This window comes from Sphingopyxis sp. HIX, from assembly GCF_001468285.1.
In the GTDB taxonomy this organism is placed as follows: domain Bacteria; phylum Pseudomonadota; class Alphaproteobacteria; order Sphingomonadales; family Sphingomonadaceae; genus Sphingopyxis.
In genome coordinates this window covers 115,344-304,085 of the sequence record NZ_LNSB01000001.1, presented here as the reverse complement: position 1 = coordinate 304,085, position 188,742 = coordinate 115,344, and the positions used below count along the sequence as shown (strand labels likewise).

The following is a 188,742-nucleotide window of genomic DNA, read 5'->3' as shown; positions in this document are numbered from 1 at the left end:
ACCCTATAGAATAATGTGAAGGACGTGGCGAAATGTTCCGCAGCTTTGCAGGACTACGCCGCGTTCCTCCGCATTACCGCTTCCTCGCGATAAAGCATCTTATGGCGAGCTGCGCATAAGATCGCGAAGGCGCCGGCGTACGCATCGTAGATGCGGGTTTGCGCGGGCGTAAGCTGGTGCTCGACCAGTTCGTATTCAACACCGTCATAGGAGAGCGACCGGGCCGTGTAGAGGCCGAGGGCGCGCAGGTCGCGGGCAAGCACCTCCATGGCCGCGACACCGCCATTGTCGACGGCCTCCACGAACTCGGCGCGGTTAGCGAAGGGAAAATCGTCACCGCCCCACAGGCCGAGCCGCTGGGCATAGGCGAGATTGTGGACGGTTGTCGCGCCCGTGGCAGAGACGTAGACAACGCGCGCATTTGGCAGCGCGTGCTGGAGCCGGAGCCCGGCACGGCCCTGCTGTGAGGGCGCAACATCGCCCCGTTCTCCCTTGCCGCCGCCGGCGTTCTGCATTGCGTGCGACTCGTCGAAAATAATGACTCCATCGAAGTCGGAGCCCAACCATTCGACGATCTGTTTGACCCGCGAAAGCTTCTCGCCACGGTCGTCGGACCGTAGCGTGGAATAGGTGGTGAAAAGGACGCCTTCGTTGAGACGGATCCGCGTGCCCTGAGGGAAACGCGATAGCGGCGTGACCAGCAAACGCTCCATACCGAGCGCCGACCAGTCGCGTTGCGCGTCTTCCAGCAGCTTGTCGGACTTCGAGATCCATACTGCCTTGCGGCGACCCTGCAGCCAGTTGTCGAGGATGATGCCAGCGGATTGACGGCCCTTGCCGGCGCCGGTCCCGTCGCCGAGCATAAAGCCCCGCCGGAAGCGGACGGCGTTTGGCGCGTCGTCCGGCGCGGCGGTGACGAGATCGCCGGTCTCGTCCACGGTCCAGGCGCCTGCGAGGTGTTCGCCATGAGCTTCGCCGGCGTAGATCACCGTCTCGAGCTGGGCGTCGGACAGAACGCCCTCGGTGACGACCGCGGCTGGAAGCGTCGGGCGATAGCTCGGCTTCGGCGGCGCGACCGACGCCATGGCGGCCGACTGTACCAATTTCGTGGGATGAGGCTGCGCCTCCGGGATGCGGACCGACTGGAGCGCATAGGCCTCATAGATCGAGTCAGACAGTCGGCATTCTTCTGGAGGCATCCGCTCGACGGTCTCATAGTCAAGCGGCATGCCTTTGATCTCAGCCGTCGGCCGGGCGGGGGTGGATGCTGCGGCCTTGGCGAGATAGCCGCGAACGGTGCGCGGCGCCGTGTCCGGGGAAATCTTGGGCAGCGCGACCGCCATGCGCGGGGGCAAGTCGCGTTCGATCCAAGCGAGGAGCGTCGCCACGTCGGGCGCGATGCCGGGGGATGCCGGGAAGCGTGCAAAATCCTCGGCCGGCGCCTTGTCGATGACGGTCAGGCGGGTTTCGATGGTCGTGCCGTGCTTGGCATAGACAGAGCCCGCGATCGCCGCACTGAACACGACGCGGCCGCGCTCCTGCAGCCGGGCGAAGCGGTCCCGCCAGGCCGGCAGCTCGGGCGAGAAATTTGCGCCGGTGATCGCGACCAACCGGCCGCCCGGCGCGAGCCGCGCCAGAGCGGAAGCGATATGGCGATAGGCGGCGTCGGCGACGCGTCCTGAGACGGCCGCCATGACCGAGAACGGCGGGTTCATGATGATGACACTGGGAATGGCGGCGCGGTCGAGATGATCATCGATCTGCGCGGCGTCGAAACGCGTGACCGAATGAGCTGGAAAGAGAGCGGCAAGAAGATCGGCGCGGGTCTCGGCCAGCTCATTGAGGATGAGATCGGAGCCTTCGATCTCGGCAAGGATCGCAAGCAGGCCCGTGCCGGCCGAGGGCTCCAGTACCCGGTCAGCGGACGTGAGCGCTGCGGCGGTCAAGGCCGCGAGACCAAGCGGCGTCGGCGTCGAGAACTGCTGACGGGCCTGAGCCTCCTCGGACCGGCGCGTGTGCGTCGGCAGCAGCCCGGCGATCTTGCTCAGCGCTGCGAGCCGTGCTTCCGGAGACGCGGCTTTGCGGAAAAGCGGCTTTCCGTATTTGCGCATGAAGAGGATGGTTGCCGCTTCGCAGGCGTCATAGGCCGTCTTCCAGTCCCAGGCGCCGCTAGCGTCGGACGCGCCGAAGGCCTGTTCCATGGCCGAGCGCAGTATCGCGGCATCGATCGCGCGGCCCTGTTCGAGATGAGGAAGGAGATGGCCGGCGGCGGCGAGAATGGCGGCGGCCGGCGGCGCGTTGGGCGCGAGCGGAAGCGAGGCCGCCGGGGCGGCTCCGGAGACGGGAGCGTAAAGCATGGAGGGAACCTCGAGAGAGCAAGAACGGACGAGCCGGCCCGGCGCTCTCTCTCGACCGGACGGGCTCAACCCCGTCCCGGCCGACCTCTCACTCTGACGCGGTCAGCGACCATCGCTCCGGCTTGCGGGAAGCACGTCTTCGGCAGTTGCGCGTGCCGGCGGGCGATGCGCCGTTCCCGGCGAAGGATCGCACTATTGTCGCGAATCCGTCCGAGCGCCCGCCTCAGGGCGAGGCATCGGGTGGACGGTAGAGCTCGAAGGGGTTGCCGTCGGCCAGATGGCCGAAGGGCGTAAAAACGTAGTCGCCGTCGTCACGTCCAACGGCGCAGATGACGTAGCGAACCTCGCCCGTTGCGATCTCGGTGCATTCAATTAGCGCCAGGTCGCCGCTGGTCGCGGCGTGCAGCAGCGTCTCGAAATTGGCACGGGCATGATCGGGAATGCTCATCGCGCGGCTCCCTGAGGAAGTCGATCGGCGAGCCAGCGTCCGGTGCTGATCCATTCGAGCGTCCGGCCGGTCGAAAGATCGAGCAGATGGGCGCCGCCAGAGAAGCCGTCGATTACGGGGTCCGAGGCAATATTCGCCCACTGGAAGCCCCAATGTCCGGTCAGGCCGAAGGCCGCGGCGCAGCGGGTAACGAAGGTGATCACCAGTTGCTGGTCAGCGCTGCCAGGATCGCGCAGCCACAGGCGAGCCGATCCGAATTCGGGCGAAAGGGTGAGCAGGAACGGCTCGGCCGGGGGATCCTCGCGGGAGTTTTCGGCCATCAGCGTGGTGTAGATGTCGAAGGCGCGCGTCGCGTTGGCGGCAGTGCCGACGTCGAGCAGGCAGGAAAAGCGGGTGAGAAAATCGGTCATGGCGGACTCCTGAAACGAAAAAAGCCCGGCGCTGGGCCGGGCTTGGGAGGGATCGAAAGACTGTCCGGCTAGTAGCCGAACCGCCAGGACGGCCAGTCTTGACCGTCGTCGGCGGCCTGCACTGCCTCGCCGAGATAGGCGGGATCGCCTTCGACGATGGTGGGATCGCGGACTGGCGTCTCATCGATGACGGTGACGCAGGCAACTAGCCCGTCCTCGACCTCGACATGCACGGGAACGAGATACTGGAAAACGACGCGCCGGGGCGCCGGGCTGGATTGCGACATGGCGTAGCTCCTCGATTGGGGGAATAGACGGAGCGGCCAAAGCCGCCCCGCCAGAGCGATCATTCGGCCGCGACGAGGTGGCGTTCATCGTCTTCGCCAGCGGCCTCCTCGTCATCGCTCGCGAGAAAGTCGGGCAACGCCGCCCCATCATCCTCGCCTCCGGTCTGGGTTTCCGCCGTCGACACCTCACCCTCGGCGACCACGCGCAGCGGCTCCGGCAGCCAGCCGGTGTCCGCCAGCAGGCGCTCGGCCTCCTTCGCCATGTCGCCCTTCTTCAGATGGTCGATGAGTTGTGCGGCTTGCTCGCCGGCGCCCTCGCGGACCGCCTGCAAGATGCGGGGCTTGGTCACCCGGTTGAGGTAGTTGCCGAAGGTCGGTCGCCAGCCGGCCTCGACCAGATCGAGGCCTGTCGCCTTCGTCAGTCGGTCGGCCTGCGAAAGCCTCATGTCGAGGGTATGCTGGGATACACCGCTGCCACTATGCGGGTTCGGCCGCTCATAGAGCGCGTTCACGCCATAGCTGACGCAATGCGCGAGGAGAGCCATGCGGCTGGGCTCATCCAGGTCGGCGAGCCAGTCCCACAAGGCTGCATCGTCCTTCGGGATATCGCCAGCCCAGGCGGCGTGGCGGTCCTGCACCGCACGGGCGGACGGGCTGTCCTTCAGCGCATCGTCCTGGGCCGGGAAGAAGACGTGCTTCACCCCGGCTTCCATGGTGCCCGTATACATGCGGGTCATGAAGGTGTCCGAGACGAGCTTGTGGAGGAGCGCCGTCATAGCTACGTGCGGGTTCTCCGCGACGGCGTTGCGCAGCGCGAGCGTGCGATAGGCCGTCAGCTCGATCACCAGGCGCTCCGGCAGCGGCTTGATGACGCCGTCATCCTCGTCGTCCTCGGGCTCGGCAGGCTGGCCGCCGATGGTGATGACCGCCCTCTGCACCGACGGCTCGGCCAAATCGCCGTCGGCGTCCACGCCGTTCTCGACCTCTGGATCGATCGGTGCTTCATCCTCCGCCCGCACGTAGCCACGGTCGATGGCGAGGGTGCCGTCATGGGCGACGCTGATGAAGACGCCCGCGCGCGGGATGTCGTCCGCCTCGTAGCGCATCGGCCGGGTCTCGAAGGCTGCGAGCGCCGTCTCGATCTCGCTGAGGCGCTGGTCTACCTCGTCCGGCAGTTCGTCGGCGCCTTCATACTCGGCTTCGAGCTTCTGATACTCGGCATTGAGCGCCTCGATGGTCGCCTGTTCCTCGGCCGAAAGGTCGAGCGGCTCGCCCTGCAATTCCCGCAGGCCGCGCGTCGTGTCGTAGGGAAAGCTGACCGCGACCTCGATCCACTTCCAGCCTTCGGCGGCGATCGACTCGGCGGTGGCCTTGAGCTTTTCGGCGACCAGGCGGTCGAGCAGGCTCGCGTCCTGCAGCCAGCCGCCATCATCGGACTGGAAGAGATCGCGCATGACGATGCCTCCCGCCTGTTCATAGGTCTCGATTCCCACGAAAACCGCGCGCTTGTCCGCGGCGCGAACGGTTGTCTCGGTCAGCATGCGCCTGATCTGGTAAGGCTCCTTCGACCAGGCGTCCTTGATCGCGTCCCAGACCTGCTGCTGACGGGCGTGGTCGCCCGACACGGTGAAGGCCATGAGCTGCTCCAGCGTCATGCCGTCTTCGGCATAAACCTCGAGCAGCGCTGGCGACGCCGAAGCAAGCCGCAGCCGCTGTTTGACGACTTGGGCCTGCACGAAGAAGGCCGCGGCGATCTCCTCCTCGGTCATGCCCTTGTCGCGCATGTCCTGAAAGGCGCGAAACTGGTCGAGGGGATGGAGCGGCGCGCGCTCGATATTCTCGGCGAGCGAGACTTCTTCCGCGAGGATCGCGCTGTCGCGCTCGCGCACCACGCACGGCACCGGCGACACCTTGGCGAGGCGCTTCTGCTTCACCAGCAGCTCCAGCGCACGGAACCGGCGTCCGCCGGCTGGGACCTCGAACATGCCGGTCTCGTTGCCTTCGGCATCGACGACCGGGAAAACGCTGATGCTCTGGATCAGGCCGCGCCGGGCGATCGAGGCCGCCAGGTCCTCGATCGAGACACCAGCCTTGATGCGCCGGACGTTCGACTGACTCAGGACCAGCTTGTTGAAGGGGATGTCGCGCGAGGGCGACAGGACGATCTTTTGAGCTGCAACAGCCATCGGGATGTACTCCGCGACGGGCGGCCAAGAGACTCTCTCTCGACCTCCAACCCGTCACGAAAAACCCGTCCTCCCTCTCACTCTCCTCCTGGGCGCGCCCGGCGAGACCCCGGAAGGGCATCGGCGCGACCAAGGAATCTGGCAAGCGCCTCATCCTCAGGCGCATCCCGGTCGAACAGGATGTATTCCGCGCCGAGGCGCCGCGCGTATTCGGCAATCCCCACCAGATCGGCGGGGAGATTATCGCGGTCGCCTTCTCCGACCCAGATGAACCAGCCGTAGGGTGTCGCCGCGACAAGCTCGTCGCCCTGATCGACGTGAACATTCAGATAGGTGCTCGACGCTTCCGAGAGGTGAGCGGTCGAGCAATCGAAGAAGACCCGGAGCGGGTACGTGATCATGCTCATGCCGCCCTCCTTTCAAGTGCATCGGCGGCAACGTCGCGGGCAGCGGCCTCCGGCGCATGCGCCAGCAGCCAGTCGGCCGCCTTGCTCGCCTGACTTGCGGCCCGAACGATGGCGCGGTTGTCCTCGCGCAGGACCTGCAGCCACGAGCCGATATAGTCGGCGTGGCGGACGGTGGGCACGATGCCGAGTGAAGCGCAGCAGAAGGCTGCGTTCATTTCGGCGACCAATTCCTCGAACGCGTATTTCTTGGTGCCGAAGCCGCCGGTCAGGTCGCGGCCCACTCGGCTCGAGTGACCCGTCGCGTGTCCGAGTTCATGCAGGGCCGTGCGGTGCCAGTTGATCGGCTCGAAATAGGCTTGTGGCGGAGGGACCTGCACATAGTCGAGCGCAGGCACGTAGAACGCCCGATCACCGGCGATGCGAAAGTCTATGCCTGAGGCGCGGATCAGCGATTCGACCTGTGGTTCGATCATCCCCTGCGGCGGCGGCGGCGCATTGACCGTGACGTCCTCCGGCAGGCCCTCGCACTGGGCTGCGTTGAAGACGGTGAAGCGCTTCAGGAACGGGATCGCCTGCGCGTCCTCACCGCTCTCGCGGGCGCGGCGTTTCTCGTCTTCTGGCGTGAAGCGGTCCGCATAGACGACGGTCGTACCGCGCGCGCCCTTGCGGACATTGCCGCCGAGCGAGAGTGCTTGACGGAAGGTGAGCCAGCTCTGGCCCGGAAAGCCGTGTTCGACCACGGCGCCCCAGAGGATCAGGATGTTGATGCCCGAATAGTGCCGGCCCGTGGAAGCGTTTTTCGGCATGGCAAGCGGGGCCTTTGCGGCCGTCGTTCCCCACGGTTGGACCCAAGGCACGCGACCGGCCTCCAGCTCGGCGACGATCTTATCGGTAATCTCGTCGTAAAGGTTCGCCCGGTCCTGGCCTGGGCGTGGCGAAGCAGTTCGTCTGGACATCGCGGATCTCCGCGACGGGCGCCGGAAGCTTCTCTCCCAGCCCTAAACCCGTCACGGCAATCCGGTCCGCACTCTCACTCTCGGGGGGCGTTGCGGGGTCTCCCCGCAGAAGGGGTCGGCAGAGACCTTGGGCTCGGCCGAAGGGGAAGGCCTTCCCCCCGCGTAGGATAATGAAATGTTTATCGTGTTCAGAGGTCAGCCGTTAAGCGAACAGCGATTACCATCAGCGTTGGCGAAGTGTGTTCCTGGGTGACCCGTCGTTGCTGCGCTTTCAGAACGAAATTCTACGAATGATCGCGAACGGTGAGCCGCTCTTCGACACGATGCGGCAACTTTGCTTGCGGGTCGAAAAGACGTGGCCCGGTGTGCTCTGTTCGGTGTTCGCCATCGATCGAACGGGCGCAATGCGGCCGTTAGCGGCACCGAGCTTCCCGGAAGCCTATAGCCAGGCGCATGACGGGGTTGCGATCGGCCCCAACACCGATGCACCCGGGAGAGCCGCGTCTTCGCGCAAGCCAGTGCTGCTGGAGGATCTAGCGTCCGACCCTCGCGCCTCCCATAGTGCGGCGATCATTCATGGACTTGGCGTATCGGCGTGTTGGTCACTGCCTGTGCTTGGGGCGGCAGGCGACACGCTAGCGGTGCTGAACCTCTATTTTCACGGTGCGCGCCAGGTCGCAGATGTCGAGCGAGACGTGGCTGAAGCTTGCGTAGAACTCTGCGAGACAGCCTTCCGCAGACACGAGAGTACGCTCGATCGGGATCGTCGAGCGAATGTCGATGCGTTGACCGGTTTGGCCAACAGGGCAGCCTATAACGGCGCGATGGCTCAGCTTCGCTGCGACGATGTCGGGTCGTGGGCACTGTTCATCATCGACCTCGACAACCTCAAGATCGTCAACGACACGTTCGGCCATCTGGCGGGCGACGCTCTGATCCGTGCCGCGTCGGCGCGTATCGCTCGCGCGATGGCGCCGGACGTCACCTATCGGATAGGAGGCGACGAATTCGCGGTCATCCTCCAGCAGCCGACAAATGTCGCCGACCTGAATGCTGCGGCCGAACGCGTCTTCGACGAGCTTGAGGTGGCGGCGGACTGCGACGGACACACCGTCGTACCTCGCGCGACCATCGGCGGCGCGACGTTGAGCAAGACCGAACGCACAGCGACGAGCGTCGGAGAAGCGGCCGACTTCGCGCTCTACCATGCGAAGGAGACGGGCCGTGGCGGCTTCGTTCGCTACTGGCCCGGCATCGGCTCGCGGATCTCAAGCCGGCGCGCCGCGATCCGTGATGTCTCGGAAGCCTTGACCGAAAATCGTATCGAGGCGCACTACCAGCCGATCCTGAGGCTGGACACCGGCCTCATCGTGGGACTCGAAGCCCTGTGCCGACTGCGATCGCGAAGCGGCGATCTTCTTCCTGCCGGCTCTTTCCAGGAAGCAACGACTGACGCTCATGTCGCCTCCGAGTTGACGGCCCGCATGATGGCAATCGTCGCTTCCGACATAGGTCATTGGCAAAACGCGGGACTGCTCGTCGAGCAGGTCAGCCTGAACGTATCGACAGCGGATTTCTACACGGGCAGCCTCGCCAAGAAGGTCTCCGAGACCTTCTCCAAAGGTGGCATCGACCTGAACAAGATCGTGTTGGAGATAAGCGAGGACGTCTATCTCGGTCGGAATGATCGGGTCGTAGCGCGGGAGATCGAAGTGTTGCGTGCGGCCGGGGTGCGCGTCGCCCTCGACGACTTCGGCACGGGCTACGCCTCGCTGACGCATCTGGTGAATGTGCCGGTCGATATCATCAAGATCGACCGGGCATTTGTCGCCCGGCTGTGGCCTGACGATCCGAGCACCATCATTGTGGAAGGGCTAATCGAGATCGCCCGCCGTCTTGGCGTCGCCGTGGTCGCGGTCGGCATCGAGACCGAGGTTCAGGCGAGTCAGCTCTGGGCGATGGGCTGTGCGCTTGGACAGGGCTACGCGTTCGCGTATCCCGGCGACCGAGACGCGACCGGCACGCTACTCCATCGGCATGAAGCGGGCGGCATCGGAACGATGCCGCTTTACGCTGCTCGGCAATCGGCCGGCCAGGGTGACCGTATCTCTAGGCGCCGCGTTTCAACGAGATAAGCGGTGCGCCGTAAATGCGTATCCGTGCACAAGCGTAACTCCGCAGCGCGGGCAGGATTGTAAGTTCGCACTATGGTCGCCGATGTTGGAGACGACGCTCTCCGCAGCTTCTGTAACTTTTAACGGAAATCTCTCGTCTTCACCTTGATCGTGTCCAGGTGGAGGTCCGGAATGAAAATGTCGCGCGGCCGAACAGTCCGAGGCGGCAAGCCGCGTGGATCGGGCATAGGCGAGCCATGGTGAAACTCGTCGCCCCGACCATGCGGTAAGGGGAAGGCTGTCTCCCGATCGCCGACGCTCGCCAGGGCAGCGGAGAGGTCTGTGAGCCGCTGGGCGACGAGATGGACCACTTCCCCCTCGCGCTGCACGCGACCGCGCACCGCGATCATGCCCGCTGAAAGGATTATGCGACGGTTCTGCTCGAAGACCTTCGGCCAGACCACGAGGTTCGCGATGCCGCTTTCGTCTTCCAGCGTTATGAACATGACGCCCTTGGCAGACCCCGGACGCTGTCGGACCAGCACGATGCCGGCCGCTTCGAGCCACCGGCCGTCACGCGCTTCCATAGCTTCGAGGCAGGTGACCATTCGGCGCCGCCGCAAGTCCTGCCGCAGGAAGGATACGGGGTGATCCCGTAGAGAGAGGCTGACGTGGCGGTAGTCTTCGACGACATCGCCACCGGCCGTCATGGGTCGGAGAACGATGGCCGGTTCGGCAATCTCGGGCACGATTTCCGCTTCGCGGGCCGAGGCCGCAGCAAAGAGCGGCAATGGTTCATCCCGAAGCGCCTTGATTGCCCAGAGCGCTTCCCGACGAGCGAGACCAAAGGGCGGCCGGAAACCGTCTGCCTCAGCGATCTGCGTCAATGCGCCCACGGGCACGCCAGCTCGGCGCCAGAGGTCGTCCACCGACATGAAGGGATGACCCGCCTGGGCAGCGACGATCGCCGCGCCATGGGCGTTTGCCAGACCCTTGACCATGCGCAGGCCCAGCCGGACAGCAAATCGGCCGTCATCATCGATCGGCTCAAGCGTGCAGTCCCAACGGGACGCATTGGCGCACACCGGTCGCACTTCGACGCCATGATCTCGTGCATCGCGTACGATCTGGGCCGGCGCGTAGAACCCCATGGGCTGGCTGTTCAGGAGCGCCGCGCAGAAAACGTCGGGGTGCCAGCATTTCAGCCAAGCGGACGCGTAGGCGATAAGCGCAAAAGAGGCTGCGTGGCTTTCCGGAAAGCCGTAAGAACCGAAGCCTTCGAGTTGCTTGAAGGTCTGCTCGGCGAAGGCAGCGTCGTAGCCATTGGCCACCATGCCGGCGATCAGCTTGTCCCGGAAATGCGATACACCCCCGGTGAACTTGAAGGTCGCCATCGACTTGCGCAGCATGTCGGCTTCCCCGGGCGTGAACCCGGCGCATTCGATCGCGACGCGCATCGCCTGCTCCTGGAACAGGGGAACGCCGAGCGTCTTGCCCAGAACCTTCTCGAGCTCCGGCTTTGGATAGTGGACGGGCTCCAGCCCCTCCCGGCGACGAAGATAGGGGTGAACCATGTCGCCTTGGATCGGCCCAGGCCGGACGATGGCGACCTGAACGACGAGGTCGTAATAGGTACGCGGTTTCAGGCGCGGCAGCATGGACATCTGCGCGCGGCTTTCGATCTGGAAGGTGCCGAGCGTATCGGCCCTCCGGATCATCGCATAGGTGCGTGGATCCTCCGCAGGGATGGTCGCCAGATCGAGGTTTACGCCCTTGTGCTCGGCGAGTAGATCGAGCCCCTTCTTCATGCAGGTCAACATGCCGAGCGCCAGGACGTCGACCTTCATGAACTTGAGAGCGTCGATATCGTCCTTGTCCCATTCGATGACCTGACGATCGACCATCGACGCGGGCTCGATCGGCACGAGATCGTCGAGGCGGTCATGGGTGAGCACGAAGCCGCCAGGGTGCTGGCTGAGGTGGCGCGGAGCGCCCATCAGTTGCCGGGCAAGATCGAGCGTCATCCGAAGGCGCCGGTCTGCGAGGTTGAGATTCAACTCCTCGACGTGGCGCTTCTCAACGCCTTCCTCTGACCACGCCCACACCTGCGACGACAGCGTGCCGATCAGGTCTTCGGGCAGTCCGAGCGCCTTGCCGACGTCCCGCAACGCACCCTTGGTGCGATACCGGATGACGGTCGAGCACAGCGCGGCATGCTCCCGGCCATAGGTCTCGAACACCCATTGCATGACGATTTCGCGCCGCTCATGTTCGAAATCGACGTCGATGTCGGGCGGCTCGCGCCGTTCCTCGGAGATGAAACGCTCGAACAGCAGGTCGTTGCGGCCAGGATCGATCGAAGTGATGCCAAGAACGTAACAGACGGCGGAGTTGGCGGCCGACCCACGACCCTGACACAGAATGTCCTTTGACCGCGCGAAGCGAACGATGGAGTTCACGGTCAGGAAATAAGGCGCGTAGTCCAGCTTCTCGATCAACCGCAACTCATGCTGGAGGGCGGCGGTCACGCTCTCGGGTACGCCCTCGGGATAGCGTTCAGCCGCGCCCTCCCAGGTGAGCTTTGCCAACGTCTGCTGGGGTGTGAGTGCGGGATCGTCGCGCTCTTCCGGATACTGGTAGGCAAGCTCGTCGAGGCTGAAGCGGCAGCGGTCCGCGATCTGCAGCGTCCGGGCAAGGGCCTCGGGATAGCGGCTGAACAGACGATGCATTTCGTCCGGCGGCTTGATGTAGCGATCGGCATGTCGCTCTCGCCGATCGCCAAGCGTATCGATCGTGACGTTGTGCCGGATGCATGTGACTACGTCCTGCAGGATCCGCCGGGCCGGCTCGTGGAAGAGGACGTCGTTCGTCACCACGGTGGGCACGCGCATCTGTGTGGCCATGTTCGAAAGCTCATGCAGTCGGAGCTGATCGTTTGGCCGGCGGCGCAAGGTGAGCGCGAGATAGGCTCTGTCGCCGAAAGCGTCCCGCAATCGCCGCAGCCGGAACTCGCACTCGTCATCCGCCAGGTCGGGTACGAGCGCGACGATCAGGCCTTCGCCATACGCGACGAGATCAGGCCATTCGAGGACGCACCGGGCCTTGCCCCCTCGCTTTTTGCCCAGGGACAGAAGACGGCAGAGGCGCGAATAAGCGGGTCGATCCGTTGGATAGACGAGCACGGATGTCCCGTCAGAGAGGTCGAGCCGGCAACCGACAATCAGGCGAACGCCGGTCGTCTTGGCCGCTTCATGAGCACGGACGACGCCGGCGAGCGAATTCCGATCGACGATGGCGACGGCCTCGATCCCAGCCAAGGCCGCTTGCGCAAACAGTTCCTCGCAGGAGGACGCGCCGCGCAGGAAGCTGAAGTGTGAGGTGACCTGCAGTTCGACGTAGCGAGGTGAGCTCATCCGAAGACCCCGTGGATGAACCAGCGGTGCGACCCCGTCGCCGTGTCTTCGCCGTCACCGGCACGATAAAGCCAGTAGCGTTCGCCGGCGTCGTCCTCGACCCGAAAATAGTCTCGGACGGCGACCAATTCGGCGTCGCGCTTCCACCACTCTCCGAACACGCGCTCCGGTCCATCACCCCGGCGCAGTCGGCGACGCACGCCGCGCCAGGTGAATGAAACGGGCGGATGATCAGGCAAGAGCGCTACAGTCTCGACCTGCTCCGGATGGGCCAGCAGACGCGAGGGCCGCGGCCAATGGCCGGGCCATGCTGCGCCCGTATCGGCGGCCATCGCCGGAATGCGGGCAACGGAGCGTTCCGGGACGTCGCTCGCAACCGGCGCCAGCCGATAGAGCGCCTGCTCGCCCACCCGGTTCATGAGCGTATCGATCAGGTCCGAGACGTCCGGCACACTCTCCTCGATAAGCGAACTAACGGTTTGCCGGCGCTCGATCGGCTCGGCGACGCTGGCTGCAAGCGTCATCACCTCGATTCCAAAGCCGGGCTCGATCGTCTCGATCTTGTCGCATAGGAGGCGCGTCAGGCGCTTTGCATCCCGGACCGGCGTTGCCATTCCAACCCGGACCGCCTGTGAGCGACTGTCGACACGGTGGCAGATAAGGTCGAGGCGTCGTGCGCCGAGACCCGCTGCCTCGAGGCGGTCGCAGAGCTGATCGACGAGCTTGGCGATGTAGCGGGCGATGGTCTCCGCCGCGCCAATCGGTTCCGCGAACGACCTGCGCACTTCGATCAGGTCGGCGGGTCGAATCGGATCGATCGGCTCTGACAGATCGCCAAGCGCCTGATCGATACGGCGGCCGATCGCTGGACCGAAGCGCAGGGTGAGCGGCGCGCGCGGCTGCGCGAGGATATCGCCGATGGTTTCAAAGCCAAGCGTCCGCAGCGCCGCGACTATCGAAGCGTCGATGCGCAGCGCGGCCAGCGGAAGCGGTTCCAACAGCGATGCATCATGACGTTCAGGAGCGATTATCGTCGCGCGGGCTGCAAACCGGGCCAAGGCGTGGGCCGCGCCCCAGCTGTCGGCGATCGCACCGCGAGCGGCGATACCGGACATGGCCAGCCTACCGATCAGGCCCTCCAGCATGACAGCTTCGCCGCCGTGAAGGTGATCGGCTCCGGTCGAGTCGATGATGATCCCGTCTGGAGGATCAGGGGCCACGACAGGCGCGTAGCGCAGGAGCCAGGTGGCGAGCCGATCAAGTGCCTCCACATCGGCTGCCGGCTCGGCATCTTGCACGATGAGGTCTGGCACCAGGACCTGAGCCTTGGTCACAGGCATGCCGGGGCGAAGGCCGGCGGCCACGGCAGCAGCATTCGCCGCCAGCACCACCCGCCTGTTTCCTTCCCGGCCAATCAGGACGAGCGGCGCCTCAGCCGGAGGCGCCGCGTCGCCAGCCTTCCGCCGAAGCCGGTCGGTGGACCAGCTCGGCAGGAAGAGCGAGACGACCCGTGTCATCGCACGCCTCCAACTCGAAATCTGCACTCTCGCCCGCGCGTGCGCGGATCAGTTCGACCAGCCAGCGGGCACGCCCTACGCCCGGAACAGGCAGAGGTGTCGATGGCACCATAGACACGCGCCAGCGTGTCATCGCGGCGGTGGGTTGGCCGAAATCAGTGGCTTCGGTCTGTCGTCGCCAACGCCGCAGCGCGATACCGATCGATCCGCTGCCCTCGGCTGCCAACTGCAGGCGGCGCGAGGCTGTCATGGAAAGCCGGGCCACCTCACCGAGAACCGCCCCTAGACCACCATGGCGCAACCCTTCCTCCATGCAGGCCAGCACGGTCTTGTCATCGCCGGCTTCGAGATAGATTACGCGATCTGACGCAAGACCTGCCTGGGCGATCGCCGGCGCGAACAGGTCCGGACGGGTGATACACCAGAGGATCTTGCCCTTGGTTCGAGCCGCGACGCCCGCGCTGAACAAGGCTGCTGCAGCACCATCGACCGCGCCATTCCCACCGCCTGCAATCTCATGCAGCGCGCCAAGCGCCAACCCGCCACCGGGGAGTCGTGAGTCGACGTCGGCAATCCCAAACGGGAGAACCGATTTGGCGCGCCGACTCCGGCCTTCGATCTTCTCGATCTGCGCGCGCAAAGACTCTATGGCGGGTTCGGGCCGCACGCTTCCAGTTGACCTCCGGATAAGGGTTCGTCATCATGTTCTCTATTTGTTCTATCTTGCGCGTGTGAGAGTCAAGCCGGTTTTCCGGACAGGAAGAGTTTTAGCCAATCTTGAAAGAGGACGCGCGTAGCCGGTCCGGTGAAAAAGACGTGGACCGCTACGGCGGCGAGATATCTGCCGGTCCTAGATAGGCGATGTCGATCTTGCCGACATCCGTGGCTACCACAGCCCGGAGCAAACCGATCCGGTCTGGATTAAGCGCAGCCTGGAGGGTGCCAAGCGGCGCGGCGTCGGCAGAAAGTACGCGGGGTTGCCCGCCCCAGTAATGAACTTGGACCGGTGTGCCCGGAGGCGGCGGCGCTCCAAGCCAGTTAACTGACGCCCAATAACGCCGATCAGCCCAGGTGCGGTTGTCAGCGGGCATGAAGCTGTTTGTGAACTCCGTCCAGATCGCCTTCGTCTCTGCGGTAGGCCAGTCGGGCAGAGCGCTCCAGGCGGCGACGGCGTCCGAATTGAGCCATTCCCGCAGCTCCTGTCCCGTCGTGAAGGTCGCTGCGGTGTCGGTGACTGCCTTGATCGCGGCAAGCCGCGAGTTGAAGCCGGCTTGGATCAGGATCGAGGCTGACCGATTGAGCGTGCCGGTCTCCACCGCAGGAACTGCTGCGCCAAGTTCGTGATCCTCCAGTAGAAGATCGAAAACGCCGACCGTGTCACCGTTGGCGGCCGCCCGAACGCGGATCGCCTCCATCGCCCAAGGCAGGCGATAGACGAGGCCACCCTCTACAAATTGCAGGGTCTCAGAGGCCTGCGCTGCGCCCAGCGCCGCGAGCGGTTGGCCAAGCAGCCATGCGCGCAGGATGTCGCGCCAGTTCGCCGGCAGGGGATCGGGGGTGAAGGGATAGAAGGCGAAAACCCGTTCGGCGAGGCCGGCGATCGCAGTGATCGCCCCCTCGGTGTCTCCTTCGAGGATCGCGCCATTAGCTTGGATCAGGAGAAGATTGGCGTCGGCGGCGATGGCATCGAGCGCATGGCCTGTCGTCAGCCCAACCCCCGCGAGGAAGTAGCCGCGTCGTCCGGCGGCCGTCGACTGACTCCAAATGAGTCGGCTGCGGGACACGAGGCCGGCCTTCAGCACCTGTCGAACCTGCAGGTCCTGGCGCTGCAGACGGCGGTGCCACAGTGAGGATTGGAGGATGTCGTGGAGGGCCGTCTCGATGCCCTCATCGGGAATGTCGTTTTCCCCGATGAGGCTCAAGATCGCCGTATCGAGCGTTGCGACATGTCGTTCCCAATCGGCGAGCGCGCGTTCGCGTTCTTCGGGCTTCTCGTTTGCGACTTCCGGGAAAGTCCAGGCGGCCGCGTTGTTGACGACGTACTCGACCAGCTGATTGAGGTCGCCGCCGATGCGCGAGCGCATTCGCGTCAACAGCATCGCGACAAGCCGCACGAGGCCGCTTTCCATCTCGCGCGCGCCGAGGTCGGTGATGAGGGCTTCCCAGTTGCGCCGCTTCTTGGCGATCTCGTCGAACATGGGGAAGAGAACGATGCCCTCGACATCGACATAAGCGCGGCCCGCGCGGCCGATGACGTTCTTGAACTCGCTGATCTCAATGCGCTCGCCAGCCCGGTGAAGGGAATACATGACGACGGCGGTGGCGGAGAGGTTGAGGCCCTGCGCCAAGGTCGGAGATGAGATCGTGACCTTGAGAACATTCTCGCGTAGCAGGCGCTCGACCTCCTTTCGATAGGCGGTGGGGAGTGCGCCATGGTGAAGGGCGACACCGAGGCGAAGGCATTTCAGGATTGCGCTATCGGCGCCCAGCCATTCCTCACCAAGCGCAATCGCCGTGTTCAGAAGGTTCGGGTCGGCCTCGAGCAAAGAGCGCAGGGCGCCGCGCTCATGCAAATCGACGATGACGTCCGCAAACGGCTCGACGCTGCGCCGCTCGGGGCAGAAGATCAGGACCGTCTGACCATCATCGACTAGCCGCCAGGCCGTCGCAAGGCAGAGTTCGCGCTGGTCGTCGGGAAAGAGACGGGTGCGCCGGCGCTTCGGCGGAATCCAGTTGGGTGGGGCCGCACCGGTGAGAAACCGCTGGACCCAGGGCCGCTCGTCGCCAACCCGCAGGTTGAGCCGCGCCGTTGGCGACGTCCAAACCACTTCACCGAACCGCAGCCGGGTCGGCCGCCAATCGTTCTTGATCAGCCCGCCCGGGTGATCGCGCCGCAACCAGGCGGCAAAGTCGTCGAGCTGGTCGCCATCTGGCAGGATCGCCGAAAGGCAGACGATCCGTCGCTCCTGCGCGTCCGGGCGACGAAGAAGCCGCTGGATCTGTACCTCGTAACGGACCTCACGCTCGTTGGGGCCGATCATATGCCCTTCGTCGAAGACCAGCAGACCGACATCGTCAAGGAGCGAGGGGTCGTTGCGCAGGGCGAAGTCGAGCTTCTCCGGCGTCGCGACCACGATGTTGCGCTCGCGGATGGCGTCCTCGTCGAAGCCGCTGACGCCGATGCTGCCATATAGGGCCGAGATGGTCTTGCCGAGCGGGCCGAAGGTCCGCTGCAACGTGGTCTCGGTCTGTGCCGACAGCGCGCGCAGCGGGGTGACGAAGACCACCCGCTTGCCGCCCGCTAGGCACCTTAGAATGCAGAGTTCGGCGATGCGGGTCTTGCCGGCGCTTGTCGGCAGCGACACGACCAGGTCGTCGGACTGGTCGGCCGCCCGAGCGGCCGCCTCCGTCTGCGACGGCCAGAGGTCGATTTCCGCTTTCGGGCGACGCTGCAGTAATGCGATGAACAGCTCGCGCAGCGGCTGCCAGTCGGCTGCGGCACCACCGGCCGGCTGAAGCGGAACCCTCTCGTGAAAGGTGCTTGACCAGAGATCCGAGAGGAGGTGGATCGCGACGCGATGCGCCCACCATTGCGGCAGCATGTTCATCTCGCTGCAGATCGCGAGGCTGGTGCGAAGCCGTTCGAGCGCTTGGTCGATCAGCGGCCGCTCGCCCCGTTCGAGAGCGAGCAGGAAGAGCGACATGGCGGCCATGAAGGCATCGGTGAGCGCGATATCGAGACCGTCGAAAAGGAAGTCGTTGCCGTCCTCGGGCGGGGCGGCAACGGCTTCGGCCTGATCGAGCTGAGCTTGGATGCCTGCGGCGATGCGTGCGTCGCTGCCTTGGCCGGAGGCGCGATAGTCGAGGACGCTGGAGCGCAGGGCGCCGAAATTGCGGCGCATCAACTGCGCGAGGGCCCGCTCGACCGGCGAAAAGTTCTCGTCGGTCTCGACGATGGCGAGCAGCGAATATGCGCGTGCCGACAGATGGGCGAGGTGATAGGCCCCAGCGGCCATGACGAAATGGAAGTCGCGATCGACCTCCTGGCGGTCGCCCTTGGCCATCACGGCTTCAAGCGCCGTGGCCGCCTGCTCGAAGGCGGTGCGCGCCTGGGCAGCGTCGCCGCCAAAGTCGCGAAGGCGCAAGCCAAGGCCCAGCAAGGCATAAGCGTAAGAATGAAGATCGTAGCTCAGTTGGGGCGCGAAGGCCGGTGCGTCGGCCGGAAGAGCGCCATCGCGCCAGATGATCGCGCGGGCCTGGCCGCGTGCGATCAGCCGCCCCCGGAAGCCGGCGGTCGCCGCTTCGGCGATGTCGGCCGCGATCGCTTCAGGGGTTGTTGGCATCGGCGATCACTCGATCATAAACCGCGCCGATGAAGGCGGCGTGCCCGTCGATGTATAGCCCAATGCCCCATTGGTTGATGGCGCCGGGATAGGCTTGAAGGGAAGCGGTCAGCAGCGCCTCGGGCGCGTTGCCGGAAAATGTGAATAGCAAATGCTTGACGCTCTGCGGCGGAATACCGTGCTTGAGTAGCGCGTCGTCGATCGCATCCGCCAGCGGCAGATTATCGAGTTCAAGCAAGCGGGCCGAGATAAAGGACAGGGCGTGCGCCGAAGGCAGTCCGCCGTCCTTGTCTAGGCCAGCACGCGCGTCGGTCAGGACCTGGCCGGTGAGCGTGGCACGGCTCTTCGCTTCGGTCTTTAGGAAATGCAGGCGCTGCGACTGGGCGTCCTGCAGGATTCCGATCACGTCGTCGCCGCGCATCGCCATGTTCCGATGGTCCTTCCAACGCAGGCGCTTGATCGGAGCTCGGTAGCCGCCGCTATGCGCGTCGATCCATTCGGTCGCGTAGATCTCGCCAAGGTCGCCAGACCGGATTTGCTTGGTCGTCGGCAGTTTGCCTTCGATCAGCGCCGCAGCGGCGGGCTTGCCGAGCCTGGCGAGCGCGCGCGCCAATTGTTCTTCCGAGGCGTAGTGCGCGGGTACGATGGCGGCAGTCGCTTGAATGCCGGTGGCGAGGCTCGCCGCCTGTCCGGTCATCACCCGGCGATGGTGTGTCCCTACCGGCCCATCGACAGAGACGCACCAGTCATTGAACTGCGCCATCCTCGTCCCTCCCGGTCATTGAGGAAAGAGGTCGCGGACGCGCATGAACGGCGAGCCGGTTTCAGCGGCACGGCGCACCTTGCGTTCGAGAACTTGGGTGAGTGGGAGTTCACGGTCGAGCATCTCGTAGAGATCGAGCCCGTCCATGCAGATGACGCGCTTGCCGCGCCCGAAGGCCGAAAGGCCCTCTTCAGTGAAGCCGCTGTTGCTGACGAACAGGCCGCGGGTCCAGGCGGCCTTTTGCTCGATCTTGCCATGGAAGGTGTGCAGCTCGGCGACGCCCATCGGCTGGCCGTGCCACTTTGCCTCGACAAGGTAGGTCTCGCTTCCGAGTTGGAAGCTCCCGTCGATCTGCTCTCCCCGCAGCCGAAAAGGCTCTTGGGCCGCGAGGCCAAAGGCGTCGAACAGGCCTTTCAGGAATCCTTCGAAGGCATAGCCGCGCGCATGAGGTGCGAGCGTGGTGACGCGAAGGAGGTCGGACTTAATCTTCGCGACCGCTTGCCGATCGACAGGGGGAGGCGACGGGCTCGCCGCAGGACGTTGGGGTGAGGCGCCGCCAGAAAGGCGGTTTATCAGTCCCTGATACCGCGCCTCCGCATTCGCGACGGGGTCAGCTCCGCCCGACCGGGCAAGATATTCGGAGCGATGCTCCCAGAGCGCGGTCAAGGCGCGGACGGCTGTCGAATCGTCGCAGGTCTGCAAGAAATAGCGCAGGCGCTTGCCCTTTGACCCTCCATTGGCCGAGTATTTCGGATCGTCTATGTTGACCTTGAGCTCTGAGGCAAAGAAGTCCGAGAAGCTGGGATCGGAGAAATCCAGCACGAAGCCGGGACCCCGGACGAAGTCGACGAGGTCGTCAATGAGGCGCAGGTCTATTGATCTAATCGAACTGATGTCCTTTCTCCCCAGCGGACAGCTTTGAGTTAGCTGTTGATCGTTTTTTCAAGCGCGGCAATTCTCGCGAGTACGTCGTCGAATGAAAGCGGTGTCTGGTCAAACATCATCGGCATCATCGCCCGATAATCGGCTCGCAGATCTTTGGCCCGAGCGCCGTCCGGCATGAGCTGGAGCGTGCCTGGCCGTGCCGTTTCGTAATTGGCCCAACCCGAACGAAAGAACGTGGCTTTGTGGCGCGCCACCTGCACCAGCAAACCGAGATCGGCAGCGGCGGCTTGGCCGTCGTCCGTCTCGAGAAGCATGGCGAGGTCATAAAAGTGCCGCGAGAAATACAGCGGCGTGGGTGACCCGGCGGGGCGATGCGCCTCCGCATGGAGCGCGGTCGCCTTCTCCCAGAAGGTCCGCCTCGCTGACAGCACGGTCACGCTGGTGTCGGGATCGGTGAAGAAGTCTGGATAGTCGTCGGCCGCGTAGGGGCGGATGACTTTCTCCTCTGTCGGCCAGGGATCGCCGCGCGCGCCGAGCTCGAATTTCACGCGCGGCGTGATGTAGGCCATGCCTTCGTATTCGGCGGTAGGCAGCGCGGTCGGATAGTGGAAGTTGACGGTCTGCGCGTCACCGGCGTCTATCTCTAGCGACCACTCGCTTTCGGTCGGCTCACCGAGTTGTTCGACGATCGCGGCGCGAAGCGCTGGCAGAAGTCGCTCGGCGATGTGCTGCTCGACATCGCTGACTAGGTCGTCGATCAGCCGAGCCGCCTGCTTCTTGCTGATCCCCTCCTTATCGGGGTCGCGCTCGCCGGTGTATCCGAGTTCGGCACGGTCGAACGACAAGTCGATGTCCTCGGAGAATCGGCGAATAGCGTTGAACGCTTTGGAGAGCGACGTGCCGCCCTTAAAAACGAGGGTTGCCGTGGTGCCCTTCGGTAGACCGAACAGGCGCTTCAGGCTCCAACATACCCAGAAGTCCTTTTCGATGATCGTATTGGCGACGCCCCGCCCGGCGCCGGTCTCCCCGAAAAGAGCTGCACGATCGTCGGTGGGAAGGCGGGCGACATCATCCATCGATATCGGCCACCGCTGCGTGGGCAATCGAGACGAGCGTGGGTCGCATCCAGGCGGGCGCTTGAACGGCGGTTGAGGCCAACGTCTTCTTGTCGTTGGCCGAAAGCCGGCGCGCCGCGACCTGCGCGACGTCAGCCGCCCGAACGGGGCCGACATGACGAAGCGCCTGAACCACCGTCCCGGCGGGGCTGCCCGGTGCGATCAGATGCTTGGGCGAGGCGTGACGAAGGTCGACGACGCGCTTTCCCAGCACGACGCGCCGCGACGGGCCGTCGGTCAGATAAGTGCTTTGTGCCGGGACCTGGGTCGAAAGGCCGAGCGCGTTCGCTGCGCGCGCTCCGGAGATCTGCACCTGCGAGCCGGTCTCCCGCGCAAGAGCGTGGGCGACATCGTCCGGCGCGGGTGACAACGCCCCAAGTTTCGGGTGCAGCTTGGGAAAGTCGTAAAGCCCACGCGCAAGCCGCCGGAGCTGTCCGCCCTTCACTAATCGGGAGAGTGCCTGATCGACAGAAGAGCGGGCGGCAACTGTGAGGAAGTCGCTAGGCGTGAAGACGCTGCCACGTCCGCTGGCGCGGACGCGTTTCATGAGCCGGTCGGGGACTGAGGCGTTTAGCGTCTTCATATGTCAGAAAATAAGGCAAGTTTTTCTGACATGCAAGTGGCGGCATTCCTCGTCTAGAGTGCGACCGCCACTTGCTAAGCATTACGCCGCGGCGCGTTGCTCGTCATTCGCCGCGCCGGCAGCGTCCGGTGCCGCAGCCTGCTGCAAGAAGCGAGCGAGTGCTGCGCGCCGAGAATCCCGATCCACGGCATAGGCAGTTTGTTTGAATTCAATGCCGTCTAGGAGGCCTTGGATGTAGCCGGAGATGGTATCAGCGGCCATGATCAGCGCCGTGTCGAGCGTGTGTATGTAGTTGCTGGTGACGGAGCCCTTCGAATGGCCGACCAGAGCAGCGATAGTGACCTCGGTAAAGCCGAGATCGTTTGCAATGCTGGCAAAGCTGTGCCGCAAGACGTGTGGTGTGATGTCGGCTAGCGGCGTTGCTTTGAAGATCTGGTCCCAGTGGTTAGGAAGGCTTCCGAACGCGTTGTCGTCGCCGTGTCCAGGAAACACGTAGGTTCCTGAGCGAGTTCTCCGGCTAGCTTCCAGGTATTCAACGACCGGTAGGCCGATCGGACGGATTGAGCCTCCTTCCTTGCTGTCAACGAGGCGGAGGCAGCTCGCGCTCGTGTCGGCTTCAGACCAAGCAAGCGTGACCATCTCCGTGCGGCGGCATCCTGTCAGCGCAAGCTGGCGGATGATGTCGACCGATAGCTCATACTTCTCATTTTCAGCAGCCTGCGTGAGAATTTCGCCGAGCAACCGATATTCGGCCTCGCTCAGCCGTCGTGCGCGCACGTTGTCCTTCGGCCGCCTCACACCGTGCGCTGGATTGGTATCGATGATGCCAGCCTCGACTGCATAGGTCAGTATTCCACCAAAAAGTCCGATGGTGCGCGTTGCCGTGCCCGCTCCACCTCGCACGATAGCGCGACCGCGAAGCTTCCTCGTCTTGACGCTGCAGCGGGTCTTGCCGGCCATGATGTCCTTCAGGGCCTTCGTGATGTCCGCTTTCACCAGATCCTTGACCCTATGCGTACCAAGCAGAGGAATGATGTGGCGCTCGATGCGCCCCGTGTCGGAGAGAATGGTGCTGGCTTTCTTGGGGCGCCCGCCCTTTCCAAGAATGAGGCCGGCTTTAAGATCGGCGACGTAAAGGTCACACAGTTCCTTAACGGTAATCGCTTTGCTGTCGAGCTGCTTCTCTTCGGCCGGGTCGTCGCCTTGAGCGATCCTGCCCAACTGGACCTTCGCCTCTTGGCGAGCGCGCTCTGGTGTCCAGACGCCGTGCAATCCGATTGTGAAGCGACGCGACCGCTTGCCGAGCCTGTACTGGATGACATAGCTGCGCTTGCCGGATGCGAATACTCGGAGGCCAAAGCCGGGCAGTTCGTCGTCCCAAATGACGTAATCTTTCGCGCGACTGTCCGCGGCGTCGACGACCCGTTTCGTGAGCTTAGGCATGGGCTTCCTCCGACCCTAGCGTTTCCTCTCGCGTAAGCACCACGTAAGCACGCGGGCGAAAACAGTGGCGGGGAGAAGAGTAGCTTTGGCGGAGAAGAAATGCAAATTGTTTAGCGTTTACAGGGAGATAGGCGGACATCGGCGGCTCCTTGCGCTTATTGGCGGAGCTAGCCATATTCCCTCCGAAGGCAGAGGCCAGGGGTTCGAATCCCTTCGGGTGCGCCATTTTCCCAATGATTTTGGGCAATCCTTACCATTTTATAGGGCATGAGAGTGGCCCCCCCCGGGGCGGGTGGCATGTGCCGGCGGCCGGCGGCATCCCTCGCGGTCGCAAACTCCTCCCATTCTACGATCCCGCTGCTAAGGAAGGTCCGGAGCCGGCGGGCGTGCGGCGCGGGCGGCTGCTGGCGCTGGGACAGGAAACGCTCGAGGGGATCGCCAGCGAGCATGGCAAGACGGTGTCGGCGGCGCGGCGCGAGCCGACCGTCGGGGGAGATGGTTGATGAGCCTGAAGGGTCAGTCCCTCGAACTATTCTATGTCGATGGTCATCCCGACGGCATGGTTACGGCGGAACTCTACAATTGGACTGGTCATGTTCTGATGGTCCCGCGCACCCAGCTGGGCGATGCGCTGAAGCGGTCGGAGCCAAAATGCACGGGCGTCTATATCCTCATCGGTGACCGCGACGGCACGCCCTTCGCCTATATCGGCGAAAGCGACGATGTCGGCGGTCGGCTGAAGAACCACGACGTGAAGAAGGACTGGTGGAACAGCGTAATTTTCATCACTACCGCGGGGGACAAGTTGAACAAGGCCCATGTCCGGTATCTGGAGGCCCGCTTGATTGCGGAGGCTCGGGGGATTCGGCGGGTCGAACTTGAAAACGGCACGGCGCCTCCCGTGCCGAAGCTCGCCGAAGCCGACGCGGCCAAGATGGAAGCGTTCATCGAAAATCTGCTGATCGTGCTTCCCGCCGTGCGCGTCGACATGTTTATCGAGCGCACGAGGCCGGCGACGAAGGGTGCCGGTGCCGGAGTCATTCGGATCGCCGGGCCTTCGGGCCAGGTTCCACAATTTTTTCTGGAAACGAAGAAGCATGGTCTGCGCGCGAAGGCGTTTCTGGAGGCGGGGGAATTTGTCGTGGAGGCGGGCTCATTGGCGCGCCTCGACTGGGAAGGGGTCGGCTCGGAAGCGACGAGCTACGGCCAGCTCCACGCGGAGCTGAAGCGCTCGGGCGTGCTCAGGCCGGACGGCGCGCGCAGCGTCTTCGCCGAAAATTACGCGTTCAAAAGCCCCAGCGCTGCCGCGGCGGTGGTGAACGGTCGTCCTGCCAATGGCACGATCGAATGGAAGAATGAACAGACGGGACAGACCTATAAGGAGTGGGAAGCCCGAAACCTCGCCGCGGGTGAGCAAGGCGCGCCCGCGCAGGACGCCGCCGGCGCCTGAATGGCTGGTGCGATAGGCCGCGCGCGTCCCGATAGGCCAGCCCTGCGGCGAGCGGTGGATCGGTGTCGAGCCGTTGCCCGGGACGTCGTCGAGGGCGAAGCGGCCCCCGATCCGTTCGCCATGCTAGCGGCGGGCGATTCTCAGCGGCACTTGCCATATCCCGCGCCGCGCACCGCGCGGCCGGGGGTGGCGCCGGTGGGTTCGCCGTCCTTGAGCGCCGCCACGCCGTTGACGAAGACCTCGCGCACCCCGACCGAATATTGGTGCGGGCTTTCGAAAGTCGCGCGGTCGGCGATTTTCGCGGGGTCGAACACCACGACATCGGCATAATAGCCGGGTTTGAGCGCGCCGCGTTCCTTGATGCCCAGGTTCGCCGCGGGCATCGCGGTCAGCCGGTGCACCGCTTCCTCGAGCGAAATGAGCTTCTCGTCGCGGACGTAGCGGCCGAGCAGGCGGGCAAAATTGCCGTAGGTGCGCGGATGCGCGCCCGATTTCAGGAACACGCCTTCGGTGGCCTGCGACGCCGCATCCGAACCGAAGCTCATCCACGGCAGCTGGACCTGCTTGCGCACATTATCCTCGGACATCAGGAAATAGACGGTGCCGACGCGCGAGCCGTCTTCGACGACGAGGTCCATCGCGGTCTCCTCGGGCGACTTGCCGCGCATCGCCGCGACCTCGGCGAGCGTCTTGCCGGTGAGCGGCTTGAGCTTCTCGTTCTTGAAGCCCGACAGGATCATCTTGTCGGCGCCCGCGCCGATATAGAGATTTTCCCAGTCGCTCCCCGGCTTCTGCATCTCGGCGGCGACGCGCACGCGGATTTCGGGATCCTTCAGCCGCTCGATCCACGCCTCGAGCCCGCCCGCCTGCACCCAGGTCGGCATCGCGGCGTCGAGCCCCGTCGCCCCCGCGGTGTAGAGATACATGTCGGTGGTGATGCGCTGCCCCGCGGCGCGCGCAGCCTCGATCTTCTGCACGACCGAATCCAATTTTCCCCAATTGGCGCGGCCCGCCATTTTGAGATGATAGATTTCGGCGGGCGCGCCCGAGCGGCGCGAGATGTCGATCAGCTCGTCGACCGCTTCCTCGAGCCGGTCGCCCTCCGAGCGCATATGGCTGATATACATGCCGCCGCATTGCGCCGCCTCGCTGGTCAGCGCGACGAGCTCGTCGGTCTCGGCATAGGAGCCGGGGGCGTAGATCAGCGAGCTGCCGACGCCGAGCGCGCCCTCGTCCATCGCCTGCCGCACCAGCGCGCGCATCTTGCCGAGCTGCTCGGGGGTCGGGTCGACATCGCCTTCGCCGAGCTCGTGCACGCGCACCGTCGCGGCGCCGACGAAGCTCGCGACATTGGTCGCGACCCCGCGCTTCTCGAGCCAGGAGAGATAATCGCCGAGGCTGGTCCAGCCGATGGCATATTTGATATCGCCCTGCCGCTCGGTCTCCTGCCGCTTCATTTCCGCGTTCATCGGCCCCATCGACCAGCCCTCGCCCATCACCTCGAGCGTGACGCCCTGGCGGATGTCGCTCTGGCTCCTGGGGTCGGCGATCAAGGATTCGGTCGCCCAGCTCAGCATGTTGATGAAGCCCGGCGCCACCGCCATGCCCGCAGCCGCGACCTCGCTGCGACCCTTGCCCGCGACGGTACCGACCGCGACGATACGGTCGTCCTTGATCGCGACGTCGCCCGTCACCGGCGCCTTGCCCGACCCGTCATAGATCGTGCCGCCGCGGATGACGACGTCATAGGCGGCGTCCTCGGCCGCCTGCGCCGCGGTCAGCGCGAACAGGCTCGCCACCAGCGCCAGCGACCCCGCGATCCGCCGTCTGTACGCCATGTCTCTATCTCCCTGCTGCCGTGACCGAAATCTCATCCTGCCCCAAGCCCGTGCGGCTGGCCATAGGCGCGTGCGATTATCAGGCTTGATCACGCTGCGCCGCCGCGCCAAGGGCCTTGCGACGAAACGACGGGAGGAAGCCTTGATCAAGACGCGCATTACCGAGAAGTTCGGCATCGAAACCCCGATCCTGATGGGCGGGATGACCGGCGTGGGATACGGCCCGCTCGTCGCCGCGGTCGCCAATGCCGGCGCGCTCGGCTTCATCACCGCGCATATGTATCCGACGGGGCAGGCCTTGTTCGACGAGATCGAGGCGACGCGCAAGCTGACCGACAAGCCCTTCGGCGTGAACCTCACGCTGCTGCCGTCGATCAACCCCATTCCCTATGACGAATATCGCGAGGCGATCATCGCGAGCGGGATCAAGATCGTCGAGACCGCAGGCCGCGCCCCGACCGATCACCTGCCGCGCTTCAAGGAAGCCGATGTCACGGTGATCCACAAATGCACCTCGGTGCGCCACTCGGTGTCGGCGGTGAAGAAGGGCGTCGACATGATCAGCATCGACGGCTTCGAATGCGCAGGACACCCCGGCGAGGACGATGTTGGGCTGGTCGTGCTGCTGCCCGCGACGGTCGACGCCTTGCCCGACGTGCCGATCGTCGCCTCGGGCGGCATGGCCGACGGGCGCAGCCTGGTCGCTGCGCTCGCATTGGGCGCCGATGCGGTGAACATGGGCACGCGCTTCTGCGCGACGGTCGAGGCGCAGATCCATCAGAATGTGAAGCAGCGCATCGTCGATGCGACCGAGACCGACACGGTGCTCGTTGGCCGCACGCTGCGCAACACGGCGCGCGTCGCGAAGAATGCGGTGTCGGACGAGGTTGCTGCGATCCAGCGCGACCCGACCAAGACCTTCGACGATGTCCGCCATCTGATGGCGGGCGTGCGCGGGCGCGAGAATGTTCTGCGCGACGGTGACGTCGATGGCGGCATCTGGACCAGCGGCCAGAGCCAGGCGCTGATCCACGACATCCCGACCTGCGCCGAGCTGGTCGCGAATATCATGCGCCAGGCGGAGGAAGTGCGCGCGAAGATCGCGGGCTAGCCACTCAGGCGGCTGGTTCCTGCCAGCCGCCGCCCAGCGCGAGGAAGAGCGACACGAGGTTGGTCGCGCGCTGTTGCTCCGACTGCGCGATGCTCGCGTTGATCGCCGCGAGCGAGCGCTCGGCGTCGAGCACGACCTGGAAATTCTCGCGCCCCGCCTGATAGCGCAGCCGCGCGATGCGCGCCGCCTCGCCGGCCTCGGCCGCCGCGCGGCGCAGCGCCGCCAAGCGGTCGAGCTCGCCGGCATAATTGGCGAGCGCGCTTTCGCTTTCCTGCAAGGCGCTGAGCCATGCGCCATCGAAGGTGGCGAGCGCGGCGTCGGCGCCGGCCTCGGCCTGCTTCAGCCGCGCGCGCGCGACCTCCATATTGGGGAAGTTCCACGAGATCAGCGGCCCGAGCGAGAAACGGAAGCCGTCCGACGAACCCAATCCCGAGATCGAGTTCGCGGTCGAACCGATCGACCCGCCGAGGCTGATGCTGGGGTAAAGGTCGGCGGTCGCGACATTGACGCGCGCGGCGGCGGCGGCGAGCTGGCGCTCGGCGCGGCGGATGTCGGGGCGGCGCGCAAGTAGTGAGGCGCCGTCGCCCACCGGGATTGCGCGGTTCAGCTCGGGCGGCGCCTGGCACGCGAGCACCGCCTGCGGCGCCTCGGCGGGCGGCTTGCCGGTGAGCACCGCGAGGCGGTAGAGCGCCGCCGAGCGCTGCGCGGTGAGCGACGGGATCGCCGCGCGCGTCTGTTCGAGCAAGGCGCCCGCCTGGCCGGTCTCGAGCCGCGTCGCGCGCCCGCCTTCGAACAGGCGGCGCGTGAGGTCGAAAGTCTGCTCCTGGATGCGCAAAGTTTCTTCGGCGACCGCGATCTGGCGGTTGAACGAACAGACGTCGGTATAGGCGCGCGTCGTCTCGGCGGCGACGGTGATGCGCGTGAGGTCGAACGCCGCCTGCACCGCCTCGGCGTCGGCGCGGCTGGCGCGGATCGCGCTTTCGACGCGCCCGAACAGGTCGACCTGATAGCCGACGTCGAGCCCGACGTCATAGGTCTCGCCCTCGACCGACCCTGCCCCCAACGGATTGCGCTGGCGGGCATAGGTGCCGCTGGCGCTGACGCTGGTCGTCGGCAGGCGCCCGGCGCGCGATTCGCGCAGCACCGCGCGTGCCTGCGCCAGATTGGCGGCGGCGACGCGCAGGTCGGTGTTCGCGGCCAGCGCTTCGGTCACCAGCTGGTCGAGCAGCGGATCGCCGAACAGGCTCCACCACGGCCCCGGCGGCTGCTCGCCGCTGAACGCGGGCGACTTGCCCGCCTCGAGGAAGGGCGTCTGCGACGGCGCCGCGGGCACGGGCGAGACATAGCGCGGGCCGACGGTGCACGCCGACAGCGCGAGCGCGCTGGTGGCGGCGATCAGGATCGTACGGGTCATCAGATAGTCTCCACCGGCGCGTCGCTGTTCTTGTTCCGGTTGCGCCGGAACCAGCGGTTCGCCCGGTCGCCGAGGCGGCGGCAGAGGACGTAGAAGAGCGGGGTGAAGATCAGCCCGAAGATCGTCACGCCGATCATGCCGAAGGTCACCGCGGTGCCCAGCGACTGGCGCATCTCCTGCCCCGGCCCCGACGCGGTGGCGAGCGGGATCACGCCGAAGATGAAGGCGAAGCTGGTCATCAGGATCGGGCGCAGGCGCGAGCGCGCCGCATGAACGGCAGCGTCATACTTGTTCATCCCGTCCTCTTCCTCGGCCTGCTTGGCGAATTCGACGATCAGGATCGCATTCTTCGCGGCGAGCGCGATCAGCACGACGAGGCCGACCTGCGTCAGGATATTATTGTCCATGCCGCGCAGGTTCACGCCGATCATCGCCGCGAGAATGCACATCGGCACGATCAGGATCACCGCGAGCGGCAGCGGCAGCGATTCATATTGCGCCGCGAGCACGAGGAAGACGAAGACGACCGCGAGCAGGAAGATCAGCACCGAACTGCTCCCCGCCGCCTTCTGTTGATAGGCGAGGCCGGTCCATTCATAGGCGAAGCCGTTCGACAAAGTCTTGTCGGCGAGCCCCTCCATCGCGGTCAGCGCGGTGCCCGATGACACGCCTTGCGCCGCCTGTCCCTGCAGTTCGACCGCGGGGAAGAGGTTGTAGCGAACGACGCGCGTCGGGCCGCTGTCGTTGCGGAAGGTCGCGACCGACGACAGCGGGACCATCTCGCCCGAGGTCGAGCGCACCTGCAGCCGCCCGACATCCTCGATATTGGCGCGCGAGGTCGGTTCGGCCTGCGCGGTGACGCGGAAGGTGCGACCGAGGAAGTTGAAGTCGTTGACGTAGGTCGAGGCGAGATAGGTGCCGAGCGCCGAATAGACCTGGCTCGGGTCGACGCCCAATATCTGCGCCTTGTCGCGGTCGACATCGGCGAAGATGCGCGGGGAGCCGGTGTTGAACAGGGAGAAGACCTGCTGCACGTCCTGCATTTGCGCCGCGCCGCCCATCATCGCGCCGGTGACCTGCTCGAGCTCCTTGTAGCTCTGCCCGCCGGTTGCCTGGAGCATCATCGTGAAGCCGTTGCCGTTGCCGAGGCCCTGGACGGCGGGCGGCGCGATGACGAAGGCCTGCGCCTCGGGCAGCGCGTTCGCGAGCACGCCCGACAATTGCTGCGACAGCGCCGCGGCGGATAGCTTGCTGCCGCGTTCGTCCCAGTCGGTGAGCTTGACGAACATCGTGCCGGCGTTCGAGGCGCTTGAGAAGCTGGCGCCGTCGAGCCCCGCGAAGGTCGCTATGTTTCTTACGCCCTCGATCTTGGTGACTTCCTTCTGCGCGCGCTCGAGCACTTCGCTGGTGCGGTCGAGCGAGGCACCGGGGGGCAGCTGGACGACGCCGATCAAAATGCCCTGATCCTGGTCGGGGATGAAACCCGTCGGGGTGTCGACGAGCCGCCATCCGGTCGCCGCGAGCAGCACCGCGTAGATGGCGAGCATCACACTCGTCTTGCGCACCAGCGACGCGGTGGTGCGGCCGTAACGGTCGGATAGCTTGTCGAAGCCGCTGTTGAACTTGTCGGCGGCGGTGCGGAAGAAGCGCGCGACGCGGTTCTTCGGCGCTTCGTGATGCGCCTCGTGCGGCTTCAGCAGCAGCGCCGCCATCGCGGGCGACAGCGTCAGCGAGGTGAGCAGCGAGAAGACCGTCGCCGCGGCGATCGTCACCGCGAACTGCTGGTAGAAGATGCCCGGGATGCCGGGGACGAAGGCGGTCGGCACGAACACCGCGACGAGCACGAGGCCGATCGCGATCAGCGCGCCCGACACCTCGTCCATCGTCCGGTGCGCGGCTTCGCGTGGGGACAGGCCTTCGCGGATATGCTTCTCGACCGCCTCGACGACGACGATCGCGTCGTCGACGACGATGCCCACCGCGAGGACCAAGGCAAAGAGCGAGAGCGAGTTGATCGAGAAACCGAGCGCAAGCTGCACCGCGAAAGTGCCGACGAGCGCGACCGGAATCGCGACGATCGGGATGATCGCCGCGCGCCAGGTCTGCAGGAAGACGAGCACGACGAGCACGACGAGGAAGATCGCCTCGACCAGCGTTTCCTGTACCGCGGTGACCGACGCCTCGACATATTCGGTCGGGTTGTAGGGGATCGAATAGGCGACCCCCGGCGGGAAGTCCTTCGACGCCGCCTCGACCTCCTGCAGCACCAGGTTCGCCGCGTTGAGCGCATTGGCGCCGGGCTGCTGGATCACCGCCATGCCGACGCCCTTCTGGCCGTCGAAGGTGCCGCGGATGCCATAATCCTGCGCGCCGAGTTCGACGCGGCCGATGTCCTTGATCCGCGTGATCGCGCCGTTGGTGGTGTCGGTCTTGATCACGACATTGGCGAATTCCTCGGGCGTGACGAGGCGCCCGGGGACCTGCACCGGCAGTTCGAAGGCGGGATTGCCCTTGCCATAGGGCGGCGCGCCGACCGAGCCGCCGGCGACCTGAACGTTCTGGCTCTGCAGCGCGGCGACGATTTCGGGTGCGGTCAGATTGCGCGCGGCCGCCTTGTCGGGATCGATCCAGATCCGCATCGAATAGAAGCCGCCGCCGAAAATCTGCACCCCGCCGACGCCTTCGAGGCGCAGCAGCCGGTCGCGCAGCGTCGAGTTGGCGTAATTGCCGACATAATCGACGTCAATCGCGGGATCGGTCGAGGTCAGCGCGACGATCATCAGGAAGCCCGATTCCTGCTTGTTCACCTGCACGCCGATCTGGCGCACCTGTTCGGGCAGCCGCGGTTCGGCGAGCGCGACACGGTTCTGCACCAGCACCTGCGCGGCATCGAGGTCGGTGCCCGGCTGGAAGGTGACGGTGATCTGCGCCTGCCCCTGCGTCGACGAGGATTGCAGGTACAGCATGTCCTCGACGCCGTTGATCTCCTGCTCCAGCGTCGCGGCGACGGTCTCGGCGATCGTCTCGGACGAAGCGCCGGGATAGGCGGCAGTGACGCTGATCGTCGGCGGCGCGATCTCGGGATATTGCGCGAGCGGAAGCTGCGGATAGGCGAAGGCGCCGATCAGCGTGATGAAGATCGCGATGACCGCCGCGAAGATCGGGCGGTCGACGAAGAAGCGGCTGAAATTCACTTCGCCGCTCCCGCCTTTGCCTCACCTTTCGCGGGCGGCGGGCCCTTGGGCATGATCACCTTGCCGTCGGCGCCGATGCGGCCGGCCTGCACCTTGGCGGGCTTGCCCGGCATCGCGCGCTGGATGCCGCCGACGATGATGCGGTCCTTCGCGGTCACGCCCGAGCGGATCACCTGCAGATTGCCGATCACCGGGCCGAGCTGGACCGGGCGCGCCTGCACCACGTCCTTGGGTCCGATGACGTAAACGACGCGGCGCGGGCCGTCGGTGACGATCGCGGTGTCGGGCAGCAGGAAGGCGGCGCGCGGCGCCGAGGCGGCGAGCTGGAGCTGGCCGAAGAGGCCGGGGCGCAGCGCGCCGTCGGGGTTCTGGACGACCGCGCGCACGGTGATCGTGCCCGACCCGTTCGACAGCGCATTGTCGACGAAGTCGATGCGCCCGCCGATGCTGTAGTCGGCCGCGCCCTGCAGCTTGATGCGCACCGGCGATCCGACGAGCGTGTCGCCGCGGCGCTCATATTCGAGCAGGCTCGCCTCCGATCCCTGGAAGCTGAAATGGATGGGGCTGGTCGACACCACCGTGGTCAGGATCGTCTGGTCGGCGGTCACCGCATTGCCCGGGTCGACCAGCCGCTGCGACACGCGGCCCGAAATCGGTGCGACGACCCGGGTAAAGCCGACGTTGAGCTCCGCGGCGCGGATCGCGGCGCTCGCGGCGGCGACGTCGGCCTCGCTCGTGCGCACCGCGGCGCGGCGCTGCTCGACCTCTTCCTGGCTCGCGGCCTGCGACTTGGCGAGCGTCTCGCTGCGCGCGAGCTCGGTCTTTGCATTGGCGAGCGTCGCCAGCGCGCGGGCGCGCTGCGCGCGGGCCTGGTCGAGCGCGGCCTGTGCCGGGCGCGCGTCGATGGTGAAGAGCAATTGCCCCGCGCGGACGTACTGGCCGTCGGTGAAATGCGCGCGCTGGAGATAGCCCGAGGCGCGCGGGCGCACCTCGACGCTGTCGACCGCCTCGAAGCGGCCGACATAATCGTCCCATTCGGTGATTTCGCGGACCAGCGGCGGCGCGACCGTCACCGGCAACTGCGGCGGACCGCCCTGCTCCTCGCCGCCCGAACAGGCGGCGAGCGTCAGCAAACAGAGAATCGAAAGCGCAAGAAGGTGGCGCAAGGTCATGGGGCTGGTCTTTTCTTTTTTCAGGGCGGTCCGACACCGCGCGGCAGGGAGGGGGGAGGCGCCGCGCGATGCCAGATCTTGCCGACTAATCTGCATCAGCGCCTAAGTCAACAGGTGTTGATTTAATTCTCAGCCGCGATAATAGGGTGGAATGGAGAGAGACATTGTCATCAAGAAGCGTGACGCGGTCGCGACACGCGCCGCGATCCTTGCCGCGGCGCACCAGCGTTTCCTGCGTGAAAGCTACGACGGCGTCGGACTGCGCGACATCGCGGGCGACGCCGGGGTCGATGTCGCGCTGATCAGCCGCTATTTCGGCGGCAAGGAAGGGCTGTTCCGCGCGGTCGTGATCGACGAGAAGGACCCCGACCTGTTCCGCGAGCCCAAGACCGTCGCCGAACTCCCTGGCTTCTTCGCCCAGCTCGTCGTCGAGGACGAGGATGAAGAGCGGCAGCACCGCATGGAGATGTTCATCATCATGCTGCGCTCGGCCTCGTCGGCGAAGGCGGGGGAGATCATCCGCGATTTCGTGCACCGCGACGTGCTCGGCCCGCTCACCGAACTCATCGGCGGCGACCAAGCCGACCTGCGCGCGAACATGCTGCTGTCGATCTTGATGGGGATCGGCGTGCTGCGCACGATCATGAAGATCGACGGCTTCAGCGGTAACGACGAAGAAGTCGCCGAATGCGCCGAACGCTTCCGCTGCCTGTTTGAGGCGGCGCTGACCTGCTGATGGCATAGCTCCACACATCAATGAAAGTCGCGCGACTTGGGCAGGATGCGGACATTGCGCGGATGGCCGTGCCGCTGCGCATATCCCCGCGGCTGCTGCGGATGCGCGACCTCGTCGGCGCGGCATAGCTCGGGCTCGAATTGCCGGTCGCTGCCCAGCGTGTCGAGCAGTGCGGTGCGGTCGACGATGCGGTTCGCCATCAGATGGACGACGCCCTCCTTGCTCCGCTGCACCTCGCCCGCGACCTCCATCAGCCGCGACGCCATGACGGCGCGGCGGTAGCGTTCGAACTGGCGCGCCCACAGCAGGACGTTGACGATCCCGCCCTCGTCCTCGAGCGTGATGAAGATCGCATTGCCCTTGCCCGGGCGCTGGCGGATCAGCACCACCCCCGCGGTGCGGACGAGCGCGCCGTTCTTGGCGGCGCCGACCTGGTTGCAGCTCAATAGGCCTTCGCCGTCGAGGCGGCGGCGCAGGAAGGCCATGGGATGGCCTTTGAGCGACAGTCTTGTCGTCTGGTAGTCGGTCAGCACATGCTCGACCAGCGGCGTCGGCGGCAGCCTGGCGTCATCTTCGGCGCCGAGTTCGTTCGCCTCGGCCGCCCCGAACAACGGCAGCACGCCCTGCCGCACCCGCCGTGCGTCCCAAAGCGCGGGCCGCCGCTCGAGCCCCATCGAATTGCACGCATCGGCCTCGGCGAGCAGCCGCAACGCGCGCGAGGGCAGGTTTGCGCGCCGCGCGAGTTCCTCGACCGAAGCGAAAGGGGCAGTGCGGGCAAGGGCGATCTGCCCCGCCCACTCCTCGCGAAACCCGTCGACCTGCCGGAAGCCGAGCCGCAGCGCGAGCGCGCCGTCATCGCGCCGTTCGAGGCTGTTGTCCCACATGCTGAAATTGACGTCGACTTCGCGCACCTCGACCCCATGCCCCTGCGCATCGCGCACCAGCTGCGCGGGGGCGTAAAAGCCCATCGGCTGAGCGTTCAAGATCCCGCACGCAAAGACGGCGGGATGGTGGCATTTCAGCCACGACGAGACATAGACCAGCTTGGCAAACGACTGAGCATGGCTCTCGGGAAAGCCATAGCTGCCGAAACCCTCGATCTGCTTGAAGCAGCGCGCGGCGAAATCGGGTTCATAGCCGCGGCGGACCATGCCGCCGATCATCTTTTCCTTATATTGGTGAATCGTCCCGGCATTGCGGAAGGTCGCCATCGCGCGGCGCAAGCCGTTCGCCTCGTCCGGTGTAAACTCGGCGGCGACGATGGCGAGCTTCATCGCCTGTTCCTGAAACAGCGGGACGCCGCATGTCCTGTTGAGCAGGTGGTAGAGTTCCTCGGGATCGTGCGGCGGCGCAGGCGAAGGATAGTCCACCGCTTCTTCGCCGCTACGGCGCTTCAGATAGGGGTGGACCATATCGCCCTCGATGGGGCCGGGACGGACGATCGCCACCTGAATGACCAAGTCGTAGAGTTCCCTCGGGCGCAGCCGCGGCAGCATGTTGATCTGCGCGCGGCTTTCGACCTGAAAGACACCGATGCTGTCGCCTTCACACAGCATGTCGTAGACGACCATATCCTCCTCCGGGACGGTCCTGAGATCATGATCCCCCAGCCCATGCAGCCGCATCAGGTCGAAACATTTGCGGATGCAGGTGAGCATGCCGAGCGCGAGCACATCGACCTTCATCAGCGCCAGTTCGTCGATATCGTCCTTGTCCCATTCGATGAAGGTACGATCCTCCATCGCCGCATTGTGGATCGGCACCGTCTCGTCGAGCCGGTCCTCGGTCAGCACATAGCCGCCGACATGCTGCGACAGGTGGCGCGGGAAGGTCAGTAGCTGCGAAACCATCCATTGCAGCCGCGCGATATCGTCCTGTTCGGGATCCAGCCCAGCTTCGACGAAACGCTCGATCGGCATTTCGGCGCCCCAGCTGCCCCAGGTCGTGTCGGCGAGCCGCTGCGTCACATCCTCGCTGAGTCCCAGCGCCTTGCCGACCTCGCGTACCGCGCTGCGCGGGCGGTAGTGGATGACGGTCGCGGCGATGCCTGCGCGTCGCCGCGTGTAGCGGCGATAGACATATTGCATCACCTCCTCGCGCCGTTCGTGCTCGAAATCGACATCGATATCGGGTGGCTCGCGCCGCTCCTCGGACAGGAAGCGCGTGAAGAGCAGGTTGTTCGCGACCGGATCGATCGAGGTGATTTCGAGCAGATAACAGACGAGCGAATTGGCCGCCGATCCGCGTCCCTGGCACAGGATCGGCGGATCCCGTGTGCGCGCGAACTTCACGATGTCGTGGACGGTCAGGAAATAGCAGGCAAAACCGCATTTGCGGATGAGGCTGAGTTCCTCGTCGAGCACCTCCTGCCAGCGCTGCGGTAGCCCATCGGGGTGCAGCTTGTTGGCCGCCTCCTTCACCATATGTTCGAGCCAGCCTTGCGGCTCCCATCCTTCGGGCACCGGCTCGTGCGGATATTCATATTCGAGGTCGCGAAGCGAGAAGCTGATGCGGTCGAGAATTCTCATGCTCTCGTCGACTGCTTCCGGGCAGGTGCGGAACAGGCGGCGCATCTCGTGCGGCGATTTCAGATGGCGTTCGCCATTGGCGCGGAGCAGGCGGCCGGCGTCGTCCAGGTTGGTGCCTTCGCGGATGCAGGTCACGACATCGTGCAGCGGCCGCTGTTCGCGCGTCGCATAGAGCGCATCATTGGTCGCGAGCAGCGGAATGCCGATGCGGTCGGCCAGCGCTTTTAATCGGGCAAGCCGCCGCCGGTCCGCGCCGCCGTACGGCATCGTCGCGCCGAGCCACAGCGCGTCCGGCGCAGCGCGGGCGAGGCGGCGCAGCAGAAACTCGTCCTTCTCCGATGCCATCGCGATCAGCAGCATGTCCTCGTTATGGATCAACAGATCCTTGAACTTGAGGAGGCAACTGCCTTTCTCGGTGCGGCGATTGCCGATGGTGAGCATGCGGGTCAGGCGACCCCAGCCGTGGCGCGTGGTCGGATAGGCGATGATGTCGGGCGTGCCGTCGTCGAACACCAGCCGTGCCCCGACGACGAGCTTGAACGGCGGAAGCTCGACCCCCTCTTCGGCGGCCTCCTCGCCCAGCTTGCGCAACCCGGTTAGCGCCCGCACCACCCCGGCAACGCTATTGCGGTCGGCGATGCCGATGCCGGGCATGCCGAGTGCGATCGCCTCGGCGACCATATCGATGGCGTGCGAGGCACCGCGCAGGAAGCTGTAGTTGGTCGCCGCGACCAGCTCGGCAAAGGCGGGAGCGTCGCTCATGCAAACACCCCGTGGATATACCAGAGCGGCCGTTCCTGCTCCTCATAGAGCCCGTGGCGGAACGGCCAGAAGCGGCGGCCCTGCGCATCCTCGACGCGGTAATAGTCGCGCGTCAGCCCGGCATTGTCGCGGCGGCGCCACCATTCGGCGGCGATGCGTTCGGGGCCTTCGTAGCGGCGCACCGCATGTGCTTGCCGACGCCAGCGGAACTGGTGCGGCGGGCCGTCGGGGACCTCGGCGATCACCTCGATCGGCTGCGGCGGGTCGAAGAGGTGGAAGGGGCGCGTCGGCGGCTCGCCGGGTTCGGGCGCCTGCCAGGGCGCGGGCGGCGGCGCGTCGATCGCGGGCAGCGCGAGCTGCGCCTGTTCGGGGATATGCGTGTCGGCGGCGAGCAGGCGGCGCACCCGCCCCCGCCCGAGCCGCGTCGTCATCCGGTCGACGAGTTCGTCCATTTTCGCATCGCGCACCGCGCCGCCTTCGAGCTTGAGCTGCGTCGCACCGAGCATTTCGAGCCGCGGCACCGCGAGGCGGATCATGTCGAAGCCGAAACCGGGGTCGAGCGGGTCGGCGAGGCTATCCATCCGCTCGGCGAAGAGGCGCATCACCAGCGCGGTGTCGCGCGTCGGATGACCGGTCTCGATCTCGATGCTCCGCGCGAGCCCGTCGCTGCGGAAGAAGGTCGCGCGGAAATGGCGCCCGCCCTTGCCGCGCTCGCGGAGCTCTATGGCGGCTTGGTCGAGAAGTTCGGCCAGCACCTTGGTCGCATGCGCGCTGCTGCCGAGCGGTTCGGCGAAGCGGCGTTCGGTCGCGACCGGCGGCGGCGCGACGCGCGGGTCGAGCGGGCTCGGCGCATCGCCGAGGATGCGGCGCAGCGCCGTCGCGGCCGCGGCGCCGAAACGCGCGGCGATATTCGCCATCGGCCGGCTCGCGAGGTCGCCGATCGTCTTCAATCCCGCGCGCACCAGCGCGGTCGTCGCTTCGGCTTCGAGTTCGAGCGCCGCGACGGGCAGGCGGCGCACCGCCTGATCCTCGTCGGGGGCGGGGCGCGTCTGGTAGCGCGCGAGCGCGCGCGCCGCGTCGGCGGTCGGGCCGAGCGCGACGCGCACGCTCATCCCGAGCCGGCTCAGTCGCATCTCGACATCGTCGATCAGCCCCGCCTCGCCGCCCAGCAGATGCTCGGCCCCCGCGATGTCGAGGATCAGCCCGTCGGGGGCGTCGATTGCTACTAAGGGCGTGTAGCGGTTGCATCCGAGCGCGAGCCGGTCGAGCCAGGCGGCATCGGCGACCGGGTCGTGCTGGACCACCAGCAGTTCGGGCACCCGCGCGCGCGCGTCGGCGAGCGGCATGCCGGGGGCGAGTCCGACCGCCTGCGCGGCGCGGTCGACGCCCCTGAGGCGGAGTGCGCCCCGCTGCTTTTCGGCGAAGACGAGCGGGGCGTCAGGCGGCCGCGGCGCCGTGCGGCAAAACCGCTCGGCGGGCAGCCATGGGAAGAACAGCGCCAGGTAGCGCCGCTTCGCCGACCTTTGGCCCGAAGACATGTTCGTCATGGTTCCATTCCAATTGCCAGCGCCCGCCCGCGGCGCCGCCGCGCCGGCGCAGCAGCTCGAGGTCGAAGGCGGGCGCGCCCGGGGCATTGGCTTCGAGCGCGCGCGACGGCGCCGCCGCGACGCTCCAGCGCGTTTCGGCGACGCTGGGCGATGGCGCCGCACCCAGCCGCAGCATCAGCAGGCTGGTGCCCGCATCGCGCGCGCCGAGCGCGAGGCGGCGCCCGGCGGTGAGGTCGAGCGCCGGCCAGCGGCCCCAGCTTTCGACGATCACCGCCGCCGACCCGGCGCAGCGGATCGCGTCATTGGCGCAGGCGAGCAGCAGTCTGGGATCGGGCGCTTCGATCAGCAGCAGCCGGTCGGGGTCGCCGCCGAGTTCGGCGATGCCGGGCGCATAGAGTTGCCCGCTGCGCCGCCCCGCATCGGCGGTGCGCAGCCACACCAAGGGCGCGTCCTCCGAGCAGCGCAGCGCGAGCAGCGCGGCGAAGGCGGCGGCGCTCGTCGCATCGAGCGCGTCGGCGGCGAAAAATTCGTGCAGGCGCCCCGTCGCGAGCCCACCCCCGAGCGCGGCGTCGAACCCCGCATGGCCGCTCGCCAGCCGCCCCGTGCTTTGCCCACGCGGTTCGGCCTCGCCGGTGATCCGGGCGAGACGCCGGCGCAGGCCGGCGATATTAGGGTGCGACTCGTGAGGCATGATGTTCCTGATTTGTTCCATTAGCGCTTTCGTCTGGGCGCTTGTCAAGACGAGTCAGGGACGGCCCACATCCGTCATTCCCGCGAAGGCGGGAATCCAGCTTCCTTCTTCCGCTCTTTTCTTCGTGCCTTTGCGCCTTTGCGTGAAATCAGAAAAATCTCACGCGAAGGCGCAAAGGCACGAAGAAGGAAAAAGCTGGATCCCCGCCTGCGCGGGGATGACGAAAAGGGAGGGCGAGGAACGGCTAGCCCGGCACGAACAACCCCCGGCTCTCGCGCACTTCGCCGTCGAGCCAGTCGATGAAGGCGCGGATGCGCGGTTGCGGGGCGACGTCGCGGTGGAGCGCGAGCCAGAAGGCGCGCGCGATCACCTGCTCGGGGCGCACGCGCACCAGTGCGGGATCGCCCGCCGCGAGGAAGCAGGGCAGCACGCCGACCCCCGCGCCGCCCGCGATCATCCGCCTTTGCGCGAGGATCGAGGACGAGCGCACCCCGGCGCGCAGCCCCGGCTCGATCTCGCCCAGATAGTCGAGCTCGGGCGCGTAGAGGATGTCGGGAACATAGCCGATCACCGGCACCCCGGCGCGCGACAGCGGCGTCGCGGCGACCGCTTCCTGCCAGTCGATGCGGTTCGCGGGGGCGTAGAGACCAAGGCTGTAGTCGGACAATTTGCGCGTGATCAGCGGGCCCTTGCGCGGCCGCGCGAGCAGCACCGCCATATCGGCCTCGCGCCGCGACGGGTTCAGGAAGCCCGACGAGGCGACGAGATCGATCTCGAGTTCGGGATGCGCGGCGACGAAACCCGCCAATCTCGGCGCGATGAAGCTGTTGCCGAAGCCTTCGGACACGCTCACCCGCAATTGCCCCGACAGCGCCGTGCCGCTGCCCTCGACCGAGCGGATGCGCGCCGCCGCCGCCGCCATCGCCTCGGCATGCGGGACGAGCGCGCGGCCGGCCGCCGTCAAAAGGAAACCGCCCGGCGCGCGTTCGAACAATGTCTGTTGCAGCATCGCCTCGAGCGCGCTCAGCTGACGGCTGACCGTCGTCGCATCGACCTGCAGCGCCTGCCCGGCGCGCGCGAGCGTGCCCTGCTGCGCGACGGTCAGGAAATATTGCAGCTTGTCCCAGTCCATGGCCTGCAAATATGCAGCATCGTCCTGCAAGTCTATCCCTTGCAATCGCCTCGCAACTCGGCTGTGGCAGCGGCAACATATGCGGGAGACTCAAGCATGCGACAGATCGACCATCTCATCGTCGGCGGTGCCGGTGGCGGCGGGCGTAGCAGCCCGGTGTTCGACCCCAACAGCGGCGGCGTGCAGGCCGAGGTCGCCTTGGGCGACGCCGCGCTCCTCGAAAAGGCGGTCGCCGCGGCGAAGGCCGCGCAGCCCGCCTGGGCCGCGACCAACCCGCAGCGCCGCGCGCGCGTGATGTTCGAATTCAAGCGCCTCGTCGAAGCCAATATGGACGAACTGGCGCATCTGCTCTCGTCCGAGCACGGCAAGGTCATCGCCGATTCGAAGGGCGACATCCAGCGCGGCCTCGAAGTCATCGAATTCTGCTGCGGCATCCCGCATGTGCTGAAGGGCGAATATACGCAGGGCGCCGGGCCGGGCATCGACGTCTATTCGATGCGCCAGCCGATCGGCATCGGCGCCGGCATCACCCCGTTCAACTTCCCGGCGATGATCCCGCTGTGGATGAGCGGCGTTGCGATCGCGACCGGCAACGCCTTCCTGATCAAGCCCAGCGAGCGCGACCCCAGCGTTCCGGTGCGCCTCGCCGAACTCTTCCTCGAAGCCGGGCTGCCCGAGGGCATCTGCCAGGTCGTCCATGGCGACAAGGAAATGGTCGACGCGATCCTCGACCATCCCGATATCGGCGCGGTCAGCTTCGTCGGTTCGTCGGATATCGCGCATTATGTCTACAACCGCGGCGTCGCCAACGGGAAGCGCGTGCAGGCGATGGGCGGCGCGAAGAATCACGGCATCGTCATGCCCGACGCCGACCTCGACCAGGTGGTGAACGACCTCGCCGGCGCCGCCTTCGGCTCGGCGGGCGAACGCTGCATGGCGCTGCCCGTGGTCGTCCCCGTCGGCGACGAGACCGCCGAGCGGCTGAAGGCCAAGCTGATCCCCGCGATCGAGGCTCTCAGGGTGGGCGTGTCGACCGATGCCGAGGCGCATTACGGCCCCGTCGTGACGCAGGCGCACAAGGAAAAGGTCGAGGGCTGGATCCAGAAATGCGCCGACGAGGGCGCCGAACTGGTGATCGACGGCCGCGGCTTCACGCTGCAGGGGCATGAAAAGGGCTTCTTCATCGGCCCGACCCTGTTCGACCATGTCACCACCGACATGGAATCGTACAAGGAAGAGATTTTCGGCCCCGTGCTGCAGATCGTCCGCGCGCCCGATTTCGAAACCGCGCTGTCGCTGCCCTCGAAGCACCAATACGGTAACGGCGTCGCGATCTTTACCCGCAACGGCCACGCCGCGCGCGAATTCGCCGCGCGGGTCAATGTCGGCATGGTCGGCATCAACGTGCCGATCCCGGTGCCGGTCGCCTATCATAGCTTCGGCGGCTGGAAGCGCTCGGCCTTCGGCGACACCAACCAGCACGGCATGGAAGGCGTCAAATTCTGGACCAAGGTCAAGACCATCACCGCGCGCTGGCCCGACGGGTCGCCCGACGGCGGCAACGCCTTCGTCATCCCGACGATGGGCTGACGCCGCCTTGTTGCGGCGGCTGTTCCTTCCCTTGCTAATCCTGCTGCTGCTGCCGGTCCCGGCGGCGGCGCAGAAGCTGATCGCGCTGTCCTTCGACGACGCGCCGCGCGGGCGCGGGGCCTTTTTCACCCCCGACGAGCGCAGCGCGCGGATCATCGCCGAGCTGAAGGCGGCCGAGGCGCCGCAGGCGGTGTTCTTCGTCAACCCCGGCGCGCTCGGGCGCGGTGACGGCACGGGCGGCGAAGAAAGGCTCGCCGCCTATGTCGCGGCGGGGCACGTCATCGCCAACCACAGCTTCAGCCACCCGCACCTGAACGCGACGAGCGCCGAGGCCTATCTCGCCGACATCGACAAGGCCGAGGCCTGGCTCCAGGGCCGCCCCGGCTATCGCCCCTGGTTCCGCTTCCCCTTCCTCGACGAGGGCGGCAAGGACAAGGTGAAGCGCGACGCGCTGCGTGCCGGGCTCGCAGCACGCGGCCTCCGCAACGGCTATGTCACCGCCGAATCGTCCGACTGGCATCTCGAAACGCTGGCGATCCAGGCGGCGAAGGCGGGCAAGGCGATCGACCGCGACGCGCTCGGGCGGCTCTACGTGACCTGGCATGTCGAGGCCGCCGATCATGCGGACGGCCTGATGCGACAGGTCATCGGGCGCCAGCCGGTGCAGATGATGCTGCTCCACGAAACCGACCTCGCCGCGCTTTACGTGGGCGACCTCGTCCGCGCGTTGCGGGGGGCGGGCTGGACCGTGGTCAGCGCCGACACCGCCTATGCCGACCCGATCGGCGCGCTGATGCCCGACGTGCCCTCGGCGAACGGCACGCTGACCGAGGCGCTCGCGTGGCAGGCGGGCGTGCCCGCGCCGCGCTGGTACCGCTACAACGACACCGCGCTCGCGACCGCCGAATTCAACGCCCAAGTGCTCCACGAAGGCGAGGGCGAATGAAACCCGTCCCGACCCTGCGCATTTCTCCCGGCAAAGGAGAAAGACGATGACCCGCTATCTGCTCCCGCTGTGCCTGTCCGGGGGATTGCTGCTGCTCTCCGCCTGCGGCGACACGACCGACAAGGCCGCGCCCGAGGAAAAGGCCAGCGTCGCGCCCGCGGCGACCGAAGCTCCTGCTGCTCCATCGGCCGAAACCCCCGAACCCGCTCCGGCCGAAGACTATAAGCCCGATCCGGCGGTCAAACCGCCGGCCGCCGTCGAGGCGGGCATCGGCAGCGGCGACAAGGCGATCCCCGCCGCGATCCAGGGGCGGTGGGCGCTCAATGCTGCCGACTGCCCGAAAAAGCCCGGCACCGACCTCACCGCGCTCGTCATCGACGCCGCAAACCTGCGCTTCCACGAATCGCACGGTGAGCTCGCGCGCGTCCGCGAACGCAGCGCGAATCGCATCGCCGCCGACTATAAATTCAGCGGCGAAGGCATGGATTGGGACCGGCTGATGGTGCTCAGCATCGCCGATGGCGGCAAGACGCTCGTCCGCCGCGACTATGGCGAGGGTGCCGCCGCCAATGCGATGCGCTATACGCGCTGCAGCGCCTGATTGGGACGAAGGAGAGAGACGATGGAAATTCGCTGGATCGCCGCCGCAGCCCTGCTGCCGCTCGCCGCCTGCTCGACGATGGGTGGCGGAACCGAACCCGCCCCGCTGCCCCCGCCCGCCGAGGCGGCCTGCAACGGCGATGCCGGACAAAGCTTCGTCGGCCAGACCGCGAGCGCCGAAACCGGGGCCGCCTTGCTCCGCGCGACCGGCGCGCGCACCCTGCGCTGGGTCGCGCCGGGCATGGCGGTGACCATGGATTATCGCGCCGACCGCCTCACCGTCTCCTATGACGGCGCGATGAAGATCGAACGGGTCAGCTGTGGCTGACGCGGGCGCGGCGACGGGGGGACGTCGCAACCATGGTTCGGCCTCGCCGTTCGAGCCAATTTATGGCTATAGCCGCGCCGTGCGCGTCGGCGACCGCATCGACGTCGCCGGCTGCGCGCCGATCGAGCCCGACGGCAGCTCGACCTCCGGCGATGCGGGCGTGCAGGCTGCACGCTGCCTGACGATCATCAAGGAGGCGCTCGAAGCGCTCGGCGGCTCGCCCGCCGATGTCGTGCGCACGCGCATGTACATCACCGACCCCGCCGACGCCGACCTCGTCGGGCGCGCGCATGGCGCGATGTTCGGCGCCATCCGTCCCGCCTCGACGATGCTCGTCATCCCCGCGCTGATCCGCCCCGAGTGGAAAGTCGAAATCGAAGCCGAAGCCATCCTCATCGAGAAATGACCATGACCGACCAGTTCCAGCTTACCGACGACCAGCTCGCCATCCAGGATATGGCGCGCAAGTTCACCGCCGACCGCATCACGCCCTTCGCCGCCGAATGGGACGAGAAAAGCCATTATCCCGTCGAGGTGTGGAAGGCCGCGGGCGAGCTCGGCTTCGGCGCGATCTATGTGGCCGAGGAATCGGGCGGCATCGGGCTCGGCCGATTGGAGGCGGCGCTGATCATGGAGGCGATGGCCTATGGCTGCCCCGCGACCAGCGCCTATGTTTCGATCCACAATATGGCGACGTGGATGATCGACCGCTTCGGCGGCACCGGGGTCAAGGAACGTTTCCTGCCATCGCTCGTCAGCATGGAGAAGATCGCCAGCTATTGCCTCACCGAACCCGGTTCGGGGTCCGACGCCGCGGCGCTCAAGACGACGGCGAAAAAGGACGGCGACCATTATGTGCTGAACGGCACCAAGCAGTTCATCTCGGGCGCGGGTTATAACGACATCTATGTCTGCATGGTCCGCACCAGCGAAGAGAAGTCGAAAGGCATTTCCTGCCTTGTCATTGAAAAGGACACGCCCGGTTTGAGCTTCGGCGCGCCCGAGAAGAAGCTCGGCTGGAACGCTTCGCCCACCGCGCAGGTGATCTTCGAGGATTGCCGCGTGCCGGTCGAAAATCTCGTCGGCGCCGAGGGGGACGGCTTCCGCTTCGCGATGGCGGGGCTCGACGGCGGCCGCCTCAACATCGGCGCCTGCTCGCTGGGCGGCGCGCAGCGCTGCCTCGACGAGGCGATCGCCTATAGCAAGGACCGCCAGCAGTTCGGCCAGCCGATCGCCGATTTCCAGAATACGCAATTCACCTTGGCCGACATGGCGACCGATCTCGAAGCCTCGCGCGCCCTGCTCTATCTCGCGGCGGCGAAGGTCAGCGCCAACGCCCCCGACAAGTCGCGCTTCTCGGCGATGGCGAAGCGCCTCGCGACCGACAATGGCAGCAAGATCGTCAACGACGCGCTGCAATTGTTCGGCGGCTATGGCTATCTGCGCGACTATCCGATCGAGCGTTTCTGGCGCGACCTCCGCGTCCATTCGATCCTCGAAGGCACCAACCAGGTGATGCGGATGATCGTCGGACGGGACCTGCTGCGCCAATGACCGAAGATGTTTTGATCAGCGTCGACGGTGCCGTCGGACGCCTGTCGCTCAACCGCCCCAAGGCGATCCATGCGCTCAACCTCGACATGGTGCACGCGATGATCGCGGCGCTCGTCGCGTGGAAAGACGATGCCGCGGTGCAGGCGGTGCTGCTCGACCATAGCGAGGGCCGCGGCTTCTGCGCCGGGGGCGATATCGCCTTCCTCCGCAATTCGGCACTCACCGACGACGGCGCCTCGGGCCGCCGCTTCTTCCACGACGAATATCAGCTCAACCACCTGCTCTTCACCTATGCCAAGCCGGTGGTCGCCTTCATGGACGGCATCACCATGGGCGGCGGGGTCGGCATTTCGCTGCCGGCGAAATATCGCGTCGCGACCGAAAATACCCGCCTCGCCATGCCCGAAACCGGGATCGGACTGTTCCCCGACGTCGGCGGCGGCTGGTATCTCTCGCGGCTCGAAGGCCGCGTCGGTCCCTTCCTCGCGCTCACCGGCGCGCGGCTCGACGGCGCCGAATGTTTGGCGCTCGGCCTCGCGACCCATTATCTTCCGGCCGAGAAGCTCGCCGAGGCCAAGGCGCGCATCGCCGAGCACCCCGATCGGATCGGCGGCATCCTCGGCGAATTGTCGGCGGCCCCGCCCGAGGCGAAGATCCTGGCGCATATCGCCGACATCAACCGGCTCTTCGCGTCGGACAGGCTCGAGGATATCCTCGCCGCGCTCGAAGCCGATCCCGGCGAATGGGCGGCGAAGGAACTGGCCGCGCTGCGCACCAAGTCGCCCCAGACGTGCAAGGTTGCGCTCCGCCAGCTCGCCGACAGCCTGGGCTTGCCCGATTTCGCCGCGAACATGGCGATGGAGTATCGCATCGGCAGCCGCGTGCTCACCCGCCCCGACTTCGCCGAGGGCGTGCGCGCGGTGATCGTCGAAAAGGACAATAGGCCGCAATGGAACCCCGCGACGGCCGAAGGCGTGAGCGACGATCTGATCGCCGCGATCTTCGCGCCGCTGCCCGCCGAAGAAGAATGGAAACCGCTTTAATCCTCCCCGGAACGGGGAGGGGGACCGCCAAAGGCGGTGGAGGGGGCCATCGGCCTTGCACAGGGCTGCGAACCCCCTCCGTCATCCCCTCCGCTTCGCTCCGGGTCTGCCACCTCCCCGCCAGCGGGGAGGATTTTTGGAGATAGAAATGACCTACGAAACCCTCCTCGTCGAACAGCGCGGCGCCGTCACGCTCGTCACCCTCAACCGCCCGCAGGCGCTCAATGCACTCAACTCGGGCGTGCTCGACGATCTGATCGCGGCTTTCGCCGCCTTCGAAACCGATGACAGCCAGCGCTGCGCCGTGCTTACCGGCTCGGGTGACAAGGCTTTCGCCGCGGGCGCCGACATCAAGGAAATGGCCGACAAGCCGGCGGCCGATTTCTACCTCGAGGATTTCTTCTCGAAATGGACGAGCGACTTCGTGAAGAAGGTGAGGAAGCCATGGATCGCCGCGGTCAACGGCTTCGCATTGGGCGGTGGCTGCGAGCTGGCGATGATGGCCGACTTCATCATCGCCTCGGACAAGGCGAAATTCGGCCAGCCCGAAATCAAGCTCGGCGTCGCGCCGGGCATGGGCGGGTCGCAGCGGCTGACCCGCGCGATCGGCAAGGCGAAGGCGATGGAAATGTGCCTCACCGGCCGGATGATGGACGCCGCCGAGGCCGAACGCTCGGGCCTCGTCGCACGCGTCGTCGCGCATGAAACGCTGGTCGACGAGGCGGTGAAGACCGCCACGACCATCGCGTCGATGCCGCCGATGGCCGCGATGGTGAACAAGGACATGGTCAACGCCGCCTTCGAAACCACGCTCGACCAGGGACTGATCTACGAACGCCGCTTGTTCCAGATCCTCGCCGCGACCGAGGACAAGGCCGAAGGCATGGCCGCCTTCATCGAGAAGCGCGAAGGCGTGTGGAAAGGTCGCTGACATGAAAATCGCCTTCATCGGACTCGGCAATATGGGCGGCGGCATGGCCGCGAACCTCGCCAAGGCGGGCCATGAGGTCCGCGCCTTCGACCTCAGCGAGGACGCCCTAACCCGCGCGGTCGAGGCAGGCTGCACGCGCGCTGCATCGACCGCCGAGGCGGTCACGGGCGCCGAGGCGGTCGTCACCATGCTCCCCGCGGGCAAGCATGTCGCGGGCGTCTATGAAGGCGATGTCTTCCCGAACGCGGCGCCGGGCACCTTGCTGCTCGACTGCTCGACGATCGACGTCGCGACCGCGCGGTCGAACATCGAAGCCGCCACTGCCAAGGGCCTCGTCGCGGTCGACGCGCCGGTATCGGGCGGCATCGCGGCGGCCAATGCGGGCACGCTGACCTTCATGGTCGGCGGCACCGACGAGGGCTTCGCGCGCGCCGAACCGATCCTGGCGAAAATGGGCAAGGCGGTGATCCACGCGGGCGATGCGGGCGCGGGGCAGGGCGCGAAGATCTGCAACAACATGCTGCTTGGCGCCTCGATGATCGCGACCTGCGAAACGCTCGCGCTCGCGCAGAAATTGGGGCTCGATCCGCAGAAATTCTTCGACATCGCCAGCGTGTCGTCGGGGCAATGCTGGTCGCTGACCAGCTACGCGCCGCTTCCAGGCGTCGGCCCGGTGACGCCGGCCGACAATGGCTATGCGGGCGGTTTCGCGGCGGCGCTGATGCTCAAGGATTTGCGCCTCGCGATGGAGGCGGCGGCGAGCGTCGACGCCGATGTCCCGATGGGAGCCAAGGCGCGCGCGCTTTATGAGGCGTTCGTCGAAGCCGACAAGGACGGCCGCGACTTTTCGGCGATCATCCAGACGCTGCAGAAATAATCCGTCGCTCCCGCGAAGGCGGGGGCCGCTATCAGCGTAGCGCTATCCTGCCAGCGGCCCCCGCCTTCGCGGGGGCGACGGAGGTTAGTAGAAATCCGCCGTTTCGCCGCCGTCCTTGCGGTCGGTGCGATGCACCTGCGTCGGCGCCTTGCGATCGCCGGTGCGCACTTCCAGCCGTCCGTCGACGCGCCGCACCTCGGCCGGCGCGATGATCCGCGCGCGGGCGATGCCCACAGCGCTCGCCTGCGGCGCCGCGACCGGCGCCGAGGCGGCGGTGCTTCCGGTGAGCAACAGGATGGCGAGCAAGGACATGGCGTTCATGCTCTGCCCTAACGGCAGCGGTTGCCACGGCTTTAACCTTGAATCGCATCATGGTCGCCGCCGCCGACCGGCATGCGGAGCAAAGAAAAGGCCGCTCGCCCCAGCATGGGACAGGCGGCCTTCTCATCCTTTCCGAAGCGCGGTTTAGAACCCGCTCTTCGCCTCGGCCTTTTCCTTCAGCAGCGGCGCCACCGCAAAACCGTGCTTCTCCAGCGCCGCGACGATCTTGTCGGTGCCCTCCAGCCCCGCCCAGAACATCGGGCCGCCGCGATAGACCGGCCAGCCATAGCCATAGATCCACACGACATCGATGTCCGACGCGCGCTGCGCCTTGCCTTCCGCCAGGATCAGCGCGCCTTCGTTGACCATCGGGTACAGCGTGCGCTCGATGATTTCCTGGTCGCTGATCTCGCGCTTCGCCTTGTTCGAGTGCTGGCGAAAATCCTCGATGATCTCGGCGACCTCGGCGCTCGGGCTCGGATTGCGCTTCTCGTCATAGTCGTAGAAGCCCTTGCCGGTCTTCTGCCCCCAGCGGCCCTTGGCGGCGAGCGCGTCGCGGATCGATTCGATGCGCGTCGGGTCGCGGTGCCAGCCGATATCGACGCCGGCGAGGTCGCTCATCTGGAACGGGCCCATCGGCATGCCGAAATCGACATGGACCTTGTCGATCTGCTGCGGCGTCGCGCCTTCCATCAGCAGGTTCATCGCCTCGACCTGACGCGGTTTCAGCATGCGGTTGCCGATGAAGCCGTCGCATACGCCCGCGACCACGGCGACCTTGCCGATTTTCTTGCCGATCGCCATCGCCGTCGCCAGCGCGTCGGGTGCGGTCTTGTCGCCGCGCACCACCTCAAGCAGCTTCATGACGTTGGCGGGCGAGAAGAAATGCATGCCGAGCACGTCGCCGGGGCGGCTCGTCGCGGTCGCGATCTCGTCGATGTCGAGGTAGGAGGTGTTCGACGCCAGGATCGCGCCGGGCTTGGCGATGCCGTCCAGCTTCGCGAAGATTTCCTTCTTCACGTCCATATTCTCATAAACCGCCTCGATGATCAGGTCGCAGTCGGCCAGATCCTCGATATTGAGCGTCGGGGTGAGCAGCCCCATCATCGCCTCGACCTGCTCGGGCTTGAAGCGGCCCTTGGCGGCCGACGCTTCGTAATTCTTCCGGATCACGCCGGTGCCGCGGTCGAGCGCTTCCTGCTGCATCTCGACGATGGTGACGGGGATGCCCTTCTGGAGGAAGTTCATGCTGATGCCGCCGCCCATCGTGCCGGCGCCGATCACGCCGACCTTCTTCACGTCGCGCAGCGCGGTATCCTTGGGCAGCCCGTCGATCTTCGCGGCCTGGCGCTCGGCGAAAAAGATGTGGCGCTGCGCCGCCGACTGGCTGCCGAACATCAGCTTGGTGAATTCCTGGCGCTCGAAGGCGAGGCCTTCGTCGAAGGGCAGCCGCGTTGCGGCCTCGACGCAGGCGAGATTCGCATAAGGCGCGTCGAACCCGCGCCACTTCTTGGCGTTGGCGGCTTTCAGCTGTTCGATGATCGCGACGTCGCCGAACACCGGACGCTCGCGCGTCGGGCGCGGGCCGTCGGCGATCTTTTCGCGGGCAAAGGCGATCGCATCGGCGGCGAGGCTGTCCTCGCCCGCGAGCGCGTCGACGAGGCCGAGCTCCTTGGCTTTCGATGCGGGCAGCGGATCGCCCGACGACACCATCGTCGCCGCGGCTTCGACCCCGACGACGCGGGGAAGGCGCTGGGTGCCCCCCGCGCCGGGCAGCAGGCCGAGCTTGACCTCGGGCACGCCGAGCTTCGCCGAGGGGACGGCGACGCGATAATGGCAGACGAGCGCGGTCTCGAGCCCGCCCCCAAGGGCTGTTCCGTGGATCGCGGCGACGACCGGCTTGGTCGCGGCTTCGATGCTGTTGAGCACCGCGTTGAAATCGGGACCGCGCGGGGCCTTGCCGAATTCGCTGATGTCGGCGCCCGCGATGAAGGTGCTGCCGTCGCAGCGAAGCACGATCGCCTTGACGCTGTCGTCGGCGAGCGCCGCGGCGAAGTGATTGGCGAGGCCCTCGCGGACGTGCCAGCTCAGCGCGTTGACCGGCGGGTTGTTGACGATGACGACGGCGACTTCGCCGTCCTTCTCCATCGTGACGCTGTTCGGGGTTTCTTCGGACATCATAGGCTCCTTGAAAGGGTCAATCGTTGAGCGCGGCGTGGACAAAAGTCTTGACCTCGCGCCGCACGGGATAGGTGGAGGAGGGCATCAGCTGGGTCATGAAGACCGAGCAGATTTGCTCGACCGGATCGACGAAGAAACCGGTCGAGAACATGCCGCCCCAATAATAATCGCCGACCGACCCGGGGGTCAGCGTCTGCGCCGGCTGTTCGGTCACCGCGAAACCGAGCCCGAAGCCGACCCCGGCGTTTTCGGCTTCCGAAAAGATGCCGACGCTATGCTGGACGAGGTCGCCGCCGCCGACGAGATGGTTCGCGGTCATCAGCGCGAGCGTCTTGCGGCTGACGATGCGGGTGCCATCCAACTGCCCGCCGCCGAGCAGCATCAGGCAGAAGCGGTGATAATCGGCGAGCGTCGAGACGAGCCCGCCGCCCCCCGAATGGAAGCTGCGGTCCTTCGCCCAGCGGCTCGTCGCGCCATTGTCGAAGATCTTCATCTTCTCGGCCGGGTCGAAGACATAGCAGTCGGTCAGCCTGTGCTGCCGCGCCGCGGGCACCTTGAAGCCGGTATCGACCATGCCCAGCGGGCCGAAGATGCGCTCGTGCAGCACCTCGGCAAAGGGCTTGCCCTCGATGCGCTCGACCACCGCGCCTAGCACGTCGGTCGCCATCGAATAATTCCAGTGCGCGCCGGGGTCGAACTGCAGCGGGATTTTCGACAGCCCTTCGATGAAGCTGTCCATCGTATAGGCCGCATCGAAATCGTCGATCCGCGCCTTGCGGTAGGCGGCGTCCACCGGGGTGCGCTCCTGGAAACCATAGGTCAGCCCCGACGTATGGCGCAGCAGGTCGACCATGCGGATCGGCGTCGCGGGCGGGCGCGTCACGAAGGGGATGTTGCCGCCGCCCGCGACGAACACGCCAGTGTCGCGAAACTCGGGGCAGAACTTCACCAGCGGATCGCCGAGCGCGACCTTGCCTTCCTCGACCAGCATCATGAAGGCGATGCTGGTGATCGGCTTGGTCATGCTCGCGATGCGGAAGATCGCGTCGGATTTCAGCGCCTCGCCCGGGCGGGCGTCGCCGACGCAGGACTGGTGCACCACCTCGCCGTGCCGCGACACCAGGGTCGCGGCGTGCGGCAGGCGGCCGGGGCCGACATATTTGGCCTGCAGGAAGGCCGGGATGCGGTCGAGCCGCGCCGTGTCGAAACCCTGACTCACGAAATACGGACTCCTTCGAGGATGGCGGCCGCCTCGGCGAGCAACGCGGGGTCGATCGCCAGGTCGGCGGCCTTGGCGGTCTCGCGCAGCTGCTCGGGGCGGCTCGCGCCGACGATCGCGCTGGTGATCCCCGGCTGCGCGAGCACCCACGCGATCGCGAGCTGCGCCATCGAACAGCCCGCCTTTTCGGCGACCGGCTTCAAACGCTGCACCGCTTCGAGCACGGGGTCGGTCATATAGAGCTTCATGAAGGCCGCATCGTCGCCCGCCGCGCGCGTGCCCGCGGGCGGGGTCGCGCCCGGCGCATATTTGCCGCTGAGCACCCCCATCGCGAGCGGCGACCAGACGATCTGGCCGATGCCGTTGGCGATGCTGAGCGGGATCACCTTCGCCTCGGCGCGGCGATAGAGCAGGCTGTACTGCGGCTGGCTCGACACGAATTTGACGTGCGGCGGCGCGAGCGCGACCGCGGCCTCGATCTGTTCGGGCGACCATTCGGAAAAGCCGATCGCGCGCGCCTTGCCGCTGCGCACGACCTCGCTCAGCGCCTCCATCGTCTCCTCGAGCGGGGTATCGGGGTCGTAGCGGTGGCATTGGTAGAGGTCGACATAGTCGGTCCGGAGCCGCGCCAGGCTCGCATCGATCTGCTTCGCGACCTGTGCCGCCGACAGCCCCTTGTCGGTCTCGGTCATCGGAAAGAAGAGCTTGGTCGCGAGCACGTAGGAATCGCGCCGCCGGTCCTTGAGCACGTCGCCGAGGAAGCTCTCCGCCGCGCCGCGGCCATAGATGTTCGACGTGTCGATGAAGTTGATGCCGACATCGAAGGCCGCATCGACGCACGCGCGCCCTGCGCTATCGTCGACCCCGACCCCGTAAGTCAGCCAGCTGCCGAGGCAGATCGCCGAAACCTCGATGCCGCTGTCGCCAAGCTGCCGATACTGCATGTCGTCTCTCCTCAGTGCGAGGTCTGGCCCAATAGCTGGCGCGTCACCGGGTGCGAGCTGGTGAGCCCGCCGTCGACCGCGATCGCCTGTCCGTTGACATAGCTCGCCTGATCGCTCGCAAGGAAGAGCGCGACATTGGCGAGCTCCTCGGGCTGCGCCGCGCGCTTCAGCGGGTTGAGCTGACCGAGCTTGTGGGTGACCTCCTTGGCCTTGGCATAGTCGAAGGTCGGCTTGGTCATGCCGGTTTCGGTGAGGCCGGGGCAGATCGCGTTGACGCGCACGCCGCTGGTGGTCAGCTGCTGCGCCGCGGTCTTGGCGAGGTTGATCACCCCCGCCTTCGACGCCGAATAAGCGCCCGGGCCCGCGCCCGAATTGATCCCCGCGACACTCGCGGTCAGCACGATCGCGCCGCCGCGCCCCTGGTCGACCATCGCCTTGCCGGCGTGCTTCACCATCAGCGCGGGGCCGATCAGGTTGACGCGCAGCGTCTCGGCCCAGGCGGCGGGGTCGAAATCGAAGATGCCCCCCATGTCGCCGATGATCCCGGCGTTGGCGAAAGCGACGTCGAGCGCGCCATAGGTTTCGTTCGCGGTTGCGACGAGCAAAGCGACGTCGCTTTCGACCCCGGCGTCGATCTCCAGCGCGACGGCCTCGCCGCCCGCGTCCTGCACCGCCTTGGCGGTGTCGTGCACCGCGGCGGTCTTGTCGCCGAGCACCAGCTTCGCGCCCTCGGCGGCGAAGCGCAGCGCGCTCGCGCGGCCGATGCCGCTGCCCGCGCCGGTGATGATCGCGACCTTGCCGTCCAATGCTCCGCTCATACCACCACACCTCCATCCAGCACGACCGTCTGCCCGGTCATGAAACTCGCCGCCTCGGATCCCAGGAACACCGCCGCGCCCGCGATCTCGCGCGGCTCGCCGATGCGGCCGAGGCAGGCGTTCGACACCGACGCCTTCAGATTGTCGGGATTTTCCCACAGCGCTTTCGCGAAATCGGTCTTCACCAGCCCCGGCGCGATCGCGTTGATGCGGATGTTCGACGGCCCGAACTCGCGCGCCAGATTCTTGACCATCTGGATGTCGGCGGCCTTGGTGATCGCATAGGTGCCGATGATCGGCGTGCCGCGCAGCCCCCCGATCGACGAGACGAGGATGATCGATCCTGCTTTGCGCTCGCGCATGCCCGGCACCACCATCGTGATCAGCCAGTGCTGCGCGACGATATTATGGTCGAGCGTCTTGCGCAGCGCCTCGTCGCTGATCGTCTCCATCGGGCCGTAATGCGGGTTCGACGCGGCGTTGCAGACGAGGATGTCGATCGGACCGAAGGCGGCGCGCCCGGCGTCGACCATCGCCTGCAGCGATTCCTTCGAAGACAGGCTCGACGATATCGCGATGGCATGGCCGGGGTGTTTGGCGTTGATCGCCGCGGCGACCTCTTCGCAGGGTTCGAGGTTGCGGCTGGTGATCACCACCTTGGCGCCATGATCGGCATATTCCTCGGCGATCGCGCGCCCGATGCCGCGCGACGATCCGGTGACGATCGCCACCTTGCCGTTCAGGTCGAACAGGCTCATGCGCCCGCCTTCTTCGCAAAGGCCCATGCCTTTTCGGCGAGCGGGCGGACGCGTTCGGACATGTCGCGCGCATGCTGCGACGAGGCGGTGCCGTCGATCACGCGCTTCTTGATCCCCTGGATGATCCCCGCGAGGCGGAAGAAATTATAGGCGAAATACCAGTTCATGTCGGGCACGCCGGTGCGCCCGGTGGCGGCGCAATAACGCGCGACCATCTCGTCGAGCTCGGGAATGCCCAGCGCCTTGCGATCGAGATCCTCGACCCCCGAACGCCCGCCATTTTCGGTCACCCACGCCATTGCCACGTAAGTGAAATCGGCGAGCGGATCGCCCAGCGTCGACAATTCCCAGTCGAGCACCGCGAGCACTTGCGGCCGGTCTTTCGCAAAGATCATATTGTCGATGCGGTAATCGCCGTGGACGACGCTGGTGCGCGTCTGCTCGGGCAAGGTCGCGGGCAACCAGGCGATCAGCTGTTCCATCTCGTCCATCGTCTCGGTTTCGGAGAGGCGGTACTGCTTGGTCCAGCGGTCGACCTGGCGACCGAAATAATTGCCGGGCTTGCCATAGTCCGAAAGCCCCGCGGCCTCGACATCGACATTGTGCAGCGCCGCCAGCGTATCGATCATCGCTTCATAGGTTGCGCGGCGATTCTCGGGGGTCGATCCCGGCATCGCGCCGTCCCAGATCGTCTGCCCGTCGACCATGCCCATGACATAGAACCAGCTGCCGACGACGCTGTCGTCGGTGCAGAGGCCGTACTGGCGCGCGACGGGAAAGCCCGTCTTATACAGACCCGCCTGCACCTTATATTCGCGGTCGACCGCATGCGCCGAGGGAAGCAACGGGCCGAAGGGCTTGCGGCGGAGGACATAATGGCCCGACGGCGCCGAGATCTTGTAGGTCGGGTTCGACTGGCCGCCGGCGAACTTGCCCTGCGTCAGCGGTCCCTCGAACCCCTCGACATTGGCTTCCATCCACGCGGTCAGCTTCGCCTCGTCGAGCACGTCGGCGCCCTCGGGCGCGACGGTGCCGCTGAAGGCCTTTTGCGCGTCCAAGGTCATAAGCCCCTCCCCTTCAGGGGAGGGGTTGGGGTGGGGGCCATCGGCCTTGCGCGAGGCCGACGGCCCCCACCCGCTGCGACTAGGGAACAAGTTCCCAAGTCTCGCTGCCCTCCCCTGAAGGGGAGGGTGTGAATGATCATCGCGCGCGTCACTGGTCGAACACGATCACCGACCGCGCGGCATCGCCCTTCTTCATGGCTTCGAACCCTTCGTTGACCTTTTCGAGCGGGATCGTCTCGGCGACGATGCTGTCGAGGTCGAGCAGCCCGCGCAGGTAAAAATCGACGAGCCGCGGGATATCGACGGGGAAGCGGTTGCCCCCCATGATCGCGCCCTGCAATTTCTTGCCGCTGAGCAGGTCCATCGCCGACAGGCCGACCTTTTCGGACAAAGGCATCATGCCCAGGATCGTCGCGGTGCCGCCGCGGCGCAGCGACGCAACCGCGAGGCTCGCCGAGGCGGGACGTCCCACGGCCTCGATCGCATGATCGACCCCGCCCTTCGAGATTTCGAGGATTTGCTTCGCGGCATCGTCGGACAGCGCATCGACGACGTCGGTCGCGCCGAGCTTCTTCGCGAGTTCGCGCTTCTCGGGCACCGGGTCGGCGGCGATGATGCGCCCCGCGCCGGCGATCTTCGCGGCGTTGATCGTCGCGAGGCCCACGCCGCCGCAGCCGACCACCGCGACGGTCTCGCCCGGGGTCACCTTGCACGCGTTGAAGATCGTTCCCGCGCCGGTGGTCACCGCGCAGCCGATCACCGCGGCGCGGTCGAGCGGCATGTCGGGGTCGATGCGCACGCAGGCATGTTCGTGCACCAGCATCGTCTCGGCAAAGGCGCTGAGGTTGAGCATCTGGTTGACCACGCTGCCGTCGGGGCGCGTGATGCGCGGCGGCTGGCCGGGCGCGCGGCGCGTGTCGCCGCCCATGCACAAGGACATGCGGCCCGAAACGCAGAATTCGCAGTGGCCGCAGAAGGCGCTGAGGCAGGTCACCACCGCGTCGCCGACCTTGACCATACGCACCTCGCTGCCCACCGCCTCGACGATCCCCGCCGCCTCATGGCCCGGGATCGCCGGAAGGGGATGCGGATAGGCGCCGTCGATGAAATGCAGGTCCGAATGGCACAGGCCGCAGGCCGCGGTGCGGATGCGCACCTCGTGCGGGCCGCAATCGGCGATCTGGACGGTCTCGATCGACAGCGGCTGGCCGGCTTCGATCAGGATGGCGGCTTTGGTCATGAACTGTCCTCTCAGGCCGTTCGCCCTGAGCCTGTCGAAGGGCCGTTCTTTCTTCGGGACAAGGAAGGACGGTGCTTCGACAAGCTCGGCACGAACGGATTATGCTTTAGCGCGAAACGCCGATGTCGCCCGACGAAAAGCCCGGCTCGCTCGCTTCGCTGTGCTTGGCGAATTCGATCCGCGCGATCGCGCGTTCGTGGACCTCGTCGGGACCGTCGGCCAGGCGCAGCGTGCGCTGGTGCGCATAGGCCTTGGCCAGCCCGAAATCCTCCGACACGCCGCCGGCGCCGTGCGCCTGGATCGCGTCGTCGATGATCGACAGCGCCATGTTCGGCGCCTGTACCTTGATCATCGCGATTTCGGCCGCGGCCGACTTGTTGCCGACCTTGTCCATCATGTCGGCGGCCTTGAGGCACAGCAGGCGCGTCATCTCGATATCGATGCGCGCGCGCGCGATGCGATGCTCCCAGATGCTGTATTCGGCGATCTTCTTGCCGAAGGCGACGCGCGACTGCAGCCGCTTCGCCATCTTCGAAATCGCCTCTTCCGCAACACCGATCGTGCGCATGCAGTGATGGATGCGGCCCGGCCCGAGGCGTCCCTGCGCGATCTCGAAGCCGCGGCCTTCGCCCAGCAGCATCGCTTCCTCGGCGTTGACGCGCACGTCCTTCAGCTCGATTTCCATATGGCCGTGCGGCGCGTCGTCATAGCCGAAGACGGGCAGGTGGCGCTTGATGTTCACCCCCGGCGAATTCAGCGGCATCAGCACCATCGACTGCTGCTGGTGGCGCTTGGCGCCGAAGTCGGTCTTGCCCATCACGATCGCGATCTCGCAGCGCGGGTCGCCCGCGCCCGACGACCACCATTTGGTGCCGTTGATGACATAGTCGTCGCCGTCGCGCTCGATCCGCGTCTCGATGTTGGTCGCGTCGGACGAAGCGACCGCGGGCTCGGTCATCAGGAAGGCCGAGCGGATCTCGCCATTCATCAGGCGGCCGAGATATTTTTCCTTCTGCGCGCGCGTGCCGTAACGATGGAACACTTCCATATTGCCGGTATCGGGCGCCGAGCAGTTGAACACTTCGCTCGCGAAGCCGACGCGCCCCATCTCCTCGGCGCAGAGCGCATATTCGAGGTTGGTGAGGCCGGGCCCCTCGAACTCGAAGGTCTCGTCGACATGGTGGTGCGCGGCGCTCCGCGGCGGCATGAACAGGTTCCAGATGCCCGCGGCCTTCGCCTCGGCCTTCAGATCCTCGACGATCTGGATCACTTTCCAGCGGTCGCCGGCGGCGTCCTGCTCATAATAGGTCGGCACCGCGGGGCGGATCTTGCGATCGATGAATTCGCGCACGCGGCCCTGCCAATATTGCTGCCGTTCGGTGAGGTCGAAATCCATCTGTGTTCCTTTCCCTTTACGTTCACGTAAGCCCTTGGACCGATTCGTCCGCGCTGCCAAGCCTTGCAGCCCTAAAATTACACCCTTTCGCCGCGCGGCGCATTTTTCCGTTACGGATGCGCGCCGCTCGCGTCGGGCTCGGCGCGCGCCGCATCGTCGAGCAACGCCAGCCGCGCCTCGTGATCGGCGCGCGAGATCGGGAATTGCCGCGTCACGATCAGCCCCATCAGCCCGATCACCAGCACCGCGAGCATATAGCCCCAGGCGAGGTCGGTGAGCACCGCATCGCCGACCTCGCCGGGCTTCGCCGCGGCGGGGAAGGCGGCGTAGGACAATATCTGCCCCGCGATGAAGATGCCGATGCCCGTCGCGCATTTCTGCATGAAGAAATAGCCCGCGAAGAACAGCCCCTCGGACCGCCGCCCGGTCTCGCTCTGCGAGGCTTCGACGACGTCGGCCATCATCGACGAGGACAGGATCATCAGGATGATCGCGAAGGTGTTCGAGACGAAGACCAGCGCGAACATCGCCTCGACCGCGGGCTTGCCGGGCAGGCCGGGGAAGACCCCCTGGATCCAGGTGAAATACATCGCCGTGTTGACGGTCAGCGTGATCGCCCCCGCGGCGATCGCCCCCTCGCGCTTGCCGAGCGCCCGCGACAGCGGGGCGACGAGCAGAAAGGCCGCGATCATCGTCCCGAACAGCAGGAAGACGTATGTGATCATCTCGCCCTGATCGAGCTTCCAGAAAAATCCGAGCATATAATTGGTCATCGAGAAGGTGATGCCCTGGTTGATGAAGCCGAACAGCGCGGCGAAGATCAGCCACAGGAAGGCGCGGTTCGACAGCGTCTTCTTCATCTCGCGCAATATATCGCCGATGCTGCCCGCCGGCTTCGCATCGGCCAGGTTCGACACCGCGATCCGCTTGTGCTGTCCCGCGGCGGAGATCATCACCGCGCCCGCCATCATCAGCGCCCCGGTCAGCGCATAGGGGAAATAGCCGTCGGGATCGACGAGCCCCTTCGGCCCGCCGAAGAACACGCCATAAGCGAGCAGCAGGATCAGGAGGCCGCCGCCCCAGCCGAACAGGAAGCGATAGCGCATCACTACCGTGCGCTCGTCATAATCGGCGGTCAGCTCGGGCACGATCGCGACCGACGGCACCTCGCACATCGACACCAGCGCGCGCACGATGATCGCAAAGGCGATCAGCCAGCCGATCGTCGCGGCGTCGCTCATCTCGGGCGGGCTCCACAGCAGCATCCACATGATCGCGAGCGGAATCGGCGCGCCGTAAAGCCAGGGCAGGCGGCGCCCCCAGCGGCTGCGCGTGCGGTCGGTCAGCTCGCCGATGATCGGATCGACCAGCGCGTCGGCAAACAGCGCGACCATGATCGCGGCGCCGACGACGCCCGCGTCGAGCCCGATGACCTGGTTGTAGAACAGCAGCAGGAAGGTCGCGAAACCATTGTCCTTGACGCCATAGGCGATGCTGCCCAGCCCGTGGGTGGCCTTGAGCCAGACGGGCAGCCGCCGCGCGTCGGGCACGGCCTTGGCGGCGGCGGTCACGCCGCGGCTCCCGCCTTCGCCGCCTCCTCCATCTGGGTCAGCGCGTCGAACATGCCCGGGCTCTCCTTGTCCCAGGCGTGGCGCTGGCCGATCGTCAGCCCGCCGTCGACCAGCAGGTGCGTGCCGGTCATGAAGCTCGACTCCTCGCTCGCGAGATAGGCGACCGCATTGGCGATATCCTCGGGCTGGCCGCCGCGCGCGACGGGCTGCGCCTGCGCGCTCATGCCGGCAATGATCTCGTTCGCCTGCGCCTTCATCGCGTCGGGCACCTCGAGCGACGCGGTGAAGATATTGGTGTTGATGAAGCCAGGGCAGATCGCGTTCACGCGGATGCCGTATTGCGCGAGGTCGGTCGCGGCGACCTTCGACAGGTGCAGCACCCCTGCCTTGGCGACGGCATAGGCGATCGGCGAATAGCCCGCGCCGAGCGCCGCGACGCTCGCGGTGTTGACGATGCTCGCGCCCGGCCGATGCTTCATATGCGGTGCGGCGTAGCGGATGCCCATCGCCACGGACTTCAGCACCAGGTCCATCGTCCGGTCCCATCCCTCGGGGCTGATCTCGTCGATCGGCGCGCGGTCGCCGCCCGCGGCGGCATTGTTGAACAGGATGTCGATCCCGCCGCCCTTCGCCGCGGCGGTGTCCATCAATATCTCGATATCGGCGGGGCGCGTCACGTCGCACGGGACGAAGTCGATCTTGCCGTTCGACGAAGCGGCGAGCGCCTGCCCGCCCGCGAGGTCGATGTCGGCGGCGAAGACATGCGCGCCCTCGCTCGCCAGTTTCAAGACCGTCGCCTTGCCGATGCCCGATGCCGCGCCGGTGACCACGGCGACCTTGCCTGCGAATCGCATATCCTCTGCTCCCGTTTTCTTTTGCGACCTAGCTTAGGCGCGCCGGAAGCCGCGTCAACGGCCCGCAATCCGACGCTACGGCGCCGTAACGGCAGGTCGGCCTTCCCAAGTTGACGCTTGCGTAAAGCAGCCGACTCCCCCTAATTTGCCCGCCGGAAGAGGAGCCCCTGCGATGAGCGATCTGGACGCTTTCCGCGCCGAAGTGCGCGCCTGGTTGGAAGAAAATTGCCCCCCCGAAATGCGCGAACCCGTCCGCGACGAGGACGATGTCTGCTGGGGCGGGCGCAAGATGGTCTTCAAGAACGACGCGCAGAAGCTGTGGCTCGAACGCTGCGTCGCCAAGGGCTATACCGTGCCCGACTGGCCCAAGGCCTATGGCGGCGCGGGCCTCAACCCCGAACAGGCCAAGGTTTTCCGCCAAGAAATGGCGCGCATCAATGCCCGCCCGCCGCTCCAGAGTTTCGGCATCTGGATGCTCGGCCCCGCGCTGCTGCAATTCGGCACCGAAGAGCAGAAGGTCCATTATCTGGGCGAAATCGCGCGCGGCGAGATCCGCTGGTGCCAAGGCTATAGCGAGCCCGGTTCGGGCAGCGACCTCGTCTCGCTCCAGACCTTCGGCGAGGACAAGGGCGACCATTGGGTCGTCAACGGCTCGAAGATCTGGACCAGCTACGCCGACAAGGCCGACTGGATCTTCTGCCTCGTCCGCACCGACAAGACGAACAAATATCAGGGCATCACCTTCATGCTCTTCGACATGGAGAGCAAGGGCGTCACGACCAAGCCGATCCTGCTGATCAGCGGCAACTCGCCCTTCTGCGAAACCTTCTTCGACGATGTCGCGGTGCCGAAGACGCAGTTCATCGGAGAGATCAATCGCGGCTGGGACGTCGCCAAATATCTGCTCGGCCACGAGCGCGAGATGATCTCGGGCGGCGGCGCGGGCGGCGATATGGTCAGCATCGGCGGCGCCTTCGCCAAGGCCTTCGGCAAGAACGCCGCGGGCGAACTCGACGACCCGATCCTGCGCGCCGAAATGGCGGCCTTCGACGTCGATGTGTTTGCCTATCGCGCGATGGGCGAGCGCTTCATGGACATGTGGAAGACCGGGCGTGCGCATCCGGCCAGCTCGAACATGATGAAATATGTCGGGACCGAGCTCAACAAGCGCCGCCACGAGCTCGTCATGTCGGGCGGCGGCAGCGAAGCGCTCGAATGGGACAGCGAAGAGACCAAGGGCGGCGCCCGCGCGCGCGGCTGGCTCCGCACCAAGGCCAATTCGATCGAAGGCGGGACGAGCGAAGTCATGCTCAACGTCATCGCCAAGCGTATCCTCGACCTGCCCGGAGCCTGACCCATGCCGCTCTATCACAATGACGACCAGGCGATGCTCAAGGACAGCGTCGCGCCCTTCGTGGCCGAACAGGCCCCTGTCTCGCACCTCCGCAAGCTGCGCGACAGTGCCGACGCCACCGGCTTCTCGCGCGACCTCTGGGCGCAGTTCACCGAAATGGGGCTGCCCGGCATGCTCGTGCCGGAGGCGCATGGCGGGCTCGGCATGGGGCATATGGAGGCGGGCATCGTGCTCGAGGAAATTGGCCGCAACCTGACCCCGTCGCCCTTCCTCGCGACCAGCGTCGGCGCCGTCGCCGCGCTCGCGAAGGCGGGCGGCACGCAGGCGGGTCGCTGGCTCCCCGCGATCGCATCGGGCGAAGCGATCGTCGCGCTCGCGATCGACGAGGGCGCGAAGCACCGCCCCGACCGCATCGCGGCGACCGCGACGCGTAGCGGCAACGGCTTCCGCCTCGACGGCAAGAAGAGCTTCGTGCTCCACGGCCATGTCGCCGACATGAGCATCGTCGCGGCGAAGACCGACGGCGGGATCACCCTGTTCGCGGTGCCCAAGGACGCGAAGGGCGTCACCGCCGACCCGCGGCGCCTCGTCGATTCCAGCCTCGCGAGCCATGTCACCCTCGACGGTGTCGAACTCGACGCCGACGCCGTGATCGGCGAGGTCGATGCCGGCGGCGAGATCCTCGACGCGCTGCTCGCCGCCACCCGCACCGGTGCCGCCGCCGAAATGGTCGGCGTCGGGCAGGGCGCGATGGACATGACCGTCACCTACCTCAAGGAACGCAAGCAGTTCGGCAAGCTGATCGGCGAGTTCCAGGGCCTCCAGCACCGCGCCGCGCATCTCTATGGCGAGATGGAAGTCGCGCGTGCGACCGTGATGAAGGCGCAGCAATTGCTCGACGAGGGCAATCCGGGCGCCAAGCTGATGGTCTCGGTCGCCAAGGCCAAGGCCGGCCGCGCCGCCAACCTCGCCGTGCGCGAGGGCGTGCAGATGCACGGCGGCATCGGCATGACCGACGAATATGACATCGGCCTCTATATGAAGCGCGACCGCGCGCTCGCCGAATATATGGGCGACGTGCATTATCACATCGACCAGGTCGCGCGGATGAACGGCTACTGAGGCCGAGCGAATAAATAGGGACAGTCCCTATTTTTCCGGACGGGCCCGGACGCCGCAAACAACGTGAACGAAAAATAGGGACTGTCCCTATTTATTGGAGTCCAACCAATGAACCTCACTGACATGTTCGGCCTCGACGGCCGCATCGCGCTCGTCACCGGCGGCTCGCGCGGCATCGGCCAGATGATCGTCGAGGGCTATCTCGCCGCGGGCTGCGCGCGCGTCTATATCTCGGCGCGCAAGTCGGCGCAGATCGAGGCCGCGGTTGCCGATTTCGAGACGCGCTACCCGGGCAAGGTCATCGGCCTGCCCGTCGATCTCGCGACGGTCGAGGGCTGCCGCGCGCTCGCCAAGGAGCTCGAAGCGCGCGAAGAACGCCTCGACATCCTCGTCAATAATGCCGGCGCCGCATGGGGCGAACCCTTCGAGGGTTTCCCCGAGGCGGGCTGGGACAAGGTGATGGACATCAACGTCAAATCGCCCTTCTTCCTGACGCAGGCGCTCCACGGGCTGCTCAAGGCCGGCGGCTCCGCCGCGCGCCCGGCAAAGGTGATCAACATCGGCTCGATCGACGGCATGCGCCTCAACCCGTGGGAAACCTACAGCTACCACGCGTCGAAGGCCGCGATCCTCTACCTTACCAAGCGCATGGCGGCGCGGCTGGTCAGCGATAACATCATCGTCACCGCGATCGCCCCGGGCGCTTTCCAGTCGGACATGAACAAGGCCGCGCGCGACCATGGCGATGCGGTCGCGCTCAGCATTCCCACGAAGCGCATCGGCGTCCCCGAGGACATGGCCGGCGCCGCGATCTTCCTCGCGTCGAAGGCGGGCGACTATGTCGTCGGCGACACGATCACCGTCGACGGCGGGCTCGTCCACGGCGATCTGAAGACCAGCATCGACGCCTGACCTAAGCTCCTCCCCTTCAGGGAGGGCGGACAGGATTTGACTCGGCTCTCTCCAAGGTGTATTATCAAACTAATGCACCAAGGAGAAAGCCCATGCGCTTCGCTTATCTGCTCCCCCCGATCCTCCTCCTCGCCGCCTGCGGACAGGAGGAAGAGAAAAAGGCCGGCCCCGAAATCTCGATCAACGCCGGCGACGAGCATGGCGGCGTCCAGATCAGCTCGAGCAAGGACGGCGGCGGCAAGGTCAAGATCGGCGGCGACGGGGTCGATATCGACATCGAAGTCCCCGACTTCGTCGATTTCGACGTCACCGGCGATTTCGACATCGACGGGGTCAAGCTCTATCCGGGCAGCCAGGTGACGACGGTCAATGTCGACGCGACCGACAAGAACGGCGCCGACAAGGCGGTGGTCAAACTCGGCTTCATCTCGCCCGCCGCGCCCGCCAAGGCCGCCGACTGGATGGCGGGCGAATTCGCCAAAAAATCGATCAAGGTCACCCGTACCGGCGACACGCTCGCGGGCAAGGACAAGGACGGCGCAGACTTCACGATCAAATTCGGGCCGCATGGCGCCAACAGCAAGGGCGAGGTGCTGATTACCAAGAGCTGATCGTCGCCCCCGCGAAGGCGGGGGCCGTAAGAGGGGTCGCGCAAGGCTGCCAGCGGCCCCCGCCTTCGCGGGGGTGACGGGATCAGCCGCTATTCCGCAGTGCCGTCGCGATCGCGTTGATCGTCAGCTGGATGCCCTCGGCGATGCGTGCGTCGGTCTCGCCCGCGCGGTGGCGCTTCATCAGCTCGATCTGCAGCAGGTTGAGCGGTTCGATATAGGGCAGCCGCAGCCGGATCGACGCCTCGAGCGCGGGGTTGTTCTCGAGCAATCTTGTTTGTCCGCTGATCTCGAGCAGCCCGTCGTGCGCGCGGTTCCAGCCGTCCTTGATCCGCCCGAAGATCGCGTCATGCCCCTCGACCTGCCCCGCGAGCCCCGCATAGCGCGCCGCGATCCCCATGTCCGACTTGGCGAGCACCATCTCCATATTGCCGAGCAGCGCGGCAAAGAAGGGCCAGCTCGCGGCCATGTCCGCCAGCAAGGCCTTATCGGCGAACCCGGCAAAAGCTTCGCCCGTGCCGTACCAGCCGGGCAGCATCGTGCGCGACTGCGCCCAGCTGAACACCCAGGGGATCGCGCGCAGATCCTCGATCGCGGTCGACTTGGTGCGGCTCGACGGCCGCGACCCGATCTTCAGCGTCGCGATCTCGGCGATCGGCGTCATCGCGCGGAAGAAGTCCTTGAACGCCGGCGTGTCGTAGACCAGCCCGCGATAGGCCGCGAAGGCGCGGTCCGACAGCGCGTCCATCGCCGCCGTGAAGCGCACGCAGTCGGCCGCGCCCAGCGCCTCGGGCTCGAGGCTCGCGAGCAGGCTCGCCGATACCATCGCCTCGAGGTTGGTCGCCGCACTGTCCGCGGTGCCGTATTTCGCGCCGATCACCTCGCCCTGTTCGGTGATGCGGATGCGCCCCTGCACGGTGCCCGCGGGCTGCGCACGGATCGCGGCAAAGGCGCTGCCGCCGCCGCGCCCGACCGCGCCGCCGCGGCCGTGGAACAATTGCATCGACGGCCCCGCCGCGGCGAACACCGGGGTCAAGGCCTGCGACGCCTGGTGCAGCCCCCAGGTCGAGGTCAGATAGCCGCCGTCCTTGTTCGAATCCGAATAGCCGATCATCACTTCCTGATGTCCGCGCAAGGCCACCTGCGGGCCGATCGCGGGCATCGCGAAATAACGCGCCATGATCGCGGGCGCCTTGTCGAGGTCGGCGATCGTCTCGAACAGCGGCACGACCATCAGGTTCGATCGGCCCGCGGCATCGCCGCTCCGCCACAGCCCCGCCTCGCGCGCGAGTATATGCACTTCGAGCAGGTCGGACAGCGTCTGCGCCATGCTGATGATCCACTGGCAGATCGCATCGGGCCCCAGCCGCGCGCGGACGTCGGCGGCGGCGCGGACGATCGCGAGCTCGCCCGCCGTCTCTTCGCTCCACGCGTGCCACGCCACCGCGAGCGGCCGGTCGCTCGCCAGCTCGCGCGTCAGCAGCGCGATGCGTTCCTCCTCGCCCAGCGCGGCATAATCGTCGCACACCCCCGCGACGCGCAGCACCTCGGCGATCACGCGCTCGTGTACCGCGCTGTTCTGGCGCATGTCCAATGTCGCGAGATGGAAGCCGAACACTTCCACGGCGCGGATCAGCCGCCCGAGCGCGCCGACCCCGGCCAGCTGGCCCTCGCCGCTCGCCGCCAACCCGTCGGCCAGCGTCACCAGGTCGCGCCGGAATTCGGCCGGCGTCTTATAGGGCGCGCCCTTCAGCGCCGACGGCCGCGGCGCCGCTTTGCCGGTGATCGCCGCATAGGTCGCGGTCAGCCGCGCATAGAGGCCCGACAAGGCGCGGCGATAGGGTTCGTCGCGGCGGCTCGGCGCATTGTCGCCGCTCGCCTCGGCCAGCGCCTCGACCGCCTCGGGGACCGGCGCGAGCCCCGCCGACACCGACAGCTCGGCGCCCAGCGCGTGCACCGCGTCGATATAATGGCCGAGCACCGCCGCGGCGTTGCGGCTGGTGGCCATCGTCAGCGTCTCGGCGGTGACGAAGGGATTGCCGTCGCGGTCGCCGCCGATCCAGCTGCCGACGCGCAGGAAGCTCGCGGGGCGCCGCCCCAACTCCTTTTCCCAGCGCGCATAGAGCTTGGGCACCACGGGCAGGAAGACGTCGCGCAGGTATGTCAGCGCATTGTCGATCTCGTCGGCGACGAAGAGCTTCTCCATGCGCAGCGGCCGCGTCTGCCACAACAGCACGATCTGCCGCCGGATCGCATCCTCGACCACATCGCCCTCGGGGGTTTCCTCGGCCCCCGCGTCGCGCAGCAGCATCAGCTCGGCGATGCGGTTCTTGTGGTCGAGCATCGACTTGCGCCGCACCTCGGTCGGGTGCGCGGTCAGCACCGGCGCGACCAGCGCCGCGCTCATCAGCGACGCCACCGCATCGCCGTCGATCCCGTCGCTTTTCAGCCGCGCCAGCGCCGCCGCGACCGTCGCCTCGGGCTCGGCCGCCACCCCCTGCCGGTCTTCGGCGAGGTTGGCGAGCATCGAAAACAGCATGAACCCGCGCACGAAGGCGATGGTGTCGTCGAGGCTCAGCGCATCGAGCCCGGTGTCGATTGCTTCCGCCCCGTCGATCCCGCGGTGCCGGTCGACGCTGACCGAGCGGATATATTCGGTCTGGCGATAGAGCTTCTCGCCGCCATAGGCACGGATGACATCGCCCAGGATCCGCCCGAGATAGCGGATGTCGGGATTTTGCGAGATCTGGATCGGTGGGCCCATGAGCCGGCTTGCTGCACCTGCGAAGGCGCAGCGTCAAGCGGCGCATAGCTATGCCTTCCTCCACCCGCGTCATCCCGGGCTTGACCCGGGACCCGCCTTTTTTCTTCAAGACAAGGCAGGCCCCGGGTCAAGCCCGGGGTGACGGAGGGAATTCAGCGCGTCTTGACGAGGTTCAGCGTCCCCATGTCGACCTCCGGCGCCGCGCCCAGCGTCAGGCTGTGCCGGGTGTCGGTGATGAACATCAGCCGCCCGTCGGCGCCGGCGATCCGCGCCGCGACGGCATAGCTGTGGAGGGGTTCGATCGCGGCGCGGTCGAAGCGGATCAGGAAGGCGATCGGCACCTGCTGCCCGTCGGCGGCAAAGGCCTGCCGCGCGATCGTCTTCGACGGCGCGTCGGCCAGGCTGACGTCGTCGACGCGCACCTCGATCTCGGCATCGGGCGGCAGCGCGATCCGCTCGCGATAGGCGATGCTGCCGCTGACCGTCACCCACTGGTTCGCGGCTTCGCCGCTGTCCTCACCGGGCGCCTCCATCGGTGCGCAGGACGCGAGGGGCAGGGCGATCAACAACGCCGCAGCGAAACGAAGCATGGTCATCTCCTACGCTCGTCGTTCCCGCGCATGCGGGAATCCAGCGTCTTTCTGCCCCCTATCTTTGCGCCTTTGCGTCTTTGCGCGAAACAAAAAAGAAGGGTCTCACGCAAAGGCGCAAAGGCACGAAGAAGAAAGCAGGATTGCTTGGAAAGTCGCGTGCCTTTCCGCGCCCTACGCGAGAAGGGCGAAGGGGTAGGAGGGGCTTTACGTCTACCCCTCCAGCTCGACGTCCCAGTACAGCCAGTCGATCCAGCTTTCGTGCAGATAGCCGGGCGGGAAACAACGGCCATTGTCCTGCAACTGCCACGACGTCGGCCGCCACGGCTGGCGGTGGATCGGCATATGCGCCTGCTGCGGCGTGCGCCCGCCCTTCTTGAGGTTGCACGGCGCGCAGGCGGTGGTGACATTCTCCCACGTCGTGCGCCCGCCGAGCCGGCGCGGCACCACATGATCGAAAGTCAGGTCCTTGCCCGACCCGCAATATTGGCACGAAAAACGGTCGCGAAGGAACAGGTTGAAGCGCGTGAAGGCCGGATATTGCGACGGCTTCACATATTGGCGCAGCGCAATGACGCTCGGGATCGGCATCGTGCGCGTCGGCGAATGGATTTCGCGCTCGTAATTCTCGACGATCGTCACGCGGTCGAGGAACACCGCCTTGACCGCGGTCTGCCAAGGCCACAGGCTGAGCGGGTAATAGCTGAGCGGCGTATAGTCGGCGTTGAGGACGAGGGCCGGACAGGAATCGGGATGCCGGGCAAGATCGGGATGGAACATGGCTTTTGGACGCTGCCCCCTATGCTGCGCGGGTTGGCGCGCCACTGCCTTACCCAAGTGACAGGGTCATTACATGACGCATCAGAATCTGGCGTCAAGGGGGCATCTGCCGCAATATGTGGGAAGATTCGCGAGCGACTCCCACAGCATGTGGATTCGAAATCGCGCTCATGCTGACCCGCTTCGCGCCCAGCCCGACCGGCGAGCTCCACCTCGGCCACGCCTATAGCGCCTTGCTCGCGCACGACGCCGCGCGCCGCGCGGGCGGGCGCTTCGTGCTGCGCATCGACGATATCGACGGCAGCCGCTCGCGCGAGGAGTATCTCGCGGCATCGCTGACCGACCTCGCCTGGCTCGGCATCGACTGGGAGGGCGCCCCCGTGCGTCAGTCGCAAAGGCTGGGCAGCTACCAGGCCGCGCTCGACGACCTCGACGCCCGCGGGCTCGTCTATCCCTGCTTCTGCACTCGCGCCGACATCGCCGCGAGCCTCGCCGCGCCGCACGGCCCATCCGGCGGGATCTACCCCGGCACCTGCCGCCACCTGAGCGAAGCCGAACGCCGGCGCCGCATCGCCACCGAACCGCATTGCTGGCGCCTCGACATGGCACAGGCGACCGCGATCGCCGGCGATCTCGACTGGGAGGAGCAGGGGCAGGGGCTTCGCCGCGCCGATCCCGCCGCGCATGGCGACGTCGTGCTCGCGCGCAAGGACGCGCCCGCCTCCTACCATCTCGCGAGCACGCTCGACGACGCCGCGATGGGGGTGACGCATGTCATCCGCGGCGCCGACCTCACCGCCTCGACCGACGTCCACCGCCTGCTCCAGGCCCTGCTCGGCCTGCCCGTGCCGCTCTACCGCCACCACGCGCTCGTCTGCGGCCCCGACGGCAAGCGGCTGGCGAAGCGCGATGCCGCGGCCTCGCTCGCGTCGCTGCGCGCGGCCGGAACCGACGGGGCCGCGCTCGCCGCCGATCTGCTCGCGAACCGGCTTCCCACTGGATATTCGCTAAAAATGCCCTAAATAGGGGGCATGGAAATCCTGCTTGTCCTTGGCGTCGTGGTCGCCGCCGGCTTCGTCCTCTTCTCGCTCGCGCGGGGTCTCTTCTACTTCTCGCAGGGACACCGCGCGCAGGTCGAGGGCACGGTCCAGGAAAATCAGGTGATGCAGAACAAGATGATGATGGCGCGCGTCAAATGGCAGGCGATCACGATCATCCTGCTCGTGCTGATCGGCTTCGTCGCCGCCGGCAAATAAGCGGCCGCGCATTTCCGTGGTCAAACTCAACAAGATCTACACGCGCACCGGCGACGACGGCACGACCGGGCTCGTCGACGGCTCGCGCATTGCGAAGTCCGCGCCGCTGATGGCGGCGATCGGCGACGTCGACGAAGCGAACAGCGCGATCGGCGTCGCGGTCGTGTCGCTCGCCGCCGGCAGCGATCCCGCGGCGATGCTGTCGCGCATCCAGAACGAGCTGTTCGACCTCGGCGCCGACCTCGCGACCCCGCCCGACATCCAGTTCGGTTTCGGCCCGCACGACATGGCGCTGCGCATCGTGCCGAGCCAGGTGTCGCGGCTCGAGGACGAGATCGACGCGATGAACGCGGGGCTCGAGCCGCTCAAGAGCTTCATCCTCCCCGGCGGCACCGAAGCCGCGGCGCAGCTCCATATCGCGCGCGCGGTGACGCGCCGCGCCGAACGCGCCGCGGTGACCGCTGCGGCGGAGCGTGAGCTCAACCCGATCGCGCTCGCCTACCTCAATCGCCTGTCGGACCATCTCTTCGTGCTGACGCGCCACCTCAACGCCGCGGCGGACGGCGACATCCTCTGGAAACCCGGCGCGACGCGCTGACGGCGAAAAAGAATATGCGCGCAGAGGGGCAGAGATTGCAGAGAAAGAAAAGGATCGGCGGCGAAGCCGCTCATCTTATCGCTCCGCGTCTCCGCGCCTCCGCGTGAACCAAAAAAATCTCTGCGCTCTCTGCGCCTCTGCGCGAATCCCTTCCACGCCGCTGGGCAAGCCTGCTTCGAACGACAACGCTTCGTTCCCGAAATGTTCTGGACAAGCCCCCGCGCCGTAACCATAATCCCCTCGACCGCGAAACCGAATCGGACCTCGGGGGATTATCCTTTTATGGCCAGCCAGACTGATGCTTCGCCCCTCACCGCCGGCACCGACGACGCGCTCGCGCTGGCCAGCCGCTTCGCCGCGACGCGCCGCCTGACGCTCGATCTCGTCGCGACCCTGTCGGACGCCGACGCCAGCGCGCAGTCGATGCCCGATGCCTCGCCCGCCAAATGGCATCTCGCGCACACCACCTGGTTCTTCGAAACCTTCGTGCTGCGCGACCATGTGCCGGGCTACCAGCTGTTCGACGCGCGCTACCCCTTCCTCTTCAACAGCTATTACGAGGCCGAGGGGCCGCGCCACGCGCGCCCGCAGCGCGGGTTGCTCACGCGTCCTTCGCTGGGCGAAGTGTGTGTCTGGCGCGCCCATGTCGACGCCGCGGTGCAGAGCGCGATCCCCGACCTGCCGCGCGCCGCGCGCGCACTCGTCACCCTCGGCATCCATCACGAGCAGCAGCATCAGGAATTGTTGCTCACCGATTTGAAGCATCTTTTCGCGCAGAACCCGCTCGGCCCCGCGGTGTGGGAAAAAACTGCAATCGCGAATGAAGTTGCGCAGATTTCCGCGGTTTCGGCCGATGCCGGCCCGATGTGCTGGATCCGCGGCGCCGAGGGCGTCGTACAGATCGGCCATGCGGGCGAGGATTTCGCATTCGACTGTGAACTTCCGCGGTTTTCCGCGCTTCTCGCCCCGCACGCGCTCGCCAGCCGCCCGGTGACCAACGGCGAATGGCAGCAATTCATCGCCGACGGCGGCTATCACACCCCCTCGCTCTGGCTCAGCGACGGATGGGCGTGGGTGCAGGATCAGGACGTACAGGCGCCTGCCTATTGGCGCGAGGGTCGGCAGTTCACCCTCGCGGGCTGGCAGGATATCGACTTGGCTGCGCCGGTGACGCATATCAGCTTCTTCGAGGCCGACGCCTTCGCCAGCTGGGCCGGCGCGCGGCTGCCGACCGAGTTCGAATGGGAATCGGCCGCGGCATCGCTCGACCCGCACGGCGGCGCCCAGCTCGACGCCGCCGGCCCCGTTCAGCCCGCCGCGCTCGCTGGCGACACCGAACCGCAACAGATGTTCGGCAGCGTGTGGGAATGGACCGGCAGCGCCTATCGCCCCTATCCCGGCTTCCGCGCCGCGCCCGGCGCGGTCGGCGAATATAATGGCAAGTTCATGAGCGGCCAGTTCGTCCTGCGCGGCGGCAGCGTCGCGACCCCGCGCGGCCATATGCGCGCCTCCTACCGCAATTTCTTCTACCCCCACCAGCGCTGGCAATTCACCGGCGTCCGCCTCGCAAAGGATCTGTGACCATGGGTGTTGTGCGCAACCTTCGCCAAGTTTCGGCGGACGATAGCGGCGTCGACATCGCCTTCCGCGCCGACGTCCACGCCGGGCTGTCGCAGCGGCAAAAGGCCATTCCCGCGCGCTGGTTCTACGACGCGACCGGCTCGGCGCTGTTCGAGGATATCACCGCGCTCCCCGAATATTATCCGACGCGCAGCGAAACCGACCTGCTGAAGCGCCACGCCGCCGATATCGCCGCCGCGATCGGCCCCGGCCGCGCGGTCGTCGAACTCGGCTCGGGCAGCTCGACCAAGACGCCGTTGCTGCTGGGGGCGATCGCGCCCGCCGCCTATGTCCCTGTCGATATCTCGGGCGATTTCCTCCGCGACAGCGCGCTCGCGCTCTCGGCGCGCTTTCCCGATCTCGCCATCTATCCGGTCGAGGCCGACTTCACCCAGCGCGTCGCGCTGCCGCGCGAGATCTGTCCTTTGCCCAAGCTCGGCTTCTTCCCCGGCTCGACGATCGGCAATATGGTCGCGCGCACCGCGGTCGACCTCTTGCGCAACTGGCGCGAGGCGCTCGGCGACGGCTCGCTGCTCTTGATCGGCATCGACCGGATCAAGGATATCGGCACCCTCGAGCTCGCCTATGACGATCCCGCCGGGGTCACCGCGGCGTTCAATCTCAACCTCCTCGCCCGCATCAACCGCGAGCTCGGCGGCACGATCCCCGTCGACAATTTCGAGCACGAGGCGGTGTGGGACGACGTCCATGCGCGCATCGAAATGCATCTCGTCGCGGCGTGCGACATGGACTTCACCGTCGACGGCCGCAGCTATCATATGGCGAAGGGCGAGACGATCCACAGCGAGAACAGCCACAAATATGGCCCGCGCGACGCCAATCTGCTGCTCCGTGCGGGCGGCTGGACCCCGCTCGCGACCTGGGACGACGCCGACCCCGAATTCGCGCTGATCCTCGCGCAGGCGACCGAGTTCCGCTCGGCCCCCTGACGCGCACCCTTGATGCTGACCCTTGACGCTTTGGCCCCAAGCCGTAGGGGCACGGGCAGGCTATAGCGAAAGGGCAGCATATGATCGTCGGCGTCATCGGGGCAGGGCAAATGGGCGCGGGCATCGCGCAGGTCTCGGCGGGCGCGGGCCACGACGTCCTCCTCTCCGACATCGACCTCGCCCGCGCCGAAGCGGGCAAGGCCGGCATCGCCAAGGCGCTCGGCCGCCTCGTCGCCAAGGAAAAGATGAGCCAGGAGGGCGCCGACGCGCTGCTCGGCCGCATCACCCCCGTCGCCGACCACAGCGCCTTCGCCCCCGCCGACCTCGTCATCGAGGCCGCGACCGAGCGCGAGGAGATCAAGCGCGCGATCTTCGCCAGCGTCGGCCGGCATCTCTCAGGCACCGCGATCCTCGCGTCGAACACCAGCTCGATCCCGATCACCCGCCTGGCGCAGGCCGCGCCCGATCCGGCGCGCTTCATCGGCGTGCATTTCTTCAATCCCGTGCCGGTGATGGGGCTCATCGAACTGATCCGCGGCCTCGCGACCAGCGACGACACATTGGCAACGGTGGAGGCCTATGGCCGCGGGCTCGGCAAGGAAATCGTCCACGCCAACGACGCCCCCGGCTTCATCGTCAACCGCGTGCTGATGCCGCTGATCAACGAAGCGATCTTTGCCTTGGGCGAGGGCGTCGCGACGATGCAGGACATCGACGCCGGCTGCCGCCTCGGGCTCAACCATCCGATGGGCCCGATCACCCTCGCCGACTTCATCGGGCTCGACACCTGCCTCGAAATCATCCGCGTGCTGCAGTCGGGCACCGGCGATCCCAAATTCCGCCCCGCGCCGCTTCTGGTCAAATATGTCGAGGCGGGCTGGGTCGGCAAGAAGGCCGGCCGCGGCTTCTACGACTGGACGGGCGAGGCGCCCGTGCCGACACGGTGAGCGAGCCGGTCGACCTCGAGCGCGAGCAGCGCGGCGTCGTCCGCGGCGCGGCGCTTGCGGCCGCCACCTGCCTGATCGTCGTCCTCGCCGGCTGGCTTTCGGCCGACACGATCGTCGCACGCAGCGACGATCCACTGGCGCGGCTGCTGCTCGCGCTGCGCCTCGATCTCGCTTTGCTCTTCTGCCTCGTCGTCGCGATCGGCCGCGTCGCCAACGGCCGTTTCGCCTCGGCCGAGGATATCGGCGCGGGTGCCGCGCCGACCGAAAGCGCCTTCATCCGCGAACGCCGCGCGCAGCTCCAGAACACGCTCGAACAGGTCGTGCTCGCGCTGCCGGTGCATCTGGCGCTCGCGACGCTGCTGCCGCCCGACCGCATGGGCGTGATCGCGGCACTCGTCCTGCTGTTCGTCGCCGGCCGCATCGCCTTCACGCTCGGCTATGCGCGCGGCGGGCCGGCGCGCGCCTTCGGCTTCGGCCTGACCTTCTATCCCACCGCCGCCGCGCTGCTCGCGGCAATCCTGCTCGCGCTAGGCAATTACGGGGGAGCCTAAATCGCCGAACGACGTTAGCAAGATGAAGGCGCCATCGCCGCCGCAACAGGAGCCCGCCATGAATCGCAAATTCGCCGGTCTGTTTTCGCTTCTTCTGCTCGCGTCCGCCCCGCCGCTTCACGCGCAGCAGGGATCGCCCGAGGAATCGACGATCAAGGAAACCGCCAATTCGGTGACCGAACCCTTCGACGGCAAGGAGGTCCCGCCCAAATTGCTCGCGATCCAGGACGATCCCTATTCGCTCGCCGGGCTCGGCAAATGTTCGGCGATCATCGCGGAGGTGAACGAGCTCGACACGGTGCTCGGCCCCGACATCAACCAGCGCGTCGAGGCGAGCGAGGCCAAGAAGCGCGAAAAGACCGCGGGCCGCGTCGCGGGCACGATCGCTGGCTCGTTCATCCCCTTCGGCGGGCTGATCGGCGAGGTCACCGGTGCCAACGCCGAACGCCGCCGCTACGCCGTCGCGGTCTACGCCGGCACGGTACGCCGCGGTTTCCTGAAGGGCGTCGGGCTCGAACGCGGCTGCAAGGCGCCCGCGCGGCCGTAGACGATAGAAGGGGAGGGGCATGCAGATCGACAATATCCGCGCCTTCGAAATCGCGGTGCCGCAGGTGGCGCTCGATGACTTGAAGGCCCGCCTCGCGAACGCGCGCTGGCCCGAAAAGGAAACCGTCGACGACTGGGACCAGGGCGTCCCGCTCGCCTATGCACAGGAACTCGCGGCTTATTGGCACGATCATTACGACTGGCGCCGCATCGAGGCGCGGCTCAACGCCCACCCCAATTTCCTCGCGGCCATCGACGGCCTCGACATCCATTTCCTCCACATCCGCTCACCCAATCCTGACGCGCGGCCGCTGATACTGACCCACGGCTGGCCGGGGTCGGTGCTCGAATTCCTCGATGTGATCGAGCCCCTTTCGGCCGACTATCATCTCGTGATCCCCTCGCTCCCCGGCTACGGCTTTTCGGGCAAGCCCACCGAGGCCAAGTGGAGCGTCGAGCATATCGCCGCGGCATGGGACGCGCTGATGGCCGTGCTTGGCTATCCGCGCTATTTTGCGCAGGGCGGCGACTGGGGCAGCGCCGTCACCTGCGCGATCGGCGGCAACCACGCCGATCGCTGCGCGGGAATCCACGTCAACATGATCGTCGGCCAGCCCGACCCCGCGACGATGTCCGACCTCACCGACGATGAAAAAGCCTATCTCGCGCGCTTCGGCTGGTACCGCGCCAAGGACAATGGCTATTCGACGCAGCAGGCGACGCGGCCGCAGACGATCGGTTACGCGCTCGCCGACTCGCCCGTCGGGCAGATGTGCTGGATCGTCGAGAAATGCCACGGCTGGACCGATTGCGGCCACCAGCCCGGCGGCCAGTCGATCGGCGGCCACCCCGAAAAGGCGCTGAGCCGCGACGCGATGCTCGACACCGTCAGCCTCTACTGGCTCACCAACAGCGCGGCCTCCTCGGCGCGGCTCTACTGGCACAGTTTCGCGCAATTCGGTTTCGGCGAAGTCCATGTGCCGACGGGGTGCAGCCTCTTCCCGAACGAGATCATGCGCCTGTCGCGCCGCTGGGCCGAGGGGCGCTACAAGAATATCGTCTACTGGAACACCCTCGACAAAGGCGGCCATTTCGCCGCGTGGGAACAGCCCGAGCTGTTCGCCCGCGAGGTCCGTGCCGCCTTCGCCGCGATGACGCTCTAGCGCTGCCTCAATAGCCCGACCGGACGCAGAGAACGTCGGCGAGATAGACGCGGCCGTTGACCGTTTCCATATGCTCGCGCGCCGACCCGTTCCAGCCGGCGGCGCGGCACCAGCTGTCGGCACTGCGCGCCGCGCAGGCGGCGGTCGCCGACCCGCCAGTGCAGGCGGTAGCGGCTCGTGCTTGGCTGGGTGTGGAATTCGGCGAAATTGCCGCGTGCGACCTGGTCGTTGGCGATCGGCGGCTGCCATCCGCCGCCCCCGCCGCCGCCGACGGGGCGCATCGACTGGACGGTCATGCCGCGCAGCACGCTGCCCAGCATCGGCGTATCGCGGTCGACGGTGCGGCACTGGCCGCGATAGCGCGTCCGTTCGCACAGTTCCCAGCGGCCGCTCGCGACGCGGACCGAATTGACCGGCCAGGCGAGTCCGAGGTTGGTCTTGGCCTCGCCGACGAAGACCGCGGGACCGCGATATCCCGCGTCGCGATAGATGGTCGCCTCGGGCGGGCGGTACAGCCGGTCTTCGGGGGTTTGCGCGGCCGAGACGGCGAGCAGCCCCCCGGTCAGCGACGCCGCGAGGGCGCCGGCGATGGACAGACGATGGACGGCTTTCATAACGCTCTCCCTGTTGCTGCGACCCGGAGACTCGTTGCTGGAGCCGAGTTTACCGCATGCGGGGAAAGCGCGCAAATTGCATCGGCCCAGGCGGCCGTGGATTAGGGCTGTTTCGGCGCGACCGGAGCGGCATCCGCGGGGGCGGCTGGTGCCGGTTCGACCGCAGGCGGAGCGGCGGCAGGCGCGGCCGCGGGGGCCGCGACCGGCGCCTTGTCCTCCGGCGTCGTCAGCGGCGGCGTCACGCTCAGGATCAGCCCCGCGAGCGCCGCCGACATCAGGTTCGACAGGCTGCCCGCGAGCAGCGCCTTCAGCCCCAGCTTGGCGATCATCGGCCGCTGGTTCGGCGCGAGGCTGCCGGTGACCGCCATCTGGATCGCGATCGAGCTGAAATTGGCGAAACCGCAGAGCGCGAAGGTGCCGATAGCGATCGACGCCGGCGACAGCCCGCCCGCCTTCTGCATATTGCCGAGGTCGATGAAGGCGACGAATTCGTTGAGCACGATCTTGCTGCCGAACAGTGCGCCGACCGCGTCCGATTCCGACCAGGGCACCCCCATCAGCCACATCACCGGGCGGAAGATCTGGCCGATGATCGACTGGAACGACAGCCCCTCGATATCGAACCAGCCGCCGATCCCGGCGAGCAGGCCGTTGGCGAGCGCGACCAGTGCGACGAAGGCCAGCACCATGGCGCCGACTGCGACCGCCAGCTTGACGCCGGTCTGGGCGCCCTGCGCCGCCGCCATGATGATGTTCGCGGGCTTTTCCTCGTCGTGGCTCGCCTCGGGCATGACGATCGGCTCGATGCCGATATCCTTGGGATCGTCGGGCATCATGATCTTGGCCATCAGGATGCCGCCCGGCGCCGACATGAAGCTCGCGGCGAGCAGATAGGGGAGCAGGTGCTCGCCGATCATCCCCGCATAAGCGCCGAGGATGGTGCCCGCGACCCCCGCCATGCCGACGGTCATGATCGTGAAGAGCTGTGACGGGGTCAGCCCCGCCAGATAGGGTCGGATGACCAGCGGGCTTTCGCTCTGCCCGACGAAGATGTTCGCCGCGGCGCCCAGGCTTTCGACCTTGGTCACCCCGGTGATCTTCTGGATGCCGCCGCCGACCCATTTGATGATCTGCTGCATCACGCCCAGATAATAGAGGACCGAGATCAGCGACGCGAAGAAGACGATCACCGGCAGCGCGCCGATCGCGAACACCGCCTTGCCATAGGGCGGCTGGGTCAGCACTTCGCCGAACAGGAATTTCGTGCCTTCGTCGGCATAGCTCAAAAGGTTCGAGACGCCGGTCGACATCGCCCCGATGACGACGCGGCCCCATGGCGTGCCGAGCACCAGGATGGCGAACCCCGCCTGCAGCAGGAAGGCGGGCACGACGACGCGCGGGCGTATCCAGCGGCGGTTCGACGAAAACAGCACGGCGATCGCAAGCAATGCGACGATGCCGAGCAGACCGATCAGGCTTTCCATAATTTCTGTGCGTCCCCCGCAAATATATTGCGCCTGTCTAGCGGGCTTTGGCGGCGGGGCAAGGGGCGGTCGCCCAGGCGTGCGGTGGAACGAAGCGGCTTGGCGGAGGCCATTTTCCTTTATAGACAAGGGCGTTGCTTTTGGGGGTCGCATGTTTCGCATTTTTCTGGTGGGCGTCTTGCTCGCCTTTTCGCGGCCCGCGCTTGCCCAGGAAGCGGGCGGCGCTCCGGCCGCACCGGCGGCGTCCGACCGGCTTCCGACCGCCGCTTTCGCCCGGCTGCCCTTCATGGAAAGGCCCGAGCTGTCGCCCGACGGCGAGCATGTCGCGGGGCTGTTCGGCATCCAGGGACAGCAGGCCATCGCGATGATCGCGGTGCGCGGCGGCGCCAAGCCGACGATCATCGCGGTGCCCGACCAGACCGAGATCGACTGGCTGCAATGGGTCGGCGACGACAATATCATCGTCGGGCTGCGCGCGCTGCTGCCCGTCGAGACCGACAATTGGTACATCCAGCGGCTGATCGCCATCAACCGCTCGACGGGCAAGGTGACGCGGCTGCTCTGGGACCTCGGGGGCCAGGATACCGCGGACGTCGTCTGGGTCCCGACCGACGGCAGTACCGAGATTCTCGTCGCCGGGCAGAATTCGATCTATTCGGGGGTGGATTTCTGGCCCGCCGTCTACCGCGTCAACGTCGTGACGGGGCGCAAGCGGACCGAGGTCAACGGCCGCGACAGCATCATGGACTGGGGCGCCGACCATCTCGGCCGGGTGCGCTATGGCATCGGCTACCGCGACCAGGCGATGAAATCGACCTTGATCTATCGCAGCGACGGCAAATCCTCCTTCCGCTCGATCAACAGCGCCTCGCTCCGCGACGACGAAAGCCTTTCGATCCCCTTCGTCTTCACCCCCGACACCGACCATGGGCTGGTCTATGACGAGACCGACGACGGGCGGACGGTGATCGCCGAGATCGACCTGCCGACGGGGCGCAAGGTGCGGATCGCGCACGAACTGGAAAAGGCCGATATCGAGGGCGCGATCCGCTCGCTCGACAAGTCGCGCCTGCTCGGCTTCCACACCTCCGACGATGCCCAGCCGGTCCGCTGGATCGACCCCGTCATGGCCGGACATCAGGCGACGCTCGACGCGACGTCGCCCAAATCGCGGGTCCGGATCGTCAGCTTCAGCCAGGATCTTTCGAAGCTGCTGGTGCTGGTCAGCACGCCCGACAATCCGGGGCTCTATTTCCATTATGATGCCGGCACGGGCACCTTGTCGAAGCTGGCGTCGGCCAATGAGGCGATCGGCAGCAAACGGCTGTCGCGCGCGAAACTGGTCCAGTACAAGGCGCGCGACGGGCTCGAGATCGAGGGCGTGCTCACCTTGCCGCGCGGGCGCGACCCCAGGAATCTGCCCTTCATCGTCATGCCGCACGGCGGCCCTTGGGGCCACGACACGCTCACCTATGATTATTGGACGCAGTTGCTCGCCGAGCGCGGCTATGCGGTGCTCCAGCCCAATTTCCGCGGTTCGACCGGCTATGGCGAGGCATTCCTGAAGGCGGGGCAGGGCCAGATGGGCTTCGCGATGCAGGACGATGTCACCGACGGGGTGAAGTGGGCCGTGGCCGAGGGGATCGCCGATCCGAAGCGCGTGTGCATCGTCGGCGCCTCCTACGGCGGCTATGCGGCCATGTGGGGGATCGCGAAGGACCCCGATCTCTATCGCTGCGCGATATCGATCAACGGCGTGTCGAACCTGCGCCGCGAGGTCAATGATTTCGGGAACAGCTTCCGCTCGCGCCTCTACCGCGACCAGTGGCAGAAGATGACGCCGGACTTCGCCGCGGTGTCGCCGATCAACGCGGTGGATCGCATCAAGACGCCGCTGCTGCTCGTCCACGGCAAGAAGGACGTCACCGTCGACCATGTCCAGTCGGCGAAGATGTACAGTGCGATGACCAAAGCGGGCAAAAAAACCGAATTCGTCTCGATCCCGCTCGCCGACCATTATTTCACGCGCGAGGCCGACCGGTTGACGCTGCTGACGTCGATCGAGAGCTTTCTCGCCAGGCACAACCCGCCCGATTGACCACCATCTTTCCTATCCCCGCAAAAGCGACTATCGCGCGTCGATGACCGACACCTCATCGACGGCGCTGCCGCGCACGCTCTCGCCCTCGCTCTTCCTGTTCACGATCATCTATGGCGGCATGGTCGTGCTCGCCGGGGTGCTCGGCAACAAGCAGGTCGCGCTCGGCGGCTGGCTCGCGGTCGAGGCGGGGATCTTTCCTTTCCTGCTGCTCGTCGCGCTGTCGAGCAGCGTGTCCGAACTCCATGGGCAGGGGACGGCGAACCGGCTGGTGCTCTGGGGATTCGTGCCGCTGATCCTGTCGATCCTGCTGATCTCGCTCGTGCTCGCGCTGCCCGCCTCGCCCGAGATGCAGCCCGACCGGCTGGCGGCGTTCGACCTGATCCTGGGGCAGGGGCCGCGGCTGATGGCGGCGGGCATCGTGGCTTACGGCACGTCGCAATTCCTCAACGTCACGATCTTTTCGAAGCTGCGCGGGCGCGAAGGCAGCGGCACGGGGTCGACCTGGCTCGCGATCCGCGGCGCGATCGCCAGTGCGCTCAGCCAGATCGTCGACACGCTGCTCTTCGTCACCATCGCCTTCTACGGCGTCTTCCCCATCGCCAATCTGATGGGCGGGCAGATGCTGGCGAAGGTCGTGCTTTCGATCCTCGTCATTCCCTTCGTGATCACCGGGCTCGTCGCGCTCGGCCGCAGCCTCGACGCGAAGGAAAAGGCCGCATGAGCCACGCCCCCGATCCCGCGATGCTGGCGAAGGCCGAGACGCTCGTCGAGGCCTTGCCCTATCTGCAGCGCTATGCCGGCCAGACCTTCGTGATCAAATATGGCGGCCATGCGATGGGCGACCCCGAGGCGCAGCGCGATTTCGCCGAGGATGTCGTGCTCTTGAAGGCGGTCGGCATCAACCCGGTGGTCGTCCATGGCGGCGGGCCGCAGATCGGCGCGATGCTGAAGCAGCTCGGGATCGAATCGACCTTCGTCGGGGGGCTCCGCGTCACCGACGCCGCGACCGCCGAGGTCGCCGAAATGGTTTTGGCGGGCAAGATCAACAAGGAAATCGTCAGCTGGATCGCGGCGCTCGGCGGCCGCGCGGTGGGCATTTCGGGCAAGGACGCCAACCTCGTCCTCGCCGAAAAGGTCGCCCGCACCGAGCCCGACCCCAATTCGGGGATCGAGCGCCACGTCGACCTGGGTTTCGTCGGCGAACCCGTCGCGGTCGACCCGACGATCCTCAAGAATCTCACCGACGACAATTTTATCCCCGTCGTCGCGCCGGTCGCGCTCGGCGCCGACGGCGCGACCTACAATATCAACGCCGACACGATGGCCGGGGCGATCGCGGGCGCGCTGGGGGCGAAGCGCTTCTTCCTGCTCACCGACGTCGCGGGGGTGCTCGACAAGGACAAGAATCTCCTGACCGACCTCGACCGCGCGGCGATCGACGCGCTCAAGGCCGACGAGACGATCACCGGTGGCATGATCCCCAAGGTCGAGACCTGCGTCGCCGCGGTCGATGCCGGGGTCGAGGCCGCGGTCATCCTCGACGGGCGTATCCCGCATGCCATGCTGCTCGAAATTTTCACCGCACGGGGTGCGGGCACGCTCATTCATCGCTAAGCTATCCCTCGACCTTTCGGCCGGAGTTCCCAATGTATTTGATGGTCCTGCAGATCCTCTCGATGCTCCTCAACATCCTGTGGTGGATCATCATCGTCCAGGCGGTGATGTCGTGGCTGCTTGCGTTCAACGTGATCAACACCCACAATGAATTCGTCCGCCAGCTGTGGTTCGTGCTCGAACGCATCACCGAACCGCTCTATCGCCCGATCCGGCGCATCATGCCCGACTTCGGCGGTATCGACCTGACCCCGATCGTCGTGCTGATCCTGATCGCGATCCTCCAGGGCCCGGTGCTGCGCTACCTCTACACCCTCGGCCTCAATTCGGGGATGCTCTGATCCGATGAGCGATGCGCATGTCATCGACGGCAAGGCCTTCGCCGCGGGGCTGCGCGAACGAATCGCCGGCGCGGTCCCCGCCTTCGGGGCCGTGACCGGGCGGGTGCCCGGGCTCGCGGTGGTGCTCGTCGGCGACGATCCGGCGAGCGCGGTCTATGTCGGCTCGAAGGGCAAGGCGACCGTGGCCGCCGGCATGGCGAGCTTCGAGCACCGCCTGCCCGCCAGCGCGACGCAGGACGAGGTCGAGAGCCTGCTCGCCACGCTCAACGCCGACGAGGCGGTCGACGGCATATTGCTCCAGCTTCCGCTCCCCGGCCATCTCGACGAGCAGGCGGCGGTCGCGACGATCGATCCCGACAAGGATGTCGACGGGCTGACCCCGGTCAGCGCCGGGCGCCTCGCGCTCGGCATTGCGGGCATGGTGCCCTGCACCCCCTATGGCTGCCTGCTGCTGCTCCAGGACCGGCTCGGCGACCTGTCGGGCAAGGAGGCGGTGGTGATCGGCCGCTCGATCCTCGTCGGCAAGCCGATGGCGGCGCTGCTGCTCGGCGCCAATGCGACCGTCACCATGGCGCACAGCCGGACGAGGGATCTCCCTGATCTCGTCCGCCGCGCCGATATCGTCGTCGCCGCGGTCGGGCGTGCCGAGATGGTCAAGGGCGACTGGATCAAGCCGGGCGCGGTCGTCATCGATGTCGGCATCAACCGGCTCGCGCCCGCCGACGGCGAAGCGAAGGGCCGGCTGGTCGGCGACGTCGATTATGCGTCGGTGCTGCCGCTCGCCTCGGCGATCACGCCGGTGCCGGGCGGGGTCGGGCCGATGACCATCGCCTGCCTGCTGCGTAATACGCTCGTCGCCGCGCATCGCCGCGCCGGGCTTGCCGATCCGGAGGGTTTCTGATGCGCCTGCTGCTCGCCGCCCCGCTCGTTCTCGCACTGGCGGGCTGTGCGGGCCAACCCGACGATATCCGCAACCGCCCGCTCGGCCCCAATCCCAGCGGCTTCGTCGCCGCCGAGATCGGCTTCGCGCGGCTCGCGCAGGAAAAGGGACAGTGGACGGCGTTCCGCGAGACGTCGGCGCCCGACGCCGTGATGTTCGTGCCGCAGCGCGTGAAGGCGCGCGACTGGCTGCGGTCGCAAAAGGACCCCGCCGAAGCGGTCAAGTGGCAGCCGCACGCGGTCTATGTCAGCTGCGACGGCAATGTCGGCGTCACCACCGGCGCGTGGCAGAAGGGCCCGGCGAACGGCTATTTTACCACCGTGTGGCTGCGCGATCCCAAGAGCGGCAAGACGCTCTGGACGCTCGACCATGGCGACGAACTGACGACACCGCGCGAAGCGCCCGACTTCATCGATTCGAAGCAGGCGGTCTGCGGCACGCGGCCCGGCGTCGCGCTCGACGCGGGCGCCGAGGGCGAGGACCGCGCGGTCGGCCTGTCGCCCGACCAGAGTTTGAGCTGGACCTCGGTCGTCCAGCCCGATGGCGCACGGCGGATCACCATCCGCCTCTGGGACGGCAGCGCGATGCAGCCGGTGATCGACGACCGGGTCGCGGCGCCCAAAAAGCCGTGATCGACCTGTTCATCTCGGCCTTCGTCACGCTCTTCGTGGTGATCGACCCGCCGGGCTGCGCGCCGATCTATGCCAGCCTGACGACGGGCGCCAGCGCGGCGCAGCGGCGATCGATGGCGATCCGCGCGACGATCATCGCGGGCGGCATCCTCGTCTTTTTCGCGATGTTCGGCGAAGCCCTGCTCAGCTTCCTCCACATCGACCTCGACAGCTTCCGCATCGCGGGCGGGCTGATGCTGTTCATCATCGCGATCGACATGGTGTTCGAAAAGCGCACCGAGCGCCGCGAACAGCGCGCCGAAAAGGTCAAGGCGACCCCCGAGGTCGAGGATGTCTCGGTGTTTCCGATGGCGATGCCGATGCTGGCGGGTCCGGGTTCGATCGCGTCGGTGATGCTGCTCGTGTCGCAGAACAATGGGCTCGACCGCGCCTTCGTGATCTTCGGCGCATTGCTGCTCGTGCTGCTCCTCACGCTCGCCGCGCTGCTCGCCGCCGGGCCGCTGATGCGGCTGATCGGCAACAAGGGCGAAGCGGTCATCACCCGCCTGCTCGGCGTGCTGCTCGCCGCGCTCGCGGCGCAATTCGTCATCGACGGGATCAAGGCGAGTTTCAACCTGGCTTGATCGGCTTTCCGCTTTGCGGAAAGCGGCGGCACCGGCCCGCTCCCCAATCCGGCCTCCCGAACATAGTACCCTATGGGAGGCCGGGTGGGGGAGCGGGCCGGTGCCGCTTCCGGCGTCAGCCGGAAAATAGCTTTACCGCGCGGCGTTGACGTCGTTCTGCGTCACCGGCGCGATGCGGATCTCGACGCGGCGGTTGCATTGGTAATCGGCTTCGCCGCGCTCGGGCGAGCATTTGAGCTGCGATTCGCCGAAGCCCATCGTCGCGACGCGCGCGCGCTGGATGCCGCGGCCCGCGAGATAGTCGGCGACCGACGAGGCGCGGCGCTCGGACAGTCCCTGGTTATAGCTGTCGCTGCCCGTCGAATCGGTGTGGCCGTAAACGTCGATATAGGTGCTGGGATATTCGGCGAGCGTCGCGGCGACATTGTCGAGCGCGCTGCGGAACTGCGATTTCACCAGCGCGCTGTTATAGTCGAAGGTCACGTCGCCGGGCATGTTGAGCACCAGCTGGTCGCCCTGGCGCTCGACGTCGATGCCGGTGCCCGCGGTGCGTTCGCGCAGTTTCTTTTCCTGCTGGTCCATATAATAGCCGACGCCCGCGCCCGCGACCGCGCCGATGCCCGCGCCGACGATCTCCTCGGTGCGGCTGTTCTTGCCGCCGATCAGGTCGCCGAGCAGATAGCCGCCGAGCGCGCCGCCGACGCCGCCGATCGCGGCCTTCGAAATCTTCTTCTCGCCGGTCACTGGATCGGTGACGCAGGCCGACAGGCCCAAAGCGGCGATGCCCGCCAGCGCGGCGATTTTGATCGATGCGGTCTTCATGGTGCGCTCCCTTTTTGTTTCGGCCGGCTGGTCCCGGCCGCGCATGCAATGTGCCGATAACATCCGGCTGCCGCTCTGGTTCCATCCATTGCCTGAACGCCTCCTGAGCGATCCCCCGTCCTTTCGTCCGTCGTCGCCATTGTGCGGCGCACGATCTTTCGCTTATAGGAAGGCATGACCCAGACCGACAGGGGCCGGGCGCCGATGCGCCGTCCAACCGCCCGATGAGCCCTTTCCCATGGGGCGACGTCGTGATCATCGCGATCCTCGTCCTTCTCAACGGCGTTTTCGCCATGTCCGAACTGGCCATCGTCTCGTCGCGCGACCCGCGGCTGCAGGCGGCCGAGAAGCGCGGCAGCCGCGGCGCCGCGATCGCGCGCCAGCTCGCCGCCGACCCCGGCCGCTTCCTCTCGACCGTGCAGGTCGGCATCACGCTGATCGGCGTGCTCACCGGCGCCTATTCGGGCGCGAGCCTTGGTGGCCCGGTCGCGCAGCGGCTCGAGGCCTATGTCGGGCTCGACCCCGAAAACGCCGAAAATTTCGGCTTTGCGATCGTGATCGCGGTGACCACCTATTTCTCGCTGATCGCGGGCGAGCTGGTGCCCAAGCAGTTCGCGCTGCGCGCGCCCGAACGCATCGCGATCGTCATGGCGGTGCCGATGCTGTGGCTGTCGCGCATCGCAGCGCCGCTCGTCTGGCTGCTCGACGCGAGCTCGGGGCTCGTCTTCCGCCTGCTCGGTCTCAGTCGCGAATCGGAGGACCGGGTGACCGCCGAGGAGCTCCACCTGATCGTCGCCGAGGCGTCGAAATCGGGGGTGATTGAGGAAAGCGAGCGCGCAATCATCTCGGGCGTCGTGCGCCTCGCCGACCGTCCGGTGCGCGAGGTGATGACCCCGCGGATCGAAGTCGACTGGATCGACATCGCGTCGGACGCCGACGCGGTGCGCGCCAAATTGCTCGAAAGCCCGCACACGCGCCTGCCCGTCGCGCGCGGCTCGGTCGACGACATTATCGGCGTGGTGCAGGCGCGCGACATCGCGGGCGCGCTGTTCCGCGGCGAGACGCTCGACCTCGAACAGCTCACCCGCCGCGCGGCGGTGATCCACGACCAGATCGACGCGATGGACGCGCTCGAAAGCCTGCGCGCCGCCGAGGTGCCGGTGCTGCTCGTCCACGACGAATATGGCCATTTCGAAGGGCTGGTGACGCCCGCCGACCTCTTGTCGGCGATTGCCGGCGAATTCGCGTCGGACCAGGATATCGGCAGCGAGCCCTTCGTCGTTGAGCGCGAGGACGGCAGCCTGCTGATCGCGGGGTCGATGCCGGCCGACCAGATGGCCGAACGGCTGGGCATCGAGCTCGGCGAAGATCGCGACTATGCGACCGCCGCGGGCCATGCGCTGGCGATCCTGAAGCATCTGCCCAAGGAGGGCGAGGTGTTCCGCGACCGCGGCTGGCGCTTCGAAATCGTCGACATGGACGGGCGCAAGATCGACAAATTGCTGGTGAGCGAGATGAGCAGGCCGGGCGGCGAGGGCGAAGAGGAATAGCCGTCAACTTTGGGGTGGGGAGCGGACGTTGCCTAAATCGTCGCCCCCGCCTTCGCGGGGGGCGACGGCTTGTTTCGCCCGAAAGCGGCCGCGCGTCACCCGTCGCGCAGCGGCCGCCGCGCGACGTCGTTTTCGATGATGTTGCGGATCGCGATCATCGTCGTGAAGCTGTGCACGCCCTTGTCCTCGCCCAGCACGCGGCGGGTGAAGCGGTCGTAATCCTCCATCGTGCCGACCTGCACCTTGAGCAGGAAATCATCTTCGCCGGTGACGTCCCAGGCGCCGGTGATTTCGGGATGGCGGACGATCTCGCGCGCGAAATGGTCCATCGTCTGCGGTCCCGCTTGCTGCATGCGGACCAGCACATGCATGGTCAGCGCCGATCCGGTCAGCGCCGGATGGACCACCGCGATGTCGGCGACGATCACCTTCTCGTCGCGCAGCCGCCGCAGGCGGCGCAGCACCGCCGAGAGCGACAGCCCGACCTTGTCGGCGAGCACCCGCGCGGGCTGCTGATTATCCTCGCGCACCAGCGCGAGCAGGCGGCGGTCGAAGTCGTCGAGGTCGGGTATTTTTCGCATAAAGGCGAATATAACGCGAAAATTATTCGTTCATATGGCGATTATAGGCGCCAATCGCCGGATGCGCGGACGTAGAAGGATCGCGTCCGGGCCGCTCTCCCCCGTCCCTTGCCGGCCCGGACACAGGAGATGTCCCATGACCCATGCCCGTAGCGAAACGACCTGGATCGGCCGGCTCTATGCCGCACTGATCGAAGCCTCGGCGGCCGCCGTCGCGGTCCACTATAACGCGCCGTGGCAGCGCGTCCCGAGCGGGCGCGCCAACCGTCGCGCCTGATTGCAGATTGGTCTGGCCGGCCGGTTTGGGGTGGGGAGCTGCTCTTCGTGATCCCCGGCGAAAGCCGGGGCCCATGGGAACGAGGCCGCGCTAGCCATCAGGGCCAACTCAAACTTCGCGTTTCTCAAGCTGCGTCACCCCGGGCTTGACCCGGGGTCCCGCTATTCACCGCCGTCAAGCGGGACCCCGGGTCAAGCCCGGGGTGACGATCGGGGAATGGCCGCTCCCGCCCGAAAACCGCCCCAGCAAAAACCGCTTTCCTAATAAATCGCGCCATGGTCTACCCTGCCGGATGAGGCTTATGTCCATCCGTAGCGTCACGCGCTCACTGCGATTGCCGCTAACCCCTTGTTCCCGCGCGCGATGGGGCGTCAACTTAGTCAACTTCCGCCCGAAACCCGCCATTCAACGACCGGCAGCATGGCCGCTCATCGAGCAACGGCACACCTCAGGCAAAAGCCCCGACGCTCTCGATGAACTTGATCACCGAAATCGGTTTCGAGACATAGGCCTCGGCCCCGGCGGCGCGGATCTGGTCCTCGTCGCCCTTGCCGGCATAGGCGGTGACCGCCATGATCGGCACCTCGCGCAGCATCGGGTCGGCCTTCATCTGGCCGATCAGCTCGAGCCCGCTGACGTGCGGCAGCTGGATGTCCATGATGATCAGGTCGGGGGTCAGCTCGCGCGCCTTGTCCAGCGCGTCCCGCCCGTCGCGCACCGGATGCGCGCTATAGCCATGGGCGTTGAGCAGGTCGCAGAACAGGCGCAGGTTGAGTTCATTATCCTCGACCACCAATATGGTCTTGCCCATGATTAATCGCTTCCCCACCTTGTATCTGCGGCCCGTTTAGGCGAAGCGGCCCGCGGAAACAATCGCCTCGCGGGAAGAAGGACGCGCCCTTGCACGATGCCGACGAAGCGCTGGCGCTGAACGCGCTGGGCTGGATCCTGACCGACGAGCCGCGCGCCGAACGGCTGCTCGCGCTCACCGGGCTCGCGCCCGAGACCCTGCGCGAATCGCTCGGCGAGCGCGGGACGCTCGCGGCGATTCTCGCCTTCCTGACCGCGCATGAAGCCGACTTGGTCGCCTGCGCGGTGGGGCTCGACATCAAACCCGAAGATATCGCTGCCGCCGCCCATCGCCTGTCCGGCGACGAAAGGATCGAGACATGAACCGACCGCTCGTCATCACCGATTGCGACGAGGTGCTGATGCACATGGTCGTGCCCTTTGCCGAGTGGGTCGACGCCGAACATGGCGTGCTGTTCCGCATCGAGGATGCGAGTTTCGCGGGTGCCTTGAAGCGCAAGGAATGCGGCACGCCCTTGGAGGCGGCCGAGGTCTGGCCGTTGCTCGACGGCTTCTTCACCAGCCAGATGACGCGCCAATATCCGATCCCCGGCGCGCTCGCGGCGATGGCCGAGATCGCGAAGCACGCCGACATCGTCGTGCTCACCAATGTCGGGCCCGAGCATCAGCAGCGCCGGATCGAGCAGCTCGCACTCCATGATTTCCACGCGCCGGTGATCGGCAGCCGCGGCGGCAAGGGCGAGCCGGTGCGCCGGCTGATCGAAGAGTATCGGCCCTCGGTCGCGGTGTTCATCGACGACCTGGCGGGCCACCACACATCGGTTGCGCAGGAAGCGCCCGAGGTCTGGCGGCTCCACCTCGTCGGCGAACCCGCGATCGCCGAAAAGATCGCGCCGTCGAAGCATGCGCATGCGCGGATCGACACCTGGGCCGAGGCGCAGGACTGGATATTGGCGCGCCTCACCGAAAACATCCCCGCGCCCTTGCCTGTTTTGGGCTAACCCGTCACCGTATAAGGAAACCCTCATGGATATCGCCGCCAAGCTCGCCGATCTCGGCCTCGAACTGCCCAAGGCCGCGGCGCCCGTCGCCGCTTATGTGCCCGTCGTCGAACAGGGCGGCATGCTCTATGTCAGCGGCCAGCTGCCCTTCCGTGACGGCCAAGTCGTCACCGGCCGGCTCGGCGCCGATGTCGATGTCGCGGGCGGCTACGACGCCGCGCGCCGCTGCGCGCTGATGCTGCTCGCACAGATCGGCAACGCGCTGGACGGCGACTGGTCGCGGGTCGCGAAAGTCGTGAAGCTGGGCGTCTTCGTGAACAGCACGCCCGATTTCACCGACCAGGCCAAGGTCGCCAACGGCGCGTCCGAATTGTTCGAATCGCTGTTCGGCGATGCGGGGCGCCACGCGCGCGCCGCGGTCGGCGTCGCGGTGCTGCCGCTCGGCGCCGCGGTCGAAGCCGACGCGATCGTCGCGGTGCGGCCGGCCTAGGACGCTGGTGGCCGAGGCCGACCCGCCCGCGCGCAGTATTTCGCTCGGCACCGGCGTCGATGCGATCGACGCGGCGGCGTGGGACGCGCTGCACGACGGCGGCAATCCCTTCGTCTCGCACCGCTTCCTGTCGCTGCTCGAACGATCGGGCAGCGTGGGGCCGGGGACCGGCTGGCAGGCCGCGCCGCTGCTAATCGAGGACGAGGCGGGGACGCTCGTCGCCGCGGCGCCCGCTTACCTCAAATCGCACAGCCAGGGTGAATATGTCTTCGACCACGCCTGGGCCGATGCCTGGGCGCGCGCGGGCGGCGATTATTATCCCAAGCTGCAGATTGCCGCTCCTTTTACTCCCGTGCCGGGGCCGCGGCTCCTCGCGAACAGCCACGACGACGCGATCCTGCTGCTCCGCGCCGCGGAGGCGGTGGTGCGCCAGAACGGGCTGTCGTCGGCGCACGCGACTTTCGTCGCGCCCGAGCAGATGCCGCTGTTTGAGGAGGCGGGCTGGCTCGTCCGGCGCGACATCCAGTTCCATTTCGCCAATGCGGGTTATCAAAGCTTCGACGATTTCCTCGCCACCCTGACCTCGATGAAGCGCAAGCAGCTGCGCAAGGAGCGCGCGCGCGCCGTCGAAGGGCTCCGGATCGAGGAGCTAAGCGGTGCGGCGATCAAGCCCGAGCATTGGGACGCGATGTGGCTCTTCTATCAGGACACCGGCGCGCGCAAATGGGGGCAGCCGTATCTGACGCGCGAGGCGTTCGACCTGATGGGGCAGACGATGGCGGAGGATATCATCCTCGTCCTCGCCTTCGATGGCGACGGGCGCGCGGTCGCGGGCGCGATGCATTTCGTCGGGGCCGACACGCTCTACGGGCGCTACTGGGGTTGCCTGATCGACATCCCCTATCTGCATTTCGAATTATGCTATTACCGCGCGATCGATATCGCGATCGCGCGCGGCCTGGGGCGGGTCGAGGCGGGCGCGCAGGGCGGGCACAAGCTCGCGCGCGGCTATGGCCCCGTCGCGACTTGGTCGGCGCATTTCATCGCCGACCCGGGTTTCCGGCGCGCGGTCGCCGACTATCTGGAAACCGAACGCCGCGCCGAGGAAGCCGAAATGGACTGGCTCGAAGGGCATATGCCCTTCCGGCGGGCGGATTAAACCGCAGCCGGATAAAGAATTTCACGCGAAGACGCGAAGGCGCGAAGAGGTCGTGTTCGCCGCGAAGCGGCTTTCTTCCTTCAGCGTCGCGACAAATTGCGCGGTGATGGAGAAATGGGCCTATCGGCCCCGAGCCAACTTCTTCGCGCCTTCGCGTCTTCGCGTGAAACAAAATTCACACCGCTGCCGGAAATGCTCCGTTCAGGCTGCAAACCGCCGCGCGGCCGGGCGGCGCGCGGTTTCGTCGAGCCAGGCGCGCGCCTGGCGCTGCGCTTCGGCGATTTCCTCGCGGGTCATTTCGTCGGACAGGTCGGCGCGGCATTGCTGGCCTTCCTTGTTGCCGCCGAGCGCCGCGAGATTGAACCATTTATGCGCCTGGATCAGGTCGACATCGACCCCGCCGCTCCCGGTCGAAAAGGCGATGCCGAGATCGAAATAGGCATTGGCGTCGCCGCGCGCGGCATCGAGCAGCCGGCTTTCGATCAGATATTGAGCGGACTTCAAACTGTTGGCCATGATAACCCCCTGTCGCCTCTCCCCACCGAGAAGCTTCGGGTTCGAACCTTGCGGATCATGGTCAACAAAGCGTTAACGGCGATGCGACTTTTTCGGGGATAAACGTTGGAACGCGCGAAAATCCGCGACTTCGCCCATTAATCAGCCGACCGGATAATTGTCGATCAGCCGCGTTTTTCCGATTCGCGCCGCCGCGAGCAGGCGGGCCGGGGCGCGAAATTCCTGCAACCGTTCGAGGCTGTCGGCATCGGCCAGCGCGACATAATCGACGCTGTCGAAGCCGCCGGCCATGATCGCCTTTTCAGCCGCCGTCAGCGTTTCGGTAACGTCGCCGCCGCTGGCGATCGCCGCGGCCGCAGCCTTCAGTGCGTCGGGAAAGGCGGTGGCGGCGGCGCGCTCTGCCTCCGTCAGATAGGCGTTGCGCGACGACAGCGCGAGGCCGTCGCCGTCGCGCGCGATCGGCGCGCCCAATATGTCGAGCGCGAAGTCGAGGTCGCGCGCCATGCGGCGGATGATCGCGAGCTGCTGCCAGTCCTTCTCGCCGAAGATCGCGACGTCGGGCCGCACCTGGTTGAACAATTTGGCGACGACGGTCGCAACCCCGTCGAAATGGCCGGGCCGCGCGGCGCCGCAATAGTCGCTGCCGAGCTCGGCGACTTCGATATGCGTGCTGTGGCCGCCGGGGTACATCGTCGAAACATCGGGTGCCCAAAGCAAGGCGACGCCCTCCTGCGCAAGCAGCGCGGCGTCGCGCGCCTCGTCCCGGGGATAGGAGGCGAAATCCTCGTTGGGGCCGAACTGCGTCGGGTTGACGAAGATCGACACGATCACATGGTCGGCGACGCGCTTTCCCATCTGGACCAGCGACATATGCCCGTCGTGCAGCGCGCCCATCGTCGGGACCAGCGCGACGCTCTTGCCGCCCTGTTGCAGTGCCGAAACGGCACGGCGGAGCATCGCGATGTCACGGATGATTTGCACGGCTGCCCCGCCTCCGATAATGGCGGCTGAAACGCCACCCACGCGGCTCCCATGCGCCGCCGACAGGAAAATCGCAACGCCCATGACGACCCCCGCGCCGCACCGCATCATCTTTGCCAATGAAAAGGGCGGGACCGGGAAATCGACCTGCGCCGTGCATTTTGCGGTCGCGCTGGCGGCGCAGGGCTGGAAGGTGGCGGGGCTCGATCTCGACCCGCGCCAGCGCACCTTTCACCGCTATCTCGAGAACCGCCTGGCGACCGAAAAGCGCCGCGGCATCGACCTGCCGACCCCCGAATTCGAGGTGTTCACCGGCTCTACGATCGCGGAGCTCGACGAGCAGGTCGCGCGCCTTTCCGCGGGCGCCGATTATTTCGTCGCCGACACCCCGGGCCGCGACGATGTTTTCGCGCGCCACCTCGCGACCGGCGCCGACACGCTCATCACCCCGATCAACGACAGCTTCATCGATTTCGACCTGATCGGCCAAGTCGATCCTGAGACGTTCCAGGTCACGCGCCCCAGCTTCTATTCGGAACTCATCTGGGACGCACGCAAGGCGCGCGCCAAGACCGATGGGCGTACCATCGACTGGATCATCCTGCGCAATCGCCTCCAGCATGTCGACGCGCACAATATGCGCCGCGTCGGCGAGGCGCTGACCCAGTTGTCGCGCCGCGTCGGTTTCCGCGTCATCCCGGGACTGGGCGAGCGCGTGATCTATCGCGAGCTCTTTCCCGCCGGGCTGACCCTGCTCGACAAGGCGCATCTCGGCGGCATGGGCATCGGCCATGTCGTCGCGCGGCAGGAATTGCGCGAAGCGATGGCGGGATTGAACCTTCCCGTGCGCCAGCGGTTGCACCCCGACGGCGACCTGTTCGCCGCCGCCTGACCTCTCTTCTCTCCCCAAGAGGATCGATCATGACCCGGACTCACGTCTTCCACCCGACGATGCTGCGCGAATATGACATCCGCGGCGTCGTCGGCGACACGCTGTCGGACGCCGACGCCTATGCCATCGGGCGCAGCTTCGCGACGATGATCGCCCGCGCGGGCGGCAAGTCGGTCGCGGTCGGCTACGACGGGCGGCTGTCGTCGCCGATGCTCGCCGAGGCGCTGATCCGCGGGATCAACGAGGCGGGGGTCGACGCGCTCAACGTCGGGCTGGGGCCGACCCCGATGCTCTATTATGCCGCGTCAACTGAGGAGGTGGACGGCGGCATACAGATAACCGGCAGCCACAATCCCCCCGACTATAACGGCTTCAAGATGGTGTTTCAGGGGCGTCCGTTCTTCGGCGCCGACATCCAGGCGATCGGCGCGATGGCGACCGCGGGCGACTGGGACAGCGGTCAGGGATCGGCTGAGACCATCGACATCGTCGATGCCTATGTCGACCGGCTGGTCGAGGGTTTCGCCGGCAGCGCCTTCCGCATCGGCTGGGACGCCGGCAACGGCGCCGCGGGCACCGTCATCGAAAAACTCACCGCGAAGCTGCCGGGCGAGCATTTCCTGTTGTTTACCGACATCGACGGCCATTTCCCGAACCACCATCCCGATCCGACCGAAGAGAAGAATCTGGCGGATCTGCGCAAGCTCGTCGCCGAGAGGAACCTCGATTTCGGCGTCGCTTTCGATGGAGACGGCGACCGCATCGGCGCGATCGACGGTGAAGGGCGGGTGATCTGGGGCGACCAGCTGCTGCAGATCTACGCCGCCGCGGTGCTCGAGGACCGGCCCGGCGCGACGGTGATCGCCGATGTGAAGGCGAGCCAGGCGCTGTTCGACCGCGTCGCCGAGCTGGGCGGCCAGCCCTTGATGTGGAAGACCGGGCACAGCCTGATCAAGGCGAAGATGAAGGAAACCGGCAGCCCCCTCGCGGGCGAGATGAGCGGCCATATCTTCTTCGCCGACCGCTATTATGGTTATGACGATGCGCCTTATGCCGCGATCCGGCTGATCGAGGCGGCGACGAAGCTCGGGCAGAGCGTCACCGACCTGCGCAGCGGCATGGCGCCGATGGTCAACACCCCCGAGCTGCGCTTCCAGGTCGACGAGGTCCGCAAATTCGCCATTGTGGACGAGGTTCTGGCGCGGCTCGCCGCCACCGGGGCCAAAGTCGACCGCACCGACGGCGCGCGCGTGCTGACCGACGACGGCTGGTGGCTGCTCCGCGCGTCGAACACGCAGGACGTCCTCGTCGCGCGCGCCGAGGCGAAGGACGAAGCGGCGCTCGGCCGGCTGATGGCGGCGATCGACGAGCAGCTGGCGCTGTCGGGAGTTGTGCGTGGGCCGCAAGCCGGGCACTGATTGCCCCTGCAAAAATCTTGCCAGATTGACCTCGGCCGCGCCGTTAGGTTAGTGCCGGGCCATAGTTTGAAGGCGACGACCGCGACATGACCGACGACTCTTCCCTCGCGACCCCCCCTGCCGCAGGCGACCATGGCGTCGCCGACCATGTCGCGCACGTCCAGGAGGACGCCGCGGCGGGCAACGGGCTCGCGGTCATTTCGATCGCCAAAAGCTACGACAAGCGCGTCGTCCTCTCCGACGTGTCGCTGTCGGTGGGCAAGGGCGAGGTCGTCGGGCTGCTCGGCCCGAACGGCGCGGGCAAGACGACCTGCTTCTATTCGATCATGGGGCTGGTGAAGCCCGACGCCGGGCGCATCATGCTCGACGGCGCCGACATCACCGCGCTGCCGATGTACCGCCGCGCGATCCTGGGCCTCGGTTACCTGCCGCAGGAAACCTCGATCTTCCGCGGCATGACCGTCGAGCAGAATATCAGCGCGGTGCTCGAACTCGCCGAGCCCGACCGCATATCGCGCGAGCGGCGGCTCGAGGAACTGCTCGACGAATTCGGCCTGACGCGGCTGCGCGCGTCGGCGGCGATGGCGCTGTCGGGCGGCGAACGCCGCCGCGCGGAGATCGCTCGCGCGCTCGCCGCCAACCCGTCGATCATGCTGCTCGACGAGCCCTTTGCGGGCATCGACCCCTTGTCGATTTCGGATATCCGCGACCTCGTCGCGGACCTCAAGACGCGCGGCATCGGGGTGCTGATCACCGACCATAATGTCCGCGAGACGCTCGACCTCGTCGACCGCGCGTGCATCATCTATGACGGCAAGGTGTTGCTCGCGGGCTCGCCGGCCGAACTCGTCGCCGACCCCGAGGTGCGCCGCCTCTACCTCGGCGAGGGTTTCTCCTTGTAATGGCATGAGCCGCTGATGGCGTTGGGTCCGCGCCTCGATCTCCGCCAGTCGCAATCGCTGGTGATGACGCCGCAGCTGCAGCAGGCGATCAAGCTGCTCGCGCTGTCGAACCTCGAACTCGACGCCTATCTGGCCGAGGCGCTCGAGGGCAATCCGCTGCTCGATACCGCGTCGGGCGACAGCGACGCCGGTCCCGAAGACCCCGCGCCCGAAGCCCCCGCCGCCGAGGCGGCGAGCCTCGACGCAGACCAGGCGCTCGCGGCCGACGGCGGCGCCAGCGATGACCTCGACGTCGACCTCGGCGCCGAAAGCTTCCACCACGACAGCGCGAGCGACAGCGTCGGGCTGTCGGGTGACAGCGAAGGCATCGATTTCGACAGCTTCGCCGAGGAATCGGACAGCCTCTACGAACATCTGCTGGCGCAGGTCGGCGAGCGTTTCTCGGGGCTCGAGGCGTTGATCGCCGAGCAGCTCATCGCGATGATCGACGAGGCGGGCTATCTCCGCGCCGACCTCTCCGAACTCGCGCAACGGCTCGGCGTGCCGCTTGCACTCGTCGAGAACGTGCTCGCGGGGGTGCAATGTTTCGACCCCTCGGGGGTCGGCGGGCGCGACCTCGCCGAATGTATCGCGATCCAGGCGCGCGAGGCCGACCGCTACGACCCCGCGATGGCGACGATGATCGCGCACCTCGACCTCGTCGCCAAAGGCGCCTTCCCGCAGCTGAAACGCATCTGCGGGGTCGACGACGAGGATCTCGCCGACATGATCCGCGAGCTGCGTGGTTACGATCCCAAGCCCGGGCTGCGCTTCGGCGGCGGCACGACGCAGGCGGTCGTGCCCGACCTCTATGTGCGTCAGACCGCGAAGGGCTGGGCGGTCGAGATCAACAGCGGCACGCTGCCGCGGCTGCTTGTCAACCGGCGCTATTATAGCGAGCTTGCGCAGGGCGCGGCGGCGAAGAGCAAGGCGTGGCTCTCCGAACAGCTCGCGGGCGCGAATTGGCTGGTACGCGCGCTCGACCAGCGCCAGCGCACGATCGTCAAGGTCGCGAGCGCGATCGTCAAGCAGCAGGAGGGCTTCTTCCTCCACGGCGTCGCGCATATGCGCCCGCTGACGCTGCGCCAGGTCGCCGAGGAAATCGGCATGCACGAATCGACCGTCAGCCGCGTGACGAGCAACAAATATTTGAGCTGCGCGCGCGGGCTGTTCGAGCTCAAATATTTCTTCTCGAGCGGCATTTCGGCGGTCGAGGGCGACGGCGCGGTGTCGGCCGAGGCGGTGAAGAGCCGGATCAAGGCGATGATCGAGGGCGAGGATGCCAAGGCGATCCTGTCCGACGAGACGATCGCGCAGAAGCTCTCGGCCGAGGGGCACGACATCGCGCGGCGCACGGTGGTGAAATATCGCGAGGCGATGGGCTATGGCTCGTCGGTGCAGAGGCGGCGGCAGAAGGCGCTGGCGGGTTAGTTTCCGGCGTCCGCTAACCATTTCCTAACCACGTCGCGTCTAGCGTTTCGGCCAAAGGAGCCGACCGCGTGACCGCACAGCCGCATCCCTTCACCGTCCTCGTGACCGGCGGCGCCGGCTATATCGGCAGCCATGCGGTGCTCGCATTGCTCGACGCCGGATGGCGCGTCGCGGTGCTCGATAACCTCGTCACCGGCTTTCGCTGGGCAGTGCCGAAGGGCGCGGCCTTCTACGAGGGCGATATCGCCGACGCGGCGCTCGTCACGCGGATCGTCGCCGAGCAGGACGTCGGTGCGATCATGCATTTCGCGGGGTCGGTCGTGGTCCCCGAATCGGTGACCAACCCGCTCAAATATTACGACAATAATTCGTCGCGCAGCCGGTCGTTGATCGACACCGCGGTGCACGCCGGGGTACGCCACTTCATCTTTTCCTCGACCGCCGCCACTTACGGGATCCCCGAGGCGATCCCGGTGCGCGAGGATGCGCCGCAGCGGCCGATCAATCCCTATGGCATGTCGAAGCTGATGACCGAAGCGATGCTGGGCGACGTCGCCGCGGCGCACGACTTCAACTATTGCGCGCTGCGCTATTTCAATGTCGCGGGCGCCGATCCCGAGGCGCGCAGCGGCCAGTCGACCGCGGGCGCGACGCATCTGATCAAGGTCGCGGTCGAGGCCGCGCTCGGCCGCCGCCCCCATGTCGACGTCTTCGGCACCGACTTCGCCACCGCCGATGGCACCGGGGTGCGCGACTATATCCATGTCAGCGACTTGGCCGCGGCGCACCTGCTCGCGCTCGATGCGCTGATCGCCGCGCCCGATGTCAGCCACAAACTCAACTGCGGTTACGGCCGCGGCTTTTCGGTGCTCGAAGTGCTCGATGCGGTCGACCGCGCGACGAATCGCAAGATCGAGCGTCGCCTCGGCGAGCGCCGCCTCGGCGATCCCGACGCGCTGATCGCCGATAATGGCGCGATTCGCGCAGCCTTCGGCTGGCAGCCGCGCTACGCCGATCTCGACACGATCGTCGCGCACGCGCTGGCGTGGGAACGTGCGCTGGTCGAACGCCGCCTCGCGGCCTGATTCAGGATTCGCGCAGAGGCGCAGAGGACGCGGAGATTTTTTGTTCACGCGGAGACGCTGAAAAGGAAGAAGCCTGGCGGCTTTGCCGCCCTCTTTCTTTCTCCTCTGCGATCTCTGCGCCTCTGCGCGCATTTTTTCTCTCCCCGTCTCCGCGCCTTCGCGTGAACCCATTCAACGGCGCGGCATATCGGCATCAAGCCCCGCCAATCGCGGTTGACTTTCAGGCCGCTTGGCCATAGGTGCGCCGCTTCGCGTGCAACGCCAGAATTTTACGGAACAAAGCAATGAAGATTCGCAACAGCCTGAAGTCGCTGAAGGACCGCCACCGGGACAACCGCGTGATCCGCCGTCGCGGCCGGACCTATGTGATCAACAAGACCAACCGCCGCTTCAAGGCGCGCCAGGGCTGATGCCCCTGCGCGGGGCAAATCTGCCCCGTTTGCTTTTGCTGAATAGCACAGCGCCGTCGGACCCTTCCGGCGGCGCTTTCGCGTGTCCGGGGGCCGCATGATCGACCGGTGCGTGATCTTCGACGTCGGCAAGGTGCTGTTCGACTGGGACCTGCGGTACCTGTTCGGCAAGCTGATCGCGGATCCGGGCGAGCTCGAATGGTTCGTCGGGAACGTCATCACCCCGCAGTGGCATTTCCAGCACGATGCGGGTCGCCCCGCCGCCGAGATGATCGCCGAGCGCAAGGCCGAATTTCCGGAACATGCCGCGCTGATCGACGCCTATGGCACGCGCTTCAACGAGACGATCCCCGGACCGGTGCCGGGCAGCCTCGAACTCGTCGAGCGGCTCGACGCCGCGGGCGTGCCGCTTTTCGCGATCACCAATTTCGGCCATGATTTCTGGGAGGCGTTTCGCCCGACCCAGCCGGTGTTCGAGCGGTTCCGCGACGTGATCGTCTCGGGCACCGAGAAATTGATGAAACCCGACCCCGCGATCTACGCCCTCGCGATCGCGCGATTCGGCATCGATCCCGCGGGGGCGCTGTTCATCGACGATGTCGCCAAAAATGTCGCGGGCGCCGAATCGGCGGGAATCGGGGGCCATCAGTTCGTCGATGCGGAGACGCTGGAGCGCGAACTGGTCGTGCGCGGCTATCTGGCCGGCTGATCGAAGCGTAGCTCGATCTTTAGCGCCGTCGTGATGGCGGCGGCAAAGCTGCCGTCGGTTTTGGCGCGCAGGTCGGCGATGCCATAGGGGTTCACCAGCCCAGCGCGGGCCAGCCCGCCGGCCGAATCGAGCCCCACCAATGTCAGCGGCGCGTCGCTGCGCTGCATCGCCGTCCCGAAGGTCGCGCGCATCGCTTCGTGCTGGACCAGCGTACCGATGCACAGGCCCCTTTCGAAACGAAAGGTGGCGGCACCCTCGACCGGCTTGTCGCCGAAGCGGCCGGTGTAGCGCGATGCACCGACGGGGCACGCCGCGGGCACCAGCCCGGCGGGCGCCGCGCGGAAGGGCGCGGCGAGCATCTGCGCGGTCGGTTCGATGCGCGACACCCATTCGGCGTTCGAGAGCAGGCTGACCGCGATGCGCTCTTCGCGCCACAGCCCCAGCGTGCTGCGCGCGCCCGCGGTGATGCCGCTGTGGTGCACATAGGCGGCACCGTCGGCGTCGGTCCCGCTGCGCCAGCCGAAACCGACGCGATAGTCGCGCTCGCCCGCGGGGCTGCCGTCGCCGAGCTTCGTCGGCACGAGCATCGCGTCGAAAGTCGCGGGCGCGACGATCGCGCCTTCGATCATCCGCCCGCCGAAGCTGGCGACCGCGCCGGGGGTGCCGCCGAGGCCGCCGCCGCCCCATGTGTAGCTGAAGTCGTTGGCGGGGGCCTCGACGAGGGCGCCGCCCGCGAAGGCATAAGCGCGCGACGCATTCGTGTCGCCGCTGTGCGTTGCATCGGCGCGGATCGCGAGGCCGGGGACCATGCGCACGACATGGTCGGTGAAGGGCTCGCCCGTGCGCTCCTCGACGAGCGTGCCGAGCAAAGTGTAACCCCAGCTGCTGTAGCGATAGGCCGTGCCCGGCGGCGCGAGCAGCGGGCGGTCGGCGAAGATCGCGACCGCGTCGCGTCCGGTGGCATAGTGGCGCTGCCCGAGCGTTTCGTCGCCCGGCCGGTAATGCGGCAGCCCCGAGCTGTGCGCGGCGAGCTGGCGCGGGGTGATCGCGGGCCAGCGATTGCCGAGCCAGGGGAGTTGCGCCTGTACCGGCGCATCGAGGTCGAGCTTGCCCTGCTCAGCAAGCTTCGCGGCCGCGGTGGCGGTGAAGAGCTTCGATACGCTCGCGAGGCGGAACAGGGTGTCGGGGGTGACCGGCAGCCCGCGCTCGACATCGCGCATTCCGCTCGATCCTTCCCAGACGATGTGCCCGTCGCGCCACACCGCGGCGCCCATGCCGGGCACGGCGGTGGTCTCGCGCAGCGTGTCGAGCAGGCGCTGCGCGATCGCGGGCGCGTCGGGTGCGGGCTCTGCTGCGGCGGGCTGGGCAAGGCACAATGCGGTGGCGCCAAACAGGCGCGCGGTCGGGCGAAAGGTCATTTTGTCTCCCCTGTCGGTCTGGGGAGCGGCGCTAGCGCCGCTTTGTCGCGCGGCTTTGCCGGATTGTCGTGCGTGTGTCGCAAGGCGTATCGGCGCTGGTATCGGGCGAATCTCGCCGCTCCCCGGCGAAAGCCGGGGTCCAGAGGGCAAGCACCGCCCCCGCATCCTGGACACCGGCCTTCGCCTGGGATCACATAGGGGCTGCTCCCCACCCCAACATCGCCATTCCGTCCGTCGCATCGCTATGATCCAGATCATTGCCGCATCTTTTCATCGTCGATACATGTGGCGGGTCGCAGACACGGTGCCGGTCGCCGCGATGCGTCCGAACAACCGGGGAAAATCCATGCGCCGTAACTTGCGAAAATCCGTCGCCCTGCTGACGATGTCGGCGTTCGTCCTCGCCGGCTGCGGCGGCGGGGGTGGCGGTGGAGGCGGCGGCGGCCCGGTGGTGGTAGCGCCGACACCGACGCCCACCCCGACCCCCACGGCGAACTGCGGCCTGTCGGCGCGGCAGGATTTTGCGAAGGCGGTGATCGACGAATGGTATCTGTTCCCCGCCGACGTCGCGACGGGGGCCAACAAGGCGGCGCATAGCGACGTGCAATCCTATATCGACGCGCTCGTCGCGCCCGCGCGCCTCGCGCGAAAGGATCGCTTCTTCACCTACATCACCTCGATCGCCGAGGAGAATGCCTTTTTCTCGAGCGGGTCGAGCGCGGGGCTCGGCGTGCGGCTGACCTATAATAGCGGCACGCAGCGCGTGGTGATCGCCGAAGCCTATGAAGGCGCACCGGCGCTGGCCGCAGGGATCGACCGCGGCACGCAGATTACCGGCATCGGGACCAGCGCCGCGAACATCCGCCCGGTCGCCGACATCGTCGCGACGAGCGGCGTCAACGGCATCATCAGCGCGCTCGGGCCCGACGATCCGGGCGTCACGCGCATCCTGCGCATCGTCGACGGCGGGAGCACGCGCGACGTCACCGTGACCAAGGCCAATTACGACATCGACCCGGTGTCGGACCGCTATGGCGCCAAGATCATCACCGAGGGCGGGAAGAGCTACGGCTACCTCAACCTGCGCACCTTCATCAGCTCGGCGAACCCGCAGCTGCGCGCCGCCTTCGCCAATTTCCGCGCGCAGGGGGTGACCGATATCGTCATCGACTTCCGCTACAATGGCGGCGGCCTCGTCAGCACCGCCGAACTGATGGGCGATCTGCTCGGCCGCAACCGGACGTCGAGCGAACTTTTTTCGCGCACCGATTTCCGCCCGTCGAAAGCCGCCGAGAACGACCGGCATTTCTTCACCAGCCAGCCCGAATCGATCGCCCCGACGCGCATCGCCTTCATCGCCACCGGATCGACCGCCTCGGCGAGCGAGCTCGTGATCAACGGCATGCTGCCCTATCTCGGCACCAACATGACGCTCGTCGGCAGCGACACCTTCGGCAAGCCCGTCGGCCAGATCGCGCTCGACAAGGCCGAATGTGACGACCGCATGCGCGTCGTCGCCTTCGCGACGGGCAATGCGGCGGGACAGAGCGACTATTATGACGGCCTCGCGCCCAAGATCGCCAACAGCTGCGCGGCGGGCGACAGCCTATCGTTCCAGCTCGGCGACCCGAACGAGCCGTCGCTGCGCGCCGCGCTCGACTTCCTCGCCGGGCGCAGCTGCGGGGCGCAGATCACCAGCGCCGCCAAGCGTATCGCGCCAGCGCTCGCCGCCGAAGGCGAGATGCTCGCGACCCCGACGCCGAGCGCGGCGCAGCGTGAGCTGCCAGGGCTGTTCTGAGGCGGCGCCCCCCCCTTGCAAGCCGCGGGCGGGGCGCCCATATTCCTCCTATCGTCAACAAGCGAAAGGAGGTGGTCGAATGTCTCATTGTCCCATGCCGCACGCGGCAGAATCGAGCCCGACCGTCCGCGTGGAGGCCGCGCTCGGCTAAGGCCGCAAACGCCAAGACAATGGAAGGGCCGTCCCGAAAGGGTCGGCCCTTTGTCGTTGCGGGCCGCCGCCGATCACAAAAGCCGGCGGGCCGTGCCGACCGGCGCGTCACAAGATTCGGTTTTCTTTGGAAAAACTGGAGCGGGCGAAGGGATTCGAACCCTCGACCCCAACCTTGGCAAGAAATTACTGCAAATACCCCAGAGCTTCTTTTTCTACGCCAAGGTACGAAAATCCAAGCATTTGTTGACTTCGGCCTACGATAATTTATCCTAGCCCTACCCTGCGAAGCGGTGATTTTCTATTACGTCCTCATTACTTTTCGAATCGGCCACCCTCGCGTAATATGATGGAGGAACTTGTGGCGCTTGCGAAGCTCAATAAGCGGACGGTCGATGCGCTGGCTGCACCAGCGACAGGCCAGGCATTTCTTTGGGATACCGAGATCAAAGGTTTCGGTGTCCGTGTCGGCGCAACCGGGACGAAAACCTTCGTCATCCAGTATATGAATGAGGAAGGCCGGGTTCGGCGAGTGAAGATCGGGCGCTTCGGCGTGATGACGGTCGAGCAAGCCCGCGAGCTCGCGAAGATTCAGTTGGGCAAGGTCGCCTCTGGCGAAGATCCCGCAGAGGAGTCGCGCCGGGTCCGGAAGGATCTCAATGTCGCCGAGATGTGCGAATGGTATCTCGTCGAAGCGCGAGCCGGCCGCATTCTTGGACGGAAGAACCGCCCGATCAAGGACACCTCGCTCAACATGGATGAGAGCCGCATCCTGACGCATATCATCCCGCTGATGGGCAAACGCCTCGTGCGGAAGCTGACGATCGCCGACGTCGAGGCAATGCAAAATGACATTGCAACCGGTCAGACCCGAAAGCCTCCTTCGGGCGGGCGCGGCGGCCGCCCGACGGGCGGTGCCGGCGTTGCCGGGAGGAGCCTCGGCACCCTCCAGGCCATCCTAGGCCATGCAAAGCACAAGGGACTGATTGCGGAACATCCTACGAAGGGCGCGAAGAAGCTCGCGACCAAGAAAAGGACCCGGCGTCTCAGCATCGCCGAGATCGAGCTGCTGGGTCGGGCGATCGGCCGGGCCGAACTGGGTTCCGAGAACCCCGTTGCGCTCGCAATTGTCAGGACGCTCCTTCTGACCGGCTATCGGCGCGAAGAGGCGCAGGCGCTGCAGCGGCAGTGGGTTAACCCCATGGGCGGCTACGTCGCGTTCCCCGACACGAAGAGCGATGCACAATTTCGGGCGATCGGACCCGAGGCGATCAAGATCGTCGTCGCTCAACCCGAAATAGCCGGCTGCCCCTACGTCTTTCCCGCGTCGAATGGCGAAGGCCCGTTTACCGCCGTCAGCGACTGCTTGGCCCGACTATGCCGCTCGGCCGGCATTGAGGGCGTAACGCCGCATACGCTGCGCCACACCTTCGGCAGCATGGCGGGCGAACTCGGCTTCTCCGAGCTCACGATCCGCGCGATGCTAGGCCACGCGTCGCAAAGTGTGACGCAGGACTATGTTCATATCGATGAAGCCGTGAAGCTGGCGGTCAGCCGCACTTCGGACGAGATCGCAAAACATCTTGAGACTGGCGTGCGGAAGGCGGCAAAGATGAAGTTCGCCGCCTGATCAAGGCGGCGAACCGTCGCGCGCCTCCATTTGCTCGAGAAGCTGCACTCCGATGATTTCCAAATCGGACTTGCCGATATCGGCAACTCTCCGGATCGAGAGGTCATGCTTTAGTATGGCAAGGTCCATCATCAGATCGGGCTCGCCATTCTCCTTCACGTAAGTGGGAACCAGAATGAACGAGCCACCCGCGGGATAGTTATCGAGAAAGAACCTCAGATTCGTGTCGGCGGCAGGTTCGAGCAGCTTGAGGCGGCTCGGCATGCTCACCAGCGTACCAGCGAAATCCCCTGGCTCAGTTCCCGCCATCAATAGCACCGCATAGTGGGACGGGGGCCGACCAGGTAGTTCGCGCAAGATCGCGATGTGGATAGCCCCTTTGGCATCTCGTGCGCCGAACCGTTCGCGCCAACGCTCGAAAATTTGGCGTCCCGCCTCGCGATCCTCAAAGTGCAATCCGACGATCGGGAGATCATGCTGCAGACCGAGCATCACGCCGATCCAGCGGGCCTGCTCCCATTGCGGAATGTCCAAGATCGAGCGCACTTCGACGCTGCGGTGATCGCCAGTCGCGTATCGCTCGCTGATTGTTTCTTCTTCGGGATCAGCCTCTGGCACCCTTACAATTACCGGCCGGTCGGCCTTCGGCGGAAACCGCTCGAGCGATAGCTCGTTCCAATCCGTCAGTCGCGACGCTGGACTGTTCATCGCCCGGATGCGGCTGTTCGAACTCGCGACTGCGGCGCTGACGCGCTCAAGGAGTGATTCTTCCCGAAAAAGCTTCTCCAGAGATATTTTTTGCCGGTCGGCGAGTGAGGTCGCGACGAGCATCAGCGTTGAGAGAAGCAGGAATTGGCTATGAACGAGGATCTCGCCGAAGAGCTCGGCGACATACACAAGCTGATGGTGAAGGCCATTTACGTCGTGCTCGCGCTGCATGTTCTCGGCGCGCTCAAGCATCATTTTTTCGACAAGGACGAAGTGCTCCACCGGATGCTGCCGCTGTTTCGCAATCCGCGCGGCTGACACGCGTCGGCGTCACGGCATGCTGTCGTCGCGGCTGAGCAGGCCGAGGGTGCGCTCATCGCGCTCGCCGCCGAACCAGCGGATGTCGTCGAACCAGCAATCCAGGATGAGCACGGCGCAGCGCGCGACGCGCGACGCCTCGCGCAATGCTCTCGGCAAATTCTCCGTATGATGTGCGACATAATCGAGCGTCACGACGTCGAAACTGCGGTCTTCGAATGGCAGCGCTTCGGCACGACATGAAATGACGTCCAAACCCCGGGATCGCGCGCGGACGCAAGCTTGGGTTTCCGGCTCGATCCCGACAGTGCGGGCGATGCCCGCTTCGCGCGCTGCGACGAGAAGATCGCCCGTGCCGCATCCGACGTCGAGTAAGGTTGCCGGCTTGAGAGCGACAATTTCGTCGAGCAATTGGCGCTTATATTCCCCATGGGGACGGGCGGCGGACGAACGCTTCGTGGACTGGATCATCATGGGTAGGCGCATAAGGTCTCCGTCGATTGCGAAGACGATGCTGAGCGTTGGAGACTATGTCCGATAGATGATATCAGGACATAATGAATTCACTATCCGACAAGAATGCTCCTTCGGTCTCGATCGAGGTGGAACGAGCCACATTCCATGCACGAAGCATCGGGGAGTGGCACCGGCACCCAGTAGTCCAACTGATATACCCGAGCAGGGGGGTCATGATATTGCACACCCGTGAGGGACAATGGGTCGTTCCGCCCCAGCAGGGCGTTTGGCTGCCCGCGGACCATGAGCATCGCGTCGAGACCTCGGGCGGTTTCGAGATGTACAGCATATATTGTTTCGGCAGCATTCTACGGAGGCTGCCGAAAGAAGCCGGGCTAACTTCCGTGAGCCCCTTGATGCGCGAGATCATTTTTGCGGCCGCAGGCACGGGCGCAGGGGCGCGTCAGCGGCATCTGGCCTTCCTCTTCGCCGACGAGATGGCGTTGAAAATATCGCCTGCCCTGACGATCCCGTCGGTCACAGCGCCCCGTATCGCGCAAATCGCCGCGGCACTCGATCGCAATCCCGGCGACCGGAGGAGCCTCGAAGCCTGGTCGGAGCAACTCCATATCTCGAGCCGAAGCCTTGCGCGGCTGTTCCAACGCGATACCGGAACAGGCTTTACCGCGTTTCGGAACCAGATTCGGCTCAAGGCCGCGCTCTTGCGGCTGGCGCAGGGCGAGGCGGTCACATCGATCGCGCTCGAACTCGGTTTTGGGACGGCGAGTAACTTTATCCGCTCGTTTCGCGAACTGACCGGTGTAACGCCGGCACGCTACTTTCCCGATCGCAAGCGGAATCGAGACAATTAGTCTCCCGCTCTCACCGAGAGTGGCTTGGCGCGCAAGTTTTTGCGCAATCGGCGCGTGACATTCTGTTTTACCTAGCTGGGAGTCGGCGAAGTTGTATAGACGACTTATGAACCCTTCGCTCACTCGAAAATCCCCCGCTTCAGAATCTCGGCCCCGCGAGGCAACCCGGCCGCCCGAAGAGACGGGAGGCGAGGTGATGCCCCGGTACGTCGCCATCAAGCAAAGCATTTGCGATGCAGTGCGGGACGGCCGCCTCAACCCAGGAGACCGGGTGCCGTCGGAAGCGGAGCTGGTTCAGCAGTTCGACGTTTCGCGGATGACCGCGAACCGCGCTCTACGCGAGTTGCAGGCGGCGGGCGTCGTCGTGCGGCGCGCCGGCAGCGGATCGTTCATCGCAGAGCCAAAGCCGATCGGCCAGATGATTGAAATCCGCAACATCGCCGAGGAAATCCGGGAGCGCGGTCATGCGTACCGCGCCCGCGTGATCCAGAACCGCGAAGAGCGCGCCAATGTAGAGACGGCGCCGCTGCTCGAGGTGTCCGTGGGCACGAAATTGTTCCATTCGATCATCGTCCATCACGAAGCCGAATTTCCGATACAGATAGAAGAGAGGTTCGTTCTCGCGTCGATCGCCCCCGACTATGGCACGCTCGACTTCACGCGGATGACACCAAATGAATATCTGACGCGCATTGCACCGCTCGAACGGGTCGAGCATCGCGTTTGCTCGACGATGCCCGACGAGCGGATGCGCGGCATGCTGGGATTGTCCGACGGCGAACCGGTGCTCCAGATGACGCGCCGGACTTGGAGCCGCTCGCGCCTTGTGTCGCATGCCTGGCTGACACACCCCGGAACACGCTTCGAGCTGTCAGCCGCCTTTTCGATCGACGATTGAGGCCGGTCAGCCGGTGCGGGTGACCACGACCGGCTTGCGGCGCCGGCGCAGCCAACGGAAGTCGGCTTTGCTGAAGCTTTTGAACAGCAGGTAGAAGCCGGTTCCCGACAGCCATAGTACACCGAAGGCGACGAAGATGATCAGCGGGTGGTTGAAGCTCGACCGGTTGATATAGTCCATATTGTGGAGCATCCAGAAGAAGTCCCATGTGCGCCAGGTATCGCCGCGCATCACGAGAAAGCGGGCGGTATCGAGCGAGACATAGGCGCTGCTGTTCTCGTCGTCCGCGAAATCGACGCGCCACATCGCCCCCTCATGATCGCGCGATTCGAGGTTCGGCTTGGCGATTACGCTCACCTCTCGGATCGGCGCCTCGTTCATCATGGAGGCGACTTCGCGCGCCATGGCCTCGTCGACCCGGATGTGCTCGCCGCTTGTCGCGTCGACGAGACGGACGCCTTTTGCGGAGCGCACTTCATAGACCGGCCGGGTTCCGAGATCGCGAAGGATCACGCCCGTGACAGGTTCGCCGCGCGGCAGGGCCGCCACGTCGAAATATTCCCCCGGTGGCAGTGGATGCGCATGCGACATCCCGCCGCCGTGCCCGCCGACCTTATCCTTGTCGAGCAGCGCCATCACCGATCCGCTGAGCGCCCAGAGCAGGAACTGGAGACCCAGGATCAGCCCGACCCATTTGTGGATGCGCCGGAAGAAGAGCGGCGTCAGTCGGATGCGTTTCATGCCTGCTTCCTCTTGCGGCGTTTGAAGGACCAGATCAGCAACCACGCCCCGCTGATCGCCATCGCGAAGACGCTCCAGGTCGCGACGCGGAGCAACGGGTTGTTGACGTCGGTCCGCTCATCATAGTCCATGATGTGGAGCATCCACGCGAAGTCGAACACGCGCCACAATGCGTGCCGGCGCGAGATAAGCTCACCGGTCGTCGGCGACAGATAGAGCGTCGGGCGGTTCCAGCCCTCGAACTCGACCTGCCAATAGGGCGGCTTGCGCGACTGCATTTCCTGTGGCGCTTCGGTCAACAGCCGCACCGACACGATCTTGCCGTCGCCGGTGTAGATGCGCCGCGCCTGCTCGCGGACCTGGGACTCGGTAAGCGCAGGCAGCGGCGCACCCGAGCGGGCATCGAACAGCCGCGCCCCTTCGGGAGTTTCAGCGCGCCAGACGGGGCGATCGAAGAACCGCTGCAAGCGAACCTCGGACGCACCGGGCGCGGCCGCAACGATCCGCGACGGCGGCGCGAGGCCCGCGAGGTCGAAGGGCTGAACCATCGGCGCGCGCACGAGATGGTCGCCATGGATGGTGTCGATATGCACGACCACCATGTAGAAGCCGGTCAGCGTCCAGAGCAGCGCCTGGACGCCGACCACCAAGGCCAGCCATTTATGCGTTCGCCGGACGAGCAGCGGCCAACGGATCGCCATATCGATTACCCTCAGAACGCGGTGCGGAAGCCGACGTAGAAACGCCGTCCGAGCAGGTCATAGGTCATCGTGTCGGTGTTCGCATCGGTGAAGCTCTGGATATAGGGCGCCTTGCGATCGAAAAGATTGTCGACACCGACCTGGAACCGGGTCTTCTCGTCGATTTCGAAAGCGACCTGGAGATTGTGGTAGAAGACATTCGGCGTGCTGTAGCCGATGTCGCCGGGGGCCGCATTGAAGTCGGTCGCCTTGCCGATCCACTGGGTCGACCAGGTCGCGCTGACCCCGTCCTTTTCAGCGGTCAGCACGCCATAGCCGCGCCATTTCGGATAGCCGCCATTGCCGCCGCCGATAAAGCCGTCGAAGTCGATCGGCGCGCCGCCGGGGAAAGGCAGGACCACATATTTGTTGAGATAGGTCACGTTGACGTCGAGCGAGACGTTCACGCTGCCGATGTCATTGTTGTAAACGAGACCCAGATCGAGGCCGTTCATTTCTTCGCGGCCCGTGTTGATCGGTTGCGCGGAGAGGAAGGTAACCTCGCCGGTCAACGGGCTGCGGGTAAAATCTTCGCAGAAGGGATGCGAAAGATTCTGGCTCGCATAACAAATGCTGAGCTTTGTCGAGCCCGGAATAGCACGGATCGCATCCTTGATCTTGATGTCGAACCAGTCGGCAGTGAGCGAGAGTCCCGGAACCAGTCCCTTCGGTGAAATCACCGTCCCGACGGCCCAGGTCGTCGAGCTTTCGGGTTTCAGATTCTCGTTGCCGCCGACCGTTGTCAGGATCGTTGTACCGAGCTGAACATAATTGGCCGGCACGCCCGACGCCTGACAATTGGCGATCAGTGTCGCATTGCCGCTGGTCGAATAGCGCGAGCAGGGGTCGGTGGTCGTCAGATTGCCCTCGGAGACGCCGCCGAACAATTCGGGGACGTTCGGAATGCGAAAGCCGGTGCCGTAGGTGCCGCGCAGGCGGAAGCTGTCATTGATGACCCAGTCGACGCTCCCCTTGTAGTTCCAGTCGCTGCCGAACAGGTCGTAGTTCGAGTAGCGAACCGCGCCGTCGAGGGTAAGCGACTGGAAGAAGGGTGTGTCGGCCAGAACGGGCACCGACAGTTCGAGATAGGCTTCCTTCGCCGTGCTCGTTCCGGAGATCGGATCCTGCTGGTTGGTGTTGGCAATACCGAGCACCGTCAGCGGATCGGGATCGCGCCAACCCTTTTCCTTGCGATAGACGACACCCGCCGCGAAGGAGACGGGGCCTGCGGGCAGCTTGAAGAGATCGCCGTTGATATCGGCGGTGACCGTCGCAAGCTCGTTGCCGCCGCGGTCGCGCGACGTGAACAGGATATAGTCGAGAACCTCCGGGGTCAGGTCGCCGAACCCGAGATAGTCGGCGCAGGGGATCGTGGCACCGGCAGCAAGACTGCACTTGGTCGTATCGAGGGAATTCGCCACTCGCTCGAGATTGGCGATGTTGGTCGAACCATCGACCGCGGTGTTGCGGCCGAAGGCGCCCGCGATTTCCCATCCCCAATCGTTAGAGAGCTTGCCGCGGAGGCCAAACGTACCCTGCCAGGTATCGGTTTCCTGGAAGAATTGGCGCGGGCCGGGCTCGGCGAGGCGGCGCTGGATGAGGACGATATTCTGCCCCGTCGGATTGGTGGGATTGCTCGCCGCGATCGAGAGGTTGCGCAGCGTTCCGGGCGTCGCGATCTGATTCGACTTGCGGAAGGTGTAAAGGAATTCGCCGAACGCCTCGATATTGTCAGTGATGTCATAGTCGGCGAAAAACGCCGTGCTCACGCGCTCGACCGGGCTCACCGCGTTGAGGAACGGGTTCGAGTTGAAGTTGTGCTTGGCAGCGCTGTACGGCTCGAAGAAGTTGCCGTTACCGCCCAGCACCTGATTGAAGTTGATCTGCTGGCCGTTCGGCAGCACCGCGCGGCCGCCGATCGTCGAGGCGCTGTTCACGCAGCTCAGCATGCCGGGCGTGGTTTCGGCAAGCGAGCAAGGCGCGCGCGTTGCCATATTGACCGCGCTCGTCTTCTGATAGGTGACCGCCGCCATGAAACCGCCGCGATCGTTGCGGACGCCCCACAGGAGGTCGGCGGTGAAGTCCGAGCCATCGCCCTTTTCGGTGATGCCTTGGCGCACGCTGAGGCCGAGGCCTTCATAGTCAGTGCGGGTCACGAGGTTGACCACGCCCGCCATCGCGTCGGCGCCATAGATCGCCGAGGCGCCGTCCTTGAGCACATCGGTGCGCGCGAGCGCCGCGACCGGGATCATGTTAAGATCGGGCGAGGAGTTCGCGCCGGTGCCGCCCGCGACGAGGCGGCGGCCGTTGAGCAGAACAAGCGTGCGCTTGATGCCGAGACCGCGCAGGTTCACCTGCGCCGTGCCATATCCATTGTTCGCCCAATAGGCGGAGGTCTGGTTGCCTGCGAAGCCGGCGTTGGCGGGAAGGCGCTGCAGCACCGTCTCGATATTGACGACGCCGGTGTTCTCGATCTGCTCGGCCGACACGACGGTCGCGGGGCCGACGCCCGCGAGATCCTGGCGACGAATGCGCGAGCCGGTCACGACGATGTCCGATCCGTTCGGAGCATCCTCCGCGGCGGGTGACTGCGTCGCAGCATCGCTCTGCGCGAGCGCTGGCGTTGCAAAGGTCGCGACCGCTGCGGCGCTGGCGAGCAAAATTGTCCTGGTCATCATAGCGAAACCCCCTGATGGTTGGCTGATTCCCCTCAGAGAGCATCAAATGTATATACAGGTCAATAGGAATTTATTGAATCATATCAATTGGTTATGAAGTAAATTCCGGGCGCACGATACCTACTAGATACGCACCCCAAAGCTCTACCCCTCATCAATTTTGAAATTTTTTCCGGCCTGAGCCTTTTCGCGCAAGGAGCCGGCGGGCCCCTCCCTCGGCTTGCTTATGAAATGACATGATTAAGTGGGTCGGCACAGCTTGGGGGCGCGACCGACTTGAGCCGCTCAATGCGAAAGTATCTGTTCGAGAAAGGTCCGTGCGCGTTCGCTTTTCGGCGCGGCGAAAAAATCTGCCGGCCTTGCGTCTTCGATGATCTGGCCCTGATCCATGAAAAGCATGCGATCGGCCGCCTCGCGCGCGAATCCCATTTCGTGCGTCACGCACACCATCGTCCGTCCTTCGCCGGCAAGGGACGTCATCACATCGAGTACCTCCTTGATCATCTCGGGATCGAGCGCCGATGTCGGCTCGTCGAAGAGAAGAATCCGGGGCTCCATCGCCAGAGCGCGGGCTATCGCGGCCCGCTGTTGCTGCCCTCCCGAGAGCTGCCCCGGATATTTGCCCGCCTGGTCGCCAATCCTCACCTTGTCCAAATAGGATATGGCGCGCGCCTCCGCCTCCGGAAGAGACAAGCCGCCGAGCAGGACGGGCGCGAGGGTGCAATTCTCCAGCACCGTCTTGTGCGGGAACAGATTGAACTGCTGAAAAACCATGCCAATGGCGCGGAGCGCCGCAACGGCCTCTCGCGACGCGTCGGTTATCCTGGTTCCCTCGATCAGGACGGCACCGGAGTCGGGCACCTCGAGCCTGTTCATGCAGCGAATGAGCGTCGATTTGCCGGAGCCTGAAGGGCCGCAAATCACGATCCGCTCGCGCGGGGCGATTTCGAGGTCGATCGAGCGGAGGGCATGATAGGCGCCATAATATTTGTCGACCTGCCGCAAGCTGACGGCCGCGTGGCCCGAGGCATCGGTCATGACGCCTGCCCCCGGCCGCGTATCGCCCGTACCCGCGCGAAGGCTGCGGCGAGGTCGGCGATCAGATCCTGCGGCGCTTCGAGGCCGGCGTGAATACGGATCAGCGCCCCATCTGCCTCGCCATTGGGAAAATCGCGGATCGGAGCGGGCCACGCCGGAACCGCGAGGCTTTCGAAGCCGCCCCAACTCGAACCGAGCTGGAACAGCGAGAATTCGTTGAAAAAGGCGCTGGTTTCCGGAGGGGTAAGACCATCGAGCTGAACACCGAACAATCCGGACGCTCCGGTGAAATCCCGCTTCCAGATCGCATGGCCGGGATCGGAAGGATGGGCCGGATAGCGGACCGCGACCACTTCGGGTTGCTGGGCGAACCATTCGATCAGCGTCGCCGCGGTACGCTGGTGGCGTTCAAGGCGGGCATCGAGCGTCCTGATGCCCCGGTGGACGAGATAGCAATTGTCGGGACTCGCGCAGTTGCCCCAGCGCGCCGCCGCATCCTTGAGCTGGCGGTAGACGGCATCGCTGGCGGCGGTCATCGTGCCGAGCAGACAGTCGGAGTGCCCCGAGAGATATTTGGTTGCCGAAGCAAGCGAGATGTCGACCCCATGGGCCAACGGTTTGAAGAAAAGCGGCGTCGCCCAGGTGTTGTCGAGAGCGGTCAATATGCCCCGGCTGCGTGCAACCGCCGTGATCGCGGGGACGTCGATCATATCGAATGTCTGCGAGCCCGGGGTCTCCATGTAGATGAGCCGGGTGTTGCTGCGGCACAGCCCGGCAATCTCCGCTCCGATATCGGGCCGGAAATATTCCACCTCGACCCCGAAGCGCGCGAGAACGTCGGTCAGAAACTTGCGGGTCGGCCCATAGACGCAATCCGCAACGAGCAGATGATCGCCCCCGGCCACGAAAGCCGTGAGGGCTAGCGCGATCGCGCTGGTTCCAGACGAGGTGATGACGGTGGCGCAGCCGCCTTCGAGTTCGCTGACGGCCTCGGCGAGCGCAAAGGTCGTTCGCGTTCCGTACAGGCCATAGATGACCTCATCGTAGAGACCCTGGTGCCGGTCCATATAGGCCTCGACGCTGCCGTAGATAATGGTGGAGGCTCGATCGACGGGCGGATTGATGAGGCCCCGCTGATCGCGCGGGCGGGGACCGCCGTGAACGGCACGCGTCGGGTCCTGCCAGGCGTGCCCTTTCGGGCTTGCCGGCTCCCCGGGCCATTTTCTGTCGTGATTATCCTGCATAGTTTAGTTTCCGTTCGATCTTCATGCTGAGCCGGGACAGGGAGAAACAGAGGAGGAAAAAGATTGTCCCGGTAAAAAGATAGGCTTCGGCGAAATAGGGTCGCCATTGCGCCTCGACGTAGGAGAGGCGGGTCGTCTGCAACAAATCGAAGACGCCGACGATGAGGACGAGCGTCGTGTTCTTGACCTCGCTGATCGAAGTGTTGACCAGCCCCGGCACGCTGACTTTCAGCGCCTGCGGCAACAGGATATGGCGCCGCGCCTGCCATTTGGTGAGGCCAAGAGCATGCGCGGCCTCGGCTTGCCCGACGGGAACCGCCAGCAGGCCGCCCCGGATGACCTCGGCCATATAGGCGGCAGTGAAGAATATGAGCGCGAGCTGGACGCGCGGCAGGCTGTCGATCGAGAGATAGGAGGGCACGAACAGCGGGAACAGGACCGCAGCGAGGAAGAGCACTCCGATCAGCGGCGTTCCGCGAACCAGCTCGATGAAGGCGACGCTCGGCCAGCGAATGCCGCGCCGCGCCGACCTGCGGCCGAACGCGAGGAGTATAGCCAATGGAAAAGCGCCGACCACCGCAAGGCTCGCGAGCAGCAATGTGACCGGCAGGCCGCTCCACTTCTCCATCGGGACATAGGAAAGGCCCGCGAATCCTCCTCGTAGCAGAAGTACCGCCACGGCGATTGCGCCGAGCCAGACAAGCCCGAGGCGGCTGCGCCAGAATCGCGGGACGAAGGAGAAGGCAAGGCATGAAAGCAGCGCGGCCGCCGCTGCTGCGGACCGCCACTGCTCGGCTTCGGGATAGGTGCCAAACAATATCAGCCGCGCATTTTCGCGGAGGAATGGCCAGCAAGCACCGCTGGCCAAACGGCAATCGGCCGCGCCCCCGGCGAAGGTCGCGTCGAACAGCAGCCACGAGAGCCCCTTGCCGGCGAAAGCCGCGGTCATGGCGAGGATCGCGATGGTGAGTATCGACTGGCGTCCTCCTCTGAACAGATTGCGCCGTATCCACGACGGCCAGGCGGTCGCCGAGCGCAGCGGAAAGGGTTCGAGGGGCGCCGACTGGATGCTCCGGCCGGGCTGCCCGGCGACGCTCCAGCCCAACTGGCGGGCATAGAGGCCGGTGACGAACGACAAGGATAGCGAAAGCAGCAGGAAGGTCGCGACGATCAGGCCGACGCCCTCGATCGCCTGCCCTGTCTGACTGATGACGGTATCGACCACCGAGACAAATTCGGGATATCCGATCGCGACCCCCAGGGAGCTGTTCTTGATCGTGTTGAGATGCCAGCTCGTCATCGGCGGTATGGCGATGCGCAGCGCTTGCGGCATCACGATCCGTCCCATTGTTTGCGCGGGCGACAGGCCGAGCGCTTTGGCGGCCTCGCTCTGCCCTGCGGGAACGGCGAGGATCGCGCCGCGGAATATCTCGGCCAGATAGGCCGAGGCATAGACCGAAAGGCTGGCGACCAGCGTCAGAAACTCCGTGGAGAGCGACAATCCGCCGACGGTTCCGAAGCGCCCCGCCCGCGGCAGATCGATCCCGCCCCACAGCAAGAGCGGCACCAGGGAGATGCCGGCGAAGGCCAGCGCAGTGCGCGTGCGAACGGCTCCTCGCCGCACGGCACCCAGCAGGATCGCACAGGCGACGATCGCGATGAGAAAGACCGGCCGTCCCGGATCGGCCAAGGAGAGCGCGGGGAGGTGCAATCCCCGATTATCGAGGTCGAACGGTCCGACGGCGCCCGGGCCGGGTCCGGGCAGACCGAACAGCAGCGCGGCGTACCAGACGAACATCTGGAGCAGCAGCGGAATATTGCGAACCAGCTCGATATAAAGGCCGGAGAGCCTCGCAAGCAGCCAGTTGGACGACAGGCGCGCCATGCAGACCGCGAGGCCGAGCAAGGTCGAGAAGATGATGCCGAGCGCCGATATCAGGAGCGTGTTGAGAAGACCCACCGCCAGCGCCGCGGCATAGGAATCGCCCGGCGCGTAAGCAATCAGCGTTTCGCCAATCGCGAAACCCGCCCGGTCGAACAGGAAACCGAACCCCGTCCGGATGTTTCGGTCCGCGAGATTGTCCGCCAATGTCGCAAACAGGCCGTAGGCGACCACAAGCCCGCCCGCGATCAGCAGCCAGGGTAACGCAGCGATGGCAAGCCGCCTGTGTTTATGAGTCATCGCATCGGCAACGGGTAGATCAGCCCGCCGTCCCGATAGAGCTTATTCTGTCCGCGTTCGACGCCGAGCGGCGTAATGTGCCGGTCGAAGATTTCGCCATAATTGCCGGTCGCCTCGATTGCCCGGTACGCCCAGTCATCGTCAAGGCCGAGCGACTTGCCGAATCCGGGCAAGCCGCCGAGCATCTTGCGCACTTCAGGGTCGCGCGAGGCCATCCGCATGCGCGCGGCATTCGCGCGGGTGACCCCCATTTCCTCGGCAGCGAAGAGCGCGTTCAGCACCCATTTGTTGATCTCGTACCATTGCTCGTCGTCGCTGCGCACGACTGGGCCGACCGGTTCTTTGGTGAGCCGCTCGGGCAGCACCACATAATCGTCGGGATGCGCGGTGTCGGCCAGGCGGATCACCGTCAGCGTGAAGGCATCGGTGGTCATTGCGTCGCACCGCCCGGCAAAGAAGGCGAGCTTGGCTTCCTCGGGATTCTCGAACACGACGGACTGGAAACGCAGCCCCTTGCGCTCGAAATATTCGGCGGTGTTGAGTTCGGAGGTCGTCCCCTTGGTGATGCAGATCGATGCGCCATCGAGATCCGTCGGAAGCCGCACACCCGATCGCCGGGGCACCAGGAAGCTCTGCCCGTCATAATACATGGTGCCGACGAAATTCACCCCGAGGTCGGTGTCGCGCGTCAGCGTCCATGTCGTCGTCCGCGACAGGACGTCGGCCTCGCCCGTCTGCACGATCGTGAAGCGCTTGTTCGAGGCGACCGGCATGAACCGGACCTTGCGGGCATCGCCGAGGACCGCAGCGGCGAGCGCCCGGCAGTAATCGACGAAGAAGCCCTGCCAGCGTCCGCGTTTGTCGAGATAGGACATGCCGAGCTGCCCCGTATGAATTGCGCAATTGAGCGTTCCGCGCGCGCGAATCCGCGCAAGCGTCGATCCCTTCGCCGCGGCGATTTCATGCCCACCGGTGCCGGCGGGCTCGCGGCCGCAGCCGCCGAGTAACAGGGCGCCTGCGGCGAGCAGCGCCGGTAACCAGCGGCGCGATGCGTGCGACCTATTCATAAACGAGGCTTTCAATGCTAGCGCCATAAGAAATAGCTATAGGGAGCGATGTCCGATGAACCTGCGTCACCTCGAAGCCTTCAGGGCCGTGATGCTCTCGGGATCGGTCACCCAGGCCGCGCAGTCGCTCAACCTGTCGCAACCCGCGGTGAGCAAGATGCTTGCCGAGCTCGAGCATCAGCTGGGCTTTCAGCTCTTCCTGCGTTCGCGCGGCAGCGCGCTCACCGTGACGCCCGAAGCCGACGCCTTTTTCTACGAAGTCGAGCGGAGCTTCTCGGGCATTGCGGCCCTGAAGCGGGTAGCGGAAGACATCCGCAACATGGCGACCGGCACGCTCCGGATCGCCGCCCTTCCGGCGCTCGCGGTCAGTTTCCTGCCGCGTGTGATCGCGGCCTTTCGCGAGACACATCCCGGCGTCACCGTTCAGCTCCAGACCCGCAGTTCCTCGACGGTGCGGCAATGGATGGCGAACCAGCAGTTCGACATCGGGCTCGCGACGCCGGCGCGCGAATTGCCCGGCATAAGGATGGAGCGCTTCCTGCGCTGCCCCGGCGCCTGCGTTCTCCCTGCCGGCCACCGCTTGGCCGTCAAGGACGTCATCCGGCCGGCCGATCTCGAGGGCGAGCCCTTCATTTCGCTCGCGCTCGAGGACGGCGTGCGTCACCGCATCGACCGCATTTTCGAGGACGCGGGCGTCCACCGCGAGATGGTCATCGAAACCCAATATGCGATGACCATCTGCGCGCTTGTCATGCAGGGGGTCGGATGTTCGATTCTCAACCCCGTGACCGCAGCGGATTATGCCGAGCGGGGCCTTACGGTCCGTGATTTCGCGCCGGAGGTCCATTTCGAATATATGCTCTTCACGCCGAAGTTGAGGCCGATGTCCCAAGTCGCTGCGGCCTTTATCGCGGTGCTCGAATCCCACCGCGACGCGATGTTCGGCTCCGACGCCAGCTGAAGACACAAGACGCCGCACGGCCCTCACGGCCACCGATCAGAAGGAGGCGGTCGCGCGGACGTACCAGAAGCCCCCGTTGAACCCCGTCGGCGCGAAGCGGAGATATCGGATCCCGTTGTTGATCTGGGATTGCCGCGCCTCGACGTCGGGGTAATTGTCGAAGATATTCTCGCCGCCGACCGCGAGCTTGAGCATGTCGCTAACCTTGTAGGACAGCTCGAGATCGACCAGCAGTTCGGCGCCGCCCGTCTGGTCGGCAGCCGGTGCGGCGCCATAGTCGGTCCATTTGCCATAATAGTTCGCGCGCGCGACGAAGCCGAAGCGCTCGCCCGCATAAGTGAAGGACGCATTGCCCTTCCACTTCGGAACGAAGCCCTCGAGTTCGAGCAGCCGCTCGCGGTCCGCAGTGATCACCGGCGAGGCCTTGATGACATCGGTTTTGGTATAGTTGCCGTTGAGGCCGAGCGTGGCCTTGCCGTCGCCGAGGTCGAAGCCCACGGTGAGCACCGCATCGACGCCCTGGGTGCGGCTGTCGAAGGAATTGGTGAAGAAGCTCACCTGCTGGAAGGAATCCCCACCGGGAATGCCAAGCGCCGCGAGCTGCGCACGCTGCGCCGGGGTGAGATTGAAATTGCCCGATACGGCGATCCGGTCTTCGACCTTGATGTTGAAATAGTCGAGCGTGAAGGTGATGCGATTGGAGGGCTTCACCACGATGCCGCCGGCGACGTTGAACGAATTCTCGGGCCGAAGCGGCGTCGCGCCGAAGAATTGCGCCACCGGATTGTTGGGCGCGATAATGCCTGCGGTCAGCGGCGCCCCGGTTATCGAGTCGATGTTGGTCTGGACCTGCGAGGCGTTCGACTGGCCCGGCGTCGGCGCCCGAAAGCCGGTGTTGACCGATCCGCGCACCGCGAAGACGTCCGAGAAATCATATCGCCCGTTGATCTTCCAGGTGAATTTCGAGCCGAAGTCCGAGTAATTCTCGTAGCGGCCGGCAAGGCCGAACTGGAGCGCGTCGGTGAGATTGCCTTCGAGCGACGTATAGGCGGCCCAGTTGCTGCGCGCGAACTCGCCCGCCTGGATGGGACTGAAGCCCGGGAAGCCGTTCGAGCCGACCGGCAGTCCGACGCGGTTTCCGGTATCGGGATCGATGACCGACGCGAAAGGACCAACCTGCCATGATGCGATGTCGCCGGCCGTGATCTCATATGTCTCGCGCCGATACTCGAGACCGCCTGCAAGCGTCAGCGGATCGGAGGTGCCGATCGCGATGGGGTAAGTGAGATCGAGATTGAAAGCGAGTTCGCGCTGCTCGAGCTGCCCCGGCTTGAAGGAGGTCGGCGACGCGAGGCCAAGCGACGGATTGACCGTATTTTCGATCCGGTAGGAAGCATGGTTCTGACCATAGGAAGCGCTGAGGTCATAGGTCAGGCCCGAGGAGAATTCGCCCTTGAGGCCGGCCGCCAGCGCCGCATCGGTCACCGTGGCACCGAAATCCGGGGTGAAACCGCCGGGAAAGAGCTGGCGGAAGCTGAACCGCTGTCCTCCGGGCGTATTGGTGAGCGGAATCGAGGTGGAAATGAAGCTGGCATCGGGGTTGCGGTAAAAGAAGGCCGTCGTGCCGCGGCTCCAGCTATAGTTGCCGAAGGTGTAGAATTCCATCTCGTCCGACAGTTCGATGCCGGCATTGACGAAGATGCGCGCCGCCTCGGATTCGGGATTTCCCCAGCGCTGCGCCGGGACCGGGACATCCTGAACGCCGGCATCGATGAGCGCCTGCGCGTCGGGACGCTGAATGCCGCGCGACGTCGTGCTGGCGTTCACATATTCGCCGCTGATGTTGACGAAACCGGCGTCGGTGAAGGGAAGCCCGACATTGCCCTGGACGAGGAAATCCTCGCCGTCGCCCTTATAGAATTGGCCATAGCGGGCGATCAGCAATCCGCCTTCGCGGTCGCGGCGCAGACCGAAATTGAGGACGCCGGCGATCGCATCCGATCCATAGAGCGCCGACGCGCCGTCACGCAGAACCTCGAGCTGGCCGATCGCGATCGACGGGATCGCCGAAAGATCGGGTCCCTGCGATCCCCGGATATAGGGAACATTGGTGAACTGGACCGTCGCGCCGCGATGGCGCCGCTTGCCATTCACGAGCACCAGCGTCTGGTCCGGCGGCAGGCCGCGCAGCGAGAAAGGCCGGGTAAAAACGGCGCCGTCGTTGCTGACGAGGCGCTGGACATTGAGCGACGGGACCTCGGTGCGCAGGAGATCATTCATGTCGGCCGTGCCCTTTTCGAGCAGTTCGGCACCGGTGATGATGTCGATCGGCTGAGCGGAATCGGCCGCCTTGAGATCGTTCCGCCGCGTACCCGTCACGACGATTTCGCCCTGCGACGCGCCTGGCCCCGGCGCCTCTTTGGCGTTATCCTGCGCGAAGGCGGCGGCGGCCGACATGCCTGCCAGGACGGCGATAATCGAGCCACTCGTGCGAAGCAATTTTCTCATGGTCCCCTCCCATTTGCGAAAGCTCTCGGCTTCGCCACCGAGCTATCTTCGCGGCCTTGGCATGACCAGAAATAATCACCACTCATCGCTATAAACGAGATGGTTATTCCATATGGTTATATCTCTCGCTGCGGCATCGAGCAGCGCCCGACCGCGCGGCATGCCGGGCGCGGCGATGCCGGACACTTCGCGCAGCTTGTCCTCGACCGCCCGGGCGACATGCCGCGTCGGCACATGCTCCTTATTTTTTGTCCATATCGTGCCCGGCATGAGGATCGGGTTCGGGTTCGACAGGTTTCGGCGCTTCCGGCGCGGCCTTTGCCCGCGGCGGCACAGCGGCCTTCGCGGCGGGTTCTTGCTTGGGGCGGGATTTCTCCGGAGGCATCGCTTCTTCGGTCGGCGCCGCCGGGGCAGACGCGGCGGGCGGCTCGTCCGCTACGGGCATGGTCTCGACCATTGCGGGCGGCTCACCGGCAGTGACCTCACTCTGTTCCGGTGTGACGTCGCTCTGCTGCGCGGGCTCAGTGCCGCATCCTGCCAGAGCAAATATCAGCGCGGCGGCGCTCGCTAGGGGAATGAATCTCGTCATATCTGTCTCCTCTTCGTGTCGGCAGGTCATGCGCGGAATTCAGAAACCTTGCCGTCGCTGCCGAATGCCATCACTTCGAATGCGTCCGCGCTTCCGTCCGGCATTTCCATTCCCGGAGAACCGCGCGGCATGCCGGGCACGGCGATTCCGCGAATGTCGCGTGGCTTGTCGTGGAGGAGTCTCGCAACATGCCGCATCGGCACATGACCCTCGATCGCATAGCCGCCGATCACGGCCGTGTGGCACGACGCCAGCTGGCCAGGCACACCATATCGCGTCTTTACGGCGGCCATGTCAGCGCGGTTCTCGACAGTCACATCATAACCGGCCTTGCGTGCGATATCCGCCCAAGCTTCGCAGCAGCCGCATTCGGGATCGCGATAAACGAGCATTCGCTTGGGGCTGGACGTCTCGGCGCCCGGCGCGGGCGCCGCGCCATTCTTATCGCTGGTCGCCGCCGGGCCCGAGGCAGAATTGCATGCCGCAAGCGCCATCCCCGATCCGACCGCAATCAGGCCGAAAAGATGACGGCGCGTCATCAGATTTTTCATGTCATTTCCTCGCGAGAATGGATTTCATCTGTTCGATTTCGGCCGCCTGCCCCGCGATGATGCCGCGGCAGAGTTCGCGTATCTCGGCATCTTTGAGAGAAGCCTGTTCACACATGAGGATCGCGCCCGAGTGATGCGGGATCATCGAACGCAAGAAGGCCGTGTCGCCGATCGTCGTCTGTGTCCGGATGAGCCCGAAGCTCCCGAAGAAGGCAACTGCCGATCCCAGCAGCAGGAACGTATTGAGACGTTTCGACGGGAACATGCCCGGCATTGCGACGATCATCAGCACGACCATCGGCGAGACCATCATCAGCGTCATGTAGAGCATGTTGAGATTATTGTAGAAGCTCGAGAGGCGGTCGATCATGACGAACATCACCAGATACATGATGACGCCGCTGACGATCGTCTGCAGCGCGAGGCTGCGATAGGCTGGTTTCACGGCATTTCTCCTCGACGTGTCGCCACCCCGCGAAACTTCTAGAACCAGGCCCGCACCCCCATCACGAAGCTGACGCCGCTCGCATCCTCGCCCGCGGCGCGGGCAAAACGCGCGGTATCGCCGACCTTGCGCGCCCATTCGACGCCGACATAAGGCGCGAATTCCTTCACGACCTCGTAACGCAGGCGAAGCCCGAGCTCGAAATCCGAAAGCCCCGAACCAACGCCGGTCTCGGGGACATCCTGGAGCGCAAAATTGACCTCCGCCATCGGCTGGAGGATCAGTTTCTGGGTGATGCGCTGGTCGTAATAGCCTTCGAGCCGGGCGAGCAGATCACCCTTGTTCGAAAGAAACAGCGCGCCCTCGACTTCGAACCAATAGGGGGCGAGCCCCTCGAAGCCGATCGTCGCATAGGTGCGGTCGGGGCCGGGCCCAAGATCCTGCCTGATACCCGCCTGCGCGTTGAAATAGGGTCCGATCGCCCGGCTGTAGAGCGCCTGTACCTCGGCGCTCTCGATGCCTTCGCCGAACACGCCCTCGCCTTCGCTCTTGATCGTCAGCCGGTTAATGTCGCCGCCGTACCAAGCCTCACCGTCCCAGCGGAACCCGTCGCGGCCCTTGCGCGCCTGATATTCGGCAAGGTTGAAGCTGATGAAAGCGATGGTCTGCGCACCATTCTCTTTCATCATGTCGTGGCGCGAATGCTCCATTTCGGCTTGGGGATAAATGCGATCGGCATACCAGTCGCCGGGAGGCGCAGGCGCGGTAGCATCGCCCGGCGGCAAATCGGTGCCGCTAGCGCTGCTCGTGGTCGCCATGCCTTCCATTCCCGCCATCGCGTCCGCAGATCCGCCCTTCGGGGTGCAATGGCCCATTTTGGCATGTTCGGGCGGGCAATCGGGATCGGACGGCTGCGGTGCGCCATGATCCATCGCACCCATGTCCGAAGCGCCCTTGCCTGGAGCTTCCGCCTCAGGCGTACAATGACCCATCGCCGCATGTTCGGGCGGGCAGCTTGAAGCCTCGGGTTCCATGTCCATGCCCTGCATGTTCCCATGGTCCATCTGCTCCATCGACCCTTCGGCGGGCGCTTCGGGCGCGGACTGCGCTACGGGTGCTGGCGTTGGCGAGGGAGCGGGTGTCGGCGCGGGCGCCGCACCATGCATCGAATGATCCATCGACTGCGCCGCGGCGGGCACAGCAAAGGCCAGCGGGGCGATACCCGCGAGGAGAAGCGCGACCCGGGTCATTCGCCGTCTCCCTTCGGACGGACGCTGACGACGCGCATCATCCCCGCGTGCATGTGATAGAGAAGGTGGCAATGGAACGCCCAGTCGCCGAGCGCGTCGGCGGTGAAATCGAAGCTCGCGATGCCGCCCGGCTGGACAAGCACCGTATGCTTGCGCGGCGACCGGTCGCCCTTGCCCGTCACCAGTTCGAAAAAATGGCCGTGGAGGTGGATGGGGTGGCTCATCATCGAATCGTTGATGAGGTTGATCCGCACGCGCTCTCCCTCGATGAAGGGGATGGGCTCGTGATAGTCGGACATCTTGATGCCGTCGAACGACCACATGAAGCGTTCCATATTGCCGGTCAGATGGATGTCGAGCGAGCGCGAGGCGGCGCGGGTATCGGGGTTGCGCTCGAGCGCGACAAGGTCATGGTAGGTCAGCACCTTGTGCCCGACATTCTCCAGTCCCTGCCCCGGCTCGCCCATGCGATCCATCGGCATCGGCGAGATCGTCTGAACGCTGGGATCGCGCTTGACCTGCGGCGCGACACTGAAGTCGCGCATGCTGTGCTGCATGCCTCCGCCAGATCCATGATCCATGCCCGCCATCGCGCCGCTTTCCCCCGCTGGCGTACAATGGCCCATCTTGGCATGTTCGGGAGGACAAGAAGGGTCGCTCGCCGGCATGGGCATGGCGCCCATATCGCCGCCCGAATGGTCCATACCCGCCATCGCGCCGCCCGACATGTCGCCCATGCCCATGTCCTTCATGGTCGCGAGCGGCCGTTCGCGGAGCGGCGGCACCTCGGCGACCATGCCAGCGCGCGGTGCGAGCGTCGCGCGTCCCATGCCCGAGCGGTCATTGGCCTCGGCAACGAGCGTATAAGCACGGTCCTCGACCGGGGTCACGATGACGTCATAGGTTTCGGCGACCGCGATCTGGAACTCGTCGATTTCGGTCGGCACGACATTGAGCCCATCAGCCTGGACGACGGTCATCCTGAGGCCCGGGATACGGACGTTGAAGATCGTCATCGCCGACGCATTGACGATGCGCAGGCGTACCCGCTCGCCGGGGCTGAAGAGCGCGGTCCAGTTGTCGCGCGGACCATGGCCGTTGACGAGGAAGGTGTAGGTCGAACCATTGACGTCGGCGACGTCGGTCGGGTCCATCCGCATCTTGCCCCAATCGATCCGCTCCTTGAGCGGTTGATCCTTGCCGGCAAGCAGGCCCGCCAGCGTCTGGCGCTGCATGTTGAAATGGCCGGGATTGACCTTGAGCTTGCGGAAGATCGCCTCGGGCGACAATTGACTGTGGTCGGACAGGACGACGACATGCTCGCGGTCGTAGCCGATCGGGTCGGCGCCCGCGGGATCGATGACGATCGGGCCATAATGGCCGAGCTGTTCCTGAAGCCCCGAATGGCTGTGATACCAATAGGTCCCCGATTGAACGACCGGGAATTCATAGACAAACTTCGAGCGCGGCTTGATCCCGGGGAAGCTGACGCCGGGCACGCCGTCCATCTGGAACGGCAGGATCAGGCCGTGCCAGTGAATCGAGCTGTCCTCGTCGAGATCGTTGACGACGGTGAGGCGCGCGTTTTGTCCCTCCTTCAGCCGGACGAGCGGCGCGGGCACGGTGCCGTTGATCCCGATCGCGCGACTGACCTTGCCGTCGATGCGCATCGTCTGGCGCGCGATGCGCAGCGTTATGTCATTGCCGGATACGGTCGGAAGCGGCGCGGTGATGCCGGACGACACCGGCTGGGCCCAGGCCGGGAACCATGCGGCCATCGCCGCAGCAGCCCCTCCACCCAAAGCTCCACTGACGAACCGACGCCTTTCCATCTGCATATTCTTTCCGACCGTTACTGACTGTTCCTAAAGCTATACGCAGGCGGCACGCCTGCCCCTCAATAAAAATGCCGGACGATGAGGAGATGCCGCCTGAACGAGCGGTCGAACCCTCAACCCTCGGCGCTCGCAGATGTTCCCGCGAGCAATTCCCGGAGCCTGGTCCGCGCTCGATAGAGGCGCGTTTCGACTGTTTTCTCGCTGACCCGCAAAATGACCGCTGTTTCGGCCTGGCTGACCTCGTCGACACCGCGGAGGAGCAACACTTCGCGCAAATTCTGCGGCAGCTGATCGATCGCCCCGCGAACCCTGGCGAGCTCTCGCCTGTCGGTCGCCGCGGAATCGGGCCCAGGACCATCGCTTGCTACGTGATGCGCATTTTCGAGCGGGAGCGCGCGGGAGAAAAAGGCGCGCACCTTTCGCCGTCGTGCCCAGTCGCGACATTTGTTGAGCGCGATACGGGCGATCCATGTGCGGAAGGGGCGTTCGCCATCATAGCGATCGAGCGCCGAAAAGCCGGAGACGAACGTCTCCTGCGTCAAATCCATCGCCTCGTCGGCATCGCCGATCTGCTTTACGATGAGCCGGTAGACGCCCGTTTTGTAACGGCGCAGCAACTCGCGATAGGCGTCTTCGCGGTGCGCGCGCGCAAAGGCCGCCAGATCCTGGTCGCTACATTGCGATAGGTCGGCGCTCACCGCGCATCGGCGGTCAGCGCCTTGACCACGCTTTTGTCGAACATTTCCGCTTGATCGGGGTTGAGAACCCCGCGCATCGCGAAGAGATGCTGGAGCGTTTCCTTCTGCAATGTCCCCATCACCTCATGCGTCTCGTCGATCGCCTCGGTGACGCGCGGTCCATAGCCATGCTCGGCTTCGATCGCCTGCGCGAGCCGGACATTGGCGGCGCGCATCTCGAGTTCGAGCGCCTGGCGGCGACCGGCGAAGTCGGCTTCGATCCGCTCGAGTTTCGTTTCCTGCTCCGGGGTCAGGTCGAGTTGGCCGTGGAGAAGCGCATGAAGTTCGGTTTCGCTGGCTTTGGGCGCATCGGCTACCAGACGGCCGATGAACACGCCGGCAATCGCCGCGGCGAAGGCAATGAGCCCCAAGAGAAGAAGACGGCGCGACGGCATCGCTACTGTACATCCAGCAAGGTGGAAGGCACCAATGCGCTAGGCGGGCCGAATGGGGTCAGGGGGCTTGCCGCGACCGCCGGCTGGGAAATCGCACTCCCCGCAAAGACACCGCCGCCGAGCGAGACAAAGGCCGCGAGCGCCATCAGGCGGCGCATCGCTACCGCTTCGCGCCGGCGGATCGCCAATGCGCCCATGATGCGATCATCGAGCGCATCGAGCGCTGCGGGCAGATCGATCCTGTTCAAAATGCGAAGCTCCTTATCCATCGATCGTCTCTTCAAACCTTTCCATCATTGTACATACGCGCCGAAGCGCCTCACCCCTCACACCAGAATATTATTCCGGAATATTTGAGGGCCATGCCGATATCCTGCGTATTAGCAGGACAGACACGCATTTGGAGGTGTTCATGTTCAAGTCTCTTCTCCCCTCTGCAGCGGCGGCTTTCGCTCTGCTTCTCATGCCGGCCACGGCAAGCGCGCACACCAAGCTCGTCAGCTCGACGCCCGCCGCCAATTCGACCGTTTCGAAGGTCACGTCGGTCAATCTTCAGTTCAACGAAAAGATCGTCGCCTCGACCCTCAAGACCGAGCTGGTCATGACCGGCATGCCCGGCATGGCCAATCATGCCCCGATGAAGGTGCCTTACTCGTCGATGATGGGCAAAGAGGGCAAGTCGGCGATGCTGATGCTCAAGCGGCCGCTGACAGCCGGAACCTACAAGGTCACATGGTCGGCGGCGGGCGCTGATACCCACCGCATGGGCAGCGAATTCAGCTTCACCGTAAAGTAAAAGACGGTGGGGGACCCCGTTCTGATCGGCATCAGGTTCGCACTTTATGCGGACCTGATGCTCATCGCCGGCCTTGCTGCGTTCCCGCTTTTTGCGCTGACACGGAGCGAACGCCTTGCGCCGCAGTCGATGATGGCCTCGATCTGGCGCGCAGAGCGATGGCTCTGCGCCGCCGGACTGCTTCTCTCCATCTTGGGGATGGGCGTGCTCGCGGCTTCGATGCAGGGTGTGGGGCTCCTCTCCCTGGAACTCCAGCCTTTTTGGGACCTTGTTCGCGAGACCGAGGTCGGCACAGCCTGGGTCTACCGGAGCGCAGCGCTGCTGCTCGCGCTGGGAGTCGCGATCTGGATGGTCCGCTGGCCGACAACTTCGGCCGCCGTACTCGCGGCCGCGGGCTCGGTGGCCGTCGCGAGTCTGGTCTGGTCCGGCCACGCCGGCGCGACCGAAGGCGCCGCAGGCACCGTGCACCGGATCAGCGACATCTTGCACCTGATTGCAGCGGCGGTCTGGATCGGCGCGATCGGCGCCTTCCTGATCCTGATCTCACCACGTCGTGTCCGCGAATGGCCGGGCGGACTCCAAATTGCGGCGCGGAGCCTCGATCAATTCTCGCGCGTCGGTACGATCTGCGTCCTCGTCATCGCCGCCACCGGCCTCGTCAACAGCCAGATGATCGTCGGCGCCGAGAATCTCGGCCGTTCCCTCGGCTCGCCCTATGGACAATTGCTTCTCGCCAAGCTTGCGCTGTTCGGACTGATGCTGGCGCTCGCGGCGGCGAACCGCTGGCGGCTGACCCCGGCGCTCGCGGCCGCCGTCCCGGGGACCGATACCGACAATGTCGACGCCGACCCCGACCTCGCGATTGCAGCCATGCGCAGAAGCCTCATCATCGAAGCGTCGGCCGCGCTCGCCATACTCGCGCTGGTTGCCTGGTTCGGTACGCTCGAACCCTTCGTCACCGCCGATCCGGTTTGACCCCAAGCACCGCCTCTTGGTCGGGTTCGATCATGCTCGGGACCGGCTGGGCGCTCATTGACGCGCGCATCGGGAGCAGCCGTCCCCATAACCATGTGGCGCACCAGATCAGCCTCGCCATCGAACGCGACCTCGAAATTTCCGGTGATGCCGACCTGATAGTTCCCGCCGGACACGCCATTGCGATAGCGTCGCATGTCCGGCACCGCCTCGGGCCGCCGGGCGCCCTCGTGCGGTCATTTTATCTCGACCCGCTTTTTCGTGCCGGCACCCGGCTGTCCGCCGGATCGGCGCCTGTCCTGTTGACGCCGATAGAGACAGCCGGACTAGGTGACATCGCAAGCGGCGCGGACGCGAAGCGCTGGGCGTCCGACTATCTCGACCGCTCGCAGGCGCGTCCGGTGGATGCCCGCCTGTCCGAAGTGCTCGCGGCCCCTGACGATTTGTCGACCGCGCGCGCCTTGGCCGACGTCGCCTGCCTTTCGCCCTCGCGCCTCCGCGAAATCGTCAGCCGCGACTTCGGCGTGCCTCCGGCCAAATTGCTGCAATGGCTCCAGCTTCAACGCGCCGTGCGGACGCTGGTCGGCGGCGGAGGTCTTGCCGACGCCGCGGCGGCGGGAGGCTTCGCCGATCAGTCGCACTTCACGCGCCGCTGCGCTCAATGGCTAGGCGTGACGCCTTCGGCCGGCCTTAGTGCCTTCGCGTTCGAAATCGTGCCCTGAGCCGGATGCGCCTCGCACCGCGTCGCCCCGGCGAAACATTCAAGACTGCCGCGCCTGTTTGCCCTTAAGCGTCTCGTCGAGACCGGCGATTGCGGCCGCAATCCGGCGGCAAGCCAAAGCGTCGAAAGGAGACGGCCATGCCCGACCCGAAACCCGTAGCAAGATCCTACACGCCAGCGGCAGGATATCACTTCCTGACGCCCTTTTATGATTTCGGCGTCGCGGTGACAACGCGCGAGCGCGTGTGGCGCGACCGTCTCGTTCGCCATATGGCGCTCGGCGAGGGTGACGTCATTCTCGATATCGGCTCGGGTACGGGAAATCTTGCGCTGGCGATCGCTCGCCATAGCCGGGACGTCCGCTATCTTGGTTTCGACCCCGACGAGGCAGCGACGCGAATTGCCCGAACGAAGACCGCGCAGATTGTTCCACCGCCGGAGTTTCGAGTTGGCTTTTTCGCGGCTTCGGCGATCGATGACTGGCCCCCGCCTGCCAAGATTGCGATCTGCCTCGTCCTTCATCAGGTCGGGCTTGAGGAAAAGGCACGTCTGCTACGCGAGGCCCGGCAGGTGCTCGCGCCGGGCGGCAAACTCTATGTTGCCGACTATGGGGAACAGCGCAGCCGCCTCATGCGGTTGTTGTTCCGCCTCACGATCCAGCAGCTCGACGGCGTCCAGGACACCCAGCCCAACGCCGATGGATTGCTCCCGGTGCTGATGAGAGAGGCAGGCTTTTGCGATGTTCGCGAGCTTGAGACGTTCCGCACGCCAACCGGTGCGATCGGGATCATCGAGGCCCGAAAGCCCGGGACCTGACGGCACGGGGCAAAGAAAATCCAAGGGATAACCGCTCTTCTTGCGTATCGATAGAAGCGGCTCCATTCTGGAACCGCCAGGAACGACGCCAACGGCGAACTCGACCGGTGGCGTTTGGACCGCCCCGCCGCGAGGCGGGCATCCGACACATACGGGAGCGGCGGCGATGCACGATCATCAGGGCGCAGAAAAAGGCAGCGGGAGCACGACTGATCCGGTCTGCGGCATGATGGTCGATCCGGCCACCACACCTCATATCGCGACGCATAGCGGCAAGCATCACTATTTCTGCAGCGCAGGCTGCCTCGCCAAATTCGAGGCCGATCCCGATCTTTATGCCGCAAAACGCGAGCCGGCCGCAGCCGATGCACCCGAAGGCGCCATCTGGACCTGCCCGATGCATCCCGAGATCCAGCGCGCCGGCCCCGGAAGCTGCCCGATCTGCGGCATGGCACTCGAGCCCGTCATGCCGACAGCATCGGGCGGCCCCAGCGAAGAATATCGCGATATGCGGCGGCGCTTCTGGATCGGGCTCCTTCTCGCACTCCCGGTGGTTGCGCTCGAAATGGGCGGCCATCTGACAGGCCTCCACCAATATGTCGGCCGCCAGACGAACAACTGGGTCCAGATGCTGCTCGCGACCCCCGTCGTTCTATGGGCGGGCTGGCCCTTCTTCGAGCGCGCCTGGCTCTCGATCCGCAACAAGAGCCTCAACATGTTCACCCTCATTGCGATGGGGACGGGCGTTGCCTGGGGCTACAGCATGATCGCGGCGATTCTCCCGCAAATCTTCCCGGCAGCCTTCCGCGCCGCCGATGGCTCGGTCGCGGTCTATTTCGAGGCCGCCGCGGTCATCACGGTGCTGGTGCTACTCGGGCAGGTGCTCGAACTCAGGGCCCGCGAGACGACGAGCGGCGCGATCCGCGCGCTCCTTGACCTGACACCGAAGCTCGCCCGGCGCGTCCGCAGCGATGGAAGCGACGAGGAGGTAGCGCTCGAGGAAGTCGCGGTCGGCGACATGCTGCGCATCCGTCCGGGCGAAAAAGTCCCCGTCGATGGCATCGTCGTAGAAGGCCGCGGCACGGTCGACGAATCGATGGTCACGGGCGAATCGATGCCGGTGACCAAGGCGGCCGGCGCGGCGCTGATCGGCGGAACGATCAACCAGACGGGCGGCCTGCTCATGCGCAGCGAGAAGGTCGGGCGCGACACGATGCTCGCGCGGATCGTACAAATGGTCGCCGACGCGCAGCGCAGCCGGGCGCCGATCCAGCGTCTCGCCGATACCGTTTCGGGCTGGTTCGTGCCCGGCGTCATCGTCGTCGCCATTGTCGCTTTCGTTGTTTGGTCGCTTCTGGGGCCCGCGCCCGCCATGGCCTATGGCCTTATCGCCGCCGTCTCGGTGCTCATCATCGCCTGTCCCTGCGCGCTCGGCCTCGCGACGCCAATGTCAATCATGGTCGGCGTGGGGCGCGGCGCCGAAGCCGGCGTGCTGATCAAAAATGCCGAGGCGCTTGAGCGGATGGAGAAGGTCGACACGCTCGTCGTCGATAAGACCGGGACGCTGACCGAAGGCAGACCCTCGGTCGTCGCCATCGAAGTCGCCGGCGGCTTCGAGGAGCAGGATCTGCTCCGGATTGCCGCGAGCCTCGAGCGCAGCAGCGAACATCCATTGGCGGCCGCGATCGTCAAGGCCGCCGAGGACCGGGGCCTCGCGCTGGTCGAGCCATCGGGGGTCGACCAGCCGGTCGGCAAGGGTATCGTCGGGGTCGTCGACGACAAGGCGATAGTCCTCGGCAATGCGAGCTTTCTTGAAGAATATGACGTCGATCTGGGCGCGCTCACCGAGGCAGCCGACCGCCTTCGCACAGACGGCGCGACGGCGATTTACATCGCGGTCAATGGCAAGGCGGCCGGGGTCATCGCCATCGCCGACCCCGTCAAGGAAACGACGGGCGACGCGCTCGCTGCGCTGCGCGAAGCCGGAATCAAGGTCATCATGCTCACCGGCGACAATCGCGTCACCGCCGAGGCGATCGCGCGGCGCCTCGGCATCGACGACGTCGAGGCCGATGTCCTCCCCGACCAGAAGAGCGCGGTCGTGCAGCGGCTGCGCGAAGAGGGCCGGATCGTCGCCATGGCCGGCGACGGGGTCAACGACGCCCCCGCGCTCGCCGCCGCCGACGTCGGCATCGCGATGGGCTCGGGAACCGATGTCGCCATCGAAAGCGCGGGTGTGACGCTACTGCGCGGCGACCTTCTGGGCATCGTGCGGGCGCGGCATCTCAGCCATGCGACGATGGCGAACATCCGTCAGAATCTCTTCTTCGCTTTCGCCTATAATGTCGCCGGGATTCCCGTCGCTGCGGGCGTGCTCTATCCGATTTTCGGACTATTGCTCTCGCCGGTCATTGCCGCCGCTGCAATGGCACTCTCGTCCGTCAGCGTCATTGCCAATTCTTTGCGGCTGCGCTTTGCCAGAATCTGATCGAAACCACGGGAGGCACTCGTGAAGTGTCGGCACAACAAGGGGAAATGATATGAGACGACTGACGATTACAGCAATCGCATTGGCCATGCTGGTGGCCGTCCCGGCTCAGGCGACCGAGCCTGCGGATTTTCAGGGCGCGGCGGCAGCGCTCGCGCAGTATAAATCGGCGATGGAGAAACTGGACCTGACCGGCGTCGAGGCCCTCTTTTCGCCAGACGCCCAGATATTCGAATCCGGCGGCGTTGAAGGGAATTTCGCCCACTATCGCGACCATCACCTGGGTCCCGAACTCAAGGAATTCAAATCCTTCACCTTCCGCAATTACAAGATTTCGGTTCGCGGCGAAGGAAATATCGCGATCGCAACCGAGACCTACAGCTTCTCGATTGTGCTCGCGAGCGGCGAGACCATCGAACGGGATGGCGTCGCTACGAGTGTCCTCAAACAGGACAACGGAAAGTGGCAGATCTTCAATCTCCACAGCTCCTCACGCAAGCCGAAGGTGCGACCGGCGGGTGGCAGCTGAGCGGGCAAAAAAGGGGCTAGTCCTCACGATCTCTCCGAACCCACACCTAGCAGGACGCATGAGCCCGAGCGGGTGTGGGCACCCTGAAATGGCTCGTCGCGGCAAGTACGGAAACGCCTGCCTCGTCTGTGACAAGGGCAAAGCTGTTGGGGTGCGTATCATCTGTTGAACAGCCGCCGCATTGCGTTCGGCTGCAAAGCTCAAGGCCTGTTATGCGGGAGATAGATAATGGAGCGATTTCGAACTTTCGATTTCCGAAAGCATATGCCGAGCGTGACGTTCACGCTGCTGGCGGTGGCCCTGATAGCGGGCGCGGGTGCGATCACCGTCTATCTCGGCCTATATAATATAGCGGCCGATGCCCCCCATAACCGGCTGACTTACAGCGTCATCGAAACATTCAGGGAGAAGTCCATCGCAGCGCGATCCGGATCGATCGCGGTGCCGGCAGATTTGGCGGCTCCGGCGCGGATCGCGTCGGGCGCAGGTCTCTATACCGAGATGTGCAGCGGCTGCCATCTCGCGCCCGGGATGGAAAAGACCGAAATGAGTCAAGGGCTGTATCCGCAAGCGCCCGTCTTGTTCAAAGGTTCGGAACGTTCGGCTGCGGAGCAATTCTGGATCATCAAGCATGGCATCAAGATGACCGCCATGCCGGCCTGGGGGAAAACGCATGATGATCGTCTCATCTGGGATATGGTCGCGTTTGTCCGAAAACTCCCTGGCCTGTCGCCGGCACAATATCAGGCTATTACGCAGAATGCGCCAATGGACCATGACGCGATGATGAAGGGCATGACAGAGGCGGAAGGCGCGAGTCAGAAACCAAGCGGAGCGGGCGAACACGCAGGGCACTGAGGTCGTCGACAATTATGCAGCGCCGGGCGTGAACGGGCTCGTTTCGACCTTCCATTCCCGCCCACCTTGCCGGTGGGACGGAAGGTTTCGCCTTTCGCTAAGGGCCGAATCGAGCGAACTGTCTTGGCCGGCAAGCCGCAGGTGGAAAACAGCAATTCGGAATGGATCAAGCGGGGGCTATAAACATGAAGCGCGACCTTGTTCGCGAACTGATCGAGCGCTGGCGCGGCGATTCCGGCTCGACCTATCAAAGCTGGTTCCTGTGGGAGGAGCGACTGAAGAATTTTCGGTCGATCAGAAGAGGCATCTCGCAGGTCGTCGCCGAAATTGAGGCCGGCACCTTCGGAGCGGCATATCGGGGCTCGTCATTGGAGATCATTGTTCATTCAATCGCCGAGCAACGACAGATTTTCAAAGGTGCGGATCATGCTTTCTTGTGGAAGCCCAAACTCCGAATCCCGGACATCTACGAGAACGCCGACAATCAACGAGCTTTTGGCAGACTTCTTCACCATTGCTCCTGTTGCGATACCGCCGAGGAGGTCGTCGCCGGGATCCTCGCAATCGATAGACAGAAGATCAAGGGGTTGGGTCCTGCGGTGGCCAACATTCTCTATTTTCTGCATCCCACTCTTGTGCCTCCGTTCAATACGGCAATCGTAAAGGGCTACAACGCGCTAACGGGTGCGAATGTGAAGCTTGGCAGTTGGGAGCATTTTCTCGCGATGCGCGCGGGCATTCTGGATCTCAACGATCGCTACCGGGATCTTCTTTCCAACGATTTGGGGGCGATAGGAGGGCTGCTGTTCGATATCGGATCGGGACGGTTTCCAGCCCCACCGCTCAGCGGTTCGAGCGAAAATGCGCGCGATTGGATGGCCTTGCTGAATGAAACGCGCTCACAGTCCGACAAGTTCGATAAGGGGCTTGCAAATCAGAAAGAGACCGACCGGACGCATAGCGAAGTCCAATCCTGGCTTCGGGACCTCGGGCTTGCACTTGGATATGACGTCTGGGTAGCGGCAAATGACCGGGGGCGCCTTCATGAGGGTGTGCCGCTCGGGTCTCGATGCCTCGATAGCTTGCCGCATGCCATCGCAACCGCTCAAGGAAGCGATGCCATAAGACTGATCGACATCTTATGGCTCGAGCAATCGACGGCTACGGTCGCGGCGGCATTCGAAGTGGAGCATTCGACATCCATTTATTCCGGAATTGTCCGCATGCTTGATCTCGCGCTGAGCAGCGAGAATCTTCATTTGTCGACGCCACTTTTCCTGGTTGCACCCGATGCGCGAGAAGCCGATGTCCGCGCTCAGCTCCGACGCCCGGCTTTCAGCCGGATCGGTGATCTCGACATTTCCTACCTGCCCTACGCCGAGCTCGAACAGAACAGGGTCGCCATTGCCCGCTTCGGTACGGGCCTGAAGGCGATCAAGGCGATCTCCCATCCATTGCCGTGAGGCAGCCGACGACGCGTAGGCCTCCGAAAGCAGTTGGTCTTTGCATCCTCGCGGCGTCACAGGGAAAGCCGGGCATCGAAATCGCGCGCGCTACCGACGTTCAGGATGGGACTAGCCCGTATCTGTTCGTGCCATCTTACTGCCCGGCTCATCGTGCCATCAGCAGGGCCGTTCAAGTAACGGCGCCGGTGAGAACAGGGACATATCATGTCCTGCGTTCAGAGGAAGTATTCCCCCCGGGCGCAAGCGCCCAGGGGGACCGACGACCGTAGGGGAGTCGCCGGGGGACCTCGCAGGACGAGGAACCTCAGAAAAAGTAGCGCAGCTGCAGTCCATACTGGCGCGGCTCGCCGTAGATGTAGAGCGGAAGAGTAGGGTTCGAGACACCCGTCGCGTCCGTCCCGATCGTACTATAGCTCACATAGCGCTCGTTGGTGAGATTTCGGCCATAAAGCGCAATTTCCCACGCTTCGCTCGCCGGCTGCCATGTGACACGCCCATTTATAAGGGTCGTGGCGTTTCCGGAAAAAAGCGGATTGTTGCTGGGCTTGAAAAAGACGCTGTCGCGCCAGGAGATATCGGTCCGTAATGTCAGCATTCCGCCGCCCAGGGAGGCCTTATATTCTCCGCCGAAAGTGATGTTCCACTTCGGCGCGTTCGGCAGCCGCTTGCCCTTGAGGCTTGCGCCGACGTCGTCAAAATAGACATCGTAGCGCGCATCGAGATAAGCGATCGTGGATGTAAGCGTCAGGCGATCGAACGGCCGTGCCATCAGTTCCGCTTCAACGCCCTTGATCGTCGCCTTGCCGGCGTTGGTGGTACTGGCAACGCCATTATTATACTCGACCACCTGAAGATTGGTGTAATCATAATAGAAGGCGGAAAAATTAGCTCGAAGCCGGCGATCGAGGAGCGTCGACTTCAGGCCGACTTCGTAGCTCCAGACATACTCCGGGAGGAAAGGCCGCCCGTCTCCCAGCTGGAATCCACCCGATTTGAACCCGCGGGTTGCCGACGCATAAGCCATGACGTCATCGGCAAGGTCGTAATCGATCCCAATTTTCGGAGTCCAGGCGGTCCAGGATGATTTGGGCTGACCGGCATCGACCTGATTTCCGTTCAGCAGGACACGATATCCGAAATCCTTTTTTTCGTATGAGTATCGAAGCCCTCCGGTCAATCGCAGGCGGTCGATGAGTTCGTAGCTTGCTTGTCCGAAGAGCGCGAATGCATTCGTCGTATTGTTTTCCGGGATCGCGAGCCGACGACCCGGTTCGATGATCCGTATTTCGTCGTTGCCCTTTTCATTCAGATAGAATGCTCCGACGATCCAGCGCAGCTTGTCCGCATCGTTGTTGAGAAGTTGGAACTCTTGCGTGAAACTGCGGGAACGTTCGTAAAATTCGATATCGCGGAGGAAGAGGTCAGTCGAGTCAACGTCGAGCGCCTGGACGACCTTGCTCTTGCGCAGCGCCGTAATCGAGCGGAGCGTGACCGGGCCGCCGTCCCAGTTCATGGTCGAGGACACGCCCCAGGCATCGACATCGTAACGCGGCAGGCGGTCGAGTGCGGCCTCTTTGTCATTGGCCGGGATCGTCGCCCCCGCATCGACGAAGCCTTGCGGATAAAAGGGCCGAACAGACCGCGCGCCGGTCTCGCGATCACGGCTGGCATCCGCCCGCAACACGATCTCAAGACGGTCGCTCGCGTCAATCGCAAGCGTCAGTCGTCCAGCGAGATTATCTTCGTTTTGGTATCGCCGTCCCGAGACGACGTCGCGGTAGATGCCGTCGCGCTGGTTGGCAAGCAAGGTGAGGCGGCCTCGGACGCCCGCTCCAAGCGGTCCAGAAATCGTGCCGCTCAGCGAGCGCTTCTCGTAATTTCCGACGGTGAGCCCCAGCGCGCCAGTCAAATCCTCCGTAGGCATTTTGGAAATGATGTTGAGTGTGCCGCCGGCGGAGTTGCGACCGAAGAGAACGCCTTGCGGTCCGCGCAGCACCTCGATGCGTTCGACGTCGAACAAATCCTGATAGCTTGTGGTCGGGCGCGAGATGTAGACGCCGTCATAATGGACTGTCGTGCTGGGGTCGGTCGCAACGCCGAACGCCGAGGTGCCAATTCCACGAATATTGATGATCGCCATGGAATCGTTGGTGATCGACACGCCCGGCACAAAAAATTGGAGGTCTTCGACGTTTGATATGCCCGTTGCCGTAAGCGCCTCGCCGGTCATCGCTGTCACCGAGACGGGAACGGACTGCAGATTTTCCTCGCGCTTCTCCGCCGTTACGATGATCTCGGCGAGGCCGTCCGACTGGGCTTCCTGAGCCTGCGCGGGAAACGCGACCGCCACCGCAATCGCCGCCATCGAGCTTCGCTGCATTGCGCGCTTCGTCGACGAATAACAGTATAATTTGTTCATTATGCTTCCCCTGTTTCGAAGAACTGCCCTTTCGCGCAGCCCAAATGAGTTTCGGGGAAGTCGAGGACAAAAACATGCATGCCCGGAAACCGCTGCTTACGGCTTCCGAGTTCAAGCACCCAACATCCCCTACTGACATTGATTACGCACCAGAACGACTCATCCCTCAAAAATGGTTCGGGCGACGTAAAACCATTGGAATTGGGCTCCCCGATTTGTTCAGATCGCCAGGATGAAGTTGATCCGGAACGCCCAAAGGCTCCTACCTTCATCCAGAAGCGGCGCTTTTCGCTTCTGCCCCTCGTCGGAGCCTTGGTCGGCGCCGTGCACGTGACGCAATCGCTCGCTTGACCCTATGGTCAGGTCTTCCCCGTGGAAGCCTATTTGTTCGCTCTGATGCCGGTCCTAGCCGCGGAGATTCGATGGCGCCTGACCCAGGCACTTCGGACGGCCGTCGCAACTCCGGACGCGGCAGCGGCGAGACCTGCGGCTGCGATCCGCGCTAGCCTTCTGCTCGATGTCGCAGCCGGAATTACCATCCCATCGCTTGTAGCCGGGATGCTGGAACCATTTGCGACCGATTGACACCAGTTGGGAGGTGAGACCGGCCGTCAGCACCATCCGCCGCCAAGGCCAGTCGGGCTAGACCTGCTCGAACGCCGCTATGATCGGGCAGTGGAGCGTGTCGGCGGCAGCGCATTGGCGCGACAGGCCCATGAGCGCGCGCCGCGCCGCATCGAGTTCGGCGATCGTCTTTTCGATCGCCGCGATGCGCGCATCGGCCAGTTCGCGCGCTCGCGCGCGATCGCTCGACGCGTCGAGTTCGAGCAGTTCGGCGATCTCGGTGAGCGTAAATCCCGCTGCTTGTGCCGATTTGATGAAGCGCAGACGGCGCAGAACCGCCTCGTCGTAACGCCGGACTCGGCCTTCCGACGGGGCGCTGGCCGACTGAGGCGGAACGGGCAACAGGCCGCGGCGTTGGTAATAGCGGATCGTCTCGACATTGACGCCGCCCTGCCGGGCAAGCTGGCCGATGGTCATGTCACGCAAGGCCTTGACTCCGTACTATGGTACGGAGCCTATATAGCGGGAAGCGATCGGGAATCAAGAAAGGCGAATCGATGAATATGCAGGTTCAGCGCGCGAACGAAAGCGCGCCAGCGCACACTGGTGCGGCGGTTTCGGGCAAGCCGCGGGCGACCATCTATCGCATGGTGATGGAGCAGCATATCTGCCCCTATGGCCTGAAGGCGCTGCATCTGTTGCGCAGCCGCGGCTATGACGTCGAGGATGTCTGGCTGACGACCCGCGAGGAAACCGACGCATTCAAGGCGAAACATGGCGTCGCGACGACGCCGCAGACCTTCATCGAAGGCGAGCGGATCGGCGGTCTTGACGATCTGAGGCGCCATCTCGGTCTGAAAGTCCGCGATCCTAAGGCGCTTACCTATAAGCCCGTCATCGCGCTCTTCTCTATCACCGCGCTGATGGCGCTGGCCGCCAGCCAAGCGGTGTCGGGCACGCCCTTCACAATCCGTGCCGCCGAATGGTTTATCGGGTTCAGCATGGCGTTGCTTGCCTTCCTCAAGCTCCGCGACATCGAGAGCTTCTCGAGCATGTTCCTGAACTATGACTTGCTCGCCAAACGCTGGGTACCCTATGCTACCATCTATCCCTTTGCGGAGGGTCTTGCCGGCATCCTGATGATTTCTGGCGCGCTGAACTGGATATCGATTCCGGTGGCGCTGTTCATCGGGATCATCGGCGCCGTGTCGGTGTTCAAGGCGGTGTATATCGACAAGCGCGAACTCAAATGCGCCTGCGTCGGCGGCGACAGCAATGTGCCGCTGGGTTTCATCTCACTGACCGAAAATCTGATGATGATCGCCATGGCGCTGTGGATGCTGGTCGCGCCCGCCGCCATGACAATGGGCCATTCTTAACGGGTCCGGCGTAACCACGACGGGACAGTCGGCGAACAAGTGAGCGGGATCTCCACCCCGGTTTAGATTGACGCCAAGTTTGACAAGGATCATGCTTCGACCGTGAAACGCTGGCTCACCTTTCTACTTCTTGTCGGAGCCTTACTCGGCCTTCTGGCGCAGGAGACCGCATTCGCCTCGGCGCCCGCGCTCCCGTCGGCCGAGACGGCGTTCGCGGCGGCGATGAGCGACGAATGCGCGGAGATGATGGGGATTAAAAAATCCCAGAAGAGCGCTCCGTGCAAGGGCCTCACGCTCGACTGCATCGCCAAGATGGGCTGCGCGCTACCGCCCGCCGTCGTCTCTCCGGCTACCCCCCTTGCCGAAAAGACATTTGTCGCCGGCTCTTTCGATCCGCTTCCTGTCCGGCGCCTCGCCGGAAGAACATTCGGCCCCGAACCCGACCCGCCCCTATTTCTTGCCTGAATTGCCGACGCGCACCGGCTCGTCCCGGCGCGCGGTTTCACGCTTTTCAATCAAGGAATTCAACATGAAACCGTTTTTTGCCGTTGCCGCGCTCGCGGCAGCAACGCTTGCCGCTCCCGTCCTCGCCCAAGAACCGTCCGGCGGCCATCATGAATGGCAGACCCGCCAGGTGCCAGGGCCGAACAAGTCCAATACCACCTCGCGAGTCCGCGTCTGGGTCAAGGACAAGCCGGGACAGATGGCGCATTGCGACTGCGACATGATGAAGGTGAGTCCGGCGGACTGCATGAAGAATATGTCCGGCGACCAAAGGATGCCCCCGCAAGGGTAACGGTCTTTCTTCCCCGGCGTACAGACGCCGGGGAGGCTTTCGCCCAGTCCACAGCAGGGGGACATCATGCGCCCATATTTTACGGCAGCCTTGCTTGCGCTGCCCTCGGCTCTTCACGCCGAGCCGATGACGCTCGATTCGGCGCTCAGCCGAGCAGCATCGGAGGCACCCGAACTGCAAAGCCGCGAAGCGGGCGTCGACGCCGCCCAATCGGCGGCGATCGCCGCCGACCGGCTGCCCGACCCGAAACTCAATATCGTCCTCCAGGATTTCCCGGTGACCGGACCCGACGCGGGCCGGTTCAATCGCGACGATTTCACGATGCAGGTCATCGGCGTCAGCCAGGATTTTCCGAACCCCGCCAAACGCCGCGCGCGCGCGACCCGCGCGCAGGCCGACATTGGAATCGCCCGCGCCGACGAAGCGGTCACCGCGCAGGACATCAGGCTCGCGACCGCGCTCGCCTGGGTCGATCTCTATTATGCCAAGAAGGAGCTGAAGGAACTCGACCTGCTCGATAGCGGCCTCGAGGACCTTCAATCGACCGTGACGGCGCGGCTTGCCAGCGGTGCGGCGCGCCCGGCGCAGGCGCTCGAACCCGATCAGCTTCGCGCCGCGATCAACGATCGCCGCAGCGCGCTCGCCGCCGAGATCGCCCGCGCCCGCGCGCAGCTCGCCCGCTTCACCGGCGACCCCGCCGCCGACACGCTCGGCGACTTGCCGCCGCAGTCGATCGACGAACAAGGATTGCGCGCCGGCATCGACGCCCTGCCAAAGCTCAGAGCACTCGATGCCCGCGCCCTCGCCGCCGACGCCGAGACCGGTCTCGCACGCGCCGACAAGCGACCCGACTGGAGCGTCAACGCGGCCTATGGGCGCCGCGAGCCCAATTACGGTGATCTCGTCACGGTCGGGGTCACCGTCGACCTGCCCTTCTTCTCGAAAAAGCGGCAGGACCCCAAGATCGCCGCGCGCGCCAGCGAGGCGATGCGCGCCCGGCTCGACCGCGAGGCTGCCAAGCGCGACATCGCGGCAGCGCTCGACGCCGATCTCGCCGATCACCGCATGCATCATGAGCAGCTCGCCAATGCACGTACGCGGCTCGTGCCGCTCGCGAAGAAGCGCGCCGAGCTCGATCTTGCAAGCTACGCCGCCGGAAAGCTCGACCTCGGGACCGCGCTCCTGTCGACTCTCGCGCTTGCCGAGGCCGAAGTCGATGCGCTGGCGCGCGAAGCCGAGGTCGCGCGCGACGCGATCCGGATCAATTATATTTATGGGGAGGCAGGTCGATGACCGATGCAACATCAGCGGCGCGCTGGCGCGTCGCAATCCTGGCCACGGTGCTGATCGCGGGCGGCGGCGGTTATTGGTTGGGACAGAGCGGCAAGAGCGATGCACCAACCGAGACGGCAAGCGGCGGGCGCAAGATCCTCTACTATTATGATCCGATGTTCCCGAACCAGAAGTTCGACAAGCCCGGCAAGTCGCCCTTCATGGACATGCAGCTCGAGCCCAAATATGCCGACGAGGGTGGCGGCGCGGCGCCCGGCGTGTCGATTGACCCGTCGGCGCGTCAGAGCCTCGGCATAAGAGTGGTCGCGGCCGAAATGGGGAGCCTTGCCGCAACCTTCGACGTCAACGGCAGTATCGATTTCAACCAGCGCGATGTCGCGATCGTCCAGGCGCGCTCGGGCGGCTTCGTCGAACGCGTCTATCGCCTCGCGCCTGGCGATGTCATCGGCGCCGGTGCGCCGATCGCCGAATTGCAATTGCCTGAATGGGGCAGCGCCCAGACCGAATATCTGAGCGTCAAGAAGCTCGGCAAACCTGAACTCACGGCGGCCGCGCGGCAGCGGCTGCGGCTGATGGGCATGCCCGAAGGCGTGATCGCCGAGGTCGACCGGAGCGGACGGACCGGCGGCAGACTGACGGTGCGCGCGCCGATCGGCGGCGTGGTCCAGACGCTCAATGCCCGTGCAGGCGTGACTCTCGCCTCGGGGCAGACACTTGCCGAAATCTCGGGACTTGGAACGGTGTGGCTCAATGCCGCGCTCCCCGAAGCGCAGGCCGGACTGGTGAAGATCGGCCAACCTGCCACCGCGAACCTCACCGCCTTTCCCGGCGAGGCTTTTACCGGGCGGGTCGTCGCGATCCTGCCGACCGCAGCGGCGGACAGCCGGACGCTGACAGTGCGCATCGAGCTCGCCAACCGCGGCGGTCGCCTACGCCCCGGCATGTTCGCCGTCGTCGCGCTCGGCGGGGACGCCAAGCCAACGCTGCTGGTGCCAAGCGAAGCGGTGATCCGCACCGGCACGCGCAGCATCGTGATGCTCGAGAAGGGCGACGGACGCTACCATCCCGCCGAAGTGGTCGCCGGACGCGAAGGCGGCGGCAAGACCGAGATATTGCGAGGGCTCGCCCCCGGCGAGAAGGTCGTCGCGTCGGGCCAGTTCCTGCTCGATTCCGAGGCGAGCCTGACCGGTCTCACGGTTCGTCCGCTGGAGCCAGCGCAATGATCGCACGCATTATTCGCGCCTCGGTCGCGGCGCGCGGGCTTGTCGTCGCTTCGGCGCTGATCCTGACCTTGCTCGGGATCGCCGCGGTGCGCACGACTCCGGTCGACGCCCTGCCCGACCTGTCGGACGTCCAGGTCATCGTCCGCACCAGCTATGCGGGACAGGCACCGCGGATCGTCGAGGACCAGGTCACCTATCCGATCACGACGACGATGCTCTCGGTGCCGGGCGCGCGCGTGGTGCGCGGCTACAGCTTCGTCGGCGACAGCTTCGTCTATGTCCTGTTCGACGACGGCACCGATCCCTATTGGGCGCGCAGCCGCGTGCTCGAATATCTGAGCCAGGTGCAAAGCCGTCTCCCCGAGGGCGCGCGCGCGAGCATCGGTCCCGACGCGACCGGGGTTGGCTGGATCTATGAATATGCGCTCGTCGACAAAAGCGGCCGCCACGATCTTGCCGAACTCCGCAGTCTTCAGGACTGGTTCCTCCGCTTCGAGCTTAAATCGGTTCCCGGCGTCGCCGAGGTCGCGAGCATCGGCGGCATGGTGCGCCAGTATCAGATCATCGTCGATCCGCAGAAGCTCGCCGCGTTCGGGGTGACTGCAACCGACGTCGCCGACGCCCTCAAGCGCGCCAACCAGGAAAGCGGCGGCGGCTCCCTAGAACTCGCTGAGGCTGAATATATCGTCCGCGCGAGCGGCTATCTGGAGTCGCTCGACGACTTCCGCGCCGTCCCGATCCGCACCGCCGCGGGCGGACTCCCGGTAACGGTCGGCGATGTCGCGACGGTGCAGATCGGTCCCGACACAAGGCGGGGCATCGCCGAACTCAACGGCGAGGGCGAAGTCGCGGGCGGCGTGATCGTCATGCGCGAGGGCAAGAATGCCCGCGAAGTCATCGACGGCGTGCGCACCAAGCTCGCCGAGCTCAAGCGCAGCCTGCCGCCCGGGGTCGAGATCATCACCACTTATGACCGCTCGGGGTTGATCGACCGCGCGGTCGACAATCTTACCTCGAAGCTCGTCGAAGAGTTCATCATCGTCGGGCTCGTCTGCGCGCTCTTCCTCTGGCACGCGCGCTCGGCACTGGTCGCGATCCTGACGCTGCCGCTCGGCATCCTCATCGCCTTCATCGTGATGCGGCTGCAGGGACTCAACGCCAATATATTGTCGCTCGGCGGCATCGCCATCGCGGTCGGTGCGATGGTCGACGCTGCGGTGGTGATGATCGAAAATGCCCATAAGCATCTCGAACATTGGGAGCGCGATCATCCGGGCGAGGAACTGAAAGGCGCCGAACGCTGGCGCGTCATCACCGACGCCGCCGCCGAGGTTGGGCCCGCCCTCTTCCTCAGCCTCCTCATCATCACCTTCTCCTTCCTCCCCATCTTCACGCTCGAAGGCCAGGAGGGACGGCTCTTCTCGCCGCTCGCCTTCACCAAAACCTATGCGATGGCGGCCGCCGCGATCCTCTCGATCACGCTCATCCCGGTGCTGATGGGCTGGCTGATCCGCGGTAAGATACCCGCCGAACAGAGTAATCCGGTCAACCGCTGGCTGACCCGCATCTATCGCCCGGCACTCGACTGGGTGCTCGAACGGCCGAAAAAAGCGCTCGTGATCGCCGGCCTCGTCTTCGCCACCAGCCTGTGGCCGATGACCCAGATCGGCGGCGAGTTCATGCCGCAGATGCACGAAGGCGACCTCCTTTACATGCCCTCGGCGCTACCCGGCATCTCGGCCGCAAGGGCATCGAGCCTGCTCCAGCAGACGGACCGACTGATCAAGACCGTGCCCGAGGTCGAGAGCGTGTTCGGCAAGGCGGGGCGGGCCGACAGCGCGACCGACCCCGCGCCGCTCGAGATGTTCGAGACGACGATCCGCTTCAAGCCGAAGGACCGTTGGCGCCCCGGCATGACCGAGGAGAAATTGATCGAGGAGCTCGACGCGCGGGTCCGGGTTCCGGGGCTCGCCAATTTCTGGATTCCCCCGATCCGCAATCGCATCGACATGCTTGCGACCGGGATCAAGAGCCCGGTCGGCATCAAGGTCGCGGGCTCGGATCTTGCCGGGATCGATCGCACCGCCAAGCGCATCGAAGCGGTCGTCAAGACCGTACCCGGCGTAGCGTCGGCGCTGGCCGAGCGGCTGACTGGTGGGCGCTATATCGATGTCGACATCGATCGCGCCGCCGCAGCACGCTACGGCCTCAATGTCGCCGACGTGCAAGCGATCGTCTCGGGCGCGATCGGCGGCGAGACGATCGGCCAGACGGTCGAGGGGCTCGCCCGCTATCCGATCAGCGTCCGCTACCCGCGCGAGCTGCGCGACAGTATCGGCGAGCTCGCGAGCCTTCCGGTCCTGACGCCGTCGCGCCAGCAGATCACGCTCGGCACGGTGGCCAGAGTCAAGGTCAGCGACGGGCCGCCGATGCTGCGCAGCGAGAATGGCCGCCCGGTGACCTGGATCTACGTCGACAGCCGCGGCCGCGATTTGCAGGGCCTCGTGCAGGACATCCAGCGGGCGATCGCGCGCGATGTCGATCTGCCGCCCGGCGTCAGCGTTTCCTACACCGGGCAGTTCGAGTTCCTCGTTCGTGCGACCGAGCGGATGAAGGTCGTCGTGCCGGTCACGCTCGCGATCATCTTCCTGCTGCTCTACCTGACCTTCCGCCGCTGGGACGAGGCGCTGCTCATCATGGCGACCCTGCCCTTTGCGCTCACCGGCGGGCTCTGGCTCCTCTATCTGCTTGGCTATAACCAGTCGGTCGCGAGCGCGGTCGGGTTCATCGCGCTTGCGGGCGTTGCCGCCGAGTTCGGGGTCGTCATGCTCATCTATCTCAAGCATGCGCTCGCCGATCGCAGCGACGGCCACATATTGGCCGCGGTTCGCGAAGGCGCGCTGCTCCGCGTCCGCCCGAAGGCGATGACCGTTGCGGTTATCCTCGCGGGCCTGTTCCCGATCCTCGTCGGGACCGGCACCGGCTCCGAAGTGATGAGCCGCATCGCCGCGCCGATGATCGGCGGCATGCTCACCGCGCCGCTGCTGTCGATGCTTATCATTCCCGCCGCCTATCTGCTGATGCGAAGGCGTGCGGCTCATCCCGTCCAACCCGAAGGAGAAACGACATGAATAAACTCACTGCGATTACGCTCAGCCTTGCGCTCGGCGCTGGACTTGTCGCCTGCGGCAAGCAAGGCGAAGCACCGAAGACGGAAGAAAAGGCCGCGATGGCCGATGACACAGGGACCATGGCGGCCCCGGCCGAAACGAAGCATGGCAAGGGCACGGCGACCGTGACCGCGATCGATACGGCAAAAGGCCAGGTCACGCTCGATCATGGCGCGATCGCCGAACTCGAATGGCCGCCGATGACGATGGGTTTTGCGGCGAAACCCGAGCTGCTGAAGGACATCAAGGTCGGCGACAAGGTCGCGTTCGAGCTCAATTGGGACGGCAAGGCCGGGACGATCACCAAGCTCGACAAGGCGCCGTAACGCGCCGCCATTGCGCGCGGTGGCCCTAGTTGCCGCGCGCAATGGCTGCTTTGGGGCGCTGGCGGAAGACGGCTGTACTCGAACCTAGTCGGACAGCGCCTCCAGAAGCGGGCAGCCCCCGGCATCGCCGGCGCCGCACGCCTCGACAAGATCGCCCAAGACAGCGGCCATCCGGTCGAGGTCGGCGCGCTTGGCGAGGACGTCGGCAAGCTGGCTCTCGGCCATATGGCGCGCCTGATCGCAGCTATGGCCGCCGCCTTCGGCAAGAAGGAGCAAAGTCCGGACCGTATCGAGGGGAAACCCCAGTTCGCGCGCGCGGCGCACAAATGCAAGGCGCCGCACACCAGCTGAATCATAACGGCGAAATCGCCCGTACCGGACCGGCGCGGGCAGAATGCCGATGCGCTCATAATAGCGGATCGTCTCGATATTGCAGCCGGTAAGCCGAGAAAGCTCGCCGATGGGGATGGTGCTTGAGGGGGCCATTGCGATTCCGCTTGCATCTGTAGTCACTACAGATGGTAGACTTGCCGCTACCGCGAAACAAGGAGTTTGAATTTGGCTGGAGATGCAAGGCGTCCAAAAGGATTTGGGGCCATTTCGCTGGCGCTTGGCGGGATCGCATCGGGCTTTCTCGCAGCCACCTGCTGCGCCCTCCCCATGCTGCTGGCCTCGGCGGGGCTCGGGTCCGCCTGGCTCGTCGGCATAGCGGTCCCGGCCGCGCCCTACCGGCTCTGGTTCGTCGCATTCGGCGCAATTTCGCTCGTCGCCGGTGGCGTCCTGCTGGCGCGCCAGCAGATGCGCGCGGCGCGCTGCGGCGCCGATGGCCTGTGCGTGCCCGCGTCGCTGCGCTTTGTGACCCTGATCGGACTGCTCCTCGCCGCCGTCCTCCTCTGGCTCGGCTATCGCTATGCTTGATCCCTCGCCGGTCCTGCAATCGACGCTGACGTGTCCGCTCTGCGGTCAAATCGCCGACGAAATCATGCCCACCGATGCGTGTCAGTATTTCTACGACTGCAAGGGATGCGGCGCGCTGCTCAAGCCGCTGCCAGGAGACTGCTGTGTCTTCTGTTCCTATGGCACGGTACCCTGCCCGCCAATACAGGTTGACGGCGGCAAGGGCAGTTGCTGCGGCTGAGCCGCAAGCCGCCGACAGTCCCGATAGCGCGGCGGCTAGGCATTTCCGGCGGCGATGGCCTCGATGACCCGGCAATCCGACACCGGCCCGCCATCGCAGAGCTGGACGATACGGGCAAGTTCAGCACGGAGCCGCGCCATCCGTTCCAGCTTTTCATCGACATCGAGCAGGTGACGCGCCGCAACTGCGCGGATTTCGGCGCAGTCCTGCCCCGGCCCCAAGGCCAGCGCCGTCAACGACCGGATTTCATCGATCGAAAAGCCGAGGCCGCGGGCATTGCGGATGAATGCGAGGCGCCCGACATCCTCATCCCCGTAGGTGCGCCGGCCAGAGGCTGTGCGCGCTGCGCAAGGCAGCAATCCGATATCCTCATAGAAGCGGATCGTGTTTACCTTGGTGCCGGTGCGTTTCGCCAGGCCGCCGATCGGCAGCCGCGTGTCGCGCGCCATCTCCCTTCCTCTCAGTCTCGTTTCGATTTCAGCTTGCTTCTACAGTTACTGTAGAATGTAGAACAGGGGAATGAGCAACGACAGCAATTGCGGCTGCACGGGCGACACCGTCAGGGCCGAACGCGATCCCGCCTATCGAAGGGCCTTGTGGATCGTCGTAATTCTCAATCTCGGCTTCGGCGCGATCGAGATCGTCGGCGGGTTCATCGCCAACAGCCAGGCGCTGAAAGCCGACTCGCTCGACTTTATCGGCGACGGCACGATCACGTTGGCCGGCCTCGTCGCGATAGGCTGGACTGCGCTCGCCCGCACGCGTATCGCCTTAGCCCAAGGCCTGTTCCTGCTGTCGCTTGGCATAGGGGTCATCGGCGTCGCGCTGTGGCGTGCCCTGACCGCGGTTCCGCCCGAAGCCGAGCTGATGGGCGGCATCGGCGCCGCCGCCCTCCTCGTCAACCTCACCTCGGCCGCGGTCCTCTCGCGGTTCCGCGAAGGCGACGCCAATGTCCGGGCGGTGTGGCTGTTCAGCCGCAACGACGCGATCGCCAATGTGGCGGTGATCATCGCCGCCGGCCTCGTCGCATGGACCGGGCAAGCCTGGCCCGACCTTGCAGTCGCCGCCATCATTGCCACGCTTTTCCTGCATTCGGCCTATGAGATTCTACGCAGCGCGCGGACCGAATTGCGCGAACTGTCGACTGTGCCCGGACAATAGGGCCAATGCCCCCCGCCCGCCGCTTTCTCTCTCTGCTGATCGCGCTCGCTGCAATCTGCGGCCTCGTCGTGCCGACGGCACAGGCCCGCACTGATGCCGGCGAAGTCCAGACCATCTGGCGCCTGCTGGACTATGTTGCGGTCGACTATGGTGGAGCGGTCTCGAATGGCGCGGTGACGAGCACGGTCGAATATGCCGAGATGACCGAGTTTTCCGCCACCGTTCGCAAGGGGATCGAAGCGCTTCCGGTATCCCCGGCGCGGGCTCGCCTTGTCAGTGAAGCGGGACAACTCCAGACGGCGATCGCATCGAAGGCGGACCCCGGCAAGGTGGCTGGCCAGGCGCGCGGACTCGCGGCGGACCTCCTCGCCGCCTACCCTGTGCCCCTCGCGCCGCGCAACGCTCCAGATCCCCGGCGCGGAGCCCAAGTCTATCTGGAAAATTGCGCCAGCTGTCACGGCGCGCGCGGCGATGGCAATGGACCTCAGGCCAAGGGGCTCGACCCGGCACCTATCGATTTCACCGACGCCGGACGCGCTCGCAAGCGCAGTCTGTTCGCGCTCTATCAGGTGATAGGACAGGGGCTCGAAGGCACGTCCATGCCCAGTTTTGCCCATTTGCCCTCCGACGACCGCTGGGCGGTAGCAGCCTATGCCGGTGGATTTGCCTTTCGCGACGTCGCAGCCGGCCGGCGTGTCTGGAACCAGACCCCTGCGGCGCGCGAACTGGTCCCCGACCTGCAAGCCTTCACGAGTCTCAGCCCGGAAGTGCTTGGTCGTGGGCTGGGATCGGAGCAGGCCGACGCGCTTACCGCCTATTTGCGCTCAGATCCCCAAGCATTGACAACCGCTTCGCCCGCGACGCTTGCGGTTGCCCGTGACAAATTGGCGCAAAGCCTTGCCGCGTACCGCAAGGGAAATCGGAGCGAGGCAGAGCGTCTCGCGCTGTCCGCCTATCTCGACGGTTTCGAACCGATTGAGCCGATCCTGACGACGCGCGATTCCGCCCTTATGGCGCAAATCGAATCCGCGATGTCCGATTATCGCGTGTCCATCGCGCGAGGTGTGCCGGTCGATGCGGTCGCGGGTAAAGCCGCCGCAGTCGAAACCCTTTTCGCCGATGCCGAAGCTGCACTGTCTCCCGATGCAGCCAGCGACGCATCGACCTTTGTCGGGGCGCTTACCATCTTGCTGCGCGAGGGTCTCGAAGCGCTTCTGATCATCGTGGCGATGATCGCTTTCTTACGAAAGGCCGAACGGCCTGAGGTCCTACCCTATGTCCATGGCGGCTGGATCGCAGCCCTGGCAGCCGGCGGCGCAACCTGGGCAGTCGCGACCTATGCAATCTCGATCAGCGGAGCGAACCGCGAGTTGACAGAGGGATTTGGCTCGCTTTTCGCCGCAGTCGTTCTCGTCTGGGTCGGCATCTGGATGCACGGAAAGTCACATGCGGAGAGCTGGCAGCGCTATATTCGCGAAGCGATGGGCAAAGCGCTTTCACGTCGCTCGGCCTGGTTCCTGTTCGGGCTCGCTTTCCTCGTGGTCTATCGGGAAGTCTTTGAGACCATCCTGTTTTTCGCAGCTCTCGCCGCGCAAGGAAGCCGCAGCGCGATCGCCGCCGGAGCCGGAACCGCAGTGGTGATCCTGGCAGCAATCGCATGGGTCATGCTTCGTTACAGCCGGGTCCTGCCGATCGGAAGATTTTTCGCTTACAGCTCTTCGCTCATCGCTATCCTCGCGGTTGTCCTGGCCGGCAAGGGCGCGGGCGCGCTACAGGAAGCCGGCCTCCTCGGCATCACCCCGCTAGCTCATTTTCCCCGCTTCCCGGCGATGGGGATATTTCCTTCGCTCGAACCGTTGTTGCTCCAGCTTCTCGCGCTTGCAATCCTCTGGATCGGCTATCGTTACAACAGTCGGCAACATCGCCGCATCGAGACAGCGCCCGGTCGATGAGGGGAATCATCACGGGGTCGGCGCACTCCTCCTTGGCCGTAAGACGGCTTCCGAAAAGAGCCTCCGAGCCAGAGTGCTTACCCGGCGCCCGTTACGCACACGAGTTAGGCCTGCTATTGCGACCCGATGCCCGAAACGTCCAACTGGAACGGCCGACTTAGCCTCGGCGACTATCATGCTCTCTGGTCGGGTTCGGTTGGCGATGCCGCCGCGCACCGCCATTTTGCGGCGCAGGCAGTGTTTTGTGCCGAGCCGCTTACCGTGGTCGATGCTGATGGCGCGCGCCTGTCGGGGCGTTGCTTGCTCATCGAACCCGATACCGTGCACCGGCTGCTCCCCGCGCCCACGGCTGAATTATGGTTCGTCGAGCCGACAGTGGTCTTCGGTCCGCCGGTAGATCTGAAAGACCGGCTGATCTGCTCCGATCCGATTCATGTCGCGCTGCCGGGACAGCGGTCCTTCTGGAAAAACTGGCTCACGCGAGGCGCCCGACCCCCGCTCGATCCGCGCATCACCCGCGCCGCCGCCTCGATTGACCGCCTGATCCCCATGGGCTCTGTCCGTCTCGCGGCTGTGGCGGAGGAGAGCCGCCTTTCGCTCGGCCGCTTCCGGCATCTCTTTGCCGCCGAGATCGGCATGCCCTTCCAGCGCTTTGTGCTCTGGCGAAGGTTGATTATCGCCTTCGACGAATTGGGAATGCGCCGCAGCGCGACCGAGGCCGCACACATGGCAGGGTTCAGCGACAGCGCGCATTTCGCCCGCACGATCAAGGCGATGTTCGGTATCCGGGCAAGCGACCTTTTCATCGAATCATAGCCTCTCCGTTCAAGCCGGTGCGTGATCGCGCCTGGTAGAGGCGCATCATGTCAGACGCACACAGAGACTTCGTCCCGGCACTCGGCAAGAGCGGATCGCTCGACCGCTACGATGCCGCCATAGCCCTCATGACCAGAGAGAAAAGATGGCGAAGCGACTTGCTGCGCTTCGCCGAACCGCGGCCGGGCGAGCGGATCGTCGATATCGGGTGCGGCACGGGAACCTTTGCGATCGCCCTCAAGCAGGCGGCGCCGGAGAGCATCGTTCTGGCGGTCGATCCCGACCCCGCCGTGCTGGAAATCGCGCGCGCCAAGGCTGAGGTTGCCGATGCCGAGATTCGATGGTTCGAGGCTATGGGCGACGAGCTGGACGGCATCGACGCACTCCGGCAATGCGACAAGATCGTATCGAGCCTGGTCCTTCACCAGTGCCCGATGGCCGTTAAGGAAGCGATTGCCGCGCAGATGTTCAGGCTCCTGAGGCCGGGCGGGACCCTTTTCATAGCCGACTATGGCGAGCAGCGCTCGCTGCTGATGCGCATGCTTTTTCGACAGATCCAGCTGCTCGACGGGTTCGAATATACCGAACCCAACGCTAAGGGCTGCGTCCCGGTGATCCTTAAAGCCGCGGGTTTCGAGGCGGTCGAAGAGATGAGAGTCATCCCGACGCCGACCGGCTCGATTTCAATCTATGGGGCGAAGCGGTAGTTTCTCGCCCGGCCCGCGCGGTCGCGGCTAGCCGCGCCAGTGACGCCCGCGGTGATGGTGGTGCATCCGGCGCTTCTGATAGCGCCGCTCGTAGCGGTCCCGCCGTTCATAGCGGCGATCATGGCCGCGGTAGTAGGGATCGTAGCCACGATAGCCACGATCATAGCCATAATTGGGCACGCCGTGGCGTGAGGAACGATAGTCGCGGTCATGACCACGTGGCGCGTCATGTCCGCGGCTATATCCCCCGCGATCGCCATGGTGCTGGGCAAGCGCTGTTCCGGGGAGCGCGAAGGCGAGCATCGCGGCCGCGATCGTCATCAGTTTTCGCATGTCAGTCTCTCCTTTTCGTGGCGTTCAAAATCCCCCTTCATGTTTGAATGCGCTGTGAATATTGGCTCCGATGCTGCCGATCGGACGGTGACCCGGCGTCTCCATGCGACAGGCCGATGGCGGGAGAGACAGTATCGCGCCGCATGGTGGGCACCCGTCCCGCGTGGACGAAGCGGGACGGGTGCGGGCCCTCATTTGCCCTTTGCCGCTACCGCGGCCTGGACTCGGGCCTCGACCTGTTCGGGGCTCGGCTGGACGAGCATCTCGCCATTGACGAAGAAGGTCGGCGTGCCCCGGACGCCGACCGCACGCGCGTCGGCGATGTCCTGCTCCATCCAGGCCATCGCATCGGTTGTCGGCATCGCGCGCGCCTTCGCGACATTGAGGCCGGCCTTCTCGGCGGCCGCCCAGGCACCGTCCATCTTGCCGTCGTGCCATTCGGGCTGCGCTTCGAGCAGGGCGGCCGTCACCGGCTCGAGCTTGCCCTGGACGCGGGCGGCTTCGAGGATCACGATCGCCTCGGCCGAGCCGGGGTGCAGCGGCAGGTAGCGCATAACGAGACGCACATCCTTGGGATATTTGGCAACGATGCCCTTCACCGTGGGATAGAAGGCGCGGCAGGCCTCGCACGACGGGTCGAAAAATTCGACGATGGTGACCGGGGCATTTTTCGGTCCGATGATCGGCGAATGCGGGCGAATGAGGCTGTCGACGGGCCCCGCCACGACCTTCTTCGTGGGTTCGCCCTCGGCGGTTCCGCTGTAGAGCATCGCGCCGCCGGTGAAAGCGAGTGCGGAAACGACAAGCGTGGCCACCACTCCGATGCGTTTGTTCATGATTTCAGTCTCCTTTGGAAGTTGAGCAAGAGGGTGAGGATGAGCGCGAACGCGGTCAGCGACGGGAGGGGCAGCGGCACGCCTCCGATTGCCATGCTCTCTCCCGAGCATGATGGACCGCCGGTGCAGGGGACGATCGGGGCCGGAATGACGCCGACGTAGAGCAGGCTATGATAGAAAGCGACGAGACCACCGCCCGCAGCCAGCGCCAGCCCATAAGGAACGATGGCGCGGTCCGACCTGAACGCCGCGATGCCGAGAATGATCGCAAGCGGGAACATGAAGCTACGCTGGAACCAGCAGAGGTCGCACGGCGCCTGGCCCATGACCTCGCCGACGAAGAGGACGGCCAGGCTCGACAGGAGGGCGATTGCCCAGGCCGCGCCGAGCGGACGCCATTTGTGCGGCGCGAGCAGCGGAAAGCTCGTCATCGCCGGCCACCTTTGAACTTGGACTTGGGCCGTCGCGGCGGCGGTGGCGGCTTGCTGTATTTGGACTTGAGGTAGCTGAGCAGGATGCCGTCGATCGACGCGATCATTCGCTGGAAGCTGGTCTTGATGCCGGGAAGCCGGAGCCAGGCAAAGGGCCCGCGGCAACGATAGCGGTGAACGAACTTCGTCCCGCTCGCCGTCGGCGTCAGGATATAACTCTCCTCGAACTGGAGGATGAAGCTCGGCTTGACGTCGAGTATCAGCTCCTCGCCCGGGCGCGCGGAGAGCACCGCCGCGGAGACTTCGAGAAACTTGGGCTTGTGCGGATCCATGCGCATCGAATAGCGGATCGCGATCGGGTCCTCGGCAAGCTGCTCGATCCGGACATAGGGATTCCAGATCCGGTGGTTCTCGAAATCGCCGAGGACCGCCCATATCTGCTCCGGACTATAGGGGAGGTCATGCTCCCGCTCGAACTCCATCAGCTTAACTCCTCTATCGATCGGCCGCCGGGCTTTGCCCCGCGCCGATGTCGGTGACGCCCGCAGGCGATGGGTCGGCGTGCGCGCCGCCCGTCGTGAACCAGCGGCGCAAGCGCGGGACCATCCGGCGTTCGAAGCCCGCCGCGAGGCTGAAGGACGCCGGCACGATCAGCAGTGTCAGCATCGTCGACAGGATGAGCCCGCCGATCACCGTGACCGCCATCGGCGCGCGCCATGCGCCGTCGCCGGTGAGCGACAGCGCGGTCGGGATCATGCCCGCGACCATCGCGACCGTGGTCATCAGGATCGGCTGCGCGCGCTTGTGTCCGGCGTCGACAATCGCCTCGTCGCGCGGCACCCCCGACGCCATTTCCTCGATCGCGAAGTCGACGAGAAGGATGCTGTTCTTGCCGACGATACCGAGCAGCATCAGCACGCCGATGAACACGGGAAGCGAGAGCGGATAGCCCGTCAGCAGCAACGCGACCGCCCCGCCGAGCGGGGCGAGCAGAAGCGAGCCCATGTTGACGAAGGGCGGGATGATCTTGCGATAGAGTAGGATCAGCACAGCGAGCACGAGAAAAATCCCCGATACGACCGCGATCGCGAAGTTGCGCAGCATCTCGGCCTGCCACTTGGCGCTCCCGAGTACCAGCCGCGTGACCCCGGCGGGCAGCGCCTTGAGCGCCGGCAGCGCCTCGACCTTGTCCATCGCCTGACCGGTCACGAGACCCGGAGCCAGGTCGGCCCCGATGGTGAGCTGGCGCACCTGGTTGGTCCGATTGATCTGGGTCGGGCCGGCGCCGAAGCCGATCTCGGCCACAACCGAGAGCGGCACCGTTCCCCCGTTCCGGGTCGGAACAGGCATATTGCGCAGCGTATCGAGCCGCTCGCGCGCGGTTTCCGCAAGCGCGACGCGAACGGGGATTTGCCGGTCGGACAGCGAGAATTTCGCGCTATTCTGGTCGATCTCGCCCAATGTCGCGACGCGGATCGACTGGCTGAGCGCCTGCGTCGTCACGCCGAGCTGCGCCGCGAGCGCGAAGCGCGGGCGAATGACGATCTCGGGGCGCTGAAGATTGCCCTCGACACGCGGCGACCGGATTTCCTTCACGCGGGCCATCTCGGCAAGCAGCCGGTTGCCGACATCTTCGAGCTTCTTCGGGTCGTCGCTGCCGAGCGTGATCGAGATGTCGCGGCTGCTGCCGCCGCCGCCGCCATGCTGCGACTGGAAGTTGATTCGGGCATCGGGAACCTGCGCTAGCCGCGGCGCGCGGTCCTTTTCGAACTCGGTCGAGGTCAGCTCGCGGTCCTTGCGCAATTTCAGATAGACCGTCGCCGTGCCGACATCGATCCGCGACAGGGCGGATTCGACGAGCGGGTCGCGCTTCATGAGATCGGTCACCTCGTCGGCCACTGCCTCGGTCTGTTCGAGCGTTGCGCCCGGGGCGAGCTGGATGGCCACGCGGCTCGTGTCGGAATCGATCGACGGCTGGAAGGTCATCGGGAGCAGCGAGAAGCTGAAAATGGTCGCAAAGAGCGCCAGCACACCGATGCCGACCACCCAGACGCGATGGTCCTTGATGTAACCGAGCCATTTCCAGCGCCCGCCGCGCGCACGCGCGGCAGCGGCCCCGCTGGTGTCGAGGCTCCAGCGCAAGATGCGCATATAGGTGTCGATCAGCGGGCCCTCGCCATGCTTTTGCGGACCCTGCGCAGAGAGAAAATAGGCGGCGAGCATGGGTGTGATCATGCGCGCGACCGCGAGGCTCATCAGCACCGCGGCCACGACCGTCAGTCCGAAATTCTTGAAATATTGCCCGGCGACGCCCGGCATCAGCCCGACCGGCAGGAACACCGCGACGATCGTCATGGTTGTCGCGAGCACCGCGAGGCCGATCTCGTCGGCCGCATCGATCGAGGCCTGATAGGCCGATTTGCCCATCCGCATGTGGCGCACGATATTCTCGATCTCGACGATCGCATCGTCGACCAGCACGCCGGCAACGAGGCTGAGCGCGAGCAAGGTCATCATGTTGAGCGAGAAGCCCATGAGGTCCATGAACAGGAAGGTCGGGACCGCCGACAGCGGGATGGCGAGCGCCGAGATCAACGTCGCCCGCCAGTCGCGCAAGAAAAGGAAGACGACGACGACCGCGAGGATCGCGCCCTCGACCATCGCATTGATCGCCGAATGATATTGGCCTTTGGTATATTCGATATCGCTGAACAGCTCGGTGAATTTGACCTTGGGGTTTTCCTTCTCGAGTTTTCGCAGCTCCTCGACCGCAGCGTCATAGACGGTCACATCCGAGGCGCCCTTGGCGCGCTCGAAGCCGAAGGTCAGCACCTGCCGCCCGTCCTGCTTCGAGACCGAGCGCTGCTCGGCGTAGAGATCCTTGACCTCGGCGATATCGGCGAGGCGCACGGTCCGGTTCGTCCCGACCGAGATTAGCGTCTCGCCGAGCGCGTTGGCGCTGCTCGCGTTCCCGAGGATACGCACCGCCTGCTCGGAGCCCGCGACCTCCATCCGGCCGCCGGCCGCATTGACATTGAGCTGGACGAGCTGGGTGTTCACCGCGGCGGCGGTAAGGCCGTAGGCGCGCATGCGTTCGGGGTTGAGGATGACGCGGATTTCGCGGCTGACGCCGCCCCGGCGATAGGCGTCGCCCATGCCGGGGACCGCGATCAGCCGCTTCGCGACGACATTGTCGACATACCAGCTCAATTCCTCGAGCGTCATATCGGTGGCCGAAGCCGACCAATAGGCAAGCGTGTTGCCCGAGGTAGAGAGGCGGATAACCTGCGGTTCGAGGATGCCGTTCGGCAGGTTGCTGCGGATCTGGGTGATCTTGTCGCGAATGTCAGTCACCGCCCGGTCGATCGGCGTGCCGATCGCGAACTGGACGAAGGTCTGCGACTGGCCTTCGGTAACCGTCGAATTGAGCTCGTCGATCCCCTCGATCGTCCGCACCGCCGCCTCGACACGCTGCGTGACCTGCGTTTCGAGTTCGGTGGGCGCGGCGCCCGGCTGGGCGATGATGACGATGGCGCCCGGAAAATCGATGTCGGGATCGCTCTGGACCCCCATCATGAGGAAGGAGACGATGCCCGCCACCGTCAGACCGAAGAACATGACGAGCGGCGGGATCGGGTTCCGGATGGACCAGGCCGAGATATTCTTGAAGTTCATCCTCTCTCCCCCTTCCGGTTCGATCCCACCGCGACTGTGCGCCCTCAGCCCATGCTGCGATCGCGATAGGCGAGCAGGCGAAGCGCGTTGGCGACGACGACGAGGGTCGAGCCTTCGTGCGCCGCGACCGCCGCACCGATTCCGAGTCCGAAGATCGTCGCCGGCACGAGGACCACGACGACGCCGAGGCTGACCACCAGATTCTGGCGGATGATGCGGCGCGTCTGGCGGCTAAGTCCGATCGCGAACGGCAGATGAGCGAGGTCATCGGCCATCAGCGCGACGTCGGCGGTTTCGAGGGCAACATCGGACCCCGCGGCGCCCATCGCGATCCCGACGGTGGCGCTCGCCATCGCCGGTGCGTCATTGACGCCGTCACCGACCATGGCGACCGGCTGCTGCGCCTTGAGGTCGCGAATGGCGTCGACCTTCTGATCGGGCATCAGGTCGCCCCAGGCCTCGTCGATCCCGACCTCGGCGGCAATCGATTCCGCGACCTTCTGGTGATCGCCCGAAATCATGATCATCCGGCCGATGCCGAGCTCGCGCAGTTTGGCGATCGCGGTGCGCGCCGCTTCGCGCGGCGTGTCCATCAGACCGATCGCGCCAAGATCGCGGTCGCCCATACGAACGACCATCGTCGTGCGGCCCTGCTCGCGGAGGCCGGCGATCGCAGCCGCCACTTCGCCGCCGATCGGCGCGATGCCGTCGGCACCGAACATTTCGGCCTTGCCGATCAGGACGGTTTCGCCCTCGACCTTTGCCGTGACGCCGCGACCCGTCAGGCTGTTAAGGTCGTCCGCCACCGGTACGCGCGTCGACGTCAGCATGGCCTCGCCATCGCGCGCGATGGCAGCGGCAAGCGGATGATCGCTCAGCCGCTCGACCGCCACCGCGATCCGCAGCAGTTCCTCCTTCGGCACGCCGCTGGCCGGCAGGACGTCGGTGATGCGCGGCTTTCCTTCGGTGAGCGTTCCCGTCTTGTCGAACGCCAGCGCGGTCAGCGAGCCGAGATTTTCGAGCGGGCCACCGCCTTTGACCAGCACGCCGCCGCGCGCCGCACGCGCAACGCCCGACAGGACGGCACTCGGCGTCGCGATCGCGAGCGCGCACGGGCTTGCCGCGACAAGGACCGCCATGGCGCGATAGAAGCTGTCGCGGAACGGCTCGTCGACAACGACCCAGGCGAAGAGCAGGACGAACACAAGCGCGAGCACGCTCGGCACGAAGATGCGCTCGAACTTGTCGGTGAAGCGCTGGGTCGGCGATTTCTGCGTTTCCGCCTCGCTCACCATCTTCACGACCTTAGCGAGCGTGGTATCGGCCGCAAGACGGGTTACCGCGATCTCGATCGCGCCATAGCCGTTGATGGTGCCCGCGAAGACGCGATATTTTGCGTCGAGTGCATCGGGCTTTGCCGCGGCCTGCGCACGATCGGCCACCGGTTCCTTGTCGACGGGGACGCTCTCGCCGGTCACCGGAGCCTGATCTATCGCCGTGCGGCCAACGACGACGAAGCCGTCGGCGGCAAGACGCTCGTTGGGCTTGACGATGACGGTGTCGCCAATCGCCAGCTGCTCGACCGGGACTTCGCGAGCCGTCCCGTCGGCATCCTTCACCGTCGCGGTCTGCGGCGCCAGCTCCGCAAGCGCCTCGATTGCGCGCTTGGCGCGGCCCATGGCATAATGTTCGAGCGCATGGCCGAGGCTGAAGAGGAAGAGGAGCAGCGCGCCTTCGGCCCACGCACCAAGCGCGGCAGCGCCGGCCGCGGCGACGAGCATCAGCGTGTCGATCTCGAAGCGCTTGAGCTTCAGATTCTCGATGGCCTCGCGGACAGTGAACCAGCCACCGAAGCCATAAGCGGCAATATAGAATGCGAGCGGCACCCACTCCGGCGCCGCGGCGAGCTTCTCGATCGCAAAGCCGATGCCGAGGACGAGACCGCACAGCAGCGCGAAGATCAGCTCGGTCCGCTCGCCGAAGATGCCGCCATGATCATGGCCATGGTCGTGGCTATCCTCGCCCGTATGGCCATGTTTGTGATCTGGCCCATGCGCGTGATCCGGACCATGGTCATGGCCATCATCGCCATGTTGGTGGGCGGCTTGTGCCGGGGCAGCCGCGGCGACGGCAGTCGATTTCTGAGTGACGCCCATATCCGAGAGTGTCTTTCTGATCATTTCGATGGAGGTCTCCGAGCGCTGGAACTCGGCGCGCAGCGTACCGGCGGCGCCGACTTCGGCCTCGATCACGCCCGGCATTTCGCGAAGCTTCAGTCCGATCGTCCGCGCGCGACGGGCGTGGCCGACGCCTTCGAGGTCATCCCAGAAGAGATGCTGATACTGGCCGGTGAGCTCGGCACCGGCGCTGCGCGCGAGCTGCCGCACGCGTTCGAGCGGGAGAATATCCGGACGGTAATGGATGCAGAGCTGTGGCGGCGAACCGTCGCTTGAGCGGACAACATGGACCTTGTCGACGCCTTCGCGTCCTTCGAGTTCGCTCGTCAGGCGCGCGACGCAGCGGTCGGCGGTATCGGCGACTTCGGGGAGGAGAAGCGGAATATCGAGCCGCAACTGGTCACTCATGATGCCATCCTTTTCTGTTGGCGGTCGGCAATGCGATCCGGGCGCATGTTAAACGCGCGGCAGGATGAGGTGCGGGAGCCATTGCGGGATGCGACCCGGCTCCCGCACCTCCCTGACAGCCGGAAATCCCTGCCCGTGGTGAGGGGGGCGATTGAGAGGGGCCTCCGACGGCCAGGTTTCGAATTCAAGATCATGCGCGGCGCCCGCTTGGCCGCGCGTAGCGGGACTGAACTGTCGTGCGACGGAGTTGCTGTTCGAGCGCCATGTTCGAGCGCTTGAGAAAAACGCTGCAAACCCGCCGCAGAATGGGATAGCCGAGCCATGAGAAGAGACCCGCGCATTCCAGGCGATGGGTAACCTCCACCCCTTGGCCGAGCTTTTCGAGCCGGTAGCTCTCCTCGATGACGAGCAGCCCGCGCGTGCCTGTCCGCCAGGAGAAGCCCGTCAGCCAGTCGAGGCCGGTTATCCGCCCCTCGGATGCAAATTCCGGACCCCGCTTCCCGCGCGGAGAATAGACATAGCCTACGCGCTCATCATCTCCCGGACGATCGGTGAAACGGAGCGTCGGATGCCAGTCGTCGTACCGCTCGATATCGACGAGCAGTCGCCAGACCCGCCCGATCGGGACCGGCAAGCGGAGCGAGGTGCCTACCGAGAACATCGGAGACCTCCTCGCTCGCACGAGCTGGTCCGCGACGCAGGCCGGGGACCTGCGCCGCGGTGTAGACCGGCAAGATGCCGGTCAGCTCTGAACATCGGGGGGCTCCGCGGCGGATTTCCCGCCGAGGATTTCGACCGCTTCGAGCGTGATGAGCCCGATGTCCGGTATTTCGGTCAGCTGCGCCGCAAAGTCGCGGAGCCGCTGCTCCTCGTCGATGATCTCGATCACGACCGCCCGGTCATTCTCCAGCGCATGCTTGCGGTGGAGATGCGCCGAGCGACCGAAACCGAGAACCGCTTCGAGCACCGTAACGCCTGCCAGCTTTTGCTGGCGAGCGAGTTCGGAAATGAACTCGAAGACCCGCTGATCACCGAAGAAGGCGGATTCATCGGTGTAGATGCGCAAGAGCTTGGATGCTTTTGTCATGACAGTCTCTCCCTATTCCGTGACCGGCTGGACCGCCGACTCCGCTTTTCGCTTGAGGAACTTCGGCTGCCAGTTCGCCCCGAGGACGACTTTTGCGATCGCGGGGAGAACGAGCAGCGTCAGGATGGTCGCCGCGATGAGACCGCCGATGACGGTCGTCGCGAGAGGCTTCTGCACCTCGGCACCCGTGCCGGTCGCGATCGCCATCGGCACGAAGCCGATCGCGGGCACGAAGCCGGTCATGATCACCGCACGCATCTTCTCGGTCATGCCCTCGCGGATTGCCTCCGTGAGCGGGACATCATTCTCGAGCCGTTCGCGGATCGCCGTCATGACGACGAGACCGTTGAGCACCGCGACGCCGGCAAGGCAGATGAAGCCCACCGCCGCCGACACCGAGAAGTTGATGCCCGTAAGCGCGAGAGTGAACACCCCGCCCGCGAGCCCAAGCGGCACGGCGAGGAACACGGCGGTCGCGCGCCCGAACGTGCCGAGCGCCATGTAAAGCAGGATGAAGATGCCCGCGAAGCAGAGCGGCACCACGATCGAGAGCCGCTGCGATGCGGCCTGCAGACTTTCGAACTGCCCGCCCCATTCGAGGTAATAGCCCGCCGGAAGCTTCACATTGGCGATCTTCGCCTGCGCTTCGGCCACGAAGGATCCCGCATCGCGGCCTTCGAGGTTCACCTGCACGACGACGCGCCGCTTGCCATTTTCGCGGCTGATCTGGTTGAGCCCTTCGGTCAGCCGGATCTGCGCCACCTGGGCGAGCGGTATCTGTCCGCGATTGCCGCCCTCGGAGGGCAGCAACACGGGCAGCGCGCGGATGTCGTCGAGATTGACCCGGGTCGCGTCGGGGACGCGAACCGTGATGTCGAAGCGCCTGTCGCCCTCATAGAGCAGGCCGGATTCCCGCCCGCCGAGCGCCGCCGACACCGTATCGGCAACCTCCTGTACCGAGAGACCGTAGCGCGCGATCGCATTGCGATCGAGCTTCACGTCGAGCGTCGGAGCGCCGCCCACTTGGTCGGCCTTGACGCTGCCCGCACCCGGTATGCCCTGGAGCACGCGCACCATCTCGTTCGCCGCGAGCGACATCTTGTCGAGGTCGTCCCCGTAGAGCTTGATGGCCACGTCGCCGCGAACGCCCGCGATCAGTTCGTTGAAACGAAGCTGGATCGGCTGGCTGACTTCATAAAGCTGGCCGAGCTGGCCGCCAGCGGCTTTCTCGATACGCTCGACGACATCGGCCTTCGAATCGACACCTGCCGGCCACTGATCCTGGGGTTTCAGGATCACGAAACCGTCGGAGATGTTCGGCGGCATCGGGTCGGTCGCCACCTCGGCCGTACCCGTCTTCGAAAACATCAGCTCGACTTCGGGCAGGCTCGAGATCGCCGTCTCGACGTTGCGCTGCATGACCAGAGACTGTTCGAGGCTCACCGAAGGCACGCGCGTCGAGGCAAGCGCCATATTCTTCTCGTCGAGCTGCGGAATGAATTCCGAGCCGAGCAGTCCGAACGCCGGGATCGCAAGGACGAAGAAGGCAAAGCCGCCGGCGATGAAAGCCCACGGCTTGGCGAGCGCCTTGTCGAGCAAGGGCAGGTAGCGCTCCTTCGACTTGCGGATCGCCCAGACTTCCTTCTCGGCAACCTTGCCGCGAATCATCAGCGCGACAAGCGCCGGAACCAGGGTGATCGCGAGAATGAAGGCCGCAACGAGCGCGAGCATGATGGTGATGGCCATCGGCGAGAAGGTCTTCCCCTCGACGCCCGTAAACATCAGCAACGGCGCGAAGGCCAGTAGGATGATCGCCTGGCCGAAGACGGTCGGTTTGATCATCTCCTGGCTCGCGCGCATCGTCTCCTCGAGACGTTCGCGAAGGTTGAGCAATCTCCCTTCATGCTCCTGCCGGTGCGCCAGTCTGGCGAGGCAGTTTTCGATGATGATCACCGCCCCGTCGACGATCAGACCGAAGTCGAGCGCGCCGAGGCTCATCAGGTTACCGGGGACCCGGAAGGCGTTCATGCCCATCGCCATCATCAGGAAGGAGAAGGGAATGACGAGCACCGCGATGATCGCGGCGCGCCAGTTGCCGAGCAGGAAGAAGAGCGCGGCCGCTACGAGCAGCGCGCCTTCGGTGAGGTTCTTTTCAACCGTGCCGACGGTTGCGTTCACGAGCTTGGCGCGGTCGAGTACCACCTTCACTTCGACGCCGGGCGGCAGGGTCTTCGACACCTGCGCGATCTTCGCCGAAACATCCTCCGCAACAGTGCGGCTATTCTGCCCGATCAGCATGAGCACGGTCCCGATGACCGCCTCCTTGCCGTTCATGCTGCCCGCACCGGTTCTGAGGTCGCCGCCGATCTTCACATTGGCGAGCTGTCCAACCGTCACGGGCACGCCGCCGCGCGTCGCGACGACGGCGTTGCGGATTTCGTCGACCGAGCGGACGCGTGCATCGACGCGCACGAGATAGGCCTCGCCTGCCCGGTTATAGTAGTTGGCACCGACCGCGAGGTTGGCGCGTTCAAGGGCTTCGCCCAGTTCGCTATAGGAAATGCCGTAGCTGGTGAGGCGGGTCGGATCGGGTTCGACCACGAAGGTCTTGGCATAGCCGCCGATCGAGTCGACGCCGGCGACGCCGCCGACCGACTTCAATTGCGGGCTGACGATCCAGTCCTGGACCGTGCGAAGATAGCCCGATTTGGCGATCTCGTCGGTGAGGATATCGCCCTCGGGGGTCAGATAGCTGCCGTCGGGTTGCCAACCTGGTTGGCCCGCGACCTTCTTGGCGCCCTTCCCGTCGGGATTTTTGTAGCCGACGGTGTACATGACGACCTCGCCGAGACCCGTCGTGACGGGACCGATCTGCGGCTGGGCCCCGTCGGGAAGATTCTCGCCCGCCTGGAGAAGCCGTTCGCCCACCTGCTGGCGCGCGAAATAGAGGTCGGTTTCATCGGTGAAGATTGCCGTCACCTGGCTGAAGCCGTTGCGCGAGATCGAGCGTGTCGTCTCGAGCCCCGGAATGCCGGCGAGCGAGATTTCGATCGGATAGGTTACGAGCTTCTCGATTTCGACCGGCGAGAGACGCGGATCGATCGTGTTGATTTGCACCTGCTTGTTGGTGATGTCGGGAACCGCGTCGATCGGCAGCTTGGTGAGCTGCCATACGCCGAGTCCCGCGATCACGAGGAAGAGAAAGAGTACCGCCCAGCGCGCGCGGACGGATAGCGCCATCAGTTTCGCGATCACGGTTTATTCCTCCTCGCCCGCGCCCTTGCCGAGTTCGGCCTTGAGCAGGAATGCGTTCTTGGTCGCGACGATCTGGCCCGGCTTCAGCCCGGCGAGGATTTCGACACGGCCCGCGCTGCGCTGGCCGACGGTCACCTGCTGCGCGCGGAAGCCGTCCTTCGTGCGGACGAACACCACGTCGCGGCCTTCGAGCGTCTGGAGGGCTTCGTCCGCGATCACGATACGGGCCGGCCCACCGGTTTCGGCGCCGCGGCTCGGAAGCAGCCGCACCCGGACCGCCAAGCCCGGCTGGAGCGCCCCGGGTACGTCGAGCACGGCGGTTGCCGAGCGCGTGTCGCCCGACAGGCCGGGCGTGACGGCGCGCACGCGGGCATCGATCGTCCGTCCGTCGGGAAGTTCGATGATCGCACGGTCTCCGGGCGAGAGCCGCTGGGCATCGGCCGGACCGACGGCGGCCTCGATCTGCACCTTGCTGGGATCGGCAACGCGGAACAATTCGGTTTCGGGCTGAACGAAGGCGCCAAGGCTGGCGTTCTCGGCCGTGATCCGTCCCGAGATCGGGCTTGCCACGATGACGCTGCTGCCATCGCGCGTGACCTGCGCGGCGCTCGCTGCGGCACGCGCGCGCTGCGCTTCGGCCGCGGCGGCCGCGGCTTCGGCTTGCGCCTGCTCATAGTCGACGCGCGCCGACACCTTCTGGTCGAACAGGGTCTTCTCGCGGTGGAGATTTTTCTGCGCGAGCGTCGAGCGCGCATCGGCGGCAATCCGTTCGGCCGCAATCTGGGCGGCGTCGCGGCTTTGCACGATCGCGATCGTCTCACCGGCGCTGACCGGATCGCCGAGCCGCTTGAAGAGACGGGTGACCGCGCCGCCCGCGCGGGCGGTGACGATCGCCTCGCCGCTCGGCGCGGCGGTAACGGTCGCTTGCGAGATGATTTCCGAACCGAGTCCGCCGGCGCCGATCGTCTCGACGCCGATCTCGGCGGCCTTGATCGCTTCGGGCGTGATGGCGAGGCTGCTCGGAAGGGCTTCGCTCGCCGCTTCCTTTTCGCCTTCGGCAGCCGGCGCGGCGGCCGGGTCGGCGGTGCAGCGTGCAACGCCGAAGCCCGTGACGGCAGCGAGTATCATGGCGCCCGCGACAGTGCCGAGGAGACGCTTGTCCTTGGTGATCATATTCTATCTCCGCTGTTGATGCGGTTCGCGCGCCGACCGGCGGCGCACCCCTGTTGACTTGGAAGGACGATGGCGAAGGCGCCTCCGTCCACTGGAAGGCTCGGCGCGCTCATGGCTGATGATCCGCATCGCCGTCGGCGGCTGCCTGGCGCGATAGGATGGCGCGGGCTTCGGCCCGGGCCTGGCGCGCCGCGATCAGTTCGGCCTGCGTTGCCGCATAGGCCTGCTGCGCGTCGATATATTCGACGAGCGAGGACTTGCCGGCGCGGTAGCTGAGTTCGGCGAGCCGGACACCTTCGCGCGCCTGCTCGATGCCGCTACCCTCAAGCGCCGCGAGGCGGGCCTCTGCGGCTTCGAGTTCGGCCTGCGCATTGGCGATCTCCGCCTGAGCATTGACCACTGCATTCTCGCGCCGCGCAATGGCGGCGGCGACATCGGATTTGGCTGCCGAGATGTTGCCGCGGTTGCGGTCGAAGACGGGGAGCGGCACGGAAACATTGGCGATCAATGCGCGATCGCCGGTGTCGCGAAGCTGACGCACCCCGAAGCCGACCGACGGATCGAGCCGGCCATCGGCGCGCTGCCCCTGGAGCCGCGCTTCAGCAATCAGCTTCTCGGTTTCTGCCAAGCGAACGTCGAGCGTCGCGAGCGAGTCCACCGTCTCCGGTGCCACCCACATATCGCCTTCCATCAACTCGGCAGGCGGGACCGAGCTTCCAAGGAGCGCCGCGAGCGAACGCCGGGCGGTCCTTTCTTCGGCCTCGGCCGTGCGTAGCTCGGCGGTGGCCTGAACGAGAGCCGCATTGGCGCGGAACGCACGGAGCGGCGGCTCGTTGCCGGTATCGACCATGGCCTGTGCCACGCGGACGAGTTCGCGGGCACGCGCTTCATTTTCGCGTGCGAGCGCGAGGCTATCGCGGGCCGCGAGAGCGGTCGCGAACTGGTTGCGGACATCGAGCGCAAGATCTGCGCGTGCAATCTCCAACTTGTACTTCGCGGCCAGAAACTCGGCGTCGGCGAGCGTCATGCGCGACCGGCGCCGGCCCCCGATATCGAGACGCTGATTGACCGACACGGTCGTTTCGAGACCGTTCAGGCCCGAGTAGGGGCCGGTGCCTGCGAAATTCTCGACATCGACATTGAGCGTCGGATTGTAGCGATAGCCCGCCTGACGCTGGCGACCGCGAGCGGCCTCCACTTCGGCTTCGGCGGCAACCACGCGCGGCGAGCGCGCGTCGGCTTCCTCCATCGCCTGCGCGAGGGACAATCGAGCGGGAAGCGGGCCGGTACGCACGGCCTCGCCTGCGGAAGAAGGCGGTCCCACCAGCTCCGTCGCTGCCGACTGGGCAGCGGCGGGCGCGGAATTTGAGCCTGCAACGAGCGCCACGAGACTCGCGGCGACAACTATGGATTTCATGAAAAGGAGACTCCTGACGTTTCCAGGGAGAAGCGCACGCGAAGGGCACGCGCAGACCTAGAGCGTCAGGCGATTGGAGGGCGGAACGTCCCGATATAGGCGACGGGCGGCAAGGCGGCCGTCAGGATGCGCGTATGCGCTTCAGGGGCAGGCGTTTCGGTCGCTGCCGACAGCGATTCCGCCGGGACGCCCGAATGGTGACCGTGGCAGCCATGAGCGGCGGCAGGCACCTGCTGCTTTTCGCCGGGAGAGGATTTTTTCTTGTCGACTTCGGCGCCTTCGATCGCCGGTGCGGGAACGCAGCCGGCTTCGATCACAGCAACGAAAAGGCTCGCCTCGGCCCGATCCTCGGTCGCATGTGCGAGCGACCCCGCAACCGTTCCGGATGCAAGGAGAAGGGTCAGGAGGAAGAGGATCACCCGTCGCATTGAAACCGGCCCCTAGCATCGAAACGGCGCGGTGAAAAGTAGAAGATTTTCAATCAACTTCGGCGGCACTCTTCGAACCCCCGAACCGGCTCCGTAATTTTATCTCATGGAGGTAAGAGAGCAGTGCACCTTGCCCCTCTATAGTTGCAGATGCGCCTCAAGAAACAGGATATCGGCCGAACAATCACGCGTTAAGCACAATAATTCTACAATTGTCTTTCACTCTTATTTCTATCGCTTCGCTATTGGCCCCCGCCTCCTTTGTTCGGGACGACATTCGAGCGATATGCTTCCCGTGAGACGAGGGGGTAAATCGGACGCAGAGCGGCACAGCGTCCTGCCGGAACATCAGGGCTTGACCCTGTATCTACTACAGGGTGCAAGAGCCTGCCCTGCACAAAAAAGGGGGAAAGAGGATGGTGCCGCCGACAGTAAATCCCGTGAGCATGGCCGTCATCGAGCCGCTGCTGCGCGAGCAATATCGCCTGTTTTGCGAATCACGCCGAATCGGAGATGAAGCCGCTGCGTGGCAGGCGCTGGAATGGGAACATATATTGAGCCAGCCCTATATGGGCGCGCATCTCGCCTCCCACTGGCACATGTTTCGCTATGCGATCGAGCTCGGCGATGCCCGTGAAGCTACCGGTCAGGCAATGCGGTTCCTGCTCGTCCCGCTCGGTTCGCTGACCGGCCGCCTCCCCGCAGGGAATAATGGTCGCGCGCGGGTGAGCGCCTTCGAGCCGATGCCGATGCCGCAGGCCCTCGAAGCGCTGATCGAAACGGCCCGGTCGACGGAGAGCCGCGCTGCGCGAACCGATTGATCCGGTTTTGGACTTCCGGAACGGGTCATTCGCTGTTAGGGGCGCGACCATGTCCGGCGCTACCCTTCGCCTGTTGCTTGTGTTCATCCTGCTGCTCAGCGGGCTCCACAATGCTGCGCCGGCGATGGCGGGCATGACGCACCATGCGACGGATTCGCATCTTTCGCACCATGTCGAGCCGGGCCATGCGTCGGACAAGGACACGCAAAAAGGTCAGCAGGACGCCGACCTCCACGGCAGTCACCATAATTGCCCGGTCGCATCCGATCAGGCCCTTTCGGGTCATGACGATCTGTCCTGTTTTTCCGGCGGCCTGCACTTTGCGTTGCCCGCGACGCGCCTCGCTTCGCGCGCGCTCGCACCGCCCCTGAACCCTCCCCTCGCCTGAACGCCGCCTGCCGCGCGGCCCCTTTTCGGCCTGCGCTCAGTCGAATCGTTCAGGAGTGATCATTCATGCATATCCATATGCGCGCCGCCCTGTTGGCCGGGGCTGCGCTGCTGGCGGGGTCCGTTTGGGCCCAGCCGCTAACGCTCGACCAGGCGGTCGAGCGGGCCATCGCTGCATCGCCCGAGCTTAGAGCGGGCGAAGCGGGGGTCGACGCCGCGCGCGCCGACCAGCTGCAAGCCCGCGTCCGTCCCAATCCGACCGTGTCGGTCGACATGGACAATGGCGTCGGGACGGGCGGCTATGGCCTGTTCCGGCAATCGGAACTCACCGTCACCTATTCGCAGCCGCTCGAACGCGGGGGCAAGCGCGAGGCGCGAATGGCGCTTGCCGAGCGCGGTGTCGTTCTCGCCGAGGCGCAGTGGCGGCTCGTCCGGCTCGACATCGCCCAGGAAGTGCAGCGCGCCTATATCGACGTCCAGATCGCCGAGCAGATGGTCTGGATCGCAGAGGATCGCGTCAAACTTGAAAAGGAGATGCGGACCGAAGCGATCAGGCGCGTGCGCGGCTACAAGGATCCGCTCTTCGTCGAGACGCGCGCCGATGCCCGCATTCTCGAAGCCGAACTGGCCCTGAAGGAAGCCCAGGCGAAGCGGCAGTCCGCACGCGCATTGCTCACCTCCTTCTGGGGCGGCACGCCTGACAGCCTCGTTATCGCCGAGGGGATCGAGAAACCCGATCCGCGCGATCCGCCGCTCGCCGAAGCCGACGCGGCGGTCTTCGACGCCGCCGTCGACCGGGCCCGCGCGCAGGTCGTCGTCGAGCAGAGCCGTGCGCACCAAGACTATACGGTCTCGGGCGGCACGCGCTTTCTTCGCGAGACCAATGATGTCGCCGTTCTTGGCGGCATCTCGATCCCGCTCGGACGGTTCGACCGCAACCAGGGCAATATCGCCCGGGCGCAGGCCGAACGGCGGCAGCTCGAGTTCCAATCCGAAGCGAGCCGGCTCGAGCGGCTGCGGCGCCTCGCGTCGCTGCGCGCCGATGCCGACGCCGCACGCGTCCGGGCCGAGGGCATCATGAACGACGTCTATCCCAAGGCGGTGAAGACGCTCGGCCAGGTGCGCGAAGGCTATGCCCGCGGCGGGTTCCTGTTCGCCGACGTACAGGATGCCGCCGACGTCATCATCCAGATCCAGGGTCAGTGGGCCGAGGCCATGACACGCTACCGCGATTTGCTCGCGGAGATCGATCGCCTGACCGGCCGCTTCGATGCGGCTCCCCTTGCGGAGAATATTCCATGAAGAAGTTTCCATTTCCCGCCGCGGCTGCGGCGCTGTTCCTTGCTGTGCCTCTCGCTGCCTGCGGTGGCGGAGCCGAGGGCGAAGACAAGCATGAAGAAGGCGAAAGCCACGCTGAGGGCGAAGGCGAGGAAGATGCCAAAGGCCCGAACGGTGGCAAATTGCTCAAGAATGGCGATTTCGCGGTCGAGGTCATAATCTTCGAGAATGGCACCGAGCCGCAATTCCGCGTTTTCGCAACGCGGGACGGCAAACCGGTCGACCCGAAGGATGTCCAGCTCGCCATCACCCTCACGCGGCTTGGCGGCGACGTCGATCGCTTCACCTTCCGCCCGCAGGGCAAATTCCTCGCAGGGCAAGGTGTCGTCACCGAACCGCACAGCTTCGACGTCGAGGTTGTCGCGGTGACGGGCGGCAAGCGGCACGTTTGGAAATATGCGAACCCCGAAGGGCGCACGCGGATCGGGGCTGACGCCGCCAAGGCCGGAGGCATCGAAACCGCGGTCGTCGGACCGGCGACGGTGGGCGAAATGCGCGAACTCTACGGCACCGTCCAACTGTCGCCGACCGCCCGCTCCGAAATTCGCGGCCAGTTCCCCGGCCGCGTCGTCTCGGTGACCAAGGCGGTGGGCGACAGCGTCCGCCGTGGGGAACTGCTCGCGCGCATCGAGTCGAGCGAGAGCCTCCAGGTCTATCCGGTATATGCGACGGTCGGCGGCGTGATCGCCGAGCGCAACGCCAACCCCGGCGACGTCACCGACGGGCGCGCACTCTATGTGGTCACCGACCCGGCGCAGACCACGGTCGTCTTCAACATCTTCCCCCGCGACCTCGCGATCATACGTCCGGGCATGCGGGTGACGGTGGAGACGCAGGACGGCGCCGAAATCGCGACCGCGCCGCTCGGGCAGTTCCTGCCCGACGGCAATGTCGAGGCGGGCACTGCGCTCATCCGCGCGACCATCCCGAACCGCTCGGGAACGCTCCGCCCTGGCATGGCCTTGCGCGGCCGCGTGATGGTCAACCCCGTCACCGTGCCGCTTGCCGTGCGCACCGAGGCGATCCAGCCCTTCCGCGACTTCAAGGTGGTCTATGCCAATTTCGGGCAGGACTATGAGGTCCGGATGCTGAAGCTCGGCCGTTCGTCGCCCGAATGGACCGAGGTCCTGTCGGGCATCAAGCCCGGCACCGCCTATGTCACCAAGGGCAGTTTCCTCGTTCGCGCCGACATCGAAAAGTCCGGCGCGGGCCACGACCATTGATCGGGGAGCAGGATAACATGCTAGCCAGAACCATAGGCTTTTCGATCCGGCAACGATGGCTCGTCCTCGCGGTGGTCGCGCTCCTCTGCGCGATCGGCGCGTGGAGCGCGACCAAATTGCCCATCGACGCCGTTCCCGACATCACCAACGTCCAGGTCCAGATCAACACCAAGGCGGAAGGCTATTCGCCGCTCGAGTCCGAGCAGCGCATCACCTATCCGATCGAGACCGCGATCGCGGGCATCCCGAACCTCAACTATACCAGGTCGATCTCGCGCTATGGCCTGAGCCAGGTCACTGTCGTCTTCGAGGACGGGACCGACATCTATTTCGCGCGCCAGCAGGTCAACGAGCGGCTCCAGGCCGCGCGCGGCCAGCTTCCGCCCGGGATGGAGCCCGAAATGGGCCCGATCTCGACGGGCCTCGGCGAAATCTTCATGTTCTCGATCGAGGCCGAACCGGGCGCGCGAAAACCCGACGGCACGCCTTATACGGCGGAAGACCTCCGGACGATGTCCGATTGGGTCATCCGGCCGCAGATGCGCACGATTCCGGGGGTCGCCGAGATCAACACGATCGGCGGCTATGCCCGCCAATATCATGTGACACCCAACCCGGCCTCGCTCGCCTCGCTCAATCTCTCGCTCAACGATGTCGTCACCGCACTCGAGGCCAATAATGCCAACCGCGGGGCCGGTTATGTCGAGCGCAGCGGCGAACAGATTCTGATCCGCGTGCCGGGTCAGGCCAATAATGAGCGTGACCTGTCGCAGATCATCGTCACCACCCGCGGCGGGGTTCCGATCCGGATCGCCGACGTCGCCGATGTCGCGATCGGCTCGGGGCTCCGCACAGGCGCCGCAACCGAAAATGGCAAGGAAGTCGTCCTCGCGACGGTCTCGATGCTGATCGGCGAGAATCCGCGCGTGGTGGCGCAGGCCTCGGCCGAACGCCTCGTCGAAGCCTCGCGTGCGTTGCCGAAGGGTGTCGTTGCCAAGCCGCTCTACGATCGCACCGCGCTCGTCGAGCGGACGATTTCGACGGTGCAGAAGAATCTCGCCGAGGGCGCGCTGCTCGTCATCGTGATCCTGTTCCTGCTGCTCGGCAATTTCCGGGCCGCGCTGATCACGGCGGCGGTCATTCCGGTCGCGATGCTGATGACGCTGACGGGCATGCTCCAGACGCGGACATCGGCAAACCTCATGAGCCTCGGGGCGCTCGACTTCGGCCTCATCGTCGACGGGGCCGTCATCATCGTCGAGAACTGCCTCCGCCGGCTCGGCGAGGCTCAGCACAGGCTCGGACGCCTGCTCGACCGCGACGAGCGCTTCGGCCTAGTCGCTTCCGCAAGCGCAGAAGTGATCAAGCCGAGCATCTTCGGCATTATTATCATCACCGCAGTCTATCTGCCGATCTTCGCGCTCGAGGGCGTCGAGGGCAAAACCTTCCATCCGATGGCGATCACCGTCGTCCTCGCGCTTACCGCCGCTCTGCTGCTGTCGCTCACCCTGGTTCCGGCCGCGGTGGCGCTGTTCGTGACCGGCAAGGTCGAAGAAAAGGAAAATTGGCTGATGCGCGGGCTCGGCAAGGGCTACCGCCCGATGCTCGACCGCGTCCTCAATTGGCCGAAGGCTGCGCTGGCTGGTGCTTTGGCGCTTGTCGCGCTGAGCGGCGTGGCGGCGACCAGTCTCGGGTCCGAGTTCATCCCGGACCTCGACGAAGGCGATATCGCGATGCACGCGATGCGCATTCCGGGGACGAGCCTCACCCAGTCGATCGCGATGCAGGAGGCGCTGGAGAAGAGGATCAGGCAGTTCCCCGAAGTCGAGCGGGTGTTCGCGAAGATCGGCACTCCCGAGGTAGCGACCGATCCGATGCCCCCGTCGGTCGCCGATAATTTCATCATGCTCAAGGACCGGAAGGAATGGCCCAATCCGAGAAAGACGCGCGACCAGCTCGTTGCCGAACTCAACAAGGCGGCGAACGAGGTGCCAGGGAACAATTATGAGTTCACCCAGCCGGTGAAGATGCGCATGAACGAGCTGATCGCCGGCGTTCGCGCCGACGTGGCGATCAAGTTGTTCGGCGACGACCTCGATCAATTGCTCGAATCGGGGCAGGCGATCGAGGAAGTCGCGGGCGGGATTGCGGGCGCGCAGGACGTGAAGCTCGAACAGGTCACCGGCCTGCCGATGCTCTCGGTCACGCCCGATCGCGACAAGCTCGCGCGCTACGGTGTCAGCATGGAAACGGTGCAGGATGCGGTTTCGACAGCGACCGGCGGCCGTCAGGCCGGCGAGCTTTTCGAGGGTGACCGCCGCTTCGACGTCATCGTCCGGCTTCCCGAGGCCATTCGCACCGATCTCGCGTCGCTCGGCAATCTCCCCGTTGCACTTCCGGCCGGCGGCTTCGTGCCGCTTTCGGAGCTGGCGGAGATATCGCTCGCGGCGGGGCCGAACCAGATCAGCCGCGAAAATGGCAAGCGCCGCGCGGTGATCACGGCGAATGTTCGTGGGCGCGATCTGGGCTCGTTCATCGACGAGCTCACGCAAAAGGTCGAAGCTGAGGTCGTGCTGCCCGATGGTTACTACATCGAATATGGCGGCACATTCGAGCAGCTTCAGTCCGCGACCGAGCGCCTCCAGATCGTCGTGCCGCTGGTGCTGCTGCTGATCTTCGGGCTGCTGTTCATGCTGTTCGGCACGGTGCGCGATGCTGCGATCGTCTTCTCGGGCGTGCCTCTGGCGCTGACGGGCGGGGTCGCGGCGCTGGCGCTGCGCGACATTCCGTTATCGATCTCGGCGGGCGTCGGCTTCATCGCTTTGTCCGGGGTCGCGGTGCTGAACGGCGTGGTGATGCTATCCTTCATCAAGGATCTGCGCGAACGCGGAAAAGCGCTCGTCGAGGCGATCCGCGAAGGCGCGCTGACCCGCCTCAGACCGGTGATGATGACGGCGCTGGTGGCGTCGCTCGGGTTCGTACCGATGGCGCTCAATGTCGGGGCTGGGTCCGAGGTGCAGCGGCCGCTGGCAACTGTCGTCATCGGCGGGATCATCTCGTCGACGATCCTGACTTTGCTCGTGCTGCCGGCCCTGTACCTCCTGGTCCATCGACGGACCGCGAAGGCCGAAGAGGAAGAGCTGGCGCGCCCGAGCAGCGTCCCCAGCCCCGAAGGCTGAGACACTCCCGGATGGCCGCCATTCCCCCCTGTCGGCGGCAACCGAGAGTGCTGACTGGGGCGGAACCCAAGCGGGTTCCGCCTCCTTTTAGGGATGGTGAGGATTGAGGAGCTTGCAATGAATGAAAAAGCATCCGGGAGCGAACGCGAAAAGCGAACGCTCCAGATCGTTCTCGTCCTGAACTCGGCTATCGCGATCGCCTTCCTCGTAACCGGCGGGCTCGGCGATTCGAGCGCGCTCATCGCCAATGGGCTCGACAATCTGTCCGACGCCGCGGTCTATGCCTTGAGCCTCGTTGCGCTCAGCCACGGCCTGAAATGGAAAACCCGTGCTGCCACGGCATCGGGTGTCATGCTGCTGGTCTTCGCGGCCGGCGTCCTGTTCGATGTAGGACGGCGCTATTTCGAAGGCAGCGAACCGATCGGTCCGACAATGATGATCATGTCGGCCGTCGCTGCGGTGGTGAACTATGCTTGTCTGAAGCTCTTGCAGCGCATTCAGGATCCGGACGTCAACCTCAGAGCCGCGACAACCTTCAGCTACAACGACTTCATCTCGAACGGCGGCATCCTGATCGCGGGTGTCCTCGTCTGGTGGCTCGGTACGAACTGGCCGGACCTTCTGGTTGGATTTGCGACTGCGCTGATCGCGATCAAGGGCGGCATCGAAATCCTTCGCGACGCCCGCCAAGAGGCCAAACAGCAGAAAGATTAGAGCATGTGAGGCGTGTCGGATCGGCGGAAGAATGTTCGGACCTCTGCGAACAACGTCGCCGATCCTGCCCTAGAGGCACCCGACAGCTCGCTCCCATCATATTACGTCCTTATTACGCGAGGCAAAAATCGAGCCCACGTAACGACGCGTATTACGCCGCCATTCGGCGTAAGTGTCTGAAATTGTTAGGAAAACTGGAGCGGGCGAAGGGATTCGAACCCTCGACCCCAACCTTGGCAAGGTTGTGCTCTACCCCTGAGCTACGCCCGCTCTGGCGGCTGGAAACGGGTGGCTCCCAGCGGGTGAGGCGGGCGATTAGCACCGGCTTTCGGAGTCGGCAAGCCTTGTTTGCGATTTTCTGCATAGGGTTGGCATATCGCGGCCAAATCCCACATAAGCGGGATGAGAGCGGGCCGGTGCCGGACCCAACATACCAACAGGAGCAGTATCCCCGTGGCCACTTTGGGTCTGAGCGCACAAGAAAAGGAAGCCGTCGAAGCCTTCCGCCGCGACGTCGTCGAGCCGTCGATGACCAGCCTCGTCATTCTCGATTTCTGGGCCGAATGGTGCGGGCCGTGCAAGCAGCTGACCCCGATCCTGGAAAAAGTCGCCGCCGACTATGCCGACAAGGGCGTCGTGCTGGCGAAGATCGACGTCGATGCGAATCGCTTCATCGCGGGCCAGTTCCAGGTCCAGTCGATCCCGACCGTCTATGCGATCTTCCAGGGCCAGCCGGTCGCGAACCTGACCAATGCGCGCAGCGAAAGCCAGATCAAGGCGATGCTCGACCAGCTGCTCGCGCAGCTGCCGATCGAGAGCGCGGCGAGTGCGCGCGCGGTCGAAATCGCACCGCTGATCGAGATGGGCGAGGGCGTGCTCGCCGAGGGCGACGGCGAACGTGCCGCTAGCATCTTCGGCCAGATCCTCGACATCGCGCCCGACAATGCCGCGGCGCAGGGCGGGCTGATCCGCGCGCTGGTGCTCGCGGGCGACCTCGAGAGCGCGCGGGGGTTGCTCGACATGATTCCGGCCGAGATCGCCGACGATCCCGCAATCGCGCAGGCGAAGAGCGCCTTCGCGCTCGCCGCCGACGCCCCCGACGCGGGCGAGCTGGCGGCGTTCGAGGCCGCGGTAGCGGCGAACCCCGACGATCATCAGGCGCGCTTCGACCTCGCGGCGGCGCAGATCGGCGCAGGGCGGCGCGATGCCGCGGCCGACAATCTGCTCCACATCGTCGCCGCCGACCGCGAATGGCAGGAGGGCGCCGCGCGCGCCAAATTGCTCGCGCTGTTCGAGGCCGTGGGCCTCGAGGACCCGTGGGTCGCGGCGCAGCGCCGCCGCCTGTCGCTGATTCTCTTCGGCTGATGGGCGAGACTGCGCCCCTGACCATTCAGCGGATCGCGATCTTTCCGTTGCCCGGCGCATTGCTGTTTCCCGGGCTGCACCTGCCGCTGCATATTTTCGAGCCGCGCTATTCGGCGATGGTGCAGGAGGTGCTGGTGCGCGACCGCCAGATCGGGATGATCCAGCCGCGCCTGCTGGCGGGTGAGGAAATGCGCGAGCCGCCCGCGCTTTACGATATCGGCTGCGTCGGCAAGATCGTCGATGTCGAGGCGCTCGACGAAGGGCGCTTCAACCTGGTGCTCGAGGGCGTCGCGCGCTTTCGCATCCGCCGCGAGCTCGACGTCACCACCCCCTTTCGCCAGGTCGAGGCCGAGATCGAGAGCGCGGACGAAGACGCCGTGCTCGCGAGCATCGAGCGCGCGAGCCTCGAGCGCGAGGCGAAGCGCTTTGCCGAAAGGCAGGGCTATGTCGTCGACTGGAACGCGGTTGGCCAGCTCGATGATGCGACGCTCGTCAACGGCATCGCGCAGGTCGCGCCGTTCGACGGCGCGGCGAAGCAGGCGCTGCTCGAATGCGACACGATCGACGCGCGCGCCGAGCTGGTCGTGCAGATGATGCAATTCTTCGGCCGGATGAGCGGCGACGACGGGCGCTCCACGCTGCAATAATCAGGCGTCGATACGCAGCGCGATGTCGGCGAAGGCGCGCCTGACGATATGGCGGTGGCTTTCGCAGAGCCGACCCGCGGGTTCGACCGCGGTCAGGTGGCGGCGCACGAGCGAGCGCTGCGCCGCGAGCTTGGCCTTGCCCCTTTGCCATTCGCCGTCGCGCCGCCGCGCCCAGTCGTCGGCGAGCCGGTCAGCTAGGCGCCCGGCGAGATAGTCCGATGCACGCTCCTCCGCCGCGAGCTCGGCATCGGGATCGACGAGCCGGTCGAGGATCGCCGGATCGTCGAGCGACAATGTTTCGGCAGCAAGCCGGTGCGGCGCGCGGCGCTGGTCGCCATGCAGGCGATGGCGCAGCGCCTGCAATTCGGCGCGGATCTGCCAGTTCATATGCGTGGTGAAGGCGGCGCGGCGCGGGTCATAGCTTTGCGCCGCGCGGTGGAGCGCGATCGCGCAGGCCTGTTCGCCATCCTCGAACGCCGAAGCCAGCCCGTAGCGGCGGATGAAATAGCGGATGCGCGGGGCGGCAGAAACGGCGAGGCGCGCGAAAGCGCGGTCGGCCTGCGCGCGGCGGCGCGGCGAGGGTTCGGCATCGCTTGCGGTGCGCGCGGCGATCCAGTCCATCACCGCCTGTTCGAGGGCGTCGCTGTTCGCCGACATGGTCCCGGCTCCTGCTGCGCGGCGGTCTTGCCGCACCGAACAGGCTATGGGGTCATGGTTAGCGGGCGCGCGCCACCGCCCTAGGTAGAAATACCTAGACTTCGGCGCCCGCGAGCAGGCGCGGCAGGTCGCCGGCCTCGCCGCGCGCCTCGTCCATGAAGAAGCGCTTGAGCATCGGCAGCTGCTGTACCGCGCCGAGCCCCGCGCGGCGGACCGCCGAGGCGGTGCGGCCGGGGATGCCGAACAGCCGGGTGAGCCCGTCGGTCGCGAGGCTGACCATCAGGCTGTCGAGCCCCCGCCAGCGCTGGTAGCGCGCGAGCAGCGCCGCATCGCCGAGGTCGAGGCCGAGACGGGCGCCCTCGACGAGCACTTCGGTTAATGCCGCGACGTCGCGGAGGCCGAGGTTCAGCCCCTGCCCCGCGATCGGGTGGATGCCGTGCGCCGCGTCGCCGACGAGCACGAGCCGCTCGGCGACGATCGACGCGCTGTGGTGGAAGCCCAAGGGATAGGTCATCCGCGGCGCGACGAGCTCCATCGTGCCGAGCAGGTCGCCGGCGCGCTTTTCGAGTTCGGCGGTGAAGCCACGGTCGCCGAGCTTGGCGAAGCCGGGGCCGTCCCTTTCCGAGACGGTCCAGACGAAGGCCGACCGGTGGCGCCCCTCGGCATCGTCGACGAGCGGGAGCAGGGCGAAGGGCCCCGAGGGGAAGAAGATTTCGTGCGCGACGCGATCGTGCGATTTGCTGTGCGCCACCGCGCCGATCATCGCGTGATGATGGTAGGACCAGTTGGCGATGCTGAAGCCCGCGGCGTCGCGCGTCGGCGAACGGCGACCCTCGGCGACGATCAGCAACGGCGCTGCAAGCTGCGTGCCGTCGGCGAGCGTCAGCGTCACGCCATGCGGGCCGATCTGGCGGTCGGCCACTTGCGCGGGCATGATCAGCTTCGCGAGCGGCGCGTCGGCGAGGGCATCGCGCAGAACAAGCCGTAATCGGCGGTTCTCGATCATCGTGCCGAGCGCCGGATCGCCCTCGCCGGTCTCGAAATCGAGCTCGCCCGATTGGCCGCCGTCGCTGACCTTGATCGCGCGGATCGGGCAGCCGTGGCCCGCGAGGCGATCGGCGAGGCCTAGCACCTCGAACATCTGCCAGGTCGCGCTGGCGATCGCCGAGGCGCGGCCGTCGAAACCCGGCGCGATCGTCGCGACCGGATCGGCGGGATCGACAGTGATGCTGGACAGCCCGTGGTGCGCGAGCGCAAGCGCCAGCGTCTGCCCGACGAGCCCGCCGCCGGAAATGATCACGTCGCTGCGCTGGATGTCGGTCATGCGTTCTCGTCCTAGACGGCTATGCGGTTCTTGAAAAGCGGCGTGGCGGGGGCCGCGAGGCCGGTTCCTTTTTTGTTTCGCGCAAAGACGCAAAGACACGAAGATGTCGCGCTGGCCGCGAAGCGGCTTCCCACTCAAACGTTGCGCCATCCGCACCGTGCGAGGCATGAGGGGCCTAGCGGCCCAATCTTCTTCTTCGTGTCTTTGCGTCTTTGCGCGAAACTCTTTTATAACCCACAGCTCGGTTCGGGGCCGCGCTTGACGGCGAGTCACCCCCGTGCGCATATCGCCGTGGTTAATTCCAGAGGGGACCGATTTCAGCATGGCCAGCCGCAAGCCCGTCGCCGCAAAGGCCGATTGGCGCACCGTTTTCCGGGCCAGTATCGCGCGCTCGCTGGTGATCGCCGCGGCGGTGGCGCTCGGCGCCTTCACGCTGTTTTTGACGCTCGCGCTGCTGACCTATGACGGCACCGATGCTGCGATCCACACCGCGGCGGGCGGCGCGCCCGCCAACTGGATGGGCGGCGCGGGGGCGTGGGCGGCCGACCTCTTGCTGTTCATAGGCGGCGCCGCGGTCGTGCTGCTGCTGCCCTTGCTCGGGCTGATCGCGTGGCGGCTGTGGCTCGCCGCGCCGCAGCCCTATTGGAAACGCCAGATCGCCTTCGTGCTGGTCGGCATCCTGCTCGTCGGGCTGGGCGCGCAGCTGTGGGCGTCGGGGAGCGACACGTCCTTGCCCGCGGGCTGGGGCGGGATCATCGCGCTGGTCGTCGGCGGCGCGGTCGATCCGCTGTTCGCACGGCTCGGCGATCCCGCCGCCGCGCTCGTTCGTTTCGCGGCGATCCTGCTGCTCGTCGGCGTCGGGCTGTGGCTCGCCTGGCGCGCGCTGCGGCTCGAGCCCGGCTGGTGGGCACGCTTCCGCCTGCCCGCCGCCGAGACCAGCCGCGTCGTCGCGCCGGCCGCCGCACCCGCGGCTCCGCGCGATGAAAAGGCGCCGTCGCTGATGGGCCGCGTCATCCGCCCGCGCGCGCGCGCCGAACCGAGCGACCGCGCGCCGCCCGAGATCGCTGATCCGGCGCAGCGCAGCGCGCCCTCGAAACCCAAACCCAAGCCGCAGACCGACCTGTTCACGACGTACAAGATGCCGTCGGTCGACCTGCTCGCGCCGCCGCCGCCCGCACCGACGGGCCAGATCGACAAGGCGGGGCTCGAGCGCAACGCGCGCCTGCTCGAATCGGTGCTCGAGGATTTCCAGGTCAAGGGCGTCGTCACCGCGGTGCGCCCCGGCCCCGTCGTCACCATGTACGAGCTCGAACCCGCGCCGGGCACCAAGGCCAGCCGCGTGTCGAACCTCGCCGACGATATCGCGCGCAACATGTCGGCGCTGTCGGCGCGCATCGCGCCGATTCCCGGGCGAACGGTAATCGGCATCGAGCTGCCCAATGCGCACCGTGGATCGGTCGTGCTGTCCGAGATGATCGGCAGCGCGCTGTTCCAGGAGCAGACCGGTGCTTTGCCGATCATCCTCGGCAAGAATATCAGCGGCGATCCGGTCATCGCCGACCTCGCGCCGATGCCGCACCTCTTGATCGCGGGCACCACCGGGTCGGGCAAGTCGGTCGGCCTCAACGCGATGATCCTGTCGCTGCTCTATCGCCTCGGTCCCGACCAGGTGAAGATGATCATGATCGACCCCAAGATGCTCGAGCTCAGCGTCTATGACGGCATCCCGCATCTCCTCGCCCCCGTGGTGACCGAACCCAAGAAGGCGATCCGCGCGCTCAAATGGGCGGTCGAGCAGATGGAGGACCGCTACCGGATGATGTCGAGCCTGTCGGTGCGCAACCTCGCGGGTTACAACGACAAGGTGCGCGGCGCGCTCGCCAAGGGCAAGTCGCTGGGGCGGCGCGTCCAGACCGGCTACGACCCCGAGACCGGCCAGCCGATCTATGAAGAAGAGGCGCTCGACTATGCGCCGCTGCCGCAGATCGTGGTGGTGGTCGACGAGCTCGCCGATTTGATGATGACCGCGGGCAAGGAGGTCGAATTCCTGATTCAGCGGCTCGCCCAGAAAGCACGCGCCGCGGGCATCCACCTGATCCTCGCGACCCAGCGCCCATCGGTCGACGTCATCACCGGCGTGATCAAGGCGAATCTTCCGACGCGCATCAGCTTCAACGTCACGTCGAAGATCGACAGCCGCACGATCCTGGGCGAAGCGGGCGCCGAACAATTGCTCGGCAAGGGCGACATGCTCTACGTGCCCGGCGGCAAGCAGATCACGCGTATCCACGGGCCGTTCGTGTCCGACGACGAGGTGCGGCTGGTCGCCGATCATTGGCGCGGGCAGGGCGCCCCCGATTATATCGAGAGCGTCACCGAGGAGCCCGAGGACGGCGGCTTCGCGATGGAGGGCGCCCCGGCGGGCGGCGACAGCGCCGAGGACCGCATCTATGCCAAGGCGTGCCAGATCGTCGTCGAGAGCCAGAAGGCCTCGACGAGCTGGCTGCAGCGGCAACTCCGCATCGGCTACAACAGCGCCGCGCGGCTGATCGAGCGCATGGAGGAGGAGGGACTCGTCAGCCCTCCTAATCATGTCGGTCGGCGCGACGTGCTGACCGACCAATATGGGCAGCCCCGCTGAGATCCGCCGGAACCAAAGGCCGCGCTCGCGGCTTGAACGACTTCTGACCGCCGGGTTCACGGCGCGTTCAACGCCCCGGTGCGATGCGCGGGGGCAGAGATGCAGGAACCAAAGACTATGACGCTGACTTTTCCCCGCCTGACCCTGACGCGCGCCGCCGCGCTGGCACTCGCACCCGCGGCGGCGGCCGCGCTGACCTTCGGCGTGCCGGCGATCGCGCAATCGAGCGGCACGCTCGCCGCGGTGCAGTCGCACCTCAAGGCGACGACCTCGATGACCGCCGATTTCACCCAGACCGACCGCAACGGCCAGCGCCTCTCGGGCCAGCTGACCCTCAAGCGCCCCGGCAAGATTCGCTTCCAGTACCAGAAGGGCGTGCCGCTGCTGATCGTCGGCGACGGCAGCTCGCTGACGATGATCGACTATGAGGTGAAGCAGGTGCAGCGCTGGCCGGTGAAGAATTCGCCGCTCGGTGCGCTGCTCGACCCCGACCGCGACCTCACCAAATATGCCAAGGTGATGCCGACGACGAGCAACGACGTGATCAGTGTCGAGGTCAAGGACCCCAAGCGCCCCGAATATGGCACGATCACGATGGTCTTCATGCGCGACGGCAGCGCCCCCGCGGGGCTGCGCCTGCGCGGCTGGGTCGCGCTCGATTCGCAGAACAACCGCACGCGCATCGACCTTACGAACCAGAAGTTCAACGTCGCGGTCGCCGATTCGGCGTTCAAATGGACTGATCCGCGGCCGCGTTCGCGCGGGCGTGGCAGCTGAGCCGCGACTTATCCACAGCCGAAACTGAACGGCGCGGAATCCCATACAGCGGATTCGGCGCCGTTTTTCGGACCAACCGACGTCCGGCATCGACGAACTGCAAAAGCGCCCATATCCGCCGAATTTTCGTTCAGCTTGGCGACAGGGAAGCGGGGCTATTTCAACTCTCGAAGGCGCCAACACGGCTCCCGGTTCTGGGTTTCCCCCTGTTGCCCCAACCGGATCGCCAGGCACCTTCATTCAAGAGCGTGACGAACGCTGACCTTGAACCCCCGTTCCACCGCCCCTGGAACGGGGGTTTAGTTTTTGGGTTGGACGCTTTTTCCGCCTGACGGCGCAGGCGGCACCGGCCCGCTCCCCCACCCGGCCTCCCTAGGTTACTATCGTCGGGGAGGCCGGGTGGGGGAGCGGGCCGGTGCCGCAACGCATTGCGCCCTTACGTGTGCGCCGATAGAGCCACCGCATGAACAGCATCAGCATCGCGTCGTGGAACATCAACAGCGTCCGCGCGCGCATCGGCATCGTCGAGAAATTCCTGCGCGAAGAGGCCCCCGACATATTGTGCCTGCAGGAGACCAAGGTCGAATGCATATCCTTTCCGCCCGAGATGTTCCGGCGGATGGGCTACGAGCATATCGTCACGCACGGCCAGCGCATGCACCACGGCGTCGCGATCGTCAGCAAGGTGCCGCTGGCCGAGGTGCGCAAATATGACTGGCAGGCGAATGGCGAGGCGCGCCACATCGGCGTCACGCTGCCCGGCGGCGTGCGGCTCGACAATGTCTATATCCCCGCCGGCGGCGACATCGCCGACCGCGAGATCAACCCGAAGTTCGGGCAGAAGCTCGATTTCTATGCGCGGATGACCGAATGGTCGGGTGCGCTCGACCAGCCGACGATCCTGACCGGCGACTTCAACGTCGCGCCGCTCGAAAGCGACGTGTGGAATCATAAGGCGTTGCTCGACGTCGTCAGCCACACGCCGATCGAGGTCGAGACGCTCGGCCGGCTGCAGGCGGCGGCGAACTGGGTCGACCTCGGCCGCCACTTCATCGAGGCGCCGACCCCGCTGTTCACCTGGTGGAGCTATCGCGCCAAGGATTGGGAGCTGTCGAACCGCGGCCGCCGCCTCGACCATATGTGGGTGACCCCCGACCTGCTGGCAAAGGCGGTGTCGCACCGCGTCGTCCAGCCCGCGCGCAGCTGGGAACGGCCGTCGGACCATATCCCGCTGATCACCGAGTTCGCGCTTTGAGCGATAGCGGCGCTCGCCGGGCCGCGCGGGCGATCGACGCGCTGCGCCGCGGCTGGCCGCTGCGCGTCGGCACGCTGGATCTGATCGCGGTCGAGAGCGCGAGCGACGCGGCGCTGGCGGATTTCGGCAGCGGCGACCTGCTGCTGTCGGGCGAGCGCGCGGTGACGCTGAAGCTCACCAACCAGCGCGTCGCGGCGGCGCCGGGACCGGTGCGGCTGGCCGACGCCGCGACCACCGTCGCGGCGGGGCTGGCGGTCGCCGATCCCGCGCTCGACCTCGCCAATCCGCTCAAAGGCCCCTTCCGTACGATCGCGACCGGCGACGACAGCGCCGCTGCAGCAGCGATGACGATGGCGCGTCACGCGGGACTGCTGCCCGCCTTCTTCGTGCGGGGCGCCGTGGGCGACGCCGAGACGGCGTGCGAAGCGGCCGATGTCGATAGCTTGCTCGACCCCGCGCGGCTGCACATCGCGGCGCGTGCGCGGCTGCCGGTCGATGCGAGCGAGACCGCCGAGATCGTCGCCTTCCGGACGCCCGAGGAGGCGTCGGACCATGTCGCGCTGGTCATCGGCAGGCGCGACGGCAATCCGCCGGTGGTGCGGCTGCACAGCGAGTGCCTGACCGGCGACGTGCTCGGCAGCCTGAAATGCGACTGCGGCCCGCAACTCCACGCCGCACTGCACGCGATGGCCGATGCGCCGTGGGGGGTGCTGCTCTACCTCCGGCAGGAAGGGCGCGGGATCGGGCTGGTCAACAAGCTGCGCGCCTATGCGCTGCAGGACCAGGGCTATGACACGGTCGACGCGAACCTGCGTCTGGGCTTCCCGGTCGAAGCGCGCGACTTCGCGATCGCGGGGCGGATGCTGGAATTGCTCAACGTGCCGCGCATCCGGCTGATGACCAACAATCCCGAGAAGGTCGCGCGGCTCGAGCGCGAAGGCGTCGAGGTCGTCGAGCGCTTGCCCCTGGCACTACCGACGAACAAATATAATGAGCAATATCTCGCTACGAAGCGGGATCGGACCGGGCACCAGCTTTAGTCTTACGGTGGATTTTCCGGTTTCGCGCAAAGACGCAAAGGCACAAAGACGGTACGTTTACCGCGAAGCGGCTTTCTTCCCCCCGCGTTGCGGCATGCCGCGCGGCCGATGAAAAAAGGGGCCTATCGGCCCAGGCCCGCCTCTTCGTGTCTTTGCGTCTTCGCGCGCAACTATTTAGTGCACGAACCTGGCCACCACATCGCGGTAGCTGCGGCTGACCTTCACCTGCGCGCCCGAGCCGAGCACGAGGAAGCATTCGCCGTTGGTGTGCGGCTTGACCTGTTTCACCTGCGACAGGTTGACGATCGTCGATCGGTGCACGCGCTGGAAGTTGCGCGGGTCGAGGCGCTTTTCGAGGTCCTTCATCGTCTCGCGCAGGATCAGGCTGTTGTCGGCGGTGTAGATGCACATATAGTCGCCCGCGGCGTCGATGCGTTCGATGCTGTCGACGTCGACGCGGAAGATCTGGCCGCGATCCTTGATGTTGATCATCTTTTCATAACGGTCGGCGGCGTGCGCGTCGGGGGCGATTTCGGCGTCGTAATCGCCGGCCGCGTCGGGCGCGACCTCGGCGAGCACGGTCTTGAGCCGTTCGACCTCGGCGGCGCCGCGCTTTTCGGCGAGGCGCTGGCGCACGCGGTCGAGCGCGTCGGCGAGCCGCTCGGGCTCGACCGGCTTGACCAGATAATCGACCGCCTGCGCTTCGAAGGCGCGGATGGCATGGTCGGAGTAAGCGGTGACGAACACCACCAGCGGCGGCTCGACCTCCATCAGCCCCTGGATCACCGAAAAGCCGTCGAAGCCGGGCATCTGGATGTCGAGGAACACGAGGTCGGGTTTATGCGTCTTGATCTTGCGGATGGCCTCGCGGCCATTTTGCGCGGTGTCGACGATTTCGACATCGCTGTGCGCTTCGAGCCGCAATTGCAGGCCCTGGGTCGCCAATTTTTCGTCATCCACCAGGATGGTTCTGATCGTCATGTGCGTTCGGTTCCAATCGTCATTTGCCCATCGGGCTGAAACGGAAACTCGACCACGACCGTGAATCCGCCGTCAGCGCCCGGTTGGGCGTCGAACCGGTGCTGGTCGCCGAAAGCCTGCGCCAGCCGGTCCCTGATGTTGGCTAAACCCACACCGGTCGATTCCGTTGCAAAGCCCGTGGTGGGGTCGGTGCCGCCCGCTGGCAATCCCGATCCCGTGTCCGACACGGTAATCCGGACATTTTGACCGGCGAGTTGTGCGGAAATCGTGATGTCGGCGCCATCCTCCTGCGGGGTGACCGCATATTTGATCGCGTTTTCGATGAGCGGCTGGAGCAAAAGCGAGGGCAGCCGTGCGCGCGCGACCGCGGGATCGATCGCGAAATGCGGGCGCAATCGCTCCTCGAAACGCATCTTCTCGATGTCGAGATAGAGCTTCAGCGTCTCGATCTCCTGCGCCAGCGTCACCTGCGCGGTCGGCTCGTTGGCAAGCGTGTAGCGCAGGAACGCCGACAGCCGCGAGAGCATCGCATTGGCGGGCTCGGACTGTTTGAGGAGCACGAGGGTCGAGATACTGTTGAGCGTGTTGAACAGGAAATGCGGATTGAGCTGGTAGCGCAGCATCGCGAGCTGCGCCGAGGCGGCCTGGGCTTCGAGGCGGAGGACGCGGTCATTCTGTTCCTCGAGCTGGAGGAAATAGTTGATCGCGAAATAGAGCGCCGACCAGGCGGCGATCGACGAGGCGTCGATATAGACCGCGCCGAGCAGCAGGCTGGTGAAGCCCGTCTCGCTCGCAGGATTGAGGATCTGCGCGACCCAGGCGTCGATGAAGGCCCAGAGCGCGGTCGCCACCGCCGCGAGGCCGAGGCTGATCCCCCACATCACGATCGGGCGGCGATTGATCAAGGTGCGGTAGCAGACCGCGAGGATGAGGGTCAGCGAGAAGCCGGTGATCGCCGAGACGATCGGCTGGACGAGGAAGCTCCAAGCCTGCCCGTTGGCGAGCCCCGACACGCCGCGCAGGCCCAGCCAGCCCATCCAGCCCAGGATCTGGAGGTTCCAGAAGGCGCGGATCTTGTTGCCGAAAAAGGGCCCCGGCGAGGAAAGGCCGAACAGCGGCATCGGCCCGCTGGGGGAGCGTTGCAGGGACGTGGTCAGCGGCATGGTCGAAGCGGTCGGGGCGACGGAGGAAACGGCGCCCATGGGCTCACTCGGCGGCAACCGGCGCCATCCGTTCGTCGGCGCGCGCGCGCGCCTGCCCCAGCGGCTGGAGCTCGGCGCGGTGCTTCCACACCAGCTCCTTGTACCCGATCGGGCGGCCGTCGTGCGCAGTGATCGTCACCGGGCCGATCGGCTGTTCGTCGCGGACGTCGACGAGCACCGGCGTCGAAGGCACGCCCGCACCCCATTTCTCGCCCCATTGGCGGAGCGCAATCATCGCGGGGAGCAGTTCGAGCCCCTTTTCGGTGAGCTCGTAGCGCACCTTGCGCCGGTCCTCGGCCATCACTTCGCGCGCCATGATGCCATGGTCGACGAGCTTCGACAGACGGTTCGACAATATGTTGCGCGCGATGCTGAGCTCCTGCTGGAACTCCTCGAAATGATGAACGCCGTTGAAGGCGGCGCGCAGGATCATGAACGACCATCGTTCGCCCATCGCCTCGAGCGCGAGCGGGAGGGCGCAATTGTCCCCATAGAGCAGGTTCAGCGGTTCGCGTAATTTTCCCATAGGCCTAGCCCTAACGTAAAATCGGCCCCCGCACAAAAAATATGTGGGCCTCGGTTGCATTTTGCAACTCGCCACCTAAATTTCCTTTTGCAACCTAAAATAGGTGCGAAAAAAGGAGACCTCCCCATGTTCAAGCTTTCTTCCCCGGCGCATGTTCTGCCGCTGATCGGCGTCGCCCTCGCGGGCGGCAGCGCGATGCTTCCCGTGACCGCGAACGCCGGCGGCGGGGCCTTCTATCGCGCCGAACTGGCGAGCCCCGCCGCGACGGGCAAGTTTGTCGCGCGCGGTGTCGTGTGGTCGTGCACGGGTACCAGCTGCGTCGCCGGGCGCGGCACCAGCCGCCCGGCGATCATGTGCTCGGGCCTCGCCAAGGAAGCCGGCGAAGTGAAGAGCTTCACCGCCGACGGCAAGGCGCTCGAA

171 protein-coding genes, 1 tRNA gene and 2 pseudogenes (1 of these 174 cut by a window edge) are annotated in these 188,742 nt (G+C 65.6%); 87 read left to right on the top strand and 87 right to left on the bottom strand.

The window, feature by feature from the left end; genetic code table 11:
* Positions 1 to 116 precede the first annotated feature (116 nt).
* From ATE62_RS01310 to ATE62_RS01280, 7 genes and pseudogenes are all read right to left on the bottom strand, one after another.
* Positions 117 to 2,357: pseudogene (locus ATE62_RS01310) on the bottom strand (strawberry notch-like NTP hydrolase domain-containing protein); the annotation flags it as partial.
* A gap of 223 nt (positions 2,358 to 2,580) precedes the next feature.
* Positions 2,581 to 2,805 (bottom strand): DUF6117 family protein, encoded by a 225-nt coding sequence (locus ATE62_RS01305; RefSeq protein ID WP_058454239.1) that lies wholly within the window; start codon positions 2,803 to 2,805, stop codon positions 2,581 to 2,583.
* Positions 2,802 to 3,215 carry a hypothetical protein gene (locus tag ATE62_RS01300; protein ID WP_027297052.1) on the bottom strand — a complete coding sequence of 138 codons (414 nt, stop codon included), beginning with the start codon at positions 3,213 to 3,215 and terminating at the stop codon, positions 2,802 to 2,804. Before ATE62_RS01300 ends, ATE62_RS01305 begins: the two co-directional genes overlap by 4 nt.
* 68 nt (positions 3,216 to 3,283) lie before the next feature.
* A complete protein-coding gene (locus ATE62_RS01295) occupies positions 3,284 to 3,502 on the bottom strand; it encodes a hypothetical protein (RefSeq protein ID WP_027297051.1) in 219 nt (72 codons plus the stop codon).
* Between the two features lie 59 nt (positions 3,503 to 3,561).
* Positions 3,562 to 5,688, bottom strand: a complete 2,127-nt coding sequence (locus ATE62_RS01290) for a ParB/RepB/Spo0J family partition protein (protein WP_058454238.1) — start codon at positions 5,686 to 5,688, stop codon at positions 3,562 to 3,564.
* Between the two features lie 77 nt (positions 5,689 to 5,765).
* The gene (locus tag ATE62_RS01285) at positions 5,766 to 6,095 is read right to left on the bottom strand and encodes a DUF5983 family protein (protein WP_058454237.1); all 330 of its coding nucleotides are present in this window, start codon (positions 6,093 to 6,095) and stop codon (positions 5,766 to 5,768) included.
* On the bottom strand, positions 6,092 to 7,051 hold the full coding sequence (locus ATE62_RS01280) for an ArdC family protein (RefSeq protein ID WP_058454236.1): 960 nt from the start codon (positions 7,049 to 7,051) through the stop codon (positions 6,092 to 6,094). The genes ATE62_RS01285 and ATE62_RS01280 overlap by 4 nt, the downstream gene beginning before the upstream one ends.
* Before the next feature lie 239 nt (positions 7,052 to 7,290).
* Here ATE62_RS01280 and ATE62_RS01275 point away from each other — a divergent pair, with 239 nt between their 5' ends.
* The gene (locus tag ATE62_RS01275) at positions 7,291 to 9,186 is read left to right on the top strand and encodes a bifunctional diguanylate cyclase/phosphodiesterase (protein WP_197422554.1); all 1,896 of its coding nucleotides are present in this window, start codon (positions 7,291 to 7,293) and stop codon (positions 9,184 to 9,186) included.
* Between the two features lie 119 nt (positions 9,187 to 9,305).
* Here the strand turns inward: ATE62_RS01275 and ATE62_RS01270 are convergent, their stop codons facing one another.
* From ATE62_RS01270 to ATE62_RS01230, 9 genes are all read right to left on the bottom strand, one after another.
* Positions 9,306 to 12,578 (bottom strand): error-prone DNA polymerase, encoded by a 3,273-nt coding sequence (locus tag ATE62_RS01270; protein WP_058454234.1) that lies wholly within the window; start codon positions 12,576 to 12,578, stop codon positions 9,306 to 9,308.
* Positions 12,575 to 14,095: a Y-family DNA polymerase gene (locus ATE62_RS01265; RefSeq protein ID WP_058454233.1), complete on the bottom strand. Its 1,521-nt coding sequence runs from the start codon at positions 14,093 to 14,095 to the stop codon at positions 12,575 to 12,577. The genes ATE62_RS01270 and ATE62_RS01265 overlap by 4 nt, the downstream gene beginning before the upstream one ends.
* Positions 14,010 to 14,735 carry an ImuA family protein gene (locus ATE62_RS01260; protein WP_207790345.1) on the bottom strand — a complete coding sequence of 242 codons (726 nt, stop codon included), beginning with the start codon at positions 14,733 to 14,735 and terminating at the stop codon, positions 14,010 to 14,012. Before ATE62_RS01260 ends, ATE62_RS01265 begins: the two co-directional genes overlap by 86 nt.
* Positions 14,736 to 14,919: 184 nt before the next feature.
* Positions 14,920 to 18,438: a DEAD/DEAH box helicase gene (locus tag ATE62_RS01255; protein WP_058454231.1), complete on the bottom strand. Its 3,519-nt coding sequence runs from the start codon at positions 18,436 to 18,438 to the stop codon at positions 14,920 to 14,922.
* The gene (locus ATE62_RS01250) at positions 18,422 to 19,201 is read right to left on the bottom strand and encodes a Hachiman antiphage defense system protein HamA (protein WP_027297292.1); all 780 of its coding nucleotides are present in this window, start codon (positions 19,199 to 19,201) and stop codon (positions 18,422 to 18,424) included. Before ATE62_RS01250 ends, ATE62_RS01255 begins: the two co-directional genes overlap by 17 nt.
* A 15-nt stretch (positions 19,202 to 19,216) precedes the next feature.
* Positions 19,217 to 20,023, bottom strand: coding sequence for a restriction endonuclease (locus tag ATE62_RS01245; protein ID WP_037251215.1), 807 nt, complete (start codon positions 20,021 to 20,023; stop codon positions 19,217 to 19,219).
* Between the two features lie 101 nt (positions 20,024 to 20,124).
* Positions 20,125 to 21,162 (bottom strand): nucleotidyl transferase AbiEii/AbiGii toxin family protein, encoded by a 1,038-nt coding sequence (locus ATE62_RS01240; RefSeq protein ID WP_058454230.1) that lies wholly within the window; start codon positions 21,160 to 21,162, stop codon positions 20,125 to 20,127.
* Positions 21,155 to 21,784: a DUF6088 family protein gene (locus ATE62_RS01235; RefSeq protein WP_197410210.1), complete on the bottom strand. Its 630-nt coding sequence runs from the start codon at positions 21,782 to 21,784 to the stop codon at positions 21,155 to 21,157. Before ATE62_RS01235 ends, ATE62_RS01240 begins: the two co-directional genes overlap by 8 nt.
* Positions 21,785 to 21,865: 81 nt before the next feature.
* Positions 21,866 to 23,227, bottom strand: coding sequence for a tyrosine-type recombinase/integrase (locus ATE62_RS01230; protein ID WP_058454229.1), 1,362 nt, complete (start codon positions 23,225 to 23,227; stop codon positions 21,866 to 21,868).
* Between the two features lie 502 nt (positions 23,228 to 23,729).
* On the opposite strand from ATE62_RS01230, the gene ATE62_RS01225 reads away from it, so the two are divergent.
* Positions 23,730 to 24,677 carry a GIY-YIG nuclease family protein gene (locus ATE62_RS01225; RefSeq protein ID WP_058807893.1) on the top strand — a complete coding sequence of 316 codons (948 nt, stop codon included), beginning with the start codon at positions 23,730 to 23,732 and terminating at the stop codon, positions 24,675 to 24,677.
* A 140-nt stretch (positions 24,678 to 24,817) separates the two neighbouring features.
* Here ATE62_RS01225 and ATE62_RS01220 read toward each other — a convergent pair whose 3' ends face one another.
* A complete protein-coding gene (locus ATE62_RS01220) occupies positions 24,818 to 26,515 on the bottom strand; it encodes an N-acyl-D-amino-acid deacylase family protein (protein ID WP_058807894.1) in 1,698 nt (565 codons plus the stop codon).
* Positions 26,516 to 26,657: 142 nt separating this feature from the next.
* On the opposite strand from ATE62_RS01220, the gene ATE62_RS01215 reads away from it, so the two are divergent.
* Entirely contained in the window at positions 26,658 to 27,626 is a 969-nt protein-coding gene (locus ATE62_RS01215) for an NAD(P)H-dependent flavin oxidoreductase (RefSeq protein WP_058807905.1), read from the top strand.
* 4 nt (positions 27,627 to 27,630) lie between these two features.
* Here ATE62_RS01215 and ATE62_RS01210 read toward each other — a convergent pair whose 3' ends face one another.
* Genes ATE62_RS01210 through ATE62_RS01200 form a run of 3 tightly spaced genes read right to left on the bottom strand, consistent with a single transcriptional unit; the run spans position 27,631 to position 33,406 of the window.
* Complete coding sequence (locus ATE62_RS01210; RefSeq protein ID WP_058807895.1) at positions 27,631 to 29,040, bottom strand: efflux transporter outer membrane subunit; 1,410 nt, start codon at positions 29,038 to 29,040, stop codon at positions 27,631 to 27,633.
* Positions 29,040 to 32,234, bottom strand: coding sequence for an efflux RND transporter permease subunit (locus tag ATE62_RS01205; RefSeq protein WP_058807896.1), 3,195 nt, complete (start codon positions 32,232 to 32,234; stop codon positions 29,040 to 29,042). The genes ATE62_RS01210 and ATE62_RS01205 overlap by 1 nt, the downstream gene beginning before the upstream one ends.
* On the bottom strand, positions 32,231 to 33,406 hold the full coding sequence (locus tag ATE62_RS01200; protein WP_058807897.1) for an efflux RND transporter periplasmic adaptor subunit: 1,176 nt from the start codon (positions 33,404 to 33,406) through the stop codon (positions 32,231 to 32,233). The genes ATE62_RS01205 and ATE62_RS01200 overlap by 4 nt, the downstream gene beginning before the upstream one ends.
* A 151-nt stretch (positions 33,407 to 33,557) precedes the next feature.
* Between ATE62_RS01200 and ATE62_RS01195 the strand changes: the two genes are divergently transcribed.
* A complete protein-coding gene (locus ATE62_RS01195) occupies positions 33,558 to 34,142 on the top strand; it encodes a TetR/AcrR family transcriptional regulator (protein ID WP_058807898.1) in 585 nt (194 codons plus the stop codon).
* A 17-nt stretch (positions 34,143 to 34,159) separates the two neighbouring features.
* Here ATE62_RS01195 and ATE62_RS01190 read toward each other — a convergent pair whose 3' ends face one another.
* From ATE62_RS01190 to ATE62_RS01175, 4 genes are all read right to left on the bottom strand, one after another.
* A complete protein-coding gene (locus ATE62_RS01190; protein ID WP_058807899.1) occupies positions 34,160 to 37,432 on the bottom strand; it encodes an error-prone DNA polymerase in 3,273 nt (1,090 codons plus the stop codon).
* Positions 37,429 to 38,970, bottom strand: a complete 1,542-nt coding sequence (locus ATE62_RS01185; RefSeq protein ID WP_082662545.1) for a Y-family DNA polymerase — start codon at positions 38,968 to 38,970, stop codon at positions 37,429 to 37,431. Before ATE62_RS01185 ends, ATE62_RS01190 begins: the two co-directional genes overlap by 4 nt.
* The gene (locus ATE62_RS01180; RefSeq protein ID WP_058807901.1) at positions 38,870 to 39,670 is read right to left on the bottom strand and encodes an ImuA family protein; all 801 of its coding nucleotides are present in this window, start codon (positions 39,668 to 39,670) and stop codon (positions 38,870 to 38,872) included. Before ATE62_RS01180 ends, ATE62_RS01185 begins: the two co-directional genes overlap by 101 nt.
* Before the next feature lie 244 nt (positions 39,671 to 39,914).
* On the bottom strand, positions 39,915 to 40,802 hold the full coding sequence (locus ATE62_RS01175; protein WP_058807902.1) for a LysR family transcriptional regulator: 888 nt from the start codon (positions 40,800 to 40,802) through the stop codon (positions 39,915 to 39,917).
* 96 nt (positions 40,803 to 40,898) lie between these two features.
* Here ATE62_RS01175 and ATE62_RS01170 point away from each other — a divergent pair, with 96 nt between their 5' ends.
* The 9 genes and pseudogenes from ATE62_RS01170 to mmsB all read left to right on the top strand — a co-directional run.
* Positions 40,899 to 42,392 (top strand): CoA-acylating methylmalonate-semialdehyde dehydrogenase, encoded by a 1,494-nt coding sequence (locus tag ATE62_RS01170; RefSeq protein WP_058807903.1) that lies wholly within the window; start codon positions 40,899 to 40,901, stop codon positions 42,390 to 42,392.
* Between the two features lie 7 nt (positions 42,393 to 42,399).
* Entirely contained in the window at positions 42,400 to 43,338 is a 939-nt protein-coding gene (locus tag ATE62_RS01165) for a polysaccharide deacetylase family protein (RefSeq protein WP_058807904.1), read from the top strand.
* 46 nt (positions 43,339 to 43,384) lie between these two features.
* Entirely contained in the window at positions 43,385 to 43,939 is a 555-nt protein-coding gene (locus tag ATE62_RS01160) for a hypothetical protein (RefSeq protein ID WP_058818408.1), read from the top strand.
* A 21-nt stretch (positions 43,940 to 43,960) separates the two neighbouring features.
* Complete coding sequence (locus ATE62_RS01155) at positions 43,961 to 44,266, top strand: I78 family peptidase inhibitor (RefSeq protein ID WP_058806567.1); 306 nt, start codon at positions 43,961 to 43,963, stop codon at positions 44,264 to 44,266.
* Entirely contained in the window at positions 44,259 to 44,672 is a 414-nt protein-coding gene (locus ATE62_RS01150; RefSeq protein WP_058806568.1) for a RidA family protein, read from the top strand. Before ATE62_RS01155 ends, ATE62_RS01150 begins: the two co-directional genes overlap by 8 nt.
* Before the next feature lie 2 nt (positions 44,673 to 44,674).
* On the top strand, positions 44,675 to 45,820 hold the full coding sequence (locus tag ATE62_RS01145; RefSeq protein WP_058806569.1) for an acyl-CoA dehydrogenase family protein: 1,146 nt from the start codon (positions 44,675 to 44,677) through the stop codon (positions 45,818 to 45,820).
* Positions 45,817 to 46,863: an enoyl-CoA hydratase/isomerase family protein gene (locus ATE62_RS01140; RefSeq protein ID WP_058806570.1), complete on the top strand. Its 1,047-nt coding sequence runs from the start codon at positions 45,817 to 45,819 to the stop codon at positions 46,861 to 46,863. Before ATE62_RS01145 ends, ATE62_RS01140 begins: the two co-directional genes overlap by 4 nt.
* 148 nt (positions 46,864 to 47,011) lie before the next feature.
* Positions 47,012 to 47,794, top strand: a complete 783-nt coding sequence (locus ATE62_RS01135) for an enoyl-CoA hydratase-related protein (RefSeq protein WP_058806571.1) — start codon at positions 47,012 to 47,014, stop codon at positions 47,792 to 47,794.
* Positions 47,793 to 48,671: pseudogene (mmsB, locus tag ATE62_RS01130) on the top strand (3-hydroxyisobutyrate dehydrogenase); the annotation flags it as partial. The gene ATE62_RS01135 and the pseudogene mmsB, both read left to right, overlap by 2 nt.
* Positions 48,672 to 48,755: 84 nt before the next feature.
* On the opposite strand, the gene ATE62_RS01125 reads toward mmsB, so the two are convergent.
* From ATE62_RS01125 to ATE62_RS01075, 11 genes are all read right to left on the bottom strand, one after another.
* The gene (locus tag ATE62_RS01125; protein ID WP_058806573.1) at positions 48,756 to 48,992 is read right to left on the bottom strand and encodes a hypothetical protein; all 237 of its coding nucleotides are present in this window, start codon (positions 48,990 to 48,992) and stop codon (positions 48,756 to 48,758) included.
* Positions 48,993 to 49,136: 144 nt separating this feature from the next.
* Positions 49,137 to 51,170, bottom strand: a complete 2,034-nt coding sequence (locus ATE62_RS01120; RefSeq protein WP_058806645.1) for a 3-hydroxyacyl-CoA dehydrogenase NAD-binding domain-containing protein — start codon at positions 51,168 to 51,170, stop codon at positions 49,137 to 49,139.
* 19 nt (positions 51,171 to 51,189) lie between these two features.
* Positions 51,190 to 52,392 carry a serine hydrolase domain-containing protein gene (locus ATE62_RS01115; protein WP_058806574.1) on the bottom strand — a complete coding sequence of 401 codons (1,203 nt, stop codon included), beginning with the start codon at positions 52,390 to 52,392 and terminating at the stop codon, positions 51,190 to 51,192.
* Complete coding sequence (locus ATE62_RS01110; protein WP_058806575.1) at positions 52,389 to 53,336, bottom strand: aldo/keto reductase family protein; 948 nt, start codon at positions 53,334 to 53,336, stop codon at positions 52,389 to 52,391. The genes ATE62_RS01115 and ATE62_RS01110 overlap by 4 nt, the downstream gene beginning before the upstream one ends.
* Before the next feature lie 11 nt (positions 53,337 to 53,347).
* Positions 53,348 to 54,154, bottom strand: a complete 807-nt coding sequence (locus tag ATE62_RS01105; protein ID WP_058806576.1) for an SDR family NAD(P)-dependent oxidoreductase — start codon at positions 54,152 to 54,154, stop codon at positions 53,348 to 53,350.
* Positions 54,151 to 54,912: an SDR family oxidoreductase gene (locus ATE62_RS01100; RefSeq protein ID WP_058806646.1), complete on the bottom strand. Its 762-nt coding sequence runs from the start codon at positions 54,910 to 54,912 to the stop codon at positions 54,151 to 54,153. The genes ATE62_RS01105 and ATE62_RS01100 overlap by 4 nt, the downstream gene beginning before the upstream one ends.
* Positions 54,909 to 55,976, bottom strand: a complete 1,068-nt coding sequence (locus ATE62_RS01095; RefSeq protein WP_058806577.1) for a phosphotransferase family protein — start codon at positions 55,974 to 55,976, stop codon at positions 54,909 to 54,911. The genes ATE62_RS01100 and ATE62_RS01095 overlap by 4 nt, the downstream gene beginning before the upstream one ends.
* 148 nt (positions 55,977 to 56,124) lie before the next feature.
* On the bottom strand, positions 56,125 to 57,216 hold the full coding sequence (locus ATE62_RS01090; RefSeq protein WP_058806578.1) for a Zn-dependent alcohol dehydrogenase: 1,092 nt from the start codon (positions 57,214 to 57,216) through the stop codon (positions 56,125 to 56,127).
* A 106-nt stretch (positions 57,217 to 57,322) separates the two neighbouring features.
* Positions 57,323 to 58,612: an acyl-CoA dehydrogenase family protein gene (locus ATE62_RS01085; RefSeq protein ID WP_058806579.1), complete on the bottom strand. Its 1,290-nt coding sequence runs from the start codon at positions 58,610 to 58,612 to the stop codon at positions 57,323 to 57,325.
* A 110-nt stretch (positions 58,613 to 58,722) separates the two neighbouring features.
* Positions 58,723 to 60,183 (bottom strand): MFS transporter, encoded by a 1,461-nt coding sequence (locus ATE62_RS01080; RefSeq protein WP_058806580.1) that lies wholly within the window; start codon positions 60,181 to 60,183, stop codon positions 58,723 to 58,725.
* Positions 60,180 to 61,037 carry an SDR family NAD(P)-dependent oxidoreductase gene (locus ATE62_RS01075; RefSeq protein WP_058806581.1) on the bottom strand — a complete coding sequence of 286 codons (858 nt, stop codon included), beginning with the start codon at positions 61,035 to 61,037 and terminating at the stop codon, positions 60,180 to 60,182. The genes ATE62_RS01080 and ATE62_RS01075 overlap by 4 nt, the downstream gene beginning before the upstream one ends.
* Before the next feature lie 172 nt (positions 61,038 to 61,209).
* Here ATE62_RS01075 and ATE62_RS01070 point away from each other — a divergent pair, with 172 nt between their 5' ends.
* The 4 genes from ATE62_RS01070 to ATE62_RS01055 all read left to right on the top strand — a co-directional run bounded on the left by ATE62_RS01070 (position 61,210) and on the right by ATE62_RS01055 (position 65,036).
* Complete coding sequence (locus ATE62_RS01070; RefSeq protein WP_058806582.1) at positions 61,210 to 62,391, top strand: acyl-CoA dehydrogenase family protein; 1,182 nt, start codon at positions 61,210 to 61,212, stop codon at positions 62,389 to 62,391.
* A 3-nt stretch (positions 62,392 to 62,394) separates the two neighbouring features.
* Complete coding sequence (locus tag ATE62_RS01065) at positions 62,395 to 63,513, top strand: acyl-CoA dehydrogenase family protein (RefSeq protein ID WP_058806583.1); 1,119 nt, start codon at positions 62,395 to 62,397, stop codon at positions 63,511 to 63,513.
* A gap of 108 nt (positions 63,514 to 63,621) precedes the next feature.
* On the top strand, positions 63,622 to 64,425 hold the full coding sequence (locus ATE62_RS01060) for an SDR family oxidoreductase (RefSeq protein ID WP_058806584.1): 804 nt from the start codon (positions 63,622 to 63,624) through the stop codon (positions 64,423 to 64,425).
* A 92-nt stretch (positions 64,426 to 64,517) separates the two neighbouring features.
* Positions 64,518 to 65,036: a hypothetical protein gene (locus tag ATE62_RS01055; RefSeq protein ID WP_058806585.1), complete on the top strand. Its 519-nt coding sequence runs from the start codon at positions 64,518 to 64,520 to the stop codon at positions 65,034 to 65,036.
* An 82-nt stretch (positions 65,037 to 65,118) separates the two neighbouring features.
* On the opposite strand, the gene ppc is transcribed toward ATE62_RS01055, so the two are convergent.
* The 3 genes from ppc to ATE62_RS01040 form a co-directional block, all read right to left on the bottom strand.
* Positions 65,119 to 67,797: a phosphoenolpyruvate carboxylase gene (gene ppc, locus ATE62_RS01050; protein WP_058806586.1), complete on the bottom strand. Its 2,679-nt coding sequence runs from the start codon at positions 67,795 to 67,797 to the stop codon at positions 65,119 to 65,121.
* A 152-nt stretch (positions 67,798 to 67,949) separates the two neighbouring features.
* On the bottom strand, positions 67,950 to 68,387 hold the full coding sequence (locus ATE62_RS01045; protein WP_058818407.1) for a YbaY family lipoprotein: 438 nt from the start codon (positions 68,385 to 68,387) through the stop codon (positions 67,950 to 67,952).
* Between the two features lie 213 nt (positions 68,388 to 68,600).
* Positions 68,601 to 69,167, bottom strand: coding sequence for an HNH endonuclease (locus ATE62_RS01040; protein WP_058806588.1), 567 nt, complete (start codon positions 69,165 to 69,167; stop codon positions 68,601 to 68,603).
* Between the two features lie 170 nt (positions 69,168 to 69,337).
* On the opposite strand from ATE62_RS01040, the gene gluQRS reads away from it, so the two are divergent.
* The 9 genes from gluQRS (at position 69,338) to ATE62_RS00995 (ending at position 76,798) form a co-directional block, all read left to right on the top strand.
* Positions 69,338 to 70,189, top strand: a complete 852-nt coding sequence (gluQRS, locus tag ATE62_RS01035) for a tRNA glutamyl-Q(34) synthetase GluQRS (protein WP_058806589.1) — start codon at positions 69,338 to 69,340, stop codon at positions 70,187 to 70,189.
* Positions 70,190 to 70,198: 9 nt separating this feature from the next.
* The gene (locus ATE62_RS01030) at positions 70,199 to 70,423 is read left to right on the top strand and encodes an HIG1 domain-containing protein (protein ID WP_058806590.1); all 225 of its coding nucleotides are present in this window, start codon (positions 70,199 to 70,201) and stop codon (positions 70,421 to 70,423) included.
* A 16-nt stretch (positions 70,424 to 70,439) separates the two neighbouring features.
* Positions 70,440 to 71,021 carry a cob(I)yrinic acid a,c-diamide adenosyltransferase gene (locus ATE62_RS01025; protein WP_058806591.1) on the top strand — a complete coding sequence of 194 codons (582 nt, stop codon included), beginning with the start codon at positions 70,440 to 70,442 and terminating at the stop codon, positions 71,019 to 71,021.
* A 282-nt stretch (positions 71,022 to 71,303) separates the two neighbouring features.
* Positions 71,304 to 72,602, top strand: a complete 1,299-nt coding sequence (gene egtB, locus ATE62_RS01020; RefSeq protein WP_058806592.1) for an ergothioneine biosynthesis protein EgtB — start codon at positions 71,304 to 71,306, stop codon at positions 72,600 to 72,602.
* A gap of 2 nt (positions 72,603 to 72,604) precedes the next feature.
* Positions 72,605 to 73,591, top strand: a complete 987-nt coding sequence (gene egtD, locus ATE62_RS01015; RefSeq protein WP_058806593.1) for an L-histidine N(alpha)-methyltransferase — start codon at positions 72,605 to 72,607, stop codon at positions 73,589 to 73,591.
* An 80-nt stretch (positions 73,592 to 73,671) separates the two neighbouring features.
* A complete protein-coding gene (locus ATE62_RS01010; protein WP_058806594.1) occupies positions 73,672 to 74,538 on the top strand; it encodes a 3-hydroxyacyl-CoA dehydrogenase NAD-binding domain-containing protein in 867 nt (288 codons plus the stop codon).
* On the top strand, positions 74,535 to 75,089 hold the full coding sequence (locus ATE62_RS01005) for an MAPEG family protein (RefSeq protein ID WP_058806595.1): 555 nt from the start codon (positions 74,535 to 74,537) through the stop codon (positions 75,087 to 75,089). The genes ATE62_RS01010 and ATE62_RS01005 overlap by 4 nt, the downstream gene beginning before the upstream one ends.
* Before the next feature lie 58 nt (positions 75,090 to 75,147).
* Entirely contained in the window at positions 75,148 to 75,636 is a 489-nt protein-coding gene (locus ATE62_RS01000) for a hypothetical protein (protein WP_058806596.1), read from the top strand.
* Positions 75,637 to 75,655: 19 nt separating this feature from the next.
* Positions 75,656 to 76,798: an epoxide hydrolase family protein gene (locus ATE62_RS00995; RefSeq protein WP_058806597.1), complete on the top strand. Its 1,143-nt coding sequence runs from the start codon at positions 75,656 to 75,658 to the stop codon at positions 76,796 to 76,798.
* Here the strand turns inward: ATE62_RS00995 and ATE62_RS00990 are convergent.
* Together ATE62_RS00990 and ATE62_RS00985 are read right to left on the bottom strand one after the other, a co-directional pair.
* A complete protein-coding gene (locus ATE62_RS00990) occupies positions 76,795 to 77,412 on the bottom strand; it encodes a beta/gamma crystallin-related protein (protein WP_231736026.1) in 618 nt (205 codons plus the stop codon). The two genes, ATE62_RS00995 and ATE62_RS00990, sit on opposite strands and share 4 nt — an antisense overlap.
* Before the next feature lie 101 nt (positions 77,413 to 77,513).
* Positions 77,514 to 78,896, bottom strand: coding sequence for a NupC/NupG family nucleoside CNT transporter (locus ATE62_RS00985; protein ID WP_058806599.1), 1,383 nt, complete (start codon positions 78,894 to 78,896; stop codon positions 77,514 to 77,516).
* A 151-nt stretch (positions 78,897 to 79,047) separates the two neighbouring features.
* Between ATE62_RS00985 and ATE62_RS00980 the strand changes: the two genes are divergently transcribed.
* The 7 genes from ATE62_RS00980 to ATE62_RS00950 are packed head-to-tail and all read left to right on the top strand — an operon-like array spanning position 79,048 to position 85,147.
* Positions 79,048 to 80,994 carry an alpha/beta hydrolase family protein gene (locus tag ATE62_RS00980; protein WP_058806600.1) on the top strand — a complete coding sequence of 649 codons (1,947 nt, stop codon included), beginning with the start codon at positions 79,048 to 79,050 and terminating at the stop codon, positions 80,992 to 80,994.
* A 43-nt stretch (positions 80,995 to 81,037) separates the two neighbouring features.
* A complete protein-coding gene (locus ATE62_RS00975; protein ID WP_058806601.1) occupies positions 81,038 to 81,718 on the top strand; it encodes a queuosine precursor transporter in 681 nt (226 codons plus the stop codon).
* Positions 81,715 to 82,611, top strand: coding sequence for an acetylglutamate kinase (gene argB, locus ATE62_RS00970; RefSeq protein ID WP_058806602.1), 897 nt, complete (start codon positions 81,715 to 81,717; stop codon positions 82,609 to 82,611). The genes ATE62_RS00975 and argB overlap by 4 nt, the downstream gene beginning before the upstream one ends.
* A gap of 32 nt (positions 82,612 to 82,643) precedes the next feature.
* The gene (locus ATE62_RS00965; protein WP_058806603.1) at positions 82,644 to 82,952 is read left to right on the top strand and encodes a YggT family protein; all 309 of its coding nucleotides are present in this window, start codon (positions 82,644 to 82,646) and stop codon (positions 82,950 to 82,952) included.
* 4 nt (positions 82,953 to 82,956) lie between these two features.
* Entirely contained in the window at positions 82,957 to 83,853 is an 897-nt protein-coding gene (gene folD / locus ATE62_RS00960; RefSeq protein ID WP_058806604.1) for a bifunctional methylenetetrahydrofolate dehydrogenase/methenyltetrahydrofolate cyclohydrolase FolD, read from the top strand.
* Complete coding sequence (locus ATE62_RS00955) at positions 83,853 to 84,524, top strand: hypothetical protein (RefSeq protein WP_058806605.1); 672 nt, start codon at positions 83,853 to 83,855, stop codon at positions 84,522 to 84,524. Before folD ends, ATE62_RS00955 begins: the two co-directional genes overlap by 1 nt.
* A complete protein-coding gene (locus tag ATE62_RS00950; protein WP_058806606.1) occupies positions 84,521 to 85,147 on the top strand; it encodes a MarC family protein in 627 nt (208 codons plus the stop codon). Before ATE62_RS00955 ends, ATE62_RS00950 begins: the two co-directional genes overlap by 4 nt.
* Before the next feature lie 132 nt (positions 85,148 to 85,279).
* Here ATE62_RS00950 and ATE62_RS00945 read toward each other — a convergent pair whose 3' ends face one another.
* On the bottom strand, positions 85,280 to 85,969 hold the full coding sequence (locus ATE62_RS00945; protein WP_058806607.1) for an OmpA family protein: 690 nt from the start codon (positions 85,967 to 85,969) through the stop codon (positions 85,280 to 85,282).
* Between the two features lie 224 nt (positions 85,970 to 86,193).
* Here ATE62_RS00945 and ATE62_RS00940 point away from each other — a divergent pair, with 224 nt between their 5' ends.
* A complete protein-coding gene (locus tag ATE62_RS00940) occupies positions 86,194 to 87,519 on the top strand; it encodes a hemolysin family protein (RefSeq protein ID WP_058806608.1) in 1,326 nt (441 codons plus the stop codon).
* 95 nt (positions 87,520 to 87,614) lie between these two features.
* Here ATE62_RS00940 and ATE62_RS00935 read toward each other — a convergent pair whose 3' ends face one another.
* The gene (locus ATE62_RS00935; protein WP_058806609.1) at positions 87,615 to 88,100 is read right to left on the bottom strand and encodes an Lrp/AsnC family transcriptional regulator; all 486 of its coding nucleotides are present in this window, start codon (positions 88,098 to 88,100) and stop codon (positions 87,615 to 87,617) included.
* Positions 88,101 to 88,236: 136 nt separating this feature from the next.
* On the opposite strand from ATE62_RS00935, the gene ATE62_RS23110 reads away from it, so the two are divergent.
* Positions 88,237 to 88,377, top strand: coding sequence for a hypothetical protein (locus ATE62_RS23110; protein ID WP_156420405.1), 141 nt, complete (start codon positions 88,237 to 88,239; stop codon positions 88,375 to 88,377).
* 448 nt (positions 88,378 to 88,825) lie between these two features.
* Here ATE62_RS23110 and ATE62_RS00930 read toward each other — a convergent pair whose 3' ends face one another.
* A complete protein-coding gene (locus tag ATE62_RS00930; RefSeq protein ID WP_058806610.1) occupies positions 88,826 to 89,188 on the bottom strand; it encodes a response regulator in 363 nt (120 codons plus the stop codon).
* Positions 89,189 to 89,277: 89 nt separating this feature from the next.
* Between ATE62_RS00930 and ATE62_RS00925 the strand changes: the two genes are divergently transcribed.
* The 4 genes from ATE62_RS00925 to ATE62_RS00910 are packed head-to-tail and all read left to right on the top strand — an operon-like array spanning position 89,278 to position 91,837.
* On the top strand, positions 89,278 to 89,550 hold the full coding sequence (locus tag ATE62_RS00925) for a DUF3572 domain-containing protein (RefSeq protein ID WP_058806611.1): 273 nt from the start codon (positions 89,278 to 89,280) through the stop codon (positions 89,548 to 89,550).
* A complete protein-coding gene (locus ATE62_RS00920) occupies positions 89,547 to 90,188 on the top strand; it encodes a hypothetical protein (RefSeq protein WP_058806612.1) in 642 nt (213 codons plus the stop codon). The genes ATE62_RS00925 and ATE62_RS00920 overlap by 4 nt, the downstream gene beginning before the upstream one ends.
* Positions 90,189 to 90,213: 25 nt before the next feature.
* Positions 90,214 to 90,678, top strand: a complete 465-nt coding sequence (locus tag ATE62_RS00915) for a RidA family protein (protein ID WP_058806613.1) — start codon at positions 90,214 to 90,216, stop codon at positions 90,676 to 90,678.
* A 7-nt stretch (positions 90,679 to 90,685) separates the two neighbouring features.
* On the top strand, positions 90,686 to 91,837 hold the full coding sequence (locus ATE62_RS00910) for a GNAT family N-acetyltransferase (RefSeq protein ID WP_058806614.1): 1,152 nt from the start codon (positions 90,686 to 90,688) through the stop codon (positions 91,835 to 91,837).
* Positions 91,838 to 92,038: 201 nt separating this feature from the next.
* Here ATE62_RS00910 and ATE62_RS00905 read toward each other — a convergent pair whose 3' ends face one another.
* Both ATE62_RS00905 and panC read right to left on the bottom strand, forming a co-directional pair.
* Positions 92,039 to 92,353: a sel1 repeat family protein gene (locus tag ATE62_RS00905; RefSeq protein WP_058806615.1), complete on the bottom strand. Its 315-nt coding sequence runs from the start codon at positions 92,351 to 92,353 to the stop codon at positions 92,039 to 92,041.
* A 141-nt stretch (positions 92,354 to 92,494) separates the two neighbouring features.
* Entirely contained in the window at positions 92,495 to 93,334 is an 840-nt protein-coding gene (panC, locus tag ATE62_RS00900; RefSeq protein WP_058806616.1) for a pantoate--beta-alanine ligase, read from the bottom strand.
* Between the two features lie 82 nt (positions 93,335 to 93,416).
* On the opposite strand from panC, the gene ATE62_RS00895 reads away from it, so the two are divergent.
* The 7 genes from ATE62_RS00895 to ATE62_RS00865 all read left to right on the top strand — a co-directional run bounded on the left by ATE62_RS00895 (position 93,417) and on the right by ATE62_RS00865 (position 100,220).
* A complete protein-coding gene (locus tag ATE62_RS00895) occupies positions 93,417 to 94,226 on the top strand; it encodes a division plane positioning ATPase MipZ (RefSeq protein ID WP_058806617.1) in 810 nt (269 codons plus the stop codon).
* 29 nt (positions 94,227 to 94,255) lie between these two features.
* A complete protein-coding gene (gene pgmG / locus ATE62_RS00890) occupies positions 94,256 to 95,644 on the top strand; it encodes a phosphoglucomutase/phosphomannomutase PgmG (protein ID WP_058806618.1) in 1,389 nt (462 codons plus the stop codon).
* A gap of 86 nt (positions 95,645 to 95,730) precedes the next feature.
* On the top strand, positions 95,731 to 96,546 hold the full coding sequence (gene lptB / locus ATE62_RS00885) for an LPS export ABC transporter ATP-binding protein (RefSeq protein WP_058806619.1): 816 nt from the start codon (positions 95,731 to 95,733) through the stop codon (positions 96,544 to 96,546).
* A 15-nt stretch (positions 96,547 to 96,561) separates the two neighbouring features.
* Positions 96,562 to 98,016: an RNA polymerase factor sigma-54 gene (gene rpoN / locus ATE62_RS00880; protein WP_058806620.1), complete on the top strand. Its 1,455-nt coding sequence runs from the start codon at positions 96,562 to 96,564 to the stop codon at positions 98,014 to 98,016.
* Between the two features lie 68 nt (positions 98,017 to 98,084).
* The gene (gene galE / locus ATE62_RS00875) at positions 98,085 to 99,101 is read left to right on the top strand and encodes a UDP-glucose 4-epimerase GalE (RefSeq protein ID WP_058806621.1); all 1,017 of its coding nucleotides are present in this window, start codon (positions 98,085 to 98,087) and stop codon (positions 99,099 to 99,101) included.
* Between the two features lie 284 nt (positions 99,102 to 99,385).
* On the top strand, positions 99,386 to 99,511 hold the full coding sequence (gene ykgO / locus ATE62_RS00870; protein ID WP_003046794.1) for a type B 50S ribosomal protein L36: 126 nt from the start codon (positions 99,386 to 99,388) through the stop codon (positions 99,509 to 99,511).
* Between the two features lie 97 nt (positions 99,512 to 99,608).
* Positions 99,609 to 100,220, top strand: coding sequence for an HAD family hydrolase (locus tag ATE62_RS00865; protein ID WP_058806622.1), 612 nt, complete (start codon positions 99,609 to 99,611; stop codon positions 100,218 to 100,220).
* On the opposite strand, the gene ATE62_RS00860 is transcribed toward ATE62_RS00865, so the two are convergent.
* On the bottom strand, positions 100,205 to 101,638 hold the full coding sequence (locus ATE62_RS00860; RefSeq protein WP_058806623.1) for a serine hydrolase domain-containing protein: 1,434 nt from the start codon (positions 101,636 to 101,638) through the stop codon (positions 100,205 to 100,207). The two genes, ATE62_RS00865 and ATE62_RS00860, sit on opposite strands and share 16 nt — an antisense overlap.
* Before the next feature lie 346 nt (positions 101,639 to 101,984).
* On the opposite strand from ATE62_RS00860, the gene ATE62_RS00855 reads away from it, so the two are divergent.
* From ATE62_RS00855 to ATE62_RS00850, 3 genes are all read left to right on the top strand, one after another.
* Positions 101,985 to 103,436 (top strand): S41 family peptidase, encoded by a 1,452-nt coding sequence (locus ATE62_RS00855; RefSeq protein ID WP_058806647.1) that lies wholly within the window; start codon positions 101,985 to 101,987, stop codon positions 103,434 to 103,436.
* Positions 103,437 to 103,643: 207 nt separating this feature from the next.
* On the top strand, positions 103,644 to 103,862 hold the full coding sequence (locus tag ATE62_RS23105; protein ID WP_156420406.1) for a hypothetical protein: 219 nt from the start codon (positions 103,644 to 103,646) through the stop codon (positions 103,860 to 103,862).
* Between the two features lie 85 nt (positions 103,863 to 103,947).
* The gene (locus ATE62_RS00850) at positions 103,948 to 105,216 is read left to right on the top strand and encodes a site-specific integrase (RefSeq protein ID WP_120218387.1); all 1,269 of its coding nucleotides are present in this window, start codon (positions 103,948 to 103,950) and stop codon (positions 105,214 to 105,216) included.
* Here the strand turns inward: ATE62_RS00850 and ATE62_RS00845 are convergent, their stop codons facing one another.
* Positions 105,217 to 106,047, bottom strand: coding sequence for a hypothetical protein (locus ATE62_RS00845; RefSeq protein WP_058806624.1), 831 nt, complete (start codon positions 106,045 to 106,047; stop codon positions 105,217 to 105,219).
* Positions 106,048 to 106,074: 27 nt separating this feature from the next.
* Between ATE62_RS00845 and ATE62_RS22690 the strand changes: the two genes are divergently transcribed.
* Positions 106,075 to 106,242 carry a cytochrome b gene (locus ATE62_RS22690; protein WP_231736024.1) on the top strand — a complete coding sequence of 56 codons (168 nt, stop codon included), beginning with the start codon at positions 106,075 to 106,077 and terminating at the stop codon, positions 106,240 to 106,242.
* 12 nt (positions 106,243 to 106,254) lie between these two features.
* Here the strand turns inward: ATE62_RS22690 and ATE62_RS22685 are convergent, their stop codons facing one another.
* On the bottom strand, positions 106,255 to 106,716 hold the full coding sequence (locus tag ATE62_RS22685) for a class I SAM-dependent methyltransferase (RefSeq protein WP_197412008.1): 462 nt from the start codon (positions 106,714 to 106,716) through the stop codon (positions 106,255 to 106,257).
* An 83-nt stretch (positions 106,717 to 106,799) separates the two neighbouring features.
* On the opposite strand from ATE62_RS22685, the gene ATE62_RS22680 reads away from it, so the two are divergent.
* Together ATE62_RS22680 and hutC are read left to right on the top strand one after the other, a co-directional pair.
* Positions 106,800 to 107,570, top strand: coding sequence for an AraC family transcriptional regulator (locus tag ATE62_RS22680; protein ID WP_081932949.1), 771 nt, complete (start codon positions 106,800 to 106,802; stop codon positions 107,568 to 107,570).
* A gap of 196 nt (positions 107,571 to 107,766) precedes the next feature.
* Positions 107,767 to 108,468 (top strand): histidine utilization repressor, encoded by a 702-nt coding sequence (gene hutC / locus ATE62_RS00830; RefSeq protein WP_052181953.1) that lies wholly within the window; start codon positions 107,767 to 107,769, stop codon positions 108,466 to 108,468.
* A gap of 6 nt (positions 108,469 to 108,474) precedes the next feature.
* Here hutC and ATE62_RS00825 read toward each other — a convergent pair whose 3' ends face one another.
* From ATE62_RS00825 to ATE62_RS00795, 7 genes are all read right to left on the bottom strand, one after another.
* The gene (locus ATE62_RS00825; RefSeq protein WP_037553306.1) at positions 108,475 to 109,209 is read right to left on the bottom strand and encodes a PepSY domain-containing protein; all 735 of its coding nucleotides are present in this window, start codon (positions 109,207 to 109,209) and stop codon (positions 108,475 to 108,477) included.
* Positions 109,206 to 109,910, bottom strand: a complete 705-nt coding sequence (locus ATE62_RS00820) for a PepSY domain-containing protein (protein WP_011542692.1) — start codon at positions 109,908 to 109,910, stop codon at positions 109,206 to 109,208. The genes ATE62_RS00825 and ATE62_RS00820 overlap by 4 nt, the downstream gene beginning before the upstream one ends.
* A gap of 11 nt (positions 109,911 to 109,921) precedes the next feature.
* Positions 109,922 to 112,627, bottom strand: a complete 2,706-nt coding sequence (locus ATE62_RS00815; RefSeq protein ID WP_058806626.1) for a TonB-dependent receptor domain-containing protein — start codon at positions 112,625 to 112,627, stop codon at positions 109,922 to 109,924.
* 285 nt (positions 112,628 to 112,912) lie between these two features.
* Positions 112,913 to 113,665 (bottom strand): amino acid ABC transporter ATP-binding protein, encoded by a 753-nt coding sequence (locus tag ATE62_RS00810; RefSeq protein ID WP_037553304.1) that lies wholly within the window; start codon positions 113,663 to 113,665, stop codon positions 112,913 to 112,915.
* On the bottom strand, positions 113,662 to 114,909 hold the full coding sequence (metC, locus tag ATE62_RS00805; protein WP_037553302.1) for a cystathionine beta-lyase: 1,248 nt from the start codon (positions 114,907 to 114,909) through the stop codon (positions 113,662 to 113,664). Before metC ends, ATE62_RS00810 begins: the two co-directional genes overlap by 4 nt.
* Entirely contained in the window at positions 114,899 to 117,091 is a 2,193-nt protein-coding gene (locus tag ATE62_RS00800; protein WP_223181174.1) for an ABC transporter permease subunit, read from the bottom strand. Before ATE62_RS00800 ends, metC begins: the two co-directional genes overlap by 11 nt.
* On the bottom strand, positions 117,088 to 118,158 hold the full coding sequence (locus tag ATE62_RS00795; RefSeq protein ID WP_003046368.1) for an amino acid ABC transporter substrate-binding protein: 1,071 nt from the start codon (positions 118,156 to 118,158) through the stop codon (positions 117,088 to 117,090). Before ATE62_RS00795 ends, ATE62_RS00800 begins: the two co-directional genes overlap by 4 nt.
* 55 nt (positions 118,159 to 118,213) lie before the next feature.
* On the opposite strand from ATE62_RS00795, the gene ATE62_RS00790 reads away from it, so the two are divergent.
* Positions 118,214 to 119,119 carry a LysR substrate-binding domain-containing protein gene (locus ATE62_RS00790; protein ID WP_003046376.1) on the top strand — a complete coding sequence of 302 codons (906 nt, stop codon included), beginning with the start codon at positions 118,214 to 118,216 and terminating at the stop codon, positions 119,117 to 119,119.
* Between the two features lie 36 nt (positions 119,120 to 119,155).
* Here the strand turns inward: ATE62_RS00790 and ATE62_RS00785 are convergent, their stop codons facing one another.
* From ATE62_RS00785 to ATE62_RS00745, 10 genes are all read right to left on the bottom strand, one after another.
* Positions 119,156 to 121,627, bottom strand: a complete 2,472-nt coding sequence (locus ATE62_RS00785) for a TonB-dependent receptor plug domain-containing protein (protein WP_003046379.1) — start codon at positions 121,625 to 121,627, stop codon at positions 119,156 to 119,158.
* Positions 121,628 to 121,702: 75 nt separating this feature from the next.
* A complete protein-coding gene (locus ATE62_RS00780; protein WP_231292907.1) occupies positions 121,703 to 121,861 on the bottom strand; it encodes a hypothetical protein in 159 nt (52 codons plus the stop codon).
* 7 nt (positions 121,862 to 121,868) lie between these two features.
* A complete protein-coding gene (locus ATE62_RS23100; RefSeq protein WP_003046382.1) occupies positions 121,869 to 122,216 on the bottom strand; it encodes a hypothetical protein in 348 nt (115 codons plus the stop codon).
* Positions 122,217 to 122,242: 26 nt separating this feature from the next.
* Positions 122,243 to 122,767 (bottom strand): DUF411 domain-containing protein, encoded by a 525-nt coding sequence (locus tag ATE62_RS00775; RefSeq protein WP_003046385.1) that lies wholly within the window; start codon positions 122,765 to 122,767, stop codon positions 122,243 to 122,245.
* A gap of 1 nt (position 122,768) precedes the next feature.
* Complete coding sequence (locus ATE62_RS00770; protein WP_223181178.1) at positions 122,769 to 123,158, bottom strand: DUF305 domain-containing protein; 390 nt, start codon at positions 123,156 to 123,158, stop codon at positions 122,769 to 122,771.
* A 92-nt stretch (positions 123,159 to 123,250) separates the two neighbouring features.
* A complete protein-coding gene (locus ATE62_RS00765) occupies positions 123,251 to 124,462 on the bottom strand; it encodes a copper resistance protein B (protein ID WP_003046391.1) in 1,212 nt (403 codons plus the stop codon).
* Positions 124,459 to 126,294, bottom strand: a complete 1,836-nt coding sequence (locus ATE62_RS00760) for a copper resistance system multicopper oxidase (RefSeq protein WP_374046507.1) — start codon at positions 126,292 to 126,294, stop codon at positions 124,459 to 124,461. Before ATE62_RS00760 ends, ATE62_RS00765 begins: the two co-directional genes overlap by 4 nt.
* A gap of 119 nt (positions 126,295 to 126,413) precedes the next feature.
* Positions 126,414 to 126,998 carry an RNA polymerase sigma factor gene (locus tag ATE62_RS00755; RefSeq protein WP_003046398.1) on the bottom strand — a complete coding sequence of 195 codons (585 nt, stop codon included), beginning with the start codon at positions 126,996 to 126,998 and terminating at the stop codon, positions 126,414 to 126,416.
* Positions 126,995 to 127,432, bottom strand: coding sequence for a periplasmic heavy metal sensor (locus ATE62_RS00750; protein WP_058806629.1), 438 nt, complete (start codon positions 127,430 to 127,432; stop codon positions 126,995 to 126,997). Before ATE62_RS00750 ends, ATE62_RS00755 begins: the two co-directional genes overlap by 4 nt.
* Positions 127,433 to 127,434: 2 nt before the next feature.
* Complete coding sequence (locus ATE62_RS00745; RefSeq protein ID WP_003046403.1) at positions 127,435 to 127,701, bottom strand: hypothetical protein; 267 nt, start codon at positions 127,699 to 127,701, stop codon at positions 127,435 to 127,437.
* A 143-nt stretch (positions 127,702 to 127,844) separates the two neighbouring features.
* On the opposite strand from ATE62_RS00745, the gene copC reads away from it, so the two are divergent.
* The 8 genes from copC to ATE62_RS00705 all read left to right on the top strand — a co-directional run bounded on the left by copC (position 127,845) and on the right by ATE62_RS00705 (position 136,078).
* Complete coding sequence (gene copC / locus ATE62_RS00740; protein ID WP_011542702.1) at positions 127,845 to 128,228, top strand: copper homeostasis periplasmic binding protein CopC; 384 nt, start codon at positions 127,845 to 127,847, stop codon at positions 128,226 to 128,228.
* A 6-nt stretch (positions 128,229 to 128,234) separates the two neighbouring features.
* Positions 128,235 to 129,203 carry a copper homeostasis membrane protein CopD gene (copD, locus tag ATE62_RS00735; RefSeq protein WP_003046408.1) on the top strand — a complete coding sequence of 323 codons (969 nt, stop codon included), beginning with the start codon at positions 128,235 to 128,237 and terminating at the stop codon, positions 129,201 to 129,203.
* Between the two features lie 32 nt (positions 129,204 to 129,235).
* A complete protein-coding gene (locus ATE62_RS00730) occupies positions 129,236 to 129,925 on the top strand; it encodes a helix-turn-helix domain-containing protein (protein WP_003046411.1) in 690 nt (229 codons plus the stop codon).
* 137 nt (positions 129,926 to 130,062) lie between these two features.
* Positions 130,063 to 130,740 carry a class I SAM-dependent methyltransferase gene (locus ATE62_RS00725; protein WP_003046415.1) on the top strand — a complete coding sequence of 226 codons (678 nt, stop codon included), beginning with the start codon at positions 130,063 to 130,065 and terminating at the stop codon, positions 130,738 to 130,740.
* 166 nt (positions 130,741 to 130,906) lie between these two features.
* Positions 130,907 to 133,228: a heavy metal translocating P-type ATPase gene (locus tag ATE62_RS00720; protein WP_037553293.1), complete on the top strand. Its 2,322-nt coding sequence runs from the start codon at positions 130,907 to 130,909 to the stop codon at positions 133,226 to 133,228.
* A gap of 52 nt (positions 133,229 to 133,280) precedes the next feature.
* Positions 133,281 to 133,757 carry a YybH family protein gene (locus ATE62_RS00715; protein WP_037553291.1) on the top strand — a complete coding sequence of 159 codons (477 nt, stop codon included), beginning with the start codon at positions 133,281 to 133,283 and terminating at the stop codon, positions 133,755 to 133,757.
* 264 nt (positions 133,758 to 134,021) lie between these two features.
* Complete coding sequence (locus ATE62_RS00710; protein ID WP_223181176.1) at positions 134,022 to 134,615, top strand: c-type cytochrome; 594 nt, start codon at positions 134,022 to 134,024, stop codon at positions 134,613 to 134,615.
* 185 nt (positions 134,616 to 134,800) lie between these two features.
* Positions 134,801 to 136,078, top strand: a complete 1,278-nt coding sequence (locus tag ATE62_RS00705; RefSeq protein WP_037553287.1) for a hypothetical protein — start codon at positions 134,801 to 134,803, stop codon at positions 136,076 to 136,078.
* A gap of 307 nt (positions 136,079 to 136,385) precedes the next feature.
* On the opposite strand, the gene ATE62_RS00700 is transcribed toward ATE62_RS00705, so the two are convergent.
* A complete protein-coding gene (locus tag ATE62_RS00700; protein ID WP_052181951.1) occupies positions 136,386 to 138,500 on the bottom strand; it encodes a TonB-dependent receptor in 2,115 nt (704 codons plus the stop codon).
* 642 nt (positions 138,501 to 139,142) lie between these two features.
* On the bottom strand, positions 139,143 to 139,541 hold the full coding sequence (locus ATE62_RS00695) for a MerR family transcriptional regulator (protein ID WP_003046425.1): 399 nt from the start codon (positions 139,539 to 139,541) through the stop codon (positions 139,143 to 139,145).
* Positions 139,542 to 139,621: 80 nt separating this feature from the next.
* Between ATE62_RS00695 and ATE62_RS00690 the strand changes: the two genes are divergently transcribed.
* From ATE62_RS00690 to ATE62_RS00660, 7 genes are all read left to right on the top strand, one after another.
* Positions 139,622 to 140,443 carry a MauE/DoxX family redox-associated membrane protein gene (locus tag ATE62_RS00690; protein ID WP_003046430.1) on the top strand — a complete coding sequence of 274 codons (822 nt, stop codon included), beginning with the start codon at positions 139,622 to 139,624 and terminating at the stop codon, positions 140,441 to 140,443.
* Between the two features lie 102 nt (positions 140,444 to 140,545).
* A complete protein-coding gene (locus ATE62_RS00685; protein ID WP_003046437.1) occupies positions 140,546 to 140,908 on the top strand; it encodes a hypothetical protein in 363 nt (120 codons plus the stop codon).
* Positions 140,909 to 140,972: 64 nt separating this feature from the next.
* On the top strand, positions 140,973 to 141,239 hold the full coding sequence (locus tag ATE62_RS00680) for a hypothetical protein (RefSeq protein WP_003046439.1): 267 nt from the start codon (positions 140,973 to 140,975) through the stop codon (positions 141,237 to 141,239).
* Positions 141,240 to 141,305: 66 nt separating this feature from the next.
* Complete coding sequence (locus ATE62_RS00675) at positions 141,306 to 142,532, top strand: TolC family protein (RefSeq protein ID WP_003046442.1); 1,227 nt, start codon at positions 141,306 to 141,308, stop codon at positions 142,530 to 142,532.
* Positions 142,529 to 143,755, top strand: coding sequence for an efflux RND transporter periplasmic adaptor subunit (locus ATE62_RS00670; protein ID WP_003046445.1), 1,227 nt, complete (start codon positions 142,529 to 142,531; stop codon positions 143,753 to 143,755). Before ATE62_RS00675 ends, ATE62_RS00670 begins: the two co-directional genes overlap by 4 nt.
* Positions 143,752 to 146,886 carry an efflux RND transporter permease subunit gene (locus ATE62_RS00665; protein WP_037553279.1) on the top strand — a complete coding sequence of 1,045 codons (3,135 nt, stop codon included), beginning with the start codon at positions 143,752 to 143,754 and terminating at the stop codon, positions 146,884 to 146,886. Before ATE62_RS00670 ends, ATE62_RS00665 begins: the two co-directional genes overlap by 4 nt.
* Positions 146,883 to 147,251: a copper-binding protein gene (locus ATE62_RS00660; protein ID WP_003046451.1), complete on the top strand. Its 369-nt coding sequence runs from the start codon at positions 146,883 to 146,885 to the stop codon at positions 147,249 to 147,251. Before ATE62_RS00665 ends, ATE62_RS00660 begins: the two co-directional genes overlap by 4 nt.
* A gap of 84 nt (positions 147,252 to 147,335) precedes the next feature.
* Here ATE62_RS00660 and ATE62_RS00655 read toward each other — a convergent pair whose 3' ends face one another.
* Positions 147,336 to 147,737, bottom strand: coding sequence for a MerR family transcriptional regulator (locus tag ATE62_RS00655; RefSeq protein WP_003046453.1), 402 nt, complete (start codon positions 147,735 to 147,737; stop codon positions 147,336 to 147,338).
* Positions 147,738 to 147,911: 174 nt separating this feature from the next.
* On the opposite strand from ATE62_RS00655, the gene ATE62_RS00650 reads away from it, so the two are divergent.
* Positions 147,912 to 148,169, top strand: a complete 258-nt coding sequence (locus tag ATE62_RS00650; protein WP_003046455.1) for a hypothetical protein — start codon at positions 147,912 to 147,914, stop codon at positions 148,167 to 148,169.
* Entirely contained in the window at positions 148,162 to 148,389 is a 228-nt protein-coding gene (locus ATE62_RS24005) for a GDCCVxC domain-containing (seleno)protein (RefSeq protein WP_081611194.1), read from the top strand. Before ATE62_RS00650 ends, ATE62_RS24005 begins: the two co-directional genes overlap by 8 nt.
* Positions 148,390 to 148,424: 35 nt before the next feature.
* On the opposite strand, the gene ATE62_RS00645 is transcribed toward ATE62_RS24005, so the two are convergent.
* Positions 148,425 to 148,838 carry a MerR family transcriptional regulator gene (locus ATE62_RS00645; RefSeq protein WP_003046458.1) on the bottom strand — a complete coding sequence of 138 codons (414 nt, stop codon included), beginning with the start codon at positions 148,836 to 148,838 and terminating at the stop codon, positions 148,425 to 148,427.
* Positions 148,839 to 148,908: 70 nt separating this feature from the next.
* On the opposite strand from ATE62_RS00645, the gene ATE62_RS00640 reads away from it, so the two are divergent.
* The 4 genes from ATE62_RS00640 to ATE62_RS00625 all read left to right on the top strand — a co-directional run bounded on the left by ATE62_RS00640 (position 148,909) and on the right by ATE62_RS00625 (position 153,025).
* Complete coding sequence (locus ATE62_RS00640) at positions 148,909 to 149,550, top strand: cation transporter (protein ID WP_037553278.1); 642 nt, start codon at positions 148,909 to 148,911, stop codon at positions 149,548 to 149,550.
* A gap of 5 nt (positions 149,551 to 149,555) precedes the next feature.
* Positions 149,556 to 151,502 (top strand): cytochrome c/FTR1 family iron permease, encoded by a 1,947-nt coding sequence (locus ATE62_RS00635; protein WP_003046463.1) that lies wholly within the window; start codon positions 149,556 to 149,558, stop codon positions 151,500 to 151,502.
* Positions 151,503 to 151,628: 126 nt separating this feature from the next.
* A complete protein-coding gene (locus ATE62_RS00630; RefSeq protein ID WP_003046466.1) occupies positions 151,629 to 152,318 on the top strand; it encodes a helix-turn-helix transcriptional regulator in 690 nt (229 codons plus the stop codon).
* 47 nt (positions 152,319 to 152,365) lie between these two features.
* A complete protein-coding gene (locus ATE62_RS00625) occupies positions 152,366 to 153,025 on the top strand; it encodes a class I SAM-dependent methyltransferase (protein ID WP_037553277.1) in 660 nt (219 codons plus the stop codon).
* 27 nt (positions 153,026 to 153,052) lie between these two features.
* Here the strand turns inward: ATE62_RS00625 and ATE62_RS00620 are convergent, their stop codons facing one another.
* The 12 genes from ATE62_RS00620 to ATE62_RS00565 all read right to left on the bottom strand — a co-directional run bounded on the left by ATE62_RS00620 (position 153,053) and on the right by ATE62_RS00565 (position 168,134).
* The gene (locus ATE62_RS00620; RefSeq protein ID WP_003046472.1) at positions 153,053 to 153,358 is read right to left on the bottom strand and encodes a hypothetical protein; all 306 of its coding nucleotides are present in this window, start codon (positions 153,356 to 153,358) and stop codon (positions 153,053 to 153,055) included.
* 191 nt (positions 153,359 to 153,549) lie between these two features.
* Positions 153,550 to 154,194: a DsbA family protein gene (locus tag ATE62_RS00615; RefSeq protein ID WP_003046475.1), complete on the bottom strand. Its 645-nt coding sequence runs from the start codon at positions 154,192 to 154,194 to the stop codon at positions 153,550 to 153,552.
* Positions 154,191 to 154,625 (bottom strand): disulfide bond formation protein B, encoded by a 435-nt coding sequence (locus tag ATE62_RS00610; protein ID WP_003046478.1) that lies wholly within the window; start codon positions 154,623 to 154,625, stop codon positions 154,191 to 154,193. Before ATE62_RS00610 ends, ATE62_RS00615 begins: the two co-directional genes overlap by 4 nt.
* Positions 154,622 to 155,107: an SRPBCC family protein gene (locus ATE62_RS00605; protein ID WP_003046480.1), complete on the bottom strand. Its 486-nt coding sequence runs from the start codon at positions 155,105 to 155,107 to the stop codon at positions 154,622 to 154,624. Before ATE62_RS00605 ends, ATE62_RS00610 begins: the two co-directional genes overlap by 4 nt.
* A gap of 13 nt (positions 155,108 to 155,120) precedes the next feature.
* A complete protein-coding gene (locus ATE62_RS00600) occupies positions 155,121 to 158,300 on the bottom strand; it encodes an efflux RND transporter permease subunit (protein WP_003046483.1) in 3,180 nt (1,059 codons plus the stop codon).
* Between the two features lie 44 nt (positions 158,301 to 158,344).
* Positions 158,345 to 160,885: a heavy metal translocating P-type ATPase gene (locus tag ATE62_RS00595; protein ID WP_003046486.1), complete on the bottom strand. Its 2,541-nt coding sequence runs from the start codon at positions 160,883 to 160,885 to the stop codon at positions 158,345 to 158,347.
* A gap of 190 nt (positions 160,886 to 161,075) precedes the next feature.
* A complete protein-coding gene (locus tag ATE62_RS00590) occupies positions 161,076 to 161,546 on the bottom strand; it encodes an SRPBCC family protein (RefSeq protein ID WP_003046490.1) in 471 nt (156 codons plus the stop codon).
* A gap of 81 nt (positions 161,547 to 161,627) precedes the next feature.
* Positions 161,628 to 161,972, bottom strand: coding sequence for a DUF190 domain-containing protein (locus ATE62_RS00585; RefSeq protein WP_003046493.1), 345 nt, complete (start codon positions 161,970 to 161,972; stop codon positions 161,628 to 161,630).
* A 12-nt stretch (positions 161,973 to 161,984) separates the two neighbouring features.
* Entirely contained in the window at positions 161,985 to 165,227 is a 3,243-nt protein-coding gene (locus ATE62_RS00580; RefSeq protein WP_003046495.1) for an efflux RND transporter permease subunit, read from the bottom strand.
* 3 nt (positions 165,228 to 165,230) lie between these two features.
* Positions 165,231 to 166,400, bottom strand: a complete 1,170-nt coding sequence (locus ATE62_RS00575; protein WP_003046498.1) for an efflux RND transporter periplasmic adaptor subunit — start codon at positions 166,398 to 166,400, stop codon at positions 165,231 to 165,233.
* Positions 166,401 to 166,509: 109 nt separating this feature from the next.
* The gene (locus tag ATE62_RS00570; protein ID WP_037553274.1) at positions 166,510 to 167,817 is read right to left on the bottom strand and encodes a TolC family protein; all 1,308 of its coding nucleotides are present in this window, start codon (positions 167,815 to 167,817) and stop codon (positions 166,510 to 166,512) included.
* Positions 167,818 to 167,882: 65 nt separating this feature from the next.
* On the bottom strand, positions 167,883 to 168,134 hold the full coding sequence (locus ATE62_RS00565) for a hypothetical protein (protein WP_058818405.1): 252 nt from the start codon (positions 168,132 to 168,134) through the stop codon (positions 167,883 to 167,885).
* Between the two features lie 557 nt (positions 168,135 to 168,691).
* On the opposite strand from ATE62_RS00565, the gene ATE62_RS00560 reads away from it, so the two are divergent.
* The 6 genes from ATE62_RS00560 (at position 168,692) to ATE62_RS00535 (ending at position 175,907) form a co-directional block, all read left to right on the top strand.
* The gene (locus ATE62_RS00560) at positions 168,692 to 169,066 is read left to right on the top strand and encodes a DUF3703 domain-containing protein (RefSeq protein ID WP_037553271.1); all 375 of its coding nucleotides are present in this window, start codon (positions 168,692 to 168,694) and stop codon (positions 169,064 to 169,066) included.
* Between the two features lie 49 nt (positions 169,067 to 169,115).
* Positions 169,116 to 169,454: a hypothetical protein gene (locus ATE62_RS00555; protein WP_003046510.1), complete on the top strand. Its 339-nt coding sequence runs from the start codon at positions 169,116 to 169,118 to the stop codon at positions 169,452 to 169,454.
* Positions 169,455 to 169,519: 65 nt separating this feature from the next.
* Positions 169,520 to 170,755 (top strand): TolC family protein, encoded by a 1,236-nt coding sequence (locus tag ATE62_RS00550; protein ID WP_003046513.1) that lies wholly within the window; start codon positions 169,520 to 169,522, stop codon positions 170,753 to 170,755.
* A complete protein-coding gene (locus ATE62_RS00545) occupies positions 170,752 to 172,014 on the top strand; it encodes an efflux RND transporter periplasmic adaptor subunit (RefSeq protein WP_003046516.1) in 1,263 nt (420 codons plus the stop codon). The genes ATE62_RS00550 and ATE62_RS00545 overlap by 4 nt, the downstream gene beginning before the upstream one ends.
* 17 nt (positions 172,015 to 172,031) lie before the next feature.
* Positions 172,032 to 175,193, top strand: coding sequence for an efflux RND transporter permease subunit (locus ATE62_RS00540; RefSeq protein WP_037553392.1), 3,162 nt, complete (start codon positions 172,032 to 172,034; stop codon positions 175,191 to 175,193).
* 117 nt (positions 175,194 to 175,310) lie between these two features.
* Positions 175,311 to 175,907 carry a cation transporter gene (locus ATE62_RS00535; RefSeq protein WP_003046522.1) on the top strand — a complete coding sequence of 199 codons (597 nt, stop codon included), beginning with the start codon at positions 175,311 to 175,313 and terminating at the stop codon, positions 175,905 to 175,907.
* 195 nt (positions 175,908 to 176,102) lie between these two features.
* On the opposite strand, the gene ATE62_RS00530 is transcribed toward ATE62_RS00535, so the two are convergent.
* A tRNA-Gly gene (locus tag ATE62_RS00530) sits at positions 176,103 to 176,177 on the bottom strand.
* A 183-nt stretch (positions 176,178 to 176,360) separates the two neighbouring features.
* On the opposite strand from ATE62_RS00530, the gene ATE62_RS00525 reads away from it, so the two are divergent.
* Positions 176,361 to 177,272, top strand: a complete 912-nt coding sequence (locus tag ATE62_RS00525) for a tetratricopeptide repeat protein (RefSeq protein ID WP_058806633.1) — start codon at positions 176,361 to 176,363, stop codon at positions 177,270 to 177,272.
* Positions 177,272 to 177,919: an LON peptidase substrate-binding domain-containing protein gene (locus tag ATE62_RS00520; protein ID WP_058806634.1), complete on the top strand. Its 648-nt coding sequence runs from the start codon at positions 177,272 to 177,274 to the stop codon at positions 177,917 to 177,919. The genes ATE62_RS00525 and ATE62_RS00520 overlap by 1 nt, the downstream gene beginning before the upstream one ends.
* Here the strand turns inward: ATE62_RS00520 and ATE62_RS00515 are convergent, their stop codons facing one another.
* Complete coding sequence (locus ATE62_RS00515) at positions 177,920 to 178,576, bottom strand: sigma factor (protein ID WP_058806635.1); 657 nt, start codon at positions 178,574 to 178,576, stop codon at positions 177,920 to 177,922.
* A 94-nt stretch (positions 178,577 to 178,670) separates the two neighbouring features.
* Complete coding sequence (locus ATE62_RS00510; RefSeq protein ID WP_058806636.1) at positions 178,671 to 179,900, bottom strand: FAD-dependent monooxygenase; 1,230 nt, start codon at positions 179,898 to 179,900, stop codon at positions 178,671 to 178,673.
* Between the two features lie 322 nt (positions 179,901 to 180,222).
* On the opposite strand from ATE62_RS00510, the gene ATE62_RS00505 reads away from it, so the two are divergent.
* The 4 genes from ATE62_RS00505 (at position 180,223) to ribA (ending at position 185,613) form a co-directional block, all read left to right on the top strand.
* Complete coding sequence (locus ATE62_RS00505) at positions 180,223 to 182,541, top strand: FtsK/SpoIIIE family DNA translocase (protein WP_058806637.1); 2,319 nt, start codon at positions 180,223 to 180,225, stop codon at positions 182,539 to 182,541.
* Between the two features lie 117 nt (positions 182,542 to 182,658).
* Entirely contained in the window at positions 182,659 to 183,318 is a 660-nt protein-coding gene (locus tag ATE62_RS00500) for a LolA family protein (protein WP_058806638.1), read from the top strand.
* Positions 183,319 to 183,781: 463 nt separating this feature from the next.
* Positions 183,782 to 184,573 (top strand): exodeoxyribonuclease III, encoded by a 792-nt coding sequence (locus tag ATE62_RS00495; RefSeq protein WP_058806639.1) that lies wholly within the window; start codon positions 183,782 to 183,784, stop codon positions 184,571 to 184,573.
* A complete protein-coding gene (gene ribA, locus ATE62_RS00490; protein ID WP_058806640.1) occupies positions 184,570 to 185,613 on the top strand; it encodes a GTP cyclohydrolase II in 1,044 nt (347 codons plus the stop codon). The genes ATE62_RS00495 and ribA overlap by 4 nt, the downstream gene beginning before the upstream one ends.
* 174 nt (positions 185,614 to 185,787) lie before the next feature.
* On the opposite strand, the gene ATE62_RS00485 is transcribed toward ribA, so the two are convergent.
* The 3 genes from ATE62_RS00485 to ATE62_RS00475 all read right to left on the bottom strand — a co-directional run bounded on the left by ATE62_RS00485 (position 185,788) and on the right by ATE62_RS00475 (position 188,322).
* On the bottom strand, positions 185,788 to 186,594 hold the full coding sequence (locus ATE62_RS00485) for a LytR/AlgR family response regulator transcription factor (RefSeq protein ID WP_058806641.1): 807 nt from the start codon (positions 186,592 to 186,594) through the stop codon (positions 185,788 to 185,790).
* Positions 186,591 to 187,715 carry a sensor histidine kinase gene (locus ATE62_RS00480; protein WP_058806642.1) on the bottom strand — a complete coding sequence of 375 codons (1,125 nt, stop codon included), beginning with the start codon at positions 187,713 to 187,715 and terminating at the stop codon, positions 186,591 to 186,593. The genes ATE62_RS00485 and ATE62_RS00480 overlap by 4 nt, the downstream gene beginning before the upstream one ends.
* An 85-nt stretch (positions 187,716 to 187,800) precedes the next feature.
* On the bottom strand, positions 187,801 to 188,322 hold the full coding sequence (locus ATE62_RS00475; RefSeq protein ID WP_058806643.1) for a winged helix-turn-helix transcriptional regulator: 522 nt from the start codon (positions 188,320 to 188,322) through the stop codon (positions 187,801 to 187,803).
* Between the two features lie 126 nt (positions 188,323 to 188,448).
* Here ATE62_RS00475 and ATE62_RS00470 point away from each other — a divergent pair, with 126 nt between their 5' ends.
* A protein-coding gene (locus ATE62_RS00470; RefSeq protein WP_058806644.1) for a CC_3452 family protein crosses the window boundary here: on the top strand, positions 188,449 to 188,742 show its 5' portion. It continues 36 nt past the right edge of the window; only the first 294 of its 330 coding nucleotides appear in the window; it begins with the start codon at positions 188,449 to 188,451; its stop codon lies off the right edge, out of view.

Bases quoted from the DNA above. Each gene is read 5' to 3' on its own strand.
- ATE62_RS01305 (WP_058454239.1), bottom strand. From the start codon at position 2,805: ATGAGCATTCCCGATCATGCCCGTGCCAATTTCGAGACGCTGCTGCAC.
- ATE62_RS01300 (WP_027297052.1), bottom strand. From the start codon at position 3,215: ATGACCGATTTTCTCACCCGCTTTTCCTGCCTGCTCGACGTCGGCACT.
- ATE62_RS01295 (WP_027297051.1), bottom strand. From the start codon at position 3,502: ATGTCGCAATCCAGCCCGGCGCCCCGGCGCGTCGTTTTCCAGTATCTC.
- ATE62_RS01290 (WP_058454238.1), bottom strand. From the start codon at position 5,688: ATGGCTGTTGCAGCTCAAAAGATCGTCCTGTCGCCCTCGCGCGACATC.
- ATE62_RS01285 (WP_058454237.1), bottom strand. From the start codon at position 6,095: ATGAGCATGATCACGTACCCGCTCCGGGTCTTCTTCGATTGCTCGACC.
- ATE62_RS01280 (WP_058454236.1), bottom strand. From the start codon at position 7,051: ATGTCCAGACGAACTGCTTCGCCACGCCCAGGCCAGGACCGGGCGAAC.
- ATE62_RS01270 (WP_058454234.1), bottom strand. From the start codon at position 12,578: ATGAGCTCACCTCGCTACGTCGAACTGCAGGTCACCTCACACTTCAGC.
- ATE62_RS01265 (WP_058454233.1), bottom strand. From the start codon at position 14,095: ATGACACGGGTCGTCTCGCTCTTCCTGCCGAGCTGGTCCACCGACCGG.
- ATE62_RS01255 (WP_058454231.1), bottom strand. From the start codon at position 18,438: ATGCCAACAACCCCTGAAGCGATCGCGGCCGACATCGCCGAAGCGGCG.
- ATE62_RS01250 (WP_027297292.1), bottom strand. From the start codon at position 19,201: ATGGCGCAGTTCAATGACTGGTGCGTCTCTGTCGATGGGCCGGTAGGG.
- ATE62_RS01240 (WP_058454230.1), bottom strand. From the start codon at position 21,162: ATGGATGATGTCGCCCGCCTTCCCACCGACGATCGTGCAGCTCTTTTC.
- ATE62_RS01235 (WP_197410210.1), bottom strand. From the start codon at position 21,784: ATGAAGACGCTAAACGCCTCAGTCCCCGACCGGCTCATGAAACGCGTC.
- ATE62_RS01230 (WP_058454229.1), bottom strand. From the start codon at position 23,227: ATGCCTAAGCTCACGAAACGGGTCGTCGACGCCGCGGACAGTCGCGCG.
- ATE62_RS01225 (WP_058807893.1), top strand. From the start codon at position 23,730: ATGAGCCTGAAGGGTCAGTCCCTCGAACTATTCTATGTCGATGGTCAT.
- ATE62_RS01220 (WP_058807894.1), bottom strand. From the start codon at position 26,515: ATGGCGTACAGACGGCGGATCGCGGGGTCGCTGGCGCTGGTGGCGAGC.
- ATE62_RS01210 (WP_058807895.1), bottom strand. From the start codon at position 29,040: ATGACCCGTACGATCCTGATCGCCGCCACCAGCGCGCTCGCGCTGTCG.
- ATE62_RS01200 (WP_058807897.1), bottom strand. From the start codon at position 33,406: ATGACCTTGCGCCACCTTCTTGCGCTTTCGATTCTCTGTTTGCTGACG.
- ATE62_RS01195 (WP_058807898.1), top strand. From the start codon at position 33,558: ATGGAGAGAGACATTGTCATCAAGAAGCGTGACGCGGTCGCGACACGC.
- ATE62_RS01190 (WP_058807899.1), bottom strand. From the start codon at position 37,432: ATGAGCGACGCTCCCGCCTTTGCCGAGCTGGTCGCGGCGACCAACTAC.
- ATE62_RS01185 (WP_082662545.1), bottom strand. From the start codon at position 38,970: ATGTCTTCGGGCCAAAGGTCGGCGAAGCGGCGCTACCTGGCGCTGTTC.
- ATE62_RS01180 (WP_058807901.1), bottom strand. From the start codon at position 39,670: ATGCCTCACGAGTCGCACCCTAATATCGCCGGCCTGCGCCGGCGTCTC.
- ATE62_RS01175 (WP_058807902.1), bottom strand. From the start codon at position 40,802: ATGGACTGGGACAAGCTGCAATATTTCCTGACCGTCGCGCAGCAGGGC.
- ATE62_RS01170 (WP_058807903.1), top strand. From the start codon at position 40,899: ATGCGACAGATCGACCATCTCATCGTCGGCGGTGCCGGTGGCGGCGGG.
- ATE62_RS01160 (WP_058818408.1), top strand. From the start codon at position 43,385: ATGACCCGCTATCTGCTCCCGCTGTGCCTGTCCGGGGGATTGCTGCTG.
- ATE62_RS01155 (WP_058806567.1), top strand. From the start codon at position 43,961: ATGGAAATTCGCTGGATCGCCGCCGCAGCCCTGCTGCCGCTCGCCGCC.
- ATE62_RS01145 (WP_058806569.1), top strand. From the start codon at position 44,675: ATGACCGACCAGTTCCAGCTTACCGACGACCAGCTCGCCATCCAGGAT.
- ATE62_RS01140 (WP_058806570.1), top strand. From the start codon at position 45,817: ATGACCGAAGATGTTTTGATCAGCGTCGACGGTGCCGTCGGACGCCTG.
- ATE62_RS01135 (WP_058806571.1), top strand. From the start codon at position 47,012: ATGACCTACGAAACCCTCCTCGTCGAACAGCGCGGCGCCGTCACGCTC.
- ATE62_RS01125 (WP_058806573.1), bottom strand. From the start codon at position 48,992: ATGAACGCCATGTCCTTGCTCGCCATCCTGTTGCTCACCGGAAGCACC.
- ATE62_RS01120 (WP_058806645.1), bottom strand. From the start codon at position 51,170: ATGTCCGAAGAAACCCCGAACAGCGTCACGATGGAGAAGGACGGCGAA.
- ATE62_RS01110 (WP_058806575.1), bottom strand. From the start codon at position 53,336: ATGCAGTATCGGCAGCTTGGCGACAGCGGCATCGAGGTTTCGGCGATC.
- ATE62_RS01105 (WP_058806576.1), bottom strand. From the start codon at position 54,154: ATGAGCGGAGCATTGGACGGCAAGGTCGCGATCATCACCGGCGCGGGC.
- ATE62_RS01100 (WP_058806646.1), bottom strand. From the start codon at position 54,912: ATGAGCCTGTTCGACCTGAACGGCAAGGTGGCGATCGTCACCGGATCG.
- ATE62_RS01095 (WP_058806577.1), bottom strand. From the start codon at position 55,976: ATGACCTTGGACGCGCAAAAGGCCTTCAGCGGCACCGTCGCGCCCGAG.
- ATE62_RS01090 (WP_058806578.1), bottom strand. From the start codon at position 57,216: ATGACCAAAGCCGCCATCCTGATCGAAGCCGGCCAGCCGCTGTCGATC.
- ATE62_RS01085 (WP_058806579.1), bottom strand. From the start codon at position 58,612: ATGGATTTCGACCTCACCGAACGGCAGCAATATTGGCAGGGCCGCGTG.
- ATE62_RS01075 (WP_058806581.1), bottom strand. From the start codon at position 61,037: ATGCGATTCGCAGGCAAGGTCGCCGTGGTCACCGGCGCGGCATCGGGC.
- ATE62_RS01070 (WP_058806582.1), top strand. From the start codon at position 61,210: ATGAGCGATCTGGACGCTTTCCGCGCCGAAGTGCGCGCCTGGTTGGAA.
- ATE62_RS01065 (WP_058806583.1), top strand. From the start codon at position 62,395: ATGCCGCTCTATCACAATGACGACCAGGCGATGCTCAAGGACAGCGTC.
- ATE62_RS01060 (WP_058806584.1), top strand. From the start codon at position 63,622: ATGAACCTCACTGACATGTTCGGCCTCGACGGCCGCATCGCGCTCGTC.
- ATE62_RS01055 (WP_058806585.1), top strand. From the start codon at position 64,518: ATGCGCTTCGCTTATCTGCTCCCCCCGATCCTCCTCCTCGCCGCCTGC.
- ppc (WP_058806586.1), bottom strand. From the start codon at position 67,797: ATGGGCCCACCGATCCAGATCTCGCAAAATCCCGACATCCGCTATCTC.
- ATE62_RS01045 (WP_058818407.1), bottom strand. From the start codon at position 68,387: ATGCTTCGTTTCGCTGCGGCGTTGTTGATCGCCCTGCCCCTCGCGTCC.
- ATE62_RS01040 (WP_058806588.1), bottom strand. From the start codon at position 69,167: ATGTTCCATCCCGATCTTGCCCGGCATCCCGATTCCTGTCCGGCCCTC.
- gluQRS (WP_058806589.1), top strand. From the start codon at position 69,338: ATGCTGACCCGCTTCGCGCCCAGCCCGACCGGCGAGCTCCACCTCGGC.
- ATE62_RS01030 (WP_058806590.1), top strand. From the start codon at position 70,199: ATGGAAATCCTGCTTGTCCTTGGCGTCGTGGTCGCCGCCGGCTTCGTC.
- egtB (WP_058806592.1), top strand. From the start codon at position 71,304: ATGGCCAGCCAGACTGATGCTTCGCCCCTCACCGCCGGCACCGACGAC.
- egtD (WP_058806593.1), top strand. From the start codon at position 72,605: ATGGGTGTTGTGCGCAACCTTCGCCAAGTTTCGGCGGACGATAGCGGC.
- ATE62_RS01010 (WP_058806594.1), top strand. From the start codon at position 73,672: ATGATCGTCGGCGTCATCGGGGCAGGGCAAATGGGCGCGGGCATCGCG.
- ATE62_RS01000 (WP_058806596.1), top strand. From the start codon at position 75,148: ATGAATCGCAAATTCGCCGGTCTGTTTTCGCTTCTTCTGCTCGCGTCC.
- ATE62_RS00995 (WP_058806597.1), top strand. From the start codon at position 75,656: ATGCAGATCGACAATATCCGCGCCTTCGAAATCGCGGTGCCGCAGGTG.
- ATE62_RS00990 (WP_231736026.1), bottom strand. From the start codon at position 77,412: ATGAAAGCCGTCCATCGTCTGTCCATCGCCGGCGCCCTCGCGGCGTCG.
- ATE62_RS00985 (WP_058806599.1), bottom strand. From the start codon at position 78,896: ATGGAAAGCCTGATCGGTCTGCTCGGCATCGTCGCATTGCTTGCGATC.
- ATE62_RS00980 (WP_058806600.1), top strand. From the start codon at position 79,048: ATGTTTCGCATTTTTCTGGTGGGCGTCTTGCTCGCCTTTTCGCGGCCC.
- ATE62_RS00975 (WP_058806601.1), top strand. From the start codon at position 81,038: ATGACCGACACCTCATCGACGGCGCTGCCGCGCACGCTCTCGCCCTCG.
- argB (WP_058806602.1), top strand. From the start codon at position 81,715: ATGAGCCACGCCCCCGATCCCGCGATGCTGGCGAAGGCCGAGACGCTC.
- ATE62_RS00965 (WP_058806603.1), top strand. From the start codon at position 82,644: ATGTATTTGATGGTCCTGCAGATCCTCTCGATGCTCCTCAACATCCTG.
- folD (WP_058806604.1), top strand. From the start codon at position 82,957: ATGAGCGATGCGCATGTCATCGACGGCAAGGCCTTCGCCGCGGGGCTG.
- ATE62_RS00955 (WP_058806605.1), top strand. From the start codon at position 83,853: ATGCGCCTGCTGCTCGCCGCCCCGCTCGTTCTCGCACTGGCGGGCTGT.
- ATE62_RS00945 (WP_058806607.1), bottom strand. From the start codon at position 85,969: ATGAAGACCGCATCGATCAAAATCGCCGCGCTGGCGGGCATCGCCGCT.
- ATE62_RS00940 (WP_058806608.1), top strand. From the start codon at position 86,194: ATGAGCCCTTTCCCATGGGGCGACGTCGTGATCATCGCGATCCTCGTC.
- ATE62_RS00935 (WP_058806609.1), bottom strand. From the start codon at position 88,100: ATGCGAAAAATACCCGACCTCGACGACTTCGACCGCCGCCTGCTCGCG.
- ATE62_RS23110 (WP_156420405.1), top strand. From the start codon at position 88,237: ATGACCCATGCCCGTAGCGAAACGACCTGGATCGGCCGGCTCTATGCC.
- ATE62_RS00930 (WP_058806610.1), bottom strand. From the start codon at position 89,188: ATGGGCAAGACCATATTGGTGGTCGAGGATAATGAACTCAACCTGCGC.
- ATE62_RS00920 (WP_058806612.1), top strand. From the start codon at position 89,547: ATGAACCGACCGCTCGTCATCACCGATTGCGACGAGGTGCTGATGCAC.
- ATE62_RS00915 (WP_058806613.1), top strand. From the start codon at position 90,214: ATGGATATCGCCGCCAAGCTCGCCGATCTCGGCCTCGAACTGCCCAAG.
- ATE62_RS00905 (WP_058806615.1), bottom strand. From the start codon at position 92,353: ATGGCCAACAGTTTGAAGTCCGCTCAATATCTGATCGAAAGCCGGCTG.
- ATE62_RS00895 (WP_058806617.1), top strand. From the start codon at position 93,417: ATGACGACCCCCGCGCCGCACCGCATCATCTTTGCCAATGAAAAGGGC.
- pgmG (WP_058806618.1), top strand. From the start codon at position 94,256: ATGACCCGGACTCACGTCTTCCACCCGACGATGCTGCGCGAATATGAC.
- lptB (WP_058806619.1), top strand. From the start codon at position 95,731: ATGACCGACGACTCTTCCCTCGCGACCCCCCCTGCCGCAGGCGACCAT.
- rpoN (WP_058806620.1), top strand. From the start codon at position 96,562: ATGGCGTTGGGTCCGCGCCTCGATCTCCGCCAGTCGCAATCGCTGGTG.
- ykgO (WP_003046794.1), top strand. From the start codon at position 99,386: ATGAAGATTCGCAACAGCCTGAAGTCGCTGAAGGACCGCCACCGGGAC.
- ATE62_RS00865 (WP_058806622.1), top strand. From the start codon at position 99,609: ATGATCGACCGGTGCGTGATCTTCGACGTCGGCAAGGTGCTGTTCGAC.
- ATE62_RS00860 (WP_058806623.1), bottom strand. From the start codon at position 101,638: ATGACCTTTCGCCCGACCGCGCGCCTGTTTGGCGCCACCGCATTGTGC.
- ATE62_RS00855 (WP_058806647.1), top strand. From the start codon at position 101,985: ATGCGCCGTAACTTGCGAAAATCCGTCGCCCTGCTGACGATGTCGGCG.
- ATE62_RS00845 (WP_058806624.1), bottom strand. From the start codon at position 106,047: ATGCTCGTCGCGACCTCACTCGCCGACCGGCAAAAAATATCTCTGGAG.
- ATE62_RS22690 (WP_231736024.1), top strand. From the start codon at position 106,075: ATGAACGAGGATCTCGCCGAAGAGCTCGGCGACATACACAAGCTGATG.
- ATE62_RS22685 (WP_197412008.1), bottom strand. From the start codon at position 106,716: ATGATGATCCAGTCCACGAAGCGTTCGTCCGCCGCCCGTCCCCATGGG.
- ATE62_RS22680 (WP_081932949.1), top strand. From the start codon at position 106,800: ATGAATTCACTATCCGACAAGAATGCTCCTTCGGTCTCGATCGAGGTG.
- hutC (WP_052181953.1), top strand. From the start codon at position 107,767: ATGCCCCGGTACGTCGCCATCAAGCAAAGCATTTGCGATGCAGTGCGG.
- ATE62_RS00825 (WP_037553306.1), bottom strand. From the start codon at position 109,209: ATGAAACGCATCCGACTGACGCCGCTCTTCTTCCGGCGCATCCACAAA.
- ATE62_RS00820 (WP_011542692.1), bottom strand. From the start codon at position 109,910: ATGGCGATCCGTTGGCCGCTGCTCGTCCGGCGAACGCATAAATGGCTG.
- ATE62_RS00815 (WP_058806626.1), bottom strand. From the start codon at position 112,627: ATGATGACCAGGACAATTTTGCTCGCCAGCGCCGCAGCGGTCGCGACC.
- ATE62_RS00810 (WP_037553304.1), bottom strand. From the start codon at position 113,665: ATGACCGATGCCTCGGGCCACGCGGCCGTCAGCTTGCGGCAGGTCGAC.
- metC (WP_037553302.1), bottom strand. From the start codon at position 114,909: ATGCAGGATAATCACGACAGAAAATGGCCCGGGGAGCCGGCAAGCCCG.
- ATE62_RS00800 (WP_223181174.1), bottom strand. From the start codon at position 117,091: ATGACTCATAAACACAGGCGGCTTGCCATCGCTGCGTTACCCTGGCTG.
- ATE62_RS00795 (WP_003046368.1), bottom strand. From the start codon at position 118,158: ATGAATAGGTCGCACGCATCGCGCCGCTGGTTACCGGCGCTGCTCGCC.
- ATE62_RS00790 (WP_003046376.1), top strand. From the start codon at position 118,214: ATGAACCTGCGTCACCTCGAAGCCTTCAGGGCCGTGATGCTCTCGGGA.
- ATE62_RS00785 (WP_003046379.1), bottom strand. From the start codon at position 121,627: ATGAGAAAATTGCTTCGCACGAGTGGCTCGATTATCGCCGTCCTGGCA.
- ATE62_RS23100 (WP_003046382.1), bottom strand. From the start codon at position 122,216: ATGACGAGATTCATTCCCCTAGCGAGCGCCGCCGCGCTGATATTTGCT.
- ATE62_RS00775 (WP_003046385.1), bottom strand. From the start codon at position 122,767: ATGAAAAATCTGATGACGCGCCGTCATCTTTTCGGCCTGATTGCGGTC.
- ATE62_RS00770 (WP_223181178.1), bottom strand. From the start codon at position 123,158: ATGTATCTGGTGATGTTCGTCATGATCGACCGCCTCTCGAGCTTCTAC.
- ATE62_RS00765 (WP_003046391.1), bottom strand. From the start codon at position 124,462: ATGACCCGGGTCGCGCTTCTCCTCGCGGGTATCGCCCCGCTGGCCTTT.
- ATE62_RS00760 (WP_374046507.1), bottom strand. From the start codon at position 126,294: ATGGAAAGGCGTCGGTTCGTCAGTGGAGCTTTGGGTGGAGGGGCTGCT.
- ATE62_RS00750 (WP_058806629.1), bottom strand. From the start codon at position 127,432: ATGCCGTCGCGCCGTCTTCTTCTCTTGGGGCTCATTGCCTTCGCCGCG.
- ATE62_RS00745 (WP_003046403.1), bottom strand. From the start codon at position 127,701: ATGGATAAGGAGCTTCGCATTTTGAACAGGATCGATCTGCCCGCAGCG.
- copC (WP_011542702.1), top strand. From the start codon at position 127,845: ATGTTCAAGTCTCTTCTCCCCTCTGCAGCGGCGGCTTTCGCTCTGCTT.
- ATE62_RS00730 (WP_003046411.1), top strand. From the start codon at position 129,236: ATGCTCGGGACCGGCTGGGCGCTCATTGACGCGCGCATCGGGAGCAGC.
- ATE62_RS00725 (WP_003046415.1), top strand. From the start codon at position 130,063: ATGCCCGACCCGAAACCCGTAGCAAGATCCTACACGCCAGCGGCAGGA.
- ATE62_RS00720 (WP_037553293.1), top strand. From the start codon at position 130,907: ATGCACGATCATCAGGGCGCAGAAAAAGGCAGCGGGAGCACGACTGAT.
- ATE62_RS00715 (WP_037553291.1), top strand. From the start codon at position 133,281: ATGAGACGACTGACGATTACAGCAATCGCATTGGCCATGCTGGTGGCC.
- ATE62_RS00710 (WP_223181176.1), top strand. From the start codon at position 134,022: ATGCCGAGCGTGACGTTCACGCTGCTGGCGGTGGCCCTGATAGCGGGC.
- ATE62_RS00705 (WP_037553287.1), top strand. From the start codon at position 134,801: ATGAAGCGCGACCTTGTTCGCGAACTGATCGAGCGCTGGCGCGGCGAT.
- ATE62_RS00700 (WP_052181951.1), bottom strand. From the start codon at position 138,500: ATGAACAAATTATACTGTTATTCGTCGACGAAGCGCGCAATGCAGCGA.
- ATE62_RS00695 (WP_003046425.1), bottom strand. From the start codon at position 139,541: ATGACCATCGGCCAGCTTGCCCGGCAGGGCGGCGTCAATGTCGAGACG.
- ATE62_RS00690 (WP_003046430.1), top strand. From the start codon at position 139,622: ATGAATATGCAGGTTCAGCGCGCGAACGAAAGCGCGCCAGCGCACACT.
- ATE62_RS00680 (WP_003046439.1), top strand. From the start codon at position 140,973: ATGAAACCGTTTTTTGCCGTTGCCGCGCTCGCGGCAGCAACGCTTGCC.
- ATE62_RS00675 (WP_003046442.1), top strand. From the start codon at position 141,306: ATGCGCCCATATTTTACGGCAGCCTTGCTTGCGCTGCCCTCGGCTCTT.
- ATE62_RS00670 (WP_003046445.1), top strand. From the start codon at position 142,529: ATGACCGATGCAACATCAGCGGCGCGCTGGCGCGTCGCAATCCTGGCC.
- ATE62_RS00665 (WP_037553279.1), top strand. From the start codon at position 143,752: ATGATCGCACGCATTATTCGCGCCTCGGTCGCGGCGCGCGGGCTTGTC.
- ATE62_RS00660 (WP_003046451.1), top strand. From the start codon at position 146,883: ATGAATAAACTCACTGCGATTACGCTCAGCCTTGCGCTCGGCGCTGGA.
- ATE62_RS00655 (WP_003046453.1), bottom strand. From the start codon at position 147,737: ATGGCCCCCTCAAGCACCATCCCCATCGGCGAGCTTTCTCGGCTTACC.
- ATE62_RS00650 (WP_003046455.1), top strand. From the start codon at position 147,912: ATGCTGCTGGCCTCGGCGGGGCTCGGGTCCGCCTGGCTCGTCGGCATA.
- ATE62_RS24005 (WP_081611194.1), top strand. From the start codon at position 148,162: ATGCTTGATCCCTCGCCGGTCCTGCAATCGACGCTGACGTGTCCGCTC.
- ATE62_RS00645 (WP_003046458.1), bottom strand. From the start codon at position 148,838: ATGGCGCGCGACACGCGGCTGCCGATCGGCGGCCTGGCGAAACGCACC.
- ATE62_RS00640 (WP_037553278.1), top strand. From the start codon at position 148,909: ATGAGCAACGACAGCAATTGCGGCTGCACGGGCGACACCGTCAGGGCC.
- ATE62_RS00635 (WP_003046463.1), top strand. From the start codon at position 149,556: ATGCCCCCCGCCCGCCGCTTTCTCTCTCTGCTGATCGCGCTCGCTGCA.
- ATE62_RS00630 (WP_003046466.1), top strand. From the start codon at position 151,629: ATGCCCGAAACGTCCAACTGGAACGGCCGACTTAGCCTCGGCGACTAT.
- ATE62_RS00625 (WP_037553277.1), top strand. From the start codon at position 152,366: ATGTCAGACGCACACAGAGACTTCGTCCCGGCACTCGGCAAGAGCGGA.
- ATE62_RS00620 (WP_003046472.1), bottom strand. From the start codon at position 153,358: ATGCGAAAACTGATGACGATCGCGGCCGCGATGCTCGCCTTCGCGCTC.
- ATE62_RS00615 (WP_003046475.1), bottom strand. From the start codon at position 154,194: ATGAACAAACGCATCGGAGTGGTGGCCACGCTTGTCGTTTCCGCACTC.
- ATE62_RS00610 (WP_003046478.1), bottom strand. From the start codon at position 154,625: ATGACGAGCTTTCCGCTGCTCGCGCCGCACAAATGGCGTCCGCTCGGC.
- ATE62_RS00605 (WP_003046480.1), bottom strand. From the start codon at position 155,107: ATGGAGTTCGAGCGGGAGCATGACCTCCCCTATAGTCCGGAGCAGATA.
- ATE62_RS00600 (WP_003046483.1), bottom strand. From the start codon at position 158,300: ATGAACTTCAAGAATATCTCGGCCTGGTCCATCCGGAACCCGATCCCG.
- ATE62_RS00595 (WP_003046486.1), bottom strand. From the start codon at position 160,885: ATGAGTGACCAGTTGCGGCTCGATATTCCGCTTCTCCTCCCCGAAGTC.
- ATE62_RS00590 (WP_003046490.1), bottom strand. From the start codon at position 161,546: ATGTTCTCGGTAGGCACCTCGCTCCGCTTGCCGGTCCCGATCGGGCGG.
- ATE62_RS00585 (WP_003046493.1), bottom strand. From the start codon at position 161,972: ATGACAAAAGCATCCAAGCTCTTGCGCATCTACACCGATGAATCCGCC.
- ATE62_RS00575 (WP_003046498.1), bottom strand. From the start codon at position 166,400: ATGATCACCAAGGACAAGCGTCTCCTCGGCACTGTCGCGGGCGCCATG.
- ATE62_RS00570 (WP_037553274.1), bottom strand. From the start codon at position 167,817: ATGAAATCCATAGTTGTCGCCGCGAGTCTCGTGGCGCTCGTTGCAGGC.
- ATE62_RS00560 (WP_037553271.1), top strand. From the start codon at position 168,692: ATGGCCGTCATCGAGCCGCTGCTGCGCGAGCAATATCGCCTGTTTTGC.
- ATE62_RS00555 (WP_003046510.1), top strand. From the start codon at position 169,116: ATGTCCGGCGCTACCCTTCGCCTGTTGCTTGTGTTCATCCTGCTGCTC.
- ATE62_RS00550 (WP_003046513.1), top strand. From the start codon at position 169,520: ATGCATATCCATATGCGCGCCGCCCTGTTGGCCGGGGCTGCGCTGCTG.
- ATE62_RS00545 (WP_003046516.1), top strand. From the start codon at position 170,752: ATGAAGAAGTTTCCATTTCCCGCCGCGGCTGCGGCGCTGTTCCTTGCT.
- ATE62_RS00540 (WP_037553392.1), top strand. From the start codon at position 172,032: ATGCTAGCCAGAACCATAGGCTTTTCGATCCGGCAACGATGGCTCGTC.
- ATE62_RS00535 (WP_003046522.1), top strand. From the start codon at position 175,311: ATGAATGAAAAAGCATCCGGGAGCGAACGCGAAAAGCGAACGCTCCAG.
- ATE62_RS00520 (WP_058806634.1), top strand. From the start codon at position 177,272: ATGGGCGAGACTGCGCCCCTGACCATTCAGCGGATCGCGATCTTTCCG.
- ATE62_RS00515 (WP_058806635.1), bottom strand. From the start codon at position 178,576: ATGTCGGCGAACAGCGACGCCCTCGAACAGGCGGTGATGGACTGGATC.
- ATE62_RS00510 (WP_058806636.1), bottom strand. From the start codon at position 179,900: ATGACCGACATCCAGCGCAGCGACGTGATCATTTCCGGCGGCGGGCTC.
- ATE62_RS00505 (WP_058806637.1), top strand. From the start codon at position 180,223: ATGGCCAGCCGCAAGCCCGTCGCCGCAAAGGCCGATTGGCGCACCGTT.
- ATE62_RS00500 (WP_058806638.1), top strand. From the start codon at position 182,659: ATGACGCTGACTTTTCCCCGCCTGACCCTGACGCGCGCCGCCGCGCTG.
- ATE62_RS00495 (WP_058806639.1), top strand. From the start codon at position 183,782: ATGAACAGCATCAGCATCGCGTCGTGGAACATCAACAGCGTCCGCGCG.
- ATE62_RS00485 (WP_058806641.1), bottom strand. From the start codon at position 186,594: ATGACGATCAGAACCATCCTGGTGGATGACGAAAAATTGGCGACCCAG.
- ATE62_RS00480 (WP_058806642.1), bottom strand. From the start codon at position 187,715: ATGCCGCTGTTCGGCCTTTCCTCGCCGGGGCCCTTTTTCGGCAACAAG.
- ATE62_RS00475 (WP_058806643.1), bottom strand. From the start codon at position 188,322: ATGGGAAAATTACGCGAACCGCTGAACCTGCTCTATGGGGACAATTGC.